The organism is Mesorhizobium sp. M0923, assembly GCF_040319365.1.
Taxonomy (GTDB): Bacteria; Pseudomonadota; Alphaproteobacteria; order Rhizobiales; family Rhizobiaceae; genus Mesorhizobium.
Window position 1 is genome coordinate 57672 of record NZ_JAMYNW010000011.1, and the last position, 175635, is coordinate 233306.

The window sequence follows — 175635 nt, forward strand, 5'->3', positions numbered from 1 at the left end:
CCGGACGGCGTCGAGGTGACGATGCGCGAGAATGATGAACGCCAGCTTCTGTTCATGCAAAACATCAAGGACACGCCGGTTGCGGTAACCGGCGTTCCCGCCGGCAGCAACCTGCTCGACGGCAAAAGGCCTGTCTCCGGAGTGCTGACCCTGGACGGCTATGGCTGTGCTATCATCGAATTGATCTGATGCGATACGATATGCCGCCAGCAGGTTCAAGATAGAAGAAGAGGGAGGTCAGTTTCCAGTCCACAGAATATCGAAAATGGTGAGAGCGTTGATTTTTTGGTAATGTTCTACTGGGAGATTTGGTAGACTGTTGACAGAGGAGGAGAAATTCTGTGGACGAGATGCCGCAAACTACTCGGAATTTGCGTTTCTCCCTGGCGCTTGGAATCGTGTCCTGGCTGTTGCTCGGTTCGTCGGTTCGTCAGTTCGTCGGTTCCGGCCGCGGCTGCCAGGCTTTCCCCAGCGCAGGCTTCGGTCGTTACGGCGGAGATAGCAAAGCTCAAACATCCTGAGGAGCGTGCGCTCGCCAAAGGTTGGACGGATGCGAAGAAAGTAGCCGAGTTCATCTGCCGCCCAGCTGCCATGAAAGCGCTAAAGCATCGCATCAAGGGTGTCGATCGGGTGTTTCTGGGGACCGACGATCCCAGCACGCTGCAGCTCGTGAGCAACCGTCGGCTGACGGGCAGCGGCCAGGCCCGAACGGGCGACGACTGGCAAGCCTTCAGCTTTTCCTGCGGGCTGAACCCACAGACCGGGAAAGCCATATCTTTCGAGATTGCCCCCTTGCCGTCAACCGGTTCGGTTCCCGCTGCCGAGGACAAGCCCGCGCCTAAATGGCCGCGTTACTTCGGGCCTGGGCCAGTGCGTTCTCCCACCTTCAATCCAAAGAAGTGGCCTGGTCAAACTCCGTAGCTGCGACGAGCACGGCGTTTGCCGATGCGCCTCTACCCGGATTGTGAAACCAGCCGGACCGAAACGATGCCGGCGAATGGCCCTAAAGTCACGCAAAGAATGATGAACGGCGAACAGCTGTTGACGCTGGAGCAAAAGGGTAATGTCGCACAGGATATTCACATCCTAAATAGAGCTCTTGCGCCTTACAACTGGCAGGATTGTCATAAAACGTTCCAACGATTTTCATGACATGGCAAGACTGTTCTGCTTTTCGGCGAATGCCGCCATTGCGGAACGGCCCCGACTCGCGAACTATACATGGGAGGCGAGCCGACCAACTGTCCGGTCCGGCACTTGGCCAGTCGGGGAGGCGGTATGAACGGCAGGGTTTCGCGGCGCCAGTTCATCGCGGCGGCTGCCGGCGCGGGAATTTCGGTCAAGGTCGGTTTTCTGGGTCGGCCTGCATCGGCGGCGCTCATTGCCAATCCGTCGGACGGTTCGCTGAACTGGATCGGACCGGATGGTCGGCCGCGCTTTCGGATGGATGCCGTGGCCAAGGTCACCGGCGACAAAACCTTCACCCGCGATTTTCGCGCCCGCGACGTGGCGGGCTGGCCGCAGGAACAGAGCCACGCCTTCCTGATCCGTGGAACCCGCGCCGACGCCCCGTTCGCTGGACTGGACCTCTCGTTGCTGGGAGAGGATCTCAAGCCCGACCGGCTCGTTCTCGGCGAAGACCTAGTCCGCGATGGCCTTGCGCCGCCGGAAACAACGGCGCCCGGCTTCTATGGCGACATGTTCCTGGTGCCGAAAGGGCGCACACCGCGCCTGCTTGGCCAGCCGGTCGCGCTCTTGATCTACAAGGATTTCGCGCGGTTCGACGCGGCGAAGCGGCTGGTCCGTTTCGCCGACGACGTCGTGCGCTGGGGTGCGGTCAGCGGCTACGACACGCCACGGCATTACGGCGCCGGCCGTTTCGTGCGCATCGGTGGCGCAACATCGGATGATCCCGACATTTATGCCCCCCCTCGAAGGCACGACGATCTACGGCGATTTCGACGGAGATCAGGTCATCTGGCCGAAGCCGGATCAGGGCGGCGATGCCGCCGCGCGTGCCATGTGGGCGGCGGGCGAGATCGAGCGCGAGATTGCGGCTGCCGGCGACGACGCATTGGTCCTGAAGCGAAGCTATTTCTCGCAGTCGGTCGACGCCTCGGCGATGGAGGCCGACAACGGCAATGCCTGGTTCGAGCCGGCCAGTTCGACGTTGCACGCAATCATAGCAACCCAATCGCCCCTACGAGGTCGCGACCTCAACCCTGGCGATGCTGTCGAAATCGCAATTCGCACTCAAGGCGCTAGATCTCTCGATCGGCTATACGGTTGGATACGGCACCAAGGACCACTCGATCTTTCCCTATTACGCCGTCCTGGCAGGCCTCTATGGCGACGGGCGGCCGGTGCGCCTTGCCAACGACCGGTTCGAGCAGTTCCAGATGGGGCTGAAGCGCCACGCCTTCTGGATGGAGAACACGCTTGTCGTCGATCGCTCCACGCACGCCTTCCGCATCATGAAGGGGAGCTATCGTACGGATGCTGGTGGGCGGCGCAATTTCTCGCCCGACGTCGGCAACGTCGGCGCCAGCGCTTCGCAGAGTATCTATTACCTACCGAAGAGCGATTTCTCGGTCGAGGTCCGCGCCTCGCGCGCCGTTGACGCCGGCTCGACGCGTGGATACGGCACGCTGCAGACCATGGCGGCGACCGAGATGATGGTCGACGAGGCGGCCGAACTGCTCGGCATCGATCCGATCGAGCTTCGCCTCAAGAATGCGTTCAAGACCGGCATGAAGAACTCGCAGGGTGCCATTCCCGGCGGGGCGCTGAGGACGGAAGAGATCCTGGAGCGGGCCCGTGCCCATCCGCTCTGGAAGGATCGCGCCGCGAAGAAAACTGAGTTCGACACCGCTAATCCCGGCAATCACTATGGCGTCGGTTTCGCGCAGGTGCAGAAGGATTACGGGACCGGAGCCGACGCAGCGGTGACCACGCTGTCGCTGGATCCGTCCGGTCGGTTGGCGATGCGGCACAACGGCAACGATATCGGCACGGGCCTGACCACCTCGCAGGCGGTCATGGTCGCCGACATCATCGGCCGGGTGCCGGACGAATGCGCCTTCGGCGTCGTCGACTGGCCGGAAATGCCGCTCGTTTCGACCGAGGAGCCCTATACAACGCCACAGGACAAGGAGGATGCGCTGGCGCAGAATCCGCGCTGGACGCCCTCCTTTGTTTCACCGATGAGCGCTTCCAACAGCGCCTATTTCGTCGGCCACGCAACGCGGACGGCGGCGCGCGCACTGCTGCGCCTGTCGCTCTGGCCGGCGGCAGTCGCGCTCTGGTCGAGCGGGCCGGGTGGCGGGCAGGCGCGGCCGCTCGCGATCGATATCGCGGATGCGCGGGTGGTCGATGGTAGGCTGACGGCCGGTGGAATGGAGCCGCTCGGACTGGAGCAACTCGCGGCAGCGGCGCACAAGCTTGGCCTGGTCACGGGCGTCAGCGTCCATGTCTTCAACCGCTGGCAATGGGCGGAGGCGGTGTTCGACGTGCCGAATGTCGGCACGGTCCGGTTGCCAGCCGATGCACTGTCGGCGTGCTATGGCCAAGGCGCGCCGGCTGAATTGAAGGCCCTGATGACCTCGGATGGCTTCCATTTCCTTGACCGGCGTGAGGTGTTCTACCCGCCGGTGCAGCGCCTGAATGCTGCCGTCACCTATTACACCGGGATGGCGACGATCGCCGAGATCGCCGTCGACACCGCCTCAGGCGAGGTGAAGCTCCTGTCACATCATTCGATCCTCGAATGCGGCACTCAGGTCGTGCCGGAACTCGTCTCCGGTCAGATCCAGGGCGGTCTGGCGATGGGAGTCGGGCACGCCTTGCTCGAGGAGTTGCCACTCTATGAGGACGGCCCCGGCGACGGCACCTGGAACTGGAACCGTTATCGCTTGCCGCATGCAACAGATGTCGCGGTCTGGACGCAGACGTCGGAGGTGCTGCCGCCGCTTTCTGAAACCGATCCGCCGAAGGGAATGGCCGAGGTAGTGATGATCGCGATCGTTCCGGCGATCGCCAATGCCGTGAACCATGCCATCGGCAGGCGCTTCTATCAGACGCCGATCACATCCGAGAAAATCCTGGAGGCCCTGTCGTGACCCTCGCCACGCGACCACTCTCCATGACCGTCAACAATCGGACGGTCGGCCCGGTCGATGTGCCGGACGATCTGATGATGATCGACTTCCTGCACGAATATCTGAACCTTACGGGATCGCGGCTCGGCTGTGGCCAGGGCATCTGCCATGCCTGCGCGATCATCCTCGATGGGCCGGATGGAAGCTCCCGGGAAATCCGGAGCTGCATCACCGGAGCGCATTTCTTCGAGGGCAAATCTGTCCGCACCATCGAGGCACATGCCGAACGCGACGCGAACGGCAATGTCGTGCGCCTCTCTCCGGTCCAGCAGGCCTTCATCGAGCATTTTTCCTTCCAGTGCGGCTATTGCACGCCGGGCTTCGTCACCGCCGCGACCGTGTTGATCGAGCATCTGAAGACGGCGCCCGTCCGGCGTGCCGACGTCGAACAGACGATCGAGCAGGCGCTTGCGCCGCATATCTGCCGTTGCACCGGTTATGTCCGCTATTACGAGGCCGTTCGTGACGTGATCCTGAGCACGCCCGGGCTGGTACAGGGCTGAGGCGCGATGATGAGGCGCCCCTGGATATTCCGCCTGCCGCGCTTTCTAATTCTCGGTCTGGCGGTCACTGTGATCGCAGCGCTGGCGGTCTTCCTCGGCCTGTTCGAAAAGAGCGCCGTCAGCGCGGTGGTCGATAGGCCGTTGTCAGCCGAGGAGATGCAAAAATTGGCTCCGCAGGGCCGGTATCTTGCCCAGGCGGCCGATTGCGCCGCCTGTCATACGGCGCCGGGCGGCGCGCCCTTCGCCGGCGGTCTCGCCTTTGCCATGCCCTTCGGCACGCTCTACGCCTCCAACATTTCGCCGAACAAAGAGACCGGCATCGGCGCCTGGACCCGGGCCGACTTCCATCGAGCCGTCCGCGACGGCGTCGGGGCGCATGGCCGGCATCTTTATCCGGCCATGCCCTATACGTCCTATCGGCGGCTCACGGAGGCAGATGTCGATGCGATCTACGCCTTCCTGATGACACGCGAGCCGATCCGGCAGGCGAATCGGGCGGGCAGCTTTCCGTTCCCCTATGTCCGCCGGTTCATGACCTTCTGGAACCTGATTAATCTTCCCTCCCGAACGGTTGCCGAGGACGCGGCCAAATCGCAGGACTGGCATCGCGGACGCTATCTGGTTGATGCACTCGGCCATTGCGGCGAATGCCACACGCCACGCGATTTCACCATGGCCACGATCCCGAGCCGATATCTCCAGGGCGCGCGGATCGACAATGTCGACGCACCGGACATCACCACGGCCAGTCTGGCGCGGTTCGGCTTCGACCGCGACGGTCTCGCCGCTTACATGCGCGCCGGGCTTGGGCCGGAGGGGGTGATGAGCTTCGGCATGTTCGACGTGGTGCACAATTCGACACGGCATCTGGACGAGGCGGACGCCAAGGCGATGGCGACCTATCTGATCGGCGAGGCGGCGTCCGCACCCGAACCCGGCAAGCCGTCTGCCGCGACCGAGGCTGCCGCCGGCCGACGCGTCTATGTCGAGGCCTGTTCCGGCTGTCATGGCCTGAACGGCGAAGGCACGCCGCATGTCGCGCCGGCAGTGACCACCAATGTGTCGCTGCGCCTGCCGAGCGCCCACAATTTGCTGGTAATCGTGCTGGACGGCCTTCCGGCTCGCATCTATCCGCACGGCGAAGCGCGGCAGGACATGCCGGGCTTTCGTGAACTGCTGACCGACCAGGAAGTCGTGGATCTCGGCAATTACTTGCGCGTCAAGTGGGGCGGGACCAGTCCCGACATTACGCCGCAAAGCGTCGCGGACGTGGCAAAACGAAACTGAGTAAGCCTGATCCTGGAAGTCGACCGGTATCGGCAGCTCACAGGCTGGTATCGCCATTGCCGTTGCTCACATTCGATGCCGGCAGCTACACTACCGTTTCGACCATCGAGATCGATGGCGGCATCTCGTTTCATCGTTGTGAGCGCCATGAATTTCGACATCCCCGTCCGCACCGAGGCCTTCCGCAGCCGGATCGCCGATTTCGTCGAGCGCGAAATCCTGCCGCTCGAGGCAGACAAGGCTTCCTATGACGGCCATGGCAACATCGCGCTGCCGCTGCTCGAAACGCTGCGGCCAAAGGCGAAGGCGGCTGGCCTGTGGTGCCTGCAGTTGAAACCCGAGACTGGCGGGGCGGGCCTTTCCAAGGTGGATATAGCTGTCTGCTATGAGGCGATGAACCGCTCGATCTTCGGTCCGGTCGTGTTCAATTCCGCGGCTCCCGACGACGGCAACATGATGGTGCTGGAACGGTTGGGGACGCCGGAGCAGAAACAGAGATGGCTGAAGCCGATCGTCGATGGCAAGGTGCGCTCGGCTTTCGCAATGACGGAACCGCATCCGGGCGGCGGGTCGGACCCGTCGATGATCATGACCAGAGCCGAGCGGCGCGGCGACAGATATGTCGTCAGCGGCCGCAAATGGTTTATCACCGGGGCGCAAGAGGCGAGCCATTTCATCCTTGTCGCACGCACCTCGGACGATCCGCGTCACGGCCTTTCGGCCTTGCTGTTCCACAAGGACCAGCCGGGCTGGCGGATCCTGCGGCGCATCGAGATCATGGGACCGGAAGAACATGGCGGCCATTGCGAGCTGGAATTCGACGGGCTTGAAATCCCGGTCGAGGACGTGCTTGCCGGCGAAGGCAGCGGCCTCAGGGTTACCCAGGTCCGGCTCGGTCCAGCGCGGCTCACCCATTGCATGCGCTGGCTCGGCCTTTCCAAGCGCTGCGTCGAAATCGCGCGCGCTTATGCCGCCGAGCGTAGCGGCTTCGGGCAGCTTTTGGCCGACCGCGAGAGTATCCAGCTGTTGCTCGGCGACCTTGCCATGCGCATCGAGATCGGTCGCTTGCTGGTGATGAAGGCGGCCTGGGAGCTCGATCGCGGTGGCTTTGCCCGCAAGGAGGTTTCCATGGCCAAGATCCAGGTCGCCAATGTGCTGCATGACGCCGCCGACGTGGCGATCCAGATCAACGGCGCCCGCGGCTATTCGAAAGACACTGTGCTCGAATGGATCTACCGCTATGCCCGCCAGGCTCGCCTGGTCGACGGCGCCGACGAGGTTCACAAGATGGTGCTCAATCGCTTCCTCAACGAGGAAGGTACAGGCTTCTGGCGCTGGCATGTCGAAGCCGGCACGCAAGATGACACAGGTCGCAGCGGGAACGGCTGAGCCGGCAATGAGGACGGATTTCGATCCAACGCGCCTGGAGGATTTTCTGAGAGCGCATTTTGGCGATGGCCAGATGTCGCTTGAGCGGATCGTCGGCGGCCAATCCAATCCGACCTATTTCGTCGACTATGGCGGCCGCCGCATGGTGCTGCGCAAGAAACCTCCGGGACCGATCCTGCGCGGCGCTCATGCCGTCGATCGCGAATACAGGGTGATCGAAGCGCTCGCGGAGACAGAGGTGCCGGTGCCGCGGCCGGTGCTCTTTCACGACGGCGACGAGCCGCTTGGCACGCCGTTCTATCTGATGCAGCGGCTCGACGGCCGGGTGTTCCACGATGGTGCGTTGCCGGGACTGGCGCCGGACGAGCGGCGCGGCATCTATTTCGGCATGGCCGAGGCGCTGGCAAAGCTGCACGCAGTCCGGCCGGAAGAAGTCGGGCTCGGCGATTATGGCCGTCCCGGGAACTATTTTGAGCGACAGATCGCGCGCTGGACCAGACAGTTGCGGGAATCGCCGAGCGAGCGCATCACCGCGCTCGAAGCCGTCGCCGAATGGCTGCCGCGACATCTTCCGCCAGATGACGGCCACGTCTCGATCGCGCATGGCGACTTCCGATTCGGCAATCTCATCTTCCATCCCGAGCGGCCCGAAGTGATCGGCATACTCGACTGGGAGTTATCGACGCTTGGCAATCCGCTTGCCGATCTCGGCTTCTGCTCGATGCCCTGGCATTCCTCGCCTGACGAATATGGCGGCATCCTCGGCCTCGATCAGGCCGCGCTCGGGATTCCGACACAACGCGAATTCCTCGATCATTACTTCGCCCACGCCGTGCCGACGGCGCCGCTGCAACGGTTCCATCTGGTGTTTGCCATGTTCCGCTTTGCGGTGATCTTCGTCGGCATCGCCGACCGCGTGCTGGCCGGCAGCGCGGTTGCGGCCGATGCGGCGGATGTGGCACCGCTGGCCGGCCATTTCGCTGCACGCGCCATGGAAGTCATCGACGGCGCGCGGCCCTGGTGAGGAGAGGCTGGCAATCGGCTGAGCGAGCCGCACGCGATACGCGTTCAGTTCATTCGAACTTCCGGTTCCGCCAGCAGTGGAATCTCCAGGCCACGCCGCAAGCCGGTGGCGACGACCGACACCCTGAATTTTCCGGCGAGTGCCTTGTCGAAGATGGCGCCGACGATGATGTCGGCATCGTTGTCGACCTCCTCGCGGATGCGGGTAGCCGCTTCATCGACCTCGAACAGCGTCATGTCCATGCCGCCCGATATCGAGACAAGGACGCCCTTGGCGCCCATCATCGAAGCTTCGTCGAGCAGCGGGTTGGCGATTGCCGCTTCCGCCGCCTTCTTGGCACGGCCTTCTCCGGCGGCCTCGCCGGTTCCCATCATGGCGCGGCCCATGTCGCGCATCACCGACTTCACATCGGCGAAGTCGAGATTGATCAGCCCTTCCTTGACGATCAGATCGGTGATGCAGCCGACACCTGCATAGAGAACCCGGTCGGCCATGGCGAATGCGTCGGCGAACGTGGTTCTGGCGTCGGCGATCCTGAACAGGTTCTGGTTGGGGATGACGATGACGGTATCGGCGCTTTCGCGCAGGCGCTCGATGCCGTCATCGGCAGCATGCATGCGGCGCCTGCCTTCGAAGACGAATGGCTTGGTGACGACGGCGACGGTCAGTATTCCAGCTGCCCGCGCTGCCTGCGCTATAACAGGCGCGGCACCTGTTCCGGTTCCACCTCCCATGCCGGCGGTCACGAAGCACATATGCGTTCCAGCAAGGTGATCCATGATCTCGTCGATGGATTCCACGGCCGCGGCACGGCCGACCTCGGGCAGGGACCCGGCGCCCAGACCTTCGGTGATATGAGCGCCCAACTGGATCAGCCTCGTTGCCTTCGACATGGCAAGGGCCTGGGCATCGGTGTTGGCGACGATGAATTCCGCGCCCTGCAGGCCTTCGGCGATCATGTTGTTGACGGCGTTGCCGCCGCCGCCGCCGACTCCGACGACGGTGATCTTGGGCCTCATCTCCGAGATTACCGGCCTCGTCGCGGTGTTCATTGCCGTTCTCCCTGGATACGCCGAGTGGTCGCTGGAAGCTTGTCCCGGGCGCACTGCGAAAACTTTGAACCGGGCAGTGCGAATCAGAACAGCCCAGAATGCAGGGAATCAGAGCGCGGAGCGGGCTGCAAGTGCGCGATGTGCCTCTTAGGCGACTTGCGCCTGAAAGTTCACGCATTGCGCCTCAGATCGTGGCGCGGGCGCCGCACGCTACAACTTCGGCGCGAGGCGCTGCGCGACATGATCGGCAATCGCCAGGCAGGAGGTCAGGCCGGGGCTTTCGATGCCGAACAGGTTGAGCAGGCTGTCCACGCCATGCACCGCCACGTCCTGGATGACGAAGTCGGCATTGGCCTCACCGGGACCGGACAGTTTTGGCCGGATGCCGCTATAGGCGGGCTGCAGGCTGCCATCGGCCAGGTCCGGCCAGTATTTGCGGATCTCGCTGTAGAAGCGCTCGCCACGAGCTGGATCGACGCGATAGTCGAGTTGATCAGTCCATTCGACGTCCGGCCCGAAGCGGGTGACGCCGTCGAGATCGAGCGTCAGATGAACACCGAGTCCGCCTGGTTCGGGTACTGGATAGATCAGCCGCGAGAAGGGCGCCCGGCCGGCCACCGAAAAATAATTGCCTTTGGCGTAATGGAGCTTTGGCACGAACTGCTGATCTAGCCCTTCAAGCGAGCGGGCAAGCGCTGCGGCGCTAAGCCCGGTCGCATTGACGAAGCGTGTGGTAGCGATCTCGAAGCGCTCGCCGCCGGTAGCGTCCACCGTGTCGAGCACGACGCGGCCCGCTTCGATGCGGCCGGCGGCGACGCGGGTGTTGAGGCTGAGTGCCGCCCCGTGCTCCTCGGCATCAGCCAGCAAGGCAAGCATCAGGGCATGGCTGTCGACGATCCCGGTGGCCGGCGACAGCAGCGCCGCCGTGCACTTGAGGCTGGGCTCCAGCGCATGTGCCTCGGCTTCGCTCAAGGGCGCCAGGTCGCCGGCGCCGCAAGCGCGCGCATTGGCCCGGATCGAGGCGAGCACCGGCTCCTGTTCGGCATTTGTGGCGACGATGAGCTTGCCGCAGCGCAAATGCGGGATCGCACGCTCGTCGCAGTAGCGATAGAGCTTTTCCCGGCCCGCCACGCAGAACCGGGCTTTCAGCGATCCAACTGGATAGTGGAGGCCGGCGTGGATGACCTCGGAATTGCGCGAACTTGTTCCGGTGCCGATGGCGCTCTCGGCTTCCAGCACCAGCGTGTCGATGCCGCGCTTCGCCATCTCTCGCGCGATCGCCAGGCCAACGACGCCGGCGCCGACGACAATGCAGTCGATTTGGTCCACGATCAGGTCAAGCCGAAGTTCTGCATGCGTCCATCCATCCGCTGGCCCTGTCGAAAGCGCTTGACACTATATCGTTCGAGAAAGATGCATCAAACCGCATAATGCACGGGGCCTGCCGATGCGGACCCACACAGGAGCCATCATGGACGCACGACCGAACTCCCCCGAAGCCCGCGACATAAGCTTTCACATGCATGGCTACACCAACGCCCGCAAGCATCAGGAGGCAGGGCCGCTCGTCATCGAGAAGGGCGACGGCATCTATGTCGAGGACCTCGCCGGCAACCGCTATATCGAGGCGATGGCCGGGCTTTGGAGCGTCGCGGTCGGTTTTTCGGAGAGGCGGCTGGTCGATGCGGCGGTACGGCAAATGTCGAAGCTGCCTTACTATCACGACTTCGGCTCCAAATCGCATTCACCGCTGATCGATCTTGCCGAGAGACTGGTGCAGATGGCGCCGGTGCCGATGGGCAAGGCGTATTTCACCAATTCCGGCTCCGAGGCCAACGATACGGCCATGAAGATGATCTGGTACCGGTCGAATGCGCTCGGCCAGCCGGCGCGCAAGAAGATCGTCAGCCGCAAGAAGGGCTATCACGGCGTCACCATTGCCTCGGCGAGCCTGACCGGACTGCCCAACAACCACATCTCGTTCGATCTGCCGATCGCCAATGTGCTGCATACCTCGACACCGCACCATTGGCGCGAGGCGCTGCCGGGTGAAAACGAAGAGCAGTTTTCGAGCCGGCTCGCCGACGAGCTGGAAAAGCTGATCCTGGCCGAAGGACCGGAAACCATCGCCGCCTTCTTCGGCGAACCGATCATGGGTGCTGGCGGCGTCATTGTTCCGCCTTCCGGCTACTGGGAAAAGATCCAGGCGGTGCTGTCGAGATACGACATCCTGCTGGTCGCCGACGAGGTGATCTGCGGCTTCGGCAGGACAGGTGAGATGTTCGGCTCGCAGACCTTCGGCATCAGGCCCGACATCATGGTGCTGTCGAAACAGATCTCTTCGTCCTATCTGCCGATCTCGGCCTTGCTGATCAACGACAAGGTGTTCCAGCCGATTGCCGACGAAAGCAATCGTATCGGCACCTTCGGCCACGGCTTCACCGGCGGCGGCCATCCTGTTGCGGCAGCGGTCGCGCTCGAGAACCTGAAGCTGATCGAGGAGCGCGACCTTGTCGGCAATGCGCGTGCGGTCGGCGCGCATATGCAGAAGCGGCTGCGCACGCTCGCTTCGCACCCGCTTGTCGGCGAGGTGCGCGGCATCGGCCTGATCGCGGCGGTCGAACTGGTCGGCGACAAGGCGAACAAGGCGCCGTGGGGGAAGACCGGTGAACTGGGCGGGCTCGTCAACGGCTTCATGCAGCAGAACGGCGTCATCTCGCGCAATATGGGCGATGCGCTGGCTTTCTGCCCGCCGCTGATCATCACCGAGCCGCAGGTCGACCAGGTGATCGACGCGTTTGAAAGATCGCTCGAGGCTGCCGTCAAGCAGGTCCGATCGCCAAGCTGATCGCGCTATTTAGCGATGCCGACCGCATCCGGCACGACGACCAGCTTGCCAACGAAATCCTTGGCGATGAAATCGGCTTGGGCGCGATGGAAATCGGACAGCTTGTAGACGCCGCCGACCAGCGGCCGGATCTTCTTCTCCTCGATGTAGCGCACGATGCGGCGGAAATCCGCCCGTGTGCCCTGGCTCGAGCCATGCAGTTGCAGCTGTTTCAGATACATGGTGCGCAGATCTAGCTGCACGACGGGGCCGGCAATTGCACCAGCCGTGGTGTAGCGGCCTTCCGGCCTCAAGATGCGCAGGAGGTCGTTGAAGATCGCGCCGCCGACCAGATCGGCGACGACGTCGATCGGCTGGCCCCCGGTCGCCGCGCTGACGGCGGCCGGCAGATCGGTAACGCCACGGGTGATCACCGCCTCGGCGCCGATGTCACGCACGGCCTGTTCCTTGCCCTTGCCGGCAATTGCATAGGGAATGGCGCCGCGCGCCCGCGCCAGCTGCACGATGCCGGAGCCGACGCCGCCCGAGGCGCCGGTGACCAGCACACGCTCGCCGGCTTTCAACGCGGCGCGTTCCAGCATCTGCTCGCCGGTGAGATAGGCGCAGCAGAAAGTGGCGAGCTCGACATCGCTAAGATCGGTGTCGACGACATGGGCGTTCTCGGCAGGCACTGTCTGGTATTCGGCATAGCCGCCGTCGCGGCCATGGCCCATATAGTCGATGTCGGCCAATGAATCGTCGTCGCGATTGTAGATAGAGAAATCGACCATTACCCGCTCGCCGATGCGGGCCCGCGACACGCCGTCGCCGACGGCAACGATGTTGCCGACCGTGTCGGTGCCCTGGATGCGCGGGAAGGTCAGCGTATTGCCCTGTCGACGCCAGGTCGACACAGCGGCGGCATCCTCCTCAGTGCCATACGCGCCCTGTCGCACCCAGACATCGGTGTTGTTCATACCGCAAGCGGTGACCTTGACCAGCACCTCACCCGGGGCGGGCGAGGGTACTTTGACGTCGGTGCGGTAGACGAGCTTTTCCGGTCCGCCGTGCCCGATCAACTGCACGGCGGCCATGGTGGCGGGGATGGTCTTGGTCATGGCATTCATGTCGGTTCTTCAGATGTTGGCATGTCGGTTCTTCAGATGTTGGCAAACACGCTCTTCACCGCATCGGCCGTCTTGGAGACGACGATGTCTGCCTCTTCCCGCGTCAGGCAGAGCGGCGGCGCAAAACCGAGAATGTCGCCCTGCGGCATGGCGCGGCCGATGACGCCGCTTGCCGCAAGCGCGGTCGCGATCTGCGGACCGATCTTCTGCGAGGCATCGAAGAACACGCGATCGTTCTTGTCGGCGACGAACTCGATTGCCGCCAGCATGCCGTCGCCGCGCACCTCGCCGACGTTTTTGTGGCCACCGACGGCTTTCGTCAGCTCGGCGCGGAAATAGGCGCCGGTCTCGCCGGCGTTCCGTACTAGGTCCATCTCGTCGATCAGTTCCAGGTTGGCGACGCCGGCGGCGACGCAGATCGGATGCGCCGAATAGGTCCAGCCATGGCCGAGCGAGCCGAGCTTGTCGGAACCCTGCACCAGCACCTGCCAGACCTTGTCGGAGACGATGACTCCGGAGAGCGGCGCATAGGCCGAGGTCAGGCCTTTGGCGATGGTAATCAGGTCGGGCTTGATGCCGTAATGGTCGGAGCCGAACATGGTGCCCAGCCGGCCGAAGCCGGTGACGACCTCGTCGGCAACCAGCAGCACGTCGTACTTCTTCAGCACCGCCTGGATCTTCTCCCAGTAGCCGGCCGGCGGCGGCACGATGCCGCCGGTGCCGAGGATCGGCTCGCCGATGAAGGCGGCGACCGTTTCCGGCCCTTCGGCCAGGATCATCTCCTCGAGCTTGTCGGCGCAGTATTGCGAAAACTGCTCCTCGCTCAGCGAGCGGTCGGCGCGGCGGAAATAGTAGGGCGCCTCGGTGTGCAGGACCGGCGCACGCGGCAGGTCGAAGGCGTTGTGGAAAAGGTCGAGGCCGGTCAGCGATCCGGTCATGATGCCGGAGCCGTGATAACCGCGCCAGCGCGAGATGATCTTCTTCTTCTCGGGCCGGCCGAGCACGTTGTTGTAGTACCAGATCAGCTTGATGTTGGTTTCGTTGGCGTCGGAACCGGAGAGCCCGAAATAGACCCTCGACATGCCTTGCGGCGCGCGGTCGATGATCATCTTGGAAAGCGTGATCGATGCCTCGGTGCCGTGGCCGACATAGGCATGGTAATAGGCGAGGTTCTTGGCCTGTGCGGCGATGGCGTCGGCGATCTTCTGGCGGCCATAGCCGACATTGACGCAGTAGAGCCCGGCGAAGGCGTCGATGCTCTTCTTACCGGTATTGTCCCAGATGGTGACGCCTTCGCCACCGGCAATCACACGCGTCGGGCTCTCGCCACGCGCATGGGTGCCCATATGGGTCGAGGGATGGAAGAAGTGATCGCGATCCCAGGCGGCGAGTTCGTTTGACTGGTCGAGCATTTTTTTACTCCTGAGAAAAATGTGTCGGGCGCGGCTCACGCAACGTCGAGGCAGAGATATTTGAGATCGGTAAAGGCTTCGAGCCCGTGACGCGAGCCCTCGCGGCCGATGCCGGACTGCTTGACGCCGCCGAAGGGGATCGGCGCGCCGGTGATCTTGAAGCGGTTGATGGCGACCATGCCATAGTCGAGCGCGCGACCCATGCGCAATTGCCTGCCGCCATTCTCAGTCACGACATAGGCAACCAGGCCGTATTCGGTGGCGTTGGCGCGGGCGATGATCTCGTCCTCGCTGTCGAAAGGCGTCACTGCCGCAACCGGACCGAAGGTCTCCTCGCGCATGATCAAAGCGTCGTCTCCAACGTCGGCAAGCACGGTCGGCTGGTAAAACAGCGGCCCGGCCGGATGGCGCTTGCCGCCGGTCAGGCAGCGCGCGCCTTTGGCGAGCGCATCGGCCACCTGCTCCTCGACCTTCTTGACGGCGCGTTCATGCATCAAGGGTCCGATTTCGGTGTCGTCAGCCAGGCCATTGCCGGCCCGCAATGCCTGGACGCGTTTGGCGAAAGCAGCGCAGAACCGATCGTATAGCGGACGCTGGACATAGATGCGGTTGGCGGCGAGGCAGTCCTGGCCGGAGGTGGCGAATTTGGCGTCGACCGCGATGGCCACAGCCTTGTCGAAATCGGCGTCGGCGAAGACGATCAGCGGCGCATGACCGCCGAGCTCCATCACCAGACGCTTCATCGTCGGCGCACTCTGCGCGGCGATCAACCTGCCGACCTCGGTCGAGCCGGTGAAGCTCATGGCGCGAACGCGCGGGTCTTCGCACATCCGCCCAACGATGGTCGAAGCCTTGCCGGTGAGGACGTTGAACACGCCAGCCGGCAGGCCGGCACGTTCGCCAAGCTCGGCCAGCGCCAGTGCGGACAGCGGCGTTTCCGAGGAAGGGTGCGCGGCGATGGTACAGCCGGCGGCAAGAGCGGCAGCCGCCTTGCGGGTCAGCATGGCCGCTGGAAAATTCCACGGCGTGACCACGCCGACGACGCCGAGCGGCTCGCGCCGCACCATCATCTCCGCGCCCGGCAGATGACTGGTGACGCTTTCGGCGTTGAGGCGTTTGGTCTCCTCGGCATACCATTCGACAAAAGAGGCGGCGTAGTCTATCTCGCCGAGCGATTCCTTCAGCGGCTTGCCTTGTTCTAGCGTCATCAGCAGCGCCAGGTCATTTTTGGCGGCGATGATCAGATCGAACCATTTTCGCAGTATTTTGGACCGTTCCTGCGGCAGCAATGCGCGCCAGGCAGGAAAGGCGCGCGATGCCGCATCGATCGCCAATGTGGTCTGCCGGGCATCGAGCGCGGCAACGAAAGCGACGGTGGATCCGGTGGCCGGATCGCTCACCTCGAAACTCTCCGCGGTCTCGCTTGCCGTCCAGTGGCCATCGACATAGGCGAGTTCGCGCAGCAGCCGTCGGTCGGCGAGGCGATCAAGCGCTTCATGGCGCTGCGAGCGGGCAAAATGTGCGGACATCATCGGGCTCCCGGTTCGGGTGATGCCGCAAGACTATCTCTGCCGCGCAAACAGAGAGGCTGTTTCGGTGCCTGCACGTAGAGAGATTGTCTCTATTGCATCGCCCGGGCAGACGATCTCTCCTGTATCAGGAAGATGCGGGCAGCAGATCGGCCACTGGCAGCACACTCTCCTCCTTCACCGTCTTGGTGACGATGTAGGTGAAATAGCGGTCTATGCCGATCTCGCGTTCGAGCAGAGTGTCAATCAGCCGCTGATAGGCGTCGATGTCGCGGGCCATCACCTTCAGCAGGTAATCGACGCCGCCACCGACAGACCAGCAGGCGACGATCTCGGGGATGTCGCGGATGACGCGCTCGAAACGGTCGAAATCGGCCTGGCGGTGGCTGGCCAGCGTCACCTCCATCAGCACGGTGGCGACCGGCGCGATGGCACGCATGGCGATCCTGGCGTGATAGCCGGAGACGATGCCGGCCTTTTCCAGCTTGCGCAGCCGCATCCAGCACGGCGTCGGCGACAGGCCGACCTTCTCGGCCAGCGCCAGCTTGGTGATGCGCCCGTCGCGCTGGATGGCGTCGAGGATTTTCAGGTCGATCGGATCGAGTTTCGCTGCAGCCATGATCGTCCACTTCCAGTGCCGGACACCATGATGGCGCATTATTTCGATTGTCAATTGCACTGATTTCGATCTCTAATAAGTCATGACATTATGGCGACCAGATCCCGCTCTTATCCGGCGGCCGGCCTACCAATCGCTCGCCGACCAGTTCGCGCGGGCCATCCATGACGGGCGCCTGGCCAATGGCGCTCGGTTGCCGACACACCGGCAGTTGGCCGACGATCTCCAACTTTCCGTGCAGACGGTCAGCCGCGCCTATGAGGAGCTGATCCGCCGCGGGCTGGTGTCCGGCGAGGTCGGCCGCGGCAGCTTCGTGCAGACGCAGCGCCGCGAGCCGGAGCCGCCCTATTTGCCGGAGCGGCTGGGTGAGGTCATCGACCTCTCTATCCTGAAGCCGGTCTGCGAACCGATGCATCTGGAGCGGCTGAAGCAGGCGCTGGGCTGGCTCGCCGAAAACCTGCCGTCGAGCTCGGCGCTGTCGTTCAGGCCGAACATGGTGTTCCCGCGCCACCGCGCGGTGGGTGTCGAGTGGCTACGCTTCTGCGGCCTCGACGCGTCGCCGCAGAACATCAGCCTGACCAACGGCGCCACCGCAGGGATGACAGTGGCGCTGATGAGCGTGGCGCCGCCCGGTTCGACCGTCGCCACCGAGGCGATCGGCCATCACACACTGATCCCGCTGGCGCGTTATCTCGGTTTCAACCTCGAGGGTTTGCCGATCGACGACAATGGGCTGATCCCGGAAGCGCTGGACGAGGCCTGCCGGCTGTCGGACATCCGCGCGGTGTTCGTGCAGCCCTCGGTGATCAACCCTACGGCGACGCTGATGGACGCCGCCCGGCGCGAACAGATTGCCGCCGTTGCGCGCAGGCATGACATCGCCATTATCGAAAACGACGTCCTCGGCCCGCTGGTCGAGGACCGGCCGCCGCCGGTCGCGGCGTTTGCACCCGAGCGCACGCTCTACGTCACCTCCTTCACCAAGATCGTGGTGCCGGGCCTGCGCATCGGCTATCTCGCGGCACCCGATCGTTATGTCGCCGCGGTTGCCAACCGCCACCTCGTCTCGAACTGGATGGCGACGCCGCTGGTGGCCGAGATCGCCACCAAATGGGTGACCGACGGCACCGCGATGGAACTCGTTCGATGGCAGCGGATGGCTTTGCGGCGGCGTCTGGACATCGCCGCCGAGGCGCTCGCCGGAGTGGACTATCGGGCTCATCGCGACGGGCTGCATGTCTGGCTGCAACTGCCCGATGATCGCGGCGAGGAAGGCTTTGTTTCCCAGGCCCGCCTGCAGGGCGTGGCGATCGCGCCCGGCACGTCGTTTCGCATTTCGCAGATGCCTTGGCATCCAGCCGTGCGGATTTCGCTGGGCTCGACCACGGAGGGGGAACTGCGTGCCGGTCTCGGCGTTGTCACCAAACTTCTGCTCGGCGATCCCGAGCATCTCCTGCTTGCGATCTAGGCAACAATTGGCGGGGAATTGTGCGGAGTCCGAAATATTGTCATGATATTATTTTCTTGATTGACATGATTTGCCGCGATCCGCATCGTTAAAGGCACAGCTTCTCCATCACGGGAAATTCATTGTCGGCGCCCATCATCAAGATCGACGGCATTTCGAAAAGCTTCGGCACCTTCAAGGTGCTGGATGGCCTCTCGATGCAGGTCATGCCCGGCGAGAAGCTGGCGCTGATCGGCCCGTCGGGTTCGGGAAAAACGACGATCCTGCGCATACTGATGACGCTAGAGCGTATCGACAGCGGCCATATTCAGGTCGACGGCGAGCAGCTGTACCACATGGAGCGTAACGGCCGGCTGCTGACGGCGGATGAACGGCATTTGGCAAGGATGCGCCAGAAGATCGGCATGGTCTTCCAACTGTTCAATCTGTTTCCGCACAAATGCGTCATCGACAATGTGACGCTGGCACCGATGCTGACCAAAGGCATGCCGCGGGCCGCCGCCGAAAAGCGGGCGATGGAGCTGCTCGACATGGTCGGCATGGTCGACAAGGCCAAAGCGATGCCGGCGCAGCTTTCCGGCGGACAGAAGCAGCGCGTCGCGATTGCCCGGGCGCTGGCGCTGTCGCCGAAGATCATGCTGTTCGACGAGGTCACCTCGGCGCTCGACCCGGAACTCGTCGACGAGGTGCTCAACGTCATGCGCAAGCTCGCCGCCGAGACCGACATGACCATGCTGCTGGTCACCCACGAGATGGGTTTCGCCCATGACTTCGCCGACCGGGTGCTGTTCTTCGATCGCGGCAGAATAGTCGAGGAAGGCAAGCCCGACGAGATTTTCCGCCATCCCAAACAGGAGCGTACGCAAGGTTTCCTGAAGAAGATCATTGCGGCCGGACATCGGGTCTGACTGCCATGCGAGGCGGCGACGCCTCAAGCAAGCCAAGAAGACAGACAAACAAGGAGTTGGGAACAATGAAGAAATTTGCCATTTTGGCCGGCGTCGCCGGTATTGCGCTGACGGCGGTGCTGGCCGCCTCGACGACCGGCTCGGCCGATGACAGCAAGCTCGAAGAGCTCAAGGCGCAAGGCTTTGCCCGCGTCGCCATCGCCAACGAGCCGCCCTATACGGCGGTTGCCGCCGACGGCAAGGTCTCGGGTGCGGCGCCTGACGTTGCCCGTGAAATCTTCAAACGCCTTGGCGTCAACGACATCGTCGCCTCTATCTCGGAATATGGTGCCATGATCCCCGGCTTGCAGGCCGGCCGTTTCGACGTCGTCACCGCCGGCCTGTTCATGAAGCCGGAACGTTGTGCTGCGGTCGCCTATTCGGAACCGGTGCTGTGCGACGCCGAGGCGATGCTGGTGAAGAAGGGCAACCCGAAGGGCTTCAAGAGCTACGAGGACGTCGCCAAGGACACCAGCGCGACGATCGGCGCACCCGGTGGCGGCACAGAGGAAAAGCTGGCGCTCACCGCAGGTGTGCCGCGCGAGCGCGTCATCGTCGTGCCGGACGGCCAGAGCGGCCTGAAGATGCTGCAGGACGGCCGCATCGATGCCTATTCACTGCCAGTGCTGTCGATCAACGACCTGGTCAAGAAAGCCAATGATCCGAACCTCGAAGTCATCGCGCCGGTGGTCGGTGCGCCGGTCTATTGCGATGGCGCGGCCTTCAAAAAGGGCGACGAAGCGCTACGTGATGCCTATGATGTCGAGCTGGCGAAACTGAAGAAGTCCGGCGAGTTCGCCAAGATCATCGAACCCTACGGCTTCTCGGCGGCGGCGGCGATGTCGACGAGCCGCGACAAGCTCTGCTCGGCGAAGTAGGCGCGTTCTTCCTTCTCCCCGTTGACGGGGAGAAGGTGGCCCGAAGGGCCGGATGAGGGGCGACGCCCAGCTTTTGACAGATTGGCTCTGCCCCTCATCTGCCTGCCGGCATCTTCTCCCCGTGAACGGGGAGAAGGACGCTGAAGTGATCGCCTCGCCAAATATTCAATGCGGAGCCCTTTCGACCAATGACCCAATGGTCCGGCTATTTCGGCCTGATTTTGCAAGGAGCGCTTGTCACCATCGAGCTGACGCTGATGGGGTCGGTGCTGGCCTTGATCATGGCCTTTCTTGCCGGGCTGGGGCGGCTGTCGCGGTTTTTTGTGCTACGCGCGCTGGCCACCGCCTATATCGAGTTCTTCCGCGGCACCTCGATCTTCGTGCAGCTGTTCTGGGCCTATTTCGTGCTGCCTTTCGCCGGCATCTCGCTGACGCCGCTGCAGGCCGGCGTGCTGGCGCTGGGCCTGAATGTCGGGGCCTATGCGGCGGAAGTGGTGCGCGGCGCCATCAAGTCGATCGGCCGCGAACAATACGAGGCCTGCACCGCGCTCAATCTCGGCCGCTGGCAAGCCATGCGCCATATCATCCTGCCACAGGCACTGCTGGTGATGCTGCCGACCTTCGGCAACAACGCCATTGAATTGCTCAAGGCCACCGCCGTCGTCTCGCTGATCTCGCTTGCCGACCTGACCTTCCAGGCGCAGGTGGTGCGCTCGCAGACCGGCAACACGCTGGTGCCGTTCAGCACCATTCTCGTCATCTATTTCGTGCTGGCGCTACTCATCTCATGGGGCGTGCGGTCGCTGGAACGCCGCATGGCGCGCGGCCTCGACGGGGTGCGCGTCTGATGGATCGGGCTCTGTAATGGAATGGGATTGGGATTTTGTCCGGCAGATCCTGCCGACGCTGATCCAGGGGGTGAAGATCACCATCCTGGCGACGCTGCTCGGCTCGGTGCTGGCGGCCATCGTTGGGCTGGGCATCGCGTTGGCGCGCCGTTCGCCGAACAGGGCTCTGTCGCGCACGATCGGCTTCCTTGCCGAGTTCATCCGCGGCACGCCGCTATTGGTGCAGCTCTATTTCATCTTCTACGTGCTGCCGGATTTCGGCGTCCTGTTGCCGCCGCTGGTGGCGGGCGTCATCGGTCTCGGGCTGCATTACGGCACCTACACAGCCGAGGTCTACCGCGCCGGCATCGATAATGTGCCGCGCGGCCAATGGGAAGCGGCCCAGGCCTGCAATCTGAACGCCACGCAGACCTGGACGCACATCATCATGCCGCAGGCGATCCCGCCGATGATCCCGGCGCTTGCCAATTATTTCATCGCCATGTTCAAAGAGACGCCGCTGCTGTCGGCGATCACCGTGCTGGAACTGATGAACCAGGCCAAGAGCGTCGCCAATACCTATTATCGGTATATCGAACCGATCACCTTGGTCGGCGCCTTCTTCCTCGCCATCAGCCTGTTCTCGGTGGTGCTGCTGCGCTGGCTGGAACACCGTTATGGGCGGATCGAACGATGAGCGCTGCACCCGATATCCGCCTGCGCTCGGCCCGTCCAGCGCTCGATGCACGTCCGCTGGAAAAGCGGGTCGGCCTGATTATCCTTGCCACCGACCATACGAGCGAACCGGATTTTCACCGCATGGTGGCAAGCGATCGTATCGGCGTCTATGTCGCGCGTATTCCCTACGCCAACCCGACGACGCCGGAGAATTTGCGCAAGATGCAGCCGTCACTGACGGCGGGCGCGGCCCTGATCCTTCCTGACGAACCGCTCGATGCGATCTGCTATTCCTGCACCTCGGCCTCCGTCGTGATCGGCGATGCCGAAATCGAGGCGGCGGTGAAGGCCGCGAAACCCGGCGCGCCGGTGGTGACGCCGCCGATGGCCGGAGTGCGCGGCCTGAAGGCGCTGGGCGCCAGGACAATCAGCATCCTCACCCCCTATACGGTCGAGACGAGCCGGCCAATGGCGGCCTATTTCGCGGCACACGGTTTCGAGATCGCCAGCTTCACTTGCCTCGGCTTCGAGGATGACCGCGAGATGGCGCGGATTGCGCCGAAATCCTTGGTCGATCTGGCCCGCGAGGCGACGGCCCCGCAGGCCGACGCGCTGTTCGTGTCCTGCACGGCGCTGCGGTCGGCGCTGGCAGTTGTCGGTATGGAAGAAGCCATCGGCCGTCCCGTCGTCACCAGCAACCAGGCGACAGCCTGGAATTGCCTGCGGCTTTGCGGCGACGACGAGCCACGCCCCGAATTCGGCCGCCTGATGACGCTGCCGTTGAACTGATTGCAGAGCCATGACCACGTCCAGGATAAGCCTCTCCGACATCCGCGCCGCACGCGAGCGCATCGCAGGCAAGGTCGAGCGCACGCCGACCGTCACTTCCCCGAGTCTTTCCCCACACTTGGACGCTCCTGTTTATCTCAAGCTCGAACATCGGCAGACCACCGGCGCCTTCAAGTTGCGCGGTGCCTCGAACGCTATCGCCTCGTTGACAGAAGAGGAGAGCGCGCGCGGCGTCGTCGCGGCCTCGACCGGCAACCATGGCCGGGCGCTTGCCTATGCCGCTCGACTGCAAGGCATCCACGCGACGATCTGCATGTCGCGGCTGGTGCCTGAGAACAAGCTCGAGGAAATCCGTCGGCTCGGCGCCGAGATCCGCATCGTCGGCAACAGCCAGGACGATGCGCAGCGGGAGGTCGAACGGCTGGTCGCGGAAGAGGGGCTGATCATGCTGCCGCCTTTCGATCATCCTGCGGTCGTTGCCGGGCAAGGAACACTTGGGCTGGAGATCATGGAACAAGTTGCGGACGCCGCGCTGGTGTTGGTGCCGCTTTCCGGCGGTGGGCTGGCGGCTGGCGTTGCCGCTGCCGTCAAGGGCGTCAGCCCGGCAACGAGGGTCATCGGCGTTTCGATGGCGCGCGGTGCGGCGATGAAGGCAAGCCTCGACGCCGGGCATCCGGTGTCGGTCGAGGAACTGCCGACGCTGGCCGACTCGCTCGGCGGCGGCATTGGGCTCGACAACCGGCTGACCTTCGCCATGTGCCGTGATCTGCTCGATGATGTGATCCTGCTCAGCGAGGACGAGATCGCCGCCGGCATCCGCCATGCTTATGAGCAGGAGCGCGAGATCGTCGAAGGCGCCGGCGCGGTCGGCATTGCGGCTGTGCTTGCCGGCAAGGTCGGGGCGAACGGCCCGACGGTGCTCGTGCTGTCCGGCCGCAACATCGACATGACACTGCACCGCAAGATCATTTGCGGCGAAGCAATTGCGGAGAGCGCAGCATGAGCCGGATGACGATCCTCACCGAAGCTGAATTGCGCAAGATCGTGAAGCTCGATCTCGATGCCGTCGCCTGTGTCGAGAACGCGTTTCGCGCGCTCGCCACCTTGCCAGTGGCGATGCCGCCAATCCTGCGGCTCGACATTCCCGAGCATCGCGGCGAGGTCGATGTCAAGACCGCCTATGTGCCGGGCATCGACGGTTTTGCGATCAAGATCAGCCCCGGCTTTTTCGATAATCCGAAGCTCGGCCTGCCTAGCGTCAACGGCATGATGGTGCTGCTGTCGGCGAAGACCGGGCTGGTCGAGGCGCTGCTGCTCGACAATGGCTATCTCACCGACATCCGCACGGCGGCGGCCGGCGCGGTCGCCGCCAAACATCTGTCGCGTCCGGACTCCTCCGTTGCCGCAATCTTCGGCGCCGGTGTTCAGGCCGGACTGCAGCTCGAGGCGCTGATGCTGGTGCGGTCGATCACCGAGGCTCGGATCTGGGCAAGGGATGCCGCCAAGGCCGAAGCCGCGGCGGACGCATTGTCCGAAAGACTGGGCATCGCCGTTCACGCCGAGCCGGACGCGGCAAAGGCTGCGGCCGATGCCGACATCATCGTCACCACGACGCCGTCGACCGAGCCGCTGATCAAGGCCGGCTTCGTCTCCGCCGGCCAGCACATCACCGCGATGGGCTCGGACGCGGAGCACAAGAACGAGATCGCGCCGGCGATCCTGCGCATGGCCGACCTCTACGTCGCCGACAGTGCGAAACAGACGCGGCGCCTGGGCGAACTGCACCATGCCATCGCGGCGGGCGTGATGGCGGCCGATGCCGAGATCACCGAGCTTGGCCACATCATCGCCGGCGAAAGGCATGGCCGGCGTTCGGGCAGCGACATCACCATTGCCGATCTGACCGGCACCGGCGTGCAGGACACGGCGATCGCCACGCTCGCCCGCGACCGTGCGCGTGCAGCCAAGACCGGTACGATTTTCGAAAGCTGATACCGGCCGCAAGGCCCAACAAACGAGGACCAAGAACAATGCAGCCTAATTTGAAATTCTCGCGCGGCGAATATGCGGAGCGCCTCGCCAAGACGCGGAAGGCGATGGAGGCCAAGGGCGTCGATCTGCTTGTTGTCAGCGATCCGTCCAACATGGCCTGGCTGACCGGCTATGACGGCTGGTCGTTCTACGTACACCAGGCGGTCGTAGTGCCACCGTCGGGCGAGCCGGTGTGGTACGGGCGCGGCCAGGACGCCAACGGCGCCAAGCGCACCGCCTATCTCGCGCACGATAACATCGTCGGCTATGCCGACAATTATGTGCAGTCGACCGAGCGCCATCCGATGGATTTTCTGTCCAGCGTGCTCGCCGATCGTGGCTGGGGCAAGCTCAGCATCGGTGTCGAGATGGACAATTACTGGTTCTCTGCTGCTGCCTTCGCATCGCTGCAGAAGCACTTGCCCAATGCCCGCTTCGTCGATGCCACGGCACTGGTCAACTGGCAGCGCGCGGTGAAGAGCCCGACCGAAATCGACTACATGCGCAAAGCCGCCCGCATCGTCGAAGCGATGCACCAGCGCATCGTCGACAAGATCGAAGTCGGCATGCGCAAATGCGACCTGGTCGCCGAGATCTATGATGCCGGCACGCGCGGCGTCGACGGCATTGGCGGCGACTATCCGGCGATCGTGCCGCTGCTGCCGTCCGGCGCCGACGCATCGGCACCGCATCTGACTTGGGACGACAGGCCGATGAAATCGGGCGAGGGCACTTTCTTCGAGATCGCCGGCTGCTACAACCGCTACCATTGTCCGCTGTCGCGCACCGTTTTCCTCGGCAAACCGACGCAGGAATTCCTCGATGCCGAAAAGGCGACGCTGGAAGGCATGGAGGCCGGGCTTGCCGCCGCCAAGCCCGGCAACACCTGCGAGGACATCGCCAACGCCTTCTTCGCGGTTCTGAAGAAATACGGCATCGTTAAGGACAACCGCACCGGCTATCCGATCGGGCTTTCCTATCCGCCGGACTGGGGCGAACGCACGATGAGCCTGCGCCCAGGCGACCGCACCGAGCTCAAGCCCGGCATGACCTTCCATTTCATGACCGGCCTGTGGCTGGAGACGATGGGCTTGGAAATCACCGAATCCATCCTGATTACCGAAACCGGGGTCGAGTGCCTGGCCAATGTGCCGCGCAAGCTGGTGGTGAAGAATTGAGCCCGATGTCCAGCCTTCGCCCATCACCGATCACGCCGAGCGTCGATTTCGAGCGCGACGGCGTGCAGCACGGTTTCTTGCGCCTGCCTTACAGCCGTGACGATTCCGCCTGGGGATCGGTGATGATCCCGATCTGCGTCATCCGCAACGGCAACGGGCCGAGTGCATTGCTCACCGGCGGTAATCATGGCGACGAATATGAGGGGCCGCTGGCGCTTTACGATCTCGCCCGCACGCTCGATCCGAAGCAGGTCAGCGGCACGGTCATCATCGTGCCGGCGATGAATTATCCGGCGTTCCGCGCCGGCACGCGCACCTCGCCGATCGACAAGGGCAATCTCAACCGCAGCTTTCCCGGCCGGCCCGACGGTACGGTGACCGAGAAGATCGCCGATTATTTCCAGCGCGAACTTCTGCCGCGCACCGACATCGCGCTCGATTTCCATTCCGGCGGCAAGACGCTCGACTTCGTGCCGTTCTGCGCCGCCCATATCCGGCCCGACAAGGTGCTGGAAGAGAAGGGGTTCGCTGCGGTTGAAGCTTTCTCGGCACCCTGGTCGATGAAGATGCTGGAGATCGACGCGGTCGGCATGTTCGACACTGCCGCCGAAGAGATGGGCAAGCTGTTCATCACCACCGAGCTCGGCGGCGGCGGAACTTCGCGCGCGGAAACGGTGCGGATCGCGCGTCGCGGCGTGCTCAATGTGCTGCGCCATGCCGGCATCGTCGCCGGCGCGGTCGAGATGCAGCCGACCCGCTGGCTCGACATGCCATCGGGAGATTGCTTCTCGTTCGCCGAGGACGACGGGATGATCGAAACCATGATCGATCTCGGCGAGCCGGTGGCAGAAAACCAGGTGCTGGCGCGCATCCATTCGATCGGCCGCACCGGCGGCGCTCCGCAGGAGATCCGGGCCAAAATGTCCGGTCTGTTGGCAGCGCGGCATTTTCCCGGATTGGTCAAGGCCGGCGACTGTGCCGCCGTGGTCGCCGTGCTGGTCGATTGAGGCTAGGAGGCCGATGTCGGAAACGGCTCGGCCTTGCCTTTAGGGCGGTCGCCGATGGCAAAGACGGCGCTCGCCTCGCTGACGATCGAGACATGGTCCTTGGCGGCTGTTCCGGCGGCCGTACTGTCGCCGCGCATGATTGCGGTAACGATGGCGTCATGCTCTTGCCAGGACTGGGCCAGCCGGCCGGGCAGCATGAATTGCGCGCGCCTGAACGGCGCCAGCCGGCCGCGGGTCATGACGGTCAACTCATAAATGTGCTTGCTGTGCGCGCCGCGATAGAGCCGGGTGTGGAATTCGGTGTTGAAAAGCTCATACTCTTCTTCGGCACCGAGCTGCACGAAGCGCGCCGAGGCCTGGTGCTCGGCCTCCAGCGTGCGGCGTTCGCCGGCTGTCATGCGCTCGGCCGAGAAGCGCCCGCAGATCGCTTCGAGCTCGGCCATGCTCTCGAACATCGAGGCGAGATGCTCCTGCGTCACCACCGCGACGGTGGCGCCGCGGTTCGGCCGCCTTTCGACCAGTCCCATGGCGCTGAGTCGGCTGAGCGCTTCCCTGATAGGCGTGCGTGAAACGTCGAAGCGGGCGGCGAGCGAGGCTTCGTCGAGTTTTTCGCCGGGACGCAGGAAACCGGTAACGATCCGGTCGCTGATCGCCCTCACCATCTGATCGACGGTCGTGCCCGACCTGATCAAATTGCGCTTTGCCGACACGTCTCCTCCGTCCAGTCTCTTCGCGCAGCCATAAGCCACGCACCGGCTTCGATTCCTCCGCAGCTCTGTATGCCTATGTTTTAGCCTTCATGTCAAATTGGCCGTTTTATAGGCAAAAAGTGTATGCAATAGCTCCGGCTTTGTGCAGGCCACATCGGCACACTCGTTGATATTGCTGAATAAATCCCATTTCTGAAACTGGCACGCTGATTGCATACACTTCTTTCATTGAGGTGTTAACCGGCCCCAAAGGCCCCATAGAGGGAGCATTCACATGACCGAGCGATTCATGCTTAGCCGCCGCGACCTGCTCAAGACTTCCGCCGCCGGAGCGGCGCTCGGTCTTGCGTTCGCATCGTTTCCGATCAGCAGGGCCTTCGCCGCGACCGCAACCGTCGGCTTCATCTATGTCGGGCCAAAGGACGATTACGGCTACAACCAGGCGCATGCCGAAGGCGCCGCCACGCTGAAGGGGATCGAAGGCATTTCCGTCGTCGAAGAGGAGAACGTGCCGGAGACGGTCGACGTGCAGAAGACGATGGAATCGATGATCAATCTCGACGGTGCGTCGCTGATCTTCCCGACCTCGTTCGGCTATTTCGATCCGCATATGCTGGCCATGTGCGCGAAATTCCCCGACGTGCAGTTCCGCCATTGCGGCGGCATGTGGAACAAGGACAAGCATCCGATGAATGCCGGTTCCTATTTCGGCTATATCGGCATGGGCCAGTATCTGAACGGCGTCGTCGCCGGCCACACCAGCAAAACCAAGAAGCTCGGCTTCGTCGCGGCAAAGCCGATCCCGCAGGTGCTGCTCAACATCAATTCCTTCCTGCTCGGCGCGCGCTCGGTCGACGCGACCATCACCTGCCAGGTGATCTTCACCGGCGAGTGGTCGCTGGCGGTCAAGGAGGCGGAGGCCACCAATGCGCTGGTCGACCAGGGCGCCGACGTCATCACCTGTCATGTCGACAGCCCCAAGGTGGTGGTCGAGACGGCGGCCGGGCGTGGCGCCTTCATCTGCGGCTATCATGCCAACCAGAGCCCGCTGGCGCCGGAGAAATACCTGACCGGCGCGGAATGGAACTGGGCCAAGGTCTACAAGATGTTCGTCGACGATCTGGTGGCCGGCACGCCGCTTCCCAATTTCACGCGCGGCGGCCTGGCCGACGGTTTCGTCAAGATGAGCCCGCTCGGCCCCGCCGTCGGCGAGGCCGCCCGCAAGCAGTTCGACGGCACGCTGGCCGAAATGATGAAAGGCGGATTTTCGGTCATCAAGGGTCCGTTGAAGAGCAACAAGGGCGTCGTCGTCGCGACCGAAGGCCAGGCCTTCGTCGAGACCGCGCTCGAGCTGGAAAGCATGGACTACCTCGTCGAGGGCGTGGTCGGTTCGACCGCCTGAACCGGATCGGAGACGGGGCCATGGCAGACACGGTCAGTACCGCGAGCGCACCAGCGCTGTTTGGCGCCAGGAATTATCCGGCGGCACTCGAATGGGTGGCACGGCGGGCGGAAGCCTTCGTCATACCGCTCGCGGCGCTGATCGTCGGCATGGCGCTGTTCAGCCTGTTCATCGCGCTGGTCGGCAAATCACCGGTGCAACTCTACGTGACGATGTGGCGCGGCGGCTTCGGCTCCTGGTTCTCGATCCAGAACTCGCTGTCGCGGGCCGCACCGCTTTTGCTGGCAGCGCTCTGCGTGGCGCTGCCGGCTCGGCTCGGCCTCGTCGTCATCGGCGGCGAAGGCGCGATCGTGCTGGGCGGCGTTGCCGCCGCCGCCATCGGCGTCGCGGCGAATGGCGCGCCGGCTTTCGTGGTCATCCTGTTGATGGGCGTGGCGGGCGTGGTCGCCGGCGGCATCTGGATAGGTGCCGTCGGCGCACTCCGCCACTACCGCGCCGTCAACGAAACCATATCCAGCCTGCTGATGGCCTATATCGCCATCGCGCTGATGAACCATCTGGTCGAAGGGCCGCTGCGCGATCCGGCCTCGCTCAACAAACCCTCGACCGAGCCGCTGGCGGATGCCTACCGCATCGGCAACATTCCAGGCATGGACGTGCACTGGGGCCTTGTCGTCGGCATCGTCGCCTGCGTCCTGTCCTGGCTGTTGATCGAAAAGACGCGCTGGGGGTTTGCCGCCCGCATTGCCGGCGGCAATGTCAGGGCGGCCCAGGTGCAAGGGCTTGCCGTCGGCCCGCTGATCGTCGGCTTTACCGGGCTCGCCGGCGGCTTTGCCGGACTGGCCGGCATGCTGGAAGTCGGCGCCGTGCAAGGCAGCGCCAACGCCTCGCTCGCCGCCGGCTACGGCTATACCGGCATCCTCGTCGCCTTCCTCGCCCGCCACAATCCGCTCGCCATCATCCCGGTCGCTTTCCTGCTCGGCGGCATCGGCGCTTCCGGCGGGCTGATCCAGCGCCGCATGGACCTGCCCGACGCCACCGTGCTGGTGCTGCAAGGCATGCTCTTCGTAGTCATCCTGTTCAGCGAAACCTTTTACGGCCGCTTCAAGGCTTTCAATCCCGATCTGTGGAAGAGGGGCTCCTGATGGACGCGACCGAGATCGGCCTGTGGGGCGTGCCGCTCGCCATTCTCGGCGGCGCCATCCGCGTCTCGACGCCGTTCATCTTCGTGTCGCTCGGCGAAGCCATCACCGAGCGCTCCGGCCGCATCAATCTCGGCCTCGAAGGCACGCTGGTCTTCGGCGCAATGACCGCCTATGCGGTAGCAGTGGTGACCGGCTCGCCATGGCTCGGCGTGCTGGCTGCCGCCGGTGCCGGTCTTTGCTTCGGGCTGTTCCATGGCTGGATCTGCAAATTCCGCGGGGTTAACGACATCGCCATCGGCATCGCGCTGATGCTGTTCGGCTCGGGTCTCGCCTTCTTCTTCGGCAAGCCGTTCATCCAGCCCTCGGCGCCAGACCTGCCGGCCATCGCCTTCGGTGGCTGGTCGAATATTCCGCAGGTGCAGGCGGCGCTCAACGTCAACGTGCTGTTCCTGATCGGGGCCGCACTTGCGCTGTTCCTGTGGTGGGCCTTCCGTAACACCCGCGCCGGCCTGATCGTACGCGTCGTCGGCGACAGCTCCGATGCGGCGCGCGCCATGGGCCTCAATCCCAACACCGTGCGCCTGCTTGCGACAGGCGTCGGCGGCGCGCTCGCCGGCATCGGCGGCGCCTATCTGTCGCTCTATTACCCCGGCAGCTGGACCGAACGCATCTCGTCGGGGCAGGGGCTGATGGCGGTGGCGCTGGTCATCTTCGCACGCTGGAACCCGCTCGGCTGCTTTGCCGCGGCACTGTTGTTCGGCGGCGCCGGGGCGCTAGGCCCGGCGTTGCAATCGGTCGGGGTAACGCAGGGCTACTATCTCTTCTACGCCGCACCTTACATCCTCACGCTCATCATCATGATCGCCACCTCGTCGCCGAGCCGCTCGCTTGCCGGCGCGCCGGGCGAGTTGTCGATCACCAAATGACTGGAGTTTTCCCGATGAACGCCAGAGCCGAGATCACCCAGCGCTACATCGACGCCGACCCTTATCCATGGCCCTACAATGGCGAGCTGCGGTCGGACAATACGGCTCTGATCATCATCGATATGCAGACCGATTTCTGCGGGCCGGGCGGCTATGTCGATCATATGGGCTACGATCTTTCGCTGGTGCGGGCGCCGATCGAGCCGATCAAGTCGGTGCTTGCAGCCATGCGGGCCCAGGGCTACACCATCATCCACACGCGCGAGGGCCACCGGCCCGATCTCGCCGACCTGCCGGCCAACAAGCGCTGGCGCTCACGCCGCATCAATGCCGGCATTGGCGACCCCGGACCTTGCGGGCGCATCCTGGTGCGCGGCGAACCAGGCTGGGATATCATCCCCGACCTCTATCCGGCGGCGGGCGAACCGATCATCGACAAGCCGGGCAAGGGCTCGTTCTGCGCCACCGATCTGGAGCTGATCCTGCACCAGCGCGGCATCGAAAACATCGTGCTGACCGGCATCACCACCGATGTCTGCGTCCACACGACCATGCGCGAGGCCAATGATCGCGGCTTCGAATGCGTGATGCTTGAGGACTGCTGCGGCGCGACCGACTACGGCAACCATCTCGCCGCGATCAAGATGATCAAGATGCAGGGCGGCGTGTTCGGCGCGGTGTCGAGCTCGGCGTCCTTCGTCGCGCAGCTGCCGTGAGGGGACGATCTTGAGCGGAACCATCGTCAAGAAAGCCGTCGGCGTCGAGACTATCGGCATGACCATGCGCTTCGGCGCCTTCACCGCGCTGGACGATGTCTCGATCAAGGTGCCAGCGGGATCATTCCATGCGCTGCTTGGCGAAAACGGTGCCGGCAAGTCGACGCTGGTCAAATGCATGATGGGTTTTTACCGCCCGACCGCCGGCGACATGCTGGTCGATGCCCGCGAGGTCGCGATAGCCAGCCCGAAGGATGCCTCGGCGCTCGGGCTAGGCATGGTCTATCAGCATTTTACCCTCGTCCCGTCGCTGACCGGTGCGGAAAACCTGGTCATTTCCCGCGAGAAAGTGCCGGGCGTCATCGACTGGCGCAAGGAGCGCGCCGCACTTGCGCAATTCATGCAGCGGATGCCGTTCAAGCTGCCGCTCGACGTCAAGGTGGCGGAACTTGCGGCCGGCGAGAAGCAGAAGCTCGAAATCGTCAAGCAGCTCTATCTCGGCCGCAGTTTCCTGGTGCTCGACGAGCCGACTTCGGTGCTCACCCCTGGCGAGGCACAGGAAGTGCTTGGCCTGGTGCGCGACATGACCAGGACAGGCGACCTCACCGTGCTGATGATCTCGCACAAATTCCACGAGGTGACGGCCTTTGCCGACGACATCACCGTGTTGCGCAAGGGCAGGCTGACCGGAACCGGAAAGGTCTCCGAACTTTCGCACAAGCAGATGGCGGCGATGATGATCGGCGACCAACCGATTGCAGCACTCGACAGTCGCGCTCCGGTGCCGGCCGGCGCCAGGCAGGTGCTGACGGTAAAGTCGCTGAAGGCGCCTGACCGCACCGGCTTGAAAAGCATCGACATCGGCGAGCTCGACGTGAAGTCCGGCGAGATCGTCGGCATCGCCGGCATCTCCGGCAACGGCCAGAAGGAGTTTCTCGAAGTCCTTGCCGGACAGCGGGCACGCAATGCGGGCGACGTTCTGGTGAAAGGCTCGCCCTATGGTGCCAGCCGCAGCGAGGCGCGCACGCTCAATGTCCGCTTCATTCCGGAGGAGCCATTGCGCAATGCCTGCGCACCGCGGATGACGGTGGCCGAAAACATGGCCTTCCGGACCTTCGACCTCAACGAGGCCGGCAAGCCGGTCAACTGGATCAGGATGAGCGCGATCAGGGACTACGCGGCCCGTCTTGTCGAACAGTTCAAGGTCAAGACGGCCTCGCTCGCTTCGCCGATTTCATCATTGTCGGGCGGCAATGTGCAGCGCGCGGTGCTGGCGCGGGAACTGACCGGCGAGGTCGATTTGCTCATCGTGTCGAACCCCTGCTTCGGCCTCGACTTCTCCGCCGTCGCCGAAATACGCGCCCGCATCATGAAGGCGCGCAATGCCGGTGCTGCAGTGCTTTTGATGTCGGAGGACCTCGACGAGCTGCTTGAGCTTTCGGACCGCATCTTCGTCATGTCGGATGGCGCGCTGGTCTATGAGACGCCGATCGCACAGGCGAGCGTGCAGACGATCGGCGAGCACATGGCGGGACATCATTGATGGCGGAGATCGAGGCGCTGCCGTTCCCGTTTGCCTTCAAGCCTGAAACGATGGCGCTGGTCGTCATCGACATGCAGCGCGATTTCGCCGAGCCCGGCGGCTTCGGCGCCAGCCTCGGCAACGACGTCAGCCGGGTGGTGGCGATCGTGCCGACGGTGAAGAGATTGCTCGAAGGGTTTCGCGCCGCTGGCCTGCCGGTGATCCACACGATGGAGTGCCACAAGGCAGATTTTTCGGATCTGCCGCCGGCCAAGCGCAATCGCGGCAATCCGTCGATCCGCATCGGCGATATCGGTCCCATGGGTCGCGTGCTGATCGTCGGCGAACCGGGAACGGCGATCCTCGATGAACTTGCACCATTGCCTGGCGAGATCGTCATCGAAAAACCCGGCAAGGGCGCGTTCTATGCCACCAGCTTCGGCGATGACCTCAAGCGGCTCGGCGCACAGCAACTGGTCTTTGCCGGGGTGACGACGGAGGTCTGCGTGCAGACGACGATGCGCGAGGCCAACGACCGCGGCTATGAATGCCTGCTGGCGGAGGATGCGACGGAGAGCTATTTTCCGGAGTTCAAGACGGCAGCCCTTGCCATGATCAGGGCGCAGGGCGCGATCGTCGGCTGGACGGCGACAACGGACCAGGTGCTCGAGGGAATTTCCAATGCCTAACATTGCATACCAGGCCCTCATCCAAGGGGGCTGGCGTGATCTGCCATTCGAGCCTTTTCGCGAAGGCATCACGGTGCATTGGCTGCTCAAGGGGGGATCGACGGAACCGTCGGTCGCGATTCTCAACTACCGGGCGGGCGCCGGCGTGCCGCGTCACCGCCACGCCGGGCTGGAAACGATCATCGTGCTGGAAGGCTCGCAGAGCGACGAGAACGGCGACTATGCAGCGGGCAGTGTGATCCTGAACCCGGTTGGAACCGAGCATTCGGTGTGGACAAAAGACGGCTGCGTCGTACTCATCCAGTGGAACCTGCCGGTCGTCATTCAGGGCGAGGCCGAATGAGCGACATCCGCTTCGACATAGCGAGCCTGCACGCCGCCTATCAGGCCGGCCTCAGTATTGGCGATATGATCGATACGGTCCATGCGCGGCTCGCGGCGGCCGATGACCCGGGCATCTTCATCCATCTGGCGAGCAGGGCGGAGATGCTTGCCGAGGCGGAAAAGCTCGGCCCGTTCGATCCGTTGGCAAAGCCACTGTGGGGCGTTCCGTTCGCGGTCAAGGACAACATCGATGTTGCCGGCATGCCGACCACGGCGGCCTGCGCGGAATATGCCTACTTGCCGGCGAACGACGCCACCGTCGTCGCGCGGCTCAAGGCCGCCGGCGCGCTGGTCGTCGGCAAGACCAATCTCGACCAGTTCGCTACCGGCCTGGTCGGCGTGCGCACGCCCTATCCAATCCCGAGGAATGCGATCGACCCGACACTGGTGCCGGGCGGCTCCTCATGCGGCTCGGCCGTGGCGACGGCGCGTGGCATCGTCTCGTTCGCGCTCGGCACCGACACCGCCGGTTCGGGCCGCATACCCGCCGGCCTCAACAACATCGTCGGGCTGAAGCCGAGCGTCGGCGCGCTGTCGGCCGCCGGCGTCGTGCCGGCCTGCCGCACGCTCGACTGCGTCTCCGTCTTCGCACTCAACGTCGACGACGCCTACAGCGTGTTCGAGGTCGCGGCGGCGAAGGACGACGCCGATCCCTATTCACGTGACCTCGGCATCCAACCGCTTGCCGCGCGCCCACCGGTGCTGACGGTTGGCGTGCCGGCCAAGGCCGATCGGACGTTCTTCGGCGACCAGGCGATGCAGGCGGGCTTCGAGGCCGCTCTTGCCTCGCTGGAGACGCTGGGCTGCAGGCTGGTCGAAATCCCGTTCGGCGATTTCTACGCCACCGCCAATCTGCTTTACGAGGGCGCCTGGGTGGCCGAGCGTTACACCGCGATCAGGGACTTCATGGATGCCAACGAGGCGGCCATGCATCCGGTGACGCGGCAGATCATCGGCGGTGCGCGAAAACTTTCCGCAGCGGACGCCTTCAACGGGCTCTATGCCTTGCAGGCCTACAAGGCCAAGCTTGCGCCGGTTATCGCCTCGGTCGATCTTTTCTGTGTGCCGACCGCGCCGACGCATTACACAGTCGAAGCGGTGTTGGCTGACCCTATCGTCACCAACAGCCGGCTCGGCACCTACACCAACTTCGTCAATCTGCTCGACATGTGCGGCATCGCCGTGCCGACCGGAACCCGCAGCGACGGTTTGCCGATGAGCGTCACCTTGCTTGCCGCGGCGGGCAAGGACCATCTGACGGCGTCGCTTGCGCGCGATGTCCATGCGGCAAGCGGCCTTGCGCTGGGCGCTACCGGCTGGCCGCTGCCGCCGCGTGGCGATATCCGCGTGGACGTGGATGAAGGCACGATCGAGCTGGCCGTGGTCGGCGCGCATCTATCGGGGATGGCGCTGAACGGCCAGTTGCAGCAGCTCGGCGCGATTTTCGCCCGGGGTGCGAGAACGGCGCCGCTCTACCGGCTTTACGCACTCGCCGGCCAGTCGGTGTCGAGACCGGGGCTCGAGCGCACCTGCAATGGCAAGGGCACAGCCATCGAGGTCGAAGTCTGGCGGCTGTCGCCGCAAGCCTTCGGTCGCTTCGTCGCGGCGATCCCGCCGCCGCTCGGCATCGGGACGCTTCTGCTCGACGACGGAACTTCGCCGAAAGGCTTCCTCGTTGAAAGTGCCGGCCTTACCGATGCAGAAGAGATTTCGCATTTCGGCGGCTGGCGCAATTTCATGGCGGATCAGCAGCTGCGGAGCTGACGCCATCACTCGACCTTTTGCCGGAACTTCGAGTGGCAGCTCGAGCAATCCTGCAAGATGAGATGCAGGAGGTGCTCCGCCGGCAATTTGGCGGGATCGGCTTCCGCCGTCCCCGGTCGCTTGCCAAGCAGGCTGCCACCGCCCATCGCCGGGCCGGAACCCATTCTCATGTCGTCGGTAATGCGCGGCGGCACCCGCTCGGCGTCGGAGGCCAGGGCGCTGGCCAGCGTCCCGATGTGGCGAGCCAGCCCTTCGAACTCCGCGCGGGCAGGGTCGATATCCAGCTTGGCGCCTGAAGGCGCACCCAATGTCGCGCTGGGGAATTCGGCAATGAGGGAAGGGCCGGTGCGGGCGCGGATGGCCTCGGCCGCCGCTTTGAAAGCCGCGGCGTCATACGCCCGCTTGCCGTCGAACATCCCGGCGATCGCCTTTGCCGCCGCAGCCATTTCCTTCATCGAGGCCTGGCGAGCCTCGATGACCGCATCACGGCTCGAATGGGCGGCAGCGAGCACGACAGAGACGCAGGCAAGCGACAGCACTGTTAGAGCGGCTGCGAGCCTCACTGGGCCACGCCTTGTCCCGCCAACTCGTCGATGATCGGGCACTCCGGCCGCTCGTCGCCGTGGCAGTGACTGACCAGATGGTGAAGCAAGCCGCGCAATCCGACCAGTTCGGCGATCTTCCTGTCGATCTCCACCAACTTGGCTTTCGCGATCGCCTTCACGTCAGCGCTGTCACGTTCCCGGTCTTGGTACAGCGAGAGCAACTGGCGGCATTCGTCGACCGAAAACCCCAGGCTTCGCGAGCGCTGCAGGAAGCGCAGCCGGTGAATATCGGCCGTCGAGTAATCGCGATAGCCATTGTCTGTCCGGGCCGGGTGCAAGAGCCCGATGTCCTCGTAGTAGCGGATCGTCTTGGCCGGTAGGCCGGATTTTTCGGATGCGACGCCGATGTTCATATCGGAAATCTCCTTTATCGGAGGAAATAGACCTTCCAGTAGATGGAAGGTCAACATGATGTGGCGATTTTGGATGCCCGACGCAACCGCCCGCCGGCTCCAACCGTTTGCCTGCCAACAGCGCATACTGAACCTTCGGGAAGAAATCAGTTTTCGGAAACGTTTATCGAACAGCGCTCAAACTCGGCGCCCGGCACCAGGTACCGATCAGCAAGGACCCTCCGGCGGCACGTTACGCCGTGCAGACGCCGAGGAGATAGAACATGCCCGTCAAGGCCTATATCAACCGGATCGCGACAGCGGTGCCGGAGCACGAGGTTCATCAATTCTACCTGCGTTTCGCGGCCTCGATGCTCGCGGCCGATCGCCGGAGGATCTTCGAACGCATGGCCGATCTTGCCGGCATCGAGCACCGCTATTCCTGCTTTGCGCCGGCGTCCGATCCCGAAGGACCATCCGCCGACCTGGCCGGGACCTTCATTCGGGGCGCGTTTCCCGGAACGGCCATGAGAATGGCGATGTTCGACGATGCCGCACCTGTTCTGGCGCAAAAGGGCATCGACGGATTGCAACTTGGCGACGACGCTTCCCGCATCACCCATCTTATCGTCACTACCTGCACCGGTTTTTCGGCGCCGGGCATCGATCTCGAGCTGGTTGCGCGTTGCGGGCTGCCGGACGGGGTCGAACGCACGATGATCGGTTTCATGGGTTGCTACGCGGCGATCAACGGCCTCAAGCTGGCGCGTCACATCGTCCGCTCCGACCCGCAGGCCAAGGTCCTGCTGGTCAATATCGAGCTCTGCACGATGCACCTGCGTCAAACCACCGAACTGGAAAAACTGCTGTCGTTCTGCCTCTGGGGCGATGGCTGTGCGGCTGCGCTCATCACTTCCGAGCCGCTCGGCATCGAGCTCGATAGCTTTCACTGTCTGGTGGCGAGGGAGCGGCGGGATCTGATGCGCTGGAATATTCGCGACCACGGATTCGAAATGGTTCTTTCCGGCCAAGTGCCGGCAGCGATTCATGAAGCGTTGCGGAGCAACCAGGCCGCCATCCTCGGTGGCCGGCCGACCGAGGCGATCGACCTTTGGGCCGTGCACCCGGGTGGGCGTTCGGTGCTTGATGCCGTCGAAAGGGCTCTGGAACTGGAGCCCACCGCGCTGGAACCATCGCGCGCGGTGTTGCGCCAATACGGGAACATGTCGTCGGCGACCGTCATGTTCGTGATGAAAGAGATGCTGAAGGCGCCTGCCGGCCTGCTCGGCTGCGGCATGTCGTTCGGACCCGGGCTGACGGCCGAAACCATGCTCTTTCGAACGGTGTCATGAGCGGCCTGGAGCATCGGCAGCTTGCGCCGGAAATCCTTGACGGCCTTGCGGCCGACGATCCGCGAGCGCTGACCGCGCGCCGCGACCTTCGGCGCATCAATATGCTGATGTTTCAGGTGCCGATCATGACGTCGTTGCTCAGGAGGTTTGTGCCAAAGCCGCCACGCCGTATTCTGGAGATCGGCGCCGGCGATGGCTCCTTCATGCTGGCGGTGGCGCGGCGCATGGCCAGGCATTGGCCTGGGGTCGAACTGATGATGCTCGACCGCGTCAGCCTCGTCACCGCGCAATTGCGCGGCGATTTTGACAGGCTGGGATGGAAGGCTGAAGGGATCACCGCCGATGTCTTCGACTGGGCAGGAAAGATCGAGGGCGCACGGTTCGACGCCGTCACGGTCAATCTGTTCCTGCATCATCTCGACGATGCGCAGCTCGTGCGTCTGTTTTCGCTGATCAGGCCGAAAGCCCCGTTGCTGCTGGCGACTGAGCCGTTGCGGGCGAAACTGGCGCTGGCCGCGACCCGTCTTCTCCCGGCAATCGGCGCCAATGACGTCACACGGAACGATGCGGCGCAAAGCGTGCGTGCCGGCTTTCGCGGCAGCGAGCTTTCCGGTCTCTGGCTTGCGGCCAACGGCAAACCGGTCGAGGAGCGGCGCGCCGGCCTCTTCTCCCACATCTTCGTCGGCGCCAGTGCCGGCAGCGACTCATGACGCGATTGTCGACTCATGACGCGATCGTCATCGGTGCCGGCCCGGCGGGGACGTCCGTCGCGCTCACGCTGGCCCGGCGCGGATGGGCCGTGGCAATTGTGGAAAAGACCGCATTTCCGCGCCGCAAGGTCTGCGGCGAATACATCTCGGCAAGCAATCTTGCGCTTTTCGACCAGCTGGAGATCGGCGATGCCTGGCGTACCGATGCCGGCCCCGAAATCCGCCGCGTCGGTTTGTTTTCCGGCGAAACCTGCGTCGAGGCGGCAATGCCACGTGCAGGAGCTGGGCCTCCTGCAAAAGACGGCTTCGGCCGGGCACTCGGCCGGGACATTCTCGACTCTCTGCTTTTGCAGACGGCGCGATCGGCGGGTGTCGAAATCTTCCAGCCCTGCCGCGCCGTCGCCATCGACCGGGACGGCGAGATGCAAAGGGTACGAATTCAAGCCGGGGACGAAACGGCGATGTTGCGCGCGCCGGTGATTGTCGCCGCACACGGCTCCTGGGAACCGGGGCCGCTGCCCAGCCAGCTCGCAAAGGCCAATCGCCCGTCGGACCTGCTCGGCTTCAAGGCGCATTTCACCGGGTCGTCGCTGGCGCCGGATTTGATGCCTCTGCTGGCCTTCCCCGGCGGCTATGGCGGCATGGTCTCGGCCGATCATGGCCGCTTGTCGATCTCGTGCTGCATTCGCCGCGATATGCTGGCGCGGTTGCGTAAACAACATGGCCCCAAACACCGGAGCCATGTGCCGGCCGCCGATGCGGTCTCCCGCCATCTCGTCGACTCATGCCGGGGCGTGCGGGACGCTCTGGAACCGGCGCTTCTCGACGGTCCGTGGCTTGCCGCAGGTCCGATCCGGCCGGGAATCCGCTCGTTCTACGAAGAGGACATCTTCCGCGTCGGCAACGCAGCCGGAGAGTCTCATCCTGTTATCGCCGAGGGTATCTCGATGGCGCTGCAGTCCGGCTGGCTGCTGGCTTGCGAACTCGCATCCGCGCCAGGTGGCCGAGCAGGGCGCGAGGCTGCCGCCAGGCGCTATGAGGCGGCCTGGAAAAGACTGTTTTCGACACGGGTCTACGCTGCCGCGGCCCTTGCCGGAATTGCCCTTCGCCCCGGCAGCGCCACCTTGATGGCGGCGATCGTCCGGAATTTCCCGCAGACACTGACACTGGGCGCGCAACTGAGCGGCAAGACCAAGCGGGTTCCCGGCTTTGCCTGACGAGTGACGCGGCGTCGTGCTGCCCTGGTCGCCTTACATGCCACCGCCACAGTTGGCAGCAGCTGGCTCCTTCTCCCCGGAATTTGTCATCGCATAGTCGTATACCTGACTGCGTCCGCGGCTTCAGGTTCGCAGGTATTTGACCAAGGCTGCAATCGCGAGCAAGAGGGCGACGAACACCAGGACCCAGACGAGTGCCATGCCGCCCATCATCCACGTATCCATTGGACCATTCATCATTGCAATCACCTTTACGGTCAGTGAAGGCCCGCCTTCGTCGGTAAGCATCGGCGACTGCGAAGGCAATTAGCTCGCCGGGGACTTCGGTCAAGACGACCAGGAAACCGATCGGCCGCCTGTCGCCTTGTCCCGCCAACCGGAAGTGTCCTGTCCTGTCCGTCTCACATACCTCCGCCGCAGCCGTCCGAGAGATCCCAGACGTCGACGACCTGCTTGCCGGTGAAACCTTGCTCGCGGATCAGGAACTTCGCCAATCCGCCATACACTTTCCAGCGCCAGCATTGGCAGCAGCAAGGGCCTTTCTCGTTGGAATTGGCCATCGCATAGTCATAGGCCTGCTGCTCGTCGCCGGAGAGTTTCACATCGTAGTAGGGCATCATCTTCTGTGCGATGCCGGCCGGAATATCGTACGGATCGTTCGGGATCATCGCGATCTCGCGGTACCTGGCCAAACCGTTCACCTGCTCGGCATAGCGCTTTGTCTCCATTGGGCTGCAGCACGAGCCCGTGATCCGCGACATCGCCGGCATGGTCGCAATCGACTCCGTGAACTTGGCCGAACACGTGCTGTTGCCGTTCTGGCTGAGATATTTGAAGCGGCGCACCAGATCGGAATCCTCCGCGGCGATCGTCAAATCCGGCCCCTTGAGCAAGCCGACGACCGCAGCGACGCCAAAGGCGCTGCCCAGAACAACCGTCCGTCGGGTTGGATGGCATATCCGGCTCATTTGCTGTTCCTCGCTTGCTCGATCAGTTTCTTCATCGTTGCGAGGTCGGTCGCGCCGGGGAAAATCTGCTCGCCAACGACGAAGCTTGGCGTTCCACTGATCTTCAGCGCCTGTGCCAGTTGCGTATTCCGGTCGATCGACGCCTGGATATCGGGCCGCTGCATGTCGGTCTTCAGCTTAGCCACATCGAGACCGACGTCGGCAGCAACCTTCAGCACGACCGCTTCGGTCACCCGCGTCTTCACCGCATACAAGGCCTTGTGGAATGCCATGTACTTGCCCTGGCGCATTGCGGCGAGAGCCGCCTTGGAAGCAAATACGGAATCCGTGCTGAGGATCGGGAATTCCTTGTAGACGATTTTGAGCTGCGGATCGTCGGCCACGGCTTGCGCCAGGATCGGCGCAACCTGGCGGCAATAGGGGCAGTTGTAGTCAAAGAACTCGACCATGATGACGTCGCCTTCGGCGTTGCCGCCGACCGGGCTCGCCGGGTCCCGGAAGATATCGTCGGCCTTGGCCGCCAGGGCAGCCTTCGCCTCTTTTGCCGCGGCCTCGCGCTGGCGGGCATCGAGGCTCTGCAGCGCCTCCATGACGACCTCGGGATGCGCGAGGATATAATCGTGGATGCGCTGGTCGAACTGGTCCTGGGACATCTCGCCCGCGGCGATCGCCTGACCGTGGATACCGAGCGCGAGCCAGGCCGTCGCACCGGCCAGGACGAAGGCACGGGCCATTTTGCCGATGGCTCCGCGCCATGAATTGGATTTGTGGATCACAGGGTTCTCCTTCCCTCTGTTTCGCCGGACCGCCGGCATGTGAATGGTGCCTCAGAACATGCCCTTGATCGTCGCCCACCATCCCGTTTCCGGCTCATGGTGCGGGCGCTCGACATTGTTGGTGAGCGCATTGACGAAGGTGACGAGATTGACCGCAGCGAAATTCAGGCCATGGAAATTCGCCCGCCAGCGGCCCTCCTTGTCGATCACATGGGTGACGGTGCCGTGCATCTGATAACCATCGTCCGTCAGTGTGAACTTGTGGCCGAAGGCCTCCGCCAGTCTGCGGGTCGCATCCTCCGGCTGATCCGCCGTCGTGGTCAGGAACAGCCAATTGACGGGATCGAGCCCGTGCGTCTGCCCGTAGCTGCGCAGCACGTCCGGCGTGTCCCTGGCGGGGTCGGTGGTGATGGTCACAAAGCTGACCTGGCCTCTCATCGGCGTGCCGTTCACCATTTTCTGGACCTCGGCGATCTTCTCGGCATGCAGGGGGCATACATCCGGGCACGATGTGTAGATGAAGTGGAGGACGACCACCTTGCCGCGCAGATCTGCCGTTCGCACGACACGCCCATCGGCGGTGCGCAGCGTGAATTCAGGCGCCGGCTTGTCGATCGTTTGGAAATATTTCTCGTCGCCCTCAAGCATGGTGTCGATTTCGTCGAGCGAGTGGGCTTGCGCCCGATACGAAAACCCCACGGTCAGCGCCGCAATGGCAATGGCGCCCAGCAGCAAACATCTCCACTCGTTCAAAGCCGATGCAAGGCAGTGAGCCTTCAACCCGGACATATCTGTTCCTTTCTCACTCGGCAGCGATGCGGCTGCCGATGAAGTCGACCATGTCGGGCGCGTCCCATTCGGCCGGCCCAATCAGCCGGCCGATCTCCTTGCCGTCGCGATTGATCAGCAGGGTTGCCGGAAGGCCGACGGAGCCGATGGCGAACATGGCCTTGCCCGAGGCATCGATGTTGAGGGCGAGGTGCTTGATGCCGATCTCGGCAAAGAACTTCTTTACAACCTCCGGACCGGCACGGTCCATGGACAGCGCGACGACCTCGAAATCCGGACCGCCCAGTTTGGCCTGCAGACGATCGAGCGTCGGCATCTCCTTGCGGCAAGGCGCGCACCATGTCGCCCAGAGATTGAGCAGCACGACCTTGCCGCGGAAATCCGCAAGCGTTTTCGGCTTGCCATTGCCATCCTCGAAGCTGATTTCCGGTACGGGGACGGGCGCCTCGTGAACGACAAAGTTCTGCGGCGGCTCGGCGGCTGATACCGGCAGCGAAAATGCCAGCAGCATGCCAATCAGGACCATGGCCAGTTTGCTCACAATAGCCTCACTCTGTCGCGTAGACGGTGGGCGCCTTGCCGTCCTTGGTGAAGGCGTAGACGACGAAGGGGCCTTGCTTCTCACCACCCATGCCTGGAGCGCCCGTCGGCATGCCGGCCAGCGTTATGCCGGTGATGGCAGGGCGTTCGGTCAAAAGCTTCTTGACGATTTCGACCGGCACCAGGCCATCGACGACATAGCCGTCGACCATCAGCGTGTGGCAGCCTTCGAGGTCGGCCGGCACGCCGGCATCGCTGCTGATCTGAGAGAGATTGTTGACCGGCTTGATGTCGACCTTGAAGCCGTTGTGCTCGAGATAGTTGGCGTAGGATTCGCAGCAGCTGCATTGCGGGTTCTTGTACATGACGGCGTTGATCGTGGCGGCAAAGGCAGGCAGCGGCGTTGCGATCAGCAGGGACAGTGCGGCTAGGCGGTAGGTCAGTTTCATTGCAGTTCTCCTTGGTTGGACAAAACTTTCAGGTCACGCGGAACACTGTCATCAGGCCGGCCATCTGGTGATCGGCGACATGGCAGTGCAGCATCCAGTCACCGGGATTGTCGGCAACGAAGGCGCATTCGATCGTGTCCTTGGGGGCGAGCAGCACCGTGTCCTGCCATTGCCGGTGCGGTACTGGCGAGCCGTTGCGCGAAAGCACCGACAGGCTGAAGCCGTGGACGTGCATGGGATGCCACCACGCGGTTTCGTTGCGCATGGTGAGACGGCAGGTGGCGCCCTGCAGGACGATTTCATGCCGTTCGGCCTTGGCCAGGTCGGGGGCCGGCAGCGGATTGGCCGGCAGACGAAGCGGCGCATCGAGAGGATGGTCGCGCAGCGGCGCGCCGGCGTCGTAGGCGAGCGTGGTCAGGGAGTAGGCAAGGCCGTCGTAGAACTCATCGATCACCGCGTAGCGCTTGCCCGGGTCGCCCTGCATGTCGAGCACGACATCGATGCGCATGGCAGGCGCCAGCACCAGGCGTCCGCCCTCCGGCTCATGCGGGTCGCAGGGCTGGCCGTCGATGGCGACGATGACCGGACGGTGGACTTCGAAACGCAAAGCCATGATGCGAGCGAGTGACGCATTGGCCAGCCGCAACCTGACGCGCTCGCCGGCCTTCACGGTCAGGTCGGCCGGCGGTGCACCGTTGACGGTGACGACATTGCCGACGCGGCCCGACATCGCTGCATCCATCATGTTGCCGAAGCCGGCAGCGATTTGCCCATCCTTGGTGAGCCGCCAGTCCTGCAGCAGCCATAGAAGCTCGCGGTCGACCGCGACCGGTTCGGCTTCCTCGACGATCAGTGCGCCTGCAAGGCCACGGCCAAGCTGAACCAGGCTGTCGGCATGCGGATGGTACCAGAAGGTGCCGGCATCGGGCGGGGTGAACTCGTACACGAAATTTTCGCCCGGCCTGATCGGCGGTTGGGTCAATCCCGGCACGCCGTCCATCGCGTTCGGCAGCCGGATGCCGTGCCAGTGAACCGTGGTGTCCTCGCCCAGTCCGTTCTCAACGATGATGCGAGCGGGCCGCCCCTGGCGTAAGCGCAGTGTCGGGCCGGGGACCGTGCCATCATAGGCCCATACCGGAGTGCGCGGACCATCGGGGCCGGTGAGCCGTGCCTGGCCTGGCGCCACCCTGATCCGGTGTTCGCCGGTAGCCAGCGCCAGTGCAGGGCGGATCGGCACGGAGGCGGCAATGCTCGCTGCCGCAAACAGGAATTTGCGGCGCGTTATGAACGGACTTGAAACGGAATTCACCCTTGTGACCCCTGCGGTAACCGACGGCGAACGTCGCGACGTCGATTGGATTGCTGCCGCGCCCGCTGCGCATTGTGCGCAGCCGGACGATCAAACGCCGCCAATCAGCCGCGGAAACGGCAGAAACGGCGTCAGACGAGAGCGCTGGGTCTTGGAGGGAATGGCTCGGGCAACAGACTTCGCCCGTGCAGGAACGCGGCGGGAAGCGCCGGCGGCAGCTCTGCCCGCAGCAGTCCCGTCACGGGGAGAGCTTCCGGCAGCACCGCCAGAACCGGTGCGACGCAGGTCGGCGCACATTGCATCGGTTTGTCGTTGTCGGCCGAGCTCTTGAGGCAAGCGCTGCAGTCGCCGCCCTTGGCATCGGCCATCTTGGCCATGTCGGCGTCGGTGGTGCCGGCATCTGCGGCCATGGTCATGCGGCTGTCGATCGCCATCCTGGCCGACATGACGGCAGCCTGAGCGGCGGACAGGCTGAACCCGGCGATCACGAGGACCGCGAGCAGCATAGTCAGGAGGTGTTTTGGTGACAGACGTGCCATGTTCGGCCTAGGCTGGCCTCAAATAGCGGTTTTTGCAAGCCCCTGCGAGATCGAGACCATCGAGAGCCGGGGCGGCCAGCAATAACATCAACACCATCACATCGGGACAGACCATGCAGCAAGCCATTACGTCGGACGGCCTTCGCCGGGTGGTGCTTGTCGTCGCGCTGCTGAACCTCGGTTATTTCGGCATTGAATTCGCCGTGGCGCTGGCGATCGGCTCGGTGTCGCTGTTCGCCGACAGCGTCGATTTCCTGGAAGATGCCTCGGTCAACCTCCTGATACTGCTCGCCATGGGATGGTCGCTGCGTGCCCGCTCGCGGGTCGGCATGGCGCTGGCACTTATCCTTTTGGTGCCGGGCCTGGCGACGCTGTGGACCGCGTGGGAAAAGTTCAACATGCCGGTGCCGCCGCAGCCAACGGCCCTGACGCTGGCGGGGTTGGGCGCCTTGGCGGTCAACCTGTCATGCGCCTACATGCTGGCGCGCTACCGCCACCACAGCGGCAGTCTTACCAGGGCGGCATTCCTCTCGGCCCGCAACGACGCCGTCGCCAACATCGCGATCATACTGGCCGGACTGGTGACCGCCTTCCTATGGCGCTCGGCATGGCCGGATCTGATCGTCGGGCTGGGAATTGCGGCACTGAATGCAGACGCGGCGCGCGAGGTCTGGGAGGCTGCCCGGGAAGAGCACCGAGCCGTTTCGTGAAGCCAAACGCTCAGCGCGCTGCCGGATTGCTAATCCGCCAATGCAGGGCGCATACCGGCCGGCAGTGATCCAGAAACTTGCGTGATCTCTAATATAAACGCACACTTGCAAAGCGGACCGAGAGAGAAACCGCCACGAACATCATCAAAAAGGCCCGCGTCCCGGACGAGGACGCGGGCCGGTTTTCGTTGGCATGCGCTAGGCAGGTATCAAGACGGCGATGCGGTGGATGCCGACCACCTTGCTGGTGTTGGCTGCCGCCTCGGTCTTGCCCTTGGAGCAGGTATACATGTCACCTTCCTTGAGCTTGAATTGCTTGTCGGCTTTCTTGATCGTGAATTCACCGGCGGCAATGGTACATACCATGTCGTTGTCCATTACCATTGCGGGAGCGGCTGCTCCCGGCTGAAAGACCACATCGACAATTGAGATGCTCTTGTAGGCGGGGATATCGGAATTGCCGGTGCCGACCTCAACTACCCTGACGCCGGGGGCTATTTCCCTGCCTTCCTTCGGGCCGTATTTCTTGGCCTTTGCAGCTGCCGCCAGCGTGAACAAAGGCGTTACCGCGGCCGCCGTCACGCCGAGCGCAATTGCAGACCTGCGATTTATGGTTTTCATCGCGTCCTCCCATTATGTTGGCCGCGCACCAATGTGCATGGCCACTCTATGTTAGCACATTTGCAGATAACTGCAGAACGCCGTTTCGGAGGGTCCATGAGCGAACCGCCGCTCGGTCGAATGCGACCGAAAAACAGACAATTCCATGCTATGCTGACGAGCCATAAAACGGACGGCGGGGGATAGCAATGTTGGAAACGGACAAGGTGTTCGCTGGCTCGATTCCGGAAAACTACGACCGCTATATGGTGCCGTTGATTTTCGAGCCGTTCGCCGCAGATCTTGCACGACGGGCCGCGTCCTTGTCGCCCAGGGCCGTTCTGGAAACCGCCGCGGGCACCGGTGTTGTGACCCGCGCATTGGCGCCAAAACTGTCCTCCGGTGCAAGCTATGTCGTAACCGACCTCAACCAGCCGATGCTCGACTACGCCGCTTCGCGGCAAGCTCCCGACGATCGCATCGAATGGCGCCAGGCCGATGCTCTGGCGCTGCCGTTTGAAAATGCGGCCTTCGATCTCGTTTGTTGTCAGTTCGGTGCGATGTTCTTTCCCAACCGCTCATCTGCCTACCGCGAAGCCCGGCGAGTTCTGAAGCCTGGCGGACATTTCCTATTCAGCGTATGGGATCGCATCGAGGAGAATGTATTTGCCGACGATGTGACGAATGCTCTGGCGCGGATTTTTCCGAACGATCCGCCGCGCTTTCTGGCCCGCACGCCGCATGGCTACCACGATACGGCACTGATCCGCCGCGAACTGGAGGACGCAGGTTTTTCCGGTGTGGTGATCGAGACGAGGGCCGAACAAAGCCGTGCCTCCTCGCCGCGCCTTCCGGCCGTTGCTTATTGCCAGGGCACTCTCCTTCGCAACGAAATCGAGGCCAGGGAGGCGGGAAAACTGGATGCTGCAACCGACTACGCCGCAGCCGCGATTGCAGACAGGCATGGCAGCGGCGGGGTTGCTGCCAAAATCCAGGCTCACATAATCATGGCTGTGGTCTGAACGGTTCATCGTTTTCCGGGCGGAAAACCGTTTCACACTTTTCCTGGAATTTGCTTGAGGTGCTGGATATTCCGTTCCAGCGCTGAGCAGCAAACGTCTTGCCGCTATCCTGAATTCCCGGACGTTAATCGTTCATTCGCCCGAGTGGCAGGTCGACAAGTGGCAGGTCGATAATCGCCAGTTCGACCGATCGCCGGGGCTTGATGGCGGCGGCTGCCGGCGGCGCGATTCTGGTCGGCCTGGCTTCACTTTGGCAGCCGTCGCCGACTCCGCCCAGCAAGGTCTAGTCATTTCGCTTTCTTGACTCGGCCGACAAAAACGGGCAGCAAAGTCATCATTGGAGGGCAGTTTTGCCAACTATGCAGGTTTTGGAGGGCGTTTTTCGGTGTGACCGTCGCCCAATCGGCGGTCCGTAGAGGGATTGGTTAACCAACTTTGTCCATCTTTTGAATCAATCGGCAACAGACGCGAAGTGTGCTGGGGGCACCAGGCGAACTGTGAATGTCACGGCTGCGAAATCCGCTAGCCGGCAACGGCCGATTGAGAGTGGTTGAATGGCGTTTGTAAGTGCGAAAACCCGGGGTGACAGTCCTGCAACTGGATTGACTTCGATGAGGCCCGGCCTGCGCTGGGTCGCGGTTCCGGCCGTCGGCGCAGCCATTGCATTATGGTCGGTGGCGACCTTGGCCGGCCTTTATTCGATGGGAACCTCGCTCACCGCCGCTTCCAACGGTCTCCCGCAAAGCCTGCTCGCGCCGCGCACCATCGCGCTCGCCGATCCTCGCCGCAGCCTTGCAAAGGCGCAGGCCCCGACATGGGCCGCGGCAAACGCAGCGCTGTCGGCCCAGTTGCTGCAGCACGGATGCGATGCCAACTGCCTGCGGTCGGCGTCGAACTTCGTTCACCAGGGAAAATCGGCGCGTCTCAAGCGCAATACCGTGCCGCTTGTCGCCGATGCATCGCGGCAATCCAGCTTCGACGACGTGGTGGCCAAAGCCGCGCTGTCGCCGCAAAAGCTTGCCGCTGCCTTTGCCCGTGCCTCCTCCGGCTCACCCGTCATGCTCGCCAGCCTGCCGGCCGATGCCCGGTTCGCCGAGCCGGTACGCATACCCGACCCGAACGGCCCGCCATCGGTGCGCTTCGGGCCGGCGGTGGCGGAGATCGAACGCTCGTCGCGCCTGGCGCTGGCGCTGGCGAATACGTTGCCGGAGCAGATGATCGACGTGCTCCCGGCAGCCGTCATGGCAAGCGAGCCCGCGGCTTCACAAGAGCCGCAAGAACCTGAGGTCCAGTTGGCCTCGCTGCCGCCGCAGGACGACATGCCCGACAGCATTCCGCTGCCGACGCTGCGTCCGCGGGCGGTCATCGATCAGCCGGCGCCCCAGACTCAAGCCTCGAAAGACCGGGCGCCGAAAGACCGGACGCCAAAGGATCAGGCAGCAAAAACGGAGCCGCCCCAGGCATCCAAGGCCCAGGCATCGAAGACCCAGGCATCCAGGGCGAGCAAGGTCCAGACGGCCGATGCTCCGCCGGTCGAGACGCAACCCGGCAGCCTGTCGCCTCGCAATTCGTCACAAGCGGCAGTGCCGGCCGTGTCGGGCAAGCCGGGCAAACGGTCGAAGACGCAGGGCGGCGACATGCTGGCCTATGCCAAGCCCGACATGCCTTCCGGCGGACTCGGCGGGGCCTTCAGGAACCTGTTCACCACGCCTGGCATGGGCAGCGGCGTGGCCGTCTACGACATCTCGGCCAAGACCGTCTATATGCCCGACGGCTCGCGGCTGGAGGCACATTCGGGATACGGTTCGATGGTCGACCAGCCGCGCTACGTTCACAAGAAGAATGTCGGTCCGACGCCGCCCGACACCTACAATCTGACGCTGCGGGAATCGCGCTTCCACGGCGTCGAGGCACTGCGTCTCACCCCTGCCAGCGGCAGCAACAAATATGGCCGCGACGGCCTGCTCGCCCACACCTACATGCTGCGCGGCGGCCGCGCCGAATCCAATGGCTGCGTCGTCTTCAAGGACTATGCCCGCTTCCTCGCCGCCTACAAGAAAGGCAAGATCAAGCGCCTTGTCGTGGTGCCGCGGCTGTCGAAGCCGCTGACACGCGTCGCCCAAGAGGGCCGCGGCGCTTAGGTTATTCGCAGGCAGCGCAAACATGTGAGATGTCGGCGGGAACAGCGCCGGCATCGCTGGTTTTGCCGCGTGGACTTTCCCGCCCGATTTCCAACAGATTGTCAGCAGCCGGCCGCGAAACGGTTTTCATTCCCGGCCGGGGATATTATGACTGACCGGTCGGGCGGCTCCAGCTTCAAACAATCAAGAGGACATCATGACAATACGCGCTGTCGTTTGGGGCGAGAATATCCATGAGCGGACCAATGAGGTGGTCGCCGGCATCTATCCCGCGGGCATGCACGCGACGATTGCCAATGCGCTGAAGCTCGACCCGGAGATTTCGGTGTCGTGGGCAACCCTGGAGCAGCCGGAGCATGGGCTGCCGGCCGACCGTCTGGCCGAGACCGATGTCTTGCTGTGGTGGGGGCACAAGGACCATGGCGCCGTCGCCGACGAAGTGGTCGAGCGTGTGGCGCGCCGCGTCTGGGAGGGCATGGGGCTGATCGTTCTCCATTCCGGCCATTTCTCGAAGATTTTCAAGAAGCTGATGGGCACGCCCTGCACGCTGAAATGGCGCGAGGCGGGCGAGCGCGAGCGGCTTTGGGTGACCACCCCCAACCACCCGATCGCAGCCGGGATCGGCGAGTATTTCGAGCTCGAGAACGAGGAGATGTATGGCGAGCAGTTCGCCGTGCCGGAGCCGCTCGAGACCGTGTTCATCTCGTGGTTCCAGGGCGGCGAAGTGTTCCGGTCGGGGCTGACCTATCGCCGCGGCGCCGGCAACATCTTCTATTTCAGGCCCGGCCACGAGACCTATCCGACCTATCACGACGCCACCGTCCACAAGGTGCTGCGCAATGCGGTGAGATGGGCGCACAACCCGCTCGGCTCCAATCCGGCCATCCTCGATGCGCCGAACGTGCCGGCGGAAAAGGCGCTCGAGCCGATCGTCGAGCGCGGCGGAAAACTTCATTCCGCCGGCGAAGCCGGCTTTCGCTAGACCACAAATCCATGGTCGAACAAGAAGATAAAGCCCTGTCCTAAGGATAAGAATCATGCGCCTCTTGATACTCGGCACCGGTTGGATGGCGGAGGAGCACGCCAGGCAGTTCGGCAAGATCGAGGGCGTCGAACTGATCGGCGCCGTCGATCTCGACCGTACGCGTGTCGACAAGTTTTCGGACATCTACGGTATCCCCAACCGGTTCGCGTCGCTGGACGAGGCGCTGGCATGGGGCAAGTTCGACGCGGTGGCGAACGTGACGCCGGATCGCATCCACCATCCGACCACCATGATGCTGATCGCGGCAGGCAAGCCGGTGCTGTGCGAGAAACCGCTGGCCGAAAACTTCGAGAAGGCCAGTGAGATGGCCGATGCCGCCGAGCGGGCCGGCATCATCAACATGGTCAACCTGACCTATCGCAACGTCGCGCCGCTGCAGAGAGCGCGCGCCATGGTGCTGGCCGGCGAGATCGGCACGGTCAGGCATGTCGAGGCGTCCTATCTGCAGAGCTGGCTGGTGTCCAAGTTCTGGGGCGACTGGCGCACCGATCCGAAATGGCTGTGGCGGCTGTCGCGCGGCCATGGCTCCAATGGCGTGTTGGGCGACGTCGGCATCCACATCCTCGATTTCGCCAGCTATGGCGCGGCGCTCGATATCGACCATGTGTTCTGCCGGCTGAGATCCTTCGACAAGGCGCCCGGCAACCGCATCGGCGAGTACGGGCTCGACGCCAATGACAGTTTCACGATGTCGCTGGATTTCAGCAATGGCGCCTTCGGCGTCGTCCATGCCAGCCGCTGGGCGACCGGCCATTTGAACGAACTCCGTCTGCGCATCTACGGCGACAAGGGCGGCATCGAAGTCGTGCACAATCTGACCGGCTCAGAGCTGAAAGCCTGCATCGGCGAAGACGTCGAGAACGCCAAATGGCAAGTTCTGGACACCGGAACGGTGCAGACCAACTACCAGCGCTTCGTCGATGCAGTGCGCAACGGTGTCCAGGCCGAACCGTCGTTCCGGCATGCTGCCGAATTGCAGAAGGTCCTCGACCTCGCCGTCGTCTCGGATGAGAAGCGGGCTGAATTGAGCACGCACGCGGATGCGCAATAGGCCTGGGTTCCTCGCGGCGGGGCGGGGGCGGTCAGGGTCAAAACAAAACCGAGTTTGCATCTCCGCCATTCACGGCAGGAAGTCACGGCTCTGAAAGCAGAGTTCATTGTCTTGGAGAGAGGCCATCGAGCAGGAAGCCGAGGCCTTTCCGGAAAGCACCATCCCAATCGTTATCCAACAGCAGACGAGAGCGTTCGATCGTCGGATAGCGTTCGCTGAGCCCTGTAAGGCGCTGCTGCGTGTCGGCTCTGCCGTCGTCCGAGAGGTCGAAGTTCGCCCGGCTGATGGTGGCGCCCATCACATAGTTCCACAGCGACCATATCGCGACGTTCAAATCTGCGTCCGCCACACCGGCCCTGGACAAGGTCTTGCTCAGCAGTTCAAGGCGACTGAGGATGTTCGCGCCGAGCGCCCGGCGCGGCAACAGCGATGCCGACCAAGGATGGCGCAGCATGCTGGCGCGCCAGTCTTCGAGCATATGGACGACTTCTCCGCGCCAGTCTCGAGGTTCAACCAGTTGCGGCGGTCCGCCATATTCGAGCACCGAATCGAGCGCCAGATCAAAGACATCCTCTTTGTTGTCGACGTGCCAATATAGGCTCATCACGCCCGAGCCGAGGCGATCGGCCAGCCGACGCATCGTCAATCCGTCGACCCCTTGAGTGTCCAGCAGTTCTACCGCGGTCGCCACGATACGTTCCCGCGAGAGAGGCGGTTCACTGCGCGGCTTCTGCACGGGCTGGAGCGACCCGCTTGTCCGCTGAGACCGCGTGCTCCGGGCGCCGCTACGTTTGGCTGCCATCCGTCTTCCTCGCTGTTCGGGCCGTCGATTTTGACCGGCAACGCGACGAATGTCGATCCTGAACGATTGACTCGTACGACGTACCATGCGACTGGCTCGTGCGGCGTACGAGTCGATCGCCGATATCAATCATGCCGGCCGCGAGGGTGTCTTGCTCGCAGTCGGCAGAGCCAAGAGAAAATCATGCCACGCGCCAAGCGCCTGCTTATCGGAGGGTTAATCGTGATGACCATGGGCGTTTCCACTGCCACAGCGAATGATCTCAAGCTGACCATCGTCAATCCACAAAACCTCTATGACCCATCGCCGAATGGCTACAGCACGGCGGTGATCACGCCCCGCGGAGCCCGGCTGGCCTACATCTCCGGACAGGGCGGCCAGGACAGCACGGGAGCCTTGTCGCCCGACTTCGCTGTCCAGGTTGCGCAGGCCTACGCAAATTTGCGCACCGCCCTCGATGCGCTCGGTGCCAGGCCGGATCAGGTCGCCAAGCTCACGGTCTTTGTGGTCGATCACGATATGTCCAAGCTTGGGGTCTTGACCAGGAACGTCAAGGAGATGTTCGGCGAGGCGCTGCCGGCGCAGACTCTAATTCCCGTTCCCAAGCTTGCAATCGACCCGATGCTCTTCGAGGTGGAGGCCGTGGTCGTGCTTGACTAGGGGCGCGGCTATAGCTCCGATCGCCCAAATCGAGTGGGTCGAGCGCGCCGCTAGCCGCGCGCTCGCCATCACGAAGGCCGAGCAACAGGGCTTCGCTTGTTGCGTCTGCGGCGACAAGGGTGGCATCGAAGTCGTGCACAATCGGGTCGCACCACGCATTCGTCATCCCAGGGTCTGCGCCGCGTCGCTTCGCTCCTTGCTCCACCCCCGGGACGAAGTCATCATGGCTGAGGCCATTGCGGATGTCGGAGATCGGCGGAGCGTTTCCTGCTCCCACCCAACATAGCCTCACCTGGAGATGAAATGATGGAAACCAGCGTAAGGAAGCTATTCGAGAGATATGAGCGCTTTTTCAACCAGTCCCTCGGCGGCGACATGGACATGGATGAAGTCGCATCGCTGTATGCTTCGGACTTCATAGCGGCTTCGCCCGCCGGGGTCATGACTGGAAAGAACGATGGGCAACTCAAGCAGGTCATGGCGCAAGGCTATGCGCACTATCGCGCGATAGGTACGAAGGAAATGCGGATACGCAACCTCAGGCTCTCGCCGATAGACGAACATCATTGCGTGGCCCATGTCGCCTGGACGGCAACCTATGCCCGCAGGGATCAATCGAAGGTGGCGATAGATTTTGACGTCCACTACCTCGTGCAGAAATTGGACGCGGAGCCGAAGGTTTTCGGCTGGATATCAGACGACGAGCAGGCGCTGTTGAGAAAGCACGGCATCGTCTGAGGTCCGCTTTGTCCTAATGCCCTCCTAATGCCGCAGGATCTTGCTCAGGAAAGAGCGGCTGCGGTCGGTCTTCGGGTTGGAGAAGAACTCGTCCGGGGTGCCGCTCTCGACGATGGCGCCGGCGTCCATGAACACGACGCGCTGGGCGACCTTGCGGGCAAAGCCCATCCCGTGCGTCACCACCATCATGGTCATGCCTTCCTCGGCGAAGACGTCGAGAACGCTAAATGGCAAGTTCTGGACGCCGGAACGGTGCCCACCAACTACCAGCGCTTCATCGATGCAGTCCGCAACGGCGTCCAGGCCGAACCGTCGTTCCGGCATGCTGCCGAATTGCAGAAGGTCCTCGACCTCGCCGTCGTCTCGGATGAGAAGAGGGCCGAATTGAGCACCCACGCCGATATGCAATAGGTTTGGCTTCCTCGCCCCCGCCAAGCGGGGGGAGATGTGGCCGCAAAGCGGCCGGAGAGGGGTCTTTGGCAGCGAGGGCCTTCGCAAGAACGAAATGTCTTTAATGTCGGGACAAGGTCGCACGCAATGACATGGTCAGCGCAATTTCCCCTCTCCGTCTCGGCGACCCGAGTGGTTTGTGAAACTCGCTAGCCGCGAGCGAGACTGAACTAACTCGGAAGGTCAGTTGACTCTTCGCCGCAACGGCCCATCGTTGATTGTTGGCCTGCCTTTCCGACCAACTTTTGAACAGGGAGGAAACAATGGAAGCCGTCAATCGTAGATCCACACTTGCACTCGGTCTTACACTGGCCGCAACGCCTCTGATCGCTTGGGGGACACCAGCAGCCGCCCAGACTTACGGCCCCGATGAGGGCAAAGAGGTCTCACCCGGCGTCAGAGTTGTAGCGCTTGGCGAGCGCAAGTCGGTCATACCAGCCTATGCAACGGTGAAGCTGCGCGATGTTGTCATTCAGCCCGGAGCGAAGACGGCTGACAACATGATGAAGAACGACATGCTCTGCCACATGACTGAGGGAGAACTTTCGGTCGTTCACAACAAACAAAAGTTCACAGTCAAGAAGGGCGATGTTTGGGCCTGCGCTAATGGCGCTACGACAGAAGGCACCCAGAACACGAGCAGTGCGGTCGCGATCATGCGGGTCATCGATTTGATGCCCGCATAAGGGAAGCGGCTGGTGGAAGTGCGGCAATGGCCGCCCTAAGAGGAAGCCCGGCGCGCATCTGTCGTATTAGGGAACGTCCAGCGAAGGGCCGCTTTCCATCCATCTCGGCCATCGACGACAGCCAACTGAGTTGAGTTTGAACCCTAATGCCGCAGGATCTTGCTCAGGAAGGCGCGGCTGCGGTCGGTCTTTGGGTTGGAGAAGAACTCGTCCGGGGTGCCGCTCTCGACAATGGCGCCGGCGTCCATGAACACGACGCGCTGGGCGACCTTGCGGGCAAAGCCCATCTCGTGCGTCACCACCATCATCGTCATGCCTTCCTCGGCGACCGCAACCATGACGTCGAGCACTTCTGAGATCATCTCGGGATCGAGCGCCGAGGTCGGCTCGTCGAACAGCATGATCTTGGGGCGCATGCCGAGGCAGCGCGCGATCGCCACGCGCTGCTGCTGGCCGCCTGAGAGCTGCGCCGGATAGGCATCGACCTTGTCGGCGAGGCCGACCTTGGCGAGCAGCTCGCGCCCGGCCTTCTCGGCCTCAGTCCGCGGGATCTTGCGGACATGGATCGGCGCCAGGGTGACGTTCTCGAGCGCCGTCTTGTGCGGATAGAGGTTGAACGACTGGAAGACGAAGCCGATCTCGGTACGCAGTCGCGTCATGTTGGTGGCGGGGTCGCCGAGGCGCTGGCCGTCGACCGTCAGGTCGCCGTCGCGGATCGTCTCCAGCCCGTTGATGCAGCGGATCAAGGTGCTCTTGCCCGAGCCGCTCGGGCCGCAGACGACGACCACTTCGCGCGGCTCGACGCTCAGCGTAATATCCTTCAGCACGTTGAGCTGGCCGAACCATTTGTTGACGCCGCGAAATTCGATCATGCCGGCACCATTCTTGCTGCTGAGGTTCGTCATAGCTGCACCTCGCCATGGGCTGCGCCCATGCGCTGTTCCAGCCGTCGGGCCAGCATGATCAGGGGGTAGCAGACGATGAAATAACCGACGCCGACGAGGAAGAAGACGAGCAGGCCGTTCGGCACACGCTGCACCACCAGCCACCCGACGCGGGTGAGATCGGTGAGCCCGATGGCCGAAACGACCGAGGAATCCTTGATCAGCAGCACATATTGCCCGACCAGCGGCGGCAGCACGATGCGCATCGCTTGCGGCAGCACCACCTGGCGCATGCGCTGCCAGCGCGACAGGCCGGACGCCAGCGCCGCCTCGACCTGGCCGGTCGGCACCGAGCGGATGCCGGCGACGACGATCTCGCAGATGAAGCAGGCGGCCAGATTGGTCAGCGCGATGATGCCGGCGGTGAAGGCGTCGAGCTCGATGCCGAGTTCCGGCAGGATGAAGAAGATCAGGAAAATCTGCACCAGGAACGGAGTGCCGCGGATCAGGTCGACCCAGCCGCCGATCGCGCTGCTGATCAGCCGGTTGCCGCCTGTGCGCAGGATGCCGAGGCCGAAGCCGAGCAAGGTGCCCAGCACCAGGCTGATCAACGACAGCACCACGGTCATGCCGAGGCCGCGCAAGGCGAGGGGATAGCTGCCGGCGATGCTTTGCAGTTGCTGCCAGATCATGTCCGTGCCCCCGCCAGGCCGAGCCAGCGCCCGGAGAGTGCCGCCAGTCCCTTCAGCCCGTAATAGAGCAGCAGGTAGAAGGCGGCGATGGTGATAAAACCTTCGGCCGGCATGAAGCGGTCGGAAGCGAGCAATTGTCCGGCGCGCGTCAGTTCGGCGACCGAGATCAGCGACAACAGCGCGGAATCCTTGACCAGCACGATCGCCTGGCCGAGCAGCGGCGGGATCGTCACCTTAAACGCCTGCGGCAGGATGACGAGGCGCATGCGCTGGACATAGGTCATGCCCGAAGCGACGCCGGCCTCCACCTGGCCGCGCGGGATCGACAGGATGCCGGCGCGGATGATCTCGGCGACATAGGCGCCGCTGTTCAGCGACAGGGCCAGGATGCCGACGACGAGCTCGGGCAGGACGAAGCCGAGCCGCGGCAGGCCGAAATAGAGGAAATAAAGCTGCGCCAGCAGCGGCGTGGCGCGCACTGCATCGATATAGGCCTTGGCCGGGACGCGGAACAGCCGGCCGCGCTGCAGGTTCATCGCGGCGAGTACGATGCCGACGGCGAGCGCGCCGGCAAAGGAGAGGACAGACAGCCACACGGTCGTGACGAGGCCCTGCCCGAACAGGGGCAGATATTCGACGATGGTGCGGAAGCTGAAGTTTTCGAGCATGGTGAGGCGGTGACTGGTGACTGGTGAATGGCGAGTAGCGAGTAGCGAGTAGCGAGTAGCGAGTAGCGAGTAGCGTTCCCTACTCCCTACTCCCTACTCCCTACTCCCTACTCCCTATCCCTCTACTCAGTGATCCTTCTTCCAGGCGTCGGAATTGACCCAGTAATCGAGGTTCTTCTGCAGGCGGCCGTCGAGGCTGACCTGGTCGAGGAACAGGTTCATCCAGGTCAGCAGGTCCTGCTCGTCATAGCGCGTGGCGAAGGCCAGTGGCTCCTTCGACAGCATGTCCGGCATGATGATGAAGCTGCCGGCCGGATAAGCGGTTGACTGGCCCTTGACCGCCGAGACGTCGTTGACGCCGCAATCGGCCTGGCCGTTGTTGACGGCGTCGAGCAGCAGCGGGCCGCCGCCCTTGTAGCTCTTGATGTCGGCATCGGGGAAGGCGGCCTTGGCTTCCTTCTCGCCGGTGGCGCCGAGCAGCACCGCGATCTTGGTGCCCTTGGCCTTGCAGTCCTCGGTGGACTTGAAGGCGGTCCCAGCCTTGGTGAAGACGGTGCTGCCCGTGTACATGTAAGGCTTGGTGAAGGCGACCTTCATGCCACGCGCCAGTGTCGGCGTCATGTCGGCAACCAGAAGATCGGCCTTGCCCGACAGCAGCGCCGGGATCAGGCCGTCCCAGTCGAAGTCGAGGAAGGTGATCTTGACGCCCATTTCCTTGGCCATCAGTTCGGCGAGTTCGACCGAACTGCCGGTGCGTTCGCCGGCGGCGCCGACCAGCGAGAAGGGCGGTCCCTGCGTCTGCACGGCGACGCGCAACTCACCGCGCTTGGTAATCTCGTCGAGCGTTCCGGCACTGGCGGCAGCGGTGAGGCCGGCGAGCGCAAGTCCGGCGATTAAAAGCTTGGCAATCTTCATTTGGGCATTCCTCCTTGTTGTCGTTTGTTGTTCCACTTGTTGTTCCACCCCATCGGGGCGCCTTTTGAGCGGCGGCGCCGTTGCCGGCGGCAACCACCGTTCGAAAATCTTCAATCCCAGCTCACCGTTTCGGCGACCTTGATGCCGCGCCTGCCCAGCTCGTCGAGGAAGCGGCCATCGGGCACATGCAGCAGCGGGTTGAGCAGGCCGGGCGTGGCGATCTCGCGCCGTGCCAGCATCTGCGCCACGATACTGGCGGGATAGCCGACGCCAAGGCTCATGCCGAACAGGCCGGAGGCGAGGTCGCGTTCGATGACCAGCTCCGAGGTCACCGTCTTGCGGCGGCCGCCTTCGCTGCCGACAAAGACGTTGCGCATCACGCAAAGGTCCTTTTCGTCGGCGCCGTATTGCAGTTGCGGACCGAGCAGCCGGCCGAGGAATTCGCGTGGGCTGACGCCGGTGCCGGGTACCTTGTCCTCGGACAGGAGGCCAAGCTGCTTCAGCGGGGCCCAGAACGCCGACCAGCCGGGCCAGCGCAGCGAATAGCGGCCGGAGCGCTGTAGCCCCTTGGCGGCGGCGAGCATGCCGGCATAATGCGGCGCGTCACCATTGGGGAAGGCCTCGAGCCTGCCCAGCCCGGCGATCTCGATATCGTGGATGAAACGATTGTCGTGCTGGCGGGCGGCCGGCACATCGACCCGGTTGCCGTCCTCGACCAGCACGCTGTCGCGGTTCTGGCTGACCAGAACCATGTCGAAATTCCAGCTCACCTTGTAGCGGAGCGGCTCGACCACCGCCTTCGGTTCGGGAATGCCGCCGCAATAGGAATCGATCGCGGTGATGGTGTCGAACTGGCTTGCGGCGCGCGCGTAGAGCACAAGGTCGATGCCGGGGTCGAGCCCGCATTCGGTGACGATCGAGACGCCGGCCTTTTCGGCCTCGGGAGCGAGATCGGCGATGGCCTTGCCGTAATTGGTGGTGACCAGCGGCGTGCGCGTCGCGATCGCCGCCTGCACCGCCTCGCGCATCAGCGGCTGCGGCAACAGGTCGATGACCGCGTCGACGTCCTTCATCACATCGGCCAGCACCGGACCGATCGCGCCCTCCGGCACGACAAAACGCACCCGGGCAAGGTCGGTCAGGCCGCCAAGCCGCGCCGCGCCGTCGGTTGCGGTGTCGAGGCAGACCACTTGCTCGACGCCGTCGCTGGCAACGAGATCGGCGATCGCCGCCCGGCCTTGCAGGCCGAGGCCGCCGAGAACCGCGATCTTCATGCCATTTCCTTTCGCGTCTCGTCCGACCAGCAGCCTTCAGGCAGGCTGACCCATTTGTTGCAGGACGCCATGACGACGAAGGTCTCGCTGCGCACGACTTCGCCCGGCTCACCGGCGCCGGGGATCAGCTCGCTGGTGACGCGGTAGAGATCGGCGACATCGCCGGCCACCGTTACGTCGACGATGATGTCGAAGCGTCCGGTGACGACGGCGGCCGAGTTCACGAAAGGCAGTTCGGAGATGCGCTGCGCCAGTTCACGCGCCCGGCCGCGCCCTTGCGCGTTGATGCCGACGATGGCCGAGATCAGCTCGGGGCGTTCGGTCAGGTTAAGCAGTCCGACGATCTTGAGCAGGTTGCGGTCGAGCAGGTTGCGCAGCCGCATGCGCACCGTCGGCACCGAGATCGCCATCTTCTCCGCGAGGCGGTTGACGCCAAGCTGCGCATCCTGCGACAGCAGCTTGACCAGTCGCCGGTCGGTCTGATCGAGATGTTCCCGCAAACGCTCAGGCTTTCATAAAAGGAAATAAACGGTCGGATTTTCTTTCTGATATGAAAATACCTTATGAGAGATTTTTAACAACGGCAAGAGCCACGTCATCCGCGGTGCCCCTGTGCCTGTCGGCAGTTTCGTCGCAGATGCCACATTTTGTTCTTGCTTTGTGCCGGCAGCTATGCTACTAATTTGGGTATGGTGCTAATCGCGCCGCCGACCCGCCCTCCCGAGGCGGGTTTTTTGTTTTCCGGATACCCTTTGAAGGTTCAGCGCCGCCGGCTTGAGTTGGCGGTACAGCGCCGTTCGGGACGCGCTGTGTTCGAGGGTGAAAGAAGCAAGTGGCGCAAGAGGTGCCTGGAATCCATAGCTTAGAAAGGAACGGTAGATCGACATGAAGAAGATTTCTCATCTGTTGGTGCTGACGGCAATCTGCACCATTACCGCCGCCATGGCGCCAGCTGGCGCCGCATATGCCCAGAATGCGCCCTACTGGCGAGCGGACTGGGAGGAGGGGCCTTGCACCGGAGCCTCGTGCTATACCGACTGGTCTTTCGTCCAGGCGGAGAATCCGGCGGAAGCCGATCCCAGCCTGAACGCAATTATCAGCGGCCTGGTCTCGACCGGCGCAGGGAATGTATCCTCGCACGGCGGCAACAGCTTCGGAAAGTTCGAAACGACGCTGGCTGCCATCAATGCCGGGAAGCCCCACTCCAAAGTCTACAAGGAGTGGCTCTTTGCAGGCGGCCTGGCCAAGAACGACGCTTTCGGACGTCCGCTCCAGGCGGTGTCGCCGTCAGGGATCGATGGAACTTATGTCGCGTGGTTTTTCATTTCCTCCGATTACCAATACGCAGGAAACGGCTGGACGAATATCTTCCAGTTCAAGGTGACCGAGCAATCGCCTTTCAAGCAGGACCCAACATGGTGGGTCAACCTGACCGACAATCCGACTGACGATGTGGTGATGCTGCATGTGGAGAATGCGGCGGCCGGAGTCCACAATCCGGCTAACGATGTTCCCGCCCCGAAGGGGCGCTGGTTTCAGCTGCGCGCGGATCTCTATGAAGGGGTAGGCATCGATTGGTATCTGGACGGGGTGTTTTGGCAATCGTCGTCGAACGCAACGTGGCCGGTCGGGCGGGATTCCGACGGATCAGGTACACCTCAGTCATTCGTGTTTGGCGTGGGCCACTATGGTGGAGTTGGCAAACTCTACACTGACGATGCCTACATGATTGCAAAGTAGCCACTGACACATTGTCGAAGTGCATAACAAGCTGCTTCGGGTCCAACCGGGCGGCTATTTTTGTACCTAGAGCGCGTCGCATTGAACGGATCCTGCGACGCGCTTTAAGTTTCTTGTTTTATGCATGTCGTTGTCGCAAAATCGTTGCGAGGCGCAACCGCAACTTATTGTGCCTTCACCTGATAGGCGGAGAGGCTCATCCGAGATATCGCCAAAAGCGGCTTCTCAATAAAACTATAGCTGGCCAGGGAGACGGCAATGCAGGCGGTGACAATAACCATGCCTGCGAGCCATGGTGATACATTGGCGCTTGCAACGACAGGAGCGGTCGCAAGCAGCACGATAGGATGTGTCAGATAGAGAGAGTAGGAAGCATCACCCAACCTTGCCAGCACGCGAGGAGCAAGAAGCCGGAAGTAGCTTTCCAGGCTTATGCAAGCCGCGACAAGGATCAACGCCGGGATTCCCTGAGCAAGGGTTCGCGGCAAGTTGAAGCCAAGGCCCATCACCAGCATGGACACGATGGCGAACACGAGTGCCGAGACACCCAGGACGGCAGGCGAACGCGCCAGCCTGCCGACCAGGTGGCCGAGAGCCATGCCGGCAAGGAACTCAAACAGGATTGGCGTGGTATAGAAAAACAGCACAGTATCGGCGGCGGGTTTGAAGATGATGCGCGCCGCTACGGCGATTGCAAAGACAACGCCGACCATGGCCATTTGCGTCAAGGTGCCAAGACCCATAGTTGCCGCGAACAGAATGTAAAACAGGATTTCCAGATTGAGCGTCCAACCCACGCCAAGCACTGGTTGGACATAACCTGTAACAGTGTCGAGATAGGGAATGAAAAGCAGGCTATTGGTGAGCTGCTCAAGAGACACTGCACGACCGGCAAACAACCAAAGTGCGGCGACCATGACGAAGGTCATAACCCAATAGAACGGAACGACGCGCGTGAAGCGCTGCATCAAAAAAGCACGATGGTCGCGACGTCTGTTCTCCGTCGAGAGAACCATGACAAAACCGCTGATGACGAAAAACAGATCGACACCACTGTTTAGGATGGGAATACCCAGATCGAGCATGCCCAGTGCGGCCGGAAGATGATAGATAACAACCATGAGGGCTGCTAGCCCCCGCAGGATCTGTACCGATGTATACTGTTGAACCCGGCGCGGCGCAGCGTGATCATTCTCTGGAATGATGTTCATCGAAAAATGGTCCCCTGTGCGGGGAGCATTAACACACGGGGGTCGTTGATGTGCTGATTAATTGCTGGTTTAATTAATGCGTAAAGTTTTAGATAAGTTTTACTGACACCAGCACGCGGCTATACTTTAGACCCGCCCGACTTTGGCCTGCCTCTCTGTCAAAACCTGGCATCTCCCCAGTGAAGAGGAGATTGGCTGTTTCCCCGCGCTAACGGCTGGTCTCGAAGATAGCGACGGCTGCCGCTGTCAGCGCGGCGTTACCGGGTGCTACTGTTCCATCAGGAAGCTCCTTGCCGTCTTCCAGCCCGACGCGCGTCGACCAACGGCGTTCCGCCGCCCGGTGCACGAAAGGCCAGACCGTGGCGTCGGCACCGTGCAGCAGGATCGCCCGGCGCATCCCGGCGCCGTCGAGCACGGCGGCGATATCGTCACTGACCTCCAGCGCCGCGTCCAAGGGCTGCTCGGAGATTTCGAGCAGGATGCGCAGCACCCGTTTGCCATGGTCGAGGCTCACCAGGCGTTCGGCGTCGGCGACGGAGGCAAGCCCCGCCTCGATGCCGATGCCGCGCTGGCGCAGACTCTCCATGACGGCGGGCGCGGCGTCTTCGCTCAGATTGACCGAGGCATAGTCGGGCAGCTCGCTCCAAGCGGCGATCGCGGCCAGCGTCCGCTCGTCGTCATTCTCGATCCAGGCGCCGGTCGACACGCCGATCAGCGTTCCAGGGCAGGCGCGACGAAGCGCTAGCACAGTCTGGTCCATCGCCGCCGGAGCCAGGCTTTCGCGGCCGTCCAGCCCGCGCGCATGGACATGCAGCTCAGCCGCGCCGGTGGCGACGCAGGCGGCGCCGTCGCGCGCCATGGCCTCCGCGTCGAGCGGCAGGTTGGGGTGGAAATCGGCGCTGCGCGCGCCATTGATGCAGGTCTGGACAATCATGCTATGGGCAGTCCGGTTGCGGTTGCTGCCAGTCTAGCGCGGGCCAGTGAAAACCGGAATCGCGCTGGCGAAGGCTCCTGACATATGGACGTGGCACAGCCTGAATCAGTCTGGCAGAATGCACCTATATCGTGTTGTTCGGCTTAGTCTTCTTAGCAAACGAACATCCGTCGGGCAGAGTTACGGCGAAACACCCAACTCGCGTAATGCAGCGTTGGCGGCACGGTATTCGATAAAACTCTTTGGACAATGGCTGACGGTATGCCTGTAAAGCCATAGGGCGTGATCGCGTTGCCCTTTGAGCCGGCTGAGTTCTGCGTTGTAGAAACCGATCTCGCAAAACTTGCCGTGTTTCTTGGTTGGATCCGAGTCATCGGCGTCGTTCAATGTCGCGGTGGGCGTCTTTTCGCTAAGCAGCATTCGAACCACAGGCGCCGGCCACTTCGTCATGTCGAGCTTGGAAGCTGCCTTCCGCAAATGGCCCGCCGCACCGTTGCGTCGTTCAACAATATCCAGCCAGATGGCAAAATAGGCGTAGTCGGGCCTGAGCGCGGCCGCCTTTTCAAAGTCAGCCTGCGCCTTGGCCAGCGAGCCAGAATAGAAATAGAGAACACCCCTGTTTGAGTAGCTGTACGGATAATTCGGATCGAGCAGGATCGCTTGGTCGAAGTCAGCAATGGCTCGACCGTCGCCGGCCTTTTCCATCCAGGCAATGCCGCGGTTGTGGTAAATTCTTGCATTTTTCGGATCGAGACCAATCGCCCGGTCGTATTCGTCGATGGCCCGATCGTACTCACCTCGCTTGTTCCAGAGAAAGCCTCGGTTGCTGTAGGCGATGGCAAGTGTTGGGTCGATATCGATTGCGTGGCTGTAGTCCGCGAAGGCGCGAACATCGTTCTCCTTTGCCACCCAGGCCAAGCCCCGATTATTATACGCGAGGGCTTGTTTCGGGTCGAGCTTGATCACCTGGTCGTAGTCGGCGATGGCGGGATCATTGTCTCCCTTGCTAGCCCAGGCGATACCTCGATTGAAGTACGCTTTGGGGTCTTTCGGATCGAGGCTGATCGCCTTGTCGTAGTCGGCGATGGCGCGGTCATTGTCGCTCTTGCCTGACCAGGCCACCCCTCTGTTGTACCAAATGCTCTCATCGTTCGGATCGAGGCTGATCATTGGTTGTAGTCGGCGATAGCACCGTCAAAATCGCCGCCCGTCAGCCGGGCGTTGCCGCGCCGGTAGTAGGCATGTGCGTTTTTCGGATCGAGGCTGATCACCTTGTCATAGTCGGCCAGCGCGCGCTCCTCTTCGCCCCTGCCGGTCAACGCATCGGCTCGGCCATTCAGGGAACCGACGTCGTTCGGGTTGAGCCTGATGGCCCGGTCGAAGTCGGCTATCGCGCGGTCGTCGTCGCCTTTGCGTGACCAGATCAGCCCACGATTGTGGTAATTTCTGCCGTCTTCGGGATCGAGGCTGATTGCCCTGTCATAGTCGGCCAAAGCCCGGTCGTCCTCGCCCTTGAAGGTCCAGGCGACGCCGCGGTTGTAGTAGGCATCGCCATATTTCGGGTCCAGGCTGATCGCCTTGTCCAGATCGGCGATGCCCTTGTCGTAGTCGCCCTTGAAGACCCAGCTGATGCCCCGGTTGTAGTAGCCGCTGGCGACGGTCGGTGCGATGCCGATGAACGCGCTGTAGTCGGCGATCGCGCGGTCATAGTCGCCTCGTTCCGTCAGGGCATTGCCGCGCTTGAAATAGGCAATACCGCGGTTTTCGAGGGGCTCTGTCGCATCCTCGATCATGCGCGTGCAGGCGGCGATCCGCGTGCTGGCCTCGACCTTGTCGTCGCTGACGCAGTCGCTGCTGGCGGACAAGGCCGGGAGCGCCGAGACCAGCATCGCGACGAGGCAAACGAGGAATTGCCGGACTGCCCCGTCCCTTTGTCGAACCCGTCCGCTCAATTCGCCCCCCCATCGCGGCAAGCCCCGCTGCATTGTATTCAACGAAATCCCCGAGACAATCGCTAACGAGTTCACCCGGCAAGAAACGGGTGGTCCGCGCGCGCCGTTTCACCCATCTCAATGACAGAGAAGCCACAGGAGGCGAAGCCATGACCATCCATTCGATAGGCGCGAAAGCGGCGGTGAAATCGGCGGAGGTGCGCGTTGCCGGATATGACTGGCGGAAGCTGGCCGATGAGCTGAGCGGCTATGGCTGCGCGGTGATGGAAGAGCTGCTGACGCCGCAGGAGTGCCGGCAGATTGCCGGACTTTATCCGGACGAGAGCCATTTCCGCAGCCATGTCCACATGGCGCGGCATGGTTTCGGCAAGGGCGAGTACGGCTATTTCCGCTATCCCTTGCCCGATCTGATCGGCGGCTTGCGCACCGCGCTCTATCCGCGCCTGGCTGCGGTCGCCAACGACTGGAACGAGCGCATGGGTATCGCGCAGCGCTATCCCGACGAACACGCCGCGTTCCTCGAGCAATGCCACGAGCAGGGCCAGACGCGGCCGACGCCGCTCCTGCTGCAATATGTCCCCGGCGACTTCAACTGCCTGCACCAGGATCTCTACGGCGATCTTGCCTTCCCGCTGCAGGTGGCGATCCTGTTGTCCGAGCCCGGCAAGGATTTCACCGGCGGCGAATTCGTGCTGACCGAGCAGCGTCCGCGCATGCAGAGCCGCGCCGAGGTGGTGCCGCTGCGCCAGGGCGATGCAGTCGCCTTCGCGGTCCACAATCGTCCGGTCCAGGGCAGCAAGGGCAATTACCGCGTCAACCTCAGGCACGGCGTCAGCCGGCTACGCTCCGGCATGCGCCACACTGTCGGTATCATCTTCCACGACGCCAAGTAACCGAGCCTCTCGGCCCGGCGGCGATTACCTGGAAAAATCGCTGCGCACGATGCCGTGGCGCTGGAGCTTGTCGTAGAAGGTCTTGCGCGGAATCCCCAGCGCTTCGATCGTGCGCCTGACATCGCCCTCGTTGCGGCCAAGCGCCTCGCGGATGATGTCGGCCTCGTAGCGCTCCAGCCGCTCCGGCAGCTTCATGGCGGCGTTCGATTCAGTTGGGGCAGGGGGTTGTGCTTCGGCGCCTTCCTCCAATCCAAGCACGAACCGCTCGGCGAAATGCGCCAGTTCGCGCACATTGCCCGGCCAGTCATGGTCGCTCAGATGGCGATGTACCGTCGCCGGCACTGCCGGCACCGGACGATGGAAGCGGGCGGCGGCGCGCTCGGCGAAATAGAAGAACAGCAGGGCGACGTCGTCGCGGCGCTCGCGCAGCGGCGGAATGGAGATCGTCACCACGTTGAGCCGATAGTAGAGATCCTCGCGGAAGGCGCCGCGCTGGCGCGGATCGCCGAGATCGACCTTGGCGGCGGCGACGACGCGCAGATCCACCGGCCGCACCTCGTTGGTGCCGAGCGGAGTGACCTCGCGCATCTCCAAGACGCGCAGCATCTGCACCTGTGTCGAGACCGGCATGCTTTCGATCTCGTCGAGGAACAGCGTGCCGCCGCTGGCATGCTCGATGCGGCCGATCCGTTTCTTCTGCGCGCCGGTGAAGGCGCCGGCCTCATGGCCGAACAACTCGCTCTCGATGACGGTCTCCGGCAGCGTACCGCAATTCAGCGCGACGAAATTGCCCTTGGCGCGGCGGCTCCAGCGATGCAGAAGGCTTGCCACCACCTCCTTGCCGGAGCCGGTCTCGCCGGTCACCAGCACGTCGACATCGGTGTCGGCGATCTGGCGCAGTGTGCGGCGCAGCCTGTCCATCGCCGGTGTCTGGCCGATCAGCGGCAGGCCGTCCTGCGCCTCTCCGGCCGCCTCGCGCAAGGCGCGGTTCTCCATCACCAGGCGGCGCTTTTCCGCTGCGCGACGCACGCTCTGCACCAGCCGGTCGGCGGCGAAAGGCTTGGTGATGAAGTCGTAGGCGCCGTCCTTGATCGCCTTGACGGCCATGGCGATGTCGCCATGCCCGGTGACGAGGATGACGGGAATGTCGGCATCCAGCCGCAGGATGCGGTTGAAAAGCTGCAAGCCGTCGATCTGCGGCATGCGGATATCGGACACCACGACGCCGGCAAAATCGGCGTCGAGCCTGGCCAGCGCCTCGGCCGCCACCGCAGAGGCCGAGATCGAGAAGCCGGCAAGCTCCAGCGTCTGCGCGGTGGCCTTGAGGAGATCGCGATCGTCGTCGATCAAGATGACCGGCGCGGCATTGTCGTTCGTCATGATGGCTTACGCTGCTTTCATGAGATGGATGGAGAAGCGGGTGCCGCCGTCGTTGCTTGAAACCTCGATGCGGCCGCCATAATCGGCGACGATGTCCTTCGAGATGACGAGGCCAAGGCCGAGGCCTTTTTCCTTGGAGGTGTTGAACGGCGTGAACAGCGACTTGAGAATCCCGGGCGGAATGCCAGGTCCGTTATCGGACACGCCGACCGTCACGCCGTCCGCGGTCTCCTCGACCGATACCTGCACATAAGCGTCGTCGCGGCCGTCGAGTGCTTCGAGCGCGTTCTGGAAGAGGTTGATCAGCACCTGTTCGAGCCGGACCCGATTGCCCATGACTTTGAGGCTCGGCGGCGGCAGGTCGATGGCCAATGCGTCGAGCCGACCGGCAAAGCGGCTTCTCAACAGCATGACCGCGCCCTCGACAACACCACGTAATTCAACAGGCTCGGCGGCGGTGCGGCCCTTGCGGGCAAATGCCTTCAACTCCTCGGTGATTGAGCCGATGCGTTCGGTAAGTGCTGCAATGGCGCCGAGGTTTTCCTCGGCCGGCCCGGTCTGCTTGCGGTCGAGGAAGGTGCGGGCATTGTCGGCATAGGCGCGGATGGTGGCGACCGGCTGGTTGATCTCATGGGCGACACCGGCGGCGACCTGGCCGAGGATGGCGAGGCGGTTGGCCTGGACCAGATCCTGCTGCACGATTTGGAGCTTGGCTTCGGTGCTGCGGTGGCCTGCTATCTCGGCCTGCAGCCGGTCGCGGGCTTGGCTCAGATCCTCGGTGCGTTCGACGACGCGGCGTTCGAGTTCGGTGCGCGCCGCCTGTTCGGCGGCAATCCGCATCTGCGCCGACTGCCGCCGCCACAACAGATACGCGGCCAGGCCGAGCAGCGGGACGACGGCACCCAGTGCCAGAAGCCGCATTTCGCGGACGGCAGCGGCGATCGGCGCTTCGGCCGGGATCAGATAGTCGAGCTGCCATGGGGTCGAAGGGACCGGCGTGGAAAGGCTGAGATACTCCGCCTCACTGCCGCCGGGCGTCACCGCGTGGACGATCGACACATCCGGGCTGAGCGCCTGCCGGTGCATGATCGGCAGCGGAACCAGCGGCGCGTCGCCGAACTGTTGGCTGTCGCGGATCGCGGCTTGCTCAGGTCCGGCCAGCGGCGCGGTTGTCATGAAGCGCCAGGACGGCACGCTGGTGATCAGCACGACGCCGTTCTCGTCGCTGACATAGGCCGGGCGGTTGGCCTCGCGCCAGTCGGCTTCGAGCTGGTCGAACTCCATCTTGACGACGACGACGCCGAGCGGTGCGGCGGCATCGCCGACGCGTCGCGAAATGTAGAGGCCGGGACGCTTGCTGACATTGCCGAGCGCAAAGTACTCGGCGGTTCCGGCCTGCATTGCGCCGGAGAAATAATCGCGAAAACGGTAGTCATTGCCGACGAAGCTGATCGGCTCGCGCCAGTTGCTGGAGGCGATCGCCAGTCCGTCGGTGCCGACGACATAGAGCACCGACGCCTTGGTGCCGGAGACCAGCCCCTCGAGCTTGCGGTTCAGAACATCGATTGCCGCGGCATTTTTCTGCGACAGCGCGTCACGCACTTGCTGGTCCGCGGACAGAAGCAGCGGCAGGGCGCGCGGGCTTTCGAGCACGGCGCGCAGCAGCGCGACCTTCAGATTGGCGTCGGTACGCCCCTGCGCCGCCAGGGTCCCGACCTCGGCGGTGCGGCCGTAGAGGCCGGCACCGTAGAGCGCTGCCGTGACGATCAGCAGGGCGACGGCCGCAAACAGCAGCCAGGCTCGGCGCGCCCGCCTGGCGAGTTGCTCGGGCGTCGAAGACAAGGCACCGGCGGGGCGTTGCAGCATCGCCCATTTGTGCATGAACTCGCACAAAACACAATTCGACCTATGCGGAGATTCGCACTTGTCTGTGTGTCCAGCAGTGCGGACATTTGTGAATGCTCAACAAAATCAATGATGAAAGGCCCTTCTGCGTATCTGGCACGGCTGTTGCAAACACGAATTCAGCAGTCGCGAGGCTGCTGGTCAAAACAACTGCCCCGGGGAGTCGAGCTTTCGATCGGGGCGCCATGGAGGACGTCATGCAGACAGCAATCGCTGCCGCCGAGCCGCGCGGCAAACTTCCCTTATACCGGCATCTTTATGTGCAGGTGCTGGCGGCGATCGCCGCCGGTGTGCTGCTCGGCCACTTCTATCCGGAAACCGGCGAGGCGATGAAGCCGTTCGGCGATGCCTTCATCAAGCTGGTGAAGATGGTGATCGCGCCGGTGATCTTCCTGACGGTGGCGACCGGCATCGCCGGTGTTTCCGACCTGCAGAAGGTCGGCCGCGTCGCCGGCAAGGCGATGATCTATTTCCTGGTGTTCTCGACGCTGGCGCTTGTCGTCGGCCTGGTCGTCTCCAATGTCGTCCAGCCCGGCGCCGGCATGCACATCAATCCGGCCACGCTCGATACCACCAAGGTGACGGCCTATGCCGAGAAGGCGCACGACACAACCATCGTCGGCTTCCTGATGAACATCATCCCCGACACCATCACCGGCGCCTTCGCGCAGGGCGACATCCTGCAGGTGTTGTTCTTCTCGGTGCTGTTCGGTGTCGCCCTGGCACTGGTCGGCGATCGCGGCCGTCCGGTCGTCGATTTCCTGCAGGCACTGACCACGCCGATCTTCCGCCTCGTCGCCATCCTGATGAAGGCCGCACCGATCGGCGCCTTCGGCGCCATGGCCTTCACAATCGGCAAATACGGCATCGGCTCGATCGCCAACCTCGCCATGCTGATCGGCACATTCTACCTGACCGCGCTGCTGTTCGTGCTGGTGGTGCTCGGCGCGGTTGCCCGCTACAATGGCTTCTCGATCCTGGCGCTGATCCGCTACATCAAGGAAGAGCTGCTGCTGGTGCTCGGCACCTCGTCCTCGGAAGCGGCATTGCCGGGCCTCATGGCCAAGATGGAGCGCGCCGGCTGCAACCGCTCGGTGGTCGGCCTGGTCATCCCGACCGGCTATTCCTTCAATCTGGACGGCACCAACATCTACATGACGCTGGCGGCGCTGTTCATCGCGCAGGCGACCGACACGCCACTCACCTACGGCGACCAGATCCTGCTGCTCGCCGTCGCCATGCTGAGCTCCAAGGGTGCCGCCGGCATCACCGGCGCCGGCTTCATCACGCTGGCGGCAACGCTTTCGGTCGTCCCCACCGTGCCGGTCGCCGGCATGGCGCTGATCCTCGGCGTCGACCGCTTTATGTCGGAGTGCCGGGCGCTGACCAACTTCATCGGCAATGCGGTGGCGACAGTGGTGGTGGCACGCTGGGAGGGAGAACTCGACCAGACGAAGTTTGCCGCGGCCATGGCCGGCGACTTGCCCGAGGAAGTCGACCTGTCGCTGCCAGGGTTGCAGGCCGCCTGACTGTCTAGGCCACATGACTATAAGCCCCGGAGGCGGTTCGCCGGCTCCGGGGCAAAGCACCGGCGGTCGCGGCATGCCGCCTGAACGCAACCTGAAGTGGCCCTGTTTTCGACGCGGGGCTTGTTCCAGCCGCATTTGAAGGCCAGTATCCGCCATGCCTTCAGGGCACCCGTCCGCTTCGCTCCCGACCTGATCGCGAGGCGAGACATTTCCGTCGGGCTCGGTTGCGACATCACCTTGGCCGAACCGTCTGGGCTTTTGCTGCCGCCGACCCCTGACCATGGCAGCAGCCCTCGAAGGCAATGGCGGCCTCAGTACGAAGTCGCAAAGCGAAACGTGACCCGTCTCCTGATAGAAAGCGCAGGCTTTCTCCCAGGGAACTCGTTGCGCGCCAAGAGGGCGCTTGAAGAGGGGGGCAGGCCCATGAGCGGGCCTTTGCCGAACCAAAGCAAGATGCGAGGTCAAACGCGATGCAGACTGTCCCGAGAATTCCGGTATCCATCATCATCCCGAACTACAACTACGCGCGGTTCCTCAAACGCAGCATCGACAGCGCCCTCGAGCAGGACTACGCGGATGTCGAAGTCATCGTCGTCGACGATGCATCGCAGGACAATTCCACGACAATCATGGAATCGTATCGCGACGAGATCCTCGCATGTCCGCGAGCGCAAAATGGCGGACACGCCGCGGCATTCAACACTGGCTTTGCAGCGAGCTCGGGCAAGATCGTCCTGTTCCTCGACGCCGACGATTATCTTTATCCGACCGCCGTCTCCACCATCGTCGACACCTGGGACGAGGCAACCGCCCAGGTCCAGTCCAGACTGCATATCGTCGACGAAGGGCAACGCATCAAGGATGTCTTTCCGCCGCCCGAACTGCCTTTCGACAGCGGCGATGTCATGCCGAAACTCCTGCACAAGGGCCGCTACCAGACCACCGTGACCAGCGGGCTGGCCTTTGACCGCGCAACGCTGGAGTCGATCATGCCCATACCGGAGCCGGAGTTCCGCCAGGGCGCTGACGGCTATCTTGCCACGCTGGCGCCGATGTACGGGCACGTCCAATCCATCGACGAATGCCTCGGCGCCTACCGGATCCACGGCGCCAACCATTCGGTCTTCGGCGAAAAGCTCGCCGAGCGGGCACGCTGGCGGGTAACCCACGATTTCCGCCGCATGCAGGCACTGTCGGACCAGGCCTCCGGGATCGGCCTGACCATCGTGCCGTCGGATGCCGTCCGCCACGATCCGGTCCACCTGGAAGAGCGGCTGGCGTCGCTCTGCGCCGACAGAGACCGACACCCCGTGGCCGACGATTCCCGGCTGGCGCTCGGGGCGGCCGGCGCCGTCGCCAGCCTCGAAATGACCGCATCCCTGCGGCGGCGCGCAATCCTTGCCGCCTGGTTCCTGTCGGTCGGGGTGTTGCCGCGGAAAATGGCAACGGCGGTGCTGTCGTGGAAGCTTGATGCGTCGTCGAGGCCGGCATTTTTGAGCCGCCTGTCGAAGAGAATCCGCCACGCCATGGGATAGCGGATGATGCCGTGACATGGGTCCGCCAGGTATTCGGTTGGCCCGGCCCAGCGTCCAGCGGGCGTAGTTATTGCCTCCGATGGGCTCGGACCATTCTGTAAATCATTTGCTTACACCTGCTTGACCCGAGTAAGCAATATGCTTACATGTTGCATGATCAAGTCGTTCAAGCACAAGGCGCTGGCGGACCTCTTTCAAACCGGAAAGACCGGAAAGATCGACGCCAAGATGCATAAGCGCATCCTTGTCCGGCTTGACCGCTTGGAAGTCTCGGAAAGGCCTGATGACATGGACCTGCCCGGCTTCGACTTCCACGCTTTGAAGGGCTTTAACCCGACCCGCTACACAGTGCATGTCAACGGGCCGTGGTGCATCACATTCGAATTCGACGCCAATGATGCTGCCCGCGTCGATTTCGAACAGTACCATTGAGACGGCTTAGATTGGAGAAATCGATTATGAGCGTGTATGAGCCGATGCGTCCGATGGAGCGCTGCCCATCCCACCCTGGGGCGCTGCTCGACGACATTATCCCGGCAACCGGAAAGACCAAGGTGGAAATCGCCAATCTGCTCGGAATCTCGCGCCAGCAGCTTTACGACATCATCCGCGAAAAGAAGCCGGTGTCGCCGGCTGTCGCGGCGCGTCTTGGAAAGATGTTCGGCGACGGCGCCGCGATCTGGCTCAGGATGCAGGCCGCTTACGATGCGTGGCACGCGGAGCGCGAGGTTGACGTCAGTGCCATTCCAAGGCTGCATGCTGCCTGAGATGCAATAGATCGGCCGAACCACCGAGGCTCACAAATCGATCACGGTCCCGCCTGCCTGGACCGGTCCTGCGGTTCAACGGCTCGCTCGACCAGGACATGCGCTTCCCGCGCGGCCTCGATGAACGCGTCCCTGGCGGCTTCGGTCCAGCGGTCGTCGCTCATAGCGCGGCGGCATGTGCGCCGTGCCAAGCCGTGTTTGGCGCTGCCAGCGTCGCGCCAGTGGGCTTCCAGCAATTCGACAGCCTGCCGTGCGTTGGAAATGTTGCGGATATCTCCCACGATGCCGACCGCAACCGCAACCGGCTTGGAAAACCATCCTTGATTCATGGCGAAGCCTTCGACGTGTTGAACTACCTATAACGAAAATCGTGGCGCAAGGTTTCATTCGCGCCAGTCACCGCGGCAGTGAGGCGGCCCTCACTGCGCCGCGCGCAGCCTGACCACGACGCTGCGCGCCACAAGCACCAGCACCGTGATGACGATCAGGATCACCGAGAGTGCGGCGATCGCCGGGTCGATGTTGTCGCGCAGGCCCATCCACATCAAGCGCGGCAGCGTGATGGCGTTGACCGAGGTGATGAACAGGGTGACGCCGATCTCTTCCCAGGACAGCACGAAGGACAACAACGCCGCGGTGACGATGCCGAACTTGATGTTGGGCATGATGATGCGGGTGGCGCGCTCCCACACGGTGGCGCCGAGGCCGCGCGCGGCAAGATCGATGCGGCGGTCGAGCTGGCTGAGCGACACCAGGATCAGCACCGTGGCGAAGGGCACCGTCATCACCGCATGCGCCATGGCGACACCCAGCCAGGTGTCATAGCCGAAGAACGACGAGAAACCCGAGATCGAGGTCAGCAGGAAATAGAGCGTGATTGCCGAGACCACCGGCGGTACCACCATCGGCAGCAGCACGAAGCCGACCAATGCTGCGGTGAAGCGCGGCTGGAACATCCAGACGCCGAGGCCGAAGCACAGCGCGAGCACGGTGGAAAAGGCGCTGCTGACGACGCCGATCCTGATCGAGAGCAGGATCGAGTTGATCCAGCGCGGATCCTCGATCAACGCCCGGTAATGGCGCAGCGACAATTCGCCCGACGGCATCGCCAGCATGCGGCTCGGCGTCAGCGACACCGGAATGACGGCGAGCAGCGGCAACAGCAGAAACAGCGCGACCAGGGCGGCGAGGACCAGCGAGACGGGACCGGGGCGATAGGTCGGCATCGCGCTACACCAACTGCTTTGGTCTGATATAGCGGAACAGCAGCGCCATCAGCGCGCCGACGAACAGCACCAGCACCACGCTGATCGCAGCGCCCAGGCCCCAGTCCGGGCTCTGGAAGATACGGAGGTAGATCAACTCGGCGATCATCACGCTGCGGCCGCCGCCGAGGATCGCCGGCGTCACGAAGAAGCCGAGCGAAAAGACGAAGACGATCAGCGCCGAGCCGATGATGCCGGAGCGGGTCATCGGCACGAACACCGACCAGAAGGTGCGCATGCGGCTGGAGCCGAGGCCGCGCGCCGCCAGCAGCACGCGGTCGTCGAGACTGCGCATCGAAGAGGCCAGCGGAAACACGGCGAAGGGGATGAGGAAATGCGTCATGCCGACGATGACGCCGAACTCGTTGCGCACCAGCGCCAGCGGCTCCGAGATGAAGCCGACCGCCTGCAGCCAGGTGTTGATCAGGCCGCGATTGGACAAAAGCGCCACCCAGCCGAAGGCGCGGGTCAGCACCGAGATCCAGAACGGCACCAGGATGCAGAATTCGGCCACGACGCGCTGCACCGGCGTGCCGCGCACCCAGACGACGGTGATGGCGTAGGCGGCGGCAACCGAAACGATCGTCACGATCGCGGCGATGCGCAGCGTGCGGATGAAGACCGACTGCACCAACTGATCCGTGAGCAGTGCATTGTACTGCCCCAGCCCCGGCGTGGGCAGCGTAAAACTCCATTTGACCACGCCAAGGAATGGCCAGGCGTAGGCCAGCACAAGAAAGAGGAGCAGCGGCGCCATCAACAGCGCCGCGCCCATCCTGTCGGAGAGGTATGCTCTCATCCGGTTATCCCGGCTTGTCAGGCGGAGATGATCTTCGTGTATTCGTCGAGTGCTGCCCCATAGTTCTTGGCGTACCAATCCATGTCGAGCGGGATCTGCTTTTTCATGTTCTCGGGATCGACCGGGTTGATGCGCTTCTTGTCGGCGGGGATCAGCGCATCGGTGGCCGGATTGGCCGGACCCTGGCCGAGCTTGTCGAACATGATGAGTTCCTTCTCCGGGTCCTGGGTGCTGGCGATGAACTTCATCGCCGCGTCCTTGCCGCCGGGATTGCCCTTGAGCACGGCGAGCGCGCCGGGCGAGATCAGGCCCTGGTCCCAGATGAACTTGATCTTGCCGCCGGAATCCTGCTCGATGAGCGAAGCCCGGGTCGACCAGACGATCGCCATCGAGGCCTCGCCATTGAGCAGCACGCTCTGGCTTTCGGCGCCGCCACCCCAATAGGCGACGACGTTTTCCTTGAAGGCAGCGATCTTGTCATGCGCGCGCTTGAGGTCGAGCGGATAGAGCGAGGCCGGCGCGATGCCGTCGGCAAGCAGGACCGCTTCCCAGCTCGACACGCCCCATTTGTAGAGCGAGCGCTTGCCGGGGAATTTTGCCACGTCGAAGAAGTCGGCCATGCCGGTCGGTGCCTGGCTGCCGTATTTCTCGGCATCGTAGGCGATGACGTAGGAGAAGAAATAGGTCGAGGCGGCGTGTTCCCAACCGAACCCCTCGCGCATCTTCTTCTTGTCGACGATCGTATAGTCGATCGGCTCGAGCATGCCCTGCGCGCCGAGCGTGATGGCCGAGAACGGATCGACGTCGACCAGGTCCCAGGTCGGGGCGCCGCTCTTGAACTGCGCCGCGATTGCGCCTTCGGTCGGGCCGGAGCCATCCATCTTAACGACGATGCCGGTCTCCTTGGTGAAGGCCTGGCCGTAAGCCGCGTCATAGGCGGTGATGGCGTCGCCGCCCCAGTTGACCAGCACCAGTTCCTTCGCCGCGGCAAAGGCGCCGGTCGAGCGCAGCAGCATCGGCGTGCCGGCCAGCACCAGCGCGGCCAGCTGCGTGAACTGCCGGCGCGAGATCTCTCCGCGCACGGCCCTGGCGGACAGCGCCTCGATGGAATGTTTCTTGGTTTGGTTTGTCATGTCAGTTCCCCTTTTTTGTCGTTGGTATTTCCTGAAAGTCAGCTTGGCGAATTCGCCACGCCGATCGTCATTGTCCTCCATCCGGAAGGAGGAAACCTTTCTCCGCCGGCCAGGTCAGCCAGACGGAATTGCCTTGGCTGAGCGCGGAAGCGGCAACCTCGTTCGGCACCGAGACCGTCATCTTGGCGCCTTGGCGCGTCGTCAGATCGAGCCGCGTTGCAGCGCCGAGATAGGTCGAGGCGACGGCAGTCGCGGCAATGCCGTTCTCGCCTGCGGCGGCTTCGCGGGCGATCGACATGTATTCGGGCCGGATCGCCAGGATGGCGTCGCCCCGGACCTTCTCGGCCTTGCAGCGCATGCTGATCGCGCGGTCTTCGCAGAGGCCCGTCGAGCCATTGTCGGCCGGGCGCACGCCCTTCAGCGGCAGCATGTTGATCTCGCCCAGGAACTCGGCGACGAAGCGGTTGTCCGGCCGATCATAGACCTCGTCCGGCGCGCCGACCTGCAGCAGTTTGCCATGGTTGAAGATGGCGACGCGAGACGACAACGCCAGCGCCTCGCTCTGATCATGGGTGACGAAGACGAAGGTGGTGCCGGTCTCCTGGTGCAACCGCTTCATCTCGGCCTGCATCTGGCCGCGCAGGCCCTTGTCGAGTGCCGAAAACGGCTCATCGAGCAAAAGTACGCCCGGCTCGAACACCAGCGCCCGCGCCAACGCCACGCGCTGCTGCTGGCCGCCGGACAATTGCGACGGCAGTTTCTTCTCGTGGCCCTTGAGCCCGACGCGCTCGATCATTTCGCCGACGCGGCGTTTGATCTCGGCCGCCGGTTTCTTGCGCACCTTGAGCGGGAAGGCGATGTTGGCCTCGACGCTCATATGCGGGAACAATGCGTAGCCCTGGAAAACCATGCCGGCGGCACGCTGCTCGGCCGGCCGCTCGGTGATGTCGACGCCGTCGCTGTAAAGGCGGCCGTCGGTCGGCTGAATGAAGCCGGCAAGGATCATCAGGAAGGTGGTCTTGCCGGAACCGGAGGGGCCGAGCAGGGTGAGGAACTCGCCACGGCCGATATCGAGCGTCAGATCATCCAGCGCACGGAACGAGCCGAAGCTCTTGCCGATCCCGATTGCCTTGATCTCTGCGGCCCGGCCGGGTTGCTGCATCCTGCCCTTTCCTTAGCGTAGGCGAAATCGTAGGCAGGGCGGCGGCTCACCGCAACCGAATAGTTTTCGCCTGATCGGCAAATTTGATTCATCTATGCGCCAATCTCCTCCTCAAGGGGGAGATTAGCGCTCCTTGTTCTCCGACAGCTTCGACCTCAGCCATCGCCCAAACGCCTCCAGCACCGGATGCGCTGCCTTGGCGTGCTCGGAAACCAGAAAATACGAGCGCGGCGAATTGATCGCGATGTCGAAGGGACGCACCAGCCGGCCTTCGCTCAGCGCCCGCCGGCTGGTCAGTTCGTCGCCCATGGCGATGCCCTGGCCGGCGATCGCCGCCGAAAAGACCAGGTTCATGTCGGAAAAGAAGATGCCGCCTTCCGGGTCGGGGTTCTCGACCTTGGACAGCGCCAGCCAGCGCGCCCAGTCCTCGGTATCGCCGAGATGCAGGAGATTAGCGCGCAGCACGTCTGCCGGCTTGGAGAAGCCGCCGATCTTGTTGAGCAGGGTGGGGCTACACAGCGGCGTGAAGGAGATTTCGCACAGCATCTCGACCGCGCGATTCGGCCAGTTGCCGACGCCGAAGGCGATGAAGGCGTCGGCCTCGGCATTGCTGACGTCATCGAGACGGCGCGGCGTCAGGATGCGCAGTGCGACATCGGGGTACATCTGCCGGAACTCGCCGATATGGGTGCACAGGAACAGTGAGGCGAAACCCGGCGTACAACTTACACTGAACGAGCCGCCGATGCCGGTGCCGGCATGGCGTGTCACCGCGTCGCCCAGCACCGTCAGCGCCTTGCGCACGTCGCTGGCATAGCGTTGGCCGCGTGGCGTCAGCGCCACGCCCTTCCCGATGCGCTTGAGCAGGTCGAAGCCGAGATCGCGTTCGAGCAGGCGCAATTGATGACTGACCGCACTGCGGGTCAGATGCAGTTCGTCGGCGGCGCGCCAGACGCTGCCGTGGCGGGCAAAACTGTCGAGGGCGCGCAGCGCCTGCGTCGAGGGAATTCTCAAGAGGTGAACCGAATTTGCACGAGCCGGGAAAACATATCACTTTTTGGCGAGGCGCTTCACTGCTTTCTTTCCGCCATGGAGAAACCGGTGACCTCGGCGCAAGCGACCGCGCTTGCCTGTCTGGACGACATCCAGCCGTCGCTGTCGGCGTGGACGCGGACCATCTTCGACTTCGGCGAGACCGCCTGGCGCGAATACCAGTCGGCCGCCTGGTATGTCGAGCGCCTGAAGCACGAAGGCTTTACCGTTGAAGAGGGCTCAGGCGGCATGCCGACCGCCTTCTGCGCCCACTGGACCAACGGGACCGGCCCGACGATCGGCCTATATGCCGAGTACGACGCGGTGCCTGGCAATTGCCAGGATGCGGCGACGGTGAAGCGACCGCGTCCGGGCCTCGGCGAACAGGCCGGCGGCCACACCGATCCGCATTCCGGGCTCGGCATTGCCAGCCTCGGCGGGCTGCTGGCGACCAAGGCGGCGATGCAGCGCCACGGCATATCGGGCACGCTGCGCTTCACCGGAGAGCCGGCGGAGAAGGTGAGGGGATCGAAGCCGATCCATGCCGCGAAGGGCTATTATGATGGGCTGGCGGGCATGATCTCCTTCCATCCTTTTTACATGCTGCCGCTGTGCAACACGGCGCGCTGGGACACGCATTGCGGTGCGGCCTATGCGATGATCTACCGCTTCATCTGCGACGAGCCGGAACATTGGACGAGGGCGGCAGGCAACGCGGCGCCGATCCCGCAGGCGCATTCGGCGGTCCGGGCGCCGGGCGCCAACGACGCGCTCATGATGATGTACATGGCCTCCAAGGCGCTACGCGATTCCATGCTGCCACATCAGGGCGGCTGGTCGATCAGCGAGGCGATCCTGACGGCGGGGCAGGCGACCGCCGACAATTTGCCGGCGGGGCTGGCCGAGATCCAGTACATGATCCGCGTGCCGACGCTGGCGATGGCCGACCAGGTCACCGCCATGCTCGACCGCAATGCCGATGCCGCCGCCAAAATGAGCGGCTGCCGCCATGAGCGGCACTGGGTGTCGAAGTCGCGGCCGGGGCTCGCCAACCACGCAATGGCTGATATTGCCTATGAGGCGCTGACGGCGGTCGCGCCGCCGCGCTGGGACGAGACGGCCAAGGCGATCGCCCGCGAAATCCAGATCAATGCCGGCGGGGTGGCGAGCGAGGAACCATTCATCGACGAATTGGAGCGGCTGATTGCACCACAGGCGGCCGAGGCGATCCTGCGCCGCGACCTGGCGCCGTCGCAGGTGAATTCGACGTCCGACGACTACACCGACATGTCATGGCATACGCCGACGGCGCGGTTCTATGTCGCTCGCCCGGCATTGCGCTCGGAGAACGGTCACGCCTTTCCGTCCTGGGCGATGAATGCGCTGGGCGGCATTTCTGCCACCATCGACCCGATGGTCATCTGCGCCGCAAAGACGGTCGCGCTGGCAGCACTTCGCCTGTTGGAAGACGAGGCCGCGCGCGACGCGGCGATGGACGAATTCGTCGCCCGCACCGGTGGCGGCATCGGCGGCTCGAACTGGATCGCGCCGCTCTGCGACTACGAGCCGCCAATTGGATTTCGCTGGCCGGAATACATCACCACCCCGCGCGGACGGGACTGGTGGATACCGAGCAACCAAGCCGCATGACTCAACCAAGCCGCCCCTTCACGAGGAGAACCCATGACCGTCCATGACCGCATCGTCACCGAGCCGTTTTCGCTGCAGCGCCGCAACCCGGCCGGCGGCACCAAGAAGCTGACCGCCTGGGGCTTCGCCAACGAGACCGACGTGCTGACCGACGTGCTGCTCGGCTCGCCCAATTTCCTGCGCCATCTCTCGACCAGCTCGCTATCGCGAAAACATCTGCGCGAGGCGCCTTGCAATGTCCAGATCGCGCAGGCGCAGCACAAGGACCTTGTCGCCGCCTATGAGCATTTCGGCGTCAACATCCACTGGCATGAGCCGACGCCGGAACTGCCGATGCAGGTCTATTCACGCGATTCCAGCGTGATGACGCCATATGGCGTCATCATCACCGCGATGGCCAACTGGTGGCGGCGCGGCGAGAACTACGCGGCGATCCGCACCTATGAGAAGCTCGGCATCCCGATCTATGACATGGTCACCGCCGGCACATTCGAAGGCGGCGACTTCAACGTCATCGAGGACGGCGTGGTGCTGATCGGGTGCGGCGGCGCCCGCACGCAGGAGGAGGGCGCCCGCCAGGTCCAGGCCTGGTTCGACAAGGAGGGCTGGGAGACCCGCATCGCGTTCATCGACGAATATTACGTCCATATCGACCTGATGGTGGTGCCGATCGCCGAGAAGCTGACCGCCGTCTGCCTCGCCTGCACGGAGCCGGGCATCGTCGACTGGCTGAAGGGCAAGGGCCACGAGATCATCGACGTGCCGTTCCAGGACACGATGGCGCTCGGCTGCAACTTCATGTCGCTGGGCAAGGACAGGGTGATCGCGCCGACGTCCAGCCAGGCGCTGATCGGCCAGCTCAAGGCACGCGGCTTCGAGGTCGCGGCCATCGATATGAGCGAGATCTCGAAGACCGGCGGCGGCATCCACTGCATGGCACAGGCGCTGAAGCGCGAGCCGGCCTGAGGGGCCGGCCTTTAGCCCCAACGCTCCCACGAAAGCGCCATTGTCAGCAACGTCGAACCCGCCTGGCTCGCGGCACGCGCCTACAGCACGATGAGCTTTCCCTTGCGCAGACGCTTGGCGCAACGATAGGCGAGGTCGGCGGCGACCATGTCTTCCATCGCAATGCCCATCGCCTTGTAGGTGGTGATCTGTTGATTCGAAACGCGACCCGGCGCGCGGTCGAGCAGCATGGCGCCAAGCTCGGTGCCGAAATCCGGGTCGAAGCCGGCAAGCTCGCAAGAACCGACCGGGGTCAGTTTGAACGCATCCTTGGTTTCGACAAAAAGACTGGATTTGCCGATGAGCTCGATCGGCATTTCTCCGCCGGGCGGCGCCACCCCGACCGACGAGACATGCGTGCCCGGCTGGACCCAGCCTGCGTCGATCACCGGCTGGTAGGAGTGGGTCGCCAGGCACACCACGTCCGAACTGCCCACTGCCGCCTCGAGGTCGGCGACCGCCACCACCGACGGATGCAGCCGGGCAAGCGCTGCCGCATCGTCGAAGCTCTTCGAAGCGACCCGGATTTCGGCAAAGTCGCGCACCAGCGGCAACAGATGCAGGTGCTGGTTGGCCTGCACGCCGGCGCCGATCACTGTCGCTATCCTGGCATCCCGGCGGGCAAGCGCGCGCACCGACAGCACGGCGGAGCCGGAGGTTCGCACCGCGGTTATGAAGGTGCCGTCCATGATGCAGACCGGCAGGCCGGACAGCGGATCGAACAGGCTGATGGTGGCGAGATGGCTGGGCAGGTTCTTGGCCAGGTTGCCTTCGAAGACATTGACGATCTTGACGGTCAGGTTCATGTCCTCCATCCAGGCCGGCATGGCGAGGCTGTAGCCGGCTCCGGGGATGTCGAGCTGTGGTCGGGGTGGATTGACGACCTTACCTTGTGACAGCGCCTTGAAGCCGTCTTCCAGAACGTCGAGAAGCTGGCTGAGGTCGATGCACGCCATCACGTCGGCTTCGCTCAGCACCAGGATCTCGGTCGCTCCCTTGCTGATTTCCGCCGCACTCTTGCCGGCTGGGCTGCACGCTTCCTTGGTCATCCTGCACTCCTGTGTTCGTCGAAATCGGCTCACCACATCTGCTTTGAGTGGGTGAGGGAAGCGCAGGCTATTGCGAGGTTTTATGTGATGAAATACGTTGATTTTGGCATCTGTGCGTGAATTAAGCACACAAATCCCTGAGATAGAGTGGATTGTGAATGGACGATCTCGACCAGATAGACCGCAGCCTGCTCCGGCTGCTGCAGGAGGATGGGCGCCGGACGACGCTTGATCTTGCCGGGCGTGTCGGGCTGTCGCCGACCGGAACCAGCCAGCGGGTGAAGCGCCTGTTCCGCGACGGGTTCATCACCGCGGTCAGGGCTATGCTCGATCCGCGCAAGGTCGGCAGGGGAACGCTGGTGTTCATCGAGGTCAGGCTTGACCACACGGCGCCGCATGTCTTTGACCGCTTCGCCGAAGCCGTGGCGAAAGCTCCGGAGGTTCTGGAGTGCCATATGGTGGTTGGCGGTTTCGATTATCTGGTCAAGGCGCGGATCGCTGAAATGGCGGTGTTCCAGGATTTCCTGCAGCGGGTCATCCTGCCTCTGCCCGGCGTGCGCGAAACGCACACTTTCGCCTCCATCGCCGATGTCAAGCCGAACGCCCTCTTGCCGGTGTAATCAGATGGAGGAGGGGAATGCTGTTCAGGGCGACGTTGAACGCATCTTCGCCACCTTGTCGCTCCCCCTAGCGCGCCTCCTGGTGCAGAGATGCCGGAGACCGGCTCTAGCCTTGCAGGGTCAGCAGGTTAGCGTCGCGCGCGAGCCGCCACTCACCATCTGGCTCCTTACGCAGGAGCGTCAGCGCATATCCCGATCGATGGACCGGCTCGCCATTCGGCGGGGTCGCGGTCATGTCGATGCGGCTGCGGATGAAGGCCCAATTGCCGAGAAGCTGTAGTTCCACGATATCGCTCGTGCCGTCGATATGAACGCCGGCCGTCTCCTGCGCGGCCGCCGCGAAGATCTCCTTGTCGAAGGGTTCCCGGCCGGGAACCATGAAGATCGCATCGTCCGTCATCAAGCTGAGGACAGTCGCGATGTCTCCACGCTTACTCGCATCCATCCACGTCTCGACCAGCTTTCGGATTGCTGTTTCGTCGCCCGTCATCCGTTACCTCCCTGGCATCTCGCCGTCATCGATAGCGCACGGCGCTTCCCCCTCGCTGAAACATAGGGCTTAGATCGCTGTCGTCATCGATTGCGGTGGTCCTCGACGTCGCGCGGCGTGGGGCATGGTCCGTGAAACGGCAGGTCCGCGCCCTCCATGCCTATCGCCAGCCGCCCGAGGCGGTGATGCGCTCGCCGGTCAGCCATGACGCCTCGTCGGAGGCGAGGAACACCGCGACGCGGGCGACGTCATCGGGCAGGCCGAAGCGACCGAGCGGGGTCATGGCGATAATCTGCTTCTCGAATTCGCTGCCGACGATGCCGATGCGCGCGAGGCCTTCGGTATCGATGCCGCCGGGCGCGATCGCGTTGACGCGGATGTTGCGTGCGCCGAGCTCCCGCGACATCGACAGCGTGATCGTGTCCACCGCTCCCTTGGTGGCGGCGTAGACGAGCGAGTTCGGCTGCGGATTGCGGCTGGCAACCGAGCTTATGTTGATGATGCTGCCGCCGCCCGGGCCAAAATGGCTCACTGCTGCTTGCGTGGTCAGAATGATGCCCAACACATTGGTGTCGAACTCACGGTGGAACTCGGCCTCGGTAACCGCTTCCAGCGGCTCGAACGCGAAGACGCCGGCATTGTTGACCAGGATGTCGAGCCCGCCAAACTCCGATTTCGCCGCCTCGAACAGGCGGCGCACGTCGGCCGCTTGCGACACGTCGCCCTGGACGGTGACGGCGCGGCCGCCACGGTCCTCGATCTCGGCGACGACGCGGTCGGCGCCTTCCTGTGACGAGGCGTAGTTGACGACCACCGCGGCGCCGGCCGTGGCAAGACCCTTGGCGATGGCAGCGCCGATACCCTTGGAGGCGCCGGTGACGATGGCGACCTTGCCGTTCAGCTTGCTCATCAAATCTCTCCTTTGTCGATGATGAGCGGTATTTAATGATGATCAGAAATCGTATTAGGATCATCATGATCCATTCTTTCGTGCCTGGAATTCCGGAATGACCACCATCCTCGAAAAGACCGCCGGTCTCGTCGCCTTCGTCCGCACGGTCGATGCCGGCTCGTTCCATGCCGCCAGCCGGCTGGTCGGCTCCAGCCCATCGGCGGTGTCGAAAAGCGTGGCGCGGCTCGAGCGGCGGCTGGGCGTCAGGCTGATCAAGCGCTCGACGCGCCGGCTCGGGCTGACCAGTGAAGGCATCGCTTATTACGAGCGCGTGGCGCCGCTGCTCAGGGCGCTGGACGATGCCGAAGACATCGTCCAGCTGGCCGATACAGCGCGCGGCCTGCTGCGCGTCACAGCGCCGGTCGAACTCGGCCGCGGCCTGATCGCGGCATGGGCGCAGGCGTTCCTTTCGCGGCATGGCGCAGTCAAACTAGAGCTCAGCGTCACCGACCGCCACGCCGACCTGATCCGCGAAGGCTATGACGTTGCGGTGCGCATGGGGCAGCTCTCGGACACCGGGCTCATCGCGCGCAAGATCGCCAATCTGCCGATCGTGCTGGTGGCCTCACCGGCCTATGTCGAGCGGCGCGGCCGTCCGGCATCGGTCGAGGATTTACCGAACCACGAATTCGTCCGCTACCAGATGGCCGGCCGGCCCTATCCCGTCACTTTTGCCGACGGTACGATGATCGTGCCGGATGGGCGGCTCGATACCGATGATGGTGGTGCCATCCGCAATGCGGCACTTGCCGGCGCCGGCATCGCGCATCTGATGCGGTTTGCCGTGCAGGACGATCTCGACACGGGCCGCCTGGTCCGCATCCTGCCCGAGGTGGCGATGCCGACCATGCCGGTGTACATCGTCCATGCGTATGGGCGACAGCTACCCGTCCGGGCGCGGCTGTTCGTCGACTTCCTGGCGGGCCAGATGGCGGCGCTGATGCGATAGCGCAGCGCGGAATGACCTCCGCAGCCGATCCGACGCCGTCGCAAGCAAGATTCTTGCCCCATCACCCGATCTTCAGAACGCAATCTTCACTGACTCGGCGCTGCGGTTGGCCGGGCCGTGGTGGACGGCCTCGATATTGTTGCCGTCGGGATCGAGCAGGAAGGCGGCGTAGTAGCCGGGATGGTAGTGCTGCCGCTCGCCCGGTGCGCCATTGTCCGTGCCGCCGCCATCGAGGCCGGCCCTGTAGAAGGCGTCGACCATGGCGCGGTCCTTTGCCTGGAAGGCAAGGTGGTGGCGCCCCGTCAGCTTTCCCTGGGCTGCCGGGCTGTCGGGGCTCGAGATGAACAGCTCGTCGGCCCAGAAATAATCCTCGGCGCTGCCGCCGATCGGAATATCGAGCACCTTGAAAACCGCCTCGTAGAAGCGGCGGCTGGCCTTGAGATCCCTGACCACCAGCTGGACGTGGTCGATGAGACGGCCGCGATGAAGTTCCATGCCTGTCAGCTCCTGATCGCCAGGCTGGAAATCTAGCTCAGCACGGTGCACCGTCAATGCAATGGAGCAATTGAGCGGCGCAATTTCCTGACTGGATAAAAAATGCAACCGGATTGTCGGATTCAAAACATCTCCAACGTCCTTCGGACGCAAGCGGCTCGGCGAAGCTCGAAAAGGTCGTGCCGTATCAACGCTTCCGGCATGGGAGAAAAGTGAAATGAGCCTTTCCTATCGTTGGGTTATCGTCGCGGCTGGCGCGCTGATGACCTGTGTCGCCCTCGGGGCGATGTTCTCGCTGGCAATCTTCCTCGAACCGATGGCGCTCGACACACAATGGTCGCGCGCCGGCATATCGAGTGCGATGACGCTGAACTTCCTGGTAATGGGCCTCGGCGGCTTCGCCTGGGGCGCCATTTACGACCGCTTCGGCGCTCGCATCGTCGTCATGACGGGCGCCGTGCTGCTCGGCCTGGCGCTGGTTCTGGCCAGCCGCACCGGCTCGCTGCTCGTTTTCCAGCTGACCTATGGCGTGCTCGTCGGCCTCGCGGCAAGCGCCTTCTTCGCGCCGATGATCGCGCTGACTTCCGCCTGGTTCGACACGAACCGCAGCCTTGCGGTCTCGCTGGTCTCGGCCGGCATGGGCGTGGCGCCAATGACCATCTCGCCCTTCGCGCGCTGGCTGATTTCGGCCTATGACTGGCGCACCGCGATGTTCGACATCGGCATAATCGCGTGGGTGCTACTACTGCCGGCCGCCTTGCTGGTGCGCCAGCCGCCCAAGCCCGCTGCCGACGGTGCTACGCCAAGCGTTGCAGCCGAGGGTGTCGGCATGACGGTTCCGCAGGCGCTGCGCTCGCCGCAGTTCATCGTGTTGGGACTGACCTTCTTTGCCTGCTGCGCGGCGCATTCGGGGCCGATCTTCCATATGGTGAGCTATGCGATGCTGTGCGGCATAGCGCCGATGGCGGCGGTCAGCATCTACAGCATCGAGGGCCTGGCAGGGCTGGGTGGCCGGCTGCTTTACGGCGTGCTTGCCGATCGGCTGGGCGTCAAGCCGGTGCTGATCACCGGGCTGGCCATACAGGCCGTGGTCATCGCCGCCTATCTCGCGGTTAGTGAGCTTGGTCAATTCTACACGCTCGCCGTCATTTTCGGCGCCACCTATGGCGGCGTCATGCCGCTCTATGCGGTGCTGGCGCGCGAATATTTCGGCCAGCGCATCCTCGGCACGGTGTTCGGTGCCGTAACCATGCTGTCCAGCCTCGGCATGGCTTTCGGCCCGCTCGCCGGCGGCATGGTGTTCGATGCCTATGCCAGCTATTCCTGGCTGTTCATCGGCTCGGCCCTTGTCGGGCTTGGCGCGATGGCGATTGCGATCGCCTTTCCGCCGCTGCCGCGCCGGGAGTTGCAGCCGGCTTAAAGCACGATCGGCGGAAAAGGGCGGCCGCTTGGATGGCAAGCGGCCGCGTTCCAAAATAGCTGGCAGTGGTTGTTCGGCATTATGAAAAGCGAATTGCTATGGCCGCAGAGGCACCACTTCGGCGCCATCAAGCGTGTAGCGCGCATAGCGGAAATCGCGAATTCTCGCCAATCTGTCGCCCGCCCATTCCAGCAGGATAAAGTATCTTGGCCCTCCGGCCGAGTCGTCCGGATCGATCACCAGAATGGCTGGGTGCCGATCCACCAGGCCCGGAAGCAGCCGCCAGTCGTGGATACCCGCGTAATTGTGGAAGTACCGGCCCACTTTCGTGCGGCCGCTCGCCCGGAGCCGGTTGACGAGGTCAAGCCGCACGTCCTCGGCCAGCATGTCGCGGATCGCATCGAAGTCGCGGGCATTGAACCGCTCTACATAGGCTGCCAGACGCGCCCGCTCGGGCTCGGCCAACACCGGCACAGGCCGATCGTCAGGCTCGCCGGCGACTTCGCGCAGGCGCAGACGGCCGCGATGCAGTGCGGCTTTCACCGCCGGAACACTGCTGTCGATAATGTTGCCGATCTCTTCGATCGTATAGCCGAGCACATCCATGAGAATGACGCTGCTACGCTGCGCCGCGGGCAGGCGCATGAAGGTCTGCAGGCTTGCGGCCGCAGTGTGCCGGCCCTCGGCCGACATGCCGGGGTCAGGTATCATATCGATATCCTCGACGACATGCGCGGCATCCAACCTGGTACGGCGGCGTAGGTGGTCGAGTGCTGCATTATGCGCGATGCGGAACAGCCAGCCCTCGACATTGGCTATCGGCCCGGTCCCGGGGAACGCCTCGAGCGCCTTCACCGTAGCTTCCTGGACGACATCCTCGGCATCGATCACCGAACCGGTCATGCGGGCACAATAGCGATGCAGTTTCGGCCGCAATTCGCCGAGCAGCCGGTCAAATGGCTCCCGTCCTTCTGGCGCACCGGATGCGGATCCGGTCATCGCACAAGGATCGATTTCATTGCGTATCTCCCAGGGCAGGCGCGCCCGCCATCAGGCGCAGCGTCTTATAGACGCTCGACGATGGCAAAAGGATTCGGTCGAAAAAAACTTTCTTTAGCTGGAATCCTTTGGTGGTGCCTCCGCGTCTCTGGATCATGGGACCGCGAGACTGGTGGGCCATCTGTTCAAGCCGGAGGCGCCATAATCATGAGCAAGCAAAGTGCGGGATCAACGAAGGTCTGGGTTCTCGCCCTCACGTCGATAGGCTCCTTGATGGTCGTTCTCGATGCGATGGTCGTGGCGACCGCATTGAGCACGATGCGGGTCGAACTCGATGCCTCGCTGGAGACGCTGCAATGGACGATGAACGCCTATAATTTGAGCTTTGCCGTCCTGCTCATGACCGGGGCTGCGCTCGGTGACCGGTTCGGCCGCCGCCGTACGCTCGTTGCCGGATTGGCGTTGTTCATCGCAGCGTCGGTTGCCTGCGCGCTCGCTGGAAATGCCGGATTGCTGATTGCGGCCCGTGCGGTTCAGGGCGCGGGTGCCGCAATGGTCATGCCGCTGGCCATGGCGCTGCTGAGCGTCGCTTTTCCCCCGGAGGAACGAGGCAAGGCGCTGGGCATCTTTAGCAGCATCACCGGCCTGGCCCTGATCATCGGTCCGATGGCGGGCGGGGCGATCTCCGAAGGCCTCTCCTGGCACTGGATCTTCTGGCTCAATGTTCCGGTCGGCATCGTTCTCATCCCGCTGGTGATGCGTCGGATTCCGGAGAGTCACGGGCCGGGTACGGCAATCGATGTCCTCGGCGTCGCCCTGGTGACTGCGGCGGCATTTGGAGTGGTCTGGGGTCTGATGCGCGGCAACATCGTGGGCTGGAGCAGCTCTGAAGTGCTGTCGGCGCTGACGGCCGGGCTGCTTCTGGCCATCGCATTCGTCCTTTGGCAGCTGCGTACCCGTGAGCCCATGCTGCCTTTGCGGTTCTTTCAGGCGCGCGCATTCTCCTCGGGCGTCGGCGCGAATTTCCTGCTTTGCGCCGCCATGTACGGCCTCGTATTCCTGCTGCCGCAGTTTCTGCAGTTTGCCCAGAGCCGTGGGCCGCTCGGCGCCGGCATGGGTTTGCTGCCCTGGACCGCCACGCTTTTCGTGGTCGCACCGATCGCCGGCAGCCTGATCAACCGCGTCGGCGAGCGCTGGCTTGTCGTGGCCGGATTGATCCTGCAAGCGGCTGGAATGGCCTGGCTGGCGCAGATCGCAGCACCTGATCTGCCCTACATCCAGCTAGTCGCGCCCCTGATCATTACCGGTGCCGGCGTGTCGATGGCCATGCCTGCCGCGCAGAATGCGGTCCTCAATGCGGTCGCGCGGCCGGAGGTCGGCAAGGCTGCCGGCACGTTCAATACATTCCGCTTTCTGGGCGGCGTATCCGGGATCGCGATCGCCGGTGCGGTGTTCGCCGGCACTGGAAGCTTCTCGTCCACCGACGCGTTCAGCGATGGCTTCACCGCGGCAATCGACGTCTCCGCGCTGCTCTCGCTCGCCGGCGCGCTCGTCGGAATGGGGCTTCCGGAGCGTCGCACAGTGGCGCTCGCGAATGCCGGCAAGGAGGCGTAATTGTCGCTCGGAGGCGGGAAGCTCGCGCGAAGCGGGTCCCCGCTTCAAAACGCCTTCTACTGCCCGGCGGATGCGAGGGTGCCGCTCGCCATGAGGCCCCACAACTGGTCGGCGCTCAAGTGCCTGGCGGATCCGTCATAGGCCACGCGTCCGAGGCTGAGAACCACGATCCTGTCGGCCAGCGCCCGCACCGTGGCGAGATCGTGTGTGACGAGGCTGACGCCAGTGCCGCTGGCGGCGATCGAACGGATCAGCTTCACGCGTTCCGTGATGGCGGCGAACATGCTGCATCGCAGCACCCTGCCGCCGATATCGGCGGGCCAAGGCAGCGCGCGAAAATCGTCAAAAATGGACAATTCGGGCTGGTTCCCGCTGTTTTTTGGCTTTTATTAGCCGCGCCTCACGTTCCTGTTTCAAATATGTCAACTTTTTGTGTTGCGTTGCACAATGGTGGCGCCTTATCCTGCGTGAGGGGGGCGCTTCCGATTGGAAATGCGCCGTGAACGACGCCGCTATGTTGACCGATTGGCAGTTTCGCCGTCCCGCCGGCGCACGCCGCTAATGGGAAATGCGCGCGACACCCAATTGGACGCGCTGAGGGCCATCGCCGTGACGATGGTGCTGTACGCACACTTCTTCGCGGCCGGAGGATCCTCGTTCTGGGGCCATATCGGCGTACGTCTGTTCTTCGTGCTGAGCGGCTTTCTGATTACCCGCCTGCTGCTCGAAGCCCGCTCGGCCGCCGAATTCGAAACCGGACCGGCGCTGAGATCCTTCTATATCAGGCGGGCGCTGCGGATATTCCCGCCCTATTTCGCCGTGCTGGGTTTCGTCTGGCTTACGGACATGGAGCAGTCGAGAGGATCGCTGGCCTGGCACGCGCTCTATCTGTCGAATTTCTGGTACGCAGCGCAGAATGAATGGACGCCCTGGCTGCTCTGCCATTTCTGGAGCCTGAGCATCGAGGAGCAGTTCTATATCGCCTGGCCGTTGATCGTGCTGCTGGCGCCGCGCCGGCGCCTCGAAGCGATCTGTATCGCCGTTATCGGGCTGTCGCTGGCCTACCGGTTTTATTGGCCGATCGCGGGAACACCCGGTTTGTCGCGCGACCTGCTGCCGCCGGCGTCGATGGACGCGCTGGCGTCAGGGGCGCTGCTTGCCGCTTACCGGTCAAGATCCGCTGGCCTGCCGCAATGGCTTCGAGCTGGCTGGCCGTGGCTCGCCGCGGCGTTTTTCGTTCTGCAGTGGTTTGCGCCGGCGCCGGCAAATCCGCTGCAGGAATGGGGCCTCTGGCTGCTGTTGCAGATCCTGCCTCTCGTGCCGCTGGTGGTCATCGTTGCAAGCTGTTCGACAGGCGTTGGTGGCTATATCGGAAAAGGTCTCGAACTGCCGCCGCTGCTTGGCCTTGGCCGCATCAGCTACGGCGTTTATCTCTACCATCCGATAGTGCTGTCGCTCGTCGTCAAATCGCAGCCCTGGATTCCGCTCAACGTCTCGGAACAAGGGCCGGGACGGTTCCTGGTGGCGGGAACGGTGACGCTCATGCTGGCGTCGGTTTCATGGCTGCTTTTCGAGAAGCCGCTCAACAGCCTAAAGCGCCACTTCCCCTATGTTGCCCGGAGAGGCCGAGCCGGCTTCCCGACAGGCATCGATACGACCAACAGCGGTTGGCTCGCGGCAGGAGCATATCCGAGCAGGCCGCTTGATGGCGCATCGCGCTTGCCACGCAAGTTGCAACGAAGCGGTCGGGGCTGACCAATGGCTGCTCCCTTAGTCTCCGTTCTGCTGCCGACCTACAATGCGGGACCTTATCTTGCCGCTGCGCTGGGTAGCATCCTGCGCCAGGATTACGATCGTCTGGAGGTCATCGCCATCGATGATGGCTCGACCGACAACTCACTGCAGATCCTACAGAAATACCGCCAGGCCGACAATCGCATCTCGATCATCTCACGCGAAAACCGTGGCCTGATTGCAACTTTGAACGAAGGCCTGGCCATGGCCCGCGGCGATCTGGTCGCCAGGATGGACGCCGACGATGTCGCCTATCCCCGGCGCCTGTCGCGACAGGTCGCGCTGTTCAACCAGCAGCCTGACCTCGCGCTGTGCGGCGCGGGTTTCGACACCTTGCTCGGCAACCGCATCGTCAGGGGTTCGCCCGATCCGATATTCCAGGACAATAGCCTGCGCATCTTGTCGATGTTCTTCACGATCTGCATGCATTCCACGGTCGTCTACAACAAGAAGGTCATCGAAGAGAGCGTTCTATTTTATAACGAAAGGTACAAGCACGCCGAAGACTTCGACCTGTTCAGGCGGCTGACCGACCGCTACCCGGCGGCCATGATCCCCGAAAGCCTGATCGCCTATCGTATCCATGACGACAGCGTGACCAACAGGCACAAGCGCGAAATGCGCAGGACGCATTTGAAGATCGTCGCCGAGAACCTCGAGCGCGAGGGGCTCGCGGAAGAGACGCAAGACCTCCGCGACATCGGTGAGGTCCTGTCGATGGGCACGGTTCGCCGTGCCGCCGAGTGGATCCTTGCGCTGGAAGAAAGGATTGCCGCGCTGCCGGCCGAGGCGAGGCCGAGCTACCAGGCCGGCACGCTGAACCTGTTCTACTTCCTCTATCAGCTCATATCGGGAGAAAGACAGCCGTTGCTGATGCACGAATTCCTGACGCGGACCGCGAAATGGAAGCTCATCCGGCGCCGCGAGCAGTACGTGTTTCGCACCGGTGCCTTCGCGCCGCGCTTCAGTCTCGCCTCGATGTCGGTCACCAGGCAGGTGGATGCCCTGTCGCGGTATCTGCAATCCGTGCCGGCCGCGGCGGTTTTGCCTTCGAACCAGTTGAGCTAGCAACGCATGTTCGTCAAATCGCACCAGCTCCAGCAGCGCGGCCACTCGACGGTGCCGGCGGCCATGTCGCCGCGGCCGCAGCATGGACCGGCGCCGGCGGTCAGCTTCATCGTCTGCACACGCGACCGCGTCGCCGTGCTCGAGCCCTGTATCAGGTCGATCCAGGCCGCGTGTCGTGCCCATGCCGACTTTGCCGCCGAGCTGGTGGTTGTCGACAACGGCTCGACCGACAGCACCGCCAAACGGCTGGCCAGCATCGCCGAACTGTCGGACATCCCGTTCACCGCTATTCGCGAACCACGACCTGGACTGGCGGCCGCGCGCAACGCCGGGCTGGAGCGGGCGCGGGGCCGCGTGCTCGTCTTCGTCGACGACGATTGCGCAGTCCACAAGGATTATCTGCACGATCTGCAACGGCACTATTCGGCCGGCGAACGGGTCATCCGTGGTGGCCGCGTCGAGATCGGCGATCCCCGCGACCTGCCGTTCACCATCAAGCGGTCGCCGGTGCGCGCGCGGCTTACGCCGGATGTCCATCCCGGTGGCTTCGTGCTTGGCTGCAACATGACGATGCACCGTGATGTTGCAGCCCGCATCGGCCGTTTCGACGAACGCTTCGGCGCCGGCGGCCCGCTGCGCTCGGCCGAGGATACGGACTATCTCGTGCGGGCGGTGCTGCTTGGGATTCCGGTCGAATATGTGCCCGACATGACGATTTACCACCATCATGGTCGGCGCGATCGCAAGGCCATAGAAAAGCTGCACCGCGACTACAGCATGGGCAATGGCGGGCTTTGCCTGAAACATATCCGGCACGCGCCGTGGCTGCTTCGCCATTTCTACTGGTCCATGAGGGCGGCCTTGCGCGAACTGAGGAAAGGCCCTCTGTTCGACCGTGAACTCAAGCTGTCGCACTGGCCGATCATCGGCATGAACTTGCTCGGCGCGGCCAAGTTCGCGGTGCTTTCGCTGGTGAAATCGCCGCAGCCGGCGCAAATGCGACAGGAGCAACAGGCAAATGCCGAGGCGAGGTGATCCGCAATCATGCGATTGATGCCGCCCAGCCTGCCGATGCTGCGCCGCGCGCTCGGGCAAAAGCAGTTGCGCCTGCTTCCGGCCGTGGTGGTGCTCGGGCTGCTCAGTGCGGCGCTTGAGGGGTTCGGCATCGGCCTGATCATCCCGTTGCTGAACATAATCATGGGGCAGGGGCAGACCGGCATGGCTGGCTTTTCCGCCGTCTTCCAGCATGTCGGATCCAGCCTGAGCGAGCGCGACCGGCTGATCGTCATATCCGTCGCCATCCTCGGCTCGATCGTGCTCAAGAACCTGTTCGCCTACGCCAATACGCTGCTGACCACCTTCATCTACGGCAAGGCAAGCCATTCGATCCGCAGCGCGCTGTCGGAGCAGCTGCTGCGGGTGGGCTACCCGTTCTTCCTGCAGCAAAGCCCTGGACGGCTGCTCAACATCATCTCCAACGAATCCTGGCGGGCCTCGGATGCCATCCAGATCACGCTGGGGGCAATCGTCAACGCATCGGCCGCGATCATCCTGCTGACCTTCCTGCTGCTCCTGTCGTGGCAGATGACGCTGCTGGTCACGCTGGGCCTGGCGCTGGTGCAGGTCGCGCACGCCATGCTGTCGGCCAATCTGAAGGCGCCGAGCCGCAGCGTCGCCTCCCGCAACAGCCAGCTCGCATCACAGATGCTGCATCTGGTGCATGCCGGACGGCTGATCCGCATCTTCGGCCAGGAGCAACGCGAGAAGGCGGCATTCGACCAGGCATCGGATGCAGTGCGCCGGGCGGCGTTCGTGCTTTTGACGCGTCAGGGAGCGTTGCCGCCGCTGACCGAGGTTCTGCACGCCATGCTGTTCCTGGCGGTGGTGATCGGCGCCTGGTTCGCCAATGTCAGCTTCCCGCTGATCGTCGCCTTCGTCATCCTGCTCTACAGGCTGCAGCCCTACATGCGGTCGCTGCAAATGGCCTGGAGCCAGTTGCAGGGCCTGAGCGGATCGCTTGAAGAGGTGACGTGGATGCTGGACCCATCCGGTAAGCCCGAGCCGCCGCAAGGTGACGCGGCGTTCCCCGGGCTCAGCCAAGGCATCAAGTTCGAGGACGTCACCTTTACCTATTCTGGTTCGGAACAGCGCGCGGTGGTGCTGCATGCGGCGAATTTCGACATCCGCAGCGGCCGCTCGACCGCGCTGATCGGCCGCTCTGGCGCCGGCAAGACGACGATCGTCAATCTCCTGTGCCGCTTCGTCGAACCGGATAGCGGCAGGATCCTCGTCGATGGATCGCCTCTGGACCGCATCGACCCCAGCCAATGGCGAAAGCACATCGCGCTCGCCAGCCAGGAGCTGGAGCTGGTCGACGGCACGATTTTCGACAACATTATCTACGGCCAGGACGCGGCCTCGACCGATGACGCCGAGCGCGCGGCAAAACTGGCCGAAGCGCATGGCTTCATCGAGCAACTGCCGCAAGGCTACAGGACCGTCGTCGGCTACCGCGGCGTCAACCTCTCGGCGGGACAGCGGCAGCGGATCGCGCTGGCCAGAGCCCTGGTGCGCGATCCCGATATCCTCATCCTCGACGAAGCCACCAATGCGGTGGACGGGCTGTCGGAAGCGGCGATCGTCGAGACGCTGAAGTCGCGCGCCGGCCGCCGCACCACCATCGTCATCAGCCACCATCGCAGCACCATCTCGTTCTGCGACGACGTGGTGATCCTGAGCCACGGCCGCGTGAAAAAGCAGGCGCCCTTCGCGGCGCTCGCGACGCTCAGCATGGACGAGCTTTACCAGCACGAGGCGCTGGAGGGCTGAGGGCGCCCCCCGCTGCGTGCGCGCGCTGGGAGGTCGTCTCGGATGTCAAGCCAGGTCAAGCATCTCAGGGCGAGGAGCCCTCCGCCATGCCTCTCTGCAGGATTTCTGGGATGATGAGTGATCCCGAGCTTACCCGCTTTCGATCTGGAGCGTACAGAACCAAGGGTCCGCCTGCCAAATCCATCAATGGCAGGCGGACCCTAATCAGCGCTGAAGGGACTGATTCTGCGCCGATCTCTCCTCGAGGAGGTGACGCCATCAACTGAAGACGGGCGCAGTTGTTCCCGGCGCCGGCCGTACACGAGACCATTGCGCAGGCAGGTCAGACTTAGGTCCTATAAACGGGCATCGCTGGCTGGAGTGAACATCGGGTCTGCTCGGTGGTAGCGAAACTTCGGCCGGAGGTCGACGCAGCCATTGGGTTCCGGGGCATGGCTCGGCGCTGATCATAGGCGGCGATCGATCCCCGCACGCCTGATGGAGGGGCGCTTGCATTCCTGCGGAATGCCCATCCACCGGCGCCAAGTGAAGTTCTCCAAGCGGTACGGGCTCAGCGGTCGTCAAGCTGTTGCTAATATGCAGCACAGGCAGCGCTCTATGAACAGCGTCGCTTGGAACCGCTACCTCCGACCAACCGTTAGTGTCACAATGACGAACCAAAAAGTGAGGCTGACGATGGACCCGCTGCAAAACAACACGTTGGAGATCTGGTGTCTTGCGGCTGTTCCGCTGTCACTGCTCCTTACGGTGTTATTAGCCGGATTTATTCTTTAGCTGACCCAACGAGGCCGGCTTTGCGGACCGGGCCAGGAAGATGAAAATGACGGCCATTAGGCACGGTAGGGTCGCGGACACCCCGTGGCACCAGGCCGTGGCTGCCTTTTCCAACGTGCCCCCATAATCGGCTCTTTCGAGCGGTCCGGCTCGCGGCGATTGCTCGCGGCGCCGTGGCGAGGGCGAGCATCCGAGCTCGTACGTTTTTTACACAATCTCTGATTGGTGGACTCGCCCGACGCCATCGACGTTAATTTTGCGTTAGCGACAGGAGGGGGAAGATCGCTAACGGGAGGAAGAAAATGAAAGAAAACTACGATCTGACGATCGACTACGACGACGTGCCTTACGACAACAAGCCTTACGATCTAGCCACATTCGCAAGGAAGCACGGGCTCAACATTCGAGCCGCCGAGCTTCTTCTTTTCGCCAAGGGCCCGTCTCGAGCGGCCTGCGATGCCGCGGCGAGGGCTTTTCTGGCGGCAGTCGCCGCACAAGCTATGAGACAATCGGCGCGGTAGGTCTCACAAAGCCATTGCTGACACGGCCTGCCGTGTCAGCAACCTAACGGACAGCGCTGGAAATTCCGGGCCGTTTCCAACAAGATGCCTAAGCATCCGGGAACGGCCTGAAATGTGCAATCTTTACAATATCACGACCAGCCAGGAGGCCATTCGCCAGTGGACCCGCGCCTTGCGGGATATCCTCGGCAATCTCGAACCCTCCATCGACATCTATCCCAACCAGCCAGGCCCTGTGGTGCGCAACACGCCGGACGGCGAACGCGAATTCAATTCGCCCGTGACATTTTTGTTCCCGTTTTGTTCAATTTGACCAGAAACTAGTGGAGGCATCGCCCACATTGCAAGCGAACGCTTCGTCACTGAAAGGTTTATGCCGCTTGCGCGAGGTGCATCAGGTACGGTTCTGAACAATTTGCATACCGTGCTAAAATCCGCGGGCGACCGCGATGGGCGTCGTTACCTGCTTCTGGACGCACCATGTTCTCGTAAACTGTCCGGCGCAGAGATGCGTGGCCGCCGTCTTCGCAGGCTCAGGTTCCGTCAGGCATCCGGCGCGGCTGCCTGGCAAGCGACAACACGCCCAACGCCGCCTCAATGCTTCTTGAAATACTGCACCTCACGTTCGTGCTTCTCCGCAGCCTCGCGGCTGTCAAACGTCCCGAGATTGCGGCGCTTGCCGGTCTTTTCGTCCTTCTTGCGCGAATAGAGGCGGTATTTTCCGTCTTTGAGTTTTCTGATCATCTGTCACTCCCCGAGCCGCTGCTTCCCCTTGAGGTTGCGCGCGGCTTGTTCGATCGCCGCCCGGTCGTTGCCCAGCCTGTCGATCAGCTCCTGTGCCTGTTCGCCCGATATGCCGGTGCGCACCGCCAGGGCCTCCACCGTCAAGACGTCGGAACTCGCGAACTCGCGGGTTTCCGGCAGGGCATCGCCTGTCGTCAGCGGCAGGGCTGCCTCCCTGTCGATCTCGGCCTCAGCCCGGTGCCAGTGCCGCTCGGGATCGCCATGGATCCCGCCTTCACGTTCCCAGATCTGGTATGCGCGCTCACGAATCTTGTCTTCCCGGTCGTCGCCCATGTTGATTTCTCCTTTGGGTATCGGATGAACGCCGCGCCAACCCGAACGATCCAAGAAATCTGCGTGATCGTTGGTGGGGTCGCACAAGGCGCCATGCCCTGCGGCCGCCAGCCACGCCCGGCCTGCCTACTCGCACTGCCGACGCGGCCCGCCGGAATACGGCTGATAGCTATTGTCTTCCGGTCGATATGACCGGTAGCGGCTGAAGCAGTATTGGACGTGGTCGGATGAGAGCTCGGCGTCGCCGGTTTCGTCCGGCCGCGGGTAGCCCTCCACTGACGACGTATCGCTCGCCTCGACGTAGCTGCCGTCATCGGCGGCGTCGAGATAGGGCGATATGCAGGGGCGCTGTTGGCCGCTGTAGGATGTGTAGCGGTTGTCGCCTGGCCTGTAGGAGCGGTAGCGGCTGGCGCACCATTCGACATGGGCGGCGGGCAGCGTCTGCTGCTCTTCCACCGCCGGCTTGATGGAGCCGGTGGTGTCGGGTGTCGAAGCTGCGGCGGTGTCGGCGGGTTTCGAGCTGCGATCAACTTCCGAGGTGCGAACGGGAACCGGGCGGGCCGGGAGGCGCTCGAGGCGCTGCGAGGCCGGGTTTACCGGGCGCGGATCCTTGGCCCACAGTTCGGCGACGCTGGAGACCGGGGCGGGCGGCCGCACCGGCTTGGCTATCAATAGCCAGGTGGCGAATGCGAGGCCGCTGGCGAATACGGCGAGCGTCAGGACGAAGCCGCCAAAGATTGCGAACAAAGCTTTCATGCCGCGCTCCTTCGCCTCCCGGTTAAGGAAATGCGGGGGCGGGGAATCCGGTTCCAGGAAAGAGCGCGGGGGGAGAGGATTTCAAAAAAGGAAGACCCCTCTCCGTCTCGGCTTCGCCGAGCCACCTCTCCCCGCTTTGCGGGGCGAGGAACCCAAGATCGCGTAGGGGGCCTTTCAGTGCAGGCCGAATTCGCGCAGCAGTTCTTCGCGGTAGCGTACGAAGCGGCTTTCGCTGCGCTCGCGCGGGCGGGGCAGGTCGATGTCGATTAGCCGCGCCGCGCCGCCTTTCTCCTTGGGCAGGATCAGCACCCTGTCGGCCAGGTAGATCGCTTCCTCGAGGTCGTGCGTCACCATCACCATGGTGACGTTCTCCTCGCTCCAAATGCGCGCCAGCTCCTCCTGCATGCCGATCTTGGTCATCGCGTCAAGCGCGCCCAGCGGCTCGTCGAGCAGCAGGATTTCGGGCTGCACGGTCAAGGCGCGGGCGATGCCGACGCGCTGCGCCATGCCGCCCGACAGCTGCCTCGGGAAAGCATCGCCGAATTCGGCGAGGCCGACGAGCGCGATATAGAAGCGCGCCCGTTCCTCGGCCTCGGCCTTCGGCACGCCGCGCACTTCGAGGCCGAAGGCGACATTGCCGAGCACGGTCAGCCAGGGCAGCAGGCGCGGTTCCTGGAAGATCACCGCGCGCTCGGCGCCGACGCCGTGCACCGGCTTGCCGTCGATGGCGACGCCGCCGCTGTCGGCGGCCTCCAGCCCGGCAAGAATGCGCAGCAGCGTGGTCTTGCCAGATCCGCTGGCGCCGACGATGACCAGGCATTCGCCCGAGCGGATGTCGAGGTTGAGGGTCCTCAGCACGGCAAGCGAGCGCCCGCCGATGCTGAACGATTTGGACAGGTCGCGTATGCTGACCTCACCGCCGCTTGTGCTGCTCATCGCGCTCGTCTCCCAGCTGCCGGTTGGCCTTGTCAGTTGGTCTTGGTTTCGCCGGGCCGGTAGAGGATGTCTGTTGCCTTCAGCTTACCCTTTGGCAGGCGACCGTCGCGCTCGAGCACGCTGACCCAGAAGTCGATGTCGCGGTCCGTCGCCTTGGCCCCCTGGCGCAGCCCGAAGCCGGTCCAGTAGCGCGCCAGCTCGCCGTTTTCGCCGCGCTTGTCGAGGATTGTCGCGAGCACCTTGCGCGCTTCGTCGGCGTTCTGCAGCGACCAGTCGGAGGCGCGCGCCGATTGCTCGACGAAATTGCGGGCGGCGTCGGGATGCGCGGCGATGAAGTCGCGCCTGAGCACGACGAAGCCGCCGGCCAGTTCGCCCAGCACGTCGGTGTCGTTGAACACGCCACGCACGCCGCCATTGTCGACCAGCGCGCCGGCAAAGGTCGCCTGCCAGTAGCCGAGCGCCGCGATGTCGACCTGGCGGGAGCGCAAGGTCTGTTCGAGTTGCGGTCCGGGCACGACGACGAGATTGGCGGCATCCGGCGACAGGCCGACGCTGTGCAGCGCCTCGCGCACGGTGTAGTCGAGATGGGCGCCGAGCGTGTTGACGGCGATTGTCTTGCCGGCAATGTCGGCGATCGATTTGATCGGGCTGTCGTCGAGCACGTAGAAGACGCTTCGCACCTTGCTGTTGATGCCGTTGCTCGGATAGATGGCGACGAAGTCGTTGCCGCCGGAAATCGAATTGATCACGGCGGCGGTTGCGGCCGATCCGATATCGACGCTGCCGGAGGCGAGCGCAAACAATGATTCCGGGCCGCCGCCGGAATAGCCGACATTCTCGACCTCGATACCGAGGCCTTTGAAATAGCCGAGCTCGCCGGCCAGTTCATGCGGAGAGATGCTGCCGCGGCTGGCGAGGGAGCGGAACTTGACGGGTGCGGCTTCGGCAAAGGCGAAGCGCGGCAGGCCGGCGGCGAGAAGGCCGGCGGCGAAGGGTGCGCCGGCAAGCAGGGAACGGCGGGTGACTTTCATGGTGGTCTTTCCTGGTTGGCTTGGCTTGGGTCTGGTCGATGGCGAAAGGGGAGGTCAGTCGACGGCATTGTTCCAGCGGCAGAGCCGCCGCTGCAGGCTGACCAGCGCCTGGTTGGCGATCAGGCCGAGGCCGGCGAGGATGACGATTGCCGCAAACATCAGCGGGATCTGGAAGTTGTACTGCGCGTTCATCACCTGAAAGCCGATGCCCTTGTTGGCGCCGATCATTTCGGAGGCGATCAACAGCAGCAGCGCCGTGGTGGCGCTGAGCCTCAGCCCAACGAAGATCGAGGGCACGGCGCCGGGCAGCACGACGCGGCGGAAGACGGTGAGCTGCCTGGCGCCATAGACGCGGGCCATCTCCAGCAGTTTCGGATCGACCTGCTTGACGCCGCCGATGGTGTTGAGCAGCAGCGGGAACAGCGTCGCCCAGAAGATGACGAACACCTTGGAGGCTTCGCCGAGCCCAAGCAGCAGGATGAATACGGGATAGAGCGCCAGCGCCGAGGTCTGGCGGAAGACCTGCAGGATGGGATCGAGCGCGGTCTCGACCGCGCGCACCTGGCCCATGAACAGGCCAAGCGGGATGGCGACCAGCACGGCGGCCGCGAAGGCGAGACCGGCGCGCTGCAGGCTGATGGCGATGTCACCGAGCAGAGTGCCGCCGGCCAACCCCTTCCAAAGTGCCGCGACAATCGTATCGATCGGCGGCAGCACGGCCGTGTTGACCCACCCTGCGCTACTCGACACTTGCCAGATTGCGAGGAAGGCAATGAGGGCGCCGTAGCGCGACAGGAAGCGGATGCCTGCCCGGCCGCCGAGGCGCAGGAAGTCCGTGCCCAGGCTTGTCGTGCCGTCACGCGTGCCGAGGCTGGCGGCCTGTTCGATGTGCTGCAAGGTCATCGTCTTGCCTCTCGCTTCGAGGGTAGTGGGCTTCTCGGGATTATTCGGCGGCCAGCACGGCCGAGCGGGCGGCGGTCCACGGGTTTTCAGGCCGCCTGAGGCCGAGGTTCTCGCGCAGCGTCCTGCCTTCATAGGCGGTGCGGAATAGGCCGCGGCGCTGCAGTTCGGGGATCACCAGCTCGACGAAGTCGTTGAGCCCGCCGGGCAGCCAGGGCGGCAGGATGTTGAAGCCGTCGGCGGCTTCGTTGCCGAACCACTCCTCCAACTGGTCGGCGACCTGCGTGGCGCTGCCGATGACGGTGTAATGGCCGCGGGCCGTTGCCACCCATTGGTAGAGCTGGCGGATGGTGAAGTTGTGCTCGTCGGCAATCTGGCGGATCAGCGCCTGGCGGCTCTTCATGCCTTCGGTTTCCTTGCTTGGCGGCAGCGGGCCGTCGAGCGGATAACCCCTGATGTCGAGCGTCTGGCCGGCCAGCCCGTTGAGCAGGGCGACGCCGTCTTCGGGCAGGATGAGATCGTTCAGCTGCTGGTATTTGGCGCGCGCTTCTTCTTCGGTACGGCCGACGAAGGGTGCTACGCCGGGCATGATCAGCACCTGCTCGGGATCGCGGCCGACGGCCGCCACGCGGGCCTTGATGTCGCGGTAGAATTCCTGCGCCGACGCCAGGTTCTGATGGGCGGTGAAGATGACTTCCGCCGAGTGGGCGGCGAGCTTGCGGCCGTCCTCCGATTGCCCCGCCTGCACCACCACCGGGTGCCCCTGCACAGGGCGCGGCACGTTGAGCGGACCCTTGACGCTGAAATGCGCGCCCTTGTGGTCGATGTCGTGGAGCTTGTCCTTGTCGTAGAAGCGCCCCGATTTCTGGTCGCGGATGAAGGCATCGTCCTCCCAGCTGTCCCACAGCGCCTTGACCGTCTCGACATGCTCATGCGCGCGGGTATAGCGCTCGGCGTGGGCAGGCTGGGTATCACGATTGAAATTGCGCGCGGTTTCGTCGCCGGCCGAGGTGACGACGTTCCAGCCGGCGCGGCCATTCGACAGATGATCGAGCGAGGCGAATTTGCGGGCGAGCGTGTAGGGCTCCTCGTAGGTGGTCGAGGCGGTGGCGATGAAGCCGAGATGCGTGGTGAGCGGCGCCAGCGCTGCAAACAGCGTCACTGGCTCGAAGCCGGCGATCTTGGCATTGCCGCCTTCGCGGGCGCCGAGCCCGACCGTCAGATTGTCGGCGAGGAAATAGGCGTCGAACAGGCCGCGCTCGGCGGTCAGGGCAAGCTGCTTGTGGAACTCGAAATTGGTGGCACCGTCGGCCGGCGCCTCGGGGTGACGCCAGGCGGCGATATGCTGTCCGCCGCCGGGCAGGAAAGCGCCCAGTTTGATCTGCCTGGATTTCTTGGATCTGGTCATCGCGGCGTGCTCCTGGATTGGTCGGGGAGGGGATCTCGGGTCAGTAGTGCGTTCAGGCGGCAAGGCCGACGCGATAGGGCACTCCGGTTACCCGGCATGCCTCGGCGACCGCCTGCCGGGCGCGGGCATGGATCGCGTCCGACACCAGCACGCCATTGGCAAAGTCCTTGTCGGAGGCGTAGATCGCGGTCGGCACGGTCAGCGCCTCGAAGAAGCCGAACAGCGGCCGCAGCTGGTGCTCGACGATCAGCGAATGGCGCTCGCCGCCGCCGGTCGCGGCGAGGATGACGGGCTTGCCCCTCAGCGATGACGGATCGAGCAGGTCGAAGAAATGCTTGAAAAGCCCGGTATAGCTGCCTTTGAAAGTCGGCGAGCCGGCCACCAGGATGTCGGCGCCTAGCAGCCGTTCGACGATGTTGCGCGCCGCCGGGTCGAGGTCGCCGAGGCGCCTCGCCTGCGGCAGGGACGCGCCGAGATCCTCGATGTCGAAGACGGCCGAGGCCGCGCCAATGCTTTCGGCGGCCTGTCCGACAATGTGGCTGACGAACGCCTTGGTCTTCGATGGCCGGGTCAAATTGCCCGACAGCCCCACCACGAGCTTTTTCGACATTCCTGGCTCCCTCTCAAGCGCTCTATTTTAAGATCTTGGGTCTAGCGATCTATGTTAAGTCTAGAGATATTGTAGAATTAAAAGAGCGAGAAAATTTCAAAAGCAGGACGGTGAGCGAACTGAGTTTGCGGCACATCGCCGGCAATTGGTTCATTCAACGCGCCGTACCGCGCTGCGCTATCGCTGCAGCGCCTGCAGCCGCGATAGCGCAGCGCGTCGGACAGAGCGCATGAACAGCTGGCCGGACATATCAGGCAAGTCGCCCTCGGGCGCTCCGGCGCGACGTCGGGGAACCATGTCCTGATGCCACGATCCTGGATGGCCTAGCGGCCCTCGGAGAGGACGCGGCGCGGGCACAGGCCAAGGTGCTGGCGTGGGGTCCGCGGCATGTGGCGAGTCAGGCCAATTTGATTCAAATCCGGCTGTGGATATTTGCTTTTGGGTAAATCGAGGCGGTCATCTTGCCGGCCGGCGGGCAACAGGGAGAAGCCTATGACAAGCGACTTTGCCGCCGCACACCTCCACCTCGAACGAGCCTGCCATTATTTGAGCGGCGAGGACGAGACGAGCCGCACGGCTCGTGCGGCTCTGGATCTCCTGATCGATGCAATTGTCGCGGCACAATACAAGCGGCCCACGGGCGACGTTGTGGAATTTCCAAGACCGGCAAAGTTGGGACAATCCGCAAGCGGGAACGGGTAATCCAACCGGCGGCATCCCTTTGCTTCCGCCTGATCACATGAACCAGGTCGCCACCAGGCCGATCGTCGCCGAGAAAATAGCGGCGGTCGTTGCCCAACCGAGTATGTTGGTGCTGCGGCTGTTCACCTGGTCGCCCATGATCCTGCGGTTGTTCGTCATCAGCATGATGAGCAGCAGCAAGGGCGGCGTCGAGAAGCCTTGAACGATGCCGGACCAGACCAGCGCCTTCATCGGATTGAAGCCAAGGAAGTTGAGGCCGGCGGCGATCGCGGTAAAAAATCCGATGGCGAGATAAAATTTGGGCGCCTCTCGAGCCCGGGCGTGCAGGCTGTTTTTCCAGCCGATGGCTTGCGCCACATCATAGGCAGCGCCGGTGGTCATGACAGGAACCGCGAGGAAACCGACGCCAATCACGCCTGCGGCGAACAGAACGCTTGCGGCCTGGCCGGCGAGCGGCCGCAGCGCCTCCGCCGCCTGCGCGGCCGTGTCGATATCGTGGTGGCCCGCCTTGTAGAGCGTAGCACCCGTCGACAGGATGATGAAATACATGATGAGATTTGAAAACATCATGCCGATGAGGATGTCCCGGCGAGAGCGACGGAGTTCGCTGTCGGTGGCGCCCTTCCTTTCCCTGAGCGTTGTCCGCCCCTGGGCAATCTCCTCCTCGACCTCCTCATTGGACTGCCACGTGTAGAGATAGGCGGACAGCGTCGTGCCGATGATGGCGACCAGGATCGATAGGAACTCACGGTTGAATTCGATCCTGGGGAGCAGCGTCCCGCGCAGCACCGCCGCGGCGTCCGGCTTGGCCAGAATGGCGGCACCGACATAGGCGAGCAGCGCCAGCGCCAGCCAGCGAAAGATGTTGCGGATCAAAGTATAGGAGCCGAAGACCTGGAGGGCGAAGATGAGGGCGGCGACGAACAGCACGATCAGCGGAATGGGAAGCGGCACGAATATGTTGATCGCCGCGGCCATTCCACCGAGATCCGCCGCTGCCTCGATGGTGTTGCCGACGAGCACACCCAAAAGCACCGACCAGAGCAGCCACCGCGGGTAAAAGTCCTTGATGACGTGGAACAATCCGCGCCCCGATACCTGGCCGAGCTTCGACGACAGGTAGACGACCGCGTACATCATCGGCAACGTCACCGGAGCCGTCCAAAGCAGGTCGGGTCCGAAACGGGCGCCGGCGCTGGCATAGGTGCCTATCGCGGAACAATCGTCGTCGGCCGCCCCTGTTATCAGGCCGAGGCCGAGCGCGCGGCCTATGCCGCCTTTACCCTCCTCCGGTGGGGTGGAACGATCGGAACCGGCCTGCCTCATTGCGATCGGACCGGGTTGGGAACGAAGGGCGCGGCCTGCCATGCAACAATGCTAACGATCGGTCGGCGCGCTGGTCTCATTTTGCTTCCTTCAACAACTTGCCCAAACCCGGCGCGCCATGACTTGTTCCTCGACGACGGGGCAGGGATTTTGCCTCAGGCAAAAAAGTTCGGGTTGACCGCTTCCGAACGCGAAGCGACTATCCGCGCGAGGCGAAGATCGCAGGAGGAAGTGCAATGGACGAGCCCGATCAGTGGCGCCACATGTCGAGCGCGCCAAGGGACGGCAGCAGAATCCTTGTCACGGTTCGGCCTTCCGAACAGGGGCCGGCCGAGGTCGACATGGCTTACTGGGCCCGCGCCGATCAGTTCGGCAGCGAAGGCTGGCGCGCTTCCGATTCGTCTCCAGGACGCATCGTCGAATATGCCGAACCCGAACTGAAGTGCTGGATGCCGCTGCCGTCGGCCAATCTCAGCAAAGGCTCAATGCCGAGCCCGTGGGAAGGCGAAGATGTGCCGCTGGTGGATGGCTCGGGGATATGAAAGGGCCGAATGCCCAGGACCTCCAAGAGCCGATATCCACGGCCACCCGCATTCGCCAAAAGTGCGCGCAAGCTGACCGCGGCGGTCCGGAAATCGAACCCCTGGATCATTGACGCCCGGCGGGCCCGCTGGTTCTCAAGATAGCGCGCGAGCGCAATGTCGTGGCGCAGTGGCCCGCCGCGCGGCTGCGGGTCCTGCCTTGAATCATCATGCCAGATGGGCCATTCCGTCGGGGGTAGCACAGCGTCCTCCTGAGATACCAGTCTCCCGACACTTGTCTTCCTTGCGTCGTGAGAAACGCGGTGGAGCCAGCGTGAAGGATTCGTGAAAAACACCAGGCCGGGCGAAATGACGGTTGAAATAGAGGCAAGTACAGGAAAGGATCGCAAAGAAGCTGTGGCTGTGGCGGATCCGATGGCGCACCCTCATCTCTGTCTGTTAGGCGGCTTTGACTTTGCCGGAGGAGCGGTGGCCCCGGTTTTCAGCCGCAAGGCTCGCGCCATGCTGGCTTATCTCGCCCTGCAATCCGGACACTCCCAATCGCGCGAGAAGCTCGCCGCGCTTTTGTGGGGCGGCAACAGCCAAACCCAGGCCCGAATGAACCTTCGACAGGCCCTATCCGCCATAAGGAAAGGAATGGGCGCATCCGATGGCGAAAGGTTTCTGAGCGACGGCGACAGCATTACGCTCAATCTCGACGATCTTGATTTCGACGTCGCGCGGTTCGAGTCGCTGGCCGCCGGCTCCGACCCGGAGCAACTCGAGCAAGCGCTCGTCGTCTATCGTGGCGACCTCCTGGACGGGTTCGGCCTGAAGGAGGAGCCGTTCGAAGATTGGCTCAGAGTGGAGCGCGAGCGATTGAGGGCAATCGCAACCATCGTGCTGGAGAAGCTCGTCGCGCACTATTCGGCAACGAATGATCTTCCATCATGCCTGCGGGCGGCGGTGCGCCTGCTGGCTTTGGAGCCCTTACGGGAGGATATCCACCGAGCCCTGATGCGGACCTATGCCGCCCAGGGCCGCTTTAACCTCGCGCTGAAACAGTATGAGCGCTGCCGTGATGTGCTGCAACTGCAGCTCCGCTTGCAGCCCGAGCCGGAGACCCGGCAACTCTATGATGACCTGCGGACGCGCCGCGTGACGCCGCAAGCCGCTACCCGGATAGCCGCCTCGGTGTCGCCTTCCCAGACACCGCCAACGTCGGCAGCCCGAACAGGTGAGCGGCCGGTGTCCCGGGCCGAGCCGATGCGCCCCGCGACCCACTATGTCAAATCGGCCGGAATCAACATCGCCTATCAGGTAACCGGCGACGGGCCGGTCGACCTGATCTATGTGCCTGGGTGGGTCTCCAACCTCGACCTTGCCTGGTCATCGCCGCGGCTGGCGCATATGCTCCAGCGTCTCGGTTCCTTTGCCCGCCTGATCCGTATGGACAAGCGAGGCACCGGACTGTCCGATCGCAATGTTGGTTTGCCAACGCTGGAAGAGCGGATGGAAGACATGCGAGCGGTGTTGGATGCGGTCGGATCAATGCGAACGGTTCTGTTCGGCAGCTCCGAAGGGGGGCCTATGTGCATGCTTTTCGCGGCGACCTATCCCGAACGAACAGCGGCTGTCGTGCTCAACGGAACCTATGCCAGCGGCCGATGGTCGCCGGATTATCCATGGGCAAGGACAAGCGAGCAGGTAGAAGAAGATCTGACCGCCGTCGAGAGACAGTGGGGGGAGCCGGCGGACATGAGCAACGCCGCGCCCAGCCTGATGAACGACAGTTTCGAGAGAGAATGGTTCGCCGCCTATCTTAGGAATTCAGCCTCGCCTGCCGACGCGGTCGCGCTCTGGCGCTGGGGCACTGAAATCGATGTTCGCGCCCTTCTCCCAACCGTTCACGTCCCGACACTGATCGTGCAGACGGCGGGCGACCGCTGGGTAAAACCGGAAGAGGGGCGCTACCTGGCAACGCATATCGAAGGCGCCAGATACATTGAGCTTGCCGGCCGTGATCACGTAATCTGGGGGGAGAATTCCGATCGTTTGGTCGACGAGATCCAGGCTTTTGTCACCGGCTCGCTGCCGGCAACGTCGAGCGAGCGCGTGCTTGTGACGGTGCTGCACATGGAAATCGTCGGGTTGCCGCCGGCTCCCGTCAACGCTAGCGACCGGGCGCGGCGCGATCTGATGCAGCGACACGACGACGAGATACGCAACGAATTGCATCTTGCTAACGGTCAGGAAATCAGCCGCACCGGAAACGGGTTTCTCGCGGTATTTCTGCGACCAACGCGGGCGATCCAATGTGCAATCGCGGTCCGTCGTCGAATGAAGAGGTTAGACCTTCAGGTTCGCGCGGCAGTCCATATTGGCGAATGCGAAAGGCGCGGAGACGACTTCGCCGGTGTTGCAATTCAACTGGCATCACATCTGCTCGACGTTGCCGGACCGGGCGAGATCATCGCGTCGCGCACGGTTCGTGATCTCGTGGCCGGTTCCGGCCTGGCTTTTGAAGAGCATGGCGAGATGGAGCTTGCAGGTGTTCCCGGCAGCCTGCAGCTTTTTTCCGTCAGTGAACCGGCTGCCTGAGGTCCCGCTGGGTTGGGATATGAGCCGGAGAGTTCAATAGGCCGGCGGGACAGCGCCCCCCTCTGTCCTGCCGGACATCTCCCCCACAAGGGGGGAGATCGGCAGCTTCACTGTCGGCCCTCAGAACAGGAATGCGGCTGTAGCGGGGTTTGGGCCGGTGCGGCCGTCGGGCGAATCCATGCCCCGGATAAGCTCGAGGTCTTTCGCTTCCAGCTCGAAATCGAAGACGTCGAAATTGGCGGCGATGCGGTCCTGGTGGATCGACTTTGGAATGACGATCAGCCCTTCCTGAAGATGCCACCTGACGATCGTCTGCGCCACCGACTTGCCGTGTTTCCTGGCAATGCTTTCAAGCGTCGGATCGCTCAACAGCCGGCCGCTGCCCAGCGGGCTCCAGCTCTCGATGCGGATGTTGTGCCTGTCATGAAATTCGCGTTTGTCACGCTGCTGGAAGCGGGGGTGGAGCTCGATCTGGTTGACGGTAGGCGTGACGCCGGTCTCGCCGATGATCCGTTCGAGATGGTCCTGGTTGAAGTTCGAAACGCCGATCGACTTTATGCGGCCTGATTGCCTGAGTTCGATCAGCGTCTTCCACGCCTCGACATATCTGTCCTGGCTGGGCACCGGCCAGTGGATCAGGAACAGGTCGATCTGTTCGATGCCGAGCTTGCTCATCGTCTCGTCGAAGGCGCGCAAGGCGGCGTCGCGCTGATGGGCGCCGTTGCGCAGTTTCGAGGTAATGAACAACTCGCTTCTCGGCACGCCGGCCGAGCGGATCGCCTGCCCGACACCTTCCTCGTTCTGATAGCCTTCGGCGGTATCGATCAGCCTGTAGCCGGCCTCGATCCCCCAGCGCACCACCTTGGCCGTGATGGCTGGATCGACCTGCCATACGCCAAGGCCGATTTGCGGAATGGCGGAGCCGTCGTTCAATCTGATCTGTTCAGGTCTATTCAGGGTAATCTGTTCAGGCATGTTCACGTCCTTCTGCATCGTTCCGCCCGGCGCACGCTCTATCTAGTCTGGATGACCGCCAAAGCGAGTCAATATCAGGAGAATGTGAGGAGACGGACGTGAAGCGCTGATCTCGATGTCCGTTCGGGCCGACAGCGTTCCAGCTTTTGACCCATTGGACTCCAGTACAGGAGCCGCCATTATCGCGGATAATGTGGTATTCTATCGACTATCCGAGGAGGCGACTGCGTTGACCAACAGCTTGGAAGCCGAAGGGGCAAGAGACTGGTCGCCTCTGCTGGTCGCGGCAGAAAACGGCGATGCGGAGGCGGTTCGATCGGAATTGGCGGCTGGCGCCGATATCAATCAGCCGGACGATGGCGGCTGGTCTGCACTTCACCTTTCAGCCCTCAATGACCACACAGCTGTGGTGGAGGCGCTGATCGAAGACCCGGAAATCGACGTGAATTCCAGAAACAAGTGGAAGAGCACGCCCTTGAGCCTTGCGTCCGCCAGGGGACATTACGCGTGTATCTCAGCCCTGGTGAAACACCCCCAAATAGAGATCAACGCGCGAGCTGACTACTACGGCAGAACGGCTCTTATCGAGGCGGCGAAGAACGGGCATCTCGAAGTCGTCAAGTTGCTCGTGGAGAATGGCGCGGAAGTAAATCTGACCGACAAGACGGGGAGAAACAACGCGCTCATCGAGGCTATCAAGGGGCGGCACTACGAGATCGCGGAATACCTGCTGGATTGTGGGAAGGTGAGCTTTATCAACAAGGAGATGAGGCTAAACGCCCTGATCTGGGCTGGCAGCTGCCACAACCCTCAGCTTATCGAAAAGCTGGAAGCCGCGATCCACGCTTTCTTCGAAGGCAAATAAGGGCCTCGCCCTTACTGTCGCGGGGCGCGTCCGTATCTCCCGTCACGTCGACGCGCTCGATGGCGCAAACAGCCCCGCAGCGCTTCACATAAATTATTCAACCAAACGGTTGACTATCTCAAAGCGTGCGCCTATATTCAACTACATGGTTGAATTAGAGACATCCCAGATGGACGCGGTTTTTCACGCCCTTGGCGACGCCACCCGCCGGCACATGCTTCGCGATCTCGCCGATGGCGAGAAAACGGTAAGCCAGCTGGCGGAACCCTTCGTGATGTCGCTCGCGGCCGCCTCCAAGCACATCAAGGCGCTGGAGAACGCAGGGCTTATTCGTCGAGAGGTGAGGGGCCGCACGCATCTGTGCCGACTAGCCCCTGGACCGCTGGCCAGCGCCCATCAGTGGCTCAGCTTCTACGAGCGCTTCTGGACCGGTCGTCTCGATGTTCTCGAACGCCTTCTTCGCGAAGAGGACGCACGCAAAGCCCAGGATGAGCCCAGGAAATCGCCCAATCCGAAAGAAGGAGACGAGCAATGAACCAGATGAGAACCATCGGCGCCTATGGCGAGCTGACCGAGCCCGCCACGTTCACCATCCAGCGCCTTTTGCCCGGCCCCATCGAGCGCGTCTGGGCCTATCTCACCGAGAGTGACTTGCGACGGCAATGGATGGCCGCAGGCCAGATGGAAATGAAGGCCGGCAGCTCGTTCGAGTTCGTCTGGCGTAACGACGAGCTGACCGACCCGCCTGGCCAGCGCCCCGCGGGCTTCCCCGAAGAGCATCGGATGGAGGGCCGGATCACCGAACTCGATCCGCCGCGCAAGCTTTCCATCACCTGGGGAAATACCGGCGGCGTCTCCTTCCTGCTGGAGGCGAAGGGTAGCGATGTGCTGCTCACCGTCGTCCATCGGCGCCTGCCGGAACGTGCAATCCAGCTCAACATCACCGCCGGCTGGCACGTGCACCTCGACCTGCTGGCCGCCCGCCTGGCGGGTAAGACACCGACCTCGTTCTGGGGCGACTGGAGCCGCCTGCGGGACGAATACGACCGCCGCCTGCCGGCCTGATGTAACTCGCGGCGGCCATCCCTGAGGTCGCCGCCAGCCACACGAAGCAACGATGATCCGACGAAACGTGCTTGCATCCCGCAAGCCTGATGGAGGAAGTCATGCGTAAATTGATCACTGGAATGAAAATTTCCGTCGACGGCAAGATGGAGGGACCCGAGGGTTACGCTGATTGGGTCGATGCGTGGTCTGAGGAATACGGCCTGACGCCGCAAATCGATGCCTGCCTGCTTGGCGGCGTCATGTATGCTGGCTACGAGCGCTACTGGAGCGCCATCCAGAACGAGCCCGACAAGCCGCTGCCGATGACCGGCAAATTGCCGAAGCCGGCCGAGCTCGAATGGGCCCGCTTCGCCGCGCAGACGCCGCATTATGTGCTGTCGAACACAATGACTTCGGCGGCCTGGCCAAAGACGCGCTTCGTGCGGAATTTCGAGGATATCGCTGCGCTGAAACAGCAGCCCGGCAAGGACATCTACCTTATGGGCGGCGCCCGAATTACCGCGAGCCTTATCGATGCCGGGCTGGTGGATGAACTCAGGCTGATCGTCTATCCGCTGCTCGCCGGTGAAGGAAAGGCGCTGTTTGGAACGGCGAAGAATCGTCGTGGGCTCGAACTGCGCAAGGTTGAGCAGTTGTCGGACGGCCGCGTCGGGTTGGTCTACGGGATCGGCTAGCGCCAACGTCAGGCAACGACACCGCGGCAGGCCCAGGCGACATTGGCAAAGGACCTCGGGCCGTCGGGCCGGCCGGCCTCATAGGCGTCGCGCATGGCGGCGTCGGTGCGCGCCCGCTCTTCTGGATCGAGCGTGGCCACATACTTGCCGAGCGGCCCTTCGCCGGCGGCAATCGGCGCCCAGTAGTCGTCGAAGTTTTGGTAGTCCATGCGGATCATCAGCTGCGTTTCCGTAACGTCCCGGAGACCCTGTTCGACAAAGGTCCGTTGCATTTCGCCCGGCTGCATCATCGGCTGGGTGCAATAGCGGGCGCGCAGCTGGCGGCCGCCTTCGCTGAGCACTGCCACCGTGTCGATCATCATGCGCATTCCGGGCATGCCGCCGAGATGGTCCCATACGGTCGCCGCGACCACGCCGCCCGGCCGCACGACGCGGCGCATCTCAGCGACTGCCTTGCCGGTTTCGGGCACGAAATGGAGCACGAGCAGCGCCAGGGCGCGGTCAAACGCGCCGTCCTCAAAGGGCAGGGCGCAGGCATCCGCCTGGCGGATTTTTATCCGCGGGTCGGTGTTGCGCCGGATTGCCTCCTCGACGAAAACGGCCGAAAAATCGATCGCGGCGACCTCACGGAGTTCAGCGGCCTTGACGAGCGCGAAGGTCAGGCTGCCTGTGCCACAACCGACGTCGAGGATCTTTTCGCCGTCCTTAAGGCCCGCGAAGTCGATGAACAGCGGCGCGAGCTTTTGGCTCCAGCGACCCATGAGCTGCTCATAGCCGGCAGCATGGTGAACATTGAAACTTGAAGTCATCGAACCCTCCCTTAGCATAAGCTAAACCTCGACACAGCGATTGCCAAGGCGGGCGAGCATTCGTCCCACCGTGAGGCGGCTGCTGGCGAAAGCCACCTTACGGATGCCGGGGCGCGAAGACTTCGCCGGCATCGTAGATTTGATGCGGCCGGCGAGCCGACCTCGATCAGTCTGGGCCACCCATTTGGCGGGCAGTCCGCGGCGCTGGTACTGGATCTCCAACACGGAAGGCGAACGACACGACTTTCGTCGCATCCGGATCGACCTCGCAACGAAAGCTCAGAGCGTACCACTGCCCGCCGGCGCGGAACTCGGTCCTGGAGACTTGCATGATATTGCCGGCCTTCAACCTGAAGGGACGCAAGACGTCAGGAAAGTAGGGGGGCGAAGCATGGCGCAACTGTTCGCGCACTTCCCAGAAGCAGAGCTGACCGATCCGATCGGGGCGCGGCACATTTCTCATGGCGGTTGTCGCGATTGGATCACCGGTTGCTGTTTGCGAGAACAATCTTTTCGCTTCTTCAAGCTTCAGCGGCTTTTGCACCTTGGCCGCTCGCTTGGGCTTAGGCGGCGCGGATGCGCCAGGCGGCGGAGCCGGGTCTTTGCCGTCTACCGCAGTCACGGCAGGTGGCTGCGCAAGATCCTGTTTATTGGGATCTTGCGGCGCCGTCGGTTGTTCCGAACCATCCTCCGCACTGTTGCCGTCCAGAGACTTGCGAGGACCAGCGTCCTTCTCGCCGAATTGGAAGACAGGCCTCTGAGGGCCGGCTTCCGGATGCGCCGGCGTCTCGATCTTTGCTTCCGGCGGCTTTTCGGGCTTGGGCGGTTTCGCAGGAGGCGGAGGTTTGGCTTTCTCCGATGGTTTGGGCGGCGGCACCAGATCCACCCCGATGGCCTGATCCTTCTGCGGCTGCGGGGGCGACACCGGCAGCGCGGACAACAGAAGCGCCGCGGCGAGCAAATGCAGGACCGCGGAGGCAGGCAAGGCCCACCTGAACACCTGGCGCTGATCCCGTATCTCGTCCGTCATCGTGACCGGTGTGTGGAATGAAATATTGGCGGCATCAAGCACCGATGCCGCCAGACGTCGAAATAACCGGTTCATGTCGAGCTTCGACGTTTTGCGGCGGCCGAGCAGATGCCGCCCAACGCGTTCGTTGGAACTGTCGCCGTCGCTACGAATCGCGCCATCGGCGACTGCCGCGAGGCGCGTCATTCAAATACACGAGGACAGTGGCCGAGCCTGTCCCTAGCGTGGCGTCGGCCAGAGCGCACGGTCAAGGGTGAACCCGTATTCGGGGGAGGCGAATGTTCGCTCCTTAACGGCGCTGCACGAGAGGGATATTCAGTCATGAATTTCAAAGGTTTGATCAAGCGTGCCGAGACTGTGGAGAGGGCGTTCAAGGAGCTCGAAACCGATTTGGCGGATGCGTTTAGCGAATGTCTCAACGTGGACGATCAGTCGCCGTTGAACGACGTCACTGTCCCGGATGAGACTGTGTCGGATGGGAATCTCGCGGCAATGGATGACAGCTCGCAACTTGAGGCCAATGCGGATGCCTTCGAGACCGCGCGACGGCTGACGCCCCACACGCAAACCCGGCTCGCTGCCTTAAGTGCGGTCGATGGGCTCTTTCACGACGCGCAGGAGTATCTTGGGGAGATCCATGCGAAACTGTCGGAGATCGCGACCTCGCATCATCTGACAGGCGAATTCCTGAAACTCCTCCACGGCGACATTCTTCGCGCCAACGAATTGGAGCTGGCAAATACCAGCTTGACCGCGCAACAAAGAGCACTATCCGAACAGCTCCACGATGCAACCAGAAAGCAGCGCGAGCGCGACAGCGCTATCGAGGCGCTGCAGCAGCATGAGGCGAGCCTGGTCGAGGACAAGGAAGCACTTCGCGGCGCGCTGGCTGCAGCAAGGCTGGAACTCGTCGTGGCAGGCAATGCGAGCGCAAAACGCGAGGCCGAGTTCGGCGAGCTTGTCAAAACGCTCTCGGCCAGAGCGGTCGAGGCCAACAGACGCTCGCGCGAGAACGAGATGCTGCGGGAGAAACATGTTAGCCTGTCGATCGACCTCGACAAGGCGCTGAAACGGGAGGCCGAGGCCCGGCACAGGCTGGACGAACTCTCGACTGTCCACGCCAATGACGCCGCACAGGTTTCGGAACTGCTGGCCGCGCTTGGCAAGAGCGAGAAAGAGGAAATGCGGCTGCAGAAATCGCTCGACATGGCGCAGGCCAAGCTGTCGGAAATGACGGAAGCGGCCCGCATCAGGGACGGGGACAGGGAAGCCGAACTTGCACGCGGTGTCGCGGAGATGACCGGCTTGCGTTCTGAGATCGAGGATCTCCGATCGCGACTGGAAGCCGCCTCGAACCACAACAGCGAAGCCGTCAGCGAGATCGCCAGGCTCAAGGCTCAAGCGAGCGACGCGGTGGCCGAAAAGCAAATCGCCGAGGAAAAATTGTCTGCTCTCATGAAGGAGAGCGAAAGCGACAAGATGAACCTTTCCGCGGTCAGCGCGAATTTTTCGCAGCTTTCCCTGCAGCAGGCATCCGAACAGATACAGTTCGACGTCCAGCGGCAGGAATGCGAGGATCTGCGTGCCGAAGTCGCGTCGCTTCAAGCCCGGGTCAAGGAACTGTTGCCCTATGAGCGGCTCCACAAGGTCACCAACGCCAGACCGCGTGAAGACGGCGTGGTCGAGATCACCGCTGCGGTGGCGGAGAAGGCCCGCGCCAGCAGGCGGCGCCTTCGCCTGCGCGCGGCGTCCTAGCTCAGGCGCGGCTGTCTGAATTTCGACTGGTGCGAAACCGACATCCGTCAATGGATGGCGGGTCGAGCGTGAGGCTGGCCTTCCCTGCGTCGGCCTGCAATAGTGCACGCCGGTGAAGCGGAGGGGGCTGAGCATGCGGCTATTCATAAAGCGGAACCACCTCCGTTGGAGGATGTTGGCCTTCATCGCTATCATGGTGCTTTTGCCGAAAGCGGCGTCGGCCGATACCATCCCACCCGACAGGATCGCCGCGGCCCTTGCGAAGCTCGAACTACTTGCCGAAGGCGTCGTCGCGGATGGTAGCGTGCCCGGTCTGGCCATCGGCGTCGTGCATGGCGACGAGGTGATCTTCCTCAAGGGGTTCGGGCATCGCGAAGCCGGAAAACCGGAGACCGTCGATGCGGACACGGTCTTCCAGATCGCCTCCCTCTCCAAGCCGGTCTCCGCCACCGTCGTGGCGGCGCTGGTCAGCGACGGGATTGCTTCGTGGGATTCGAAGATCGCCGACCTCGATCCGGCTTTCCGGCTCGCCGAGCCCTATCCGACCAGCGAACTCACGGTCCGCGACCTGTTTGCGCACCGCAGCGGGCTTCCCGGCACGGCGGGCGACGACCTCGAGGACATTGGCTATGACCGCGGGGAGATCCTGCGCCGCCTGCGGTTCGTGTCGCCGTCGTCGAGCTTTCGTGCCGGCTATTCCTACAGTAATTTCGGACTGACCGAGGGTGCCGTCGCCGCCGCGAAGCCGACGGGCAAGCCCTGGGAAGAGGTCGCCGAAGAGAAGCTCTATCGTCCGCTTGGAATGGCCTCGACCAGTTCGCGTCATTCGGACTTCATCAAGCACGCCAACCGCGCCGAACTCCACGCCAAGATCGATGGCGCCTGGGCCGCGAAGGTCCAGCGCTATCCGGATGCGCAGGCGCCAGCAGGCGGCGTCAGTTCCACCGCACGCGATCTCTCTCAATGGATGCGCCTTGTGCTCGGCAACGGGGCCTACGCCGGCAAGAGACTCATTGCCGCCGATGCGCTGGACCAGACACATATTCCCTTGATGGTTCGCGGCAAGAACCCCGTCTCCGGAGGCGAGGCCTTCTACGGCCTCGGCTGGAATGTCGAATTCGGCCGGCACGGGCTGGTCTGGGGTCATGCGGGCGCCTTCAGCACCGGCGCACGCAGTCTGGTGATGCTCTTCCCCGAGGAGAAGCTTGGCATCGTCGTCATCGCCAACGCCTTTCCGACAGGCGTGCCGGAGGGACTGTCCGACAGCTTCGCCGATCTCGTCTTCGACGGAACGCTGGGGAAAGATAAGGTAAAGGCATGGAATGATATCTATGCAGGCATGTTCGGGCCGGTGATTGCGGCGGCCAAGGCCACCTATGCCGTGCCGCCCTCTCCGGCAAGTCCGGCCGGGCCAGCCAGTGCCTATGCCGGCCGTTACTTCAACGACTTCATCGGCGATGCTATTGTGTCGGGCGAAGGAGAGGCTCTTGTCCTCAAGGTCGGGCCCGCCGGTGCGCGGTCCTATCCACTGAAGCATTTCGACCGCGACCTCTTCGTGACCTTCCCCGATGCCGAGATGCCGGACAGGCCCTCGGCCGTCAGCTTTGTCATCGACCCCGACGGCAAGGCGTCGGCCGTGACCATCGAGTTTCTCAACGACAATCATCTCGGCACGCTGCAGCGCGAGGGTGATTAGCCGTCGCGGGGCGGGCGAGCCTTTGCCGGTTCAGGATGCCGGGCCGAACTGGAGCAATTTGAAGCAATCGCCGCTGCCCGGCGTCGCTTGCGTCAGGAAGGGTTTCGACCGGTCGATCCATTCTTGGTGCGACCTGGCATCGGCTTCGATCTCATTGGCCGGTGCAAGCTTGACGAAACCGCGCCCCTTGCTGAACAGCCAGCATGCGCGGCCGAGAAACCGCCTGCTGCGCTGGCGCAGGAGGTCGGCATCATAAAAAATGTCGAGCACCTCCTGCTTGATCTTCCGCTCCTTTTCGGGATTGGCGATCGCAACCTCGATCGCCTCGCCGCCGATCGCATCCTGCAGGTCCTTGTAATCCAGGGCGATCTGAGTGGTGGCATATTTGATGTCGCTCTCGTCCCGGACGATGTTGAACCATAGCGTTGGGTTGAGCTCGTTGACGACGAACGATGCTTCGAAATCGCGTGATAAATTCAGGGTATCGAACCCCTGAACATCGACGTCGCGTTCGACCAGAAGGATCTGCGAAACCTGCTTGGCGAGCGCCGTCCCGTGGGCGCTGACCGCGGCATTGTTGCCGCCGAGTTCCGGACTGACATAGGCGCCGCCATCATCCAGCAGCGCATCGAATTCGCCAAGGGCCTCCACGACGGCGCCGCCGCGGGCAATACGCGCCGCCAGTTTGGCGAGAACCTGCTGGAGCTCCGTTTCGCGTTTACGCTGGTCCTGATAGTTCTGCTGGAAAAAGAAGATGAACAGGGACACGCCAATGCCGATCAGGATCACACCCAGCTGCGAAAAGATGTTGCGATAATATTCCAGCAGCTTTTCACGATGGCGTACGTCGTCACGCACACTGTGCGCCACACGGAGATTGACGATCAGCGAAACGACCAGGAGCCCGGCACCGACCAGGATCAGGCCGCCGATCAGCAGGTAGCCGTAGCCAGAGTTCAAATCCATTCTTTGCCGCGCTCCCGAAGCCCCAGACAGCGCAGACTAATACCGTTCGGCTTCAACACCTACGTTTTCATAGGAGCGCCGGCGAAGGATTCCCACCGTTCGGCCGCTGTTCTTACAGCCAGGTCTATGCTCGCCGTCCGCCTCGTTTCGTAGCGGTCTTCTCGCAGCCGAATTCAGGCCGCGTGCTTGGAACCAATGACGGGCGAGACTGTTCAGCTATGACTTTGATACGACGCCGATGTGCCCGGTCGGCTGGGCATGCGGCGATCTTGAGGAGTTCTCATCATGAAGATTTCGTCCAGATTTCGTTCAGTCGCGGTTGCCGTCATCGCCGCCGCGGCAGTTAGCTTTGCCAGCGTCGCGCATGCCGACAGCGGTACGATCCGCTTCGCCATCTACAAGGCGGCCTTTTTCATCGGCGGCTCCGGAGGCGAGGGCACACTGACCTTCCATGGTCGCCGATATCCCATCTCGGTCGGCGGCATCTCGGGCGGCCTCGCCTTCGGCGCCTCCAAGACCTATTTCAAAGGTACCGTGCGCCACATACGCCGCGCCCGGGATGTGACGGGGGTGTACGGTGCAGCGGGCGGTGGCGGCGCGCTTGGCAAAGGAGCCCAGGTGATCGTCATGACCAATGACAAGGGTGCCCAACTCGAACTCACAGGCAGGCAGGTAGGTCTGCAAGTCAACGCCGATCTCAGCGGTATGAGCATCTCGCTGAAATAAGGGCAGTCATTGCATTCGTCATTCCCTGGATGGGCCGGATTTGGCCGCTCCAAACCGCAGCCCATCCATCAGCAGCGACACCAATCGGCGCGAGCGGTCGCGCCAGTCCTTGGTGTCCGGGGCCGAATAGATGCCGCCCAGCGCATGCAGCACGTCGGAGGCATCGACGTCGCTGCGGATCGAGCCGTTGGCGACCGCGGCATCGATCAGCCGCCGCAAAGCCAGCGTCACCCTGCCCGAAACGTCGGAGAACAGGGTGGAGTTGGTTGTGAGCAGGATGCGCAGGCTTGTCGACAGCCCGCGCTTGGTGGCGATGTAGTCGACGAAGCGCTGCATCCATTGTTCGAGCGCGACGTCGGGCACATGATCGTGGGCGAGTTCGTCGGCCGCCTGGCACAGTCCTTCCACTTCGCGCCGATAAACCACCTCGACCAGATGCTCGCGCGTTGGGAAATGCCGGTAGAGCGTGCCGATGCCGACGCCGGCCTGACGCGCAATCTCCTCCAGCGAGGCATCGACGCCATGCGCGGCAAAGGCTTTCGCCGCGACCTCGACCAGTGCGTCGCGGTTGCGCTGCGCGTCGGCGCGCAGCGGTTTTGCAGCGGCGGCTTCGGCCTTGTCTCCAGATATGACGGGCGGCTCTGCGGCCAATTTTTTCTCCAGTGTTGATCCGAATAGGGCAGGCCCCGTTTCAACAACGGAGACGCCTCCAACTTCGTTACGCCTCCGACAAATATAATCGCAAGTAAATACAATCACAGGATCGAGTCTGGGCCGGCGTTCCGCATCTTGCCTGTCCCGGTGGATGACGACGGAGGATATTTCCTGGCGCGGCCGGCACTCCTCATCTGTTCGGCCGATGCCCTGAGGCAAAAATGAGCCGACATTGAGCACGATCCCCTCAGGATCATTGGACTGTCCTGCCCCTACAGACAGTTCAGAGAGCACCACCGGCTTGGGCCGGTGGTGCTTTTTTGTCTCCAGGCATGACGGCTGGCTGCCCTGCCAATTTTCTCCAATTTTGATCATTTTCGATCCTGGGCTTGAACAGGGCCGAGCAGGTCCTTAGGTAATAAGCGGAGGCGCCTCCGATTGTGGAGCGCCTTTCTCATGTAATCACGGGATCGGGTATGTCACGTCTTTCGACCTCGCAAGCCGCAGCCTCCCCGAGGTCGCGCCAAGTCAGGCAGACCCCCTCTGCCCTGCCGGGCATTTCCCCCAAGGGGAAGATAGCCTTCACCTAGCCATAAGCTGACCTTGCCGCTCGCCGGCCGGGCACCAGATCATCCCCTCCCGCGTCAAGCAACTGGAGCCAGACGCCCCATGACAAGCAAAACCCGAACTCCAATCCAACTTCAAATCAACGGACATCGACATGAGCTGGAGGTCGAACCGCGCGTTACCCTGCTCGACGCCTTGCGCGACCATCTCGGCCTGACCGGCACCAAGAAGGGCTGCGACCAGGGCCAGTGCGGCGCCTGCACGGTGCATATCGACGGCCAGCGCGTGCTGGCCTGCCTGACGCTTGCCACTCAGGCTGAGAGCAGGGACATCACCACCATCGAAGGGCTTGCCGGGGAGGATGGCACGCTGCATGCGGTGCAGGCCGCCTTCCTCGAACAGGATGCCTTCCAGTGCGGCTATTGCACGCCGGGCCAGATCATGTCGGCGGTCGCCTGCATTCGCGAGGGCCATGCCGGTTCCGACGAGGAGATCCGCGAATACATGGCCGGCAATCTCTGCCGCTGCGGCGCCTATCCGCATATCATCGCCGCCGTGCGCCAGGCGGCCGTGGAGGCCGCGTCATGAGGGACTTTTCGTATCTCCGCGCCGGCTCCGTCGATGCAGCCCGTGAGGCAGCAGCACTTCCCGGCGCCATGCTTTTGGCCGGCGGCACGACGCTTGTCGATCTCGCGAAATGCGGCGTTGCCGAACCCGAGACCGTGGTCGACATCACCCATCTCAAGGGACTGGACACGATTGCCGTTGATGACCGGGGCGCCACGATCGGCGCGCTGGCCAGGATGAGCCGCGTCGCCGACCATGCCGATATCAAGAGTCGGTTCCCAGCCGTCTCGGAAGCATTGTGGCAGGCCGCATCGGCGCAGTTGCGCAACATGGCGACGATCGGCGGCAATTTGATGCAGCGTACGCGCTGCCCCTATTTCCGCGATCCGGCGAATTTCCCCGCTTGCAACAAGCGCTCGCCCGGCAGCGGCTGCTCGGCGATCGGCGGCGTCACCCGTGGTCATGCCGTGCTCGGCACCAGCGAAGCCTGCATCGCCACCTATCCCGGCGACCTGGCGGTTGCGCTCGTCGCCTTCGACGCGATCCTCCATCTCGGCGACCGTCAGGTCGCCGTCGATGATTTTTTCCTGCCGCCGGGCAGCACGCCCGAACGGGAACATGCGATCGAACCCGGCGAGATGATCACCGCGATCGGCATTCCCGCTTCGGCCGCCGCCCGCCGCTCGACCTATCTCAAGGTCCGCGACCGCCAGTCGTATGAATTCGCCGCGGCAAGTGCCGCGGTCGGTATCGAGTTCGAGGCCGACGGAAGGACGATCCGCGATCTGCGCGTCGCGCTTGGCGGCGTTGCCACCAAGCCATGGCGCGCCCGCGCCGTCGAAGAGGCGCTGAAAGGCAAGGTGCTCGAGCCGGAGGTCGTCAGGCAAGCCAGCCTGCTCGCCGTCGAGGGCGCCGTCGACCATGGCGCCAACCACTACAAGATCGAACTGGCGCCGCGCGTCGTCGCCCGCGCCATCCTCAAAATGGGAGAAACGGCATGACCGTTCACGAGTTGAGAACAAGACCTGGCGATGCCAAACGCGGCGACGCTTCGGACGGCGCCGTCCTCGCGGATCAGGTCGGCGGCCGGCTGTCGCGCGTCGACGGACCGGCCAAGATCACCGGTGCCGCCAAATACGCCGTCGAGCAGCAGCTCGAGGGGCTCACCTATGCGGTGCTGGTCGAGAGTACCATTGCCGCCGGCCGGGTGCAGTCGATCGACACGGCAGCGGCCGAAGCCGCGCCGGGCGTGCTGCTGGTGCTGACGCCCGACAATTTCCTGCCGCTGAGAACCGCCACGGACTGGCTGGGCACGCCGCCGCCGGCTGTTGCCTATTGCCCGCTGGCGCGCAGCATCACCTTCAGCGGCCAGCATATCGCGGCGGTGGTGGCCGAGAGCTTCGAACAGGCGGTCGCAGCCGCGGCGCTGGTCAAGATCGCCTATGACGAGGCGCCGGCGATCGTCGACCTCAGCGATCCGAAAGCCGGCGACGGCATTGCGGTCGATGCGATGACCAAGGAGTGGGGTGAGGCGGAGACCGCGTTCGCCTCGGCTCCGGTCAGGATCTGCAACGCCTACAACACGCCGCGCGAATACCAGGCGCCGATGGAGCCGCATGGCCTGATCGCAAAGTGGCAGGACGACCAACTCACGGTCTGGGAGCCGAGCCAGTGGCTCGACGGCATGGCGCGGACCTATGCCGAATGGTTCGGCGTGCCGTTCGAGAATGTGCGACTGGTCTCGCCCTATATTGGCGGCGGCTTCGGCTCCAAGGCGTTCGCCTATGGCTACGGCGCGGTGGCGGCAGTCGCCGCGAAAATGCTGGGACGGCCGGTGAAGCTGGCGGTCAGCAGGCCGCAGACCTTCACCGCCTATGGCGGACGGGCGGCGACGCGCCAGACCGTGGCGCTCGGCGCCAACGCAGAGGGTCAGATCCAGTCGATCGTGCATCGCGGCGTCAACGAGACCTCGGTCGACGGCATGTGGGTCGAGCCGCTCGGCTCGGTCACCTCGGTCATGTACGCGACGCCGAATTTCTCGTCGCGGCAGAACGTCGTGCGGGTCAACACGGTGGTGCCGGGGGCATTGCGCGCGCCGGGCGAGAACCCGAGCGCCTTCGGCATCGAAAGCGCGATCGACGAGCTCGCCTATGAGGTCGGTATCGACCCGCTGGAAATCCGTCTCAGGAACTATGCCGAGCAGGATCCGCATGCGAAGAAGCCGTGGTCGACACGGCAGCTGCGCGAGGCGTTCGCGGCCGGCGCTGAAGCCTTTGGCTGGTCGAAGCGGACGCCCCAGCCGCGTTCGATGCGCGACGGCAACCAGTTGATCGGCTGGGGCGTCGCCGCCGGCACCTACCCGGTGCGGCGCGCCTATGGCGAGGCGGTCGTGCGCATTCTCGCCGACGGCTCGGTTGAGGTCGAAAGCTCGTCGATCGACATGGGGCAGGGCACCTACACGATCTTGGCGCAGACCGCCGCCGAGGTGCTGGGCGTGCCGGCGGAAAACGTCATCGTCAAGCTCGGCGATTCCCGCTATGCCCGTGCCGGCGTCACCGGCGGTTCGCGGCTGGCCGGGGTGATGACCGGCGCCGTCCACAAGGCGGCGAGTGCCGCGCTCGACCAGTTGGTCGGGCTCGCCATCAGTGATCCGGCTTCGCCGTTCCATACGCTGCAGGCCAACACGCTCGTCGTCGCCAATGGCCGCATTTCGTCGCCGCGCGGCAACGGCCCTGAAGTTTCCATCGCCGAACTGCTCAGCAGCGTCGGGCGCCAGCATATCGAGGCCAAGGGCGACACGATGCCGGCCAATTCGACGGTCGAGGACCGCTACAAGAACTACACCACCATAGCCATGGCGCTGCCGCACACCGAGGGCGACTATTCCCGCCACAGCTGGTGCGCGCATTTCATCGAAGTGCGCGTCGACGAGGACTTTGGCACGGTTCGTGTGTCGCGCGTGGTATCGGCGCTGGATTCGGGCCGGCTCTATAACCCCAAGCTCGCCGAAAGCCAGTGGAAGGGCGGCATCATCATGGGCATCGGCCAGGCGCTGCTCGAGGAAGGCATCGTCGACCGCCGCCACGGCCGCATCGTCAACAACAACCTCGCCGACTATCTCATCGCCACCAATGCCGACATTCCCGACATCGAGGTAATCTCAGTCGGTATTCCCGACCCGCATTCCTCGGTGCTTGGCGGCAAGGGGGTCGGCGAGCTAGGCATCGTCGGCGTGGCGCCGGCGATCGCCAACGCGGTATTCCACGCCACCGGGAAACGGGTGCGGGATCTGCCGATCACGCTGGAGAAGCTGATTTAGGCGGACGCGGTGGAACTGCCAATCTCCCCCCTCGTGGGGGAGATGCCCGGCAGGGCAGAGGGGAGCGTGAAGGATCGCCAGCGTTCAGTTCAACTTTGATGAGCTGAGAACCTTACGTGGGTGCGCGAACTGCTTGATAGGCTGGAGGGACAGCGCCCCTCTCTGTCCTGCCGGACATCTCCCCCACGAGGGGGGAGATCGGCAGCTTGAACGCCCTGCCTTTTCAGGCTCACCACGACAGACTGAACGCAAGCTTGCCGAAATGCCGGCCGCCGGCCGCCATGTGGGCGTAGGCCTCGGTCGCCTGGTGCTGGCTGTAGATTGTGTCGATGACCGGATCGATACGGGCGGCGCCGATAGCGCGCGCAGCGTCGCGCAGGTCGGATACCGAACCGGTGTTGTTGCCCACTACCTTGAGCGCCTTGATGATGATCGGCAGCAGGTTCGTGGTGGCCTCGGCGCCGGTGACGAAGCCGATCGCGAACACCGTGCCGCCGGGCGCCGCGGCATTGATTGAGCGGGCGAAGGTGGCCGAGCCGCCGGTCTCGACGATCAGATCGGCGCCGAGGCCGTCGGTCAGCTCGAGCACCTTGGCGTCCCAGTCCGGTGTCTCACGATAGTTGATGAGATGATCCGCACCCAAGGCCTTGGCGCGGGCCAGCTTTTCGTCCGACGACGAGGTGATGATGACCGTGGCGCCGGCTGCCTTTGCCAGCTGCAGGGTCAAGATCGACACACCGCCGGTGCCGAGCAGGACGACGACTGATCCGGGCCCGGCATCGGCGGCGCGGATCGCGTTCCAGGCGGTGGTGCCAGCGATCGGCAGCGTTGCTGCCGCTTCGAAGGACAAGTGAGCCGGCATCGGCACGACGGCATTGGCCGGCAGCGCGACATACTCGGCGAGCGAGCCGGGCAGCGTCAGGCCGCGCATCTCTCTGGTCTCATAAGGCCGCGGACGGCCGCCGATCCAACGCGGTTTTGCATGGGCGATGACGCGGTCGTTGACGGCGAGCCTCGACACACCCTCGCCGATGCCGACGATCTCACCGGCGCCGTCGACGACGGGAATGAGCGGAAAGCTCGGGCCTGGGTAGTTGCCGCTCGCGATCGCGACGTCGACAAAGTTGAGGCTTGCGGCGCGCAGGCGGATCAGCACTTCGCCGCGCTGCGGTTCAGGCGTGGGAACGGTGGCCGCGCGAAACGCGTCCAGTCTCGGGGCAGTTAGTTCGATCGCTTTCATGTCTCACTCCGGTTGATGGGCCGATTGACGGGCCGGGATTGAGTGAAACTAGCTGCTGCGCTATTGGTATATAATCCTTGGCTTTTACATTTGAGCTCTGCGCCAGATGCAGCAATCGCACGAACCGGCAGCATTGGCCGAAATGGCCGCCTTCGCGGCAATCGCCGAAGCACGCTCCTTCACCAAGGCGGCGGCTCGCATCGGCCGCGACGCAACGATCCTGTCGCGGCGCCTTGCCTCGCTGGAGGAGCGGTTGGGCGTGCGCCTGCTGCACCGGACGACGCGAAGCGTGTCGCTGACCGAGGCGGGTTCGGAGTTCCTTGTCCGCATCCGCGCTATCCTGGCCGCGGTCGACGAGGCCGAGGCCGCAGCGTCGGCGCATGCCGGCGGCGGGCCGCGCGGCGTGCTACGGCTGGCGCTGCCCGGCTCGTTCGGGCGCATGTGGATCGGCCCGCTGCTGCCGCAGTTTCTCACCGAATTTCCCGACGTCCGTATCGAGGCCGAGTTCTCCAACCGTTTCGTCGATCTCGTCGCCGAGAATTTCGATGTCGCCGTTCGTCTCGGCGCGCTGGAGGATTCGCGGCTGGTGGCGCGCAAGGTCGCGACACGGCGGCGGCTGCTGTGCGCCGCGCCGTCCTACCTCGCCCGCCGGGGCACGCCGGCTGCGCCGGAAGCGCTGCTGGAACACAGCTGTCTCGGCTTCTCAGGCTTCCAGACCTTTCCGGCCTGGGAGATGACCGACACCACGGGCCGCCGCGTCAGTATCGAGGTCTCCGGCCCGCTGGTCACCGACGACGCCGAGGTCCTAGTCGAAGCCGCCGTGCAGGGCGTCGGGCTGATGATGAGCACGGATTGGCTGGTCGGACGCGAGCTCGCCGATGGCCGGCTGGTGCCAGTGCTGGAGGACTGGACCCTTGCTGACGAGGGCGCTGTCTATGTCGTCATGCCTTCGGCCAAGGGGCAAGCCGCCAAGACACGTGCCTTCGCCGACTGGATCGGCAAACGCTTTGCGCCGGTCCCGCCGTGGCAGAGGTGAGGGTGCTGATCTCCCCACGAGGGAGATTATGCGCTCCTCCCTCACTTCCCGCCCTGCTTGATGAAATGACCGAGCAGATCCATTGGCACCGGAAACACGACCGTCGACGAGCGCTCGCCGGCGATGTCATGGAGAGCCTCGAAATAGCGTAGCTGCATGGCTTGCGGTGCTTCGGCCAGCATCTTGCCAGCCTCGACGAGCTTTGCCGCCGCCTGTTGTTCGCCGTCGGCATTGATCACTTTCGCACGCCGCAGCCGTTCCGCCTCGGCCTGCTTGGCGATGGCGCGGACCATGTTCTCGTTGAGGTCGACATGCTTGATCTCGACATCGGAGACCTTGATGCCCCAGGCATCGGTGCGCTGGTCGAGAATCTCCTGGATATCGCTGTTGAGCTTGTCACGTTCGGCCAGCATTTCATCGAGCTCATGCTTGCCGAGCACCGAGCGCAGCGTGGTCTGTGCCAGCTGGTTGGTGGCGGTCATGAAGTCTTCGACCTGGATCACCGCCCGCTCGGCGTCGACGATACGAAAATACAGCACCGCGTTGACCTTCACCGAGACGTTGTCGCGCGAGATCACGTCCTGCGGCGGCACGTCCTGGACCACCACTCGCAGGTCGACCTTCACCATCTGCTGCACGAAGGGGATGAGGATGATAAGGCCGGGGCCCTTGACCCCGGTGAAGCGGCCGAGCGTGAAGACCACCCCGCGTTGATATTCCCTCAGGACGCGAATGGCCGCGGATAAGAACATGACCACGACGAGCGCTGCTGCCAGATAGGCCACATAACCGATGATCATTGCCTTGCTCCATCGCTTCCCACATTGCGGCGCCGTATCGTCAGCACAAGACCCCTGACATCAGCCACCTCGACGCTGTCGCCCACCGCAAGCGGTTCGTCGGCTTTTGCCCGCCAGCGCTCGCCCCGGGCGAGCACGTGGCCCTCGCTGCCCTGCCAGTCGAGAATCTCCGCCGGCAGCCCCTGCATGGCCTGTGCGCCAACACGCGGAACGTTCTTGCGGGCCGCCCACAGATAGCTGCCGGTCAACAGCGCCAGGCCGAGCGTCAGGACGGCGGCGGTGCCGATAACGGCCCACGACATCTCGAAGCCGGGCCCCTCGATCTTGAGCAGCATGGCAGCGCCCAGCAGAAACGCAGCCACGCCTCCCAGCCCAAGGACCACTGTCGGGTTCAAGGCTTCGACGACGAGAAAGATGATGCCAAGCAGCATCAAGGCAAGGCCGGCATAGCTGATCGGCAGGAGATTGAGCGCATAGAGGCCGAGCAGAAGGCAAATCGTGCCGATCACGCCAGGCGCGACCGCGCCCGGGCTCGTGAATTCGAAGACGAGGCCATAGACGCCGACCAGCATCAGGATGACGGCGATGTTTGGGTCCGTGATGACGGCGAGAAGCCGGATGAGCCAGCCTGGTTCGAGCGTTTCAACCGGCAGCCCTTTCGTCGCCAATGCCTCTTTCTTGCCGGCGATCTCGACGGTCCGGCCGTCGGCCAGTTGAAGCAACTCGGTGGTGTCGCGGGCGACGAAGTCGATGACATGCTCCTGCAGCGCCGCGCCGGCCGACAGGCTGGCCGCCTCGCGCACGGCCTTTTCACCCCATTCGGCATTGCGCCCGCGCAATTCAGCCAGGCTGCGGATCAGGGCAACGGCGTCGTTCGTCGCCTTGGCGATCATCGCATCGCCCGCGGGTGCGTTCTTCTTGTCCTTGTCCGCCTCCGGGCCATCGTTCTTGTCGCCGGGAAACGATGGCAGCGGCCCGCCCATCTCGATCGGCGTTGCCGCGCCCAGATTGGTGCCGGGCGCCATCGCCGCTACATGGGTAGCGTAGAGGATGTAGGTTCCGGCGCTCGCCGCGTGCCCGCCGGCGGGCGCGACATAGCCGATGACGGGAACCGGCGAGGCGAGGATAGCGGCGATCATCTCGCGCATGCTGGTAACCAGCCCGCCGGGCGTGTCCATCTGCAGGATGAGAGCCTGGGCGTTTCGGTCCGCGGCCACCGCCAGCGCTTCCTCGAGCTGCCTGGCACTCGCCGGACCGATGGCGCCGTCTATCTCGACGCGCAACACAATTTTCTCCCGGCCGTCCGCCTCTCCGGTTGCGGAAGAGGGACAAACGGCCGCAACAGCCACGAAAGCCGCGGCAAGCAGGACCGCACGCGCGAGTTTCACGCTCAAAGCTCCACATCTAGGAATATGGGCTGGATTTTGCCGAAATCCATGACGCGGCGCGGCGGGTGACGCATCGCACGGTCCTGCTGGGCGTCGGCCTGCTCAGCGGCGGCTACGGCACCGAGAAGCTCCGCCAATCGGGCACGTTCCGCGGCTGTGCAGACCCGACGGCATGTTGCGCGCCATGTCGACGAAGTCGGCGGCCGCACATGAAGGCGACCGGCGGGCTGTCGCCGTCATTCGATCACACCTATGTCTCTTGCGCATTGCAGCCATCTCTAGCGGGCTTCTATTGCGCGACGTCCTCCTGGGTTGTCTGTTCCTGGATTCGGGCGGGTGCCCCGAGACACTGATCGTAGCCGATGGTGCAATTATTCAGACATTCGTTGCGTCCCTTGATGGATCTGACGCTATTGTAGTCGATCGGCACAGCCTGGCATTTCTTCTGGCACGCCTGGTCCTTCTCGGCGCAATTCGTGCCGTGGCCCTTGGGGTACTTCTTCGTGGTCGCTTCAGCGTTCAATGGCATGACGGCCAGCAGCGCCAGCAGCGTCGGTATCAGTCGGAGCATACGCATGGATCCTCCCTTGCGCGTTAGACCCTCTACACTTGGAGGCAATGTTAGCGCGCCACTTCCGCTGGCCGCATCACCCGTGCGGGGATGGACGGCAGCGGGGCCGCCGCTAAGTCCAGGCAATTTCCCCGTGATCGGTTCTGCTCGTCATCGCTCCGGCCGGCAGCCGATCACAAAACGCGACGACGTTCAGGCAGTCATGTCGCGCGCTGGGCACTATCAGGCCGTCATAATCGAGGAAATGCGCGGCCTCGCCGATGTCTTGCGACCTCGGATATTCGGCGTGCTTTTCCTGATACGAAAGCTGCCCGTAGCGCGAGGTGTCGAGGCCAAGGATCTGCAAGGCTGCCAGGTCGAGCAGTCTGAGCGTCCGGTCCAAAGCAAGATCGATCTCGAAGAGATTGTATCTGACACGCGAAGGGACCACCGGCTGCCCCCGCGTCAGGTGGAATCTCATCTCGCTCAAGGCACCTTCGCGCTCTTGCGAGGTGTAGAGCACGTCGAACGTTCCATCGTCCCAACGGCCACCGGAGTTCGAGCACTGGATCGGGCTGCGGCCCTGGCGCACCACACGCCAAACCGTTCCGGAGTATTCGACCGGAACTATTGCCTCGATAGCGTCGATGAGCCGGCTATCGCGTCGTTTCCGCCCGGCGATCGCCAACTAGAGAAAGACCTCGTTCTCAAGCCGATCGATGACTTTGAGCACGTCGAGAGCACGGTCGTCGTGAATGAGATCTATCGCCCTTTCACCGTTCAATTGCGGGTGGCGAGCGTAAAGCCAGGTGCGGATATCACTTGGCTCGTAGAACTCCTGCAGACGGCCGACGATATAGTGCAGGTCCGATAGAATGAGCTCGCTGCGCGGCTGGGGCTTGATGTCGCCGGCCTTCCACCTCGAAACCGTGGCCTTGGACACGTCGGTGATGTTTGCAATATCGGTTCCCTTGAGGCCGCCAAACGTACCCAATTCGTCCAGGAACCTGGGGACCGCCCGCAACGCAGTAGCCATGTTTTCTCTCCGGCTTCCAAGCCAGCTTCGCCCATGCGTGTCAGCCCTGACGCTTTGACTGCATCGGCGCATTTCAGTTTCACAAATGGAAAATATGAAACAGAGATGCAAATGTCAATTGCCGCTTCGGTTCAAGGGGCCTCCAGTGCCTGGTCGCTCAGGCCTGAAGCAGCGCCAGCTCTTCGGCGCTCAGATGGCGTGCCTTGCCCTTGGCAAGGTCGCCGAGTTGCAGAGATCCGATCGCGATCCGTACCAGGCGCAGCACCTCGATATCGTGGGTGGCGAGCAGCCGGCGGATGTGGCGGTTGCCGCCCTCGTCGAGCACGATCTCCAGCCAGGCGGTGCTGGTGCCGCTTCCACTCGATCGAAAATCAATCGCCTGAATTGCTACAGCGCCCTGGTGTCGCCGGTAATGCCACGGGACAATTTGTTTTGTATAGTCCTTGATGCCACGTGGCCGACGATGGTTCGATGACTTGGGAAGGGAAGATCATGCGAAGCGGATTGGCGAAATTCGTCGTGGCGGGTTGCGTCGCCGCTCAGGTCGTCCTGCAAGCGGCGCAGCCGGCGTTTGCCGCGCCGTGCGGCTGGACGGCGAAACTGGAGGAAGAGGAGGGCGGCAAAGTGCTGATGGCGTCGGTCTGCGGCGGATCGAATGGCGGCGCCCAGCTGACGCTGGCCTGTTTCGGCAAGCCGACGCTGAGCTATGATTTGGGCGACAGCGGTCCGCAACTGGAACCCGGCATCGCTTCGTTCGCGTTCAAGGCCGGCGGCAAGGCGGTGACCAAGACGCTTCAACTCGAAGAAATGTACAACACCTTCACCGTGGAATTGAGCAGCACCGACCCGCTGTTGGCCCTGCTGCGCTCCAAGGGCGAGGTCACGGTCGCCTCGGGCAAATATGGCGAGAACAGCTTTCCGCTTGCCGGCTCATCCGCCGCCATCGGCAAGGTGCTGGCCCAGTGCGGCAAAGCCAAGGCTTCTTCCGACAATGACAACTGATGAACCCCTTACATTTCAATTTGAATCGCGCGAGACGTTGGTTGCGAAGATAGAGCGTGATCCCGCTAACCTCGATCCCTGGACAGGGCTTGTCGAACTGGAGGCCGAGGAAAGCAGCCTGGACACCGCGGTGTCGGTTCTCTTGCGGGCAATTGATGCTGTATCCGACAGGGAACAGCTTTGGCGATTTGTCGACAATTTTGTCTGGTTTTGCGGAGTTGCCGAAGGGCCGACTATGGCTTTGAGCGAAGCGAGCGTCCATGCCTTCTACGAGCGGTGGAAAATCGATACGCACCGTAGCGCGCAGACGAGCCTTTTCTTCGCTCAGCAGTTCAAGAAGCTCAATCTCCCTGACTTATGTGCCGAGAACGTTACGCGCGCAGAGGGCGAGGTGCACACCGGGCGGGACTATATCCTGCTTGCCTTGTTCCTGCGCGACAAAATGGAAACGCCGCAGCTGGCTTTGGCCGCCTTGCAACGGGGAATAGCCGCGCACCCGCGCAACGCGATCATCTGGGATTGCGTTGCCGACACGCATCGCATTGGTAACTCGGCGCGCGAGATAGCGGAATCCAGCTATCAGTCATTCAAGCAATGCCGCCTCGATGCAACCACAGAAGATGCCTGCGTCGCCTGGGCATCGTTTGGGCTAATGCTCGATGAAATCGGCAACTATTTGTCGGCTGAAAAGGCCTATCGCCGGGCAATAGAAATCGATCCACGCTACCGCTGGGCGACAGGGAAATTGTCGGGACTGCTCCGTCGCCGGTTCGCCCGCTACCATGAAGCTGAGAAACTTGCGCTGCGGTGCGTTGAAATCGATCCGGAGCACGCATGGTCGTGGTTCAATCTCGGCTTTGTTTATCATCATCATCTGGCCCGTTTCGCCGACGCCAAAACGGCGTATCAGCGCGCGATCAAACTCAAGCCGGACTATGTTAAGGTGTGGGAGAATCTGGCCGCTCTGATGGCGTTCGAAACAGACGCGCCCATAGAGGCTCAAAAGGCGTTCGACAAGGTGTTCGGACTCTCGGGTGTTTCAGCTTGGACCTATAATCAATACGGTATTTTTCTTCGCGAATTGACAGACCGGTACGACGAGTCAGAAAAGGCCTTGTTGCACGCAATTGAAATGGAGCCAGCAGACTGGTGCCATCGGTTGGCGTTGGCGGTTCTGTATGAGAAGCGCTTGCTGAGGTTCGAGGAGGCTCGCAAATTTCTGCTCGAAGCAAAGGAGCGTGGCGCTCCGATCGACAATATCGACTATCGCCTGGCCTTGATTGCACAACGCCGTCGCCCTCTGAAGGTAGTCAAGTAAAGGAACGGCCATGAAACGTTCGGCGTGCTCGATTTTTGCAATCCTATTTGCCACATGGGCGCACGCCCATGTTCCGCCAACAGGCCCGGCTTATGCGAAGGATTTGTTCGCCAAGTTCGATGAACTTTTGCAGCAGCGCCGGATTGAAGGCAAATTGCCAAATCTTGAAGATCCAACGGACTGGGATCTACTGCACAAGATTTGGGACGGCGAGGCTTTGATAGGTTCGCCGCCATACGATGAGGGCGACCTGGAAGCACTGTCTTTCGTAATGGACAGAAGTGGGTCGCTACTCGCGCTCTATAGCCAAAATAGCCCATTGCCTCTGCAGGATGAAGCTACGCAGTCATTAGCGCTTTTGATTCGGGCTGCTGCCGCTTCCCAGCTAGCTTTCAATGATTTCCTAGCGCACCAACCTAACGCTGCCGAAATGTTGCGCGCCAACGGAGCCAAAGCTCGAGGAGGCATAGAGAAAATGTTTCGTGGCGCCTCAATTTTTCTGGCTGACCCGGCTCTGAAGGAGGGGAACAAGATAGTTCTTGTTGAAACGCTGAGAACAGATGGTCCCTATCTCGCGCAGAGCATCTCTCCAGACCATCGCCAGGCTCTGATCGATTTGTTTGTCCCGTCGGTTGGCCAGCTTCCCATGCCTGCCCAAGAATCGCTCAAGATATTTATGCAGAAAATCAATGCCGCCGGCTGCGATCTGTTGTGTGCTGACGGAATGTAATACCGACAGAGATTGATATCGGTCGAACCGGTGTGAGCGGTCAGTTAGGAATATCCGCCAGGAGTCGAAAGCGACCCTTGTCCGCCCGCGCCGCTTGCTGCGTCACGTGGGCTTCGACTGGCAGTTGGCTGACTGTCGAGTCGCCGCCAGCAGTTCAGGCCTGAAGCAGCGCCAGCTCTTCGGCGCTCAGATGGCGTGCCTTGCCTTTGGCAAGGTCGCCGAGCCGCAGCGAGCCGATCGCGATCCGCACCAGGCGCAGCACCTCGATATCGTGGGCGCCGAGCAGCCGGCGGATATGGCGGTTGCGGCCCTCGTCGAGCACGATTTCCAGCCAGGCGGTGCTGGTGCCGCCGCGCAGCAGCTCGATGGACCGGGCCGTCAGCAATTCGCCGTCGACCGTCGCGCCGGCGCGCAACCGCGCCAGCATGGCCTCGTCGGGCAGCGCGCCGATCTGCACGTGATAGGTCTTGGCGACATGCGAGGCGGGATCGAGCAGGCGCTGCGCGAAGCGGGTATCGTTGGTCATCAACAGCAGGCCTTCGCTGGCCTTGTCGAGGCGGCCGACCGGCGAGACGAAAGGCAGGTCGAGGCCTGCCAGGCAATCATAGACGGTGCCGCGGTCCTGCGGGTCGTCGCGAGTGGTGACCAGCCCGCGCGGCTTGTTGAGCATCAGATAGACCTTGCGCTCGGCGGCGACGCGGCGGCCGTCGACCTCGATGCGATCGCGGCCTGGATCGACACGCATCGAGCCGTTGCGCACGATCTTGCCGGCGACCCGCACGCGCCCCTCGGCAACCAGAAGCTCGGCCTGCTTGCGCGAGCACAGGCCAAGCTTCGACAGTGCACGACAGAGGCTGACGCCGGGAGGCTGGGCCCCGGGGGCAGGGCGTTGCCGGGCAATGTTCGGTCGCGGCGACATGATGTTGCCTGTGGATTCTTGTATACGAGCATCCCACTATAGCCGGCCGCCGGCTATGTCCACGGAAGGGAACTGCATATCGTTTGCGTCGTGCGCAGCGGCTGCGAGGACTTGCATGAAAACAGCCATTCGCCTTTGCCTGCTGCTCGCCTTCCTGCCGACATCGCCGGCGCATGCCGGCTGGCAGGCGGTCGAGAAGGTCGAGACCTATGCCATCTCAGGGCAATCCGGGCCGGAGCTCTACGCCTCGATCGGCGGGCGCGGGCCGCTGCTCGGCGAACGCCGCGTCATCGCGCATACCAATTTCAAGCTGACCTGGGTGAGGGACTACCAGCCGCAAGGCGACGCCTGCGTGCTGGTGTCGGCGCGGCCGAAGCTGATCATCACCTACACCTTGCCGAAGCCGGCCGCGCAGCTGCCGGGCGCAATCCAGAAGAACTGGGAGGTTTTCGCAGCCGGCCTCGCAGCTCACGAGAAGGTGCATGGCGCCAGCATCGTCGACATGGTGCACAAGATCGAGGCGGCCACGATCGGCCTGACCGTCCCCGACGACCGCGGCTGCAGCAAGATCAGGACGGAAGTGACGAGACGGCTCGCCGGAATTTCGCAGGCACAGCGGCAGGCGAGCCGCGATTTCGACCGGGTCGAATTCGGCCCGGGCGGCAAGCTGCGGCAGCTTGTGTTCACGCTGATGACCGGGGGATGATGCTGCGGGGCGGCGCAGGGCACCATATCTGTCGGCCAAGCTCATGCCTGCTCGGTCGGATAGAGCGTCAGGATGTTGACGTTGACCCGTGGCGGCTGCGTCACCGCATACTGGATGGCGGCGGCGATGTCCTCGCTTTCCAGCTGCTCCATGTCGCCAAGCCTTAGCTCGACCGCCTGGCGCACATCGGCGCGCATATTCTGGGTGAACTCGGTCTTGACGGCGCCAGGCTCGATGCAGGTCACGCGGATGCCGTCCTTGCCGATCTCGCGGCGAAGCGATTCCGCCATCGCGCTTACCGCGTGCTTGGTGCCGGAATAGACCACCGAAGGGTGGATATAACGGCCGGTGCCGGAAGAAACGACGACGATGTGGCCGGCGCCTTGCCGTTGCATCGACGGCAGCGCCGCATGGATCGGATAAAGCAGGCCCAGAATGTTGACGTCGACCATCCGGCGGTATTCTTCCGGCGTCGTATTGCGGAACGGCGCGGCGACGCCGACGCCGGCAACCGCAAGCAGAATGTCGAGCCGGCCGTACTCCTGCAGGACCCGTTCGACCATCGCCGTGGCTTGCGCTTCGTCGGTGACGTCGACGGCAATCGGCAGCGCGGTGCTGCCGGTCTCACGGATCCGCCTCGCCAGATCGTCCAGGCGCTCAGTGCGCCGCGCGGCAATCGCCAGCGTGGCGCCCTCGGCCGCCAGCGCCAAGGCGGTGGCCTCGCCGATGCCGGAGGAGGCGCCCGTCACCAAGGCGATCTTGCCGCTCAGTTTTCCTGTCTGCATCGTTTTCTCCTGACGCTTTGAACACGCCCTGAAGCTAGGGCGCAGACATTCTGGGAACAATGCTGGGAGTTCTTGGGCATGATACTCCGCAGCGCCGCATCCCGCGGAGTACCTCAAGGCATGCGGGACAGCGCCCTCCAGCAAGCCCATGTCTGCGCAATTTTCCTTGAGCGAACGAGCGGGGCTTGACGCGACTGGAGGTGTTGCGTCTTGATATGGGGCTGCGGGGCTTCGCATGAAAACAGCTGATCGACTATGTCTGCGGGTGGCTTGTTTGCATGCGACGCGCTTGCATGCAGCACCGCGATCCTCTGGCGACCGACCGGGCTGAGCGCAAGATGAAGGTCCTCGTCGTCTATTGCCATCCCTGCACCGACAGCTTCAACGGCGCCGTGCGCGATACGGTGCTGGAGACGCTTGCCGAAAGGGGGCATCAGGTCCACCTGCTCGATCTCCATGCGACCGGCTTCGATCCAGTCATGCGCACGCAGGAATGGCGCGGTTACCACGACAAGGCGGCGAACCTGCAACCGGTGCACGAACATGCGCAGGAGCTGATCTGGGCCGAGGCGGTCGTCTTCATTTACCCGACCTGGTGGTATGGCGTGCCGGCGATGCTGAAAGGCTGGCTGGAGCGTGTGCTGGTGCCGGGCTTCGCTTTCGAGATGCCGACCGCACGACGCGGTCCGCGGCCCAAATTGCGGCACATACGCCGGGTGGTGGCGATGACCACATGCGGTGCCACGCCGCTGATGTCGTGGATCATGGGACAGCCCGGCCGGCGAACCCTGCTGCGCGGCTTCCGCTCCGTCTGCCATCCGCTGTGCCGGACCAAATTCCTGGCGCTCTACCGGATGGACAGCGTCTCGGCCGCCGGACGCCAGGCGCATCTGCAGCGGGTCAGGAAAGCGGTTGCCGGTCTTGGCCGCGCTGATGCCATTGCCGCCACGGTGCCTGGCTGATTTGGTCGAGCGAGCCGCCGAGGGCTGCTGGCATCGCTTCGATGTGTCGGATACGATCAGTTGTACAAGTCGGCGCCGCTCCTCATCGCCCTGCCGGGCACTTCTCCCCGTATAGTGACGGGGAGAAGGGGCTGGCCGCAGCGTTGGCGTCGTTTCTGCACCGCCGATGTTTGGCGAAATCACCGATGACGAGGCCCCTCTCCCCGTCACTATACGGGGAGAGGATGCCGGCAGGCAGGTGAGGGGCAACGCAAACGCTTAGAGGGCGAATTCAAAACTGAGAGATTGCCTTGGGTCGCTGGCAGAGGCGCGTTGACTCTCTTCGCCATTTCTGGAATCCTGGAATTATGGACAAGACACTCGCCCTTTCGGCGCTTGCCGCGCTCGGCCAGGAAACCCGGCTGGACGTTTTTCGCCTTTTGGTGCGGGCTGGAGCCGACGGCGTGCCGGCGGGCGAGATCGCTTCGCGGCTCGCCGCGTTCCCGAATACGATGTCGGCCCATCTCAAGATCCTGTCGCATGCCGGCCTGGTGCGGACCGAACGGGAGGGCCGCAGCGTGCGCTATTTCGCCGATATGGCCGGCTTTCGCGATCTGCTGGCCTACCTGATGGAGGACTGCTGCAATGGCGCGCCGGAACTTTGCCAGCCTGTGATCCAGGCTGTGACCTGCAACTGCTAGAAGGGAGGTGCGCGATGAGCGAGCCATACAATGTTCTTTTTCTCTGCACCGGCAATTCGGCAAGGTCGATTCTCGCCGAGGCGATCCTGAACCGCGTCGGCGCAGGCAAGTTCAAGGCCTATTCGGCTGGATCGCATCCGAAGGGAGAGGTTCATCCTTACGCCCTTCAGCTTTTGAAAAGCCTCAACTACGACACGTCGTTCGCCCGTTCGAAAGACTGGCAAGAGTTTGCGGAGCGGGGTGCCCCAGAGATGAATTTCGTCTTCACGGTCTGCGACAATGCCGCCAACGAATCATGTCCGGTCTGGCCCGGGCAACCGATGACGGCGCATTGGGGCGTACCTGATCCTGCAGCCGTCGAAGGCACCGAGGCGGAAAAGCATCTCGCCTTCGCCGAAGCCTACCGCATGCTCAACAACCGAATTTCGATCTTTGTCAGCCTGCCGATCAATGCGGTCGACAGACTTGCGCTGCAGAAGCGCCTCGACGAGATCGGCCGCAATCTGCCGAAGGCCGGCTGAGGTGGTTCAGCTTTCCCGGCGCCTTGTTGCCGAGGCCCTCGGCACGGCTCTGCTGGTCGCCACCGTGGTCGGTTCCGGCATCATGGCTGACAGGCTGAGCAACGATGTCGCCGTCTCGCTGCTCGGCAACACCTTGCCGACCGGGGCGATCCTGGTCGTGCTCATCGCCATATTCGGGCCGATCTCCGGAGCGCACTTCAACCCGGCGGTGACGCTGGTGTTCGCGCTTCGGCGTGAAATCGAAACGAACGCAGCGCTGGCCTACGTCGCCGCCCAGATTGCCGGTGGCATCGCTGGAACGTTCCTGGCGCATGCAATGTTCGAATTGCCGATCCTGGAAGTGTCGGCGACGGTGCGGACCGGAGGCGGCCAATGGATTGCGGAGCTGGTCGCCGCCTTCGGGCTGGTCTTCACCATCCTTGCCGGCCTGCGTTCCCGCCCGGATTCTATCCCTTGGCTGGTTGGGCTCTATATCACCGCCGCCTATTGGTTCACCGCGTCGACATCCTTTGCCAATCCGGCCGTCGCCATCGCCCGAGCGTTCTCCAACACTTTTGCCGGCATCCGCCCCGCCGATCTGCCGGGCTTCATCGCCGCCGAACTTTTGGGCGCGTTGCTCGCCATGGGATTGGCAGGGTGGCTGCTCGCCCAACCGAAACCAGTCGGACAGATGAAAGCTGCGCAATGACCGTCACCATCTACCACAACCCCGATTGCGGCACCTCGCGCAACACGCTGGCCATCGTCAGGCAGTCCGGCGAGGAGCCGAAGGTGATCGAATATCTGAAAACCCCGCCGTCGCGCGAAAAGCTCGTCGAGCTGATCGCCGCAATGGGCATGACGCCGCGCCAATTGCTGCGCCAGAAGGGCACGCCCTATGCCGAACTTGGCCTGGGCGACCCGAAGTGGAGCGACGACGAGATCCTCGATTTTATGCTGGCGCATCCGATCCTGATCAACCGGCCGATCGTGGTGACGCCGCTCGGCACCATGCTCGCCCGACCCTCCGAAGCGGTGCTCGATATCCTGCCCAATCCGGATATCGGCCCCCTTCACCAAGGAGGACGGCGAGGTCGTCGTCGACGCCAGCGGCAAGCGCGTCGCCTAGAGTATTTCGACATTTCTCGAAATTTGCTTTGACGCCACGACGTATCACGCCTTTCTATTTCGATGAAACTCGAAATAAGAAAGCTTTGAAGCCATGAAACCAGTCGATCACGCAGGGTCCCTGCCAAACATAGATATGGAGCAACTCCCGGCAATCGATGCATCTGCGCTGTTCGATGTGGCCGCCTCGGCCCACAAGCCTCGGATCTTGATGCTCTACGGCTCCTTGCGGGAGCGTTCCTATTCCCGCATGGCCACTGAGGAAGCGGCACGTATCTTGACCTGGCTTGGCGCTGAAGTCCGTATCTTCAACCCTGCCGGTCTGCCGCTGCCGGATTCGGCGCCCGCCGATCACCCCAAGGTGAGAGAGCTGCGTGAGCTCTCGCTCTGGTCCGAAGGTCAGGTCTGGTGTTCGCCCGAACGTCACGGTTCAATGACCGGTATCATGAAATCGCAGATCGACTGGCTGCCATTGTCGTTGGGCTCGGTGCGTCCCACCCAGGGCCGGACGCTTGCCGTCATGCAGGTTTCCGGCGGCTCACAAAGCTTCAATGCCATCAACCAACTGCGTATCCTGGGCCGCTGGATGCGCATGTTTACGATCCCCAACCAATCGTCGGTGGCAAAGGCATTCAACGAATTCGATGCGGCCGGGCGCATGAAGCCCTCGCCCTACTACAACCGCATCGTCGACGTGATGGAGGAGCTGATGAAATTCACGCTTCTTCTGCGCGACCGGTCGGCCTATCTCACCAACCGATATTCCGAACGCGTCGAAAGCGCGGAAGAGCTTGCCAGACGGGTAAATCAGCGGTCGATTTGAGGCGGGCGGTTGGCGCAAACGAGACGGCGATTGTCCGGTTATTCGAGAATGTTCGAAATAAGCGTTGACGTCGTGGGCTCTCGGAGCTAAGGTGTTTCCATGATACTCGAAAAAGCAGCCTCGCAACTGGAAGCCCTCGGCAGCCCGACGCGGTTGCAGCTCTATCGGACGCTTGTGCGGGCGGGCGATGAAGGGCTGCCGGTCGGGCGCATCCAGGACAGGCTCGGCATCGCGGCCTCGACGCTGTCGCATCACCTCAAGCGGCTGGTCGACACCGGCCTGGTGACACAGGAGCGGCAGGCGACGACGCTGATCTGCCGGGCCAACTATCCCGCCATGAACGGGCTCATCGGATACCTCGCGGACGAATGCTGCGCCGACGCCACCTGTGCGCCGGCTTCGGTGGAAGCGACGGCCAAGACGGCGGCGTAATTTTTTGGCATTGTAATTCGAAACTACCGGAAGGACGGAAGATATGGAGATGATCGAAAGGCTTCCCGTCGCGGTGATCGGCGCCGGGCCGGTCGGCCTGGCGGCAGCGGTCCACCTCATCGCGCAAGGTATTCCTGTCAAAGTCTACGAAGCCGGCAATAGGGTTGCATCCAACCTCAGGGATTGGGGCCATGTCCGGGTGTTCACGCCTTGGCGCTATTGCGTCGATCAGGCGTCTAGAAGCCTGCTCGAGGCGCGTGGCTGGCGGATGCCGGAGCCTGAGGCATTCCCGACCGCGAACGACCTCGTCGCGGATTACCTCGAGCCGCTTGCAAAGCTTCCGCAATTGTCGCCGTCGATCGAAACCGGTGCCCGGGTCGTCGGCATCTCGCGCTGGGGCGCCGACAAGGTGCTGAGCAAGGAACGCGAAAACCGGCCGTTCATGCTGGTGATCGAAACCGCCAGTGGCACGCGGCGCGACAGCGCCCGCGCCGTCATCGATGCTTCGGGAACCTGGCAGATGCCGAACCCGCTCGGCGCCGGCGGAATTCATGCCGTAGGCGAAGCGCAATTTGCCGATCGCATCGCCTACGGCATCCCCGACATCCTCGGCCGCGACCGCCGCCTTTATGCCGGCAAGACGACGCTGGTCGCCGGCTCCGGCCATTCGGCCGCCAATGCCTTGCTGGATCTCGCCAGGCTGGCGGATATGGAGCCCGGCACGGCCTTCATCTGGACAACGCGCGGCACCGACCTGGTGCGCATCTATGGCGGCGGCGATGCCGACCAATTGCCGGCACGCGGCGAACTCGGCGCCGAAGTGCGCGAACTCGCCGAGAGCCGCGGCGTCAGACTGGTGACGGGCTTTGCAGCCGTTTCGATCCGCGATGCCGACGGCCGGCTGGTCGTCGAAGGCCAGACCAAGGACGGCTTGCAGCGGATTGGCCCGGTCGACCGCATCATCGCCGCGACCGGACAGCGCCCCGATCTGTCGCTGACGCGCGAGCTTCGGCTCGAACTCGATCCGTGGCTGGAAAGCGTCAAGGCGCTGGGACCGCTGATCGATCCCAACGAACATTCCTGCGGCGACGTGCCGCCGCACGGTCACCGCGAGCTCAGCCATCCCGAGCATGGGTTCTACACAGTCGGCATCAAGAGCTATGGCCGCGCGCCGACCTTCCTGCTGCTGACCGGGTATGAGCAGGTGCGCTCCGTCGCCGCGGCGATTGCCGGCGACATGGTTGCGGCCGACAATGTCCAGCTCGTGCTGCCCGAGACCGGCGTCTGCACCGTGCCGAGGATCGGCATTGTCGACAAGGGTTGCTGCGGCGGTCCGGCGCCGGCGGCTTCGGGCGCCTGCTGTGTCGCCGACGCCGAGGCGAAGGCGGTCGGCAAAAGCGGCTGCGGCTGCAGCGTCGCGGCATGAGCCTTCTGGCGCCTTCGCCCACCATCTTGCGCAGCCGCGGCGCGATCATCACCGCGCTTGGCCTGACGCAGATCATGGCGTGGGGGTCTTCCTACTATCTTCCCGCGGTCATCGCGCCGGCGGTCTCCTCCGATACCGGCTGGCCGCTGGCATGGGTTGTCGGCGGCCTGTCCCTCGGCTTGCTCACGGCAGGATTGATCTCGCCGCGCGTCGGGTCGTCGATCGAGCGGCATGGCGGCCGCAACGTTCTGGTGTTCAGCGCCGCATGCATCGGGCTCGGCCAGATCGGGCTGGCTCTCGCCCCTAATCTTGCGGCCTATATCGCAGCCTGGCTGGTCATCGGACTGGGCATGGGGGCTGGGCTCTACGATGCCGCTTTCGCGACGCTTGGGCGCCACTACGGCCACGGCGCGCGCTCCGCCATTACCACGCTGACGCTGTTCGGCGGTTTTGCCAGTACGATCTGCTGGCCGATTTCGGCCTGGCTTCTTGGGGAGGTCGGCTGGCGCGGCACCTGCCTGGCCTACGCTGTCTTTCAGCTGGTGATTGCGCTTCCGCTCTATCTCGTGATCCTGCCCCGCGAGGCGCCGCAACCGGCAGTCGGGCCAGGATTGCCGGTCGGGCCAGGATTGAAAGAGGTGACGCCGGCCGGCGAAGGCAATCCCGATCCGTCGATCATCATCGTTCTGGCCGCCACCCTTACGCTTGCGGCGGTGATCTCCTCGACGGTGTCGGTGCATCTGCTCACCATCCTGCAAGGCAGCGGCATGGCGCTGGCCGCGGCCGTCGGGCTCGGCGCGCTGGTCGGCCCGTCCCAGGTGGCGGCGCGCGCGATCGAGATGACCATCGCGCGCTACCACCATCCGATCCTGACCAAGTTCGCCTCGGTTACGTTTGTGGCGATCGGCGTTTCGGCGCTCTGGGCCGGCATGCCAATCATCCCGCTGGCGCTCGGCTTCTATGGCGCGGGCATCGGCCTGGAATCCATCGCGCGGGGGACGTTGCCGCTCGCGCTGTTCGGCTCGAACGGCTACGCGAAGCTGATGGGCCGCCTCGCCATGCCGAGCCTGATCGCCCAGGCGGCGGCACCCTCGGCCGGCGCATTGCTGCTGGAGCGCTTCGGCCCGCATGGGACGTTGGCCGCGCTTTCTGGTCTGGCGCTGGCCAACGTCATCCTCGCATGCGGCCTGGGCTGGCGGATGCTCCGCTGGCGGCAATCGCAGGTTCAAACCCGATAGGATTTCGACCCGCGTTCAGCGCCGTCAACTGGAGAGCGGGAGATCTTCCACGGGATCGACAAGGAAGGATGCGGCAATCAGATCGTCCGCATCGAGGCGCAGTGAGCCTTTGGCGCCGCCCATAATGGCGGCAACCTTTTGAAACGTCTTGATTTCGTGCTCGGTAATCTGGGCAGTTTGCATTCTGGATTTGAGGTCAGCGACGCGCAGCCCCAAACTGTGGGACATTCCGATTTTACGGTTCGACATGGTAAGATGCTCCTCCCCGGCCCATGTTTGTTTTGCCACCCGCCCTTATTCGCATATCCTCCGCCTGCCTAAATATGAGGCAGCGCGAATACAGCGCCCGAACGCCCGATGCAAGGGAAGGTTCCGGCGCGCAGCGGTCACGAAATAATAATACGAAGGAAGCACGGCCGATGGTCCGGCCGGAGGTAGGACTTAGGTAGGACGCCCCCCGGACAGAGGGCTCCGGTGGCTTATCGGCTGGCGAGGACCATGCGGTTGCCTTCGCTGTCGCGAAACTCCGCCACCGTGCGCCCCGGCTGCCACGGCGCCTCATGCGGATCGGTGATGATTTCGACGCCGCCCGCCTTCAACGCCGCGCTCATTGCCCCGACATTTTCGTCGACCAGCACCAATACGGGCTCCGCGCCGGGGGCGTCGTCGGCGCGCCTGATGAAATGCAGGTTCGTCACGGCATGCGGAAATGCCAGCTCGATCCAGCGCCAGCCGCCATCGCCCATCTTCTGGTCGGCCAGGACCTGACAGGCGAGATGCCTGGTGTAGAACGCCTTGGCGCGGTCCTGGTCGAATACCGGAAGCTCGGCAAACTGGATATGCATGATCGTCGCTCCTGCTTGATGGCTGCCGCGCAGCCGCCCACGCGGGAAAGACGATACGGGCAACCGAAAAGATTCTTCCACAAGGAGAATCTTTTCAGCGCAGCCGGTCGTCCTTCGTTCATACCAACCAGTCAGGAGACGACAATGGACTACGCGCTCATTCGATACGGTGTGAACCAAGCCGACCTGGAAGATAACCGCGCGCTGGTCGAAAAAGTGTTCGAAGCGCTGGGCGAGGCGGCACCGCCGACGGTGCGCTATCTCGTGCTCGAGCTGGACGACGGCTCGTTCGTCCACATCGTCGGCCAGAACGGCGATTCGTCGGCGCTGACCGGGCTTGCCGCCTTCAAGGCATTTGCGGAAAACCACGCCGAACGCCGTTCGACCCCGGCAATGCGATCGCCTGTCAAAGTCATCGGCAATTACCGTATGCTGGCGGATCAGGAAGCCGGGTAGCGCCTGCCATGCCGCTCGCGCAGAAACGGGATGCTACGCCGAAAATGAACAGGGCGACGTTGGAGGCGATGCTCGTCGGGTTGCGGCCAAGGCTGCATCGCTACTGCGCGCGCATGGCCGGCTCGGTGATCGACGGCGAGGACATCGTCCAGGAGATGCTGATCAACGCGCTGCAGGCGATCGACGGCGGTGCGATGGTCGAACGGCCGGAGCAATGGCTGTTTCGCATCGCCCACAATGCCGCGCAGGATCATCTGCGGCGGCGCAATCGGGAAAGGTCGCGCATGACCGAGGCCGACATGAGCGTCATCGAGGATCCCTCCGGCAGCGCCGACAGCCGGCTCGCCGCCCAGACCGGCCTGCGCTCCTTCATGCAGCTTTCGGTGCCGCAGCGCAGCGCCGTGATCCTGGTCGACGTGCTCGGCCTCAGCCTGCATGAGACCTGCGAGGTGACCGGCGCGACGCTCGCCGCCACCAAGGCCGCGCTGCATCGCGGGCGGGCGCAGCTCAAGCTGCTGGCGCTGCAGCCCGAGCAGGCGCTCGCGCCGAGGCTCGACGCCGATGACGAGCGCCGGCTGCGGCGCTATGTCGACCTGTTCAACGCGCGCGACTTCGACGCGGTCAGGGCACTGATCGCAGAGGACGTCCGGCTCGATGTCGTCAACCGCGTCCGCCTGCGCGGCAAGGCCCAGGCGTCGACCTATTTCGGCAATTACGATCGTATCAGCGACTGGACATTGTCGCTCGGCTTCGTCGACGGCAGGCCGGCGATCCTCATCCGCGACCCGCAAGCGGCCGACGGCGCCGTGCGCGGCTTCGTGCTGGTTGAATGGGCGGGCGAGGAGGTCATCCAGATCCGCGACTTCCGCTATGCGCCCTGGTGCCTGGTCGACGCGGAGATCAGGGCCGTGGAGAGGTGAGCAGAAGGCTGGAAATGGTGCGGAAATGGCGCGCGAAGGCGACATGGCCAAGGTTGCGCCACCGGACAAGTCTGCCATCGCCTCGATCACTAAGCTGAAGGGCTCCGCCCCCGATTTCCGGGACCGGTATCGTCGCGAAGAGGATCTACGGCCTACACCCGTCATGCTCGATATAGAGCGGTGCCAGCTTTCGGATCAGGCAGCCTCCTCCTGGGTGACCCAAACGCAAATTGTCACACGGCAGCAAGTTCTTAGACTGGTTCCGGTTCTCTGGAACCGGTAACCCGCTCTAACTATCTGTTTTGCCGCATTTATGCGGACGCCAAATGATTCCATTTGGCTGCAAAATGCGCTAGCCGATACGCACGCGGCGCGTCACCTGGCCATTGCTTTCCCAGTATGTGTGTTTCTTGGCAATCAAGGGATCGTCCATCGCCGGTTGAATTTGTCCCGTGGTGCTGACCGCGCGCGAGGTCACCGTGTGTTCTCCAGGAGAGGGATTTGCCCAATCCAGGGACCAAATTTTCCAGGCGTGTTCTGCCTCCTCACTGTGGTCAATGGTCGCTGGTGCCCAAGGCCCCTGATCGATTTGCACTTCGACCCGTTCGATCGGCGCCCCCCAGCCTGCTCCAATGATGGAGTAATCTGAATCTTTCCGGGTAACCTTCGCGGGCGCGGACTTTATCAGCGCTCGCCCGACCGAAGTCTCGGCCCATACGGTCTCGCCGTTGTGGTCCTCCTCCCGGATGGTGACATAGTCACGGGCCATCAGAAGGCTCATGAACCGCGTATCGCGAACCTCGATGCGCTTTAGCCACTTGACGTTGGCGATCCCGTACCAGCCTGGAGCAATGAGCCGTACCGGGAAGCCGTTGGCCGCCGGCAAGGCGGCTCCATTCATTTCATAGCAGAGGAGATTGTCGGGGTTCATCGCGTCGGCGAGCGACATGCTACGAGCGAAGTTCTGCTGCATCTTGACGTCGCGTATCGGGACCTCGCCTGTGTCGGTACCGAAAAAGACGACCTCGATGCCCTTCTCCAGAACACCGGCTTCCTCGAGGATCGGGGCGAGCGGCGTCCCTGCCCAACGGGCATTGCCGATGCCGCCGGTGAAAAAGGGAAACCCGTGATTGCCCGAGCACTCCACTGTGAAAACGACCTCCTGCCGCGGTCGCGCCCTGATGTCGGCGAGCGTTAACTCCAAGGGCTTCTTGACCAGGCCTCCGATCTCCATCGACCATGTCTTCTCGTCGATCGTTGGTCGGTTGAAATGCGAGATGCTGAAGAACTTGTCGTTTGGCGTTATCCAGCTGTCCAAATCCTCCCAGACAAGCTGCTTCTGGATACCCACCGGATCGGGATTTTCGGCCGGCTGATCCAGCCACCGAATAACTTCCTCGCTCGGCCGTGTTGGAAAAGCGTAAGCCCGACGCGAGGTATAGAGAGCAGCAATTGCGGCAAGAGCCGCGCTTCCTTGAACAAGAAGTTCTCTGCGCTGAAAATCAGGCATGTTGTTTACCTCCCAGTTGATCCGGAACGGGCTGCAACGTGCCTTAGGCCGTAGCCTGATCACGGATAGGCGACACAATGTGAGGTCTGCCCATCCGGAAGTATCCGGATAGGTCAGACAATCACCGACGCAAGTCAGGCATGTGAAGCGTTGGACGAAACTCTGGCTCGCGTTTCGCATGCCAAGAGTGCGCCTTTGAGAAGGAAGTGTCCACAACTTGGACGGGACATGATGATGATTGCGGCATTCCATGCCGATTTCCGGTCCTGCCAAATCCTTGCTGCTCGGATCGCTGCCGAACGCCCCTTCTGGGTCATTTCCGGACCTTGGCGGGTTGCGCTCGGAAACGCTTGTTTCGACCCACGTCTGCCGTTCCGATATCGCCCCGCCATCTCCGGGGGGTATGTTCACCCAAATTCGACAAGAAACCGCATTGGCCTGCCGCCTCTTGTCGCGATCACTCTTGGCGCCACAGGATGGCGGCACGGCCGGCGCAGGTGTATGATGATGGTCTAATACTTCGCATCAGGGAGGACAGCATGACGTCTTGGGAAATCAAGGGACGGGAACTCGTCAATTGCACCTGCGAATATGGCTGCAACTGTCAATTCAATGCGCTGCCCGACAAAGGCCATTGCCATGCGGTGGCGGGCATCGAGATTGACGAAGGTCATCATGGCGAAACCGCTCTCGACGGCCTGCAGATCGCCGCGATCTTCAAATGGCCTGGCGCGATCCACGAAGGCAATGGCGAAGCCATCGCTTTCGTCGACGAGAATGCAACCGACCGGCAGCGTGACGCGCTGCTGCGCATCATGACCGGCCAGGACACCGACCCGTTCGCGACGATGTTCGCCGTCTACGCCTCAACCGTGACAAAAATGAATGAGCCGGTTTTCACCAAGATCGATCTCGACCTCGATATCGACGGCCGCAGGGGCCGCATCTTCGTCAAGGACTACATCGAAACGGTCGGCGAACCGATTCGCAACAAGGTGACGGGCGCGGACTCGCGCGCTCAGATCGTGTTGCCGAACGGCTTCGAATATGCGGTCGCCGAGATCGGCAGCGCTTCAAGCACAACCAGCGGGCCGGTTCAGGTGAATATGAAGGACAGTTACGGCCAGTTCGCCCGGCTGCATCTCAACAATCACGGGGTGGTGCGAGCCTGACGCGCCGCATGGACGGTGGGTCGCCACTGGAACGGCTGCTCAGACGCGACCGCGTCATCACGATTGCGGGCGTGGCGGCGCTGTGCCTGCTGGGCTGGCTTTATATCGTCGCCGGTGCAGGGCTCGGCATGAATGCGTGGGAGATGACGAGGGCCGCGCTATTCCCCCACCAGCAAACCGCCGACATGACCTCCGATATGTCTGGCATGGACATGCCCGGCATGGACATGAGCGCAATAGCCACGGCGACGGAACCGCGGGTCTGGGGGGCGGCGAACTGGGCGCTGATGATCGCCATGTGGTGGGTCATGATGATCGCCATGATGTCTCCGAGCGCGGCGCCGACTGTCCTGCTCTATGCGCGCGTGCATCGCCATGCGCTCGCACAGGGCCAGATCCAGGACAAGCTCGCGCCCACCGGCGTATTCATGGCAGGCTATCTCTTGGTCTGGCTGGGGTTCTCCGTCGCGGCAGCTGCGTTGCATTGGCTGCTCGAACGCGAGGCATTCGTTACCGCGGCGACGATGAGTTCGCAGAGCCGCTGGCTTTCAGGCATCGTCCTGATCGCCGCGGGCCTGTATCAGCTCTCGCCGCTCAAGAACGCCTGCCTGTCGCATTGCAGGAAGCCGACGGCGTTCCTTTCCCGCCACTGGCGTCCCCACACACTTGGCGCGCTGCGTTTGGGCGCGCTGCACGGGGCGTTCTGTGTCGGATGCTGCTGGATGCTGATGGCGTTATTGTTCGTGGGTGGCATCATGAACCTGGTGTGGGTTGCCGGGCTCGCCATTCTGGTGCTGGTTGAAAAGGCGTTTCCTGCCGGCCAGTGGGTCGGCCGGGCAGCCGGCATCGCCCTGATCGCCTGGGGCAGCGCAACGCTTTTGGTCTGACGACCAGGGCCGCCTCGAATGTCGCATTTGCAGGAAACGATCGCTCCTGGCGCCAAGTGCACCGCCCCAGCCAGGCCGGCTCACAACGCGTCGGGGCGGACCGGCGGTGACGTCAAGCTTACGCAGGCATTCAGGCGTCGAGGAACTTTGAATCCTGGCGTCCGTTTATCCGAATGTCGAGTATGAAGGGCTCCGCCATGAATGTCGGCGACGAAAGGACTGTATCCGTTTGGGCGAGAACCGAAGTAGCGTCTGATGCGGTTCCGCTCGAGCGGAGTGAACAGGTCGATGTCGTGGTCGTCGGATCTGGCATTGTCGGACTGTCGGTCGCCTACGAACTGGCCATCGCCGGGCAAAAGGTGGCGGTGCTCGATCGCGGCCGGATCGGAAGCGGCATGACGGCCCGCACCACCGCGCACCTGTCATCGATCTGCGATGACTATTTTTCGGAACTGATCAAATTGCGCGGCGAGGAACTGGCGCGGATTTACTATCAAAGCCAGTCGGCCGCTATTGACCGTATCCAATCGATCCTGGAGGCGGAGGGTATGGCGTGTGATTTCCGCCGCCTCGACGGTTTTCTGTTTCCGGCGTCGGGCAGGAAGGAATCCGTCATCGAGCGCGAACTGGACGCCGCTCTGAAGATCGGGGTCGACGTCGAGAAAACCGCAGGCGTGCCGTTTGCAGGCTTTTCGGATGCACCGATCCTTCGCTACGCCAATCAGGCGACATTCCACCCGCTCAAATATCTCCGCGGGCTGGCTGCCGGCATCCGCGCGCACGGCGGCGCGCTTTATGCGGAGACCATCGTCGATAAGGTCGAGGAGACCGACGGCGGCGTGCGCGTAAGCACGGTCTCGGGCTTTGCCGTGTCTGCCAGGTCGGCCGTTGTCGCCACCAACTCGCCGATCAACGATCGGGTCGCGCTCCATACCAAGCAGGCGCCGTATCGGACCTACGCCATGTCGTTCGAGATCGCGCGCGACGTTTTGCCGGATGCACTCTATTGGGACACGCTGGACCCCTATCACTACGTCCGTCTGCAGCCTGGCGAAGGCAAGACCGACTTTCTGATCGTCGGTGGTGAAGACCATAAGACAGGGCAGGCCGACGACGCCGACCACCGCTTCACGGCCCTGGCGGCCTGGATCAAAAAATTGGTGCCCGATGTCGGCGCGGAAGCCAATCGATGGTCCGGGCAGGTGATGGAGACGGTCGACTATGCCGGGTTCATCGGCCGCAATCCCGGTGATCGGCGAGTCTTCGTTGCTACCGGCGATTCCGGCCAGGGCATCACCCATGGGGTCGTGGCAGGCCTGTTGATTTCGGACCTGATTCTGAAGGGGGAAAGCCCCTGGCGGGAACTTTACGAACCCTCTCGCAAGACGGTACGGGCGATCGCCGATTATCTAGCGGAGAATGCGACAGCGATCAGGAGTTTTGCCGAGTATGTCGCGCCTGGTGAAATCGATTCCGCCGACAAGCTGCGGCCGGGGCAGGGCGCCATCGTCCGCGAAGGTCTTACCAAAGTCGCGGCCTTTCGCGACGAGGACGGCACGCTCTACAAACGCTCGGCCGCATGTACCCATGTCGGCTGCCATGTCCATTGGAACTCGCTGGAACGCTGCTGGGACTGCCCCTGCCACGGCTCGCATTTTGCCTTCGATGGCACGGCTTTGAACGGGCCGGCCGTATCGCCCCTGGCTCCTGCCGGATAATCTTTTTTCGCCCCGGCCGCGCAGCTCACAATTCCTTTTCGGCGAGCTCGCGAAACGCGTCGGGAACGGACCGCGACAGTCCGAGCGCGACCGAGGCGTAGCCGACCGCCTCCCAGCCGAAGCGGTCGCGGATCTTGTCGACGGCGCGATCTGCGGTCCAGCGCGCCGCGCCCTTCCTGGTGCCGGGGCGGCGGCGGTCGTCGGCGAGCCCGAGCGGCAGTTCCAGTTGCAGGCCGGCATGCTGCTCCAGATGCGAGACAGCGATCGCCAGCAGCGAGATTGTCTTTTCGTGCGGATGGTCGATGAGCACCTTGCGCACCAGCGCCTCGGCGATCTCGGCCAGCATGGCGGTTGCCGATATCGGCTGGTCGAGCGTGATCGAGCGCGTCACCGAGCGCAGGTCGGCAAAGCGGACGCGAACCGTCACCGTGCGGCCGGGGCGGGATTTCGCCCGCAATCTTGTGGCGACCCTATCGGCCAGATGCAGCAGCGCAGGCACGAAGACCTGCTCCTCGGCCGGTTTTCGGCCGAGCGCCGATTGCGCGCCGGCCGAGCGCGCCCGGCGCTGCGTCTCCAGCTTGCGCGGATCGCGGTTCCACGCCAGCGCGTTGAGTTTTTCTCCCGCCGCCGGCCCGAGCAGGCGCTCCAGCGCGCCATCGTTGGTCTTCGCCAGCTCGCCGATGGTGTTGACGCCGATGCCGGCCAGCCGCTCCCTGGTGACCGGGCCGACACCCCACATCAGCTCGACCGGCAGGTGGTGCAGGAACTCCAGCTCGTGGCGCGGATCGACCACCACCAGCCCGTCGGGTTTTGCGACCTGTGAGGCGATCTTGGCCAGATGCTTGGTGCGGGCTACGCCGACCGAGATCGGCAGGCCGAGCTCTGCCCGCACGCGGTGGCGGATCTTGCCGGCGATCTCGGCCGGCGAGCCGAACAGGTGGGTGCAGCCGGCGACGTCGGCAAAGGCCTCGTCGATGGAAATTCGCTCGACCACCGGCGTGAAATCGCCCAGCACCTTGATTGCCGCATCGCCCAGCCGCTGATAGTCCTTGAAATGGCCGCCGACGAAAATGAGTTGCGGGCAGAGTTCCCGCGCCCGCCGTCCCGGCATGCCGCCGCGCACGCCGAACGCCTTGGCTTCATAGGATGCGGCGAGCACTACCCCGCCGCCGACGGCAATCGGCTTGCCGCGCAAGGCCGGGTCGAGCAGTTGTTCGACCGAGGCATAGAAGGCATCCAGATCCGCGTGGAGGATGTTGGCTTCCATCCGGCCCGTTCGCCCGCGGCGGTTCGAACGCCGCCTTGTCTAGAGTTTTGATGAGAACATAAAGAGAACATTGTGGGCGGATTGTCAAGCGGCGCGGAGGGCAGGTGAAGGGCAATTGTTTCAGTTTGGCGCCCTCTGTCTGCCTGCGTTCCAGCGTTGGTGGTTGGCGAAAGTCGAAGCAACATCCAATCTCCCCCCTTGCGGGGGAGATGTCCGGCAGGACAGAGGGGGGTGGGACGGATCGCCAACTTCGACTTCAGTTGTTGCCAACTCGAATCAGCCTGAGGGTTTGGCTCCGATTGGTTGACAGGTCGGAGGGACAGCACCCCCCTCTGCCCTGCCGGGCATCTCCCCGCAAGGGGGGAGATCGGCAGCTTCGCCGACGGCGCCTGCTGCAGCGACCTACAGCGCCATCTTGTAGCCGAGATGGCTGGCGGTGAAACCGAGGCGCTCGTAGAAGGTGTGCGCTTCCCGTCGACTGTTGTCCGTGGTGAGCTGAATGAGGCTGCAGCCGCGCGAACGGCACGCTTCAATCGCCCATTCGATCATCAGCTTGCCGACGCCGCGAGAGCGCCATTGCCGGGCGACGCGAACGCCTTCGATCTGGCCGCGCCAGGCGCCTTTCCTCGAAATGCCTGGAAGGAAGCTGAGTTGCAGCGTTCCGACCAATTGCCCGGCCTCGACGGCCACGGCCAGCAACTGGTTGGGATCGGCATCGATCGCGCTGAAGGCATCGAGATAGGATGGCGCGAGCGGCGTGGACGGGTCTTCCCGGTCTGCGCCGAGCGCATCGTCGGCAAGCATTGCAACGATCGCCGGCAGGTCGGGCGCCTGGGCACGACGGAATTCGATCTCGCTCATCGCGCGGAGACATACGGCGCAGTGTTGGCGATCGCAATATTCGTTTTGACTGCAAGGGGGCGCGCGTCTTCAGGCGGCCTCCAACGCCCAGAGGCGATAGCCGTAGCGGCGGAAGAAGCGGGCGAAGAGGTGCTGCTGCCTGGCGCGGGCGAGGTCGGCGCTGCGCCTTTCCTGTCGCCAGTGCGGCATGTTGCGGAACATCGACAGGAAGCGGGCGGCGTCCTCGATCGCCTCCTCGGCCGACTGCGCCGGGCGGATCGTCGCCAGGAACAAAGCGCGGCTCGGCTTCATCCGGTCGATCGCCGCCTTGCGCTGGCGATGGCCCTGGCGCGCCGTGCGGATGCCGTCCTGGCGGATGGCCGCGAAGGCGGCAAGCATGGCCGGGCTGTCGCCGGCATAACCGCAGGCCTGGGCGAACTGGGCGAGGTCCATCGTCACTCCCTTGCATTCGGTGGACGGAGCGGCCGCGGCTGCGCCGATTCCAGCTTGCATGGCATAGAAGCATAACTCAAATAAATGAACAAGTGAAACTTTCACGTTGGTGTAAGCGGAACCGACTCGACTCCGCCTCGAAAACCGATAATGTGAACAAAGCAGGAACAACGATGGGGATGGCCATGGCATTAGCGGGCAAGGAAGCGACGATCGCCGATGTCGTCTCGATTGCCGTCGAGTGCATCGATTGCGGCCGCAACAGGTGGTGGAAGCCGGCCGAGCTCAAGCGGCATGGGGTGAGGCCGGAGACACCGCTATCAGCACTTTCCGGGCGCCTGATCTGCAAGGCCTGCCGGGCCGACGGCCTGCCGGGCGCCGCCGTTTCGATCCAGGCTGCCTTCATCGACGACCGGCAGCGGGCCCGCGCCGAGGCGCGCCTGCTCAACGGTCGAGAGCTGGAGCAATCGAGGCGGGCTTGAGGGGGAGGGCGTGCTGCTCTTCCCTTCTCCCCTTGTGGGAGAAGGTGGCCGAGCGAAGATCGGTCGGATGAGGGGTGTTGGACGGATCGCTACCTTGATGGCGTAAGTGCTTAAAATCGCGTCTACATTTCCTCCGCCGCGTTCCTTCCAGCACCCTCATCCGGCTCGGCGCTGTGCGCCGATCCACCTTCTCCCACAAGGGGAGAAGGCAACAAGCGCCCGTCAATACCCCAGCAGTTCCTTGAGCGGGATGACGCGGAAGACGTTCTTGATGGCGTAGCGGTTGAAGGTCAGCGTCTTGGGCGGATTGTATTGCTCGACGATCAGCTCGGCGGCGGTGCGCTTGACCAGCTTCTTGATGAAGGCCTTGCCGTTTTGCTCGTTCTCCTCGGGCAGCGTCTCGATCACCACATGGTCGCCGGGCACGGCCTCGCGGCCGCCGCAATAGATCATCTCGCCGGGCTCGTAGCGCGGCACCATCGAATCGCTCAGCACGTGCAGCGCAAACACGTTGCGCAGATGCCGGATCCCCGGCGGCCGCTGGACATAGCCGGCCGGCTGGCCGTTGAAGGTGAAGTCGCCATCGTCGCCGCCGACGGCGGTGCCGAGAAGCTGGATGTCCATCGGCCCGGCGGGCAGGGGGCCGGGATCGGTGACGATCTCGGCATCGGCAACCGGCCCGGCATCTTCGAGGAAGACGACCTCGCCCTTGCCGAGCGCCACCGGGTCGACGCGCAGGAACGCGGCGGTCTTCAAAAGGTTCTCGGTCTTGGGCAGGTTGCGCCCGGTTTCCCAATTGCCGACGGCAGCGACGTCGGTGTCGTTGTGCTCGGCAATGTGGCGCATCACCAGGCCGCGCTGCTTGCGCGCCCGGCGGATCGCCGCCCCGACCTTGATCGACAGTGCAGTTTTCACCATGGCTCCATCTGAGGCACAAGATTCGGTTTCGTCTATGCAAGAATCACTTGCATCACGGATTGAGTTATGCTCTTATACGGCCATGCACAAGTCGCTCCGCCAGCTTTCGGTCCTCGAATCCGCCCTTCAGCGCCAAGGAGGCGGCCGCGGCAGTCATGTGCCAACCTTTTCGCCTTCCTCCTGGCTGTCCTCCTCCCCGGCCGGGACGATGCCCGAGGCTCGCGCCTCGGATCCGGCAGCGCAAGCGGCCGGAACGGCCGGAGCCGTTCCCCTCACGGCTCCGGCCACGAATTGCCTGCCGGCCGGCAATGCGGATGCCGCAGTTTCCTGCATCCGCACCGAAGACGGCACGGTCATCGCCTTCGACAAGCGGGCGGGCAAGGCAGTCTCCGGCGCAACAAGGCAGGCGGCCGGGATGAAGCTCGATAGCAGGCCACGCGAGGGCTGACCGGCTTTCGAGCCTGAGGCCGGCGAAGCCGGCGCCACACAACCACCTTTGCAGGGAATAAAACGTCATGGCCGCCCGCTATTCCCCCTCCGAATTGGAACAAATCGAGAACTGGCTGATGAGTGGGCTGTCGGCCGCGAAGATCGCCGCCCGGCTGAGTGCGCAGCGCGGCCGCCCGGCCTCGCGCGCGGCGATCATCGGCATCGTCCACCGCACCGCCCGTCTGCACGCCATCGGCCTTGCCAGATCCAAGGGCTGGTGTAGCGGACGGTCGGGCGGCCGGCATGGAAAATCGGCGCCAGAGCCGTCGAACCCCGCCGGCCAGGCAGGGGCAGTACCGGCCGAGCACCACTGCCGCCCGGCAAGGCTGTCGGCCAGGCTGGCGCCGCCGGCCTGGCAGCCGGGTCCGGTTCGGATCACGGGGTCCGATGGCGAGCCGCTCGAAATGCCGGCGCCGCGCCCGATCGCCGCCGGCGGCCGCCAGCCGCACTTCGTCGCCATGCGCTTCATCGATTGCCTGTTCGACCGCTGCCGCGCGCCGCTCGACACGACGCCGCAGGAGGATGCGGGAAACGACGCCCCCGGCAGCCGCCCCGGTTTGGACATGCTGTGCTGCGGGCTGCGCACAAGGCCTTCGAAAAGCTACTGCGCCTATCACGCGGCGCGCTTCCTGCGCACGCTGCCGGCCAAAGCTATTTGAGCCCCGCTGGATACGGAAATTCGCCAGAGCCCGACGACAGACCAGGAGGACAGAGCCGATGAGCAACAAAACCGCCCAAAAGACCAAAGCCAGGCTACCGCGATTGCCGAAGGGCGAGGCCGAGCAGGTGCGCATCCGCAAGGAGATCGGCCATGATTTCGCGCTGCAGGACGACCGGTTCGGCCGCAAGCGGCTGGCCAAGGGAACGCAGGAGGCGGCGCGCCTCTATGAGGTTTCCAATGACGGCCACACCGCGACCGGCGGCATCGTGCGGGTGCGCAATGTCGACCCGCTGACCGGCCTCACCTCGTTGTCGCGCCAGCAACGCGAGGCAGGCATGCGCTACCGCCAGGATTTCCGCAACTCGTCGGAGGCAAGCGCCCAGCCGATGGCCTGGGCCGAGCGCGTCGACGGCGGCCGCACTGGCAGCGGTGTCGCCGATCACATCCTGTCCGCCGGCCGCGACCATGCCGAGGCCACGAGGGCGCTTGCCCATTGGGAGATCGCCGGCATCGTGCAAAAGGTCTGCTGTGCCGACGCAACGGTGAAGAGCCTGGCCGAACAGGCCGGCGAGCCGCGCGACGTGGTGGTGAAACTACTCAAGATCGGGCTCGACATTTTGGCCGTGCACTACGGCATGATGCTGATGCGCAAGCCGCGGTGAGGAGCTCCACCGATCCGGCCGGCACTGCCGGCCGGATCGATCCGTCAACGACGGCAGACACGGATTCTTTCGATAACCCGGTGGTGATGACGCCAGTGCTTGACGACTTCCGTGTGGCAGCGCCGGTGATACCGGTAGCGTGGCCTGTAGTCCTCGTCATAGACGTCATAGCGGTAACGGGGGACGTACTCATCGTCGTAATCGGAATACCGATGATGGCGATAATAATAGTCGTCGTCATAGCCGTTGCCGATGCCGATCGTGACACTACCGCCGGCATTGGCCGGGCCGATCACGGAAGCCGCCGAGGCGATGGCGATCACCGAGGCAAGCAGGAGCTTCTTCATAGCTACCTCCTTCTTTAACGTCCCTCTAATAGAAAAACCCCCGAGGGGCAGGCTCGTTCCACAAATTTGCAAGATGCCACGAACCGAGAGCCCCAAATTAGCGCCGGCGGGGGCGAAAACGCGTCTGGCTGTGCGCCAGGGTGGGGCCGCCGACGCAAGCCCCGAGCGGGTTGTGGTCCGCGCCCTATGTATCCCGTCAAACAGCGACAAATTGGCCAGCGCCAGTCCCGTCACCTTGCCGATCTACAGAACATGGCCCAGTTCCAGCAAAACGAAAGCCGTCGCGCCCAGCACAGCGAGGGCGTAGGCCGCATAAAGAACAAGCAGCATCACCTCAAAGTCCCGGACGAAACTTGCGGCAATCCTGGTCTCCTGAGGTTCCGCTTTCTCGATGCCGTCGGTTTCCAGCTGCTCCGTTGCCACGACGAGGCAGACGATCCTGTCGTTTTCGGCCGCCTGTAATATTCGTTCGGTCAAATCGACGGCAATCACTGGATCATCGGCCAACTGATCTCGCGATAGCCAGCTTTCAGTGACAGTCTGGATTTCACGCTTTTTCACGCATGCATAATTGCGCCAACTAAATTAGGTTCCACTAAAATACATGGAATGCATCGACCCAATCGCGATGTGATGAGGCGTGGCCCTCCTGGGCGGCGAAACTCCCGCCTGAGGCCCGCATTTGCCGACCGTCGAGGCGAATCTCGATCCGCATCCTCCGATCAAAGGGCGCCGGCTTCTTCATAGGCTGCTACGGTGCGCCATTGCTGGTAGGTCGCAATGCCAAAGCAGCCAAACTCTCATATCGCGAACGCAGCGCCGACGTCTTCAGTGCCGACCGGTTATGACGAAGATCGCATGCTTACTTACATCAGGCTGCTCGACGCGTCGGCTGAAGGGACCGATTGGCGTGAGGTCGCCCGCATCGTTCTGCACATTGATCCGGAGCAGGAGCCGGACAGGGCTTTCCGGGCGTGGGCGACACATCTGGCGCGTGCACGATGGATAACCAGGAAGCGGAACGAGTTGCGCCAATTGCATGATGAGTGGTGGGGATGAGCACCATCTAAGCGGAACCGCCATCCCGGTCTGGCCGTTGAGGGAGGAGGCCAACATGGAAAAGCGACCAATGACTTCTTGGCGAGCCAATACTTTCGAGCTGTGCTGCCTTCTTGCAGTTCCGCTGTCGCTTATCCTTACGGTTTTCCTGGCGGGTCTCATCCTTAGCTAACCCCGCATGGTTGCCGTGTCGGTCAACGTGGCACCAAAGCCCGCCTGAAGGATTTCGGAGGGAAAGGCTGCCGGCGCCGTTACTTCACAGCCGCTGCCATCACATCCGAAAACAGCGCCCGCTCCACCGCCGGCTCCAGCGTCTCGGCAAAAGGCGTTGCCAGATGGTGGCGGTCGCGGAAGGCGAGTTTGCCGTCGATGAAGACGTGGCAGGTGGTCTGGTCGCAGAAGCGGTCGGTCATGTCGATATAGCTGGCGTTGGGTGTCGAGCGCACGATGTCGCGCTCGATCGTGGCGATGTCGTCATTTGCCGCCATGATCCTCGGCGTATCGCATGTCGCGGGCGTCTGTCCCCGCCACAGCGCCCGCGCCACGCATTTGTCGGCGTAGCTTGCATTGTAGGGCACGTCCCTGATGACCGCGACCTTGATGCCGGCCTGGCTGAATGCTTGAAGCGTCCAGGTCAGGCCCGTCCGCCACTGCTCTTGCCAATCGGCGTGCTTTAACTCCTCGGGCGATTCCTTGATCACATTGCCGATCGAGAATTCCGAGATCACCACCAGTTGCGGATTGAGCGCGATGATGTCCTTGACCGACTGCTGGCGCCATTGGTCGCACTCGGTGTAGTCGCGCTTCAGCCGCCAATTCCAGGTCGTCACCCGCGAAGCCCGGCAGGAGGATTTGAGAAAGGTGACGACGCGAAAGTTGTTCTTCTCGGCCGCCTTGATCAGCGGCGTCGACCAATGGTCGGCATGCGAGTCGCCGAACAGCACGACCGAGCGCTGGGCGTCCTTGCGGCCGAACATGCAGGGTTTCGGCTTGACGGTCTCGAAATCGAGCACGCAGCCGCCGTCGCTCGCGCGCACGGTGGAGAGCTGCGCGGCGCTGTCGGCGATGACGTGCTGTTCGGGGCTGAGATTGTGCTCGGCAAAGCGCGCATTGCCATAGGCCGCGACCACGCCGGCGCCGGTCAGCGCGACGGCGGGCACCAGCGCCCGCGCCGCTCCGGCCATCAGCCAGCCGTTGCGGCGGATCGGGTTCTCGATGAAATGATAGGTGAACATCGACAGAAGCAGCGTCAGCGCCGCGCAGGCAAGCCGGTCAAGCGTGGACAGGTTGGGAACCATCATCGCCGCATAGACGATGACCGGCCAATGCCAGAGGTAGAGCGAATAGGAAAGCCGGCCCAGCCATTGCAGGGGCGCCAGCGCCAGCACGGCGCTTGGCAGGTTGCGGCCGCTGCCGCTGAGCAGCAGCAGCACGGTGCCGGCGACAGGCGCCAGCGCATTCACCCCGGGAAAGGGCGAGTCTTCGTCCAGCATCAGATAGGCCCACGCGATCAGCGCCAGCCCGAGGCATGCCTGGAGGGTGGCCAGCAGCGGCCGGTCGCGCCAGATCCTTGCTGGCGCCATGGTGGCGAGGCCGCCGGCGGCGAATTCCCAGGCCCTGAGCGGCGAGAAGTAAAAGGCCCAAGGCTGCGACACTTCGGTCAGCCAGGCGCAGGCGGCGAAGGAGGCTAGGCCTGCGACGCCGATGACGATTATAGCGGTGCGCTTGCCTGGGCGCAGCCATGCGGCGGCAAGAAGCAGCGCCGGCCATGCCAGGTAGAACTGTTCCTCGACCGAGAGCGACCAGAAGTGGATGAAAGGGTTGTTGGTGGCGTCGGCGGCGAAATAGTCAAACGACCAGCGGATCAGCCAGAGGTTGATCATGTAGGCGGAGGCGAACATGGCGCCTTTCGAATAGAGCGCCTGTTCCTCCGGCGACAGGATGAAATAACCCGCGAACAGCGTGGCGAGGATGACGAACAGTGCCGCCGGCAACAGGCGCCGGGCGCGCCGGGCGTAGAAGCGCCAGAGATTCAGCCGCCCGGTTTCGGTGATTTCCGTAACCAGGTGTTTTGTAATCAGGTAGCCGGAGATGACGAAGAAGATGTCGACGCCGGCAAAGCCGCCGGGCAGACCGGAGAGACCAAAATGAAAGGCAATGACACCCGCCACCGCCAGCGCGCGCAGCCCTTCGATGTCAGGCCGAAATGATGCCGACACAGTCACCTCGTGCAAGGAATACCCACCTCGCAGAGGCTCGACCCGATGCGCTGATATTGCAATGCAACAAATCTAACGCAGTGCAACATAGGGGGAGGGCGCGGCTCCTCCAACTCCTGGCGTGGGCGATTCACTCACATGAGCGGTTCAGTCATGAGAGCGATTGATATTGAAGCGAAGCGAAGGGTGCCGAGGCAATCACGCCTTTTTCAAAAACTCGGTCTTCAGCACCAGGCCCTTTACCTGCCTGGTGCTGCATTCGATCTCGCCGGGATTGCCGGTGACGCGAATGTTCTTCACCAGCATGCCGCGCTTGATCGTCTCCGAGGTGCCTTTGACCTTGAGATCCTTGATCAGGGTCACGGAGTCGCCCTCGTGCAGCGCCGTGCCATTGCTGTCTCTTACGATCGTGTCCGTCATGGCAGGTCTTTCGCGGGGCTCCGGTGCGGAGGTGGTTGGGCCAGTCCCCAGCCTATCCCACGGTTGGCGGGGAGGTCAAGCGGCCGGGTCAAGCCGCGTTGCCGGGGTCAGGTGCATCAGCTATTGACCGGCAGCCATCCCGGCACAATTCAAGACGGAGCCGACCATGACAGACAAGACCATCCTCAAATTCGGCGCCGTCGAGAACGCCGAGACCGGCGATCTCGCGGGATGGGTCGTGGTCGAAGGCGAGCCGACCATGAAGACCGCCGTCCAGCACATTACCGAGGACGGCAAGGTCATGTCGGGGACCTGGCAGGCGAGCCCGGGCACCTATCACGCGACCTACAGCGACTATGAGTTCGTGCACATGATAGCCGGCCGTATCGTCATCACGCCCGACGGCGGCGCGCCTGTCGAAGTCGGCCCCGGCGATGCCTTCGTGGTGGAAGCCGATTTCAAGGGGACGTGGAAGATCATCGAGCCGGTGACCAAGCACTTCGTCGTCAGGATCGGCTGACGCCGAATAGTGCGATTGACGTTTGCGCCCGACTGAACCGAAGGTCCCAAAATGAAGATGGCGGGCATCTGCCCGCCACTGCGATTGTGCTGAACCGACCTGCCTAGTTGGCGCCGCCGAGTTGCTTGGTCATCTTGCAGAAATCGTCATGCTCCTTGGCAATGGCCTCGTCGCCGCATTCCTTCATCATCATCGCCTGGTCCTCTTTGGACATGGCCATCCATGCGGTCTTGAATTCGGCTGCCGGCTTCATGGTCTTCATGCCGGCATCGGTGAAGAAGGGCGACATTTTCTGCGGATCGTCGAGCGCCGAAGTGCCAGTGGCACCGGCGGCAAGCGCTGCGCCGGTCATCATTGAAAGCGCCATCGCGCCCATGCAAAGCATCTTGATGTTCATGATCATTCCTCCTGAGCTGCTGCCTTGAGGTTGTCCATTAGCGATCTACGAAGGAACGGCGTTTTGACCCAAAAGTTCCACGTTCTGGCGCAAGCATGGAACAGGATTGCTGGTGCCGCCATTTATGCAAAAAATTCTACCGTGACGGAATTGCCGCGCTGCCGGCAGCAAGCCAAACGACGGCAAATCAAAGCTTCGCTGTAGGAGAGGCTGCGAAGTTGCACGCCGGCTCAATATGCCCGATCATGGCGATGGCGGGGCGGAGGTATCAAGTGGCGGCAAATAGTCGAAACGGCGCGCACCTGTCGGAGACCCGGCGAGCGAGCATTGTTACCGCGGCCAGGGCGCTTCCGCGCACATCGTTGCCCAGCGTAGCGTCGGTCGTGACGGCCGTCGCGGCGCTCTATTTCGGGCGCGAGGTCTTTCTGCCGATCGCAATCGCCCTGCTGCTTACCTTTGCGCTTGTGCCCATGGTGTCGGCACTCAAGCGAGCCGGCATTCCGCGTCTTCCTGCCGTGATCGCCAGCGTGCTCGGCGCATTCACGGTGCTGGCGCTGTTCTCCTTCATAGTCGCCACGCAGGTCAGTGAACTGGCGCAGAACATCCCGCTTTACCAGGCGAATATCCTGGCCAAGGTCCGGTCGCTCAAGGAATCCGGCGTCGGCGGAGGCATCGTTTCCAGATTGAGCCGGGTGATCGAACGCGTCGGCCAGGAACTCGACAGACCGGAACCCGCGCAACCCGCCGCCGATCAGCCTCTGCGGGAGCCGATCCCGGTCGAAATCGTCGCGCGCGAACGACCGCTGGAGGTTCTCCAGAATCTGATCGGCCCGCTGCTGAGTCCGCTGGCATCGGCCGGACTGATCGTCGTGGTGGTCATATTCATGCTGCTTGAGCGGGAGGACCTGCGCGATCGCTTCATACGCCTCGTCGGCTACGGCGATCTGCATCGAACCACCGAGGCGCTGCAGGATGCCGGCAAGCGCGTCGGCCGCTATCTGCTCATGCAATTGGTCGTGAACATCGTCTATGCCGTTCCGATTGCAATCGGACTTTGGCTGCTGGGCATACCCAATCCATTGCTGTGGGGTTTGCTGGCGCTGGCGCTGCGCTTCGTTCCCTATATCGGCCCGGTTATCGCGACGCTGCTGCCTCTGTTCCTGGCGCTAGCCGTGGCGCCCGGCTGGTCGCTCGTGCTATGGACCGCCGGGCTTTTCGTGGTGGTGGAACTGATCACCGGCAACGTGATCGAACCCTGGCTCTATGGCTCGCGCACCGGGCTGTCGCCATTGGCTATTATCGTTGCGGCGATCTTCTGGACCTGGCTCTGGGGGCCATTGGGCCTCGTTCTGTCGACGCCGCTCACGGTCTGCCTCGTCGTGCTCGGCCGACATGTGCCGCAGTTCGAATTCCTCGACGTTCTGTTCGGCAACGAACCCGTGCTCGAACCGCACGCCCGGCTTTACCAGCGGCTGCTGGCCGGCGATCCCGAGGAAGCGACGGACCATGCCGAGGAGATGCTGGAGGAAGAATATCTGGTCGAGTTCTACGACAAGGTCGCGATTCCCGCACTTCTGCTCGGCGAGCAGGACCGTGTGCGTGGTGTGTTGAGCGATGAGCAACGACAGCAGGTCGCGGGCAGCGCGCTGACGATGGTGGCGAACCTCGACGACAGCGCGCAGGAGGAGGCGGAAGCGGGCGACACTGCCGCGGCCGAGGACAACGGCTCACGCGAGGACAAGCAGGTTCAGGGGGAGGTTCAGGGCGGGGACGACACCGAACTACCGGATGGCACGGGCATGTCGGTGCTGTGCGCCGGAGGGCGCGGCGAACTCGACGACGCGGCTGCCGCCATGCTGGCACAGGTGCTCGAAGTCCAGGGCGCCACGGTGTTGAGAGCGAGCTTCGCCGATATGGAACCGGGGAGCATTCGCCGCCTTGAGCTCGACGCTATCGATACCGCCGTCGTCGGATTTTTGAACCGGAATTCCGTCAAGCACGGCCGGTTCCTGGTCCGTCGGCTGAAACGCGCCAAACCAAGGTTGCGGGTGGGTATCGTGTTGTGGTCGGAACCCGACAGTGACAACCAGGAGGCAGCCGCCAAATTGGCCAATGAGATCAACGCTGATTTCGTCGCACACGGAATGGTCGGTGCGGTGCTCGGTGCGTTGTCCAGCAATCCGCCGGTGGCGCTGAAGACCACCGCCAAACGCCGCATGCGCCGCCTGGCGCAGGCGCGCAAGAAAGAGCCGCTCGCCGCGGCAAAATGAGCGCGGCCAACGACCGCGGCAGTGGGGTTATTACCGTTTTCGCGAAAACGGTAATAACGAAACGGATCAGGTTATCTTCGCAAAGTCGCGCTGAACCGTCCGGACGGTGCCGCGGCAAACGGCGCCAACCCTCATACTGTCCAGAAATAGCGCACCGTATGAAAGAACACCGGGGCGGCGAAGACCAGGCTGTCGGCACGGTCCATCATGCCGCCATGGCCTTCGATCAGGTGGCCCCAGTCCTTGACGCCCTGATCGCGCTTGATGGCGGAGGCGACCAGCCCGCCGAAGAATCCCATCAGGCAGGCGACCAGAGCGACGCCGGCCGCCTGCAGCGGCGAAAACGGCGTCAGGAACGACAGCAGCGCGCCGAGCAGGCTCGATGCCGCCAGCCCGCCGACCAGTCCCTCCCAGGTCTTCGACGGCGAGACCGTCGGCGCCAGGAGGTGGCGGCCGAACAGTTTGCCGAAGATATATTGCAGCACGTCGCTGCCTTGCACGGTGACGATCAGGAAGGCGATCAGCAACAGGTTGCGGCCTTCGAAACCGGGTACTTCGAGTGTTAGCAGCGCCGGCACGTGGCTGACGCAGTAGACCGAGATCATGACCGCCCATTGCTGCGCCGAGACGCGCTCGAGAAAGCGTTCGGTGTCGCCGTGCAGTGCGGTGATCGCCGGCATCAGCAGGAAGCAGTAGACCGGGATGAAGATGGTGAAGAGCCCGTACCAGGCGGTCCACACCAGCCAGTACTGGAACGGGATGACGATGCCGAACATGCCGAGCAGCACCCAGTGGTCGCTGCGGCGGCTGTGTGTCAGCGTCACGAATTCGCGCAGAGCGGCGAAGGAAATCAGCGCGAACAGGATGGTCATGCCGGGGCGGCCGAAGAAGAAGGCAACGGTGATCGCCACCACCATCACCCACCAGGCATTGATGCGCTGGGTGAGGTTGACCAGCGTCGGCGACAACGGTTTTGGCGCGCGCCATGACAAGACGCCGGCGACGACGCTGGCGCTGATCAGCACCGCCAGTAGGCCGACAATCAGAATGAGGGTTTCGTGCATCATCGGCAGCATTTTGCCTTGGTCCTCAATCGTCTCGTTGCGGCCGGGGGTTCAGCGCCAGCAGCGTTTCGCGGGCACGGTCGAGAAAGGCGCGGCGTTCCTCACCCGGTTGAATAGCGATCGGCGCGCCGAAGACGACACGGCAAAGCAGCGGCACCGGCACGAATTGCCCCTTGGGCAGCACCCGCGACATGTTCTCAATCCAGCACGGGATGAGTTCGACATCGGGCCGCGCCATCGACAGATTGTAGAGGCCGGAGCGGAACGGCAGCAGCGGTTCGTCGGTCATGTTGCGCGTGCCTTCGGGAAACAGGATCAGCGAATGGCCCTGATCGAGCACTGACAGCATGATCGAGATCGGGTGCTGCGTTTCATCCGTCCACTGCCGGTGGATCAGCACGGAAGACAGCATGTCCTCGGCAATGAAACGGCGCAGCCGCGTCTTGCCCCAATAATCGGCGGCGGCCACCGCATGGGTACTGGCGCGTTCCTTCTCGCTGAGGCAGGCCGACAGCAGGATGAAATCGCCGTGGCTGGCATGGTTGGCGAAGTAGATGCGCTGCCGGTCCGATGGCTGGCTGCCGTTCCAGATCGGCCGCACGCCGGTGACCGCCCAGGCCAGCGCCGACAGGCCGACCGAGGTCACCGTCTGCAGCAAGGTATAGGTGCTGACACGAAGCTTTGACATGTACGGGCTCAAAAGAATGCCGCGACGACCGAGGCCGCCGCGAACAGGCCGAACGTGATACGCTGCTTGGCAAGCAGGCGGCGCGTGCCGGCTATCCGCTGGTCGAGCGAGCGGCCGCCGGCCGCCGTGGGTTTCAGCCGCATGCGCGCCAGCACATCGTCGACCGCGGCACCGCCGCCTGCCTCGCTGGCGTGGCTGGCCATCAGCCGGAACAGCAGCGCGTCGAACAAAAGCAGGGCCGAGAGAATGATTGTGGCTATGGCACCCGCTGCGGCGATCAGCCAGGCTACCGCCGACAGCGACGATGTTTGCGGCACTGCCGCCAGGCCGACGACCGGCGCCGCCAGCAAGGCAGCGGCAACCAGCAGCAGCGGCCATGCCACCTGCACCATCAGCCCGGCGGCGAACGTCTCGGCCCTATCTCGAAAGGCGGTCATGCCGGTGCGTCCACGCCAAGATGCACCGGCCGGCCCGCGGCGGCGAGCTTGCCTCGCGCCTGAGCCGGCGTGTCGGCCCGGCCGCTGGCGACCAGCCATTCGGCGACGACGGCGGCGCTGCGCTGGAAGCCAAGCGCACAGCAGACCAGCACCGTGCCCTGGCCCCGCGCCGTCTCGATCGCCGCCACCGCTTGCGCACGCGCCTCGCGAGACGGCGGCAAAAGGTCGACCATGGGCAGGCTCACCCAGCGGATCGAGGCGCCACGCGGCCTTTCCAATTCGCCGGCAAGATCGACCACCGTGCCGAAGGCGTCGGCCTCGGCGGCGGTCGGAAAACGGCCGAGGCAAACACCGTCGGAGATGACGATCTGCGCTGGAAGCTTTCGCGTCCACGCCCACACATTGACCCTGGCAACAAGGCGGTAGGGCCAAAGCAGGAGACGGCTGGCCAGCGACACGCGGCCATCAGCTGTTTTCTGGAACACTTTGGCGCCGGCGCCGGCATAGGCGAAAGCGACGATGGCCAGCGCCAGTGCCGGCCACAACAGGATGAGCCACAGCGCCGAGACCAACGCGCCGGCAGCGGCACTGGCCAGCGCAAGGCTTGCTCCGAGCGCATAGAACAGCGCCAGCCGCCGCGCTTTCGGGTCAACGCTCAGGCGGAAGCCGTCGAATGGCAGCTCGCCGTCGCGCGGAAACAGCCACAGAGCGAAAAGGCCGAGCAGCGCGCCGGTCGGAATGTCGATGAAATGGTGCTGCCACGTCGTCAGCACCGAGGCGCCGATCAGGAAACACCAGACATGCCAGGCGGCGCCGGCGATGCCGGTCAACCTGTGACGCCAATGGTCCCAGATGATGACCAGTAGTGCGATGTGCAGCGACGGCGCCTGGTTGAAGGGCTTGTCGAAGCCGCCGAGCACGGCGAACATGAAACCGGGCAGGCCGCTTGTCTGCGGACGCACGAAGGTCGCCGTCAGCGGGAACAGGATAAAGCAGGCGACGGCGATGATCTGCGCCGTCAGATAGCGGCCGGCGAGGCGGTCGACGCCGTTCTTCGAATTGTTCAACAGCAGCGACAGGCCGTAGAGTAGATTGATCGACCAGTAGGGCACGATCGTCCAGGCAAGGAACGGGATGCCATGCTCCCAGCCGAAGACGATGCTGCCGACATCGTCGCGCCGCGACGCCAGCCAGTTGGCGAAGCCGTAGGTGGAGTAGAAGAACGGCGCCAGAAATGCCAGCCACAGCGCGGCGCGCAGGACTATCCCGGGATACGGCTCGCGCGGCAAGGCCGGAAGGGCAGGGGCATCGCGAGGCAAGGCAGAGGCAGGCAAGTCCATGCTCAGACGCGCCGGGCGATCGAAACGGTGAAGATGCCCCACTGGTCGATGCGCTGGTCGAGCTTCTCGAATCCGGCGCCCGCCACCAGCTGGTCCATCTCGGCCTGCGTGCGCCGGCGCATCACCCAGGCCTGGCCGCCGCGATGCGAGGTCAGGCTGCGCGCGATCATCTCGAGCTGCGGATGCCAGGGCTGGTTGGTGTAGACGAGCAGGCTTCCGGGCTGCATGGCGCCGGCCAGTCCACCGAGCGAGCGGGCGATCATGGCATTGTCGGAAAACAATTCGTAGAGCCCCGAGACGATGGCGAGATCCGGCGCCGGGTCGAGGCCGGCCAGCATCGTGGCGTCGAAGGCGTCACCTTGATGGAACGAGACGCTCGCCGGCAGCTTGCGCTCGGCGATCAGCTTGCGGCCGAGCGAGATGTTGAGCTCGGAGAAATCCTGCAGCCGCACGCTGGCCGGCGGCTCGGCGCATTTCTGCACAGCATCGAGCACGTAGCGGCCATGGCCGGCGGCGATATCGACGATATGGACCGGCCGGCCGGCGGCCTTCAGCGTCTCAGCGGCACTGCCGATCAGCTCTTGCAGATGCAGCTTGCGCTGGCGGATGCCGCGCCAGCCAATAGCATCGAGAAAGGTGCGGTCGATCATGCGGCCGCCGGGGCCGATGCCCCGCGCATCGTTCTCGTAGACATAGTCGAGCGTCGAGCCGGAATCGAAGCCGGTGGCAATCCCGGTCTTCATGCCGGACGACAGCCATGCGCCCATGCGGATCGAGGCGCGGCTCATTGCCCAGTAGAGACCTTTGGGTGACAGTAGCGGCAGCGGCGAGGCCAGCCGGTCGGCCTCGTCGCGTGTGTAGCCGGCGCGGTCGGCCCCGGTCAGGTCGAGCGGCTTTTCCGGCGCCGCGAACTGCTTTTCGAGGAAAGGCCTGATCAGGTCGAGTGCCTTGTGGCGGTCGCGCTCGCCCAAAGTGTCGTGGAAGAAGCCGGGCAGCACATGCCGCTCCTTGGCCGGGCTCGCCAGATTGACGAAAAACTCGTGCTGCGGTCCATGCCGCACCACCCAGTCGCTGCCGGAGATCAGAAGCTGTGTCGGCACGGTGAGGGCGCGGGCATCGGCGACGATGCGCGCTGCGTGGTCGTAGAGTTCGACCAGGATGTTGGAGGCGATCGGCCGGGTGATCAGTGGGTCGGCGTCGAAGGAGGCGATGCGCTCGGGATCATGCGTCAGGAATTTCGCCTTGACGTAGGAATTGACGAAGAAACGGCCCTTCAGCTTCTGCCACAACGCAATGCCTTGCTTGGCGAAGGGCACGTAGAGCTTGACCGAGAAGGCCGGCGAGGCCAGCACCAGGGCGCGAATGTCAGGCGCATAGTCGTGCACCCAGGCGGCGGCAAGCACGGCGCCGAAGGATTGCGCGATCAACGCTATATCGCGCCGGGCAAAGCCGTCACTGCCGATCTCGCGCACGAAGCAATCGATGTCGCGCACCAGCGCGGCAAACGACGGCGCATAGCCGCGCTCGCCGGCGGAGCGGCCATTGCCACGCGCGTCCCAGGCATAGAAGGCGTGGTCGGGCATCTGGAGCTCGTCGACCAGATGCGCCATGCGGCCGCCATGCTCGTGGCCGCGATGGAACAGCAGGATGGCACCCTTGCGGTGTTCCGACGGCGCCGGCCAATAGCGATAGAAGATCTCGGTGCCGTCATGGCTCTTGAAGCTGCGCTCCTGCGCCACCCGCTCGATGTTGGCTGGAGCCACGGCGGCAACCGTCTGTTGGTGAAGCATGTTGTTCTCCCTGGCGAGACCGGAATTCAGCTGCCGCTCCCGTTAAGGCCGCCGCGTATCCGGTTGATGGCGGTCACCAGCGAGAGTGTAGCCATGGCTGGAAACACGAGCGGCGTGAGCGCCGGGACCCACAGGCCGGACGCGATAAGCACCGCGAGGATGCCAAGCGCCAGCGCCCGATCGCTTTTGCCGAAGGGGCCGGCATAGTTGCGCCCCGCTCCGGCCGCGATGCCGAGCACGCCGGCGAATTCCGCAATCACCGCCGCGATAGCGAATGCAACGACGCCCCAGGCAGGAAAAATGACGGCAAAGGCCAGGATCAAAGCGAGATCGGAGACAACATCGCAGAGCTCGTTGAGATACATGCCGAGCTTCGAGGCCTGGCCATGTTCCCTTGCCAGCATGCCGTCGATCGCGTTCAGCGCCATTCGCGTAAACAGCACGAGCGGCATCAGCAGAAAGACCATGCGGTGGCCGGCAAGGGCTGCCACCACAAGGCCGGTGACGAGCGAGAGGGCAGCGGCCAGCAGCGTGATCTGGTTGGCCGTGACGCCGGCCCTGGCCAGTCCGTCGGCAAGCGGCCGCAACCTGGCCTGGAAGGCCGGTTTCAGCGCATAAAGCGTCGGCATGTGCGAACCCCCCGGCCGCGGTGCAAAGTGATGTTGGCGAGGATGGTCAATTGGCGCGCAAGACGCAAGGGCGGCGCCCACCACTTTCCGGCAAACTTGCCGGACGGCTATGTCCTCTCTTTGATCGTGTCGCCCGGGAACAGTGCGGGCAAGCTTTGTTCGGCCGCCGCCCAGGCGCGACTATGATAACGCCGCAGGACGAGAATGCATGCGGCGAAGACCGTCAGCCCGCAAATCACGCCGGGCGTCATGCCCCCGCCAAACGCGGACTTTACAACGATGCCGGTGAAGACGCCGGCGATGGCGCCATTGATCGTGCCCACCATCCCCGCGGTGGTCATGAAATATTGCAGCGGTGAGGGCCTGAGGCCCTTGTCGACCAGCACCGCCGAGGGATCGTCATGTGTGGAATTGACAAGGTATTTTTGCAGGACGGGCGTCAGCTCGACGAAATAGTGGCGGATTCTGGCCATGCCGCGGGCGTGCACCATGTCCTCGATGGCAACCTGCACGGCGCGCACGAAGGTGACCAGGCCGATGAAGAAAAGGCAAGGCAGCAAAATCAGGCTGAACAGCACGAACGGCCTGCCCATCTCCGTGACCTGCGCGACGAAGGACAAGGCAATGGCTGCGCTCGAGACCGAGGTCAGGAACAGATCGGCTCGCTGGTTCGCTTCCTGAATGGTCGCCGCGCGGGCGTTTTGCAGCACGAAATGCTCGGTCGTCAGGCACTGCAGGGCCTGCTGTGCCTGGTCAGGCGGAACCGGAGCGTCGGGAGAACGGGTCATCGACAGTTGCCCTCTTCCAAGAGCCGGCGCTCCCGGGGTTCGCCGGCCCCATTTCGGCGACCTGTGCTTTCGATCTGGTGGTCGTCCGCCGCAAGTCAAGACCCGGTGGTTTTCTTGTGCCGGAACGTGGCGCCAATCTCGCAAAGAGGCGCCGTCGGCGAAGTTGCCAATCTCCCCCTCTAGTGTCCCTCTAGTGGAGAGATTGGCGGTTTCGCCAGCTGGCTTCAATCGCCAACGTCGACTTCCCCCGGCCGGTTATTGTCTGCCGCAGGTCAAGACCCAGATTCTTGTGTTGCCGGGCCCATTCCCGGCACTCGCAGATGGAGCTGACCATGACACGCGACGAGATCATTTCTGTGCTGGGCCCGGTCGACGATGCCGTCATCGCCGACATTGCGGCGACGGACGGGACGGTCCAGGAATTGCGTGAGGCCCTGGCCTGGATCGCCGCCGACGAGGCGCTGGTGAACGAGGGCCGACCGCTGCCGACGGCAAGAGTAGCGATGCTGATCGAACTGCTGCAAGGGCCGGACGAGGAGGAATAACCGGCTTGCTCTTCAGTGGACGGTGATGATGCCGTTTACGGCCCGCCATTCGGAGGGCTGGATCAGGTGATGATGGGCGACGCGCACCGAATGCAACGGGCCTTCGATCTCGCGCTCCCAGAAATCAAGGAAATGCTTCAGCGTCGGGAAATCAGGGGCGATATCGTATTCCTGCCAGATATAGAGCTGCAGCAGGCTTCGATGATCGGGTAGGCGGTAATGGATCTCCGCCGTGGTGAGGCCAAACCCTTGCATCTGGAGCTGAAAGTCCCTGCTAGTCATGCAATCTTCCTTCCGTTGAAATCTCCGTCCGCGAAAACGCCTCTTGTTCCACATAGGTTCCAGTCGCGTCGGGAGAGCGACGAATGTGCAAGCAATTACAGTACATTGGCACTCTCATTGGTCGAGTGCTAAAATTTTTGCGTGACCCTCTTGAAAGCAGAAAAAAGCGCGACTAGTTCGTATGCACGCGATGCCTGATGAAGGGGTCGCGCACCCCGTGCCGGGCCGATATTGCCGGTCCGGTCAGGAGGATCTTCGAAAATCTGTTTGTCCCGAGAGGAGAACGACATGACGTTCCGTCCATTGCACGACCGTATCCTGGTCCGCCGTATCGAGGTCGACGAGAAGACCGCCGGCGGCATCATCATCCCCGACACTGCCAAGGAGAAGCCGCAGGAGGGCGAGGTCATTGCCGCCGGCCCCGGTGCGCGCGACGACAGCGGCCAATTGCAGCCGCTCGATGTCAAGGTCGGCGACCGCATCCTGTTTGGCAAATGGTCCGGCACCGAGATCAAGCTCAATGGCGAGGATCTGCTCATCATGAAAGAGAGCGACGTGCTGGGCGTTATCGAGGGCGCCGGCGAGATGAAGAGGGCTGCCTGAGGGGGGCCTGAACAAGCATTCCAGTCAACGAAAAGCTGCCTATTCGAAGGAGTGATCCAATGGCTGCCAAAGATGTGAAATTTCATACCGAAGCCCGCGAGAAAATGCTGCGCGGCGTCGATATTCTCGCCAATGCGGTGAAGGTAACGCTCGGTCCAAAGGGCCGCAATGTCGTCTTCGATAAGTCGTTCGGCGCGCCGCGCATCACCAAGGACGGCGTGACTGTCGCCAAAGAAATCGAGCTCGAGGACAAGTTCGAGAACATGGGCGCGCAGATGGTGCGCGAGGTCGCCTCGAAGACCAGCGACACCGCAGGCGATGGCACCACGACCGCGACGATTCTTGCTCAGGCCATCGTCAGGGAAGGGGCCAAGGCGGTCGCTGCCGGCATGAACCCGATGGATTTGAAGCGCGGCATCGACAAGGCGGTCGACGCCGTCGTCGCCGACCTGAAATCCAATGCCCGCAAGGTGACCAGGAACGACGAGATCGCCCAGGTCGCCGCCATCTCTGCCAATGGCGATGCCGAGATCGGCCGCTTCCTCGCAGAGGCGATGGAAAGGGTTGGCAATGAGGGTGTCATCACTGTCGAGGAAGCCAAGACCGCTGAGACTGAGTTGGAAGTGGTCGAAGGCATGCAGTTCGACCGTGGCTACCTCTCGCCCTATTTCATCACCAACCAGGATAAGATGCGCGTCGAACTCGAAGAACCCTATGTGCTGATCCACGAGAAGAAGCTGTCCAACCTGCAGGCCATGCTTCCTGTGCTCGAAGCCGCCGTGCAATCCGGCAAGCCGCTGTTGATCATCGCCGAGGACGTCGAAGGCGAGGCGCTGGCGACGCTGGTCGTCAACAAATTGCGCGGCGGCCTGAAGGTTGCGGCCGTCAAGGCGCCGGGCTTCGGTGACCGCCGTAAGGCCATGCTCGAAGACATCGCCATCCTGACCGGCGGCACGGCGATCTCGGAAGACCTCGGCATCAAGCTCGAGAACGTCACGCTGGAGATGCTCGGCCGCGCCAAGAAGGTGCTGATCGAGAAGGAGAACACCACCATCGTCGACGGTGCCGGCCGCAAGGATGAAATCCAGGCGCGCATCAGCCAAATCAAGGCGCAGATCGAGGAAACCACCTCCGACTACGACCGCGAGAAGCTGCAGGAGCGGTTAGCCAAGCTCGCTGGCGGTGTCGCCGTCATCCGCGTCGGAGGCTCGACCGAGATCGAGGTCAAGGAGCGCAAGGATCGCGTCGACGACGCCATGCATGCCACACGCGCGGCGGTCGAGGAGGGTATCCTGCCCGGCGGCGGCGTGGCGCTGCTGAGGGCGGCGAAGGCGCTCGATAACGTTGTCGTCGACAATCCCGATCAGAAGACCGGTGTCGACATCGTGCGTCGCGCCATCGAAGCGCCGGTGCGCCAGATCGCCGAGAACGCCGGTGCGGAAGGTTCGATCATCGTCGGCAAGCTGCGCGAGACGACCGACTTCGGCTATGGCTGGAACGCCCAGACCAACGAGTTCGGCGACCTGTACGGGCAGGGCGTCATCGATCCGGCCAAGGTCGTTCGCACTGCGCTGCAGGGTGCCGCCTCTGTTGCCGGACTGCTGGTGACGACCGAGGCGATGGTGGCCGAGAAGCCGAAGAAGGAAACGCCCATGCCTCCGATGCCCGGCGGTGGCGGCATGGACTTCTAAGATCAGGCTTTCAAAGCGAGATTTCGAAACGGCAGATGGGCCGTGTCCGCCAACGCGGGCACGGGCTTGCCGGTTCGGGTCGAATGCTGAGCAGGTGTTGCCATGGATATGACGGACAGTTTTGGGAAGATCGCGGCGCCGACCCGCCCGAAGAACGATTTCAACTATGAAACCGATTGCAGGGCGGCGCTGGCGCCTTTGGTCGACGGCCTGCTGGATATGGCCGAGTCGGCCGGCTGGGACCGCCGCAAGGCTGCCTACACGCTGATGTTTTTGTCGGCTCAACGCGTGGGAGCCGGCAAGGAAGGAGCGTAAATGATCGCGGCGCGGATGCGCGATTGCCTGCTCTAGTGGGGAAATTGGCAGCTTCGCCGACAGCGCTCTAAGCCATCGGTAGCAACCGGCGCATAATCAGCGAGGCGTGGCCGCCCACCCCGTGTGCAGCCGGCCGGCGCTCGACCACTTCGAAGCCGTGCTTGCGATAAAAGGCGATTGCCCGGTCGTTGCCCTCGATCACCTCCAGCGCGATGCTGGGAATCCCCGCATGCGCTGCAAGAACCGCGTGCAAAAGATCGGCCGCCAGCCCGGTGCCGTACTCGCTTTTGTCGATATGGAGCCGCTCGAGCATGACATCGCCCTTGTTGCCCATCGCGGCCATCGCGTAGCCGGCGAGCGAGCCGTCCGCCCGCTCGGCTACGAACCACATCTTGCTGTCGTCCCCGAGCTCGGTCACCAGCCGCTCCGGCGCGTGCTTCTCATCCGACAGCCGTGCCGTGGTCTCGGCACCCAGGATTGGCGAATAGGTGTGGCGCCAGGATTGGCCCAGCAGCCGCGATACCGAGGGCACGTCCTGTTCGGTCATGGTTCTTATTTGGGTCATTGGCACCTCGCCTCAGAAACCTGCCCCTTTTGAGCGGAGATGTTCGGCAGGACAGAGAGGTGCTGTCCCGCCGATCCTGCACGGCCGAGTTCAGCGCACATCCGCGCCGGCCGTCATGACTATGTGCTGGCAGACATTGTCGATATCGCGAATGACGTCGTCGTTCCAGAAGCGCAGGATAGTCCAGCCCAGCGCTTCAAGGCTCGCGCTTCTTGCTGCATCCGATGCCGAAGCTTCGGCCTCAGCATGCTGAGAGCCGTCCAACTCGACAATGAGTTTTTTGTCCGGACAGGCAAAATCGACGATAAAGCCGGCGATGGGCATCTGGCGCCGAAATGGCAGTCCCATGAGACGATGCGCCCGGACCTCATTCCAGAGCTTCAGCTCGGCATCCGTCATGGCCTTGCGCATCTTGCGCGCATTGCCGCGACTACGGGGAGGTACGGGATAGTGGTTCACTACTTCTGTTCCTCAGCGCGAAACTTGCCTATCCCTCTCCGCTGCGCTTGAACACCCCCTCTGTCCTGCCGGACATCTCCCCCTCAAGTGGGGAGATTGGCAGCTTCGCCGAAAGCGCGCTTCTTTGGAGAGTGGCGAAAGCTGGAGCGACATCCGATCTCCCCCCTTGAGGGGGAGATGTCCGGCAGGACAGAGGGGGGTGCTGTCCCGCCGACCTGACCTGGATCACCGCCTTACCCGCGATTTCAGCCAGCGGTCGAAGGCGACGGCGAGGATGAGGATCAGGCCGATGACGATGCTTTGCGTGTATGA

The 175635-nt window shown here is 63.3% G+C and carries 185 protein-coding genes and 6 pseudogenes (1 of these 191 cut by a window edge); 101 read left to right on the top strand and 90 right to left on the bottom strand.

Annotated elements, in window-relative coordinates:
- The 9 genes from NKH89_RS19490 to NKH89_RS19530 form a co-directional block, all read left to right on the top strand.
- Positions 1–189 carry the 3' portion of a beta-galactosidase gene (locus NKH89_RS19490; protein ID WP_352484035.1) on the top strand. Its footprint begins 1953 nt before the window's first position, so only the last 189 of its 2142 coding nucleotides appear in the window; its start codon lies off the left edge, out of view; its stop codon occupies positions 187–189.
- Positions 190–341: 152 nt separating this feature from the next.
- Positions 342–521 (top strand): hypothetical protein, encoded by a 180-nt coding sequence (locus NKH89_RS19495; protein WP_352909590.1) that lies wholly within the window; start codon positions 342–344, stop codon positions 519–521.
- A 424-nt stretch (positions 522–945) separates the two neighbouring features.
- Positions 946–1152, top strand: coding sequence for a hypothetical protein (locus tag NKH89_RS19500; protein WP_352494471.1), 207 nt, complete (start codon positions 946–948; stop codon positions 1150–1152).
- Positions 1153–1278: 126 nt separating this feature from the next.
- Positions 1279–2265, top strand: a complete 987-nt coding sequence (locus NKH89_RS19505) for a hypothetical protein (RefSeq protein ID WP_352909592.1) — start codon at positions 1279–1281, stop codon at positions 2263–2265.
- Complete coding sequence (locus tag NKH89_RS19510; protein WP_352909593.1) at positions 2229–4118, top strand: xanthine dehydrogenase family protein molybdopterin-binding subunit; 1890 nt, start codon at positions 2229–2231, stop codon at positions 4116–4118. The genes NKH89_RS19505 and NKH89_RS19510 overlap by 37 nt, the downstream gene beginning before the upstream one ends.
- A 23-nt stretch (positions 4119–4141) precedes the next feature.
- The gene (locus NKH89_RS19515) at positions 4142–4660 is read left to right on the top strand and encodes a (2Fe-2S)-binding protein (RefSeq protein ID WP_352494542.1); all 519 of its coding nucleotides are present in this window, start codon (positions 4142–4144) and stop codon (positions 4658–4660) included.
- Between the two features lie 6 nt (positions 4661–4666).
- On the top strand, positions 4667–5947 hold the full coding sequence (locus tag NKH89_RS19520) for a cytochrome c (RefSeq protein ID WP_352788093.1): 1281 nt from the start codon (positions 4667–4669) through the stop codon (positions 5945–5947).
- Between the two features lie 147 nt (positions 5948–6094).
- Positions 6095–7336 (top strand): acyl-CoA dehydrogenase family protein, encoded by a 1242-nt coding sequence (locus NKH89_RS19525; RefSeq protein WP_352494541.1) that lies wholly within the window; start codon positions 6095–6097, stop codon positions 7334–7336.
- 7 nt (positions 7337–7343) lie between these two features.
- Positions 7344–8360 (top strand): phosphotransferase family protein, encoded by a 1017-nt coding sequence (locus NKH89_RS19530; RefSeq protein ID WP_352589519.1) that lies wholly within the window; start codon positions 7344–7346, stop codon positions 8358–8360.
- A gap of 44 nt (positions 8361–8404) precedes the next feature.
- On the opposite strand, the gene ftsZ is transcribed toward NKH89_RS19530, so the two are convergent.
- Together ftsZ and NKH89_RS19540 are read right to left on the bottom strand one after the other, a co-directional pair.
- The gene (gene ftsZ, locus NKH89_RS19535; RefSeq protein ID WP_023720665.1) at positions 8405–9412 is read right to left on the bottom strand and encodes a cell division protein FtsZ; all 1008 of its coding nucleotides are present in this window, start codon (positions 9410–9412) and stop codon (positions 8405–8407) included.
- A gap of 210 nt (positions 9413–9622) precedes the next feature.
- Complete coding sequence (locus tag NKH89_RS19540) at positions 9623–10741, bottom strand: NAD(P)/FAD-dependent oxidoreductase (protein WP_352589525.1); 1119 nt, start codon at positions 10739–10741, stop codon at positions 9623–9625.
- A gap of 142 nt (positions 10742–10883) precedes the next feature.
- On the opposite strand from NKH89_RS19540, the gene NKH89_RS19545 reads away from it, so the two are divergent.
- Positions 10884–12260: an aspartate aminotransferase family protein gene (locus NKH89_RS19545; RefSeq protein ID WP_352909595.1), complete on the top strand. Its 1377-nt coding sequence runs from the start codon at positions 10884–10886 to the stop codon at positions 12258–12260.
- A 5-nt stretch (positions 12261–12265) separates the two neighbouring features.
- On the opposite strand, the gene NKH89_RS19550 is transcribed toward NKH89_RS19545, so the two are convergent.
- The 4 genes from NKH89_RS19550 to NKH89_RS19565 form a co-directional block, all read right to left on the bottom strand.
- Positions 12266–13366, bottom strand: coding sequence for an alcohol dehydrogenase family protein (locus NKH89_RS19550; protein WP_352589530.1), 1101 nt, complete (start codon positions 13364–13366; stop codon positions 12266–12268).
- A 32-nt stretch (positions 13367–13398) separates the two neighbouring features.
- Positions 13399–14778 (bottom strand): aspartate aminotransferase family protein, encoded by a 1380-nt coding sequence (locus tag NKH89_RS19555; RefSeq protein WP_352494465.1) that lies wholly within the window; start codon positions 14776–14778, stop codon positions 13399–13401.
- Between the two features lie 35 nt (positions 14779–14813).
- Complete coding sequence (locus NKH89_RS19560) at positions 14814–16307, bottom strand: NAD-dependent succinate-semialdehyde dehydrogenase (protein WP_352589533.1); 1494 nt, start codon at positions 16305–16307, stop codon at positions 14814–14816.
- A 127-nt stretch (positions 16308–16434) separates the two neighbouring features.
- Positions 16435–16926 (bottom strand): Lrp/AsnC family transcriptional regulator, encoded by a 492-nt coding sequence (locus NKH89_RS19565; protein ID WP_352589536.1) that lies wholly within the window; start codon positions 16924–16926, stop codon positions 16435–16437.
- 82 nt (positions 16927–17008) lie between these two features.
- On the opposite strand from NKH89_RS19565, the gene ehuR reads away from it, so the two are divergent.
- The 10 genes from ehuR to doeB all read left to right on the top strand — a co-directional run bounded on the left by ehuR (position 17009) and on the right by doeB (position 26729).
- Positions 17009–18394 (top strand): MocR-like ectoine utilization transcription factor EhuR, encoded by a 1386-nt coding sequence (ehuR, locus tag NKH89_RS19570; RefSeq protein WP_352856443.1) that lies wholly within the window; start codon positions 17009–17011, stop codon positions 18392–18394.
- 122 nt (positions 18395–18516) lie between these two features.
- Positions 18517–19302 (top strand): ectoine/hydroxyectoine ABC transporter ATP-binding protein EhuA, encoded by a 786-nt coding sequence (gene ehuA / locus NKH89_RS19575; RefSeq protein WP_352909596.1) that lies wholly within the window; start codon positions 18517–18519, stop codon positions 19300–19302.
- A 65-nt stretch (positions 19303–19367) separates the two neighbouring features.
- The gene (gene ehuB, locus NKH89_RS19580; protein ID WP_352484026.1) at positions 19368–20219 is read left to right on the top strand and encodes an ectoine/hydroxyectoine ABC transporter substrate-binding protein EhuB; all 852 of its coding nucleotides are present in this window, start codon (positions 19368–19370) and stop codon (positions 20217–20219) included.
- A gap of 188 nt (positions 20220–20407) precedes the next feature.
- Positions 20408–21067 (top strand): ectoine/hydroxyectoine ABC transporter permease subunit EhuC, encoded by a 660-nt coding sequence (gene ehuC / locus NKH89_RS19585; protein ID WP_023720654.1) that lies wholly within the window; start codon positions 20408–20410, stop codon positions 21065–21067.
- A 16-nt stretch (positions 21068–21083) separates the two neighbouring features.
- Positions 21084–21743, top strand: a complete 660-nt coding sequence (gene ehuD / locus NKH89_RS19590; protein ID WP_352909597.1) for an ectoine/hydroxyectoine ABC transporter permease subunit EhuD — start codon at positions 21084–21086, stop codon at positions 21741–21743.
- The gene (gene eutA, locus NKH89_RS19595; protein WP_352484025.1) at positions 21740–22513 is read left to right on the top strand and encodes an ectoine utilization protein EutA; all 774 of its coding nucleotides are present in this window, start codon (positions 21740–21742) and stop codon (positions 22511–22513) included. The genes ehuD and eutA overlap by 4 nt, the downstream gene beginning before the upstream one ends.
- Positions 22514–22523: 10 nt before the next feature.
- Positions 22524–23516, top strand: a complete 993-nt coding sequence (gene eutB, locus NKH89_RS19600; protein WP_352909599.1) for a hydroxyectoine utilization dehydratase EutB — start codon at positions 22524–22526, stop codon at positions 23514–23516.
- Positions 23513–24505, top strand: a complete 993-nt coding sequence (locus tag NKH89_RS19605; protein ID WP_352909601.1) for a cyclodeaminase — start codon at positions 23513–23515, stop codon at positions 24503–24505. Before eutB ends, NKH89_RS19605 begins: the two co-directional genes overlap by 4 nt.
- A gap of 38 nt (positions 24506–24543) precedes the next feature.
- Positions 24544–25722 carry an ectoine hydrolase DoeA gene (gene doeA, locus NKH89_RS19610; protein ID WP_352909602.1) on the top strand — a complete coding sequence of 393 codons (1179 nt, stop codon included), beginning with the start codon at positions 24544–24546 and terminating at the stop codon, positions 25720–25722.
- Positions 25723–25727: 5 nt separating this feature from the next.
- Positions 25728–26729 carry a N(2)-acetyl-L-2,4-diaminobutanoate deacetylase DoeB gene (gene doeB / locus NKH89_RS19615; RefSeq protein WP_352484021.1) on the top strand — a complete coding sequence of 334 codons (1002 nt, stop codon included), beginning with the start codon at positions 25728–25730 and terminating at the stop codon, positions 26727–26729.
- 2 nt (positions 26730–26731) lie between these two features.
- Here the strand turns inward: doeB and NKH89_RS19620 are convergent, their stop codons facing one another.
- Entirely contained in the window at positions 26732–27391 is a 660-nt protein-coding gene (locus NKH89_RS19620) for a GntR family transcriptional regulator (protein WP_352909665.1), read from the bottom strand.
- A 322-nt stretch (positions 27392–27713) separates the two neighbouring features.
- On the opposite strand from NKH89_RS19620, the gene NKH89_RS19625 reads away from it, so the two are divergent.
- From NKH89_RS19625 to atzF, 8 genes are read left to right on the top strand one after another with little or no spacing between them, the layout of a single operon-like run.
- Positions 27714–28841, top strand: coding sequence for a BMP family ABC transporter substrate-binding protein (locus NKH89_RS19625; RefSeq protein WP_352909604.1), 1128 nt, complete (start codon positions 27714–27716; stop codon positions 28839–28841).
- Positions 28842–28861: 20 nt separating this feature from the next.
- Entirely contained in the window at positions 28862–29986 is a 1125-nt protein-coding gene (locus NKH89_RS19630; protein WP_352909605.1) for an ABC transporter permease, read from the top strand.
- Positions 29986–30912: an ABC transporter permease gene (locus NKH89_RS19635; RefSeq protein ID WP_023720644.1), complete on the top strand. Its 927-nt coding sequence runs from the start codon at positions 29986–29988 to the stop codon at positions 30910–30912. The genes NKH89_RS19630 and NKH89_RS19635 overlap by 1 nt, the downstream gene beginning before the upstream one ends.
- A 14-nt stretch (positions 30913–30926) precedes the next feature.
- Positions 30927–31628 (top strand): biuret amidohydrolase, encoded by a 702-nt coding sequence (gene biuH / locus NKH89_RS19640; protein WP_023720643.1) that lies wholly within the window; start codon positions 30927–30929, stop codon positions 31626–31628.
- A 10-nt stretch (positions 31629–31638) separates the two neighbouring features.
- Positions 31639–33171: an ABC transporter ATP-binding protein gene (locus tag NKH89_RS19645; protein WP_023720642.1), complete on the top strand. Its 1533-nt coding sequence runs from the start codon at positions 31639–31641 to the stop codon at positions 33169–33171.
- Positions 33171–33839 (top strand): cysteine hydrolase family protein, encoded by a 669-nt coding sequence (locus NKH89_RS19650; protein WP_352909606.1) that lies wholly within the window; start codon positions 33171–33173, stop codon positions 33837–33839. Before NKH89_RS19645 ends, NKH89_RS19650 begins: the two co-directional genes overlap by 1 nt.
- A complete protein-coding gene (locus NKH89_RS19655) occupies positions 33832–34182 on the top strand; it encodes a cupin domain-containing protein (RefSeq protein WP_023720640.1) in 351 nt (116 codons plus the stop codon). The genes NKH89_RS19650 and NKH89_RS19655 overlap by 8 nt, the downstream gene beginning before the upstream one ends.
- Positions 34179–35987 carry an allophanate hydrolase gene (atzF, locus tag NKH89_RS19660; RefSeq protein WP_352494456.1) on the top strand — a complete coding sequence of 603 codons (1809 nt, stop codon included), beginning with the start codon at positions 34179–34181 and terminating at the stop codon, positions 35985–35987. The genes NKH89_RS19655 and atzF overlap by 4 nt, the downstream gene beginning before the upstream one ends.
- A 5-nt stretch (positions 35988–35992) precedes the next feature.
- Here atzF and NKH89_RS19665 read toward each other — a convergent pair whose 3' ends face one another.
- Positions 35993–36550, bottom strand: coding sequence for a cytochrome c (locus NKH89_RS19665; RefSeq protein WP_352855734.1), 558 nt, complete (start codon positions 36548–36550; stop codon positions 35993–35995).
- Entirely contained in the window at positions 36547–36945 is a 399-nt protein-coding gene (gene cueR, locus NKH89_RS19670) for a Cu(I)-responsive transcriptional regulator (protein WP_031194477.1), read from the bottom strand. Before cueR ends, NKH89_RS19665 begins: the two co-directional genes overlap by 4 nt.
- 263 nt (positions 36946–37208) lie before the next feature.
- On the opposite strand from cueR, the gene NKH89_RS19675 reads away from it, so the two are divergent.
- From NKH89_RS19675 to NKH89_RS19685, 3 genes are read left to right on the top strand one after another with little or no spacing between them, the layout of a single operon-like run.
- A complete protein-coding gene (locus NKH89_RS19675; RefSeq protein WP_352494454.1) occupies positions 37209–38276 on the top strand; it encodes a type III polyketide synthase in 1068 nt (355 codons plus the stop codon).
- Entirely contained in the window at positions 38273–38986 is a 714-nt protein-coding gene (locus NKH89_RS19680) for a methyltransferase domain-containing protein (protein ID WP_023720635.1), read from the top strand. The genes NKH89_RS19675 and NKH89_RS19680 overlap by 4 nt, the downstream gene beginning before the upstream one ends.
- Positions 38983–40203, top strand: a complete 1221-nt coding sequence (locus NKH89_RS19685) for an NAD(P)/FAD-dependent oxidoreductase (protein ID WP_352909608.1) — start codon at positions 38983–38985, stop codon at positions 40201–40203. Before NKH89_RS19680 ends, NKH89_RS19685 begins: the two co-directional genes overlap by 4 nt.
- Before the next feature lie 123 nt (positions 40204–40326).
- On the opposite strand, the gene NKH89_RS19690 is transcribed toward NKH89_RS19685, so the two are convergent.
- The 8 genes from NKH89_RS19690 to NKH89_RS19725 all read right to left on the bottom strand — a co-directional run bounded on the left by NKH89_RS19690 (position 40327) and on the right by NKH89_RS19725 (position 45540).
- Positions 40327–40491 (bottom strand): hypothetical protein, encoded by a 165-nt coding sequence (locus NKH89_RS19690; protein WP_352589569.1) that lies wholly within the window; start codon positions 40489–40491, stop codon positions 40327–40329.
- Between the two features lie 113 nt (positions 40492–40604).
- Positions 40605–41171 (bottom strand): hypothetical protein, encoded by a 567-nt coding sequence (locus NKH89_RS19695; RefSeq protein WP_023720632.1) that lies wholly within the window; start codon positions 41169–41171, stop codon positions 40605–40607.
- Positions 41168–41947, bottom strand: a complete 780-nt coding sequence (locus NKH89_RS19700; RefSeq protein WP_352484015.1) for a DsbA family protein — start codon at positions 41945–41947, stop codon at positions 41168–41170. The genes NKH89_RS19695 and NKH89_RS19700 overlap by 4 nt, the downstream gene beginning before the upstream one ends.
- Positions 41948–41998: 51 nt before the next feature.
- Positions 41999–42682 carry an SCO family protein gene (locus NKH89_RS19705; RefSeq protein ID WP_023720630.1) on the bottom strand — a complete coding sequence of 228 codons (684 nt, stop codon included), beginning with the start codon at positions 42680–42682 and terminating at the stop codon, positions 41999–42001.
- A 67-nt stretch (positions 42683–42749) separates the two neighbouring features.
- Positions 42750–43262 carry a TlpA disulfide reductase family protein gene (locus tag NKH89_RS19710; protein ID WP_352609276.1) on the bottom strand — a complete coding sequence of 171 codons (513 nt, stop codon included), beginning with the start codon at positions 43260–43262 and terminating at the stop codon, positions 42750–42752.
- A 22-nt stretch (positions 43263–43284) separates the two neighbouring features.
- Positions 43285–43725, bottom strand: a complete 441-nt coding sequence (locus tag NKH89_RS19715; RefSeq protein WP_023720628.1) for a DUF411 domain-containing protein — start codon at positions 43723–43725, stop codon at positions 43285–43287.
- Positions 43726–43753: 28 nt separating this feature from the next.
- Complete coding sequence (locus NKH89_RS19720) at positions 43754–45034, bottom strand: multicopper oxidase family protein (protein ID WP_352909609.1); 1281 nt, start codon at positions 45032–45034, stop codon at positions 43754–43756.
- A 131-nt stretch (positions 45035–45165) separates the two neighbouring features.
- Entirely contained in the window at positions 45166–45540 is a 375-nt protein-coding gene (locus NKH89_RS19725) for a hypothetical protein (RefSeq protein WP_023720626.1), read from the bottom strand.
- Between the two features lie 146 nt (positions 45541–45686).
- Here NKH89_RS19725 and NKH89_RS19730 point away from each other — a divergent pair, with 146 nt between their 5' ends.
- Positions 45687–46283 carry a cation efflux transmembrane domain-containing protein gene (locus tag NKH89_RS19730; protein ID WP_023720625.1) on the top strand — a complete coding sequence of 199 codons (597 nt, stop codon included), beginning with the start codon at positions 45687–45689 and terminating at the stop codon, positions 46281–46283.
- A 198-nt stretch (positions 46284–46481) separates the two neighbouring features.
- On the opposite strand, the gene NKH89_RS19735 is transcribed toward NKH89_RS19730, so the two are convergent.
- Positions 46482–46904, bottom strand: coding sequence for a hypothetical protein (locus NKH89_RS19735; RefSeq protein WP_023720624.1), 423 nt, complete (start codon positions 46902–46904; stop codon positions 46482–46484).
- Positions 46905–47092: 188 nt separating this feature from the next.
- On the opposite strand from NKH89_RS19735, the gene NKH89_RS19740 reads away from it, so the two are divergent.
- The 4 genes from NKH89_RS19740 (at position 47093) to NKH89_RS19755 (ending at position 52142) form a co-directional block, all read left to right on the top strand.
- Positions 47093–47905 carry a class I SAM-dependent methyltransferase gene (locus tag NKH89_RS19740; protein WP_031194473.1) on the top strand — a complete coding sequence of 271 codons (813 nt, stop codon included), beginning with the start codon at positions 47093–47095 and terminating at the stop codon, positions 47903–47905.
- A gap of 611 nt (positions 47906–48516) precedes the next feature.
- Positions 48517–50046 (top strand): DUF2778 domain-containing protein, encoded by a 1530-nt coding sequence (locus tag NKH89_RS19745; protein ID WP_023720621.1) that lies wholly within the window; start codon positions 48517–48519, stop codon positions 50044–50046.
- 196 nt (positions 50047–50242) lie between these two features.
- Entirely contained in the window at positions 50243–51028 is a 786-nt protein-coding gene (locus tag NKH89_RS19750; protein WP_352855730.1) for a ThuA domain-containing protein, read from the top strand.
- Positions 51029–51083: 55 nt separating this feature from the next.
- A complete protein-coding gene (locus NKH89_RS19755) occupies positions 51084–52142 on the top strand; it encodes a Gfo/Idh/MocA family protein (protein WP_352589575.1) in 1059 nt (352 codons plus the stop codon).
- 103 nt (positions 52143–52245) lie between these two features.
- Here NKH89_RS19755 and NKH89_RS19760 read toward each other — a convergent pair whose 3' ends face one another.
- Positions 52246–52944, bottom strand: a complete 699-nt coding sequence (locus NKH89_RS19760) for a TetR/AcrR family transcriptional regulator (protein WP_352909611.1) — start codon at positions 52942–52944, stop codon at positions 52246–52248.
- 183 nt (positions 52945–53127) lie between these two features.
- Between NKH89_RS19760 and NKH89_RS19765 the strand changes: the two genes are divergently transcribed.
- The gene (locus NKH89_RS19765) at positions 53128–53604 is read left to right on the top strand and encodes a RidA family protein (protein WP_352494445.1); all 477 of its coding nucleotides are present in this window, start codon (positions 53128–53130) and stop codon (positions 53602–53604) included.
- 306 nt (positions 53605–53910) lie between these two features.
- On the top strand, positions 53911–54342 hold the full coding sequence (locus NKH89_RS19770) for a DUF6841 family protein (protein WP_023720614.1): 432 nt from the start codon (positions 53911–53913) through the stop codon (positions 54340–54342).
- A 24-nt stretch (positions 54343–54366) separates the two neighbouring features.
- On the opposite strand, the pseudogene NKH89_RS19775 reads toward NKH89_RS19770, so the two are convergent.
- Positions 54367–54564, bottom strand: a pseudogene (locus NKH89_RS19775) (polar amino acid ABC transporter ATP-binding protein); the annotation flags it as partial.
- On the opposite strand from NKH89_RS19775, the pseudogene NKH89_RS19780 reads away from it, so the two are divergent.
- Positions 54538–54753: pseudogene (locus NKH89_RS19780) on the top strand (Gfo/Idh/MocA family protein); the annotation flags it as partial. The pseudogenes NKH89_RS19775 and NKH89_RS19780 sit on opposite strands and share 27 nt — an antisense overlap.
- Before the next feature lie 302 nt (positions 54754–55055).
- Positions 55056–55478: a hypothetical protein gene (locus NKH89_RS19785; RefSeq protein ID WP_023720612.1), complete on the top strand. Its 423-nt coding sequence runs from the start codon at positions 55056–55058 to the stop codon at positions 55476–55478.
- Between the two features lie 143 nt (positions 55479–55621).
- Here NKH89_RS19785 and NKH89_RS19790 read toward each other — a convergent pair whose 3' ends face one another.
- The 6 genes from NKH89_RS19790 to NKH89_RS19815 all read right to left on the bottom strand — a co-directional run bounded on the left by NKH89_RS19790 (position 55622) and on the right by NKH89_RS19815 (position 60411).
- Positions 55622–56350, bottom strand: coding sequence for an amino acid ABC transporter ATP-binding protein (locus NKH89_RS19790; protein ID WP_031194468.1), 729 nt, complete (start codon positions 56348–56350; stop codon positions 55622–55624).
- 29 nt (positions 56351–56379) lie between these two features.
- Positions 56380–57054, bottom strand: coding sequence for an amino acid ABC transporter permease (locus NKH89_RS19795; protein ID WP_023720610.1), 675 nt, complete (start codon positions 57052–57054; stop codon positions 56380–56382).
- On the bottom strand, positions 57051–57722 hold the full coding sequence (locus tag NKH89_RS19800; RefSeq protein WP_023720609.1) for an amino acid ABC transporter permease: 672 nt from the start codon (positions 57720–57722) through the stop codon (positions 57051–57053). The genes NKH89_RS19795 and NKH89_RS19800 overlap by 4 nt, the downstream gene beginning before the upstream one ends.
- A gap of 126 nt (positions 57723–57848) precedes the next feature.
- The gene (locus NKH89_RS19805; protein WP_352909613.1) at positions 57849–58637 is read right to left on the bottom strand and encodes an ABC transporter substrate-binding protein; all 789 of its coding nucleotides are present in this window, start codon (positions 58635–58637) and stop codon (positions 57849–57851) included.
- 110 nt (positions 58638–58747) lie between these two features.
- Complete coding sequence (locus NKH89_RS19810; RefSeq protein ID WP_352909614.1) at positions 58748–59911, bottom strand: saccharopine dehydrogenase family protein; 1164 nt, start codon at positions 59909–59911, stop codon at positions 58748–58750.
- The gene (locus NKH89_RS19815; protein WP_023677254.1) at positions 59908–60411 is read right to left on the bottom strand and encodes an Lrp/AsnC family transcriptional regulator; all 504 of its coding nucleotides are present in this window, start codon (positions 60409–60411) and stop codon (positions 59908–59910) included. The genes NKH89_RS19810 and NKH89_RS19815 overlap by 4 nt, the downstream gene beginning before the upstream one ends.
- Before the next feature lie 385 nt (positions 60412–60796).
- On the opposite strand from NKH89_RS19815, the gene NKH89_RS19820 reads away from it, so the two are divergent.
- A complete protein-coding gene (locus NKH89_RS19820; protein WP_023720606.1) occupies positions 60797–61651 on the top strand; it encodes a hypothetical protein in 855 nt (284 codons plus the stop codon).
- 164 nt (positions 61652–61815) lie between these two features.
- Here the strand turns inward: NKH89_RS19820 and NKH89_RS19825 are convergent, their stop codons facing one another.
- The 4 genes from NKH89_RS19825 to NKH89_RS19840 form a co-directional block, all read right to left on the bottom strand.
- A complete protein-coding gene (locus NKH89_RS19825; RefSeq protein WP_352494439.1) occupies positions 61816–62862 on the bottom strand; it encodes an acyltransferase family protein in 1047 nt (348 codons plus the stop codon).
- A 208-nt stretch (positions 62863–63070) separates the two neighbouring features.
- Positions 63071–63796 carry a 3-keto-5-aminohexanoate cleavage protein gene (locus NKH89_RS19830; RefSeq protein ID WP_023720602.1) on the bottom strand — a complete coding sequence of 242 codons (726 nt, stop codon included), beginning with the start codon at positions 63794–63796 and terminating at the stop codon, positions 63071–63073.
- Between the two features lie 180 nt (positions 63797–63976).
- Positions 63977–64966 (bottom strand): tetratricopeptide repeat protein, encoded by a 990-nt coding sequence (locus tag NKH89_RS19835; RefSeq protein WP_352909616.1) that lies wholly within the window; start codon positions 64964–64966, stop codon positions 63977–63979.
- Positions 64963–65748, bottom strand: a complete 786-nt coding sequence (locus NKH89_RS19840) for a tetratricopeptide repeat protein (protein WP_352909617.1) — start codon at positions 65746–65748, stop codon at positions 64963–64965. Before NKH89_RS19840 ends, NKH89_RS19835 begins: the two co-directional genes overlap by 4 nt.
- Positions 65749–65897: 149 nt before the next feature.
- Here NKH89_RS19840 and NKH89_RS19845 point away from each other — a divergent pair, with 149 nt between their 5' ends.
- The gene (locus NKH89_RS19845; RefSeq protein WP_352549784.1) at positions 65898–66641 is read left to right on the top strand and encodes a 2OG-Fe(II) oxygenase; all 744 of its coding nucleotides are present in this window, start codon (positions 65898–65900) and stop codon (positions 66639–66641) included.
- A gap of 24 nt (positions 66642–66665) precedes the next feature.
- Here NKH89_RS19845 and NKH89_RS19850 read toward each other — a convergent pair whose 3' ends face one another.
- A complete protein-coding gene (locus NKH89_RS19850) occupies positions 66666–68021 on the bottom strand; it encodes a sigma-54-dependent transcriptional regulator (protein ID WP_023720598.1) in 1356 nt (451 codons plus the stop codon).
- Between the two features lie 6 nt (positions 68022–68027).
- On the bottom strand, positions 68028–69887 hold the full coding sequence (locus tag NKH89_RS19855) for a sensor histidine kinase (RefSeq protein WP_352788136.1): 1860 nt from the start codon (positions 69885–69887) through the stop codon (positions 68028–68030).
- A 236-nt stretch (positions 69888–70123) separates the two neighbouring features.
- Here NKH89_RS19855 and NKH89_RS19860 point away from each other — a divergent pair, with 236 nt between their 5' ends.
- From NKH89_RS19860 to NKH89_RS19875, 4 genes are all read left to right on the top strand, one after another.
- Positions 70124–71455, top strand: a complete 1332-nt coding sequence (locus NKH89_RS19860) for a dicarboxylate/amino acid:cation symporter (RefSeq protein WP_292659748.1) — start codon at positions 70124–70126, stop codon at positions 71453–71455.
- A 470-nt stretch (positions 71456–71925) separates the two neighbouring features.
- Complete coding sequence (locus tag NKH89_RS19865; RefSeq protein WP_352494435.1) at positions 71926–72990, top strand: glycosyltransferase family 2 protein; 1065 nt, start codon at positions 71926–71928, stop codon at positions 72988–72990.
- A 153-nt stretch (positions 72991–73143) separates the two neighbouring features.
- A complete protein-coding gene (locus NKH89_RS19870) occupies positions 73144–73422 on the top strand; it encodes a type II toxin-antitoxin system RelE/ParE family toxin (protein ID WP_352489936.1) in 279 nt (92 codons plus the stop codon).
- A gap of 26 nt (positions 73423–73448) precedes the next feature.
- Positions 73449–73757 carry a HigA family addiction module antitoxin gene (locus NKH89_RS19875; protein ID WP_352455430.1) on the top strand — a complete coding sequence of 103 codons (309 nt, stop codon included), beginning with the start codon at positions 73449–73451 and terminating at the stop codon, positions 73755–73757.
- Between the two features lie 41 nt (positions 73758–73798).
- Here the strand turns inward: NKH89_RS19875 and NKH89_RS19880 are convergent, their stop codons facing one another.
- The 6 genes from NKH89_RS19880 to NKH89_RS19905 form a co-directional block, all read right to left on the bottom strand.
- Complete coding sequence (locus tag NKH89_RS19880; RefSeq protein WP_352481695.1) at positions 73799–74086, bottom strand: DUF982 domain-containing protein; 288 nt, start codon at positions 74084–74086, stop codon at positions 73799–73801.
- A 90-nt stretch (positions 74087–74176) separates the two neighbouring features.
- Positions 74177–74983 (bottom strand): ABC transporter permease, encoded by an 807-nt coding sequence (locus NKH89_RS19885; RefSeq protein ID WP_023720592.1) that lies wholly within the window; start codon positions 74981–74983, stop codon positions 74177–74179.
- Positions 74984–74987: 4 nt separating this feature from the next.
- On the bottom strand, positions 74988–75821 hold the full coding sequence (locus NKH89_RS19890) for an ABC transporter permease (RefSeq protein ID WP_031194462.1): 834 nt from the start codon (positions 75819–75821) through the stop codon (positions 74988–74990).
- A gap of 17 nt (positions 75822–75838) precedes the next feature.
- Positions 75839–76954 (bottom strand): ABC transporter substrate-binding protein, encoded by a 1116-nt coding sequence (locus NKH89_RS19895; protein ID WP_352494434.1) that lies wholly within the window; start codon positions 76952–76954, stop codon positions 75839–75841.
- A 67-nt stretch (positions 76955–77021) separates the two neighbouring features.
- The gene (locus NKH89_RS19900) at positions 77022–78116 is read right to left on the bottom strand and encodes an ABC transporter ATP-binding protein (RefSeq protein WP_352494433.1); all 1095 of its coding nucleotides are present in this window, start codon (positions 78114–78116) and stop codon (positions 77022–77024) included.
- 123 nt (positions 78117–78239) lie between these two features.
- The gene (locus NKH89_RS19905) at positions 78240–79130 is read right to left on the bottom strand and encodes a LysR substrate-binding domain-containing protein (RefSeq protein WP_352494432.1); all 891 of its coding nucleotides are present in this window, start codon (positions 79128–79130) and stop codon (positions 78240–78242) included.
- Between the two features lie 75 nt (positions 79131–79205).
- Between NKH89_RS19905 and NKH89_RS19910 the strand changes: the two genes are divergently transcribed.
- Both NKH89_RS19910 and NKH89_RS19915 read left to right on the top strand, forming a co-directional pair.
- The gene (locus tag NKH89_RS19910; RefSeq protein WP_352909666.1) at positions 79206–80798 is read left to right on the top strand and encodes a zinc-binding metallopeptidase family protein; all 1593 of its coding nucleotides are present in this window, start codon (positions 79206–79208) and stop codon (positions 80796–80798) included.
- 33 nt (positions 80799–80831) lie between these two features.
- Positions 80832–81764 carry a dimethylarginine dimethylaminohydrolase family protein gene (locus tag NKH89_RS19915; protein ID WP_023720586.1) on the top strand — a complete coding sequence of 311 codons (933 nt, stop codon included), beginning with the start codon at positions 80832–80834 and terminating at the stop codon, positions 81762–81764.
- Between the two features lie 80 nt (positions 81765–81844).
- Here the strand turns inward: NKH89_RS19915 and NKH89_RS19920 are convergent, their stop codons facing one another.
- Positions 81845–82852, bottom strand: coding sequence for an ornithine cyclodeaminase family protein (locus tag NKH89_RS19920; RefSeq protein ID WP_352909619.1), 1008 nt, complete (start codon positions 82850–82852; stop codon positions 81845–81847).
- A gap of 158 nt (positions 82853–83010) precedes the next feature.
- Between NKH89_RS19920 and NKH89_RS19925 the strand changes: the two genes are divergently transcribed.
- On the top strand, positions 83011–83472 hold the full coding sequence (locus NKH89_RS19925) for an Lrp/AsnC family transcriptional regulator (protein WP_023720584.1): 462 nt from the start codon (positions 83011–83013) through the stop codon (positions 83470–83472).
- Between the two features lie 106 nt (positions 83473–83578).
- Here the strand turns inward: NKH89_RS19925 and NKH89_RS19930 are convergent, their stop codons facing one another.
- Both NKH89_RS19930 and NKH89_RS19935 read right to left on the bottom strand, forming a co-directional pair.
- A complete protein-coding gene (locus NKH89_RS19930; RefSeq protein ID WP_023722391.1) occupies positions 83579–83962 on the bottom strand; it encodes a YybH family protein in 384 nt (127 codons plus the stop codon).
- Positions 83963–84122: 160 nt separating this feature from the next.
- Positions 84123–84872: an SDR family NAD(P)-dependent oxidoreductase gene (locus NKH89_RS19935; RefSeq protein WP_023722390.1), complete on the bottom strand. Its 750-nt coding sequence runs from the start codon at positions 84870–84872 to the stop codon at positions 84123–84125.
- A 97-nt stretch (positions 84873–84969) separates the two neighbouring features.
- On the opposite strand from NKH89_RS19935, the gene NKH89_RS19940 reads away from it, so the two are divergent.
- Complete coding sequence (locus NKH89_RS19940) at positions 84970–85863, top strand: LysR family transcriptional regulator (protein ID WP_023722389.1); 894 nt, start codon at positions 84970–84972, stop codon at positions 85861–85863.
- Between the two features lie 72 nt (positions 85864–85935).
- Here the strand turns inward: NKH89_RS19940 and NKH89_RS19945 are convergent, their stop codons facing one another.
- The gene (locus tag NKH89_RS19945; protein ID WP_352494538.1) at positions 85936–86367 is read right to left on the bottom strand and encodes a VOC family protein; all 432 of its coding nucleotides are present in this window, start codon (positions 86365–86367) and stop codon (positions 85936–85938) included.
- 208 nt (positions 86368–86575) lie between these two features.
- On the opposite strand from NKH89_RS19945, the gene NKH89_RS19950 reads away from it, so the two are divergent.
- Positions 86576–87778, top strand: a complete 1203-nt coding sequence (locus NKH89_RS19950; RefSeq protein WP_352494430.1) for an MFS transporter — start codon at positions 86576–86578, stop codon at positions 87776–87778.
- Positions 87779–87874: 96 nt separating this feature from the next.
- Here the strand turns inward: NKH89_RS19950 and NKH89_RS19955 are convergent, their stop codons facing one another.
- Positions 87875–88777 (bottom strand): sigma-70 family RNA polymerase sigma factor, encoded by a 903-nt coding sequence (locus NKH89_RS19955; RefSeq protein WP_352494429.1) that lies wholly within the window; start codon positions 88775–88777, stop codon positions 87875–87877.
- Between the two features lie 207 nt (positions 88778–88984).
- Between NKH89_RS19955 and NKH89_RS19960 the strand changes: the two genes are divergently transcribed.
- Positions 88985–90391 carry an MFS transporter gene (locus tag NKH89_RS19960; RefSeq protein ID WP_352481689.1) on the top strand — a complete coding sequence of 469 codons (1407 nt, stop codon included), beginning with the start codon at positions 88985–88987 and terminating at the stop codon, positions 90389–90391.
- A 56-nt stretch (positions 90392–90447) separates the two neighbouring features.
- Here the strand turns inward: NKH89_RS19960 and NKH89_RS19965 are convergent, their stop codons facing one another.
- A complete protein-coding gene (locus NKH89_RS19965; RefSeq protein WP_156948281.1) occupies positions 90448–90747 on the bottom strand; it encodes a P-loop NTPase family protein in 300 nt (99 codons plus the stop codon).
- Positions 90748–90952: 205 nt separating this feature from the next.
- Between NKH89_RS19965 and NKH89_RS19970 the strand changes: the two genes are divergently transcribed.
- The 6 genes and pseudogenes from NKH89_RS19970 to NKH89_RS19995 all read left to right on the top strand — a co-directional run.
- Positions 90953–92146, top strand: coding sequence for an acyltransferase family protein (locus NKH89_RS19970; protein WP_352481688.1), 1194 nt, complete (start codon positions 90953–90955; stop codon positions 92144–92146).
- Between the two features lie 3 nt (positions 92147–92149).
- Entirely contained in the window at positions 92150–93253 is a 1104-nt protein-coding gene (locus NKH89_RS19975) for a glycosyltransferase family 2 protein (protein WP_352855718.1), read from the top strand.
- Between the two features lie 63 nt (positions 93254–93316).
- Complete coding sequence (locus tag NKH89_RS19980; protein WP_031195092.1) at positions 93317–94288, top strand: glycosyltransferase family 2 protein; 972 nt, start codon at positions 93317–93319, stop codon at positions 94286–94288.
- A 9-nt stretch (positions 94289–94297) separates the two neighbouring features.
- Positions 94298–96082, top strand: coding sequence for an ABC transporter ATP-binding protein (locus NKH89_RS19985; RefSeq protein ID WP_502896912.1), 1785 nt, complete (start codon positions 94298–94300; stop codon positions 96080–96082).
- Positions 96083–97158: 1076 nt separating this feature from the next.
- The gene (locus tag NKH89_RS19990) at positions 97159–97377 is read left to right on the top strand and encodes a hypothetical protein (protein ID WP_051409764.1); all 219 of its coding nucleotides are present in this window, start codon (positions 97159–97161) and stop codon (positions 97375–97377) included.
- 112 nt (positions 97378–97489) lie between these two features.
- A pseudogene (locus NKH89_RS19995) lies at positions 97490–97645 on the top strand (SOS response-associated peptidase); the annotation flags it as partial.
- Between the two features lie 326 nt (positions 97646–97971).
- Here NKH89_RS19995 and NKH89_RS20000 read toward each other — a convergent pair.
- The 9 genes from NKH89_RS20000 to NKH89_RS20040 all read right to left on the bottom strand — a co-directional run bounded on the left by NKH89_RS20000 (position 97972) and on the right by NKH89_RS20040 (position 106123).
- Positions 97972–98121: a hypothetical protein gene (locus NKH89_RS20000; protein WP_023722376.1), complete on the bottom strand. Its 150-nt coding sequence runs from the start codon at positions 98119–98121 to the stop codon at positions 97972–97974.
- A gap of 3 nt (positions 98122–98124) precedes the next feature.
- Complete coding sequence (locus NKH89_RS20005) at positions 98125–98454, bottom strand: DUF2934 domain-containing protein (protein WP_352592677.1); 330 nt, start codon at positions 98452–98454, stop codon at positions 98125–98127.
- 126 nt (positions 98455–98580) lie between these two features.
- A complete protein-coding gene (locus NKH89_RS20010) occupies positions 98581–99210 on the bottom strand; it encodes a BA14K family protein (RefSeq protein WP_352592680.1) in 630 nt (209 codons plus the stop codon).
- A 174-nt stretch (positions 99211–99384) separates the two neighbouring features.
- Positions 99385–100146 carry an ABC transporter ATP-binding protein gene (locus NKH89_RS20015; RefSeq protein WP_023722373.1) on the bottom strand — a complete coding sequence of 254 codons (762 nt, stop codon included), beginning with the start codon at positions 100144–100146 and terminating at the stop codon, positions 99385–99387.
- A gap of 32 nt (positions 100147–100178) precedes the next feature.
- A complete protein-coding gene (locus NKH89_RS20020; protein ID WP_352909622.1) occupies positions 100179–101177 on the bottom strand; it encodes an ABC transporter substrate-binding protein in 999 nt (332 codons plus the stop codon).
- Between the two features lie 54 nt (positions 101178–101231).
- Positions 101232–102080 carry an ABC transporter permease gene (locus NKH89_RS20025; RefSeq protein ID WP_352494426.1) on the bottom strand — a complete coding sequence of 283 codons (849 nt, stop codon included), beginning with the start codon at positions 102078–102080 and terminating at the stop codon, positions 101232–101234.
- Positions 102081–102120: 40 nt separating this feature from the next.
- A complete protein-coding gene (locus NKH89_RS20030) occupies positions 102121–103485 on the bottom strand; it encodes an LLM class flavin-dependent oxidoreductase (protein ID WP_352909624.1) in 1365 nt (454 codons plus the stop codon).
- A 52-nt stretch (positions 103486–103537) separates the two neighbouring features.
- Complete coding sequence (msuE, locus tag NKH89_RS20035) at positions 103538–104095, bottom strand: FMN reductase (protein WP_023722369.1); 558 nt, start codon at positions 104093–104095, stop codon at positions 103538–103540.
- A gap of 735 nt (positions 104096–104830) precedes the next feature.
- Positions 104831–106123, bottom strand: coding sequence for an Nramp family divalent metal transporter (locus NKH89_RS20040; RefSeq protein ID WP_023722368.1), 1293 nt, complete (start codon positions 106121–106123; stop codon positions 104831–104833).
- Positions 106124–106359: 236 nt separating this feature from the next.
- Between NKH89_RS20040 and NKH89_RS20045 the strand changes: the two genes are divergently transcribed.
- A complete protein-coding gene (locus tag NKH89_RS20045) occupies positions 106360–106665 on the top strand; it encodes a hypothetical protein (protein ID WP_023722367.1) in 306 nt (101 codons plus the stop codon).
- Between the two features lie 468 nt (positions 106666–107133).
- Complete coding sequence (locus tag NKH89_RS20050) at positions 107134–109245, top strand: alpha/beta fold hydrolase (protein ID WP_352909625.1); 2112 nt, start codon at positions 107134–107136, stop codon at positions 109243–109245.
- Between the two features lie 120 nt (positions 109246–109365).
- On the opposite strand, the gene NKH89_RS20055 is transcribed toward NKH89_RS20050, so the two are convergent.
- Positions 109366–110220: an aldo/keto reductase gene (locus NKH89_RS20055; RefSeq protein ID WP_352451452.1), complete on the bottom strand. Its 855-nt coding sequence runs from the start codon at positions 110218–110220 to the stop codon at positions 109366–109368.
- Between the two features lie 229 nt (positions 110221–110449).
- On the opposite strand from NKH89_RS20055, the gene NKH89_RS20060 reads away from it, so the two are divergent.
- From NKH89_RS20060 to NKH89_RS20075, 4 genes are all read left to right on the top strand, one after another.
- Positions 110450–111085, top strand: coding sequence for an ankyrin repeat domain-containing protein (locus tag NKH89_RS20060; protein ID WP_352856364.1), 636 nt, complete (start codon positions 110450–110452; stop codon positions 111083–111085).
- 145 nt (positions 111086–111230) lie between these two features.
- Positions 111231–111620 carry an ArsR/SmtB family transcription factor gene (locus tag NKH89_RS20065; RefSeq protein WP_352481715.1) on the top strand — a complete coding sequence of 130 codons (390 nt, stop codon included), beginning with the start codon at positions 111231–111233 and terminating at the stop codon, positions 111618–111620.
- Positions 111617–112150 carry an SRPBCC family protein gene (locus NKH89_RS20070; RefSeq protein WP_352481679.1) on the top strand — a complete coding sequence of 178 codons (534 nt, stop codon included), beginning with the start codon at positions 111617–111619 and terminating at the stop codon, positions 112148–112150. The genes NKH89_RS20065 and NKH89_RS20070 overlap by 4 nt, the downstream gene beginning before the upstream one ends.
- Positions 112151–112251: 101 nt before the next feature.
- On the top strand, positions 112252–112827 hold the full coding sequence (locus tag NKH89_RS20075; RefSeq protein WP_352481678.1) for a dihydrofolate reductase family protein: 576 nt from the start codon (positions 112252–112254) through the stop codon (positions 112825–112827).
- Between the two features lie 8 nt (positions 112828–112835).
- Here NKH89_RS20075 and NKH89_RS20080 read toward each other — a convergent pair whose 3' ends face one another.
- Entirely contained in the window at positions 112836–113636 is an 801-nt protein-coding gene (locus NKH89_RS20080) for a class I SAM-dependent methyltransferase (protein ID WP_023722357.1), read from the bottom strand.
- Positions 113637–113802: 166 nt separating this feature from the next.
- The gene (locus tag NKH89_RS20085) at positions 113803–114852 is read right to left on the bottom strand and encodes a DUF930 domain-containing protein (protein ID WP_352909628.1); all 1050 of its coding nucleotides are present in this window, start codon (positions 114850–114852) and stop codon (positions 113803–113805) included.
- A 135-nt stretch (positions 114853–114987) separates the two neighbouring features.
- Between NKH89_RS20085 and NKH89_RS20090 the strand changes: the two genes are divergently transcribed.
- Entirely contained in the window at positions 114988–116421 is a 1434-nt protein-coding gene (locus NKH89_RS20090) for a coiled-coil domain-containing protein (protein ID WP_352481675.1), read from the top strand.
- A 172-nt stretch (positions 116422–116593) separates the two neighbouring features.
- Entirely contained in the window at positions 116594–118117 is a 1524-nt protein-coding gene (locus NKH89_RS20095; RefSeq protein WP_502896915.1) for a serine hydrolase, read from the top strand.
- A gap of 30 nt (positions 118118–118147) precedes the next feature.
- Here NKH89_RS20095 and NKH89_RS20100 read toward each other — a convergent pair whose 3' ends face one another.
- Positions 118148–119083 (bottom strand): hypothetical protein, encoded by a 936-nt coding sequence (locus NKH89_RS20100; protein WP_023722353.1) that lies wholly within the window; start codon positions 119081–119083, stop codon positions 118148–118150.
- A 285-nt stretch (positions 119084–119368) separates the two neighbouring features.
- On the opposite strand from NKH89_RS20100, the gene NKH89_RS20105 reads away from it, so the two are divergent.
- Positions 119369–119809 carry a lipid-binding SYLF domain-containing protein gene (locus NKH89_RS20105; protein WP_023677323.1) on the top strand — a complete coding sequence of 147 codons (441 nt, stop codon included), beginning with the start codon at positions 119369–119371 and terminating at the stop codon, positions 119807–119809.
- 18 nt (positions 119810–119827) lie between these two features.
- Here the strand turns inward: NKH89_RS20105 and NKH89_RS20110 are convergent, their stop codons facing one another.
- Positions 119828–120460: a TetR/AcrR family transcriptional regulator gene (locus NKH89_RS20110; protein ID WP_023722352.1), complete on the bottom strand. Its 633-nt coding sequence runs from the start codon at positions 120458–120460 to the stop codon at positions 119828–119830.
- A gap of 672 nt (positions 120461–121132) precedes the next feature.
- Between NKH89_RS20110 and NKH89_RS20115 the strand changes: the two genes are divergently transcribed.
- Genes NKH89_RS20115 through NKH89_RS20125 form a run of 3 tightly spaced genes read left to right on the top strand, consistent with a single transcriptional unit; the run spans position 121133 to position 124916 of the window.
- Positions 121133–121618 (top strand): (2Fe-2S)-binding protein, encoded by a 486-nt coding sequence (locus tag NKH89_RS20115; RefSeq protein WP_023722351.1) that lies wholly within the window; start codon positions 121133–121135, stop codon positions 121616–121618.
- Entirely contained in the window at positions 121615–122598 is a 984-nt protein-coding gene (locus NKH89_RS20120) for an FAD binding domain-containing protein (protein WP_031195083.1), read from the top strand. The genes NKH89_RS20115 and NKH89_RS20120 overlap by 4 nt, the downstream gene beginning before the upstream one ends.
- Positions 122595–124916: a xanthine dehydrogenase family protein molybdopterin-binding subunit gene (locus tag NKH89_RS20125; RefSeq protein ID WP_023722349.1), complete on the top strand. Its 2322-nt coding sequence runs from the start codon at positions 122595–122597 to the stop codon at positions 124914–124916. The genes NKH89_RS20120 and NKH89_RS20125 overlap by 4 nt, the downstream gene beginning before the upstream one ends.
- Before the next feature lie 229 nt (positions 124917–125145).
- Here NKH89_RS20125 and NKH89_RS20130 read toward each other — a convergent pair whose 3' ends face one another.
- Positions 125146–126156, bottom strand: coding sequence for a zinc-dependent alcohol dehydrogenase family protein (locus NKH89_RS20130; protein WP_352909632.1), 1011 nt, complete (start codon positions 126154–126156; stop codon positions 125146–125148).
- 106 nt (positions 126157–126262) lie between these two features.
- Here NKH89_RS20130 and NKH89_RS20135 point away from each other — a divergent pair, with 106 nt between their 5' ends.
- Positions 126263–127192 (top strand): LysR family transcriptional regulator, encoded by a 930-nt coding sequence (locus NKH89_RS20135; RefSeq protein WP_352909634.1) that lies wholly within the window; start codon positions 126263–126265, stop codon positions 127190–127192.
- 41 nt (positions 127193–127233) lie between these two features.
- Here the strand turns inward: NKH89_RS20135 and NKH89_RS20140 are convergent, their stop codons facing one another.
- Genes NKH89_RS20140 through NKH89_RS20150 form a run of 3 tightly spaced genes read right to left on the bottom strand, consistent with a single transcriptional unit; the run spans position 127234 to position 129517 of the window.
- The gene (locus NKH89_RS20140; RefSeq protein ID WP_023722913.1) at positions 127234–127992 is read right to left on the bottom strand and encodes a slipin family protein; all 759 of its coding nucleotides are present in this window, start codon (positions 127990–127992) and stop codon (positions 127234–127236) included.
- On the bottom strand, positions 127989–129380 hold the full coding sequence (locus NKH89_RS20145; protein WP_352909636.1) for an NfeD family protein: 1392 nt from the start codon (positions 129378–129380) through the stop codon (positions 127989–127991). The genes NKH89_RS20140 and NKH89_RS20145 overlap by 4 nt, the downstream gene beginning before the upstream one ends.
- A 2-nt stretch (positions 129381–129382) precedes the next feature.
- A complete protein-coding gene (locus NKH89_RS20150) occupies positions 129383–129517 on the bottom strand; it encodes a hypothetical protein (RefSeq protein WP_352909670.1) in 135 nt (44 codons plus the stop codon).
- Here NKH89_RS20150 and NKH89_RS20155 point away from each other — a divergent pair.
- Positions 129467–129593: pseudogene (locus tag NKH89_RS20155) on the top strand (HAD family hydrolase); the annotation flags it as partial. The gene NKH89_RS20150 and the pseudogene NKH89_RS20155 overlap by 51 nt on opposite strands.
- A gap of 76 nt (positions 129594–129669) precedes the next feature.
- Here NKH89_RS20155 and NKH89_RS20160 read toward each other — a convergent pair.
- The 4 genes and pseudogenes from NKH89_RS20160 to NKH89_RS20175 all read right to left on the bottom strand — a co-directional run.
- Positions 129670–129957: a hypothetical protein gene (locus NKH89_RS20160; protein ID WP_352564190.1), complete on the bottom strand. Its 288-nt coding sequence runs from the start codon at positions 129955–129957 to the stop codon at positions 129670–129672.
- Between the two features lie 106 nt (positions 129958–130063).
- Positions 130064–130618, bottom strand: coding sequence for an RES family NAD+ phosphorylase (locus NKH89_RS20165; RefSeq protein WP_352909638.1), 555 nt, complete (start codon positions 130616–130618; stop codon positions 130064–130066).
- The gene (locus tag NKH89_RS20170) at positions 130619–130966 is read right to left on the bottom strand and encodes an antitoxin Xre/MbcA/ParS toxin-binding domain-containing protein (RefSeq protein WP_254819704.1); all 348 of its coding nucleotides are present in this window, start codon (positions 130964–130966) and stop codon (positions 130619–130621) included.
- Positions 130967–131123: 157 nt separating this feature from the next.
- Positions 131124–131318, bottom strand: a pseudogene (locus NKH89_RS20175) (pseudouridine synthase); the annotation flags it as partial.
- Between the two features lie 140 nt (positions 131319–131458).
- On the opposite strand from NKH89_RS20175, the gene NKH89_RS20180 reads away from it, so the two are divergent.
- Genes NKH89_RS20180 through NKH89_RS20190 form a run of 3 tightly spaced genes read left to right on the top strand, consistent with a single transcriptional unit; the run spans position 131459 to position 134016 of the window.
- On the top strand, positions 131459–131968 hold the full coding sequence (locus NKH89_RS20180; RefSeq protein WP_245274855.1) for a hypothetical protein: 510 nt from the start codon (positions 131459–131461) through the stop codon (positions 131966–131968).
- On the top strand, positions 131958–133286 hold the full coding sequence (locus NKH89_RS20185) for a tetratricopeptide repeat protein (RefSeq protein ID WP_352909640.1): 1329 nt from the start codon (positions 131958–131960) through the stop codon (positions 133284–133286). Before NKH89_RS20180 ends, NKH89_RS20185 begins: the two co-directional genes overlap by 11 nt.
- Positions 133287–133296: 10 nt before the next feature.
- The gene (locus NKH89_RS20190; protein WP_352909642.1) at positions 133297–134016 is read left to right on the top strand and encodes a hypothetical protein; all 720 of its coding nucleotides are present in this window, start codon (positions 133297–133299) and stop codon (positions 134014–134016) included.
- 154 nt (positions 134017–134170) lie between these two features.
- Here the strand turns inward: NKH89_RS20190 and NKH89_RS20195 are convergent, their stop codons facing one another.
- Complete coding sequence (locus NKH89_RS20195) at positions 134171–134935, bottom strand: pseudouridine synthase (RefSeq protein WP_352706365.1); 765 nt, start codon at positions 134933–134935, stop codon at positions 134171–134173.
- 115 nt (positions 134936–135050) lie between these two features.
- Here NKH89_RS20195 and NKH89_RS20200 point away from each other — a divergent pair, with 115 nt between their 5' ends.
- Entirely contained in the window at positions 135051–135641 is a 591-nt protein-coding gene (locus NKH89_RS20200) for a DUF922 domain-containing Zn-dependent protease (protein ID WP_352494410.1), read from the top strand.
- A gap of 41 nt (positions 135642–135682) precedes the next feature.
- On the opposite strand, the gene NKH89_RS20205 is transcribed toward NKH89_RS20200, so the two are convergent.
- Positions 135683–136426 carry an SDR family oxidoreductase gene (locus NKH89_RS20205; protein ID WP_023722917.1) on the bottom strand — a complete coding sequence of 248 codons (744 nt, stop codon included), beginning with the start codon at positions 136424–136426 and terminating at the stop codon, positions 135683–135685.
- A gap of 293 nt (positions 136427–136719) precedes the next feature.
- Here NKH89_RS20205 and NKH89_RS20210 point away from each other — a divergent pair, with 293 nt between their 5' ends.
- The 9 genes and pseudogenes from NKH89_RS20210 (at position 136720) to NKH89_RS20250 (ending at position 143615) form a co-directional block, all read left to right on the top strand.
- Positions 136720–137388 (top strand): NAD(P)H-dependent oxidoreductase, encoded by a 669-nt coding sequence (locus NKH89_RS20210; RefSeq protein WP_352494409.1) that lies wholly within the window; start codon positions 136720–136722, stop codon positions 137386–137388.
- A 347-nt stretch (positions 137389–137735) separates the two neighbouring features.
- Complete coding sequence (locus NKH89_RS20215) at positions 137736–138068, top strand: ArsR/SmtB family transcription factor (RefSeq protein ID WP_023722919.1); 333 nt, start codon at positions 137736–137738, stop codon at positions 138066–138068.
- A 14-nt stretch (positions 138069–138082) separates the two neighbouring features.
- A complete protein-coding gene (locus tag NKH89_RS20220; RefSeq protein ID WP_023722920.1) occupies positions 138083–138589 on the top strand; it encodes an arsenate reductase ArsC in 507 nt (168 codons plus the stop codon).
- Between the two features lies 1 nt (position 138590).
- Positions 138591–139277 (top strand): aquaporin, encoded by a 687-nt coding sequence (locus tag NKH89_RS20225; protein ID WP_023722921.1) that lies wholly within the window; start codon positions 138591–138593, stop codon positions 139275–139277.
- Positions 139274–139697, top strand: a pseudogene (arsC, locus tag NKH89_RS20230) (arsenate reductase (glutaredoxin)). Before NKH89_RS20225 ends, arsC begins: the two are co-directional and overlap by 4 nt.
- A 93-nt stretch (positions 139698–139790) precedes the next feature.
- A complete protein-coding gene (gene arsH / locus NKH89_RS20235) occupies positions 139791–140519 on the top strand; it encodes an arsenical resistance protein ArsH (RefSeq protein ID WP_502896916.1) in 729 nt (242 codons plus the stop codon).
- Between the two features lie 99 nt (positions 140520–140618).
- Positions 140619–140951, top strand: coding sequence for an ArsR/SmtB family transcription factor (locus NKH89_RS20240; RefSeq protein WP_023722924.1), 333 nt, complete (start codon positions 140619–140621; stop codon positions 140949–140951).
- A 43-nt stretch (positions 140952–140994) separates the two neighbouring features.
- On the top strand, positions 140995–142377 hold the full coding sequence (locus tag NKH89_RS20245) for an FAD-dependent oxidoreductase (protein WP_502896917.1): 1383 nt from the start codon (positions 140995–140997) through the stop codon (positions 142375–142377).
- Positions 142374–143615: an MFS transporter gene (locus NKH89_RS20250; RefSeq protein WP_352909645.1), complete on the top strand. Its 1242-nt coding sequence runs from the start codon at positions 142374–142376 to the stop codon at positions 143613–143615. Before NKH89_RS20245 ends, NKH89_RS20250 begins: the two co-directional genes overlap by 4 nt.
- A gap of 24 nt (positions 143616–143639) precedes the next feature.
- Here NKH89_RS20250 and NKH89_RS20255 read toward each other — a convergent pair whose 3' ends face one another.
- Positions 143640–143864, bottom strand: coding sequence for a hypothetical protein (locus NKH89_RS20255; RefSeq protein ID WP_031195360.1), 225 nt, complete (start codon positions 143862–143864; stop codon positions 143640–143642).
- Between the two features lie 230 nt (positions 143865–144094).
- Complete coding sequence (locus NKH89_RS20260; RefSeq protein WP_023722928.1) at positions 144095–144460, bottom strand: VOC family protein; 366 nt, start codon at positions 144458–144460, stop codon at positions 144095–144097.
- Between NKH89_RS20260 and NKH89_RS20265 the strand changes: the two genes are divergently transcribed.
- On the top strand, positions 144455–144916 hold the full coding sequence (locus NKH89_RS20265) for a hypothetical protein (RefSeq protein WP_352909647.1): 462 nt from the start codon (positions 144455–144457) through the stop codon (positions 144914–144916). The two genes, NKH89_RS20260 and NKH89_RS20265, sit on opposite strands and share 6 nt — an antisense overlap.
- Before the next feature lie 44 nt (positions 144917–144960).
- Positions 144961–145836: a sigma-70 family RNA polymerase sigma factor gene (locus NKH89_RS20270; protein ID WP_031195362.1), complete on the top strand. Its 876-nt coding sequence runs from the start codon at positions 144961–144963 to the stop codon at positions 145834–145836.
- Between the two features lie 352 nt (positions 145837–146188).
- Here NKH89_RS20270 and NKH89_RS20275 read toward each other — a convergent pair whose 3' ends face one another.
- Positions 146189–147346: a sulfite oxidase gene (locus tag NKH89_RS20275; protein ID WP_352909649.1), complete on the bottom strand. Its 1158-nt coding sequence runs from the start codon at positions 147344–147346 to the stop codon at positions 146189–146191.
- A gap of 539 nt (positions 147347–147885) precedes the next feature.
- Here NKH89_RS20275 and NKH89_RS20280 point away from each other — a divergent pair.
- The 3 genes from NKH89_RS20280 (at position 147886) to NKH89_RS20290 (ending at position 151123) form a co-directional block, all read left to right on the top strand.
- Positions 147886–148518, top strand: coding sequence for a DUF1326 domain-containing protein (locus NKH89_RS20280; protein WP_352909651.1), 633 nt, complete (start codon positions 147886–147888; stop codon positions 148516–148518).
- A gap of 71 nt (positions 148519–148589) precedes the next feature.
- A complete protein-coding gene (locus NKH89_RS20285) occupies positions 148590–149405 on the top strand; it encodes a DUF2182 domain-containing protein (RefSeq protein WP_352909653.1) in 816 nt (271 codons plus the stop codon).
- A 197-nt stretch (positions 149406–149602) separates the two neighbouring features.
- Positions 149603–151123, top strand: coding sequence for an FAD-dependent oxidoreductase (locus NKH89_RS20290; protein ID WP_352909669.1), 1521 nt, complete (start codon positions 149603–149605; stop codon positions 151121–151123).
- A 25-nt stretch (positions 151124–151148) separates the two neighbouring features.
- Here the strand turns inward: NKH89_RS20290 and dinB are convergent, their stop codons facing one another.
- The 3 genes from dinB to NKH89_RS20305 form a co-directional block, all read right to left on the bottom strand.
- Positions 151149–152390 (bottom strand): DNA polymerase IV, encoded by a 1242-nt coding sequence (gene dinB, locus NKH89_RS20295; RefSeq protein ID WP_352494403.1) that lies wholly within the window; start codon positions 152388–152390, stop codon positions 151149–151151.
- 402 nt (positions 152391–152792) lie between these two features.
- A complete protein-coding gene (locus NKH89_RS20300; protein ID WP_023722937.1) occupies positions 152793–153251 on the bottom strand; it encodes a GNAT family N-acetyltransferase in 459 nt (152 codons plus the stop codon).
- A 69-nt stretch (positions 153252–153320) separates the two neighbouring features.
- Entirely contained in the window at positions 153321–153683 is a 363-nt protein-coding gene (locus tag NKH89_RS20305) for a hypothetical protein (RefSeq protein ID WP_352909655.1), read from the bottom strand.
- 179 nt (positions 153684–153862) lie between these two features.
- On the opposite strand from NKH89_RS20305, the gene NKH89_RS20310 reads away from it, so the two are divergent.
- Entirely contained in the window at positions 153863–154165 is a 303-nt protein-coding gene (locus NKH89_RS20310) for a hypothetical protein (RefSeq protein WP_023722939.1), read from the top strand.
- Between the two features lie 222 nt (positions 154166–154387).
- Here the strand turns inward: NKH89_RS20310 and NKH89_RS20315 are convergent, their stop codons facing one another.
- Complete coding sequence (locus tag NKH89_RS20315) at positions 154388–155083, bottom strand: XRE family transcriptional regulator (protein ID WP_023722940.1); 696 nt, start codon at positions 155081–155083, stop codon at positions 154388–154390.
- 208 nt (positions 155084–155291) lie between these two features.
- Between NKH89_RS20315 and NKH89_RS20320 the strand changes: the two genes are divergently transcribed.
- The 3 genes from NKH89_RS20320 (at position 155292) to NKH89_RS20330 (ending at position 156895) form a co-directional block, all read left to right on the top strand.
- Entirely contained in the window at positions 155292–155531 is a 240-nt protein-coding gene (locus NKH89_RS20320) for a hypothetical protein (RefSeq protein WP_245278786.1), read from the top strand.
- Between the two features lie 67 nt (positions 155532–155598).
- Entirely contained in the window at positions 155599–156231 is a 633-nt protein-coding gene (locus NKH89_RS20325; RefSeq protein ID WP_352496051.1) for a GcrA cell cycle regulator, read from the top strand.
- A 58-nt stretch (positions 156232–156289) separates the two neighbouring features.
- Entirely contained in the window at positions 156290–156895 is a 606-nt protein-coding gene (locus NKH89_RS20330) for a DUF6456 domain-containing protein (RefSeq protein WP_352909658.1), read from the top strand.
- Between the two features lie 44 nt (positions 156896–156939).
- On the opposite strand, the gene NKH89_RS20335 is transcribed toward NKH89_RS20330, so the two are convergent.
- Both NKH89_RS20335 and NKH89_RS20340 read right to left on the bottom strand, forming a co-directional pair.
- Complete coding sequence (locus NKH89_RS20335) at positions 156940–157242, bottom strand: hypothetical protein (RefSeq protein WP_352457316.1); 303 nt, start codon at positions 157240–157242, stop codon at positions 156940–156942.
- Between the two features lie 243 nt (positions 157243–157485).
- On the bottom strand, positions 157486–157803 hold the full coding sequence (locus tag NKH89_RS20340; protein ID WP_031195373.1) for a hypothetical protein: 318 nt from the start codon (positions 157801–157803) through the stop codon (positions 157486–157488).
- A 297-nt stretch (positions 157804–158100) separates the two neighbouring features.
- On the opposite strand from NKH89_RS20340, the gene NKH89_RS20345 reads away from it, so the two are divergent.
- On the top strand, positions 158101–158301 hold the full coding sequence (locus NKH89_RS20345) for a hypothetical protein (RefSeq protein ID WP_023722946.1): 201 nt from the start codon (positions 158101–158103) through the stop codon (positions 158299–158301).
- Positions 158302–158552: 251 nt separating this feature from the next.
- Here the strand turns inward: NKH89_RS20345 and NKH89_RS20350 are convergent, their stop codons facing one another.
- Positions 158553–160520, bottom strand: coding sequence for an acyltransferase family protein (locus tag NKH89_RS20350; RefSeq protein WP_031195376.1), 1968 nt, complete (start codon positions 160518–160520; stop codon positions 158553–158555).
- Between the two features lie 198 nt (positions 160521–160718).
- Positions 160719–160940 (bottom strand): alkylphosphonate utilization protein, encoded by a 222-nt coding sequence (locus tag NKH89_RS20355; protein ID WP_352788208.1) that lies wholly within the window; start codon positions 160938–160940, stop codon positions 160719–160721.
- Positions 160941–161106: 166 nt separating this feature from the next.
- On the opposite strand from NKH89_RS20355, the gene NKH89_RS20360 reads away from it, so the two are divergent.
- Positions 161107–161460: a cupin domain-containing protein gene (locus NKH89_RS20360; protein WP_023722949.1), complete on the top strand. Its 354-nt coding sequence runs from the start codon at positions 161107–161109 to the stop codon at positions 161458–161460.
- A gap of 103 nt (positions 161461–161563) precedes the next feature.
- Here the strand turns inward: NKH89_RS20360 and NKH89_RS20365 are convergent, their stop codons facing one another.
- Entirely contained in the window at positions 161564–161857 is a 294-nt protein-coding gene (locus tag NKH89_RS20365) for a hypothetical protein (protein ID WP_352481646.1), read from the bottom strand.
- Between the two features lie 245 nt (positions 161858–162102).
- On the opposite strand from NKH89_RS20365, the gene NKH89_RS20370 reads away from it, so the two are divergent.
- Complete coding sequence (locus NKH89_RS20370; protein WP_502896919.1) at positions 162103–164127, top strand: AI-2E family transporter; 2025 nt, start codon at positions 162103–162105, stop codon at positions 164125–164127.
- A 131-nt stretch (positions 164128–164258) separates the two neighbouring features.
- Here NKH89_RS20370 and NKH89_RS20375 read toward each other — a convergent pair whose 3' ends face one another.
- The 7 genes from NKH89_RS20375 to NKH89_RS20405 form a co-directional block, all read right to left on the bottom strand.
- Positions 164259–165194 carry a phosphatidate cytidylyltransferase gene (locus NKH89_RS20375; RefSeq protein ID WP_352481711.1) on the bottom strand — a complete coding sequence of 312 codons (936 nt, stop codon included), beginning with the start codon at positions 165192–165194 and terminating at the stop codon, positions 164259–164261.
- Between the two features lie 22 nt (positions 165195–165216).
- Positions 165217–165879 (bottom strand): lysophospholipid acyltransferase family protein, encoded by a 663-nt coding sequence (locus NKH89_RS20380; protein ID WP_023722954.1) that lies wholly within the window; start codon positions 165877–165879, stop codon positions 165217–165219.
- Positions 165880–165887: 8 nt separating this feature from the next.
- A complete protein-coding gene (locus tag NKH89_RS20385; RefSeq protein ID WP_031195380.1) occupies positions 165888–166316 on the bottom strand; it encodes a hypothetical protein in 429 nt (142 codons plus the stop codon).
- On the bottom strand, positions 166313–167656 hold the full coding sequence (locus tag NKH89_RS20390) for a phosphatase PAP2/dual specificity phosphatase family protein (RefSeq protein WP_352909660.1): 1344 nt from the start codon (positions 167654–167656) through the stop codon (positions 166313–166315). The genes NKH89_RS20385 and NKH89_RS20390 overlap by 4 nt, the downstream gene beginning before the upstream one ends.
- Positions 167657–167658: 2 nt before the next feature.
- Positions 167659–169446 (bottom strand): bifunctional alpha/beta hydrolase/class I SAM-dependent methyltransferase, encoded by a 1788-nt coding sequence (locus NKH89_RS20395; protein WP_352909661.1) that lies wholly within the window; start codon positions 169444–169446, stop codon positions 167659–167661.
- A gap of 26 nt (positions 169447–169472) precedes the next feature.
- Positions 169473–170075, bottom strand: coding sequence for a CDP-alcohol phosphatidyltransferase family protein (locus NKH89_RS20400; protein WP_352909663.1), 603 nt, complete (start codon positions 170073–170075; stop codon positions 169473–169475).
- A 107-nt stretch (positions 170076–170182) separates the two neighbouring features.
- Positions 170183–171091, bottom strand: a complete 909-nt coding sequence (locus NKH89_RS20405; protein WP_352909664.1) for a hypothetical protein — start codon at positions 171089–171091, stop codon at positions 170183–170185.
- Between the two features lie 104 nt (positions 171092–171195).
- Here NKH89_RS20405 and NKH89_RS20410 point away from each other — a divergent pair, with 104 nt between their 5' ends.
- Entirely contained in the window at positions 171196–171408 is a 213-nt protein-coding gene (locus NKH89_RS20410) for a hypothetical protein (RefSeq protein ID WP_292664633.1), read from the top strand.
- A gap of 12 nt (positions 171409–171420) precedes the next feature.
- Here NKH89_RS20410 and NKH89_RS20415 read toward each other — a convergent pair whose 3' ends face one another.
- Positions 171421–171690 carry an usg protein gene (locus NKH89_RS20415; protein ID WP_023718102.1) on the bottom strand — a complete coding sequence of 90 codons (270 nt, stop codon included), beginning with the start codon at positions 171688–171690 and terminating at the stop codon, positions 171421–171423.
- Between the two features lie 288 nt (positions 171691–171978).
- On the opposite strand from NKH89_RS20415, the gene NKH89_RS20420 reads away from it, so the two are divergent.
- The 3 genes from NKH89_RS20420 (at position 171979) to NKH89_RS20430 (ending at position 174299) form a co-directional block, all read left to right on the top strand.
- Positions 171979–172293, top strand: coding sequence for a co-chaperone GroES (locus NKH89_RS20420; protein ID WP_023718103.1), 315 nt, complete (start codon positions 171979–171981; stop codon positions 172291–172293).
- 59 nt (positions 172294–172352) lie between these two features.
- A complete protein-coding gene (gene groL / locus NKH89_RS20425) occupies positions 172353–173984 on the top strand; it encodes a chaperonin GroEL (protein ID WP_023718104.1) in 1632 nt (543 codons plus the stop codon).
- A 102-nt stretch (positions 173985–174086) separates the two neighbouring features.
- Entirely contained in the window at positions 174087–174299 is a 213-nt protein-coding gene (locus NKH89_RS20430) for a hypothetical protein (protein ID WP_023718105.1), read from the top strand.
- A 67-nt stretch (positions 174300–174366) separates the two neighbouring features.
- Here the strand turns inward: NKH89_RS20430 and NKH89_RS20435 are convergent, their stop codons facing one another.
- Both NKH89_RS20435 and NKH89_RS20440 read right to left on the bottom strand, forming a co-directional pair.
- The gene (locus NKH89_RS20435) at positions 174367–174846 is read right to left on the bottom strand and encodes a GNAT family N-acetyltransferase (RefSeq protein WP_023718106.1); all 480 of its coding nucleotides are present in this window, start codon (positions 174844–174846) and stop codon (positions 174367–174369) included.
- 108 nt (positions 174847–174954) lie between these two features.
- Positions 174955–175323 (bottom strand): endonuclease domain-containing protein, encoded by a 369-nt coding sequence (locus NKH89_RS20440; protein ID WP_352496058.1) that lies wholly within the window; start codon positions 175321–175323, stop codon positions 174955–174957.
- Positions 175324–175635 lie beyond the last annotated feature (312 nt).

What these genes read in the sequence shown, in the direction of transcription:
- NKH89_RS19985 (WP_502896912.1), top strand. Translation starts at nt 94,298, where the DNA reads ATGCGATTGATGCCGCCCAGCCTGCCGATGCTGCGCCGCGCGCTCGGG.
- NKH89_RS20315 (WP_023722940.1), bottom strand. Translation starts at nt 155,083, where the DNA reads ATGGTGAAAACTGCACTGTCGATCAAGGTCGGGGCGGCGATCCGCCGG.
- NKH89_RS20420 (WP_023718103.1), top strand. Translation starts at nt 171,979, where the DNA reads ATGACGTTCCGTCCATTGCACGACCGTATCCTGGTCCGCCGTATCGAG.
- NKH89_RS19655 (WP_023720640.1), top strand. Translation starts at nt 33,832, where the DNA reads ATGCCTAACATTGCATACCAGGCCCTCATCCAAGGGGGCTGGCGTGAT.
- NKH89_RS19860 (WP_292659748.1), top strand. Translation starts at nt 70,124, where the DNA reads ATGCAGACAGCAATCGCTGCCGCCGAGCCGCGCGGCAAACTTCCCTTA.
- NKH89_RS19855 (WP_352788136.1), bottom strand. Translation starts at nt 69,887, where the DNA reads ATGCTGCAACGCCCCGCCGGTGCCTTGTCTTCGACGCCCGAGCAACTC.
- NKH89_RS20140 (WP_023722913.1), bottom strand. Translation starts at nt 127,992, where the DNA reads ATGATCATCGGTTATGTGGCCTATCTGGCAGCAGCGCTCGTCGTGGTC.
- NKH89_RS20370 (WP_502896919.1), top strand. Translation starts at nt 162,103, where the DNA reads ATGGCGATGGCGGGGCGGAGGTATCAAGTGGCGGCAAATAGTCGAAAC.
- NKH89_RS19710 (WP_352609276.1), bottom strand. Translation starts at nt 43,262, where the DNA reads ATGGTCCTGATTGGCATGCTGCTGGCATTTTCGCTGCCGGTATCAGCC.
- NKH89_RS19870 (WP_352489936.1), top strand. Translation starts at nt 73,144, where the DNA reads ATGATCAAGTCGTTCAAGCACAAGGCGCTGGCGGACCTCTTTCAAACC.
- NKH89_RS19740 (WP_031194473.1), top strand. Translation starts at nt 47,093, where the DNA reads ATGTTGGAAACGGACAAGGTGTTCGCTGGCTCGATTCCGGAAAACTAC.
- groL (WP_023718104.1), top strand. Translation starts at nt 172,353, where the DNA reads ATGGCTGCCAAAGATGTGAAATTTCATACCGAAGCCCGCGAGAAAATG.
- NKH89_RS19930 (WP_023722391.1), bottom strand. Translation starts at nt 83,962, where the DNA reads ATGACGGGCGACGAAACAGCAATCCGAAAGCTGGTCGAGACGTGGATG.
- NKH89_RS19890 (WP_031194462.1), bottom strand. Translation starts at nt 75,821, where the DNA reads ATGAGAGCATACCTCTCCGACAGGATGGGCGCGGCGCTGTTGATGGCG.
- NKH89_RS20310 (WP_023722939.1), top strand. Translation starts at nt 153,863, where the DNA reads ATGGCCATGGCATTAGCGGGCAAGGAAGCGACGATCGCCGATGTCGTC.
- NKH89_RS19685 (WP_352909608.1), top strand. Translation starts at nt 38,983, where the DNA reads ATGACGCGATTGTCGACTCATGACGCGATCGTCATCGGTGCCGGCCCG.
- NKH89_RS20095 (WP_502896915.1), top strand. Translation starts at nt 116,594, where the DNA reads ATGTTGGCCTTCATCGCTATCATGGTGCTTTTGCCGAAAGCGGCGTCG.
- NKH89_RS20335 (WP_352457316.1), bottom strand. Translation starts at nt 157,242, where the DNA reads ATGAAGAAGCTCCTGCTTGCCTCGGTGATCGCCATCGCCTCGGCGGCT.
- NKH89_RS19635 (WP_023720644.1), top strand. Translation starts at nt 29,986, where the DNA reads ATGGACGCGACCGAGATCGGCCTGTGGGGCGTGCCGCTCGCCATTCTC.
- NKH89_RS20220 (WP_023722920.1), top strand. Translation starts at nt 138,083, where the DNA reads ATGAGCGAGCCATACAATGTTCTTTTTCTCTGCACCGGCAATTCGGCA.
- NKH89_RS19800 (WP_023720609.1), bottom strand. Translation starts at nt 57,722, where the DNA reads ATGCTCGAAAACTTCAGCTTCCGCACCATCGTCGAATATCTGCCCCTG.
- NKH89_RS19935 (WP_023722390.1), bottom strand. Translation starts at nt 84,872, where the DNA reads ATGAGCAAGCTGAACGGCAAGGTCGCCATCGTCACCGGCGCCTCCAAG.
- NKH89_RS19875 (WP_352455430.1), top strand. Translation starts at nt 73,449, where the DNA reads ATGAGCGTGTATGAGCCGATGCGTCCGATGGAGCGCTGCCCATCCCAC.
- NKH89_RS19960 (WP_352481689.1), top strand. Translation starts at nt 88,985, where the DNA reads ATGAGCAAGCAAAGTGCGGGATCAACGAAGGTCTGGGTTCTCGCCCTC.
- NKH89_RS20085 (WP_352909628.1), bottom strand. Translation starts at nt 114,852, where the DNA reads ATGACGCGCCTCGCGGCAGTCGCCGATGGCGCGATTCGTAGCGACGGC.
- NKH89_RS19650 (WP_352909606.1), top strand. Translation starts at nt 33,171, where the DNA reads ATGGCGGAGATCGAGGCGCTGCCGTTCCCGTTTGCCTTCAAGCCTGAA.
- NKH89_RS19630 (WP_352909605.1), top strand. Translation starts at nt 28,862, where the DNA reads ATGGCAGACACGGTCAGTACCGCGAGCGCACCAGCGCTGTTTGGCGCC.
- NKH89_RS20000 (WP_023722376.1), bottom strand. Translation starts at nt 98,121, where the DNA reads ATGATCAGAAAACTCAAAGACGGAAAATACCGCCTCTATTCGCGCAAG.
- NKH89_RS20260 (WP_023722928.1), bottom strand. Translation starts at nt 144,460, where the DNA reads ATGCATATCCAGTTTGCCGAGCTTCCGGTATTCGACCAGGACCGCGCC.
- NKH89_RS19835 (WP_352909616.1), bottom strand. Translation starts at nt 64,966, where the DNA reads ATGATCAGCCTCGATCCGAACGATGAGAGCATTTGGTACAACAGAGGG.
- NKH89_RS19765 (WP_352494445.1), top strand. Translation starts at nt 53,128, where the DNA reads ATGCCACGCGCCAAGCGCCTGCTTATCGGAGGGTTAATCGTGATGACC.
- NKH89_RS19620 (WP_352909665.1), bottom strand. Translation starts at nt 27,391, where the DNA reads ATGGTGAGGGCGATCAGCGACCGGATCGTTACCGGTTTCCTGCGTCCC.
- NKH89_RS20320 (WP_245278786.1), top strand. Translation starts at nt 155,292, where the DNA reads ATGCCCGAGGCTCGCGCCTCGGATCCGGCAGCGCAAGCGGCCGGAACG.
- NKH89_RS20125 (WP_023722349.1), top strand. Translation starts at nt 122,595, where the DNA reads ATGACCGTTCACGAGTTGAGAACAAGACCTGGCGATGCCAAACGCGGC.
- NKH89_RS19530 (WP_352589519.1), top strand. Translation starts at nt 7,344, where the DNA reads ATGAGGACGGATTTCGATCCAACGCGCCTGGAGGATTTTCTGAGAGCG.
- NKH89_RS19745 (WP_023720621.1), top strand. Translation starts at nt 48,517, where the DNA reads ATGAGGCCCGGCCTGCGCTGGGTCGCGGTTCCGGCCGTCGGCGCAGCC.
- NKH89_RS19895 (WP_352494434.1), bottom strand. Translation starts at nt 76,954, where the DNA reads ATGACAAACCAAACCAAGAAACATTCCATCGAGGCGCTGTCCGCCAGG.
- eutA (WP_352484025.1), top strand. Translation starts at nt 21,740, where the DNA reads ATGAGCGCTGCACCCGATATCCGCCTGCGCTCGGCCCGTCCAGCGCTC.
- NKH89_RS19750 (WP_352855730.1), top strand. Translation starts at nt 50,243, where the DNA reads ATGACAATACGCGCTGTCGTTTGGGGCGAGAATATCCATGAGCGGACC.
- NKH89_RS19805 (WP_352909613.1), bottom strand. Translation starts at nt 58,637, where the DNA reads ATGAAGATTGCCAAGCTTTTAATCGCCGGACTTGCGCTCGCCGGCCTC.
- cueR (WP_031194477.1), bottom strand. Translation starts at nt 36,945, where the DNA reads ATGAACATCGGCGTCGCATCCGAAAAATCCGGCCTACCGGCCAAGACG.
- NKH89_RS20245 (WP_502896917.1), top strand. Translation starts at nt 140,995, where the DNA reads ATGGAGATGATCGAAAGGCTTCCCGTCGCGGTGATCGGCGCCGGGCCG.
- NKH89_RS19925 (WP_023720584.1), top strand. Translation starts at nt 83,011, where the DNA reads ATGGACGATCTCGACCAGATAGACCGCAGCCTGCTCCGGCTGCTGCAG.
- NKH89_RS19725 (WP_023720626.1), bottom strand. Translation starts at nt 45,540, where the DNA reads ATGCTGCTCGCGGTCCTCGTGATCGCCGGGTTCAGCCTGTCCGCCGCT.
- NKH89_RS19850 (WP_023720598.1), bottom strand. Translation starts at nt 68,021, where the DNA reads ATGACGAACGACAATGCCGCGCCGGTCATCTTGATCGACGACGATCGC.
- NKH89_RS20255 (WP_031195360.1), bottom strand. Translation starts at nt 143,864, where the DNA reads ATGTCGAACCGTAAAATCGGAATGTCCCACAGTTTGGGGCTGCGCGTC.
- dinB (WP_352494403.1), bottom strand. Translation starts at nt 152,390, where the DNA reads ATGGAAGCCAACATCCTCCACGCGGATCTGGATGCCTTCTATGCCTCG.
- ftsZ (WP_023720665.1), bottom strand. Translation starts at nt 9,412, where the DNA reads ATGAACACCGCGACGAGGCCGGTAATCTCGGAGATGAGGCCCAAGATC.
- NKH89_RS20380 (WP_023722954.1), bottom strand. Translation starts at nt 165,879, where the DNA reads ATGTCAAAGCTTCGTGTCAGCACCTATACCTTGCTGCAGACGGTGACC.
- NKH89_RS19565 (WP_352589536.1), bottom strand. Translation starts at nt 16,926, where the DNA reads ATGGCTGCAGCGAAACTCGATCCGATCGACCTGAAAATCCTCGACGCC.
- NKH89_RS19525 (WP_352494541.1), top strand. Translation starts at nt 6,095, where the DNA reads ATGAATTTCGACATCCCCGTCCGCACCGAGGCCTTCCGCAGCCGGATC.
- NKH89_RS20395 (WP_352909661.1), bottom strand. Translation starts at nt 169,446, where the DNA reads ATGCTTCACCAACAGACGGTTGCCGCCGTGGCTCCAGCCAACATCGAG.
- NKH89_RS19560 (WP_352589533.1), bottom strand. Translation starts at nt 16,307, where the DNA reads ATGTCCGCACATTTTGCCCGCTCGCAGCGCCATGAAGCGCTTGATCGC.
- doeA (WP_352909602.1), top strand. Translation starts at nt 24,544, where the DNA reads ATGCAGCCTAATTTGAAATTCTCGCGCGGCGAATATGCGGAGCGCCTC.
- NKH89_RS19955 (WP_352494429.1), bottom strand. Translation starts at nt 88,777, where the DNA reads ATGACCGGATCCGCATCCGGTGCGCCAGAAGGACGGGAGCCATTTGAC.
- NKH89_RS20305 (WP_352909655.1), bottom strand. Translation starts at nt 153,683, where the DNA reads ATGGACCTCGCCCAGTTCGCCCAGGCCTGCGGTTATGCCGGCGACAGC.
- NKH89_RS19980 (WP_031195092.1), top strand. Translation starts at nt 93,317, where the DNA reads ATGTCGCCGCGGCCGCAGCATGGACCGGCGCCGGCGGTCAGCTTCATC.
- NKH89_RS20250 (WP_352909645.1), top strand. Translation starts at nt 142,374, where the DNA reads ATGAGCCTTCTGGCGCCTTCGCCCACCATCTTGCGCAGCCGCGGCGCG.
- NKH89_RS20090 (WP_352481675.1), top strand. Translation starts at nt 114,988, where the DNA reads ATGAATTTCAAAGGTTTGATCAAGCGTGCCGAGACTGTGGAGAGGGCG.
- ehuC (WP_023720654.1), top strand. Translation starts at nt 20,408, where the DNA reads ATGACCCAATGGTCCGGCTATTTCGGCCTGATTTTGCAAGGAGCGCTT.
- NKH89_RS20265 (WP_352909647.1), top strand. Translation starts at nt 144,455, where the DNA reads ATGCATGATCGTCGCTCCTGCTTGATGGCTGCCGCGCAGCCGCCCACG.
- NKH89_RS20180 (WP_245274855.1), top strand. Translation starts at nt 131,459, where the DNA reads ATGCGAAGCGGATTGGCGAAATTCGTCGTGGCGGGTTGCGTCGCCGCT.
- NKH89_RS20015 (WP_023722373.1), bottom strand. Translation starts at nt 100,146, where the DNA reads ATGAGCAGCACAAGCGGCGGTGAGGTCAGCATACGCGACCTGTCCAAA.
- NKH89_RS19735 (WP_023720624.1), bottom strand. Translation starts at nt 46,904, where the DNA reads ATGAAAACCATAAATCGCAGGTCTGCAATTGCGCTCGGCGTGACGGCG.
- NKH89_RS20325 (WP_352496051.1), top strand. Translation starts at nt 155,599, where the DNA reads ATGGCCGCCCGCTATTCCCCCTCCGAATTGGAACAAATCGAGAACTGG.
- NKH89_RS20270 (WP_031195362.1), top strand. Translation starts at nt 144,961, where the DNA reads ATGAACAGGGCGACGTTGGAGGCGATGCTCGTCGGGTTGCGGCCAAGG.
- NKH89_RS19990 (WP_051409764.1), top strand. Translation starts at nt 97,159, where the DNA reads ATGAAAGAAAACTACGATCTGACGATCGACTACGACGACGTGCCTTAC.
- NKH89_RS19760 (WP_352909611.1), bottom strand. Translation starts at nt 52,944, where the DNA reads ATGGCAGCCAAACGTAGCGGCGCCCGGAGCACGCGGTCTCAGCGGACA.
- NKH89_RS19900 (WP_352494433.1), bottom strand. Translation starts at nt 78,116, where the DNA reads ATGCAGCAACCCGGCCGGGCCGCAGAGATCAAGGCAATCGGGATCGGC.
- NKH89_RS19825 (WP_352494439.1), bottom strand. Translation starts at nt 62,862, where the DNA reads ATGAACATCATTCCAGAGAATGATCACGCTGCGCCGCGCCGGGTTCAA.
- NKH89_RS20280 (WP_352909651.1), top strand. Translation starts at nt 147,886, where the DNA reads ATGACGTCTTGGGAAATCAAGGGACGGGAACTCGTCAATTGCACCTGC.
- NKH89_RS19510 (WP_352909593.1), top strand. Translation starts at nt 2,229, where the DNA reads ATGCTGTCGAAATCGCAATTCGCACTCAAGGCGCTAGATCTCTCGATC.
- NKH89_RS20070 (WP_352481679.1), top strand. Translation starts at nt 111,617, where the DNA reads ATGAACCAGATGAGAACCATCGGCGCCTATGGCGAGCTGACCGAGCCC.
- NKH89_RS19515 (WP_352494542.1), top strand. Translation starts at nt 4,142, where the DNA reads ATGACCGTCAACAATCGGACGGTCGGCCCGGTCGATGTGCCGGACGAT.
- NKH89_RS19865 (WP_352494435.1), top strand. Translation starts at nt 71,926, where the DNA reads ATGCAGACTGTCCCGAGAATTCCGGTATCCATCATCATCCCGAACTAC.
- NKH89_RS20160 (WP_352564190.1), bottom strand. Translation starts at nt 129,957, where the DNA reads ATGCGTATGCTCCGACTGATACCGACGCTGCTGGCGCTGCTGGCCGTC.
- NKH89_RS19770 (WP_023720614.1), top strand. Translation starts at nt 53,911, where the DNA reads ATGGAAACCAGCGTAAGGAAGCTATTCGAGAGATATGAGCGCTTTTTC.
- ehuD (WP_352909597.1), top strand. Translation starts at nt 21,084, where the DNA reads ATGGAATGGGATTGGGATTTTGTCCGGCAGATCCTGCCGACGCTGATC.
- NKH89_RS20135 (WP_352909634.1), top strand. Translation starts at nt 126,263, where the DNA reads ATGCAGCAATCGCACGAACCGGCAGCATTGGCCGAAATGGCCGCCTTC.
- NKH89_RS19730 (WP_023720625.1), top strand. Translation starts at nt 45,687, where the DNA reads ATGCAGCAAGCCATTACGTCGGACGGCCTTCGCCGGGTGGTGCTTGTC.
- NKH89_RS20410 (WP_292664633.1), top strand. Translation starts at nt 171,196, where the DNA reads ATGACACGCGACGAGATCATTTCTGTGCTGGGCCCGGTCGACGATGCC.
- NKH89_RS20105 (WP_023677323.1), top strand. Translation starts at nt 119,369, where the DNA reads ATGAAGATTTCGTCCAGATTTCGTTCAGTCGCGGTTGCCGTCATCGCC.
- NKH89_RS19785 (WP_023720612.1), top strand. Translation starts at nt 55,056, where the DNA reads ATGGAAGCCGTCAATCGTAGATCCACACTTGCACTCGGTCTTACACTG.
- NKH89_RS20290 (WP_352909669.1), top strand. Translation starts at nt 149,603, where the DNA reads ATGAATGTCGGCGACGAAAGGACTGTATCCGTTTGGGCGAGAACCGAA.
- NKH89_RS20390 (WP_352909660.1), bottom strand. Translation starts at nt 167,656, where the DNA reads ATGGACTTGCCTGCCTCTGCCTTGCCTCGCGATGCCCCTGCCCTTCCG.
- NKH89_RS19885 (WP_023720592.1), bottom strand. Translation starts at nt 74,983, where the DNA reads ATGCCGACCTATCGCCCCGGTCCCGTCTCGCTGGTCCTCGCCGCCCTG.
- NKH89_RS19920 (WP_352909619.1), bottom strand. Translation starts at nt 82,852, where the DNA reads ATGACCAAGGAAGCGTGCAGCCCAGCCGGCAAGAGTGCGGCGGAAATC.
- NKH89_RS19845 (WP_352549784.1), top strand. Translation starts at nt 65,898, where the DNA reads ATGACCATCCATTCGATAGGCGCGAAAGCGGCGGTGAAATCGGCGGAG.
- NKH89_RS20115 (WP_023722351.1), top strand. Translation starts at nt 121,133, where the DNA reads ATGACAAGCAAAACCCGAACTCCAATCCAACTTCAAATCAACGGACAT.
- NKH89_RS20215 (WP_023722919.1), top strand. Translation starts at nt 137,736, where the DNA reads ATGGACAAGACACTCGCCCTTTCGGCGCTTGCCGCGCTCGGCCAGGAA.
- NKH89_RS20300 (WP_023722937.1), bottom strand. Translation starts at nt 153,251, where the DNA reads ATGAGCGAGATCGAATTCCGTCGTGCCCAGGCGCCCGACCTGCCGGCG.
- NKH89_RS20345 (WP_023722946.1), top strand. Translation starts at nt 158,101, where the DNA reads ATGCTTACTTACATCAGGCTGCTCGACGCGTCGGCTGAAGGGACCGAT.
- NKH89_RS19755 (WP_352589575.1), top strand. Translation starts at nt 51,084, where the DNA reads ATGCGCCTCTTGATACTCGGCACCGGTTGGATGGCGGAGGAGCACGCC.
- NKH89_RS20020 (WP_352909622.1), bottom strand. Translation starts at nt 101,177, where the DNA reads ATGAAAGTCACCCGCCGTTCCCTGCTTGCCGGCGCACCCTTCGCCGCC.
- NKH89_RS19550 (WP_352589530.1), bottom strand. Translation starts at nt 13,366, where the DNA reads ATGAATGCCATGACCAAGACCATCCCCGCCACCATGGCCGCCGTGCAG.
- NKH89_RS19520 (WP_352788093.1), top strand. Translation starts at nt 4,667, where the DNA reads ATGATGAGGCGCCCCTGGATATTCCGCCTGCCGCGCTTTCTAATTCTC.
- NKH89_RS20025 (WP_352494426.1), bottom strand. Translation starts at nt 102,080, where the DNA reads ATGACCTTGCAGCACATCGAACAGGCCGCCAGCCTCGGCACGCGTGAC.
- NKH89_RS20080 (WP_023722357.1), bottom strand. Translation starts at nt 113,636, where the DNA reads ATGACTTCAAGTTTCAATGTTCACCATGCTGCCGGCTATGAGCAGCTC.
- NKH89_RS20205 (WP_023722917.1), bottom strand. Translation starts at nt 136,426, where the DNA reads ATGCAGACAGGAAAACTGAGCGGCAAGATCGCCTTGGTGACGGGCGCC.
- NKH89_RS20435 (WP_023718106.1), bottom strand. Translation starts at nt 174,846, where the DNA reads ATGACCGAACAGGACGTGCCCTCGGTATCGCGGCTGCTGGGCCAATCC.
- NKH89_RS19790 (WP_031194468.1), bottom strand. Translation starts at nt 56,350, where the DNA reads ATGATCGAATTTCGCGGCGTCAACAAATGGTTCGGCCAGCTCAACGTG.
- NKH89_RS20375 (WP_352481711.1), bottom strand. Translation starts at nt 165,194, where the DNA reads ATGATGCACGAAACCCTCATTCTGATTGTCGGCCTACTGGCGGTGCTG.
- NKH89_RS20130 (WP_352909632.1), bottom strand. Translation starts at nt 126,156, where the DNA reads ATGAAAGCGATCGAACTAACTGCCCCGAGACTGGACGCGTTTCGCGCG.
- NKH89_RS19625 (WP_352909604.1), top strand. Translation starts at nt 27,714, where the DNA reads ATGACCGAGCGATTCATGCTTAGCCGCCGCGACCTGCTCAAGACTTCC.
- msuE (WP_023722369.1), bottom strand. Translation starts at nt 104,095, where the DNA reads ATGTCGAAAAAGCTCGTGGTGGGGCTGTCGGGCAATTTGACCCGGCCA.
- NKH89_RS19545 (WP_352909595.1), top strand. Translation starts at nt 10,884, where the DNA reads ATGGACGCACGACCGAACTCCCCCGAAGCCCGCGACATAAGCTTTCAC.
- NKH89_RS20430 (WP_023718105.1), top strand. Translation starts at nt 174,087, where the DNA reads ATGGATATGACGGACAGTTTTGGGAAGATCGCGGCGCCGACCCGCCCG.
- NKH89_RS20210 (WP_352494409.1), top strand. Translation starts at nt 136,720, where the DNA reads ATGCAGCACCGCGATCCTCTGGCGACCGACCGGGCTGAGCGCAAGATG.
- NKH89_RS19820 (WP_023720606.1), top strand. Translation starts at nt 60,797, where the DNA reads ATGAAGAAGATTTCTCATCTGTTGGTGCTGACGGCAATCTGCACCATT.
- NKH89_RS20200 (WP_352494410.1), top strand. Translation starts at nt 135,051, where the DNA reads ATGAAAACAGCCATTCGCCTTTGCCTGCTGCTCGCCTTCCTGCCGACA.
- NKH89_RS20075 (WP_352481678.1), top strand. Translation starts at nt 112,252, where the DNA reads ATGCGTAAATTGATCACTGGAATGAAAATTTCCGTCGACGGCAAGATG.
- NKH89_RS20005 (WP_352592677.1), bottom strand. Translation starts at nt 98,454, where the DNA reads ATGGGCGACGACCGGGAAGACAAGATTCGTGAGCGCGCATACCAGATC.
- NKH89_RS19680 (WP_023720635.1), top strand. Translation starts at nt 38,273, where the DNA reads ATGAGCGGCCTGGAGCATCGGCAGCTTGCGCCGGAAATCCTTGACGGC.
- NKH89_RS19950 (WP_352494430.1), top strand. Translation starts at nt 86,576, where the DNA reads ATGAGCCTTTCCTATCGTTGGGTTATCGTCGCGGCTGGCGCGCTGATG.
- NKH89_RS20100 (WP_023722353.1), bottom strand. Translation starts at nt 119,083, where the DNA reads ATGGATTTGAACTCTGGCTACGGCTACCTGCTGATCGGCGGCCTGATC.
- NKH89_RS19605 (WP_352909601.1), top strand. Translation starts at nt 23,513, where the DNA reads ATGAGCCGGATGACGATCCTCACCGAAGCTGAATTGCGCAAGATCGTG.
- NKH89_RS19830 (WP_023720602.1), bottom strand. Translation starts at nt 63,796, where the DNA reads ATGATTGTCCAGACCTGCATCAATGGCGCGCGCAGCGCCGATTTCCAC.
- NKH89_RS19500 (WP_352494471.1), top strand. Translation starts at nt 946, where the DNA reads ATGCGCCTCTACCCGGATTGTGAAACCAGCCGGACCGAAACGATGCCG.
- NKH89_RS20360 (WP_023722949.1), top strand. Translation starts at nt 161,107, where the DNA reads ATGACAGACAAGACCATCCTCAAATTCGGCGCCGTCGAGAACGCCGAG.
- NKH89_RS20055 (WP_352451452.1), bottom strand. Translation starts at nt 110,220, where the DNA reads ATGCCTGAACAGATTACCCTGAATAGACCTGAACAGATCAGATTGAAC.
- arsH (WP_502896916.1), top strand. Translation starts at nt 139,791, where the DNA reads ATGAAACCAGTCGATCACGCAGGGTCCCTGCCAAACATAGATATGGAG.
- NKH89_RS19690 (WP_352589569.1), bottom strand. Translation starts at nt 40,491, where the DNA reads ATGCTTACCGACGAAGGCGGGCCTTCACTGACCGTAAAGGTGATTGCA.
- NKH89_RS19675 (WP_352494454.1), top strand. Translation starts at nt 37,209, where the DNA reads ATGCCCGTCAAGGCCTATATCAACCGGATCGCGACAGCGGTGCCGGAG.
- NKH89_RS20365 (WP_352481646.1), bottom strand. Translation starts at nt 161,857, where the DNA reads ATGAACATCAAGATGCTTTGCATGGGCGCGATGGCGCTTTCAATGATG.
- NKH89_RS20010 (WP_352592680.1), bottom strand. Translation starts at nt 99,210, where the DNA reads ATGAAAGCTTTGTTCGCAATCTTTGGCGGCTTCGTCCTGACGCTCGCC.
- NKH89_RS20275 (WP_352909649.1), bottom strand. Translation starts at nt 147,346, where the DNA reads ATGCCTGATTTTCAGCGCAGAGAACTTCTTGTTCAAGGAAGCGCGGCT.
- NKH89_RS20355 (WP_352788208.1), bottom strand. Translation starts at nt 160,940, where the DNA reads ATGACGGACACGATCGTAAGAGACAGCAATGGCACGGCGCTGCACGAG.
- NKH89_RS20240 (WP_023722924.1), top strand. Translation starts at nt 140,619, where the DNA reads ATGATACTCGAAAAAGCAGCCTCGCAACTGGAAGCCCTCGGCAGCCCG.
- NKH89_RS19880 (WP_352481695.1), bottom strand. Translation starts at nt 74,086, where the DNA reads ATGAATCAAGGATGGTTTTCCAAGCCGGTTGCGGTTGCGGTCGGCATC.
- NKH89_RS20040 (WP_023722368.1), bottom strand. Translation starts at nt 106,123, where the DNA reads ATGAGGCAGGCCGGTTCCGATCGTTCCACCCCACCGGAGGAGGGTAAA.
- NKH89_RS19555 (WP_352494465.1), bottom strand. Translation starts at nt 14,778, where the DNA reads ATGCTCGACCAGTCAAACGAACTCGCCGCCTGGGATCGCGATCACTTC.
- NKH89_RS20190 (WP_352909642.1), top strand. Translation starts at nt 133,297, where the DNA reads ATGAAACGTTCGGCGTGCTCGATTTTTGCAATCCTATTTGCCACATGG.
- NKH89_RS20045 (WP_023722367.1), top strand. Translation starts at nt 106,360, where the DNA reads ATGGACGAGCCCGATCAGTGGCGCCACATGTCGAGCGCGCCAAGGGAC.
- NKH89_RS20120 (WP_031195083.1), top strand. Translation starts at nt 121,615, where the DNA reads ATGAGGGACTTTTCGTATCTCCGCGCCGGCTCCGTCGATGCAGCCCGT.
- NKH89_RS19715 (WP_023720628.1), bottom strand. Translation starts at nt 43,725, where the DNA reads ATGAAACTGACCTACCGCCTAGCCGCACTGTCCCTGCTGATCGCAACG.
- NKH89_RS19970 (WP_352481688.1), top strand. Translation starts at nt 90,953, where the DNA reads ATGGGAAATGCGCGCGACACCCAATTGGACGCGCTGAGGGCCATCGCC.
- NKH89_RS20415 (WP_023718102.1), bottom strand. Translation starts at nt 171,690, where the DNA reads ATGACTAGCAGGGACTTTCAGCTCCAGATGCAAGGGTTTGGCCTCACC.
- biuH (WP_023720643.1), top strand. Translation starts at nt 30,927, where the DNA reads ATGAACGCCAGAGCCGAGATCACCCAGCGCTACATCGACGCCGACCCT.
- NKH89_RS19975 (WP_352855718.1), top strand. Translation starts at nt 92,150, where the DNA reads ATGGCTGCTCCCTTAGTCTCCGTTCTGCTGCCGACCTACAATGCGGGA.
- NKH89_RS19795 (WP_023720610.1), bottom strand. Translation starts at nt 57,054, where the DNA reads ATGATCTGGCAGCAACTGCAAAGCATCGCCGGCAGCTATCCCCTCGCC.
- NKH89_RS20185 (WP_352909640.1), top strand. Translation starts at nt 131,958, where the DNA reads ATGACAACTGATGAACCCCTTACATTTCAATTTGAATCGCGCGAGACG.
- ehuB (WP_352484026.1), top strand. Translation starts at nt 19,368, where the DNA reads ATGAAGAAATTTGCCATTTTGGCCGGCGTCGCCGGTATTGCGCTGACG.
- NKH89_RS20195 (WP_352706365.1), bottom strand. Translation starts at nt 134,935, where the DNA reads ATGTCGCCGCGACCGAACATTGCCCGGCAACGCCCTGCCCCCGGGGCC.
- NKH89_RS20170 (WP_254819704.1), bottom strand. Translation starts at nt 130,966, where the DNA reads ATGGCTACTGCGTTGCGGGCGGTCCCCAGGTTCCTGGACGAATTGGGT.
- eutB (WP_352909599.1), top strand. Translation starts at nt 22,524, where the DNA reads ATGACCACGTCCAGGATAAGCCTCTCCGACATCCGCGCCGCACGCGAG.
- NKH89_RS19915 (WP_023720586.1), top strand. Translation starts at nt 80,832, where the DNA reads ATGACCGTCCATGACCGCATCGTCACCGAGCCGTTTTCGCTGCAGCGC.
- atzF (WP_352494456.1), top strand. Translation starts at nt 34,179, where the DNA reads ATGAGCGACATCCGCTTCGACATAGCGAGCCTGCACGCCGCCTATCAG.
- NKH89_RS20385 (WP_031195380.1), bottom strand. Translation starts at nt 166,316, where the DNA reads ATGACCGCCTTTCGAGATAGGGCCGAGACGTTCGCCGCCGGGCTGATG.
- doeB (WP_352484021.1), top strand. Translation starts at nt 25,728, where the DNA reads ATGTCCAGCCTTCGCCCATCACCGATCACGCCGAGCGTCGATTTCGAG.
- NKH89_RS19505 (WP_352909592.1), top strand. Translation starts at nt 1,279, where the DNA reads ATGAACGGCAGGGTTTCGCGGCGCCAGTTCATCGCGGCGGCTGCCGGC.
- NKH89_RS19810 (WP_352909614.1), bottom strand. Translation starts at nt 59,911, where the DNA reads ATGAAGATCGCGGTTCTCGGCGGCCTCGGCCTGCAAGGCCGGGCGGCG.
- NKH89_RS20065 (WP_352481715.1), top strand. Translation starts at nt 111,231, where the DNA reads ATGGTTGAATTAGAGACATCCCAGATGGACGCGGTTTTTCACGCCCTT.
- NKH89_RS20030 (WP_352909624.1), bottom strand. Translation starts at nt 103,485, where the DNA reads ATGACCAGATCCAAGAAATCCAGGCAGATCAAACTGGGCGCTTTCCTG.
- NKH89_RS19910 (WP_352909666.1), top strand. Translation starts at nt 79,206, where the DNA reads ATGGAGAAACCGGTGACCTCGGCGCAAGCGACCGCGCTTGCCTGTCTG.
- NKH89_RS19940 (WP_023722389.1), top strand. Translation starts at nt 84,970, where the DNA reads ATGACCACCATCCTCGAAAAGACCGCCGGTCTCGTCGCCTTCGTCCGC.
- NKH89_RS20400 (WP_352909663.1), bottom strand. Translation starts at nt 170,075, where the DNA reads ATGCCGACGCTTTATGCGCTGAAACCGGCCTTCCAGGCCAGGTTGCGG.
- ehuR (WP_352856443.1), top strand. Translation starts at nt 17,009, where the DNA reads ATGACATTATGGCGACCAGATCCCGCTCTTATCCGGCGGCCGGCCTAC.
- NKH89_RS20330 (WP_352909658.1), top strand. Translation starts at nt 156,290, where the DNA reads ATGAGCAACAAAACCGCCCAAAAGACCAAAGCCAGGCTACCGCGATTG.
- NKH89_RS19695 (WP_023720632.1), bottom strand. Translation starts at nt 41,171, where the DNA reads ATGAGCCGGATATGCCATCCAACCCGACGGACGGTTGTTCTGGGCAGC.